Here is a 207,843-nt window from a genome sequence, read left to right as displayed (position 1 = left end):
CGGGCTAGCGAATGTAGTTCAACCACCGGGGCCGTGAGTCTCTAGACACCAGTGGTACGAAAAAACCAGTCAGGTCAGACGCTTGCATCCACTTTCCCGTATCGCACCAGACGGTTCGTATTGACGTACTGTAACTGTCCCTTGCCCGTATTCACCCGTTGCTGATGATCAATCGAATAGCGACGGATCAGTGGATAAGCGTTCGACGCCCGCACCAGGCGCGCCAGTTCGCGCGCCGTCGACACATTGTTCGGTGATAGCCCCGTCGAGTTCGCGAAACGCGTGTTGGGCATGTTCAAGGCGCGTGCCTTGCTATTCATGGCGGAGATGAAGGCAGGACGTCCTCCCGGGTAGTCGCGGCTCAATGCGGCAGCAGCCCGATTTTCCGATGCCATCAACGAGATGTGGAGCATGTCGGCGCGCGAAAGCGTCGAGCCTACCGCCAGGCGTGAATGGCTGTACTTGAGCGTATCGCGATCCGCGTTCGTGACCGTGAGCGGTGCACGCATGGCCGGTCCACTATCAAGCCAGACGACTGCCGTCATCAGCTTCGACAGCGAGGCGATCGGGCGCACTTGATTGGCGTTGAGGGAGAAGAGCGGCGTTTTGGTATTCTCGTCGACAATATAAACGGCACGCGAGAAAAGTCGTTTGCGTGATGCCGGCGTGAAGCCGCACCGTGCGAGCAGGCGCGGTTTGGCAGCAGTGAGGACGCGCGCGGTCACGTTCGTTGCCGCGCCGGCAGCGCGGACCGCTCCCGCTGCTCTCGACGTTCCCGATGCGCTCGACGCTTTCGGGGTCGCATGGTGCCGCGTAGCATTGGCCCGGTGCTTCATCGTAGTCTGCGCCCGACGCGCAGGTTTCGCCGCTTTACGGCCTGCATGGGCCTTTGCTCGATGATGTGCCGATCGGTGGTGCGGCGCACGCGCAGCCGCAGCTTTCCGACGCGCGGGCTTCGATGTCGTCTTTTTGTTTTTCGCCGGTTGGAGGTGGCGCTTGCCATGACCCGAATGATGGCCGGTCACCGCGAGCGCATCGCTGACTGGCAGCCCGGCAACGAGCAGCGTCAATCCAAAGAGCGCCAGGCGAGCGAGCGCGACGGTGCGTGGCGCCAGACGAGGGAACCGGGAGAGACGAGGGCGGCGGGGGAGGCGACGGAGACGAGGCAACGACGAGCTAAACAACGGGTACCACAGGGCGGACATCTTCACGCGGTTCCATAGTCAGAAGATACGGTCGACATGTGCACGCAACAAGGCAACTCGCGGCGGTGGCCACCGCACGCGGTGCAGGCGCAATACACGGGAAACCTGTTGGACGTTACGCGAGCGAGGAGTTCCTGAACGTTCAAACGACGTATTACAAAACGTTACAAATGGCTAACCGTCGGCGTACGAAGCTACAGTGACGAACACGTTCGCAGACGAATCCGCAAATAAAATGAGGCCGCGCGAGCGGCCCCATCAATACCGGCGATCCTAACGTCGTTCGGATCACGCCCCCGTCAATCAATAACCGAGTGCGAGTCCCGTGTTGCGGCGCGGATCGTTTGCGCCATAGTAGCGGTTCTTGCCGATCGGTTTGCCGCCAAGCGACGGCGCGCCCACGAGAATGGCGGCGACGTGGTTCGCCGGTTGCGGACCGGCAAACTTCTGGCCCCAGCTTTCGAGGATTTTCTGCGTGTCGGGGCTCAGGGCGAACCGCTCGATGTTGGTCGCCTCCGGCATCCACTGCTGGTGGAAGCGCGGGGCATCCACGGCTTCTTGCAGATTCATGCCGTAGTCGATGACGTTGAGCATCGTGAGCAGCGTGGCCGTAATGATGCGGCTGCCGCCTGGCGTCCCGACGACCATGACCGGCTTGCCATCCTTCGTGACGATGGTCGGGCTCATCGACGACAACGGACGACGACCCGGGCCGATGGCGTTCGCTTCACCCTGGATCAGGCCATAGAGATTCGGCACGCCCACCTTGGCGGTGAAGTCGTCCATTTCGTCGTTGAGCATGACGCCCGTGCCGTTGGCCATCACCTTTGCACCGAACCAGTCATTGAGCGTGTAGGTAACCGACACCGCGTTGCCGTCGCGATCGATGATCGAGTAGTGCGTGGTGTTGCTGCCTTCATGCGGCGCCACCCCCGGCTTGATCTCCTGTGAGATACCCGCCTTCTGCGGGTTGATGGCCGCGCGGATCTTGGCCGCGTATTGCTTGTCGAGCAGGTGGGCAATCGGGTTCTTCACGAAATCGGGGTCGCCCAGATAGCTGTTGCGGTCGACGTACGCGTGGCGCATCGCCTCGATGGTGTAATGCACCCCCTGCGCCGAGTGATACCCCAGCTCGGTCATCGGGTAGCCTTCGAGAATATTCATGATCTCGCAGATCACCACACCGCCCGAGCTGGGCGGCGGGGCCGAGACCACGTGATAGCCGCGATAGTCGCACTCGACCGGCGCCAGTTCGCGCGTCTTGTATTGATCGAGATCGGCCTGCGTGATGATGCCGCCGCCGGCCTTCATCGACGCCACCAGCTTGTTGGCGACCTCTCCCTTGTAGAAACCGTCGGTGCCCTTGGCACTGATCAGCTTCAACGTACGTGCAAGATCCTTCTGGACCAGGCGTTCGCCCGGCTGGAACGGCTGGCCCTTGTTCAGGAAGATGGCGCCCGAATTGGCGCGGTCGCTCTCGAAATTCTTGGTCGCTGTCCAAAGCATGTCGACGTCGCCCTGATCGAGCACGAAGCCCTTTTCCGCCAGCGTGACGGCGGGTGCAATCAGTTGCGCACGGGTCTTGGTGCCGTACTTTTCACGGGCGTATTCCATACCCGACACGGAGCCGGGCACGCCCACGGCCTGATAGCCCGTGGTCGAGGCGCCCTTGATGACGTTACCGTCCTTGTCGAGATACATGTTGGCCGTCGCGGCGAGCGGGGCCTTCTCGCGGAAATCGAGGAAGGTTTTGCGGCCGTCCGCAAGCTGGATCGTCATGAAACCGCCGCCGCCGAGATTCCCGGCTGCCGGATACACCACGGCGAGCGCATATCCCACGGCTACCGCCGCGTCGACGGCATTGCCACCGGCCTTGAGCACGTCCACACCGACCTTCGACGCGAGATGCTGGGCGGTGACCACCATGCCGTTCTCGGCACCAACCGGTGCCTGCGAGGCCGCGTGAACGCTGAACAGCGCACAGCTCAGCGCTGTCGCCAGAAACGCTTTGGATAACGTTGGGTTTTTCATCGTCTTTAAGTGTTCTTGTTTGAGCGAGATAGGGGGAAGTTTCAACTTCGCTGGCGACGGACGCACGACCAGCAGCTCGCCCGCGCGCCGTACCTGAAGCCGGCACGGTTGCGGGGTGACGTCTGTGCTGCCTCTGTTTCGGCATGCGTAACGGTTCCGTCGACCATGGAACGTTAACGCATATCGGCTAATTAGGGAATGATGTCTTACACGTCCGCGTGACGGGCCGCATTGCGAGATCGAGTGGCTCTGGACATTCCGAGGAAGTACTCGCTTGCCTCTGCCGACAAGCGTTTGTTGCTATATGGGGTCAGATGAAGGTGTGCGATCGCCGCGTGAATCGAGGCAGATCGGCAGGCGGAACCGGTTGAAACGATGAGATTCCGCCTGGCAATTGTTGCGCTGTCACCACGTTGTCATGAACGTGATTTCTGAGGGGGGCTGACACGCGAGCGCATCCCGGCCGAAGGGCGTTCGATTAGCCGCGCTTGCGGAGTTCGAGCCGGATGACGAACCCGCCGGCCACGGCCGACATGATCGCCAGCGCGTACCACGTCAGCAGATAGCTCATGTGATTGTTCGGGAACTGCACCACGGTGAGCCCGCCCACGGGGTAGTCACGTGCCGGTGCCTGGCCGGTCACGGCTTCCGCATCGCCGCCGACGAGCGCGCGGCTTGCATCGGCGCCTGGCTTGCCGTCGGCATCGACGAAGAAGGGCGCCACATCGGCGCCCGTCAGTCCGCGCGCGGTCGCGATGGCCGCGACGTCGCGCGAGTACCAGAGATTTTCCGACGGCGCATTCTTGCGAAGGAATCCACCGCCCGGTTCGGGCATGCGCAGCAGACCGGTGACGGTGACCTCACCCGCCGGGGAGGCCGGCACGGATTCCTTCCAGCCCGGCGGGACAAAGCCGCGGTTGATCAGCACTTCGCCGCCATCTGCCGTGCGCAACGGCGTGAGCACCCAGAACCCGCCGCCCAGATCAGTGACGGCTTGCACGAGCGTGTCCTTGTCGAACTGGTACGTGCCGCTGAGCGAAACGTGGCGATACTCATCCGCGGCCGCGTTGACCGAGGCCCACTGGCCACGCCGGGGCGCCGGGGTGGGCGGCGCGTGCACGCGCGAATTCACACGCTCGATCAGATCGAGCTTCCAGGCGCGGCGATGAAGCTGCCAGGTCCCGAGCGAGACGAAGACGCTGACCAGCACCAACGTGATAACGCCAAGGATGATCAGTCGAAGGGAAGACGGGCGGGCGGACGCACCCGAAGTGCGCGGGGGACGCTGTGCGCCCCCCGAGTCATGAAGTCGATTGCTGCTCAAGGGAAGTGCCGTTCAAGGGAGGTTTTTCGTATCCTGCATCATACCCGCCATCATGTTCTGGTTCAGGTGATACATCACCCATAGCGAACCCGACAGCGTGATCACGACCAGCACGATCGTGAAAATCAGCGACAACAGGTTCCAGCCGCCTTCGGAGCGCCCGTTCATGTGCAGGAAGTAGATCATGTGCACGATGATCTGAATGGCGCCCAGAAACAGGATCATGATCGCGGTGGTACTCGATTTCTCGAATACACCGCCCATCACGAACCAGAAGGGAATGGCGGTGAGGATGACCGACAGGATGAAGCCGGTCGCATACCCGCGCAAGGTGCTGTGCGGTCCTTCGTCGCCATGGTCGTGATCGTGGTCGTGGCCGTGCCCGTCGGCATTTTGCAGGGTCGAGTCGTGGGTGCTCACGGCAGCACTCCCATCAGATAGACAAACGTGAAGACGCCGATCCAGACCACGTCGAGAAAGTGCCAAAACATTGACAGGCACATGAGCCGGCGGCGGTTGGGCGCGGTGAGGCCATGCTTGCCGACCTGCACCATCAGGGTGATGAGCCAGACGATGCCGAACGTGACGTGCAGCCCGTGGGTGCTCACCAGCGTGAAGAACGAAGACAGGAACGCGCTGCGCCAGGGGCCCGCCCCCTCGTGAATGAGGTTCGCGAACTCGTAGAGTTCCAGCGAGAGAAACGCCGCGCCGAGAATGCCGGTGACCGCGAGCCAGCCGAGCACCGCGCCCTGGCGCCGCCGCTGCATCTCGATCATCGCAAAGCCATAGGTGATCGACGAGAGCAGCAGGAAGGTCGTATTCACCGCCACGAGCGGCAGTTCGAACAACTCCGCGCCGGTCGGCCCGCCTGCGTAGTTGCGCCCGAGTACGCCATACGCCGCAAACAGGCAGGCGAAGACGAGACAGTCGCTCATCAGGTAGACCCAGAAGCCGAGCAGCGTCCCGTTGGGCGGGTGGTAGTCGCTCGTCATCATGAACTTCAACTCGCCGTCGTGCGGCGCGCTGGGCGTGTGGGCCCCGAGCGGGGCGCCACCGGCCGGGAAGGGTGCCGTCGTATCAGACATGCTGCGCGAGCAGGCGCGTGCGCGCTGCCTCCGTTTGTTCGACCTGATCGGCCGGGATGTAGTACTCGCGGTGGTAGTTGAACGTGTGGCCGATGGCGGTCGCCAGCAGCGCCACGAACGCCACGATCACCACCAGCCACATATGCCAGATGAGCCCAAAGCCGCACACCGTCGCAAGCCCCGCGAGGATGATGCCCGCGCCCGTGTTCTTCGGCATGTGGATCGGGATGAAGTCGTTCTCCGGACGCTTGAAGCCGTGCTGCTTCATCTGCCACCATGCGTCGTTGTCGTGAATGATCGGCGTGAAGGCGAAGTTGTAGGCCGGCGGGGGGGACGACGTCGACCATTCCAGTGTGCGGCCATTCCACGGGTCGCCCGTGTCGTCACGCAGTTGCTCGCGGCGTATGAAGCTCACGACGAGCTGGACGATGAAGCATCCAATGCCGATGGCGATGAGCAGTGCCCCCACGGCGGCGATCTGGAACCAGATTTGCAACGACATGTCGTCGAAGTGACTCACGCGACGGGTCACGCCCATCAGGCCCAGCAGGTACAGCGGCATGAAGGCGACGTAGAAGCCAATGAACCAGAACCAGAACGAGCACTTGCCCCAGAACGGATCGAGCCGGTAGCCGAAGGCCTTGGGGAACCAGTAGGTGATTGCCGCCATGACCCCGAAGATCACGCCGCCGATGATCACGTTGTGGAAGTGCGCGATCAGGAACAGGCCGTTATGCAGCGAGAAGTCGGCCGGCGGCACGGCGAGCAGCACGCCGGTCATGCCGCCGATAACGAACGTCACCATGAAGCCGACGGTCCACAGCATGGGCACTTCGAAGTGGATGCGCCCGCGATACATGGTGAACAGCCAGTTGAAAATCTTCGCGCCGGTCGGTATCGAGATGATCATCGTCGTGATGCCGAAGAACGAGTTCACACTCGCGCCGGAACCCATCGTGAAGAAATGGTGCAGCCACACGAGGTACGACAGCACCGTGATCACGACCGTCGCATAGACCATCGACGCGTAGCCGAACAGGCGCTTGCCGGAGAACGTGGCGACCACCTCGGAGAACACGCCGAACACGGGCAGCACGAGAATGTAGACCTCGGGGTGGCCCCAGATCCAGATCAGGTTCACGTACATCATGGCGTTGCCGCCGAGATCGTTCGTGAAGAAGTTGGTGCCGGCGTAGCGATCCAGCGCCAGCAGCGCGAGCACGGCGGTCAGCACCGGGAAGGCAGCCACGATCAGCACATTCGTGCACAGCGAGGTCCATGTGAAGACCGGCATGCGCATCATCGTCATGCCGGGGGCGCGCATCTTCACGATGGTCACGAGCAGATTGATCCCCGAGAGCAGGGTGCCGATCCCGGCGATCTGCAGCGCCCAGATGTAGTAATCGACCCCGACGTTAGGGCTCTGCAGGATGCCCGATAACGGCGGGTAAGCCAGCCATCCGGTGCCTGCGAATTCGCCGACGAAGAGCGAGAGCATCACGAGCATGGCCCCGCTCGTCGTCATCCAGAAGCTGAAGTTGTTGAGGAACGGGAACGCCACGTCGCGCGCGCCGATCTGCAGCGGCACCACGAAGTTCATGAGGCCGGTCACCAGCGGCATTGCCACGAAGAAGATCATGATCACGCCGTGCGCGGTGAAGATCTGATCGTAGTGGTGTGGCGGCAGATACCCCATGTTGTCGCCAAACGAGATCGCCTGCTGCATGCGCATCATCGCGGCGTCGGCAAAGCCGCGCAGCAGCATGACGATGCCCAGGATCACATACATGATGCCGATCTTCTTGTGATCGATGCTCGTGAACCACTCGCGCCACAAGTATCCCCACAACTTGAAGTAGGTGATGGCGCCCAGTACGACGATGCCTCCGAACGCTACCCCGGCAAAGGTGGCAACGAGAATCGGTTCGTGGTACGGGATCGCCTCGAGCGTGAGGCGGCCGAAGATCAACTTGACGATGTCCATAAGCTCGAGCCTGGGATCAATCGCGCACGAGGCGCATCATTGTCGACGGTTGGGCGCGGTGTGCGTCACTGCGTAAGTCCCTCGCCGGGGGGCTTGCCGAGTGTCGGACGCGAACTGCATGGTGTTTTGCGCCGTGCACATCGCGTCGGCCAGCAACGACTCGGACGTGCCGGTCCGCGCTCGGCTGGCGCGCGGATGATTGGGCTGATCCATCATGTCCTTCAGACAGGTCTGCCCGGGTTGCACGCAGCGGTTCAGAATCGCGTCATAAAGATTGGGCGCCACGTCGCCGTAATAGTGGACGGGCACCCATTCGCTCGGCTGGGAGAGGGCTTCGTACTTGTCGCGCGTGAGGTTGTCGCCGCGAGCCTTGACCTGTTTGACCCACGCGTCGAAACCGTCTGCCGACAGTCCGTGAAACTTGAAGCGCATGCCCGAGAAGCCGGCGCCGCTGAAGTTCGCCGAGAATCCGTCATAGATCCCGGGCTTGTTGATGACCGCATGCAGCTTCGTTTCCATGCCCGGCATCGCGTAGATCTGTCCGGCCAGGGCAGGCACGAAGAACGAATTCATCATCGTCGTCGATGTGATCTCGAAGCGGATCGGCCGATCGACGGGGGCGGCCAGCTCGTTGACGGTCGCAATGCCCTGATCGGGATAGAAGAACAGCCACTTCCAGTCCATGGCCACCACTTGTACCCTGAGCGGACGCGTGTCGGGCGGGATCTCGCGTTTGGCGTCGATGCGCTCGAGCGGCCGGTAGGGGTCCAGCTTGTGCGTGCTGACCCAGGTGAGCGCGCCCAACGCGATGATGATCAGCAGCGGCGCGGCCCAGATCAGCAGTTCGAGCAGCGTCGAGTGATCCCATTCGGGCGTGTAGATGGCTCGCTTGTTCGACGCTCGGTAACGCCATGCGAAGACCAGTGTCAGCACGATCACCGGAACGATGATCAGCAACATCAGGACAGTGGAAATGATGATGATGTCCCGCTGCCTTACCGCAAGATCGCCCGAGGGCGACATCAATACGGTATTGCAACCGGACAGCAACGCGGTGGCGGGGAGCAAAAATACCCCGCGAAGGCACTTGGGGGAAGTCATGCTGCGATCGATGGAACCGTAGCCTTAGACCGGGTTCATCATGGACTCCCCTCCATGATGCGGCAATTTAGGGTAAACCCTATGGCGTCGATTCGCGATACCTGCGATGCTCTTCTGGCACGAGTGTCATGGTCATCCCGATCCGCAAGGGGGTCCGATAATGTCAAGCAGTGCTCATCAATCGCCGACGCCACCCGGGGTGACTGCCGCATCGACAGCGCACGATCACGGGAGCAAGTCGCGCATTGCGCCCGAGGAAATCGCGGTCGGCGTGGTGGTCGGACGCACCTCCGAGTACTTCGACTTCTTCGTGTTCGGCATTGCCGCCGTCCTCGTCTTCCCCCACGTTTTCTTCCCGTTCGCCGACGGCCTGCACGGCCTGTTGTACGCGTTCGCGATCTTCTCCCTCGCGTTTATTTCGCGCCCGTTCGGTACCGCGCTGTTCATGAACGTGCAGCGCCGCTGGGGGCGCAGTGTCAAGCTCACTGCCGCGCTGTTCGTGCTCGGCACGGCGACAGCCGGCATGGCGTTCCTGCCGGGCTATGCGGTGCTGGGGGACCGCGCCATCTGGCTGCTCGCGTTCTTCCGGCTCGTGCAGGGCATCGGCTTCGGCGGTTCGTGGGACGGACTGCCGTCGCTGCTCGCGATGAACGCCCCGCCTCAGCGGCGCGGCTGGTATTCGATGATGGGGCAACTGGGCGCGCCGATCGGCTTCATCATCGCGGCCTCGCTGTTCCTGTTCCTGCACTCGAGCCTCGAGTCCGACGATTTTCTCACGTGGGGCTGGCGCTATCCGTTCTATGTAGCGTTCGCCGTGAACGTGGTGGCGCTGTTCGCTCGGCTGCGTCTGGTGGTGACGCACGAATATACGGAGATGCTTGAAGAGGGCCAACTGGAGCCGATCAGCACGCGCGAGATGGTGCGCTCGCAGGGCTACAACATCTTTCTCGGCGCCTTCGCCGCACTCGCGAGCTATGCGCTCTTTCACCTGGTGACGGTGTTCCCGCTGTCGTGGATCGCGCTGAAAAACAGCCAGGATCTGAACAATGTGCTGATCGTGCAACTGTGCGGCGCGGCGATCGCCATCGTGTGCACGGTCATTTCCGGGCGCATTGCCGACCGCATCGGCCGACGCACCACGCTGGGCCTCTTCGCCATCTTTATAGGCATATTCGCACTCTTCGCCCCGTTCCTGATGGGCGGGGGCTCGACGCAGCAAGACATTTTCATCCTGGTCGGCTTCGCCCTGCTCGGATTGTCGTACGGGCAGGCGGCGGGCACGGTGACGTCGAACTTCGAGCAACGCTTCCGCTACACCGGGGCGGCGCTGACGACTGACTTCGCGTGGCTGTTCGGCGCGGCCTTCGCACCGCTCGTGGCACTGGGATTGTCGTCCGAGTTCGGGCTGATCGCCGTGAGTGCCTATCTGCTCTCCGGCACTGTCTGCACGCTGCTGGCACTGCGCATCAACAAGGCCTTCGAGACGCGCGATTGATCGCATGCGCGGCTGCAGACTTCTCGTTTCCAGTGACGGCGCGACAGGATTCGCGCCGTTTTTCTATCGTGGCGTCGTCGCCGCATCCACTCACACGTCGTGCAACATGCCGGCGATGGCTGCCGTAATTTCGTGCGTGCGCGAGTCGTGCTCGCGATGAATCATGCCGACCGTGCGCAGCAGTGGCGGATCGGCAATCGGCACGATGCGCAACAACGGGTCGGACTGCCAATCGCCGCGATGCAGTTGCGGCAGCACCGATACGCCGACGTTCTTGCGCACGAGCGCGACGATCGTCTCGATGGAGTTCAGTTCCAGATATTCGGTCACACCGAGTTTCGCCGCGCGTAACGCCTGCTCCACCACCATGCCGGTGCGAACGCGCCGGTCGAAGCGCAAAAACGCGTGCTCGTCGAGAATGCGCTGCGGGTCGGTTTCGGTGACGTCGCGATTCACGACCATGATCATCGGCTCGGTGTAGAGCGGGGTCCACACCAGGCCGTCGACGCGGGCATCGTCGGCGCGCGCGACCACGGCGGCGATGTCGACCTCGCCCTGTTCGACGAGATCGGTCAGTTCGTCCGAGCGTGCCGACGTGAGCCGCACATCGAGCCGTGGGTGCGCGGTCTTGAGTTCCGCGACAGCCATCGACAGTGCGCCAATGACCGACACCACGGCGCCGATGGTGACCGGGCCCTGCATGGCGCCGGCGGAGGTGGCGCTCAGCTCGGCGGTGAGCGCCAGGATCTGCTCGACGCGCGGAAACAAGTCGCGTCCCTGACGCGTGAGCGTGATCTGCCGGCCGCGCCGATCGAACAGCCGCTGACCGACGGCATCTTCGAGACCGCGCATTTGCAGACTGACGGCCGCCTGCGTCAGCGCGGCACGCTCGGCGGCCGCCGCAAACGAGCCGGTTTGTGCCACCAGCCGGAACGTCTTCAACATGCGCAACGTAAGCATCGAGAGGTTAAGAATAATTTACGTTTGAAAAAGAAATATTAATATTTCTTTTGCGTGCGTGGAAGACATAATCGTGTCACGCACATCCCTCGCGACCGGCTTTCCGGAACCGGGGCAAGACGATTGATGACCCCTACAACGCGCCCATGACCATGCCCGCAGACGCTGGGCCGGTGCTTGATGTCACCGGACTGTCGCTGAAGTTCTCGAAAGCGCCCGACGCGCCGAATCTGATCGATGGCGTCTCGTTTGCCGTGTATCCCGGCAAGACGCTGTGCCTCGTCGGCGAATCGGGATGCGGCAAGAGCGTGACGTCGCTCGCCCTCATGGGGTTGTTGCCGAGTCCGCCCGCCAATGTCGTGGCGGGGCGCGCGATGTTCGAAGGCCGGGATCTGCTGACGTTGGGGGAGCGCGACTTTGCCGACCTGCGCGGCAATCGTCTCGCGATGATATTTCAGGAGCCGATGACCTCGCTGAATCCGTCGTTCACCATCGGTCATCAGATCGAGGAGGGCATTCGGCGCCATCGCGGTCTGGATCGCCGCGCCGCGCGCGCCGAGGCGCTCGAAATGCTCAAGCGGGTGCGCATCCCCGCACCGGAGACCCGACTCGACAACTATCCGCACGAACTGTCCGGCGGCATGCGTCAGCGCGTAATGATTGCGATGGCGCTTGCCAACCGGCCCGCGCTGCTGATTGCCGACGAACCGACCACCGCGCTCGACGTGACGATTCAGGCGCAGGTACTCACGCTCATTCAAACCTTGCAGCGCGAAACCGGCACCGCCGTCGTGCTCATCACGCACGACCTGGGCGTGGTCGCTGAAGTCGCCGACGATGTCGCGGTGATGTACGCGGGGCGCATCGTCGAATACGGCTCGGTGAACGAGATCTTCGATGATCCGCAGCATCCCTACACCATCGGCCTGATGGGGGCGATTCCGTCGATCGGCAAACGCGAGGGCACGCTCGCGACCATCCGTGGCGCGGTGCCTTCACCGGAACGCATGCCTGCCGGTTGCCGCTTTGCGCCGCGCTGCCCGTTTGCCGAAGCCCGCTGCACGCAGGAAGCCCCAGTCGAGCGCACGTTGTCCGGCAAGCATCGCGTGGCCTGCTGGCTGGCACCGGTGGAGGCCCTGACACCGCCCGCATTCCCGATGGAAGAGGTTGCCGTATGAACGCCCCCGCCCCTGTGCACCCGCTGTTGGACGTGCGCGACCTGACCAAGCACTTCGGCGGTCATCGCGTCGGCTTCTCTCGTGCGCCCACGGTGTATGCGGTCAACGGCGTGTCGTTTTCCGTGCAGGCGGGAGAGACGTTCGCGATCGTGGGCGAGTCCGGTTGCGGAAAATCCACGCTGGGGCGGCTGTTGTTGCGCTTGCTCGATGCCACGCGCGGCGAAGTGCGCTATCAGGGCGAGGACATCATGACGTTGGGTGCGAGCGCCATGCGGCGTCTTCGGCGCGAACTTCAGATCATCTTCCAGGACCCGTTCGCGTCGCTCAATCCGAGCATGACCGTGGGGGGACTGATCGGCGAACCGATCGCATTGCACGGCCTCGCCCGTGGGCGTGCCCGGGACGAACGCGTGGCCGAACTGCTGCGCACCGTCGGCCTGCAACCCGATTACGCACAACGCTTTCCGCATGAGTTCTCCGGCGGTCAGCGACAGCGCATCGGCATTGCGCGGGCCTTGGCGGGGGAGCCTCGGGTGATCGTTGGCGACGAGCCGGTCTCGGCGCTCGACGTTTCCGTGCAAGCCCAGGTCATCAATCTGCTCGAACGCCTCAAGCACGACTTCGGCCTGACGCTCATCATGGTCGCCCACGATCTGGCGGTGATTCGCCACATGAGTGATCGCGTGGCGGTGATGTACCTCGGGGAGATTGTCGAGCTGGCCAGCGCGGACGCGCTCTTCGACACGCCGCTGCACCCTTACACGCAGGCGCTTCTGCAAGCAATCCCGGCGAGCGATCCGCACCTGCGGCGCGAACGCGCGCCACTCGGCGGCGAATTGCCCAGCCCGACCGCGCCGCCGCCTGGGTGCCGCTTCCATCCGCGTTGCCCGCATGCACGCGCCGCGTGCCGCGAGCACAAGCCGGTCGACGAAGTGCTGCCCGACGGCCGGCAAGTCGCCTGTCATTTCTGGCGAGAGATTCAGAACGCTGGGGCCAGTCCGGCGCGCGCCGCGGCGCCGAGCGATGCGCTGAGCGCGCGACTTGCGCTGTATCGTGCGCGCCAAGCCCAGGCCGATGCGGCCGTCGGCAGATAACAACACTTTCTCCTCACTCACATCCACAAGGGATCTCACGCATGCGTAAAGTTCTGCTCGATCTTGTACTGGCGGCGTCGTTGACGACCGGCGCAGCCGCCGCGATGGCGCAATCGACGCTTCGCATTGGCTTGCAGGAGGACATCGGCTCGCTCGATCCCGCGCGCAGTTCGCAGGTCGTCGACCGCATGGTGCTGCGCTCGCTGTGCAGCTCGTTGGTCGATATCAGTACCGATCTGAAGTTCGTGCCGATGCTCGCCACCTCGTGGAGTGTGAGTGCCGACGGCAAGACTTGGACATTCAAGCTGCGTCAGGGCGTGAAGTTCCACGACGACGAGCCGTTCAACGCCCGCGCCGTCAAGGCGAATCTGGACCGCGCGCGCAGTCTGCCTGCGAGCAATCGCAAGAGCGAGCTGTCGTCCATCGATCATGTCGACGCCGTGGACGACAGCACCGTCAACATCGTGCTCAAAGCGCCGGATTCCGCGCTGCTCGCCACGCTGTCCGATCGCGCTGGCATGATGCTCGCGCCCAAGACCCTGAGCGACGATGCCGCCGTGCAGTCCCACCCCGTGTGCTCAGGTCCGTACAAGTTCGTGCAACGTGTGCAGAACGATCGCGTGGTGCTGGAGAAATTCCCGGGCTACTGGGAAGCGGACAAGTATCCGATCCAGAAGGTCGTTTTCCTGCCGATTCCCGACACGACGGTGCGCCTGGCCAACGTGCGCTCGGGATCGCTCGACATGCTTGAACGCCTCGCGCCGTCGGATGTGGCCTCGGTCAAGCGCGATGCGAACCTGAAGTTCGTCTCCATCGACGGGTTGGGTTACTACGGCCTGACGTTCAATGTGGCGGCGAATGCGCCCAAGGCATTGCGCGACAAGCGCGTGCGTCAGGCGTTCGATCTGGCCATCGATCGCGACGCCATCAACAAGGTGATCGGCGGCGGCATATTCACCCCGGCCAATCAGGCATTGCCGCGCACGGGACAGTACTACGACGCGTCGATCAAGACGACCAAGCGCGACGTTGCCAAGGCAAAAGCGTTGCTGAAAGCGGCGGGCTTCGAGAAGGTCGACGTGACGCTGAGCTTCGGCAATAACACGGTCTCCAATCAGATGGCGCAGATGCTGCAGGCGATGCTCGCCGAGGCGGGCATTCAACTGAAATTGCGGCCGATGGATTACGCGGCGGCGCTCGACGCCGCCCATCGCGGCGACTTCGACGTGCTCTACAACGGCTGGTCGGGACGCGTGGATCCGGACGGCAACCTGCATCAGTTCGTCACGTGCAAGGGCAACCTGAACTACGGGCAGTACTGCAATGCCGATGTCGACAAGCTGCTCAACGAGGCGCGCGTGAAATCCAGCGTGGCGGAGCGCAAGCCGCTCTATGACGCCGCCGACAAGATCCTGTCCGAAGAGAATCCCATCCTTTATCTGTACGTGCAGCCGTGGCCGTACGTGCTTACCAAAAAGGTGCAGGGATTCGTTGCCTATCCGGACGGACTGATTCGTCTGCGTGGCGTGAGCCTCAAGGGATAATCCGGGACCGCCCGGCATTACCAGGGAAACAGGAGCCGTCATGCTTCGCCTCGTCCTCCATCGTGCGCTGGTCGCGATACCCACGCTCATCATCGTGTCGATGATGATCTTCGGGCTGCAGAAGATGTTGCCCGGCGATCCCGTGCTCGCGATGGCCGGCGAGGATCAGAACCCGCAGGTCATCGCCGCGCTGCGCGAGAAGTATCACCTCGACAAGCCACTGCCCACGCAGTACGCGCTCTGGGTCGGCGACGTGCTGCGCGGCGACCTCGGCAACTCGCTGCGCACGGGCGAGCCGGTCACGACACTGATCGCGCAGAAGCTGCCCGTGACGCTGCAACTGGCGATGTTCGGATTGCTGATTGCCATCGGGATCGGCATCCCACTGGGCATCCTGTCGGCGGCCAACCGCGGCAAGGCCATCGATTACGGCGCGAACGTGCTGGCCCTGTCCGGTATGTCGATCCCCAACTTCTGGCTCGGTATTCTGCTGATCTTTCTGGTCTCGGTGCGTTGGCACCTGCTGCCGTCGTCGGGTTACGTGTCGCCTGCCGAAGACCTGTGGCTGAGCTTCAAGACGATGGTCATGCCGGCGTTTGTGCTCGGCGCGGCGCTGGGGGCACAATTGATGCGCCACACGCGCAGCGCCATGCTTGGCGTGCTGCGCACCGACTACATTCGCACGGCGCGCGCCAAGGGTCTGTTGCGTGGCACCGTGGTGCTCAAGCATGCGCTGCGCAATGCGCTGATTCCTATCGTGACGGTGCTCGCACTGCTCTTTGGCGAACTGCTCGCGGGCGCGGTGCTCACGGAACAGGTCTTCACGATTCCGGGCTTCGGCAAGCTGGTCGTCGATGCCGTGTTCAATCGTGACTATGCCGTGGTACAGGGCGTGGTCCTGGTGACCGCCGTGAGCTTCATCGCACTCAACCTCCTGGCCGACGTGCTTTACGTCTTGCTCAACCCGCGCCTGCGTCGCGCCTGAGACCTCTTTGAACATGGCCGCATTGCCTACGACTTCCACTGCATCGCAGAGCGCCGAAGGGGGCCGACCCGCCGCGGCCGTTGCCAGCCCCGAAAGGTTGCTGCGCCGCCGCCATCGCGGGCTGCGCAAGTTCGCACGTAACCGGGCGGCGGTCGTGGGGGCCATCATCGTGGCGTTCGCCGTGATCGTCGCGCTGTTCGCCCCGTGGTTGTCGCCGTACGATCCGATCGCCACGAGCTTCATGACGGTGCGGCAGGCGCCGAGCGCGCTGCACTGGTTCGGCACGGACGAGCTGGGTCGCGACGTGCTCGCCCGCATGATCTTCGGTGCGCGCGCCTCGCTCGCGGCGGGCGTGGTGTCCGTGGGCATCGCGGTGATCGTCGGCGTGCCGCTGGGTTTGCTCGCAGGGTACTTCGGCCGGTGGGTCGACGCGATTGTCTCGCGTCTGGCCGATGCGCTGCTCTCGATCCCGTTCCTGATTCTCGCGATTGCGATGGCCGCGTTCCTCGGCGCGAGCCTCACGAACGCGATGATCGCCATCGGCGTGTCGGCCATGCCGCGTTTCGTCCGGCTTGCCCGCGCGCAGGCGTTGACCGTCAAGGCGGAGGAGTATGTGGAAGGCGCACGCGCCATCGGCCTGACGGATGCGCGCATCATCGTGCGCTATATCCTGCCCAACGTGCTGCCGCCGATCATTGTGCAGGCGAGCCTGACCGTGGCGACCGCGATCATCGCGGAGGCAAGCCTGTCGTTTCTTGGGCTTGGACAGTTGCCGCCCTCGCCGTCGTGGGGCTCGATGCTCAACACGGCCAAGGACTTCGTCGAGCAGGCGCCCTGGATGTCGATTTTCCCCGGTATCGCCATTTTCCTGACGGTACTCGGTTTCAACCTGCTGGGCGACGGTTTGCGCGACGCGCTCGATCCGCGCGAACAGTAGCGCGGCACGAGACTCGTCAGCCGCGCCGCCCGGTGGGCCACTTTCACGATTCGTTACCAAGGTCATCAGCCAGTCCCATGACGCACTTCAATTGGCAGAATCCGTACCCGACGCCGCGCCTGCCGGTGTTCGCCCGCAACATTGTGTCGACGTCGCATCCGCTGGCCGCCCAGGCCGGACTGCGCATGCTGTGGCAGGGCGGCAACGCCGTCGACGCAGCGATTGCCGCCGCCGCCTGCATGACAATCGTCGAACCGGTCTCCAACGGCCTGGGCGGCGATTGCTTCGCGCTGATCTGGGACGGCAAGGAACTCCACGGCCTGAACGCCTCGGGCGTGGCGCCGGCCGCGTGGAACATCGATTACTTCCGCAAGAAGTATGGTGAGCAGCATGGCATCGCCAAGCAGCCGACGCGCGGTCTCGACACCGTGACCGTGCCCGGCGTGATCGCGGGCTGGGAGGCGTTGCATGCGAAGTTCGGCAAGCTGCCGTTCGGGGATCTGATGGCGCCGGCGATCGAGATCGCCGAGCGCGGACATGCCGTGGCGCATATCGTCGCACGCAAATGGGCGGCGGCGGTGCCTGAGCTGAAGGACTTCCCCGGTTACGCACAGACGTTCATGCCGCATGGCCGCGCACCGACGACCAGCGAAATGATTCGCATGCCCGGCCATGCGCGCACGCTGCGCCTGCTCGCGAAGGAGGGGCCGCGCGCGTACTACGAGGGCGAAATTGCCCAGCGCATCGCCGCCTGGTCGGCGGAGCATGGCGGGGCGATGACGGCCGACGACCTGCGCAACCACAGCGCCGATTGGGTCAAGCCGATCGAGAAGGATTATCGCGGCTATACGGTGCACGAGATTCCGCCGAACGGGCAGGGCATTGCCGCGCTCATGGCGTTGGGCATTCTGGAGAAGTTCGATGTGTCGCGTCTGGCGGTCGATCGCGTGCATTCGCAACACTTGCAGATCGAGGCGATGAAGCTCGCCTTTGCCGATCTCTACCGATACGTTGCCGATCCCCGCTCGATGGAGGTGACGCCTGAGCAGATGCTCGACGACGCCTACCTCACCGCACGTGCGAAGCTGATCGACCCCGAACGTGCGTCGCAATTCGACTTCGGCATGCCGAAGGCCGGTGGCACGATCTATCTGTCGGCCGCCGACGAGCAGGGCATGATGGTGAGCTTCATCCAGTCGAACTACATGGGCTTCGGTTCCGGTGTGGTGGTGCCCGATCTGGGCATCGCGCTGCAAAACCGAGGCTGCGGGTTCTCCATGGATCCGAAGTCGGCCAACGTGGTCGAAGGCGGCAAACGACCGTTCCACACCATCATTCCGGCGTTCCTCACGCAAAAGGTCGACGGCAAGCACGAGGCCGTGATGAGCTTCGGTGTGATGGGCGGCGATATGCAGCCGCAGGGCCATCTGCAATCGATCGTGCGGATGATCGACTACGGCCAGCAACCCCAGGCGGCGTGCGACGCGCCGCGCTGGAAGGTGAATCGCGACTTTACGGTCGATATCGAATCGACGCTTGACCGCGAGACGGTGGCCGGGCTGGTGGCGATGGGGCACTCCTTGAAGTCCATCGACGACCCGTACATGGACTTCGGTTCGGGCCAATACATTTGGCGCCTGGATCGCAACGATCCCGATCGTGGCTACGTCGCCGCGAGCGACAGTCGTCGCGACGGTCTCGCCGCCGGCTACTGAGCCAGCGGTTGTACCAGCAGCGCCGGTGGCGCGGTGTGCATCGCATCGCGCCACCGGCGCTGTTTTCTTATGGGGCGGCGCTGCGCATGCCAAGTCGTGTCCAGAGGCGATGTTGGCGTGCGCTCACTCATCTCGGATTCCTATACGGCGTTACGGCGTGCGGAACACATTAAGATTCTGTTGATTCATCGAATCGTCACAGTTCACCGGCAATAATCACGTCGCACGAAGCCTATACCAACTAATTCGGCAACCGATCTACTGCGTCGAATCGCGCGTGGCACCGGGGGCCGGTGCGACCCGGGGAAACGACGCCATGACGATCCGTCATCGAATTACGCTATTGGTGATCCTGACGTTTATCGCGCTCTCGATCATCGGTGGCTACGCGGTCTATCAGACCCGCGCCAGCGCTCACAAGGTTCGGCAGGTTACGGAAGGCGTGGTGCCGAGCGCACTCGCTTCCGCCGATCTCGTCTCGCAAGTCAAGGCGGTACAGATCGCCACGATGACGCTGGTCTACGCGCAGGACGACACTGTCGTCGAACAGGCGCTCAACACCCTAAAGAAGCTGCGCGGCGACATTGACCGGTCGCTGACCCGTCAGGCCGAAGGCGCGGCGAGCGATGCGCAGAAGGGATTGGTGACCCAGGCCCGCGAGAGCGTCGAGAACTACTTCAATGCCATCAACGACACCGCCAAGCTCAAGCAGGCGGGCAAGACGGACATGGCGCAGGCGTTCCTCTTCGCGATGGTCGCGCAGTATCGCGACGAACTCGAAGGGGTGGTCAACACGCTGCGCGTCGAGAAGACGCGCCAGCAGGACTCGGCCATCGCCACGCTCAACGACACGCTCTCGACCACCACGACGGCCATCGGCATCGTGACCGGACTGGCGATCGTGCTGCTCACGGCCATTGGCGCGTTGCTGTACCGCCAGATCACGCGTCCGCTGTCGCGCATGCAGGCGATGATGAGCGAGATCGCAAAGAGTCAGGACTTCACCCGTCGTGTGCCGGTCGGTCGGATGGATGAAATCGGGCACTCGATCGTGGCGTTCAACGGCATGATCGAGAAGATTCAGGAGCGCTCGGCGCAACTCAAGCAGAAGACGGCTGACATTCAGGCGATGCTGCAGAACATGCAGCAGGGCATTCTGACGGTCGTCGACGGCGCGCGAGTACACGGGGAGTACTCGGCCTATCTCGAAGCGATCTTCGAGACGCAGGACATCGCGGGGCGTTCTGTCATGGAACTGGTATTCGGCGACAGCGACCTGGGCGCGGATGCGCTATCGCAGGTCGAAGCCGCCGTCGATGCCTGCATTGGGCAAGATGCGATCAACTTCGTCTTCAACGAACACCTGCTGGTGGGCGAGATCGGCAAGCGCATGCCGGACGGGCGCATCAAGCAACTCGATCTGACCTGGTCGGCGATCACCGACGAGAGCGACACGATTCTGCGGCTGATGCTGTGTGTGCGCGATGTGACGGAACTGCGTCAACTCGCGGCCGAGGCCAGCGAGCAGAAGCAGCGGCTGGAGATGATTGGCGAAATTCTGTCGGTCAGCCAGGAGAAGTTTCATCACTTCATCGAAAGCTCGACCGGCTTCATTCGTGAGAACGAGCGCATCATCCGCAAGCATTCGCAGGCCGACAGCGCGGCCATTGCCGAGCTGTTCCGCAACATGCACACCATCAAGGGCAATGCGCGCACCTACAACCTGCAGTATCTGACGAACGTCGTGCACGAAACCGAGCAGCGCTATCACGAACTGCGCCAGCCCGACGTTGCGCGTCTCTGGGATCAGGATGGCCTGATGCGCGAACTCGAGCGGGTGCGCGATGCCGTCGATTCCTATGCCCATATCAACGAGATGAGCCTTGGTCGCAAAGGCCCGGGCAGGACGACCGACGAACAGTCGATGGTGGTGGACCGCGCCCATATCCGCGCGAGCCTTCGCATGCTCGAAGCGGCTGATCCGAACGACCCGCATCAACTCGTCGCAATGCGCGACGCCGTGCACCAGACCCTGCGCCTGCTGGGCACCGAGGGCGTGGGCGAAGCGTTGGGCGGGGTGCTCGATTCGCTGCCGTCGCTGGCGAGCGAACTCGGCAAACCGGCACCGGCGGTGCGTGTCGACGACAACGGCTACCGCCTGCGCTCGCCCGCTGTGCGAATTCTGCGCGATGTGTTCATGCACCTGTTGCGCAACTCCATGGATCACGGGCTGGAGAGTGCGGACGAACGTCGTGCGACGGGCAAGCCGGAGGCAGGCACCATCGACATCGAAGTCGGCCTCGATCACAACATGCTGCAAGTCACGCTCTCCGACGACGGTCGCGGCCTGGCGTTGCACCGCATTCGCAACATCGCCGTGCAGCGCGGCTGGATTACGGCCGAGACCTACGTGACGGACGAGCAGATCGCCCAGTTCATCTTCCGCCCGGGCTTCTCGACGGCGGCGCAGGTCACCGAGGTGTCCGGGCGCGGTGTGGGCATGGATGCGGTGCAGGACTTCGTGCGGCGCGAACATGGCCGCATCGAGCTGCGCTTCACCGATGAGAATAAGGGGGCCGAGTTCCGCCAGTTCCAGACCGTAGTGTGTCTGCCGGACAACCTCGTGGTCGACGGTTTCGACCTGAACAGTGTGGCTGCCGATGCCGTCGACCGCCCGGTGGCGGCCTTCGATGCACCCCGTTCGGAGACGATTCGAGCATGAACGCGCTGCAATGGTTATTGGCAGGTGGCGTGGCGGGCGTGACCGGCGCGGTCGTCGTGGCATTCGTTGCGCACCGCTGGCGCATGGCGCATGCGACCGCACACTGGCGCGCGCTGACCCAGGCGCATGACGAGGCGCTGGCGCAGGCGCTCGAACGCGAGCGTCTGGCGGTGGCCAACCTCGACGAACGGGGGCAGGCACACGATGAGGCGCTCGCCGCACAACAGGCGCGTTTGACGCAGGCCGAACTGGATTTGCAAGTGGCGCGCAAGTCCGAGGCTGCCGTGCTGGAGGCGAAAGGCCACTGGCAAGCCGAGGCCGAGCGCATCGCGGACGAGGCGGCGCGTCTTCGCGGACTGGCGGCGACCTTCGAGCGCTGGCACGAGCAGATGATCTCCCTCATGACGCAGAACCAGGACATGCACGCGAAGAACCACGAATTGGCGTCGATTGTTCGGCACGTACTGATCGTGTCGCTCAACGCGTCCATCGAAGCGGCCCGCGCGGGGGCGGCCGGGCGCGGCTTCGGCATCGTCGCGAGCGAAGTGCGTTCGCTCGCCACACGCTCCGAAGAACTCTCGAAGAGCTATCGCGACAGCCTGCATCGCAACGACGTGACGACGACGGCAACGTTCCAGGACATTCAGGCGGGCGGCAAGATGATCGCGGCATCACTCTCGAGCGTTGAAGCCCTCGCGCAGCAGTTGCATTCCCGTCTTCACTAAGCCAGCAGGTTTCGTTGTGATCAGTGCTCACGCCCGCGACAGTTTCGAACGCATTCTCCATAAAGCCGCACGCACCCGGCTCGCACGCTCGGTGAACGGCGCGTGCGAGATTGTGCCGCTCTCAGTGCGCCAGCACGACGCGCCGCCGCTGGACGTCGGGGTCGATCTGGCCGCCCGGCATGCCAACGTGGTGGTGTTCACCATCTCGTCCATCGGCTTTCGCATGCTGCTGGTGCTGCACTTCGACGAGGACGACGCGACGGCCGCGTACTTCGCGGGCGACGATCGCGACAAGCCGTTTCGCGAGGTGTTCCTCGAACTTGGCAATCTGTGCTGCGGGGCGATCAATCAAGAACTGCTCAACTACTTCCCCGATCTGGGCATGTCGACGCCGTACGTCCTGAGTGCGCACTGCGTGCCGCACCTCACGCAACTCAAGCCGAATCTGCTGTCCTCGTGGGACATCACGCTTGATGGTTCGGTGCGCCTGGCGGCCACGCTATGCGTTTGTGCGCACGCCCCGCTCGACTTCAACGCCGAGGTGAGCGAGTCGGAAGACAGCAGCGGTGAACTGGAATTGTTTTGAATTGGCAATGGTTTTGTCAGGCCCTAGGAAATTACGATAATGAACCGAAGCACCCCCCGCGAGTCGGTCAGCCAGTTTCTGATCCTCGACGACAGCGTCGAGCATGAATACCCCGAAGCGCTCGTGCGCGGCATGGTCGATATCACCGACGGCGTATTTCGCGGCTTGTTCGGCGACATCGCCGTGCACTGCGAGCCGCCCGGCGTGGTGCGCGATCGCATCATTTTCGGTGAGGTCTTCAGCCTGATCCCGCTCGAGAGCGCCTGGTGCCGCGGCTACATGATGATGCAGGCGGAGCAGGTTCCGTTCATGCAACTGCTCGAACATACCGGCCGCTGCGAGGGGCAGGCGGGCTTTCGCGAGCTCAACGGCATGCTCGGCGAGTTGACGAATTTGATCTGGGGCGCGTTCAAGAACCGCTACATGGGCGACCCCTCGGCAGTGGGCCGCACACAGGTGCAGGTGCCGCTGCTCATCAATCACAAGCAGAAGTACATTTCGTTCGGCACCGACAACCCGCAGTTGTGCTTCGTCTATCGCCTCGCCGATCCGGTCAACGGCCAGATCGTGACATTGCATCAGCATTTTGTCTTCAGTCTCAACTGGTCGCCCGAGGCGTTTCGCGACTCCCCGCAGGCAAGCGCCGAGCCCATCGAAACCGGGGCGCTGGAGCTGTTCTGAGATCCCGGCGCGAACCTCTACTCCCTCTTACACACAAGGACAACACCATGTCGAAGATTCTCGTGGTCGATGATTCGAGCACTGTGCGCGACGAAGTCGCCGGTTTTCTGCGCAAGAACGGCCTGGACGTGGACACGGCCGTCGACGGCAAGGACGGTCTCGCCAAGATCAAGGCCAGCCCGGGCGTGAAGCTCGTCATCAGCGACGTGAACATGCCGAATATGGACGGGCTGACGATGGTCGAGAAGATTCGCGGCGAACTCGCGAACCAGAGCGTCAACGTGGTGATGCTGACCACCGAGAGCAGCCCGGCCATGAAGGAGCGTGGCAAGGCGGCCGGCGTGAAGGGCTGGATCGTCAAGCCGTTCAAGGGCGACGCCGTGCTCGAGACGTTCCGCCGGCTCGCCGGCTGACGTTACCGGCCAACCGTGCCGCTGGCCCGGTCCGCGACGCCTCGCCGCCGGACCGTCGCCACCGCGCGACGGCGGCGTTACACTGCTGACTTTCCCGCACTACGCGAGCACGGGCGCAGGCTGTTTGCGCATCCTCGCCTCCTCATCATGAGCGTTGTACCCGAGAAGAAGAAGCTGAGCGCAGCCGCGCGTGCCAACGACAACGTCGCCCCGGCACCGAACATCGAAGCGTTCGAAGCGGGAGCGGCCTCGGCCGAGGCACGGCCGCGTCGCACCAAGCTGCGCCTGACCTACGTCATCGCCAGCCTCGACCGTCTGCTGCGTCGCCACATGTCCGAAGCGCTGGCACCGCTCGGCCTCACGCTTGCCCAGTTCACGGCGCTATCGGTGCTCGATGCCCGAGGCAAGCTCTCCAATGCGCAACTCGCCCAGCGCTCGTTCATCACGCCACAATCGGCCAATGAGGTCGTGAGCCTCATGGCCGGGCGCCAGTGGATCACCCGCGAGCCCGACCCCAATCATGGCCGCATCGTGCTGTTGCAACTCACCGACGAAGGGCGCCGGGTGCTCGCGCAATGCGAGGCCGTCGCCAAGGAGATCGACACGCGCATGCGTGCCGATGTGAGCCGCGAAGACGCCGCCGCCGTGCAACGCCATCTCGAAATGTTCGTGCGCAATCTACGCGACTGACCCCGGGTTTGTCCCGACCTGCCGATGACTTGTATTGTCAGGTAGCTTGATATTAAATGGAGACCGTCGCCGCAGAGAAGCGGGCGACAGCATTCCAGTGGCACGGTAAGGCGAACGCAATATGCGGCTCGCGCGGCATTGTCGCGCCCGCCGTACGTCCGCCCTATATATCAGGTTACCTGATTAAATGGGTTTCGCCGCCGGCGTCGGCTGACTGCGCATCAGGTGCCGCTCTCGCAGGGCGGCGACCGAAGTCCATGACGAAGATGACAGGAGACACCATGAAATCGAATCAGGAGGGCAACGCGCAGGCGTTGCCGTTGGCGCCGGACGGGCAAGCGAGTCTCGTCAGTCCGGTGGCGCTCACTTTGGCGCTTTGCTTTGCCGTCGCGTTGCTCGAAGGTCTCGACCTGCAGTCGGTCGGGGTGGCGGCACGCGGCATGGCCAAGGAGTTCGGACTCAGCGTCGCGCAGATGGGGCTCGCCTTTTCGGCGGGTACTTTTGGCCTGCTGCCCGGGGCGATGGTGGGCGGGCGTTTGGCCGACAGCATCGGGCGCAAGCGCGTGCTGATGCTCTCGGCCGCGGTCTTCGGCGTGTTGTCGATTGCCACGGCGTTCGTGTCGGATTTTTGGATGCTGGTGATCGTGCGCGTGCTCACGGGCATCGGCCTGGGCGGTGCAATGCCGAACCTGATCGCCTTGTCGTCGGAAGCCGTGCCGCCACGCCTGCGCGGCACGGCCGTGAGCATCATGTATTGCGGGATTCCGCTCGGCGGTGGCATTGCCGCGACCATTGGCATGCTGGCGGTGAGCGACGCCGACTGGCGGCATATCTTCTACGCGGGCGGCGTTGGCCCGCTGCTGCTCTTGCCGTTGCTCGCCTGGTGCCTGCCGGAATCTCGCGCGTTTGCGGCCGCGACCTCGCAAGGCCAACGCGCCACGCCCGCGCCGATGATGAAAGTGCTGTTCTCCGAGGGGCGCGGCATCTCGACGATTCAGCTCTGGCTCTCCTACTTCTGCACGCTCATCGTGCTGTACTTCCTGCTCAACTGGCTGCCGTCGCTCATGGGGGCGCGCGGTCTGGCGCGCGGCGATATCGGTTGGGTGCAGATTCTCTTCAACGTGGGGAGCGCCGTCGGCGTGCTCGCCCTCGGCTACCTGATGGATCGCGCACGCATGTCGCTCGTGATTGGCGGCATGTACCTGGGCATGATCGCCTCGCTTGTCGGGCTCGCGGCGGCGCAGGGCTTCGGTGTACTGGCGACGGCGGCGTTCTTCGCTGGCATGTTCATCATCGGCGGCCAGTCGGTGCTCTATGCGCTCGCCGCCGCCTACTACCCGACCGCCATGCGCGGCACGGGCGTGGGGGCCGCGGTGGCGTTCGGGCGCATCGGCTCGGTGGTCGGGCCGCTGGCGGCCGGCATGCTGCTTGCCGTGGGCAGCAGTGCCGCCCTGGTGATCGGCGCGAGCATTCCCGTCACCATCGTGGCCGCGCTGGCCGCCCTCATGCTCATTCGTCGTCCCCGCGCGGCTGACTGATTCGGCGTCACGCCGGTTGGCCTCGCTTGTGCGCGACGGACGCCGCTTGGCTGTGCCGTCGCGCATTTTCTTGCGCAATGGCCGCGCAGGTCTGCCGTTCCTGGTTTGCCTACACCGATAACTACAATTATTTGGAGACTCACATGGTATTTCCCCATCGCGCTCATGCGCTCGCTTCATTGGCCGTGGCCGCCGCGCTGGCGGCGCCCGGTATCGCCAGCGCACAATCGAATATCACGCTGTACGGCATCGTCGACACCGGAATCGAGTACGTCTCGCGCGCCAGTGTGAATGGTGCCGTGTTGCGCATGCCGGGTGTGACCGGCGAATTTCCGTCGCGCTGGGGTCTGCGCGGCACGGAAGATCTCGGCGGCGGGCTCGCGGCGATCTTCCAGCTCGAGAGCGGCTTCAACCTGCGGGGCGGCGATCTCGGCCAGGGCGGTCGCCTGTTCGGCCGCCAGGCCTTCGTGGGCGTGAAGGGCCCGTATGGCACGCTGTCGTTTGGCCGCCAGTACACCATGACGTTCTACGCGCTGCTGGGCTCCGATATCCTTGGCCCCGATATTTACGGCATGGGGTCGTTCGATGCTTACGTTCCCAATGCGCGCACCGACAACTCGGTCACGTATCAGGTCGGCTGGCAGGGGCTGAGTTTCGGTGCGGGTTATTCGTTCGGCCGCGACGCGGCGGGCACCGGCAATTCGCCGGGGCAGGGCACTTGCGCCGGACAGGTGCCGGGGCAGTCGGTGCAATGCCGTGACTGGTCGGTGATGCTCAAGTACGACGCGAACAACTTCGGCGTCGCCACATCATACGAAGAGCTGCGTGGCGGCACCAACGCCGCGGTCAACTTCTTCGACGGACAACCCACCTCGGTGTTCGCCAGCAGCGGCGACAAGGACACCCGCACGACCCTCGGCGCGTACTACAAGTACGGCGCATTGAAGGTCGGTGGCGGCTGGCTGGGCCGTCGCGTGTCGACGTCCGCCATCAATACGCACACCAACCTGTTCTACCTGGGCGCGGCGTACAACATTACGCCGGCGTGGCTGGTGGACGGCGAGGTCTACCGCATCGTCAACAGCGATCACAACACGCGCGGCACGATGACCACGCTGCGCGCCACTTACTCGCTCTCGGTGCGCACCGCGGTCTACGCGCAGGCGGCATACCTCTTCAACAGCGCCCACGCAGCGTACTCGGTCAGCGGCGGAGGCGGCGGCACCACGCCGCCTGCCGGCGAGGGCCAGGCCGGTGTGATGCTCGGCATGCGTCACACGTTCTGATATTTCGAGATCAGGGTTTTCACTGAAAACGTGATGCTTGCAATGTAAGGTTACCTGATATTAAATGTGTCTGTCGGCAACACCGCGCGCCACTCCCGGCGCGCGGCACAGGTTGCCCGGAACACTTGGGAATTTCGCAAAATGACTGCATACGAAGGACGCTGGACGACGATCGACGTGAAGGTGGAGGGGGGCATCGGCTGGGTCACCTTCAATCGCCCGGAAAAACGCAACGCCATGAGCCCGACGCTCAACACGGAAATGAATCAGGTGCTCGACGCACTCGAACTCGATGCCGATGCCCGCGTTGTGGTGCTCACGGGCGCGGGAGCGGCGTGGACGGCGGGCATGGATCTGAAGGAATACTTCCGCGAAATCGATGGCGGGCCGGAAGTCGTGCAGGAGCGCGTACGCCGCGACGCGTCGGATTGGCAATGGCGCCGGCTGCGCATGTACGCCAAGCCGACCATCGCCATGGTCAACGGCTGGTGCTTCGGCGGTGGCTTCTCGCCGCTGGTGGCGTGCGATCTGGCGATCGCTGCCGACGAGGCCGTGTTCGGTCTGTCGGAGATCAACTGGGGCATTCCGCCGGGCAATCTGGTCAGCAAGGCCATGGCCGACACGGTGGGACATCGCCGCGCGCTGCACTACATCATGACCGGCGACACATTCACGGGCGTGGAAGCGGCGGACATGGGGCTGGTGAACCAGAGCGTGCCGCTCGACCAACTGCGTGACGCCACGCTGGCCCTGGCCGCCAAGCTGCTGGAGAAGAATCCGGTCGTGCTGCGCGCGGCAAAGCATGGTTTCAAGCGTTCGCGTGAGCTGACGTGGGAACAGTGCGAAGACTATCTGTACGCCAAGCTCGACCAGGCCCAACTGCGGGATCCGGAACACGGCCGCGAGCAAGGCTTGAAGCAGTTCCTCGACGACAAGGCGATCAAGCCGGGTCTGCAGGCCTACAAGCGCTGAGGCGCAACGTTCATCAGTGACCGGAAAGAGGAAGAGCGCAATGCATGAAGTGCAGATGCTGATCGGGGGCCAGTGGCGCGGCGCGCAGGGTGGGGCAACGTTCGAGCGCATCGATCCGGTGACGGGCGAAGTTGCCACACGGGCACCGGCCGCGACGCTGGCGGATGCCGATGCGGCCGTCGACGCGGCGCAAGCGGCCTTTCCCGCCTGGGCGGCGCTGTCGCCGACGGCGCGTCGACAACGCTTGCTTGCGGCCGCCGAGCGCATGGACGCCCGCGCGGCGGAGTTCATCGCCATCGGGGCCGCCGAGACCGGCGCGATGGCCAATTGGTATGGCTTCAACGTCATGCTCGCGGCCAACATGCTGCGCGAAGCGGCGGCCATGACCACGCAGATCGACGGCAGCGTGATTCCGAGCGATGTGCCTGGCAGTCTTGCGATGGCGGTGCGCTCGCCGGTCGGCGTGGTGCTTGGCATCGCCCCGTGGAATGCCCCGGTGATTCTGGCGACGCGCGCGCTTGCCATGCCGCTCGCGTGCGGCAACACGGTCGTGCTCAAGGCGTCGGAGCAATGCCCCGGCGTGCATGCATTGATCGGTGCCTGCCTGCACGAAGCGGGACTGGGTGACGGGGTGGTCAACGTCGTGACGAACGCGCCGCACGATGCCGGCGAGATCGTGGCGCGTCTGATTGCGCACCCGGCTGTCAGGCGCGTGAACTTTACCGGCTCGACGCACGTGGGGCGCATCATCGCGCGACTCGCCGCGGAACATCTCAAGCCGGCGCTGCTGGAGTTGGGCGGCAAGGCCCCGGTGCTCGTGCTCGACGACGCCGATCTGGACGCCGCCGTCGACGGCATTGCGTTCGGCGCGTTCTTCAATCAAGGGCAGATCTGCATGTCGACCGAGCGAGTGATCGTCGACGCGCGCATCGCGGACGCCTTCGTCGAAAAGCTCACGGCGAAGGCGGCGACGTTGCGCGCCGGGTCGCCGACGTCGCCCGACAGTGTGCTCGGTGCGATGGTGAGCGCGCAGGCGGCGTCGCGTGTGGCGGCGCTGGTCGAGGACGCTCGCACGCATGGCGCGCATCTGCCGCTGGGGTGCCGGGTTGACGGTGCGATCATGCAGGCGACGATCGTCGATGGCGTGAGCCCGGCGATGCGCCTGTACCGCGAGGAGTCGTTCGGTCCGGTGGTGACGATCCAGCGTGTGAGCGGCGATGACGAGGCGGTGCGGGTGGCCAATGACAGCGAGTTTGGCTTGTCGGCCGCGATCTTCAGCCGGGATGTATCGCGTGCGCTGCAATTGGCCAAGCGCATCGAGTCGGGAATCTGCCACATCAATGGCCCGACCGTGCACGACGAAGCGCAGATGCCGTTCGGCGGCGTGAAGTCCAGCGGCTACGGCCGATTCGGCAGCAAGGCGTCGATCGGCGAATTCACGGAACTGCGCTGGATCACCGTGCAGACCACACCGCGCCATTACCCGATCTGATCGTTCGCAGGATGAGGCTGTGCCCGCGGGCGGACGCTACCGAGAGAGCGCCGCGGCGGGATCGAAGCAGGAGACAGTGTTTTGAATCAAGGCAACAACACCGCCGCCACGCAAGACGTGGCGGCTCATCGCTATCGCCAGGTCGCCATCGGCAACCCGGGGGTCGACGTGATTCGCGATGGCGAATGCTGGTATCTGCGCTCGCGTGAGCCGCTCGGCGATTTTCCGGAGCGGCTCACAGACCGGCTCATCTCCGGCGCGGCACGGCACCCGGAACGGTGGCTCGTGGCGCGTCGCGGCCCCGACGGTCAATGGATCGGCATCACGTATGCGCAGATGCTGCAGCGTGCGCGTGCGATCGGCCAGGCATTGCGCGATCGCGGCATGTCGCCGCAACGTCCCATTGCGATCCTCTCCGGCAACGATCTGGAACACTTTGAGCTTGCGCTCGGCGCGATGTACGCCGGGGTGCCGTTCGCGCCGATCTCGCCGGCGTATTCGATCGTTTCGACGGACTTCGGGAAGCTGCGTCATACGCTGGACTTGCTGCAGCCGGGGCTGGTGTACGCGACGGATGCGGGCGCCTACGGTCGCGCCATGGACGCCGTGCTCGACGACAATGTGGTCCGCGTCACCGCGCGCGGTGACGGGGGCACGCTGGCCTTCGATGCGCTGCGCGATACCGTGCCGCGCGACGTCGATGCCATTCACACGCGAGTCAACGGCGACACCATCGCCAAGATCCTCTTCACGTCCGGCTCAACCCGTCTGCCGAAGGCCGTGCCGACCACACAGCGCATGCTGTGCAGCAATCAACAAATGCTGCTGCAAACGTTCCCGACCTTCGGCGAGGCGCCGCCCGTGCTGGTCGACTGGTTGCCTTGGAATCATACGTATGGCGGAAGTCACAACGTCGGCATCGCGCTCTACAACGGCGGCACGCTCTACATCGACGACGGCAAGCCGGTCGCCGGAAAGTTCGAGGAAACGTTGCGCAATCTGCGCGAGATCTCGCCGACCGTGTATTTCAACGTGCCGAAGGGGTGGGAGGATCTCGCCATCGCACTCGAAAACGACGCGGCCCTGCGCGAGCGCTTTTTCGCCCGTGTGAATCTCTACTTCTTCGGCGGTGCCGGGCTGTCCCAGGCGGCCTGGGACCGGCTTGAACGCGTGACCGAGGCGCATTGCGGCGAACGTATCCGGATCATGTCGGGGTTGGGGATGACCGAGACGTCGCCGAGTTGCATGTTCACCACCGGCCCGATCATGCGGGCGGGCTACATCGGCTTGCCCGCGCCCGGCTGCGAAGTGAAGCTCGCTCCGGTCGGCGGCAAGCTCGAAGTGCGCTTTCGCGGACCGAACGTCATGGCCGGCTATTGGCGTCACCCGTCGGGCGATCCCGTGTTCGACGACGAGGGCTATTACTGCACGGGGGATGCCGCCACATTTGTCGACGCGCAGCACCCGGAGGTCGGTCTGCAATTCGACGGACGCATCACCGAAGATTTCAAGCTCAGTTCAGGCACGTTCGTGAGCGTGGGGCCGTTGCGGGCTCGCGTGATTTCGGAAGGAGCCCCCTATGTGCAGGACGCGGTCGTCACCGGCATCAATCGCGACGATATCGGATTGATGGTTTTCCCGCGCGTCGAGGATTGCCGGCGCTTGAGCGGTTTGCCGTCACAGGCGCCGTTGAGCGACGTGCTGGCGAGCGGTCCCGTGCGTGAAGCGTTCTCGGCACTGCTCGCACGACTGAATGCGAGCGCCGGGGGAAGCGCCACGTATGTTGCGCGACTCATACTGCTCGACACTCCGCCCTCGCTCGACCGGGGCGAAGTCACCGACAAGGGATCGATCAACCAGCGCGCGGTGCAGGACCAGCGTGCCGCGACCGTCGATGCGCTGCATGCCGCGCAGGCGGGCGACCCGCGCGTCATCCTCGCACCCGCAAGGCGCTGACATGATGTACCCGCAATCGCTTGGCGCGGCCGAAGACATCGCGTTCGTGCTGAACACGCTCGGCGTGGGCGACGCGTTGACACGCCTCGCCCCGTTTCGTGAATTCGACACGGCCACGCTCGTGCAAGTCGTCGACGAAGCCGCCCGTTTCTCCCGTGAAGTGCTTGCGCCGCTCAACGCCGTGGGGGACCGTGAAGGTTGCACCTGGCGCGACGGCGAGGTGCGTACGCCCAGCGGCTTCGCCGATGCCTATCGCCAGTATTGCGACGCCGGCTGGCCGTCGCTGCCGTGCGATCCGTCATTGGGCGGACAGGGGTTGCCTGTCGTGGTGCAGGTGGCCGTGCAGGAACTCACGGCCGGCGCGAATCTCGCCTGGACGATGTACCCAGGCATCCTGCATGGTGCGTATGAATGCGTGCACCGATTCGGCGGCGCCGCACTGCGCGATGCGTGGCTGGGGCCGCTGGTCAGTGGTGAATGGCTCGCCACGATGGCATTGACGGAACCGGGCGCCGGCAGCGACCTCGGGCAGATTCGCACGCGTGCCGAATGGATCGACGGGTCGCGCGAGACGGTGTGTGTGACCGGCGAGAAGATTTTCATCTCGGGCGGCGAGCAGGATCTCACCCCGAACATCGTTCATCTCGTGCTTGCGCGCACGCCGGATGCCCCTCCGGGCAGCGGCGGGTTATCGCTCTTTCTTGTCCCCAAGGTGCTTGCGAATGGCGAGCGCAATGCCGTGCGTTGTACGGGCATTGAGCACAAGATGGGGATTCGCGGGAGCGCGACGTGCTCGATGGCGTTCGAGGGGGCGACCGGTTACCTCATCGGCGCGCCGCATCGTGGACTCGAGGCGATGTTCGCGATGATGAACTCGGCGCGGTTGCATGTGGGGGCGTCCGGCGTCGGACTGGCGCAGAGCGCCTACGATATGTCGGTTCGGCATGCCGGTGAGCGTGTGCAATCGCGCGTGCCGGGGGCCGATGCCGGCGTGCCCATCGCCGGGCATCCGGCGGTATGGCGCTTGCTCGAGGGTCAGCGCGTGGCGGTCGAGGGCGCGCGACTGTTGTTGTATCGCGCGGCGCTCGCCATCGATGAGGCTCACCATGCCGACACGCCGCAGGCGCGCGTGCAGGCCGATGCGCTGGCGGCGCTGCTCACTCCGGTGGTCAAGGCGATGCTCACCGAGCAGGCGTTCCTGGGCGCCAGCGATGCGCTACAGGTTTTCGGGGGCTACGGTTATGTCGAGGAGACCGGCGTCTCGCAGTTTCTGCGCGACGCGCGTATCCCGATGATCTATGAAGGGACCAATGAAATTCAGGCCATTGACCTGATGCTGCGCAAGGTCGTCAAGGACGACGGCGCCGCGTTGTCGCAATGGCTGACGTGGGCGCGTGCGCAGGTGAGCGAGGCGCGCGTCGTCGACACGCGCGATGGCTTCGACGCCGCGCTGACGGCGCTCGACGACTGGACGTTGCTGATGCCGTCGGTCATCGCGTTGGCGCGAACATCGCCGCGAGCGGCATTGTGTGTCGCGGGCGAGGTGATGCGCGTGGTGCATGGTCTGTCGATGGCAGGCCTCTGGGCGCAGGCAGCGCTGGCGGCGCATCGCGTCCATGGGCCCGTCGCCGATGGGAAACGCCGCGCGGCGCGCTATTGGTTGAAGTTCAGCCTGCCGGAGACGCGTCGTGCGATGGCGATCGTCGCTGCGCAAATCCGTGACCCGGAGACCGCCGAATGAATCTCGACAAGCTCATCGCCATCGATACGCACGTGCATGCGGAAGTGTCGTGCTGTCAGCCACCGGACTTGTTCGGCAAGGCGTTCGACGACGCGGCCGACAAATATTTCGGCACGGTGCTCAAGCAGAATCGCCGCCCCACGATTCCCGAGACCATCGAGCATTACCGTGAGCGCAATATCGGCTTCGTGATGTTTACTGTCGATTGCGAGGCGAACATCGGTCGTCGCCGTATTCCGAACGAGGAGATCGCGGGCTTCGCGCAGGAGAACGCGGACATCATGATCGCGTTTGCGAGCATCGATCCGCACAAGGGGCGCATGGGCGTGCGCGAGGCGAGGCGGCTCGTCGAGGAATTCGGCGTGCGCGGCTTCAAGTTCCATCCCACCATGCAGGGATTCTTCGCCAACGACCGCATGGCCTACCCGATGTACGAGCTGATTGCCGAATACCAGCTCACCGCGGTCTTTCATAGCGGTCATTCGGGGATCGGCTCCGGCATGCCCGGCGGCGGCGGGTTGCGGCTCAAGTTCTCGGAGCCGATCCACCTCGACGACGTGGCGACCGACTTCCCGGACATGAACATCGTGATCGCACACCCGTCGTGGCCGTGGCAATCGCAAGCCCTGTCCATCGCGCTGCACAAGCCGAACGTCTACATCGATCTGTCGGGGTGGTCGCCCAAGTATTTTTCGCCGGAGCTGATGCAATACGCGAATTCGCTGCTGCGCGAGAAGATGCTGTTCGGCTCGGATTTTCCGCTCATCGCGCCGGACCGGTGGTTGCGCGACTTCGAGACGGTGGGGTTTCGCGACGAGGTCAAACCGCTTGTGCTGAAGGACAACGCAGTGCGCATGCTCGGGCTGGCGAACACGCGGCAGCGCATCGCGTCGGCGGCGTGATGGGCGGCGGGCGGCGGGCGTGAAAGGTCACGCCGTGCTGCGCTCAGCGTACGCCCGGTGTGCCGTAGCGCACGCGTGCCGCTTCGCGCATGGCGCTGATGAGCGTTTGTTCCGGCGGCGTCGGGACGGTGTCGTTGCGCCACAGAATGCCGATGGACTCCTCGGTGCCCTTCGTCGCGAACGGCAAAGCACACAGCACGCCATCGGCAAGGTCGTCCTGCACGGTGATTTCGGAGGCGATCCAGACGACGTCGTCGCGCAAGGTCATCGCGCGGGCGAGCGACATCGAGAGCAGCTCGGAATAGTCGTCGAGCATGCCCACGCCATGCGTGCGCAAGAAGCTGTCGGCGGTATGCCGCAGGATCGTGCCGTTCGGCGGCAGTACCACGTGATAGCGGGCGATGTCGGCCATCGACACGCTACGCTGCTGAACGAGCGGATGCGACGGACGCACCACCACGCTGAGCGGGGTCGCGCACAGGTGCTCGAAGGTGAGGCCCGCCATGCCCTCGGGGTCCGACATCCGGCCGAGCGCCAGCGTGACCTGTCCGGACTTCAACTGCGTGAGCAACTGTTGATTGGCGCCGGTGTGCACTTGCACGACGATGCCCGGCCATTCGCGCCGGAACGTTTCGAGCACGCTGGGCATCATGGCGGCCGCCAGGGTGGGCAATACGGCGATCTCGATCACGCCGCCCGTCTGGCCGTTGGCGCGAGAGAGCACGTCGATGCCCTGACGCAGTGCGCTCACGCTCGCGCCCGCATGCCGCAGAAACAGTTCGGCCTGTGCGGTGGGGCGCGCGCCATTGCGCCCGCGCTCGAACAGACGCACGCCCAGCAGGCCTTCGAGTTCGGCAATCGTCTTGCTGACGGCCGGCTGCGTAATGGACAGGGCTTCCGCGGCACGCTGCAGGCTGCCGTGTTGGGCAACCGCCAGCAGGCATTGCAGATGGCGCAGCTTGATTCGTCCGTCGAGTCGATGTCTTTCCATGCCGAAAAGTTATGAAAAACCTAAGAAAATGTCAATAAATATATCCATTGATTATGGATATAGTGTCGAAAACAAGCTGGCGGCAAGCCAGATTCGTCAACACAAAATGGAGTGAGACCATGTCGAATTCGACGACCGTCCTGCACCCCCGCGACTGGGATTCGCATCCCAAGCTGATCGACAGCGGGTATAAGTCCACGGCGCTGCGCGGCCCCAAGCAACTGCTCGTGCCCGTCAAGCAGAACCTCGCGAACCTGCGTTCGCCGGTCTACGGTCACGGCATCGTCGGGGCGCTCGATAGCGACCTTACGCGCAATGCGGTGCGCAACGGCGAGCCGCTTGGCGAGCGCATGATCGTCACGGGCCGCGTGCTCGACGAAGGCGGTCGTCCCGTGCCGAACACGCTCGTCGAGCTGTGGCAGGCCAATGCATGCGGCCGCTACGTGCACAAGGTCGACCAGCACGACGCCCCGCTGGACCCGAACTTTCTCGGTGCCGGCCGCGCGCTGACCGACGCGCAGGGCCGTTACAAATTCCTGACCATCAAGCCAGGCGCCTACCCGTGGAAGAACCACCACAACGCGTGGCGTCCGCAGCATCTGCACTTCTCGGTGTTCGGTGAGTATTTCGCGACCCGGCTGGTCACACAGATGTACTTCCCGGGCGATCCGCTGCTCGGCTACGATCCGATTTTCCAGGCCACCCCGGCGCATGCCCGCGACCGCCTGATTGCGCGCTTCTCGATGGATATCACCGAGCCCGAGTACGCACTGGGTTACGAATTCGACATCGTCCTGCGCGGTGCCGACCAAACCCCGATGGAGTCCTGAGTCATGTCCGATTATCAGCAAACGCCGTCGCAGACCGTCGGCCCGTACTTCGCTTATGGCCTGTCGCCGGAGCAGTACCGTTACGACTTCAAGAGCGCCTTCACCCCCGTGGTGGCGCTCGATCGTGCCGAAGGTGAGGCCATCCGCGTGGTCGGACAGGTGCTCGACGGCGCCGGTCAACCGATCAATGACGCGTTGATCGAGGTCATGCAGGCCGATGCCGCTGGCCGCTACGTGCAGAGCGCCGAGGACATCGAGCGCACCGGCTTTGCCGGCACCGGCCGCTGCGGCACCGGCACGCATGCCGAGCACTGTTTCGTCTTCGACACGATCAAGCCCGGCGCGGCCGCGCCGGGCGAGGCACCGCGCATCGATGTGATTCTGACGATGCGGGGCTTGCTCAATCATCTGTTTACGCGTATCTATTTCGACGACGAGGCCGCGGCCAATGCGCTCGACCCCGTGCTGCAACAAGTGCCGGCCGAACGCCGCCACACGCTGATCGCGCGCCGCGAGGTGAGCGGCGGGCGTGTGTCGTACCGGTTCGACATTCGCATGCAGGGCGACGAGGAGACGGTTTTCATCGACCTTTGAGGTCGATCATTCGGTCACGCAAGGCTGATATTGGTGCGGCTTCGGGCTGTCGGCATGCAAATGCCGCCGGCCCGTGGCCGTCTCTGCATTGTTGCAACGTACCAGGGCGACCCGGCCCTACCCAACCCTAATCACTCTCGACGCTCCGATGACGGAACTGCTTGACTCTTTGCTGCGCGGCGCTGCCGTGACAGCGCGTTTCTCGCGCGACGCCACGCTGCAGGGCATGCTCGACTTCGAAGTGGCGCTGGCCGCCGCCGAGGCCGAGGCCGGTCTGATCCCGGTCGCCGCTGTCGCCCCGATCACCGCCGCCGCCCGGGCCGGCGATCTCGACTGGCCCGCCCTGCGCGACGCCGCGGCTGGCGCGGGCAACCTCGCGATTCCCTTGGTCAAACAGCTGACAGCGCGTGTGAAAGCGCTCGATGCCGATGCCGCGCGTTTCGTGCATTGGGGCGCCACCAGTCAGGACGCCATCGACACCGGTCTCATCCTGCAGGTGCGTGGCGCGCTCGACGACCTCGGCGTCGACCTCGACGGCCTCATCGCCGAACTCGCGGCGCAAGTCCGGCAGCATCGTGCGACCGTCATGATCGGCCGCACGTGGCTGCAACACGCTTTGCCGATCACGTTCGGCCTCAAGCTCGCGGGCACGCTTGACAGTTTGTTGCGCGCGCGCGCCGATCTCGCGAACGTGCGTGGGCAGGTGCTGTGCGCGCAGTTCGGCGGGGCTGCCGGCACGCTGGCGTCGCTCGGCACGCAGGGCCCGGTGGTCGCCGCAGCGCTCGCGCGTCACTTGGGGCTGTCGGAGGCGGTTACGCCGTGGCATGGCCAGCGCGATCGCATCGTGCGCGTGGGAAGTTGGGCGGCGTCGCTGACGGGCTCGCTGGGCAAGTTCGCGCGCGACACGGCGATGCTGACGCAAACCGAAGTCGGTGAAATTGCAGAAGCCTCCGGTCCCGGACGTGGTGGTTCGTCGACCATGCCGCACAAGCGCAATCCGGTCGGCTGTGCCGCAATGCTCGCGGCGGCGACCCGCACGCCGCAACTGGCCGCCACGTTGTTCGTCGCGATGCAGCAGGATCACGAACGCGGTTTGGGCACGTGGCACGCCGAGTGGGAAACGCTGCCCGAGTTGCTCATGCTGTGCGGCGGTGCGCTGGCCACCGCGCGCACGCTCGTGCAGGACTGGACGATCGACACGACGCGCATGCGGGCAAATCTCGACATCACGCACGGGCTCATCATGGCCGAGGCCGTGACGATGGCGTTGGGCGAAACGATGGGGCGTCTCGAAGCCCATCGGCGTGTCGAGGCGCATTGCCGCAATGCGCTCGCGCAGCAGCGTCCTTTGCTCGATATCCTGCGCGAAGACGATGACATTATCCGTAGCCTCGGCATTGAAACGCTCGAGCGACTGACGGACCCGCAACATTATCTGGGTGCTGCCGAGACGTTTGTGGGGCGGGTTCTCGCGCTTGCCGACGCCGCCGTGGCGCCAATTCAACCTGGCAGGAAATCATCATGAACGATCAGGAACGCTACGACAACGGCATGCAGGTGCGCCGCGCTGTCCTCGGTGACGCGCACGTGGACCGCACCCTCACACGCCGCAACGAATTCAACGACGACTTCCAGAACTTCATCACGCGCTTCGCCTGGGGCGATGTCTGGACGCGTCCGGGTCTCACGCGCCATATGCGCAGCATGGTGACACTCTCGCTGCTCATCGCCCTCAATCGTGGCGACGAGTTCCGCATGCACGTGCGCGCCGCGTTCAACAACGGTGTGACGCGCGAGGAAATGAAGGAGCTGTTCATGCACGCCGCGCTGTATTGCGGCCTGCCTGCGGCCAATCAGGCGATCCACGATGCCGAGACGGTCTTCGCGGAGATGGAAGCCGCCGAGCCCGGTTCGACGACCCGCGCGCGCGACGCCGCACAACGCTGAGGAGCCGAAACGAATGACGACGGAACGTCTTATCGAGGTGGGCGACGCCACGCTGCGCGTGGCGATCGACGGCGACGACCGCGCACCGGCGCTGGTGCTGTCCAATTCGCTGGGCACGACGCTCGAGATGTGGGCGCCGCAGGTGCCGGCACTTGCTCGTGAATTCCGGGTGATCCGTTACGACGCGCGCGGACATGGCGGCTCGTCCGTCACGCCGGGCCCTTACGTCATCGACCAACTGGGACGTGACGTGATCGGGCTGCTCGACGCGCTGCATATCAAGCGCGCGAGTGTGGCTGGGGTGTCGATGGGCGGCATGACGGGCATGTGGCTGGGAATTCATGCACCACAGCGTCTCGAGCGTCTCGCGATCGTCTGCTCGTCGGCGCACATCGGCGGCGAAGACGGCTGGAATGCGCGCATTCGCACCGTGCTGGCCGATGGTATGTCTGCCGTCGCCGACGCCGTGGTGTCGCGCTGGTTTACGCCTGCGTTCGCGGAGAAGGAACCGGCGTTGATCGAGCGCATGAAGGCGATGTTCCGCTCGCTGTCGCCGCAGGGCTACGCGGCCGCCTGTGCGGCCGTGCGCGACATGAATCAGCTCGACGAGATTGCGTCGATCACGGCGCCGACACTGATCGTGACCGGTGCGGGGGATCTTGCGACGCCACCCGCGATGTCGAGCGCGATGCTCGAACGGATTCCGGGCGCACAGCAGATTGTCGTGCCGGGCGCGCATATCTCGAACATCGAGTGTGCCCCGGCCGTAACTGAGGCGCTCTTGAGCTTCCTGCGAGTGCCGACGCCGGCCAATGCGTAAGCACTGAGCGCCGACGCGTCGACGCATCGGGGAATCTGAGAATCGGTGCGTCGCCGGGGGGGGCCTTCAACAGGGAAGGCCCGCCCCCCGGCATGAGGTTACGAGGCGTCGCCCAAGTGGGCATGTTGCGCGTTGCGGCGGAACGCCGACGGTGTGACGCCGACATGCCGTTTGAAGACGCGGCAGAAATACGCCGGGTCCTGGAAGCCGAGTTCGTACGCCACATGCGAGACCGGTGCGGGGATATAGATCAGCTTGCGGCGCGCTTCGAGCATCAATCGGTCCTGCACCAGATCGAAGGCCGATTTTCCCGCGATGCGACGGCATAACCGATTGAGTTTGCTCTCGGTGACATGCAATCTTTCGGCATAGGCCGGTACGGCCCATGCCTCGGTGTAATGCGTCTCGACAAGGGCGCGAAAGCGCGCGAACAAATCCAGCTCCGTGCGTCCCGCCCGGGTCGCCGAATCGTGATGCGCATGCAGGCGCGCGAGCAGCAGCAGCACGCTGCGCGTGAGCCATCCCACCATTTCCGCATGCCCGAGTTGCGGGCGCGAAAACTCGTCCATGATGAGACCGAGCAGCGTGTAGAGACGGTCGCGCGTTTGCGGTGCATCGCCCAACGGGAATAGCCACGGCTTGCGCAGCAGCGACGCCATATCGGCATCGGCGCCGAGCGCGGCATCGAACGGCACGCTCTGCGCCATCGTCAGCACGAAGCCGTGCGCGCCGCGCGAGAAGCGGAAGTTATGGACGGCCGACGGATGCACCGTGATGACGGCCGGGCCTTGCACCTCCCACGTGGCGTCGTCGACGTTCGCCTCCACCGCGCCCTCGAAGATCGCCAGCACCTGGAACAGTCCCAGATGCCGGTGCGTGTCGATATGCCAGTCGTAGAGGCGGCTGCGCGTCTCAATCCACTCGATATGGACGAAATCGGCGCTGTCGGTGCCCGTCAATTCACCATACAGCGAGAATTCCGGAATCGCCTCGCGCGCCGCGCGCAGTCGGGGTGACGCGCCTGACATACTGGTTTTCCCTTGGTTCAAGTTGTCGAAAAAGTACAAGAAAGGCGTCGATTCATCCATTCAACTCGACGCGTGCGGTCCATAAGATATGACGCATTCGCCCCTCGTGACAAGGCGTGACCGCCGGTTTTGGCATGCTCGTTTACGCGCAGTCCTAATTCGGTGCAGCAAGCGCAAGGCAGCAGAGAAATGCAAGCCGCATGCATGCCGTAGACCCGTCGCGAGATGCCCCGGCACGGGTGTGCCAGGCGCGGGCAATGCCACTACAGGAGACAACGCATGCGATCCCATTACCCCGTCGTCATCGTCGGTGCCGGTCCGGCCGGACTGCTGCTTTCCCACCTGCTGCATCTGCAAGGCATCGAATCGATCGTGCTCGAATCGCGCTCGCGCGACGCCGTGGAGTCGACCATTCGCGCCGGTGTGCTGGAGCAGGGCACGATGGATATTCTCAACGAGACCGGGGTGGGCGAGCGCATGCGTCGTGAAGGTGCGCTGCATCACGGTATCGAGTTGGCATTCGGCGGCCAGCGTCATCGCATTGCACTGACCGAACTGACCGGCCGCGCGATTACCGTCTACGCGCAGCACGAAGTCATCAAGGATCTGATCGCGGCGCGTGAAGCGGCGCAGGGCGACATCCTGTTCGAGGTGTCGGACGTCTCGGTGCATGACATCGACAGCACGCAACCGAGCGTGCAGTTCACGGTGGACGGCCAGGTACGACGGCTGACGTGCGACTTTATCGCGGGCTGCGACGGCTTCCACGGGGTGTGCCGCCCGGCCATGCCCGCCTCGGTGCGCAAGGAATATCAGCGCGTGTATCCGTTCGGCTGGTTCGGTGTGCTGGTGGAGGCGCCGCCATCGTCCGACGAACTGATCTACGCGGCACACGAGCGCGGCTTCGCGTTGATCAGCACGCGCTCCCCGACGGTGCAGCGCATGTATTTCCAATGCGATCCGAGCGAGCGCGCCGAGACGTGGAGCGACGAGCGTATCTGGCAAGAGCTGCACATGCGCACGGAAAGCGACGACGGTTGGCGCCTCAAGGAGGGGCCGATCTTCCAGAAGAACGTGATCGCGATGCGAAGCTTCGTCGCCACGCCGATGCAGTACGGTCGCTTGTTCCTGGCGGGCGACTCGGCGCATATCGTGCCGCCGACGGGCGCCAAGGGCATGAATCTGGCCGTGGCCGACGTGTGGCGTCTGGCGCGCGCGCTCGACGACTTCTTCCATCGCGACAACGAAGCCGGTTTGCAGGGATATTCGGAGGCGGCGCTCAAGCGGATCTGGCGCGCGGAGCACTTCTCGTACTGGATGACGCGCATGATGCACCGCCTCGACGACGCCACACCGTTCGAGCAACAGATGCAGCGCTCGGAACTGGAGTACGTCGTCAGCTCGCGCGCGGCGTCGCTCATGCTCGCGGAGAACTATGTGGGGCTGCCGCTTGCCTGAGGCGCAAGGCGGGGGCATCGGCGCCCGGGCGCCGGTGCTCGCCTGCTCGCGCGTATAACCGCCCGTTATGGATGATCTGACGAAAGATCATTTTGACGACCACTTGAAAGCCTTACAGTAGCGGCACAAAATCGACGCCGCAAATCCGTCGAATCAAGTCGGCCGACAAGCGCGCCGCGCCATGGCGCCGGACGCGCATTCACGGCGGCGAAATCCAAAATAACGACGGGAAGACAACCGGGGCGGCCACGCCCCGAGGAGACAGTTTCATGCATCAGACGAGAACGGTGGATGTGCCCACCTATATCAACGCACACCGATTCTCCGGCTATCAGTGGCTGGTGTTGATCCTGTGTTTCTTCGTTGTCGCCATCGACGGTTTCGATACCGCGGCCATCGGTTACATCGCGCCTTCGCTGGTGCAGCAATGGCATATCGACAGAGGCTCGCTCGGCCCCGTGCTCTCCGCGGCGCTCTTCGGTCTGGCGGGCGGGGCGATTTTCGCCGGCCCGCTCGCCGACAAGCTCGGGCGCAAGACGCTGTTGGTGCTCTCGGTTGTCTTCTTCGGCATCGCAAGTCTCGCGACGGCCTTCGCTCAGGATCTCGAAACGCTCACGGCGCTGCGCTTTCTGACAGGGCTGGGGCTCGGCGCGGCCATGCCCAATGCCGTGACATTGATTTCCGAGTACGCGCCGGAAGCGCGTCGCGCGGTCATCGTCAACACCATGTTCTGCGGATTCCCGCTGGGGGCGTCGGTGGGGGGATTCGTTGCCTCGTGGGTGATTCCGCACTTTGGCTGGCATAGCGTGCTGGTGCTCGGCGGCGTGCTGCCGCTGGTGTTGTCGGTGCTGCTGATTCTTGGCCTGCCGGAGTCGGTCAAGTTTCTCGTGGTGCGTCAGAAGCCGATCGAGCGCGTGCGCCGCATCCTGTCGCGGATTTCAGGCGAGTCGCTCGACGACGTCGGCACCTTTACGGTCAATGAAGCGGCCCCGAAGCGGGCCGGTTCGGCCATCGGTGTCGTGCTCTCGAAGCAATATGGCTTTGGTTCGCTGATGCTGTGGGTCACCTACTTCATGGGACTCGTCATCTTCTATCTGCTCACGAGCTGGATGCCGCTGCTGTTCAAGGATGCCGGGTTCACCATCGAACGGGCGGCGCTGATCACGGCCCTGTTCCCGCTGGGCGGCGGCATCGGCACGATTCTGTCGGGCTGGTGCATGGACAAGTTCAACGCGCAGAAAGTGGTCGCCGTGGGCTACGCGCTCACGGCCGTGCTGGTGTATGCGGTGGGGCAGGCGATGGGCAACATCGGCGCGCTGGTCGTGCTGATCTTCCTGGCAGGCACGGCGATGAACGGTGCGCAGTCGTCGATGCCGTCGTTGGCTGCGATGTTCTATCCGACGCACGGCCGCGCCACGGGCGTGGCGTGGATGCTCGGTGTGGGGCGCTTCGGCGGGATTGCGGGCGCGTTGCTGGGCGCGGAACTGATGCGCCGTCACATGGGGTTCGCATCGACGTTCTCGCTGCTGGCCATGCCGGCCGTGATCGCCATGCTGGCGTTGCTTGCGAAGAATGCCTGGGAACGGGCCCACGGCAATTCGACGGCTGCGTCGCGTGACGCGCGCAACTCGGCGCCGATGCACTGACCAATTACGGTCGTCTCGTCTCTTTACGCGCTGACGCGCCGTCAACGCTGGTTGACGGCGCGTCGTCGTATCAAGAATCAGCTACGTCGGCGTCCGAGATGAAGCATGCGCTCGCGCACTTCTTCTTCCGAGCGCCAGTGCTCGGCCGGTTTGACCAGATCGCTGCGGCTGATGATGCCGACGAGCTTGCGTGACGCGGCATCGCTCACGACCGGCAGTCGTTCCAGGTGATGCGCGGCGAAGCGTGCCGACACGATACGCCCCGTCTCCGACGCCAGCGCGACGAGCGGCGGATTCGCGCCATACAACTGGCCCAGCGTTTGCAATCCTTGTGTCTGCGCGCGCGTGAGTGCCTGCCGGTCGACCATGCCGAGCACGCTGTGCTCGGCGTCGACCACGGGGTAGGCGCGATGGCGCTGGCCCGCGCCGAAGGCTTGCTGCGCGGCTTCGTCAATGAGCATGCTGGCGGCCAATGACACCGGCTCTCGGGTCATCAACTCGCCAACGTGCAGGCGCTCCATCGGATCGACGCCGTATTCGCGGTGGATGTGACGGCCACGTCGCGCGATTTTCTCCGTCATGATCGAGCGCGGCATGATCCAGATGGTGATGCCGTACGAGATGCCGCAAGTGAGCAGTAGCGGCAGCAACGCATTCACGTTGTGCGTGAGGCCAAGGGCGAAGACGATGGCCGTCAACGGCGCGCCGAGCACGCCCGCGAGCGTTGCCGCCATGCACACCAGTGCCCACAGCGAGACGTCGCCACCCGGCAGCAGCGGTGCGAGGAGCGTGCCGAGCCCGGCACCGATCATGAGCAGCGGTGCGAGCACCCCGCCCGAGGTGCACGATCCCAGGGCAATCGCCCAGATGATCGCCTTGACCACCAGCAGCGCCAGCGCGGCGTGCAGTGTGAAGTGTCCGGCGAGCAGGTCTGCGATGACGTCATAGCCCACGCCGAGCGCACGCGGCTGGAGATAGCCGCCAATGCCGATGGCGACACCGCCGATGGCCGGCCACCACATCCAATGCACGGGAAGTTTGTGAAAGCCGTCTTCGATGGCGTAGAGGGCGCGCGACATGCCGGCGGACAGAACCCCCGCACATACGCCGGCGATCACGCACGACAGCAGGGCGATGGGTGCGACGACGGATTCCGCCATCGGAAAGAGCGGACCTGCGTCGAGCATCAGCGGCCGTGCGAAACCGGCGACCGCGCATGCCGCGATCACCGGCAGCAGGCTGCGCGGACGCCATTCGAAAAGCAGCAGTTCCACGGCGAGCAGTACGGCGGCGACCGGTGTGCCGAATACCGCCGTCATGCCGGCGGTGGCCCCGGCGACGAGCAACGTCTTGCGCTCGGCGGCGCTCAGATGGAAGTGTTGGGCGATGAGCGAGCCGACAGCGCCGCCCGTCATGATGATCGGGCCTTCCGCGCCAAACGGGCCGCCGCTGCCTATCACAATGCCCGACGACAACGGTTTGAGGATGGCGACGCGCGGCGACATCTTGCTCTTGCCGAACAGAATCGCCTCGATGGCTTCCGGAATGCCGTGGCCGCGAATCTTGTCGCTGCCGAACCGCGCCATTGCGCCGACGATCAGCCCGCCGATGACCGGTAGGGCGATGACGGCTGCGCCGAGCGTGTTATCGGCGGGCGAGCGTGGCGCGAACGAGAACGTCTGATAGAAGAAGAGGTTGGTGAAGCCCTGGATCAGATGCAGTAGCAGCCACGCGGCAGGCACCCCGCAAAAACCGATGACGGCGGCCAGCGCAATGAGTCGAGGCAGGCCCGGCGCACGCGAAAAGTCTCGTGCATGGGCGGGCGCGGCCATGGTGGGGTGAGGCGAAGAAGTATGGGGAACGGAAGCCATGACAATGCCGTGATTACAAATGAACGCCACGAATGTGGAAGATGTCCGCAAAGGTGCTCAACTCGTTGCGGTGCTGGGCGGCGAGATTCATGAGACACGCGTCGCCCGCCGCTGAGAGGTGCACTTCCACCACTCGTCGGTCGCTTTCGTTTTGGCGGCGCGTGACGAGCCCGGCTTTCTCGCAGCGTGCAACGAGCGCCACCACGCTGTGATGCACGGCTTGCAGGCGCTCGGCCAATTCACTGATGGACGCCCAGTCGCGCCCCGGGATACCTTTGACGTGCAGCAGCAACAGGTACTGCTGCGGCGTGATGCCTTCGTCGCGCGCGGCGGACTCGCTGAAATTGAGAAAACGGCGCAGCCGATAGCGGAATTCCGATAGGGCTTCGAAATCGCTCTTGGTCAGCGCATCGGTGGCGACCGTTGGATGGGGCGAGGGAGGCGCAGGCATGAGTCGGGCGGGCGAGAGGCGCCGCATAGTCCAAAAACGAAAAAATATATCATATCGCGATACATTTGGCGGGCTTAGGGATAGCCGGGATGACAAATGGGGTCCAGTGCGTGCAGAATCGCGAAAAAACGAGACTCAGTAGTGACGGGAACTCGATCCCCGCCGAGATGACGGAACGCTCGTTGCCGATAGTCGGTGACAAGCGCCGTTCGAGCGGGCCGACCTCTGACAGGGAGGAGACATGGCTTCCACGGTCCGACGCCGCTGGCGTACGGGAACGTTGTTGTTGCTATCGGTGGCACTGGGCTCCACAGTGGCCGCCTATCACTACGCCTCCGGTTTTGAACTGGGCGGCGGCGTTTTTCAACAGATCGGTTTCGGACGTCAGGGTACGTCGTCCGGGCAGGGCGCGCATGCGCGCAATGCGGCATCGTCCTGTGCCGGAAACGACTGTCGCGGCGACCCGGCGACTCAGTCACATTGAATTGTCTGCATGGCATGCCTGCCGCGCCCGCCTGCAGGGCGCGTCGTTCCCGTTTAGAAAACGTTACGCAGACCGACGGTGATGGTGTTCTCGGCTGCATTGCCTTCCGGCGCGCCGCGCGTGATCCCCGGTAATATCGCGCGATGGACTCCCTCATTGCTGCTTCCGCCCGCGCGCTCGCTGCCGGCGATTCGCTGGGTGCCTTGCGCCGGGTCGCGTTGCGCGACGACCCGCCCGCGCTCGCGCTGCGCGGCATCGCGATGGCACAGCTGGGCGAGTTCGCCCGCGCGCGAGAGCTGTTCAAGCGGGCGGCGCGAAGCTTCGGCCCGCATGAGGCCCTGGCACGCGCCCGATGTGTTGTCGCCGACGCCGAAGTCGCGCTCGCCATGCGCGACCTTGGCGGGTCGACGCGATCGCTCCACGCTGCCGCCGCCGTGCTGCTTGCGCATGCGGACATCCCCAATGCCATGCTTGCGCGTCTGGTCCTTGCGCGCCGCCTCGTGCTGCTCGGCAAGCTCGACGCCGCTGCGCAAGCCCTGCAGGACACCCCGTCACACGCCGTCCCGGCGCGTCTCGTCGCCGGACATGCGCTGATCTGCGCCGAGCTGGCGCTGCGCACACTGCGTATCTCGCAAGCGCATTCCATGCTCGCGCATGCCCAAACGGCCGCGTCGGCGGCCAACATCCCCGCGCTGATCGCCGAAGTCGAGACCGTACATGCCGCCCTGGCGCGACCGGCGGCTCGCCTTGCGCAGTCCGACGGCGAGCGCGCATTGAACCTCGACGAAGTGGCACGACTGCTGCATTCGGATTCGCTCGTTGTCGATGCCTGTCGGCGCGGCATCAGCGCTGGCAGCAGCTGGCGTCCGCTGGCACGGCGTCCGGCGCTCTTCACCCTGGCGCTGCAACTCGCGCGCGCCTGGCCCGGCGACGTCGACCGCGATACGCTCATCGCGGAAGTGTTTCGACTGCGGCGCCCCGACGACACCCACCGCGCTCGGCTGCGCGTGGAGATTGGCCGCCTGCGCGCGTTGCTCAAGGGACTCGCCGACATCGACGCGACGCCGCGCGGGTTCGTGCTGCGCACGCAGGGTGCGCGCGCAGTGTCTGTGCTGCTGCCGCCCATCGACGGTAATCGCGCGTCGCTTGTCGCTCTGCTGTCGGACGGTGCGGCGTGGTCGACCTCCGCCCTGGCCCTTGCACTCGGTGCGAGTCAACGCACCGTGCAGCGCGCCTTGTCCGCGCTGGAACATGAGGGCCGCGTGCGCGCGCTCGGCCGCGCAAGGGCACGTCGATGGACATCGCCGCCGCTCACCGAATTCACGACGACATTGTTACTCCCTGTTGGATGGTCGTTTGGCTAGAGTGGACTTGCACGCCGACGACGGCGTCACAACCGGAGCCTGACATGACAAGCAAACTGCAACGAGCGGAACGTCCGCTTCCCCAAGCCGCCGTGATGGCGGCCGATATCGCCTGTGAGTACGGTCCGTTCGCGGACAACGAGCGAATCCATGGCGTCACGTTCGACGGCCGACAGGTATGGGCCGCAACGGGCGATACCCTGATCGCCTTCGATCCCGCCACGGGCGAAGTCCGTCGCACGATCGACGCCCCGAGCGATGCCGGCACGGCCTTCGACGGCACGCACCTTTATCAGATCGCCGAGTCGCGTATCGACAAGATCGATCCGTCGACCGGCAAGGTCGTCTCGTCGATTCCCGCGCCCGACAGCGGCAGCAACTCGGGACTGACGTGGGCCGAGGGCAGCCTGTGGGTCGGGCAATATCGCGATCGCCGCATCCTCCAGATCGATCCCGCCACCGGGCAGGTGTTGCGCAGCATCGCGTCCGATCGGTTCGTGACCGGCGTGACCTGGGTGAACGATGAACTGTGGCACGGCACGTGGGAGAACGACGAGAGCGAACTGCGTCAGGTCGATCCCGCCAGCGGTGAAGTGCTCATGCGCGTGGAGATGCCGCACGGCATTGGCGTGAGCGGCCTGGAGCATAACGGTGCCGATCTGTTCTTCTGCGGCGGCGGTGGCAGCGGCAAGGTTCGCGCGGTGCGTTATCCGTAGCGCTGAGCCACCGAGCGTCGGATAACGGCCGGTCTGACGCCGCAGGGACGACATGGCGGGCCATGTCGGAAGCGCGCGCGAAGGCTATCGGCGCCGATAGCCTGAGCCAATGACATAGATTTCAATAATCAATTTTAGTTAATCGATAGCATTCGGCATACTGTCAACACTTTCCACCCCGTCAGAGAGACAACGACATGCCGATCATCAACAGCCAGATCAAGCCGTTCAAAGCCAACGCCTACCAAAATGGCGATTTCATCACCGTGACCGACGAGACCCTGAAGGGCAAGTGGTCGGTGGTCGTGTTCTACCCGGCCGACTTCACCTTCGTATGCCCGACCGAGCTGGGCGACCTGGCCGATCATTACGACGAGTTCAAGAAACTGGGCGTCGAGATCTACAGCGTATCGACGGACACCCACTTCACCCACAAGGCCTGGCACGACACGTCGGACACGATCCAGAAGATCCAGTACCCGATGCTTGCCGACCCGACGTTGGCGATCTCGCGCAACTTCGACGTGCTGATCGAAGAAGAAGGACTGGCACTGCGCGGCACGTTCGTGATCAACCCGGAAGGCGAGATCAAGTTGTGTGAAATCCACGACAACGGCATTGGCCGCGACGCCAAGGAATTGCTGCGCAAGGTGCAAGCCGCGCAGTACATCGCCGCGCATCCGGGCGAGGTCTGCCCCGCCAAGTGGACGCCGGGCGCACAAACGCTGAGCCCGTCGCTCGACCTGATCGGCAAGATCTAAGCAAGATCCAAGCGCCACGGGCCCTTACAAAGCCCCACCCTGCGCTACGCACGATCGCCGGCGCGCCAGCCCCCCAAGTCTGGTGCGCCGGCCCCTGACCCCGAATCCCGACGCCGACCTGCGCCTGCCTGTGGCCCGCGCGGTGGGCCTCGCTCACCCCATCACTCCCTATCGAGTCGGAGAAACGCCATGTTGGACGCGAACCTCAAAGCCCAGTTGCAAACGTACCTCCAGAAAGTCACGCGCCCGATCGAGATCGCCGTGTGGCTCGACGATAGTCCGAAGTCGGCTGAAATGAAGGCGCTGGTTGACGAGATCGCCCCGCTCTCGTCGCAGATCGCCGTCGTGGCGCACGCCGACGGCGACGAGAGCGCCGGCGAGCGTCGTCCGTCGTTCGCCATCGGCACGCCGGGTGAAGCACCGCGCATCCGCTTCGCCGGACTGCCCATGGGGCACGAGTTCACGTCGCTGGTGCTCGCCTTGCTGCAAGTGGGCGGTCACCCGGTCAAGCTCGACGACGACACCATTGCGCAGATTCGTGCGCTCGACGGCGATTTCCGCTTCGAGACTTACATCTCGCTGTCGTGCCAGAACTGTCCGGAAGTCGTGCAGGCGTTGAACGTCATGGCGCTGATCAATCCGCGCATCCAGCAGGTCACCATCGACGGCGCGCTGTTCCAGGGCGAAGTCGAGGCGCGTCGGGTGATGGCGGTCCCCACCGTGTTCCTCAACGGCGAATCGTTCACGCAAGGCCGCACCAGCGTGAAGGAATTGCTCGCGAAACTCGACACCGGTGCAAGCGTGCGCGCCGCGAAGGCGCTCGAGAACAAGCCGGTCTACGACATGCTGATCGTGGGGGGCGGCCCTGCAGGGGCTGCCGCCGCGATCTACGCCGCCCGCAAGGGAATTGTGACGGGCGTGGTCGCCGAGCGTTTCGGCGGTCAGGTGCTCGACACGATGGCCATCGAGAATTTCGTCTCGGTGACGCACACCGAAGGACCGAAGTTCGCCACGGCACTCGAACAGCACGTGAAGACGTATGACGTCGACGTGATCGACACGCAGCGCGCGCAAGCCTTGATTCCCGGCAAGATTCACGAAGTGCATCTGGCCAGCGGCGCGGTGCTCAAGGCGCGGTCGGTGGTGCTGGCCACCGGTGCTCGCTGGCGTGAAATCGGCGTGCCGGGCGAGCGTGAATACCGCAACCGCGGTGTGGCCTATTGTCCTCACTGCGACGGCCCACTCTTCAAGGGCAAGCGCGTGGCGGTCGTCGGGGGTGGCAACTCGGGCGTGGAAGCTGCCATCGATCTGGCCGGCATCGTCAAGGAAGTCACGCTGATCGAATACGGCACGCAACTGCGTGCGGACGACGTCCTTCAGCGCAAGCTGCGCAGCCTGTCGAATGTGCGTGTGCTGATGAACGCACAGACGACCGAGATCCGTGGCGACGCGCAGAAGGTGGGCGGTCTCGTGTATCGCGACCGTGCCTCGGGCGAGGCGTCCACGATCGCGCTCGAAGGCGTGTTCGTGCAGATTGGTCTCGTGCCGAACACCGAATGGCTCAAGGGGAGCGTGTCGCTCACGCGTCACGGCGAAATCGAAGTCGATGCCAAGGGCGCGACGTCGGTGCCCGGCGTGTTCGCCGCGGGCGATGTCACGACCGTGCCGTTCAAGCAGATTGTGATTGCCGTCGGGGAAGGCGCGAAGGCCTCGCTGGGCGCCTTCGAACATTTGATGCTCAGCTCGGTGGAGGACGAGGCGATATCGCCCGAGACAATCGCCGCCTGACGACCGCCGACGCGGCCCCGCGCCGCCGCCGAAAGACAGCAAAGCCCTCACGTGTGACGCGCGTGAGGGCTTTGCTACGTATGGGCCACGCGTGGGGCCGATCGCCGACGCGCGCTTGTACATGATGCGGTGCTGTGCGCAACATCGATCCCCGTGTTAATGGGAAAACGCACCAAAAATTGGCTTTGAATGCGGCCGATGCCCAAAGGCTACGCAGATTTTCGATAGTTGACGGATTCATTGTCACCATGTGCTCCTTCAATTTGGCACACGACGCAGGCGGTCTTTGCGTCACCCCTTAGCCGAGTGAGGGTGGTGGGATTGCGATCCGGCCACCCGTGATTCGGTCAAGTGAATCGACATATGGGAATCGACAACATTATTCGTGCGCTGGGCAGCGCTGGCACGCAATCGCGAGCGCGATGGCTGAAGTGGCGCGCGCAGCCATCGGGCTTTGCCGGACACCTGCGCGGCGCGTTACCGATCGTGGTCGCCGCCGGTGCCATTACCGCGGCCACACTCGCCTGGTATTCGCGCGATACCGGTTACGCGCCGCTCTTTGGGCAGCATCAGCGCATTCCGATCGCGCAAGCCACCGGCGTGCTCGAAGCGGAGCAGATCCCGTTCCGCATGCATCCGGACACCGGCGCGATCCTCGTGCCGCATGACCGGGTTGGACGCGCGCGTCTTGCGCTGGCCGCCAAAGGCGTCACGCCGGAGTTGCCGCCAGGGCTCGAACTGGTCGACCGCGACGAACGCCTGGGGGTGCGCCAGTTCGTGCAGGACGTGCGTTTTCGTCGAGGGCTGGAGGGCGAGCTTGCGCGCACCATCATGTCGATCGACGCGGTGGATGCCGCTCGCGTACACATTGCGCTGGCACCGAAAACATCGTTCGTCACCCATACCAAGGCGTCGGCCAGCGCATCGGTGCTGATCTCCGTGCGCGCCGGGCAGACACTTGCGCCGCAGCAGGTCAGCGCCATCGTCAAGCTCGTCTCCGGCAGTGTGAACGGTCTGGCGGCAGAGCATGTCTCCGTTGTCGATCAGCACGGCACCCCGCTCACGGCGAATCTCGATCTGGACGATGCGGCGTATGGCAACGCCGAAGCCCGCACCCGCTCTCGCGACGACGCACTTCGCAATGTGCGCGGCCTGCTCGACGGCATTCTCGGTCCCGATCGCTATCGCGCGAGCGTGAGCATCGATCTGGACGAGGACCTGGTATCGAACACCACCGAGGCGCTCGGTGCCGATCCGCGCGTGACACAGGAAGCCGTGCGCGAAGCGCGCGACGACGACGCCGTCGTCGGCGGTGTGCCGGGGGCGATGACCAACCGCCCGGTGGACGCCGCCCCGTTGCTTGCGGGCGATGCGGGTGCGATGCGCACGACGTCGGCCACGCGTCAGTTCGCCTACGACCGCTCGATTACGCAAACGAAGCGTCACCGTCCGCGCGTGCGTCAAATGCACGTGGCCGTGATGGTCGACTCGCAGGCAGCGCCGGGCGGCAACGGGTGGACCGCCGAGTCCCTCGCCGAGCTCGAGCGCGCCTTGCGCGCCGGCACGGGCATTCAGACCGGTCGCGGCGACACGCTGGTGTTGAGCGCCATGCCGTTCGCGCTGTCCGATCGCGCAGCGCTCGTCGACACGCCGGAGGCGACTGCCCAGTCCCCGTTGCTGACCGACACACAAATGAAATACGCCGCCATCGCGGCCGCCGCGACGCTCGTGCTGGCGCTGGGCCTGTGGGCCGCACTGGCCCGACGTGCGCGCCGCCGCAAGGCTGCCGCACTTGCCGCCGACGAGCACGCTCGCGAGCGCCGTCGCCGGCAAGCCGAGAGCGACGCGCAGCAAGCCGCATTGCCGGCCTTCGCCTCGGAATTGCCGCCGGGCTCGGAGGCGTCGTTCGATACGAAGCTGGCGCGCCTGACAACCTTGGCCGACGGCGAACCCGAGCGGGTCGCCCAGATCATCAAACAATGGATGGGTACGAATGCCGCTTCCCGCTGATATTTCCGCGCTGAGTGAGATCAATGGCGTCGACCGCGCCGCCGTGCTGCTGCTTTGCATGGGCGAGCGGGCTGCCGCCGCCGTGATGGCACAACTCGCGCCCGCCGAGCTGTTGCGCGTGGCGCACGCCATGTCGCGTGCCGGTAGCGTGAAAAAGCACGACGTGCACGCCATCGTCGACCAATTCCTCGACGCCTGTACACAGCATGGCGGCGCGAATGCCGCACCGCGCGCTTACCTGGAACGCTCGCTCGCCGCAGCGCTTGGCGAAGGCATCGCCAGCAACGTGCTCGACGGCATTTATGGCGATCGGGTTCGACCCAAGCTGGCGCGTCTGCAATGGGTGAGCGTGACAAGGCTCGCCGACGTGCTCTCGCGCGAGCATCACCGCATGCAGGCGTTGCTGCTCGCGTATCTGCCCGCCGACCTCGCGGGACAGTTGCTTCGTGCGCTGCCCGAGTCGCAGCAGGAAGCGCTGTTGCTGGCGACGGCACAGCTCACGCGCGTCGATCGCGAACTGCTGGCCGATCTGGAACTGATCGCGGACCGTTGTCTCGCCGGACTGTCGGCCGACAATGCCGATGTCCCGGGCACCCGGCTCGCGGCGCAAATCATCGGCCATGTGCCCGACGATCAAAAGCGGCTCATGGAAGCCCTGCGCGCGCACGACGCCACGCTGGCAGAGTCCGTCGAGGCGAACCTTTATAGCTTCGACATCCTGGCCTATCAGGCCCCCGAAGTGATCGATCTGGCTGTGGGCGAGGTGTCGACCGAAACGTGGGCGACCGCGCTCAAGGGGACGGACGCCCGCATGCGGCAAGTCGTGCGCGAGCGCATGTCCCGTCTTCAGGAGGACGCCCTCGCGCAGGCCATGCAGCGTCTCGGGGCGGTGTCGGCGGCGCGCGTGGACGCCGCGCGCAGCGAGATCATGGCGGCGCTGCGCACGCGGGCGCGCGACGCCAATCTCTTCCTGCGTCTGGCAGACGGTGAGGTGCTCGAATGAAACCGCACCGGTTTGGCACGACGTCGGATGCCGCCGCGCAGCGAGGGTGGGTGCCGGTAACGCCTGATCTCGACGCCTTGCGCGCGCAGGCGTACTCGCAAGGTGTGACGCATGGCGCTGCGCAGGCGCGTCGTGCCGTGTGGCAGGAAGCGTTCGACGCCGGCCGCGCCGATGGCGAGCAAGCTGCCGAGGCGCGCTTGCAGGCGTTGTACGCCGCGCGGCTGCGCGACGAACTCGACGCGATCTCTCTTCCGCTTGCGGCGCTGCGGGCGGCGCGCGAGCAGGTGCACGCGCGACTCGCGTCAGGCGCGCTGGACGTCATCAGCGACGTGGCGACGCGTGCGGTGCAAGCGATCGTGCAGCGAGAGTTGCACACGGCGCCGGCCGATATCACCGGTATCGTGCAGCGACTGCTCGCGCAGTTGGGCGCGAGCGGCGAGGGCGTCACCGTGTACGTCAGCCCCGACGACGCACAGGCGCTCGTGGCGCGCGTCGGTGGCAACGACGATGCCCCGGGGTGGCGAATCGTGGCCGATCCTTCGCTCGCTCGCGGCGATGGCCGCCTCGACGTCGACGGCCTCTGGTACGACGCCGGGTGCGACGCTCGACAAGCGGCCGCGCAGGAAGCCGTGACGCAGCGGTTGGCCGACTGGGTGGACGCTTGCGCACGGGCCCCCTGGCCGACCGAGACACAAGAGGCCCAACGATGAACGACGAGATCGCACTCGCGACACCGATGGCGTTCGTCACGCGGGCCAATGGTGCGGTGCTCGAAGCGCGAGGTCAACGGTTTGCGCTTGGACAACCTTGCCGTGTCGAGACCGCCGCCGGCCGATGGACCGATGCCGAAGTGGTGGGGTTTGCCGACGGCGCGCTGCAGCTATTGACGTATGCGTGCGTGGCCGACGTCGTGCCCGGCGCACGCGTGCTGCCAGGGCACTCGACGCCGGCGCCGCGCATCGGACCGGCGTGGCTCGGCCGCGTGGTCGACGCCTTCGGGCAGCCGCTGGACGGCAAAGGCCCATTGCGCGGCGATGCGTTGCTCAATACGTACGGGGCGCCGCCCGCACCGCTGGATCGGCGCGCCATTACCGAGCCGCTCGCCGTAGGCGTGCGCGCGATCGATGGACTGCTGAGTCTCGGCAAGGGGCAGCGCGTGGGATTGTTCGCCGGTAGCGGGGTGGGCAAGAGTGTGCTGCTGGGCATGATGACCCGCCACACCGACGCGCAGATCGTGGTGGTTGGACTGATCGGCGAGCGGGGGCGAGAAGTCGGTGAGTTCGTGACCGAGACACTCGGGCGCGCCGGGCTGGCCAAGGCCATCGTCGTTGCCGCGCCGGCCGACGCACCGCCCGCGCAGCGCATGAAAGCCACCGAGCTGTGCCACGCCATCGCGACGCATCTTCGCGACGCGGGCCACGACGTGCTCTTGCTCGTCGATTCGCTCACGCGTTACGCCATGGCGTGCCGCGAAGTCGCGCTCTCGCTCGGCGAAGCGCCTGCGGCACGTGGCTACCCGGTGTCGGTATTCGCCCGCTTGCCGCGTCTGGTCGAGTGCGCGGGCAACGGCGCGGGATCGGGCAGTCTGAGCGCGATCTACACTGTGCTGGCCGAGGGCGACGACATGCAGGACCCCGTGGTCGATACGGCCCGCGCAGTGCTCGACGGTCACATCGTGCTGTCTCGGGAACTGGCCGACGCGGGGCACTACCCGGCGATCGACATTGGGGCGTCGGTAAGCCGCTGCATGACGCAGGCGGTGGGCGTGCGACACGCGAGCGCGGCGCGCGCATTCAAGGCGCAGTGGCATGCGTACCGGCAAATTCGCGAATTGATCCCGCTCGGTGCCTACGTGCCGGGGGCGCACGCCGAGACCGATCTCGCCGTGTCGCGACATCCCGCAATGCTCGACTTTCTGTGTCAGCACGACGGGGAGCACTGTGCGCCGAACGCGCTGTGCGAGCGACTGGAGGCGCTGTGCCGATGACCGCCAACGCCCCGCGTGCTCTGCGCGCGTTGCTGTCGATACGCGACCGGGAACTCGACGCGGCGCAGCGCGATGGCCGGCAACTCGCGCAACGCCAATGGCGGCTTGCGCGCAACGTTGCCCAGCTCACGCAGCTCTATCGCGCCGTGGCGATCGACGGCACGCGCGCAGGCGCGCACAGCTTTCAGAATCGCGCCGACTACAAGCGCACGCTCGTGGAGATGATCGAGACGCAGCAAGCGCCGATGGCGCAGTTGGCGCGCTGGCAGTCGGTGGCGGCGCAGGCTGTGCGTGATGCGCAGCGTCGGCGTGAAGGCGTGGCAATGCTTGTTGCGCGCCATGAGACGGTGGCGCGACAGGCGGCGTGGCAGCGTGAGGCGCGCGAGCAGGCCGCCCAGGCGCTGGCGATCTGGCAGCGGGGGGTGAGCGCACGGACGCGAAATGAGGAAATCCCCTCGAACCCTGGCGTTGACAAAGTGCGCACGGAGGTCGCTTTGGTGGGGAAAACCACGCGTTTCGCGTCTCGTGCCTACCCTGAACCAGGAGTTCCGCCATGCTGCAAGTGAAAGACCGTATCGAGAAGCTGGCCCAAGATGTCGCCTCCAACCGCATGCGAGCGGAGTTCGGCCGCCTCGGGAAAGACAAGGCCAGCACCGAATCCCGCCAAAGCGGTGTCGCAACGCTCAAGGAGGTGCTGGGCGCCTTCGAGAAACAACTGCGACGCCTTGGCGACAGCGCGGACTTGCGTCAGCACAAGGCCACGCAATCGAGCGATCAGGCGTTCTCCATCAAGTTGGAAAAGGGCGCGCAACAGCTCGATTTCGACGTGCAAGTGAAACAACTCGCCACCGTGCACCAGGTGCAGATTCAGAACGTGGCGACGCTTGCCAACGGCACGGTGGTGGTGGCCGGGCGCCGCGAGGCGATCGTGCTGGATACGTCCGGACTGGATCTGACAACGCCCGAGGGCGTCAGGGCGCTCGCCAGACGCATCAACACCAATCCGGACCTGAACGGCCACGTTCGCGCCGATCTTCGTTACGTGGCCAACGAAGCCACGCCACGTCTGCTGTTGACGGCGAAGACCTCCGGGCTTGACGCGCGCTTCAGCGTCAAGGATGGCGCCAACGTCGATGCCGGAACGGTGCTTGCGAAAGGCGATAACGCGATAGTGCGGCTCGGCGGTCAAGCGGGGCAGGACGAAGCGTATCCAACCAACGAGATCGCTCTTTTTGCAGGGATCACGCTGTCGTTGAAAAAGGCGGATGCCGGGACCGAGACGACGCGTGTTTCGGTCGTGCCGGATCGAGAGGGCACGGCGGCGAACATGCGTGCCCTCGTTCAAGCGTACGACGCGCTACGCAAGCAGGTGCGCGAACTGATGGACCCCGGCACCCCGGGCGCGACGGTCTCGCTCGATGGCGAGGAGAAGCGCGAAGACATCAAGCCGGCGGGCCCGTTCTACGCCGACGCCGGTGTGCGGGCATTGCTGCGCGACCTGGAGCGCCATTTCGAAAGGCCCGTGACGATCGACGGCAAAACATTCGATCCCGCCCAGTTCGGCGTGAAGCGCAATGCCGACGGGTCGGTCACCTTCGACGCGGTGCGCTTCGAAGCCGCCTACGCCGAGGACAAGGAACGGCTGGCCAAGTGGTTCGGCGAGAGTGCCGACGTCATGAAGCGCGATGCCAACGCCGACCTGGACAAGCAGCCGGCGGGCATGCGGCTGGCGGTGCGCATCCGCGAGTGGACCGACGAGATTACCGGCGTGCTCAAGCACCGCACCGACAACGACGAAATCGCTTCACGCCGGCTATCCGAGCAACAGGACCGACTGGAGACGCGCTTTCGCGCACTCGTCGCCCGCTACACCGGTGAATTCGCGCGCGCGGAGCAGGTTCGCCAGCAAATGAACGAGACACGCAGCTTTGTCGATGCGCTCTTCCGCGGATCGCGCAAATCCGACGAATGATGCGTGTCGTCATCCTTTAGGGAGTCAAACCGATCATGGCATATCAGGAATACCACGTCTCAGACCTCGACGCCCGCATCGCGGGCGCCACCCCGTTGCAGCTCATGCTGATCTTGCTCGACGGGCTGCTCGACGAACTGGCGCGCGTGCGCGCGCACATCGAGCATTCGCGCAACGACGCGCGTCTGCGCAGCGTCACGAAATGCCTGAATCTGCTCAATGGGCTGGCGTCGCACATCGATGCGGCCGACGGCCCGGGCGTCACGCAACCGTTGGCGACCGTGTACGACTTCTGCATGCGCGGCGTCGCGCAGGCCAGCGTGGAGGGCGATGTCGCCAAGCTCGACGAGGTCACGGCCGTGGTCACCCAGCTCGCGCAGGGCTGGCGTTCCCTGGAGACGCGGTGTGGTTGATGCACCGACCTTTCAGGGGCTGGCGCGAGACCTGCGACGGCATTCCGCGGCACGCGAGTGGGACTTGCTGCAAGCCACCGACGCGCTGTTCCGTCGGGCTTGGCGGCACGCCCCGGCACCCGACGCGCGGGATGCGCGGCTCGCACAGGCCATGGCCGATGCGCGCGTCGCTCACGACCAGGCATATCTGCTGTCTCAGCGCGCCGCATCGGAAGCCCGCAGACAATTGGCCGGACTCGGCCATTGGCGCGACGGTGCGCTTGGCTACCTGAGGATGCACGATGATCGTTGAACCGGCACGTCTCACGACCTTTATCCGTGCGGACCCACTGAGCACGGTGGCACACGGCGCGCTGCCTGCCGACTCGGCGCAAGCGGTGTCGGTTCCCCAGGACGGGATGGTGTCGCACGACTTTGCCGCGTCGCTGGTTCGCTTGTCGGGGCAGGGTCTTGACCTGGGCGCAGCGGCCGATGAGCCCAATACAGGGTTGGCGGCGTCGGCCGGCGCGTCGGACACCTCTTTGGGCCAAGGTATGGAGGTGCGCGTCGGCACTGCGGTCGCATCCGCGATGCCCTTGGCGGTGCCTGACCCGCAGAACACCGTCGACACGAACGGCACGCCCGAGCCGGAACCCGACGACGCAGGCATGGCTCGCGAGGTCGCCGTCCTCGCGCCAAGCATGCCCGTCAACCCGGTCATGCCTGTCATGTCGGTCACGACGGCGGCCGTCACGTTCGATGCGGGTGAGCCCGCGTATATGCCGCTCGACACGTATGCGAGTCGCGGCGAATCGCCGGACGACGCGGCAGCGTCTCATCTCGCAACGATGCTCGCGGCGCGTGAGCATCGGATGCAGGGGGCCGTGGGCAGTGCGCAACTGACCGAGCGCGGGCGCGGCGCTGTCGACACGTCGACCTCTATGTCCGCGACGGCATCCGCTGCACGCGTCGGGGCGCCAATGTCGCCGCCGCCCGTGGGGTCGCTGCCCGCGAATATGACGAACGATGATGGCGTGGCGCATGCGCTTCGCGCAACGTTTTCCTCGACGCTGTCCGGGAGCGCGGTGGCGACGGAATTGACCGCTGCGACCGGAATGTCTGGGCTGACGAGTCTCGCGACGGTGTCGGGCGGAACGCTGGGGGGAGCCCACGCAGCGAGCGATGGCGCGGCCGTTTCCCGAACGCTGTCCGAACGCGTGCAGTCGATGATGGAAAACGGTGTGCAGGAAGCACGCATGCGGTTGATGCCGGCAGAACTCGGCGAGATCGGCATTGTCGTGCGCAAGTCGCCCATGCAGCTCAGCGTGAGCTTGCACGTGGCGCGCCCCGAGGTGCTGAGCCTCGTTCAGGGCACGGTCGGGTTGCTGCGGGACATGCTCTCGCAACGGCACGCCGGGGATGTCCATGTGAGTATCGCAAGCCTGCCGCAACACGGCGGTGACGGCGCGTCGGGCAATGCGCGAGATCGGCATGCGCGCGACGACCGGGCCGGCGACGCGAGCCCGGGCCTCGCACTGGGGGCAGCGGGCCGCAATGACGAGGTATTCCGGCCATGAACACACTGATGTATGGCCCAGTCGTGCGCTCATGCGACGAAAGGCGCGATGACATGCGCAGCGACGCCCGCGCGGCGAGCGTGGCCAATGACGTAGGCGCGCCGCCACCGTTGCGTGTCGAGCGACCGCAGGCTTCGCCGCTAGGGTCGAAGCCGTCGGTATGGCCAGCGATGCCGGCCGCCGATGAGCAAACGCACGTTTTGCGCCTGATGCCGTTGATCGCGCGCATTGTGCGCTCGCTGGCGCCACAGACCAGTGTCGCGATGGCGCAGGAAGACATGACGCAGATCGCCCTGATCGCCGCACTCGATGCCATACGACGTTACGGCCCCCCGGACGAACGTTTTACCGCTTACGCCGCGACGCGCATTCGCGGCGCGGTGCTCGACGAACTCCGTCGGCTGGACTGGCGCCCGCGCACGTTGCGGCAGGCGTCGCACCGGCGGCGCGATGCCGAACGCGAGTTGACACGCAGGCTCGGGCGCGCACCAACCCGTGAGGAGCTGCGTGTCCATGCGGGGATGGACGCCGCGGCGCTGGAAGAAGCCGAGATGGCGGGCTATGCGGAGAGCATCGCGAGCTTTGATGAACTGCTCGCCGAGGGCGGTATGGCGGCCAACGAAGCGCTCGTCGAACGGCGCAGTCCGGAAGATCTGGTCGCGATGCGCCAGAGTCTGACGCGCTCGCTCGACGCATTGGACGCGCGTGAGCAGCGCGTCGTGCAGTTGTACTACGAGTTCGACATGAATCTCGAGGAGATCGGCGAAGTGCTGGGGCTGACCCGGGCGCGGATCTGCCAGATTCATCAGGTGGCACTTGGAAAAATGAAGGTCGCTTTGCACGATGCAGGGCGAAAAGGCGCGCGAAGCGCGCGCGCCCTACAACGCAATGATTAGACGAGTTTGACGAGATTGACGAGGCAAAGACAATGAAACTACTGCTGCTTGGGGCTGCCGTGATCGCGGGTAGCGTGTTCGGCATGTTCTGGCTCAATGGCGGCCAGTTCGAAACCGTATTCCATCTGAATGAGTTGGTGCTGGTCGTCGGCACGGCGCTGGGCGCGTTTCTCGTGGGCAACACATCGCGCGTGCTGGGCGATCTGCGCGCGGTCGTCGCGGCCGCCATGCGGCGGCGACGCCATGGCGAGGCGTTCGAGCAGCAACTGCTCACACTCACCTACTCGCTGCTGCAAACCTCGTCGCGCGACGGCGATCGTGCGCTCGACGCCCATCTCGACGACCCGGCGCGCAGCGCCATCTTCCAGCGCAGCGTTCATGTGCTCGCCAATAAGAAGCTGATCGACTTCACGGTCGATGCGTTGCGCGTCGCGGCACTGAGCAAAGGCTCGCGGGGTGAGCTCGATAGCCTGCTCGCGATGGAAATCGAGAGTCGGGAGCGTCGCATGATGCATCCCGTGCAGGCGCTGCACAAGCTTGCGGAGTCGATGCCGGGCTTCGGCATCATCGCCGCCGTGCTCGGCCTGGTGCTCGCCATGTACGACATCGGGGCCGGTGCGGCGACGGCCATGATCACCCGTCAGGTCGCGGTGGCGATGGTCGGCACGTTCTTCGGCGTGTTCGCCTGCTATGCCGTGTTGAGCCCGATTGCGAACCGGCTGTCGCAATCCGTCGCCGTGGAGATGACCGGCTACGAATGCGTGCGCGCGGCGATCATCGCGTTCCTGAGCGGGAAAACGCCGCTGCTCGCGGCCGACGCCGGACGCCGCATGTTGCAGTACGGCGCGCTGCCTAGCTTCAATGCGCTCGAAGGTTGGGTGCGAAGCGCCGAGGACGGACGATGAGTACGCGTCGATCGCGCGCCACGGTTGAAGAGGGCAGTCATGCCTGGAAGGTGGCATTTGCCGACCTCTGCCTGGTGCTCATGTGTCTGTTCGTGGTGATGTGGGTGCTGGAGCGGCGCGTGTTCGAGTCGCAGCCGTCGTCCGAAGCGCCGGGCACCAGTACGCTGGCCTCAGCCGCATCGCCGAACGCACTGCCAACGGATGCCAGCCGGATCAAGGCGACCCCCAACGGTCAGTTCGAATCGCCCGCCGACATGGCGCGCCTGGCATCTGCCGTGCAACAGCTCAGCCAGATCGCGAATCTGTCGGATCACGTGAGCACGTCCATCACGCCGGACGGGCTACGGGTGCGGCTGGCCGATTCCGACGAGCAAGGCATGTTCGAGCGCGGCAGCGCCACGCCGTCGCCCCGCGCCCGCGCACTGCTCTCGCGCATCGGTGGGCTGCTGGGCGGCGTCGATAATGCGTTGATGATTGTGGGCCACACCGATGCCGTGCGATACCGAACGTCCGCCGCCGACGGGTATACAAACTGGCACCTGTCGTCGGAACGCGCGCTGGCTGCACGAACCGCACTGGTCGCCGGAGGGCTGCCACTCGGTCGCGTGCTCATGGCCGTCGGGATGGCCGACCACGCGCCTTTGCTGACCGACCATCCCACGGCAGCGGCCAATCGGCGCATCGAATTCGTCGTCCTCACGAAAGCGCGGGCGACGCAACTGGCGCAGATGTTCGGCGCCTCGCACGATGCGGCGCTGGTGCTCTCCGGAAGCGACGCGCAGGCCGATGCGGCCGAAATCGCCAAACTGCCTGCACGCTTAACAAACGACGGCGATCGGTCGCCTGATGTGAGTGAACCGTAATTTCCTAGGACTCTTCTCATGCCCAAGATCGACTCGATGTCCAATGTCATGCCGATCGACACCGCGCGTCGGCGCCTGTCGTCGGCCGAGGCCAAGGTGCCTGCGCCGCACGGCGTTCCCGCAGGCGCGGCGCGCCTCGTGCAGGCCGATGCCAGCGATTGGCTCGCCAGCGCGCAAGCGGCCGTCGAATCCGTTGCGCGTATCGACGCCGACAAGGTTGCGCGGATCAAGGCGCAACTCGCGTGTGGCGAGCTGACGTTCGACAGCGAGCGGGTCGCGAGCCGAATGCTCAGTCATCACGGGATGCTGCCGTGAGCACCGCCAAGCAGCGCCTGCGCCGCGAGTGTGTGGAGCGCATCGTGGCCGATGTCGACGCCGATCTGGTGGATTACCGCAGGCTGATCGAAACGCTCGACGTTCTGCATCGCGCGCTCGTCGAGGAGAAACTCGACGCGCTCACGCGCGCTCACGATCACGCGGCCCAATTGGTCGGCCGTTTGCGCATTCGGGCGCGCCGTCGGGTGCAATGTCTCGAGCAAGCGTTCGGTGAAGCGGCCGCCGATACCATGGCGCCCGTTTTCCAATGGCTGGATACCCCCGCCCGTGACGCCCTGTCCGCCCGCTGGCAAGCGCTGCAAGCGAGCGCGGCCCGTTGCAAGGCGATCAATACGCGCAACCTGCGCGACATCGGCACGCGCCTCCAAGCGCTCGACGTCGTGTTATCTCCCGCCTCGCATTGCGGGACCTACACGCCGCAGCGGTAAGCCCCCGGGCGTCGCCTCGCCGCTTCCTAGCCGCTTAGCCTCTTAGCCTCGTACCGCTAGCGACGTAGCGTCGCAGGTTACGGGGAAGTCAATCGCCAAACCACCACGCAAATAGCGTCTTTGTCCCAAAGCCGATCCATGGGTTTGGGAAACGCGTCAATTTCACGCGCGTTTGGGCCGCTTTTCGATAGTTTTGTCGACAATGGGCGACGTCGTTATCGGTCAACCACGGAGGCGGAGTTTTGCAGACATTTTTTTCGCAGGCGCTAGGCGTTCACGCTGCGGCATTGCGCGCGAGAGAGGATCGCACGCGTGTGCTTGCGGCCAACCTCGCGAACGAGGCCACGCCCGGCTATCAGGCGCGTGACCTCGATTTCGGTGAGCGCGTGCAGCAGCATCTGGATGCGGCAACGGCCTCGGTGCACGACGCGGGTTCGCCCATGGCGAGCGTGGCGTCCGATGCCTTGCGCTACCGCGTGCCAATGCAACCGCGTGCCGATGGCAACACCGTGGAACTGGGTATCGAGCAGGCGCTCTTCGCGCAGAACCTGTCTGACTGGCAGGCCAGCCTTTCCTTTCTGAATCGGCGACTCGCCGGACTACAGAAAGTCATCGACGGAGGCCGTTGACGATGAGCTTCAGGGAAATTGCGGGAATCGCCGGTTCGGCGATGGCTGCCCAAACCATCCGACTGAACACCGTGGCGAGCAATCTGGCGAACGCCGGTGCCGTCGCGGGCGACGCCGAGACGGCGTATCGCGCACGCAAGCCGGTGTTTGCCACGGTGCTCGGCGATGCCCAGGGGGCGCAGCACGTACAGGTCGTCGATATCTACGAGAGCGAGGATCTGCCGCGTGTCGCGCATGAACCCGGGAACCCGCTCGCCGACGCCGATGGCAACGTCTTCTATGCAAATGTGAATGCGATCGAGGAAATGACGGACATGCTCGACGCATCGCGCGCATTTCAAACCAATCTGGAAGTGCTGGCCCGCATACGCGCGGCGCAGCAGGACTTGTTACGACTCGGAGAACGCGGATGACGCCAGCGATTGGAACCGACGACGTCGCTCGCGCCGCGATGCAACGCGACACTGCGTCGTCAGTGTCTGCGAACGGCGCGGGCGAAGAGATGCGAGAGATGTTCACGAAGCTGCTGGTCGCGCAGATTCGACATCAGGACCCGCTTAGCCCGACCGATCCGGCGCAGTTCGTCGCGCAGCTCACGCAACTGAGTCAAGCGGAGTCGATGCAGCAGATGAGTCAGCGGGTGCTCGCGCAGACCAAGGTGCTCTCGGGCATGCAGGGCTATGCGCTGGGCAGCCACGTCGGTCGAGACGTGAGCGTCGAGACGACGCGCGTTGAGCGCGTGATCGGGCAGCCGATTCGAGGCGCGGTCGATCTGCCCGCGCAGACCGAGGGAGCCGAGGTCGTTCTGCGGAGCAGCGACGGCAGAACGATCCGCAAACCGTTGCCGGCGTCCTCGGGACGAACCGGGTTCACCCTCGACGACGCATGGTTCGCCGAGAACCGCCTGGGGACGGGAAGCTTCGATATCCACGTCCAGGCCGGTAACACGTCGTTGCCGGTCCGTATGTCGGGCCGCGTCGAGCGGGTGCATCTGGGCGACGCCGGTACGCGCGTCGATGTGTCGGGCGTGGGGAAGAATCTCGACGCCGCAACGATCAAGGAATTGTCGGGCAGTGCGCCTTCTGGCGCGGCCTGAGCACAGGAGGACAACATGAGTTTCGATATCGCCCTGTCGGGCATCAACGCCATCAATCAGTCGCTGGAGACGATCTCGCAGAACATCTCCAACGTTTCGACGAAAGGATACAAATCCGCCACCACCCGGTTTGCTTCGGCCATGGCCGAGGCGCAACCGGCCGGCGTCAAGGTCAGCGGCACCGAGTATTCGGTCGGCGCCAGCGGCAGTCTGCAGAATTCCGGGAATCGCCTGCACCAGGCGATTCAAGGCGACGGGTTGTTCGTGCTCCGGGAGGCGAACGGCCAGCGTGTCTATTCGCGTGTGGGGGATTTCAACGTCGACAAGGACAACCAGCTCGTTGACGGCAGCGGCCGGCGCGTGCAGGGATTTGCGCAGGGGCAGTCGAATGTGTCGGATGTGACGATCGACAAGCGCCCGGTGGCGGCGCAGGCCAGCTCGGCGATCAACGTCAAGGGCCGTTTGCCCGACCCGTTGCCGGCGACCGCCGGCCAGGTCGGAGAGACGTCGGTCACGTTTCGCGACGCCAACGGCGACATGGCGGTGAGAGGGCTGCGATTCGCCATGCAGGACGGCCCGCTGCGCCTGGAGGTCTCCGAAGTCGACGGCGCCAATGTGACCGTGCTGGGAACGCTCGATCCCGCAACGATGACGTTGGACCGGATTGCCGGTGCCGGCACGCTGCCCGCGCTGGACTTCACCGGCATGGCCTCGCAGCGTGGCGCGTTCACCGCGAGCGCGACCGAAGTCGGTGGCCGCGAGGCGGGCGAGTTCGTTCGTGCCCGCATCGACAAGGACGGATCGGTCGTGGCGGAGTACAGCAACGGCGCGAGCGAAACGCGATATCAACTCGCCCTCGGTGAATTCGCCAACGCGGGTGGCCTCGCACCCGCCGACGGCACCGTCTGGCGCGAGACCGGCGAGTCGGGCGTGGCGCAACTGCGTCGTCCGGGCGAGGGCGCCACGGGCGTGCTCGTGAGCCACTCGCTCGAAGGATCGAACGTCAACGTGACGGACGAACTGGTCAACCTGATGTCCGCGCAGCGCAACTATCAGGCGAACACCAAGGTTATCTCGACGCAGAACGAGATGATGCGCAACCTGATGCAATCGATCTGACGCGATGGATGCCCTCATCTATACCGCCATGTCCGGCGCGCAGCGTGCACAGGACACCCAACAAGTGGTGGCGCAAAACCTCGCCAACACGGCGACCACCGGCTTTCGCGCGTCGTTGGCCGTTGCGCAGGCCAATGCCTTGCCGGGCGCCGGTCTTGCCTCGCGCCACTACGCCGTGCAGGCGCCGGCCGGTCTCGATACCACGCCGGGCGTGCTGGAGCCCACGGGGCGTGCGCTCGACGTCGCGATCGACGGGGACGGTTATCTCGCGCTCGCGGCGCGTCCGGACGACGATGCGGATGTCGTGTATTCGCGCGGCGGTTCCCTCACGCTCGATGGCGACGGCACATTGCGACTGCATGGCCGTGTGGTGCTCGGCGACGGCGGGCCGGTCGTGGTGCCGCCGCATCGCGAACTCGACATCGGCGCGGACGGCACGGTCGCAGTGGTGCTCGCGGGTGCTTCGGAACCGGTGCCGATAGGCCGGCTGCAACGGGTGCTCGCCATGCCCGGCGACATGCGCAACGCGGGCAGTGGCGTGCTCGTGAGCGATGCCGGCGTGTTGCCCGGCGACGACGTCACGCTGCGCGGCGGCCATCGTGAAGCGAGCAACGTGTCGGCTGTCGGGGCGATGGTCCAGAGCATGAGCGCGAGCCGCGACTTCGAGATGCAGATGCGTGTGCTCAAGATCGCCGACGACATGGCCGATGGCGGCAACCGACTCATGCGCGGATAACGCGCGTCAACTCCAACCACTCCCTTCGAGATGTCATGAATCCCGCACTTCTCATCGCCCGCACGGCGGTTCACGCGCAAGACGCGCAGTTGCAGACCATTGCCAACAATCTGGCCAATGTGGGCACAACAGGCTTCAAGCGCGACCGGCTTGCGTTCGAAGATACCTTCTATCGCGCCGTTCGCCCGGCGGGCGCCCGTACGCAAGGCGACGCGACGTTGCCCGGCGGCATGTACTTCGGTACTGGGGTGCGGCTTGCCGGCACGCAGAAGCAGTTCATCAACGGCACCGAACAGGACACGCAGAACGCGCTGGATGTCGCCATCACCGGCCGTGGCTTCCTGCAAGTCGAGATGCCGGATGGCGAGACGGCCTATACCCGTGCGGGCAATCTTCGGCTCGACGCCGACGGGCGCATGGTCACACAGGCCGGTCACCCGCTCGTGGGCGATATCGTCGTGCCGCCGGGGGCGCGCGACCTCACGATCAGCGCCGACGGCGACGTGAGCGCAACGGAGACGGGCGACACCGAGCCGACGTCGCTGGGTCGCCTGCAACTCGCAGACTTCGTGAATCCTTCCGGCCTGCGCCCGATGGGCAGCAACCTGTTCGCAGAGACGGCCGCGAGCGGTCCGGCCATCGAAGGCAATCCGGGCGAAGAGAACCTCGGTCTGCTGCGGCAAAAGGCGCTCGAAGGTTCGAACGTCGTGGCCATCGAAGAGATGGTGAACATGATTACCGCGCAGCGCGCGTATGAAATGAGCACCAAGGTGCTGTCCGCTGCGGACAACATGATGCAGAACCTCGCGCAGGTTGCGCGCTAACCGACGCGGACGGAGACGACGATGACGCACGCAACGCCCCGTGGGCCGCGTAATGCCCGAATGCGCTGTCGCGGCGCGCGTGCCGTGGTCACGGTGGTGCTCGCCGCGGCACTCGCGGGCTGCGCGGGCTTCCTGCCGCCGCAGCTCGAAGAAAGCGACGACCTGCCGGGCGTGGCCGAGATGTCGTCGCAAGGGCAGGCGGGCGGTCTCTTTTCGGCCGGGCACGCGTTGTCGCTCACCTCGGACCAGCGGGCATTTCGCGCGGGCGACGTGTTGACCATCGTGCTGCAGGAGCAAACGCAGGCCAGCAAGCGCGCGGGCACTCGCCTGGACAAGCGCAGCGACATGTCGATCGACGACGCCACGCTGATGGGAAAGCCGCTCATCGGCGACACCGCACTCGGTGCGCGACGGGGTTTCCGCGGGGATAGTTCGAGCACGGCGCAGAACACACTGCGAGGCGCGATCACAGTGATCGTGCATCGCGTGTTGCCTAGCGGGCTGCTGCACGTGCGCGGCGAGAAGCGGTTGTTTCTGAATCAGGGCGAGGAAACCGTGCGCGTGGCCGGCTATGTGCGCGCGGGCGATATCGATACGACCAACCGCGTCTCGTCGCTGCGCGTGGCCAATGCGCGCATTCAGTACTTCGGCACGGGCGCGCTGGCCGACAGCAACAATCCCGGCTGGCTCACACGATTTTTCAACAGCCAGTTCGCACCGCTCTGAGGGAGTCCGTATGTTCAGAATGCCCGACGCGCTCGCGCGTATGCCTCGCTGGGTCAACGCGTTGACCTTGTCGGCGATGATCGTCATGGTGTCGATGACGACGCTCACCCCGGTCAGCCATGCGCAAACCGTGCGCCATTACGTCAACGTGGAAGGCGTGCGCGACAACCAGCTTGTCGGCTACGGTCTCGTCGTGGGGCTGGCCGGCACCGGCGACGGCCCACGCTCGCGCCACTCGAGCCAATCGCTCGCCAACCTGCTCAAGCAATTCGGCGTCAGCATGCCCGAGAACGTGCAATTGCGCTCGCGCAATGTCGCCGCCGTGATGGTCAGCGCGACCTATCCGTCGGGCTTTCTTCGCGGACAGACCATCGATGTCACCGTGTCGTCGATGGGCGATGCGCGCAGCCTGCGCGGCGGCACGCTGCTGCTCACGCAGCTTCGTGCCGTCGACGGCCAGACCTACGCGCTTGCGCAAGGCAACCTGGTCGTGAGCGGGATGCAGGCCGAGGGGCGCAGCGGGTCGCGCGTGCAGAAAAATACACCGACCGCCGGGCGCGTGCCCAACGGGGCGACGATCGAGCAGGAGATCCCGGTGCCGGCCGGTGAGGGCGGCGCGATGCGCCTGAGCCTGAAGCGTCCGGACTTCCAGCTCGCGGCGAACATTGCCGACGCCATCAACGCCCGCTTTGGCGAACGCACCGCGCTGGCAAAGAACGGCAGCACCGTCGAGGTGACATCGCCGGACGACGCCGATGCGCGCGTGCGCTTTCTCGCCGAGGTCCATGCACTGCCCGTGCCAGGGGTGAGCCGGGTGCCGCGCGCGGTCATCAACGCGCGCTCGGGCACGGTGGTGATCTCGCAGGGCGTGACGGTGCGGCCGGTCGCCGTGTCGCATGGCTCGTTGCGCGTGACGGTGACCGAGTCGCCCGTCATCGCCCAGCCGGCTCCGTTTTCGCGCGGCCGAACGGCAGGCGCGGCACGCTCGCGCGTCGACGTCGCGGAAGACGAAATGGATATCCACGTCTGGCCGGCCGGTGTCGATTTACAGACCATCGTCGACAGTCTGCGCCGCTCCGGCGCCACGCCCGACGACGTGATCTCGATTCTTCAGGCGCTGGACGAAGCCGGCGCGCTGAATGGCGAGCTGCATGTGATTTGAGACAGATGACCCCACCGATGACGCCGAACCCCTTGCTAATTTCCCCCGCCCGGTCGCCTTTGTCTGAGGCAGGCGAAACGCCGGTTGCGCCGAGTGCGCCGAGTGCGACGCTCGAAGCCGTCGCCGAACAGTTCGAAGCGATTTTCGTCGCCCAGTTGCTCGGCGAAATGCGACGGGCGACCGAGGCGCTGCGCGACGATCGCGATGACGCCGGCGCGCTGGGCAAGCGCGACCGCACGACGCAGGGCCTGCACGAATGGGCGGACACACAGGTCGCGCAGGCGCTGGCGGCGCGGCGGGCATTCGGCATCGCCGACACCATCATCCGGCAAATGGCGGGGCGCTGATCGAGCGCTGCGCCGATACCGACAGGACAGGCACTGAACCATGAACATGCTGAATATCGCCACGCAAGGCGTGAAAACTGCACAGTCGCTGCTCGACAACGAGGCCCTCAACATCTCGCAGATGAGCAATTCGGCGTATACGCGCCGCAACGTGCGCGTCACGTCGCGTGCCGATGGCACGGTGCAGGCGCAAGACGTCGTGCGTGTGGCCGGGCTGGAACGGCGGCGGCAGTTGTGGCGCGCCGTGTCCGGCGCCAGCGAGCTGGAGGTGCAGAAGCCGCACCTCGCCGCGCTGCTCACGCAGTTGGGCGGGACCGACGTGGCCAGCGATCCGCTCGGCCTGCGCGAGTTTGTCGGCGCACTCGACCACGAGGCCCAGACCCTCGGCAGCGATGTCCACGCCGACGGCGTCTTCGCGGCGCTGGGGCGTGTTGCCGAGCGCACCAACGCGATGTTCTCCGCCCTGGAACGCTTGCGCGAGACCGTCAACGCGGTGCGGGGCGGGGAAGCAGAAAAAGTGAACCGCCTCACGACGGCCCTGGCGGATCTGAATCGTCTGCACCGTCTGGCGCCGGACGAGGCGGGCCGACTGGCCATCGAAGATCAACGCGATCAGACGCTGGGCGAATTGGCGGCGTTTCTCGACGTGGATGTGCGGGACGACGCCAGCGGGGCGTATCACGTGCTTACCCGAAGCGGACAGCCGCTGGTGCTGGGCAATCGCGCCGCGCAACTGGAAGCGCGTACGGACGGCGGCTATTCGGTCGTGGCGGGATCGTCACGTGTGGACGTGCCGGCCGACACGCTCGGCGGACGGTTGGGAGGCCTCGACAATTTCCTCACCGGAGTCCTCGACTCGCGCATCGCGGATATGACCGACGTCGCGCGCACACTGGTCGATCAACTGAACCGTGCGCATGCCGATGTGGCTTCGGGCGATTTTGACGAAACGCCGCTGCTGAAGTTGACCACCGGACCGGACGGCGTGCCGGTGATGCAGCGCACGGTCCAGACAGCGCGAGACCTCGCCCTCGACACGGACAGCACGAACGGAAACGGGACGACATTGCGTCGCATGAAGGGGGCGCTGGGTGGCCCGGTGCCGCTTTCGGGGCGAGTGGGCACGACGCTCGTCGAAGCCATGAGTGCGCTGGCCGCCGCGACCGGACGTCGCATCAGCGAGACCGAGGCGAGCACCGCGTCGGCCGGGGCGGTGTTGGTCTCCGCGCGCGCGCAGTTCCAGAAGCAGGCGGGCGTCGACGAGACCGAGTCGGGCGGCGCGCTGATGGCCTACATGAAGCTCTACCGCGCGAACGCCCGGGTGGCCTCGGTGGCCAACGAACTATTCGACGCCACGCTGGCCATGGTCTGAGCCACATTCGGGAAAGGACATCACCATGCAAATCCACCATCACTTCAGCCGCTTCGAACGCGAGCACGTGCTGCGCGACATGAACGAACGGCTTGAGCGCATGACCGACCATGCGCGCGAGGAAAAGCGCGTGCTTAGCGCGTCGGACGATCCAGTCGACTTCGAGCGCATCGCGCGTATCGACCGTGCGCAGCAGACGCTCGCGCAGCGCACGAAGGTCATCGCCAGCCTCGAGGCCGATCTCAAGCAAGCGAGCGTGAGTCTCAAGAGCGCTCACGACCGGTTGAGCGCCTTCAAAAGCGATGTGGTGACGAAGGCGGGCGCGCTGCAAGGCGGCGAGGCCCAGGACGACGTCGGCAAGATTCGTGCGCTGATGCGCGGTCTCACGGACGCGTTCAATCGTCGTCGCGCCGACGGCAGCCACGTCTTCGCGCGCATTGGCGCGCCCATCACCGGCACGGCCGGGCCCGGCGCCGCCACGCCGAATTTCACATTGGCGACGAACGGGCACGCGCCCGCTTCCGTCGAGATTGGTGACGGGTTGCACCATACGCACCCGCCGCAGGTGTGGCAGGGGTTGCCTGATCTGCTCAATCGCCTGGGCGCCGCCGCAGCGACGTTGACGAATGACGTCGGCGCCGATGCAGCCGCGGTACTGCGTGAGTTGACTGCACCGATCGACGATCAGGTGACGCAGATTGCCGAGGTGCAATTTGCGAACGACCATGGCGCGAAGCGTCTCGAGGCGGTGCGCAAGGAGCATGGGGTACACAGCGAAGTGCTCGTCAAAGCACGCGTGGCAATCGAGGGGGCGAGTGCCACCGAGGCATTCCCGGAATTGATGGCCTTGTATCGCGCCATGTCGGCCGCGCGCACGGCGCATGCCGAGGTGGGCAAGCTGTCGTTCTTCGATGTCCTCTGATGGCGTTCGATGCCGTCATGCGCCCGCACCGTCTGACCGAACAGGACAGGACTCATGGTTGACGTGATTCGAGAGATTCCCGGGAGCCCGACGCTCGACGACGCGCGCAGTGCGGCCCGCGCGAATCAGCGCCGGGGCGACGCCGCGCAACCCGGCGCTTCGACGCGCGCGTTGACAGGTGTGCGCGCGACGACCGCTGCACCTAACGTGACCGGCGCGATGCGCGCGGGCGCGTCGGGGTGGCTTGCGTCGCCGGGGGCGACGTACGTCGACCGGCAGCGTGTCGCCCAGGTCGCCGACCTGATTTCGACGCATGCCACGGCGAGCCGGGCCAGTGCGGGCGCGCAATGGCTGTCGACGCTTCACGCATCGGCCAGCACGGCGTTGGCCTCGCTGTCGCGCTGGCGCGACGGCGATCCGGCATCGCAGGCGCGGGCGCGCCGGGACTTGGAGGCGTTGGCGGCCCAATGGGACGCCCGCGAGCGCGCAACCCTGGGCACGGTCGATGACCGGCTGCAGTTCGATGAAAAGGGCAGCGCGCCGAAACGGTTCACCGTCGAGGGCGTTGCCCCGGCGCAGTGGCGCGCGTCGAAAACCGGGCAGATCACGCTCTATCCCGCGGGGCCATACCAGGCGGGTGTCGAGATCGACGTGGCGAACGCGGTGTCTCAGGCGGGATTGCGCCGTCGCGCGACGCGTGCGCTCGCCGCCTATGGCGTGACGCTGGAGCCGCCTCCCCCGGAGCGCGGGTGGGTGATGAGTACTTCCGGGGCGGCATGGCCGTCGCTGGCGTCGCGCTTTGCCATCGCTCAAACGGCGTCGCCCGCCTCGTCGCAGGTCATCCCCGGAGGCGCCGACGGGCATCCGCGACGCGCAACGCTTCGCGAGGCACCCGATGCCATCGCCCCTCGGACATGGCGCGTCAACGGGCCGGACGGCGTCACGCAAACGCGACGCGCGCTCGCGTCGATGGTGCGCAGTGTCCGTGCGGCTCACGCATTGGCGAAGCACACGGCACGGACCTCCGCGCAGGCCATCGGTCGTGTCGCGAGGACTGACGGGGGCGTCGAGACCGATGGCAGCGCCTACGCGATGGCGATCGCCTCGGCAAATGCGTGGACGACACGGCTAGGCAAGCAGCCAACGTTCGTGGCACTGACGCTCGCGATGCCGGGCGGCGTGCCCGTCACGCGCGCCAACGTTCGGGCATTGCTGGCGGATCGGTAAGGGGGGATGCGCATGTCGTGCGCTAACGGCGACACGCGGCTCGTCAGATGGGAAAAATCATCGCCGAAAGGCATTAACAATTTTCGCGAAGGGACGCCTTATCACGGTGAGGCAGGCCATCCGGTCCGCCAAATCGCTCACCAGCACAAGGAGCCCTAGCAATGTTGACTCTGCACACCAACGTGGCGCAAATGTCGTCGCTGAATTCGCAACGCAGCACCGGCGGCAAGCTGAACGCCATCATGCGCGACCTGTCCACCGGCACCAAGAACGACCTGTACAAGAACGATCCGGCGGCGGCCCGCATTTCGGCCATGCTCAACATGCACGCCAGCGGCACCAAGGCGGCGATCAGCAACATGAAGTACGCTCAGTCGAGCACTCGCGTTGCCCAGGGCGCGCTGGACAAGGCCAACGAACTGCTCGTGACCATGAAGGATCTGGCCACGCAGGCCAAGGATGGCCTGAAGGGCGATGCCGAGAAGACCGCGCTGCAACAGCAATACACCAACAACGCTCAAGCACTCCAGGCGATCTTCGAGAACACCACGTTCGCGGGCAAGAACCTGCTGAAGATGGAGTTCGGCAGCGCTGCGTCGGGGATTCTCGCGGCGGGCAAGATCGACCTGCAAGTCGGTGCGGGCGCGGCTGAAACGAAGGTCATGGACATCAGCAGCGATCTGCAAAGCCTGTTCGCCAGCGTTGGCAGTGCGACGGCCAATTTCGGCGCGCAAACGAACCCGTCGTACCCGTCCAATACCTCGTTGAAGGACGCCTTGGGCGCCGGTTCGGATGCTGATGCCGCGGCACAACTGATGCAGGATCTTTCGGCGAAACCCGGCATCAGCGCGATCCTGAGCAAGGTGCAGAACGCCACGGGCAACGTGACCTGGGAGGCCGGTCTGACGACGATGATCGAAGGTCTGGCGGCAGGCGCTCGCGCCGATTTCACGGCGCTGCGCACGGCCCTCACCACGCCGCTCAATACGCTGGCAGCCACGGCGGGAAACACGCTCGACCTGGGTGAGCAAGCCACGCTCTTCAACGCGTTTGACGAAGTGCTGAATGCGCGCTTCAATTCGCCGTCGACGCAACTGCTTGATGCGCCGTCCGCGTCGAACGCCATCACCAATCTCGAAACCGCCATCGGTCAACTGGCCACCGTGCAAGCCAGCATCGGCGCCGCCATGATGGATCTGGACGGTCGCGAGGAAGTGCAATCGACGCTGCTGCAGAACACGCGTGAAGCCAATTCGCGTCTGAACGAAGTGGACTTCGCCGAATCGGTGTCGGAGCTGACCAAGCTGCAAACGCAGATGAACGTGAACCTGCAAATGCTGCAAAAGGCCGGCGAAATGCCGAGCATGATCCAGATGCTGCTGCGTTAATCGCACGCGTTAATGGCCGGTGAAGTCTGCCGGCCTGCAAGTCTGGACAGGAAAGCCAACGGTATTGCACCGTTGGCTTTTTTTCATCCCAGCGTTCCTGCCACTTCGATCTCCTTCGTCTGCGGCACCTCGTTATAGGAGAGCACATGCAGCCCGCTCGCGAACATCCGTGCATAGCGCGCCAGCAACGGTCGGAGTTGCGGCATCACGAGCAACACCGGCGTGCGCCCTGTTTGCTTCATGTTCTCGCGCGCCTGCGGCATATGAGACTGCAACTGCTCCAGCAATTGCGGATCGAGCGGGAACGCATCGGCGGTGGTCCTGCCCGACTGCTGCGCGGCCGTATAGGCGCCCAATAGCAGGTTCTCCAGATCCGTCGTGAGTTGGTAGACGTGCAGCGTCGGCTCGTCGCCAATCAGTCCGTGTACCAGTCGGCGCCCCAGCGCACTGCGCGCCTCCGCGGCCAGCACCAGCGGATCCTTGCTCGTCGCGGCCGCATTGACCAGCGCCGTCGCCAGCACATCGATATCCTGCAACGACACCGCTTCGGCCAGCAATTGGCGAATGACCGCCAGCTGCTGTTGATGCGTGAGCGCCTTGTCCAGTGCGTCGGCCAGCGACGGCGATAACTCGCGCAGCCGTTCACCAAGCGAGGTCACGTCTTGATAGGTGAACAAGTCGGCCAGGTGCGCTTTCATCGATTGCTGGACGTGCGTGGCGATCACCCCGGACGGATCGACGATCTGATAGCCCAGCCCCAACGCATGGGGGCGTTGCTCGGGCTCGATCCACACCACCGGCATGCCGAATGACGGATCGATGGCCGGCATACCGTCGAGGTCGCCATAGCAATCGGGCGCCGCAATCGCCATCAACCGGTCGTGCGGCAGCGACGCGCTGGCCACGCGTACACCGCCAACGTCAATTGCGTATTCATTCGCCCCGAGGCCGAGTCCGGTGTCCAGTCGGACCGCCGGCACGAGGAAGCCCATGGTCTGCGAGAGCGTTTGCCGCATGCCGTAGAGACGTTGCACCAGCGGCGCGCCGTCTCGCTTGTCCGCAAGGCTTACGATCTGATAGCCGAGGCTGACGGTCACCGGCGAGACGAAGGACAGTTGCTGCCACGTGAGCGCGGGCGGCTCGTGGGCGGTGAGCGCGGCTTCGAGCGCCTCGGTGTCGTCGGCGTCGTCGGGCGCGCGGCGTTGGCCGACGCGCCAGGCGACGAATCCCACGACTGCCGCGAACGCCAGGAACGGTGCGGTGGGCATGCCCGGAATCAGCGCCAGCACGAACATGAGCACGGCCACGCTTGCCAGCACCGACGGCGAGGCCAGCAACTGGTCGCCGACTTGCTTCTCGAAGTCGCCGGCGTCGGACACCCGCGTGACGATGATCGCCGCCGCCGCCGAGAGCAGCAGTGCCGGGATCTGCGCGACCAGACCGTCGCCAATGGTCAGCAGCGAGTATTGGCGGAAGGCGTCGCCCGCACTCATGCCATGCATTGTCACGCCGATGGCGACTCCGCCGATCAGATTGATGAGCAGGATGAGAATGCCCGCCACCGCGTCACCGCGTACGAACTTCGACGCGCCGTCCATCGCGCCGTAGAAATCGGCTTCGGCGCTCACCTCGCGGCGGCGCGTCTGCGCGGCTTCCTGATTGATGAGGCCGGCATTCAGGTCGGCGTCGATGGCCATCTGCTTGCCGGGCAGCGCGTCGAGCGTGAAGCGTGCCGAGACTTCGGAGATGCGTTCCGCGCCCTTGGTGACCACCACGAAGTTGATGATCATCAGGATCACGAACACCACGAGGCCGACGACGAAGTTGCCGCCGATGACGACATTGCCGAACGATTCGACGACGCTACCGGCCGCATGGGTGCCTTCGTTGCCCTTGAGCAGCACCACGCGCGTGGACGCGACGTTCAACGTCAAACGCATGAGCGTCGTGGCGAGAATGACCGTCGGGAAGACCGAGAAGTCGAGCGGACGCCGCACCGACAGACTCACCAGAATCACCACCATCGAAAGCACGATGTTGAAGGTGAAGAGCGTGTCGAGCAGCAGCGGCGGCAGCGGCAGGATGACCATCGCGAGGATGGCGAAGACGAGAAGCGGCGTCAGGAATTTGTGACGCCGAAGGTTGGTCAGTAGTCGGCTCATGAGTTCAGGGACGGGGGCGTCTGGCGGTTGGGGCGGTTGGATCAGTGGGATCGGAGAGTGCCGCGGGCACGGCGGGCGTGTCCGGACGGTCGGGGTGTGTGGCGCGTTCGCCGGTTCGCCATGCGCGCAGTTGCAGCACGTAGGCAAGAATCACGGCGACCGCTTCGTACAGCGCGGCGGGTATCTGCTGGTTGACCTGGCTCGTGTGGTAAAGCGCTCGCGCCAGCGGAGGGGCGCTCACGACATCGATCTTGTGGTCGCGGGCGATCTGGCGCAGCACGCCCGCCATCTCATCAAGGCCGCGCGCCACGACATAGGGCGCTTGCGCACGCGCGGTGTCGTACTTGAGTGCGATGGCGTAGTGCGTCGGGTTGACGATCACCACGTCGGCCAACGGCACTGTGCGGCGCAAACTGCGCTCGGCCATGCGGCGCTGGATCTGGCGAATGCGCTGTTTGACTTCGGGGCGTCCCTCGGACTGCTTGTGCTCGTTCTTGACTTCCTGCTTGGTCATGCGTTGATCGCGCAGGAAGAAGTAGCGCTGCAACGGCAGGTCGAGCAACGCGAACGCCACGAATGCCCCGCCGAGCACGAGCACAGCGTCGCGCAGCAGCCCAAGTCCCACGGTAATCGCCTCGCGCGGGGCACCGGCCTGCAGGGCAAGCAATGCGTCCCAGTGCGCGCGCACGACAAAGACCAACACAGCGGCCACCAGCACAACCTTCGCAACGGCGATGCCCACCTGCGCGTAGTGCTTCATCGAGACGAGCCGGCCCAGGTTTGCCTTGGGCGAGAGCCGCTGCCACTTCGGTTTGAGCAGCGTCGTGCTGAAGACGTAGCCGCCGGGCAGCATGGCCGCCACGCTGATACACAGCGGAATCGCGGCCAGCGGGGCGAGGAGCTTGACGAGCAGCCACATCGCCGCCGGCAGCAAGGCCGTCCACGCGTCGTCGAAGCCGATGCCCGCGAGATCGGCGAACGCCGCCGCGTAGAGCGAGCGGAATTCGTCGAGCTGCGCGGGCGCGGTGACCGCGAGCACGGCCACACTGCTCATGATGCCGACCGCCGTGGCCGTATCGCGCGAGCGCGCCACCTGTCCCTGCTCGCGTGCGCGGCGCAGCTTCTGGGACGAGGGGGCTTCGGACTTGTCGCCGGTGTCTTGGGTCGTCATGGGTTCAATTCGGTCGGGCGACGGGGCCGAGCGCGTCGAGCACGCGTTCGGTCAGCGCCAGGTAGTGGGCGGGCAGGGCGGGAATGACGGCCGAGAGCACGACGAGGCCGACGGCCGTCGTCACGGCGAAGCCCAACGAGAACAGGTTCAGCGCCGGCGCGGCGCGATTGAGCAGACCGAGCCCGAACTGCACGACGAACGTGGCAAGCACCACGGGCAGCGCCAGCGTCACGGCGGCCGCGAGCGTCCAGCCCAGCGCGCGCAACAAGCCGGCGAGATCGCCGAGCGGCAGTCCGCCGCCGATGGGCCACACCTCGAAGCTGCGGCCGACGATGGCCACCGCGATGAGATGCGCATCGGCAATGAAGAACAGCAGGGTGCCGAGGCAGACCATCAGCAGCGAGACCGGCTCGCTGGCTTCGCCGTTCATCGGATCGTTCATGGCCGCCATGGCCAGTCCCATCTGCGACGCGCACAGGTAGCCCACGAGCGTGAGCAGGCTGCGCACGATGAAGAACGCCAGCCCCAGACACGCGCCGATGATCGCTTGCTCCGCGGCCAGCGCCACGCCTGCCAGCGAGAACGGGTCGATCGGGGGCACGCCGCCTTTGGCGAGCACCGGCCATAGCGACAGGCTGAGCACGAGCGCGACCAGTACGCGCCAGCGCATCGGCACCACGCCCTCGCCGACGAGCGGCAGCATGCTCAGCGCGGCAACGAAGCGGCAGAACGGCCACCACAGCATCACGAGCTGCGCGGGCCATTGGGCGAGCCAGCCTTCGAGGCCGGGCCAGGCGGCCAAGGGAAGAGGAAACGGCATGATCGGGGATCCGGCTGCGGGCGTCGGCGGCGCGCCGCGCTACCCTGCGAGCGTCGCCGCGCGGGCGAAGATATCGGTGGCGAAATCGGTGAGCGTGCCGGCGAGCCATGGGGCCGCGAACCCGAGCGTGAGCAGCGTGACGATCAGGCGCGGCAGGAATGACAGCGTCTGCTCGTTGATCTGCGTGGCGGCTTGAAAGAGCGCCACGACGAGACCGGTCACGAGACTCGGCACGATGAGCACGAGCACGATAACGATCACGAGTCGCAGGGCGTCCAGCCCCATGTCGATGGCGATGTCGCTGGTGAGCATGGCGTTCTCCTCAGACCGCCTGCACGCTGGTGACGAGCGTGCTGACCGTGAGCGTCCAGCCGTCGATGAGCACGAACAGCAGGAGCTTGAGCGGCAACGAAACGACCAGCGGCGAGAGCATCATCATGCCCATGGCCATGAGCACCGAGGCGACCACCAGATCGATGACGAGAAACGGCACGAAGAGCATCGCCCCGACTTGGAACGCCGTTTTGAGTTCGCTCAGCAGGAATGCCGACGCCTTCACCAGGAAGCTATGCGCTTGCGGCTCGGCGACGTGTGTCTCGCCGGTCAGCCGGGCCATCAGGTCGAGCGACGTCTGGCGCGTTTGCGCCAGCATGAAGCGCGACAGCGGCGCTTCGCCGACGCGAATCGCTTCGGTCAGCGTGATGCGATTTTCGTCATAGGGCACGACCGCTTGCGTCCAGATCGCTTCGCCGACCGGGCGCATGACGAGCAGACTGAGCAGCAACGCCATGCCGGTGAGCACGCGCGAGGGCAGCCCCTGTTGCAGCCCCAGCGCCTGACGCAGCAACGCGAGGATGATGGCGAAACGCACGAACGTGGTCATCACCATCAGCAGCATCGGCAGCAGTCCCAGAAGCGTCATCAGAATGAGCAACTGGGTCTTCACGGTGAAATCGGTGGTGCCACCTTGCGTGCGCAGGCGCATCAGTTCGCCCGTCTCGTCGGCGTGCGCTCCGGTGGCGAACAGCGCGAAGCCGATCGCGAGAATCGCGAGCACGAGCGTCTCCGATGCGCACAGCGGAAAGTGGCGCGGCCCATGAGGGCGCGAGCGGCGCTGGCGCAGGAGGTGTAGCGCGGCTTTCATGGGGCCAGCCGGTCCAGCTCGAGCGCATCGAGCGTGAGGATCTTCAGCCCGTATTGCGCGCCCGACACGACGACTTCCGCCAGGCCCACCGGCACACCGTTGACCAACACGGCAAGCGGCGCACCGGCCGCGCGATCGAGACTCAGCACGTCGTCGGCACGCAGGGCCGCCAGCTCGCCCAGCGTAAGTCGCGTTGCGCCGACTTCGAGCGTGAGCTTCACCGGCACACGGCGCAGCGTCTCGCGCATGGCGAGCGGCACCGGCGCTGTGCCGGCCGCGTCAGCGGAACGGGAGGCGGGCGCGGCGTTGCCGCCGCCCGTCTCGCCGAGCCAGTCACCGGCCAAATCGTCAGGCAGGTCAGACAGGTTGGAGAGGTCGGGGAGCGCGCCAAGGGCAGGCAGATCGTCGGTCAGTGGGTCCATCCGCCGATCGGCAGCGGTGGACGTCGTGACGTCGGCGGGTGCACCGGGGTGCGGCGCTTGACCGGACAGGTCGTGAGGAAGGTGGCTAGACATGACGAATGCAGAGTCCTTATTCAAGAGTTTGGAAGTGCGTGAGGCACAAGTGCGCATCGCGCTCGACAATATCGGCGCTCATCAACGGGTCGTTGTCCACGCAAACGAGCGCGCGTTGCATGAACCGCACCGGCAGGACATCGCCCGGTTGCGCGTCGAGCAGCGCGCCAAGCGACAAGTCGACGTCGAGCCAGTGCGCGCTCAGGCGCACCGGAATCGTTGCGACGTCGCAGGCAGGCGGCGTGTGCTCGGCGATACGCTCCCCGGCGCCGGGGCCGAGCATCGTGAGCCAGCGGCGCGCGTCCTCGGCCGCGAGCCGGAAGGTGACCGTGCCCAGCGGCGCATCGCCCGCACGATCCGCGATGCGCGCGCCGATCCAGAGCGACGGCGGCGTCAACCTCGGGGCGCTCTGGAGGGTCTCGACATACGCCGTGGTTGGCGACATCTCCGCGGAGACGGCCTGGCGCAGTGCGTCGAGCATCTGCCTCGCAAAGCGCGTCACGAAACGCTCGTAGGTCGCCGCCGGCGGCGCGGCGTGCAGGGCGGGCGGCCCGACGAAGTCGTCCGCGTCGTAGCGCAGCCGAAAGGCGTCGCGCAGCAGTCCCGCGTCGATGGCAACGTCGATGCCGTGACCGTCCACCTGAAAGCGCTGCACGATGACATCGGTGACGCTCGGCGCACTGGCGCTCACCGACATGGCGGCGACGCGCCACGCCATAGCATGACGATGGCGGACGTGCTGCGGCAATTGGACATCGAGGCGCGAGCGCAGCCGCTCGGTCAGGGGATCGAGGAGCTGCGTCGGCTGTCCCAGCCGGCACGGATCGAGGGCCCGGATCGCGCCGGGCGGCGTAGGCGCGTGCAGTGTATTCATGTGTTTGGATGTCGGTTCGCAGCGCTCGTTGGCGCAGGGAAGTTCGCATCCTAAAGGCGTCTTCCCTGTGTGTTGATGGGGAATGACTCAACCGCGCTGGCTTTGGGGGATTCCCCATTCTGAGTGGGGCGAGGTGTGCGTAAAGTGCGGAGTCTTGTCGGTGCTGCCCGCCTTACGCGCGCGGCACCCATCGAAACTCACGAAGGAGAGCCGAATGCCCGTCTCGATGGAACAGTCATTGATGGCTGAAATGCGTCGCATGCATGCGACACAGCGCGAACTGAATAGCGTGGCCGGAGTGCGCGACGCAGACCCCGCCCTGGCCGGTGCCTCGGTCGTCCCCGACTTCGGCACGATGCTGCGCGGTGTGGACGCGGCCCAGCGCGACGCCGGCGAGCGCATGCGCGCATTCGATCTGGGCCAGAGCGACGACCTGACCGGCGCGATGCTGGCGAGCGCTCAGGCCGACCTGTCGTTCTCGTTGCTGATGCGAACGCGCGACAAGGTCGTGGGTGCAGTGGAGGAGTTGGTACGCATGCCGTTCTGAGCGGGACGCGGCAAGCGCCATGCGTCGCTGGCGCTCCCGTACCGACATATGGACGAACCGCACGCGGTTACCGCAATGTTTCCGGTTCGTCGGCGGCGCTGGCGAAGCACTGGGCGAGGAATCGCTCGGTCGGACGCGACAGGGCGTCGGCATGCGGCACGAGCGCCGTCAGCAGCCGCTTGAGGCCATGTGGGGGATCGATGCGAACCGAGGCGAGCGCCGCGTCTTCGTGACGCATCGACATCGCGGACACGAAGCCCACGCCCATGCCCGCCCGCACGGCTTCCTTGATACTTTCCACCCCGGCCAATTCCAGTGCCACGCGCGGCGCGAGTCCGGCCACCGAGAACGCGCGCGCGACCAGCGCCCGTACCCCCGACCCCGGTTCGCGCAGGATCAACGGGTACTCGGCGATGGCCTGCAGCGATGCGCCTTGCGGATGCTGCGCGAGGGGATGGTCGGCCCGGGCAATGGCAACGACTTCGTCGTCGCGCCACGGACGCACCGCGATTTCCGGCGACAGGCCCGGCGGCACGGCACCTTCGATGAAGGCCACGTCGAGCCGATCGAGTTGCGCCACGATTTCACTGGTGTTGCCGTCGACGATATGCAGCGCGACCGCAGGGTAGCGTTGATGGAATTCGGCAATCACGTAGGGCAACAGGTAACTTGCCGGCGTCGTGCTCGCTCCGATGCGCAACGCTCCGGTTTCCATGCCGCGCAGGCTGTCGCGCAGTGCGATGGCCTGGCGATAGTCCTGCCGCAGCTTGTTGGCATATACGGCGACCTGCTCGCCCACGGCCGTCAGCCGGATGCCGCGTCCATCACGTCGATACAACGGCTCGCCGAACGACTCCTGCAACAGTCGCAACTGGCCGGACACGGCCGGTTGCGATAAGTGCAGCGCTTGCGCCGCGTGGCTGATGTTGCCCAGTTCGGCGACGGTCGCGAAGGTCAGCAATTGGTCCGGCGTCATGTCGAATCCATCGGATAGGGTGATGATTGATCATTATCATAGCCATTATTCGAATGATTGACTGCTGGCGCGACACTGTGCGGTCAGTAAGTCCCGCGTAAGCCGTGCATGAGAGGGTGGCCCCATAAAGTCGGAAGCGCGGGGCGGCGACAAGCGAGACAACCCTCAAGTCGACCGCATTTTCTCCCGTTATCTCTTTCGACACACCAGCGTGTGGCGCGAACGTCTGCCCCGATGTTTTCCGTCCGGTACGGCGACTGTCGCGCCCTCGTCATAACAAGTGGATCAGAGACGCGAGGAGACTGACAATGGGGCTATTCACGCGCACCCGGGGAGCGGCGCAAACGGTCAACGTCATGAACGAGGTGGCGGCCAATGCCGGCACCCTCGGCGTTGAGTTGTGCGATATCGCCGGTAACGTCGACGAGATCGCCGTTCGCATCAAGCGTCAGGCCGACGTGTTTCAGGCGCTTCACCAAACCGCAACCGAGACCAGCGAAGGCAACCAACGTATTGCCAGCGCCGCGCGCGAGGCCCGTGATGTGGCCGATCGCGCCAGCGCCGACATCGCGGCGTCGCGCAACACGGCCGACGCGTCACTGGCATCGATCCACGGTCTCGTGGAGGGTGTCTCCGGCATGGCCGGCGAGATCGCCGGGCTGCGCGACGCGCTCGATCACGTAGGCAAGGTGGCGGAGGGCATTTCGGTGATCGCCCGCCAGACCCATCTGCTGGCGCTCAACGCCGCCATCGAAGCCGCGCGCGCCGGGGCGGCCGGACGCAGCTTCGCGGTCGTGGCCACCGAGGTCAAACTGCTCGCGAGCAAGACGGCCGAGGCGACGCAGCAGATCGAGCACACGCTCGCCACGCTGGGCGAGCGCACCGAGCGCTTGATGCGCGAGAGCAACGCGAACGTCGCGCGCGCCAACGATGCCCGCGAAGGCACCCGCGCCATTGCCAGCGTGATCGAGACGGCCGGGGCTGCGCTCGACACGTTCGACCGTCAGGCCGGACAGATCGCGCAGGCCAGCGAAGCCATCGAAAGCGAATGCGCCACGCTCGTCGCCCACGTCGATGAAATGGCCGACGGCGTTTCGCATTCGGCGGAACACGTTGGGCGTGCGCGGGAGCGCATCAACGGTTTGCTGGGCGTCTCGGAGCATCTGATCGGCCTGATCGCGGGCAGCGACGTCGAGACGGAGGACACGCCGTTCATTCGCGCGGTACGCCGCGCGGCCAAGCAGGTGGGGGAGAGTTTCGAGGCGGCGCTCGCCAAGGGCAAGATCACCGAGCAGGCATTGTTTGACCGCCACTACGAGCCGATCCCCGGATCGAACCCGCAGCAGTTGATGGCCAGCTTCACGCGGTTTACCGACGAGACGCTGCCGGCCATCCAGGAGCCGTTGCTCGCGCTCAACGAGCGCATCGCCTTTTGCGCCGCCGTCGACGAGAACGGCTATCTGCCCACGCATAACCGCAAGTTCTCGCAGTCACCGACCAATGATCCGGTCTGGAATGCCGCGCATTGCCGCAACCGGCGTCTGTTCAACGACCGTACGGGCGCGGCCGCCGGGCGCAATACCCAACCGCTGCTGTTGCAGACCTACCGGCGCGATATGGGGGGCGGAGCGTTCATGGTGATGAAAGACGCCTCGGCGCCGATCTACGTGAATGGGCGTCATTGGGGCGGCTTTCGCATCGCCTATCGCGTCGGCCGGTAGAGACGTTGCGCCGATCGGCGCCGCCAAAGACAACGCGCCACCGACTTCGCAGTCGGTGGCGCGTTCATTTATCGGGGACCGGTGTGTTATCCGATGCGTTTGCCCGCGTGGGGCCGGCCGTCGCTCAATCGCGATGCCAGCGGTCACGGTGCCAGCGTCCGTGCCCGTACCCGTAGTACGGACGGCCGTAATAGGCCGGCGGAGGACCGTAATACACCGGCGCGGGCGCGACATAGACGGGCGGCGGGGCGTAGTAGACCGGCGGCGGGGGCGCGACGTAGACGGGCGCCGGGGCATAGACCGGTGCGGGGACGAATAGCGGCAAGCCAATGCCGATACCGACCGAGACGTGCGCCTGCGCTGTCCCAACGGCACCCGCAGCGAGCGCGATCCCCGCGATGGCAAGGGCGGCAAACTTGGTTTTCATGACATTTCTCCTGCGGACTTGGCAGCGTACTGATGACAGCGCCCGGACGGCACCATGCCGCGCGACGCGCCGGGTGCCCTTGAGCACCGTTGTTCGTCAGATTCCTTGGCTTAACTTTACTGAAGTTCCGAAACGCGGGCGTGGCGCAATTGTTGCAAAGTATGCGCATTGATACGGCACGGGGAACATCCGGGCGTGGAAAAGCGGCCGCCAAACGTGTAGATCAGGCGGCCATTCTATTCAGAATCAACGATTTGCGCTCGTTTCGGTGAGCGTCGTGTAGCGTCGGAATCGCGCCGGTGAGCACCGCATCGGGCGGCGCTTGTTACATTCATTTACATGCACGCCTGCCGCCTGTGGCACAAAAACAGCAGGCGAATGCCGCTTTCGCCGCATCCGCCTGCCGTCGACGTTGCGGGACTGCACGCAACGTCGCCTCCTCCTCCCCGCCCAAACGCTTCGCCCGGTTCACCCGGTGCGTCCGGATCTGCCAGTTTTTTGGGACGGATCCGTGGCCGCGATCCGAGTGGTTTGGGACATCCCTGCGCTTACTGGTGGAAGCGCGCCTTGGCGTCTGCCTCGCAGGTGTCCTTGCTATTGCCGGCCAGACCGTCGCAGCGCTCGAGCGCTGCCTTGTACTGAGCCTTGTTCGCCTCGGCGTTGGCGTCCTGCCGCGCAGCCACCGTGTCCTTCGACGATTCCCGGCTCGTGCGCATCACCTTCGCATCGCCATAGGCCTTGGTTTTGGCGGCTTCGGCGTCCTTGACGCAAACGTCCTCGTCGTTGCCCTTCTTGTCGTCGCAGCGCAACTTGGCAACGGTGAAATCGGCGTCGGCCTTCGCGATGGCCGCCTCGTAGCGGGCCTTGGGTGTTTGCTTATAGTCGGCTTGCGCATTGGCCTTGGCGATTGTCTCGTTGCCCTTTGCGCTCTCGACGCAGATACGCTTCGCGTTGTCCTTGAGTGCATCGCAACGCGCGACCGACGCCTTGTAGTCGGCCTCGGCCGATTTCTGCGTCGCCTCGTAGCGATCCTTGGCCGCCGCGTCGGCCGCGTGGGCTGCCGCGGCGCTCAGCATGCCCGCGGTGCCCAGGGTCAGGCAGGCGCAGGTCAGGATGTTGGTGGCGATTCGATGTGACATGTCGGGGTCCTCCTTCAGGCTGGCAATGGAATGCGCGTAAGGCGCGATGTCCATGCATCGCGTTTCGGGGGGCATGCGTGGGAACGGGGGAAACGTGGATTCGGCGGTATGCCGCGTTACTTCGAACGATCGGCGGCGCCCTGAATGGCTTCGCCCCCTCGTTCGACGTCCTTGCCCGCGCCGTGGATGGTGTTGCATCCGGCGAGCCCCAGCGCGAAGCCGGAGAGCAGTGCGATGGCGATCAGTCGTTTCATTTGAATGTCTCCTTTGACAGAGGATGTTGTGCGACGCGCGGCACGCGCGCGAAGTGAACGGGACGCGTCGGGGCGCCCGCCTCCCGGCGGGCACGGCGGCAAGCGCTTACCAGAGCTTGTGTTGGTCGTTCCACGTGTCGACTTCGCGTTCGGCTTCGGCCTTCGCCTTGCCATAGCGTTCCTGGATGGTCCCCACGAACTTGTCGCGGTTGCCCTCGATCTTGAGCAGATCGTCATCCGTCAGGTTGCCCCACTGCTTCTTCGCTTCGCCCTTGAGCTGATTCCACTTGCCCTTGATCAGATCCGAGTTCATAGCAACTCCTTCATGTTGGGTTGGGATGGATTGGGTTCGGGTAATGCCTTGCATCGGCACGCACAACGGCGCACCTCGTTGCCGCGCTTTCGAGGCGGCACGTGTTTCCATGGTAGGGAGTGCGAAGCGTTCGCGATGTCAGCCGAGATAGCGTCGCGGCGTAGGCGGTGTCGGGTTGCGCTGTCGGTGCATTCCGACGCGCGCAATATCGAGGACGCAGTATCGAGGATTAAGGCGTTTGCGGCGAGGCGCTGGCGTCGTCGTTGGGCTTCCCGGCGACAGGTGTATGTGTGGCGGTGCTTTCGGTGACTTCCGTCGCGATGTTGGGCGCGTCCGCCGGATTGCACAGCGGCAGCACGACCTGGATCTCGGTGCCGAGGCGCAGCGGCAGCGAGTGAATGTCGATGCGCCCCCCCTTGGCCGAGACCCGTTGGCGCATGCCGAACAGGCCATGCGTCTTGGGCTTGTTGAACTGATCCGGCGTGAGACCGATACCGTTGTCGATGACTTCGAGACGCACGCGCTGATCGTCGCACGCCAGCGCCACGCGCACCGTGGTGGCACGCGCGTACTTGCCCGCGTTCGTGAGCGCTTCCTGGGCAACGCGGAACAGCACGATGGCCGTCGACTCCGGCAGGGCGAAGTCCTCTTCCGGCAAGTCGAGGTCGAGTTGCCAGTGCTGTTGATCGGCAGTCTCCTCGGCGAGCGAACGCAACGCCGTCACGAGACCGAAGTTGATCAGCACCGTCGGACGAAGATTCTCGATGATGCGGCGCTTCGTCTGAATGCCGGCGTCGAGATTGCGTTGCGCGCGAGCGAGTTTCTCGGCAATCACGGGATCGATGTTGCGCAGCTTGTGATGCGCCCAGGTCACGTCCATCTTGCAGGCGGTGAGAATCGCGCCGAGCTCGTCATGCAGCTCGCGCGACAGACGGGTCTTCTCGTCTTCGCTGACGTTCTGCAAGTGGGTGGCCAACTCGTCCAGTTGTTCGGTGCGCTCGCGCACGACCCGATCCAGATGCGCTTGCTGTTCGCGCAACCGGTCGCGCACGAGTTGCTCCTGCCGCATCTGTCTGCCGAGGGAACGAAACAGCAGCACGAAAAGCAGGATGGTGAGCACCGAGAGCGCGCCGGCGCTTATCGCCGAGACCGCCTGATCGAAGCGTCCGTTGTCCTGCGCAGTGCGCGCGCGTGCCAGCTCGCGGTTGTACAGGTCGGTGATACCGTCTTGCACCGGCTCCATCGTGCCGATGCCGAGATTGGCGGGCGAGAGCGCCTCTTCGAAATTCATCTCCCCTTGCTTGACCGCCGCGCGCGCCGTTTCCATGGCGGTGATGCGCTGCGAGAACAGCGTCATCACATTGGCAAAGTCCTTCGTGGCCTGCGTGTCGCCCGTGGCTTCGTAATGCCGGACGATCAGGGCGGCGAGATCGCGAATGCGCCGCACGGCCGACAGGTAGGGATCGAGATAGATCGGATCGTTCGTGAGCAGATAGCCACGTTGGCTCGACACCACGGTCGACGTGCGCGCCATGATCTCGTTGAGTTCGTTGGCCGCGGTCATGGCCTGCAAGGCCGCCTCGTAGGTGGAGGCCAGTCGGCGGTGCGCAGACTCCAGCCCGATCAGGCTGCCGACGGTGATGACGATCGCCGCGATCATGGCGATGATCCAGCTTCGGCGACGCAACCAGGACGTGAGCAATCGGGACATGAGGGCCTGTGGCGTGGTGTTGAGGAGAGGCGTGCAGGGAATACCGATGATCGGACGTGATTCGATCATAAGTCGAAAATCGCGTTGTTTCGCGAATTGTCAGCCAATTCCTACGCAAAAACCAGCGGGGTCCGGGCAGTTTCCTGCGCGCTGTTTTTCTACTATTCACTCAGCGTCCGAGGGTTCGCGCCGCGTTGCGCAAACCGGTGTCGCGCCGTCGGAGGCGAACGAAGTCTCCGGGAACCGATGCATTGACCGAGGAGAGCGCTATGTTGAAGTGGGCGTTGATGTTCGCACTGATCTCGATCGTGGCGGGCCTGTTGGGCTTTACCGGGATCGCTGCGGGTGCCGCCGGGATCGCGAAGATTCTGTTCGTGCTGTTCCTGGTGCTGTTTGTGATCTTCCTGCTGCTTGGATTGACTGTCGCCAAGAAGATCGTCGATTAGACGGAGCGCTGCCGCGCGGGGCTGGTCCATGCGCGGCGCCGATACCGTGACGCGTCGTGGAGACGCGCGCGGCCCGTTCCCCTAAATGGAGGTTGCGATGCTTCACTATGCTGTCGTTTTTTTCGTGATCGCGTTGATCGCTGCGGTATTCGGCTTTACGGGAATCGCCGTCGGTGCCGCAGAGATTGCGAAGATCCTGTTCTTCATCTTTCTGGTGATCTTTCTGGTCACGCTTCTCTTCGGGATGATCCGACGATAGACGACGTCTGGGGCCGCCCGGGCGGCTCGCCAGGCGGCCCCGCGTGCATTTGTGCAGACGCCGGAACTCGCGCATCACCATTGAGAGTTACCGCCAGATGATTCATTATTCGAGCGATCGAGCGTCACTGGAGCTTAGATGTCACCGACAACAATAAAAATCCTGATTGCCGACGACCACGCGATTGTCCGTACCGGCTTCAAGCAGTTCATTGCCGACGAATCGGACATGGAAGTGTCGGGCGAAGCGGCGAGCGGCGACGAAGTGATCCGTGCCGTTCGCGATACGGCCTTCGACGTCGTGTTGCTGGATATCGCCATGCCCGACAAGAACGGTATCGACACGTTGCGCGTGATCAAACAGCTGCGCCCGGCGCAGGGCGTACTGTTCCTGTCGACGTATCCCGAAGCGCAGTACGCGGTCAACCTGCTGCGCGCTGGCGCGAACGGCTACCTGATGAAGGATGCGGCGCCCGAGGAAATCATCCGGGCTATCCGCACGGTCGCGCGCGGCCACCGCTATGTCAGCGAAGGTACCGCCGACCTGCTCGCGCAGAAGCTGGACCAACCGGGCGACGAGCCGATCCACGAGCAACTCTCGGAGCGCGAGTTCCAGGTGTTCTGCAAGCTCGCGCAGGGCCGCACGCCCACCGAGATCGCGGACGAGTTGCATCTGTCGGTGAAGACCGTCAGCACGTATCGAGCGCGCGTGCTGGAAAAGATGCATTTGAAAACCAATGCCGACCTGACGCTCTACGCGCTCAAGAACGGCTTGATCAGTTGATAGCGAGGTTGTCATGCCAATCGGGAACGCGGCAACGCATACGGGGTCCCGTTTGCCCCTCAAGGTGCTCTTGATCGAAGACTCGGCGGTCATCCGTGAGAGCCTGTCCGAAGCGATCGGTTCGACCGGGATGCTCCAGGTGGCCGGTGTGGCGGAGACGGCCGACGACGCGGTCCGCACACTCCAGGAAGATTCGTTCGACGCGGTGATCGTCGATATTCAACTGCGACGCGGCTCGGGTATGGATGTGCTCTCCTACCTGCACGACGCGGGACTGCTGCCCCAACTCATGGCCATCGTGCTCACGAACTATGCATTGGCCACGTACCGCAAGCGTTGCCAGCAACTGGGCGTGCAGTACTTCTTCGACAAATCGCTCGAATTTGACCGCGTGATCGAAGTGCTCGACGACTTCGCGTCCGGCAGACAAGCGTGATCGCCGTCAGGTTCAGTCGAAATCCGATATAAGGAGATCAAGTTTTATTATTTTCAACTATTTAGATGCATGGGCTAGAATGTTGTCTTTGCACTGAATATCGAGTCAAGGCGGCGGCACTGCGGGCGGTTTCAGCAGTGGGGCTGCTATTTTTTTGCATGATCGAACTCCAGAACATTACCCAGCGTTTCGCTGGGCCCAAGGGGCCGATCGACGCGCTTTCCAATATCAGCCTGTCGATCGAGCGCGGCGAAGTCTTCGGCATCATTGGCCGAAGCGGCGCCGGCAAGAGCACGCTCGTGCGTGTCATCAATCTGCTCAATCGCCCGAGCGACGGCATCGTGCGCGTCGACGGCCAGGACCTGACGTCGCTGTCGTCCGACGCGTTGCGTCAGGCGCGCCGCCGCATCGGCATGATCTTCCAGCACTTCAACCTGCTCAACTCGCGCACCGTCTACGACAATGTGGCGCTGCCGCTGGAGTTGGCGGGCCTGTCGGCGGCGGAGATTCGCGCGAAGATCCTGCCGCTGCTCGAGCTCGTCGGTCTGACGGCACAAAAGGATCGTTATCCGTCGCAGATTTCCGGTGGCCAGAAGCAGCGGGTGGGCATTGCCCGCGCGCTGGCGAGCGAGCCGCAGGTGCTGCTCTCGGATGAGGCGACGTCGGCGCTCGATCCCGAGACGACGCGCTCGATTCTCGAGTTGCTCAAGCGCATCAATCGCGAGCTGGGCCTGACCATTGTGCTGATTACGCACCAGATGGAAGTCATCAAGCAGGTGTGCGACCGTGTCGCCGTGCTCGATGCCGGCCGTGTGGTCGAGCAAGGGCGCGTCATCGAGGTGTTCCTGCGCCCGCGCCACGACGTCACGCGTGCGCTCATCGGCGACGTGATTTCGCAGGAGCTGCCCGCGGGCGTTCGCGAGCGTGTCGCATCGCGCATCGGCAACGGTCACGATCACCTGTATCGTCTGGCGTTCTCCGGCGCGGGCGTGGATCAGCCGCTGCTCTCCGAGGCGATTCGTCGCTACGAACTCGATTTCAACATCCTGCACGGCCAGATCGACGAGATCCAGGGGCAGGCGTTCGGATCGCTCGCCGTGCTGGCGGGCGGCACCCCGGCCCGGGTGGCCGAAGCCATGGCGTTCCTCGCCAGTCAAGGCGTGGTCGTCGAGGAGCTGAGCCATGTGGAGTGAAATGTTCGATCTCTTCGTCTCCTCCTTCTGGGAGACGCTCATCATGGTCGGGATTTCCGGCCTGATCGGTGCCGTGGTCGGCGTGCCGCTTGGCGTGCTGCTCTATCTGACGGACCGCAACGGCGTGCTGCAAAACCTGCCGACCAATCGTATCGTCGGCATCCTCGTCAACGCGGTGCGCTCCACACCGTTCATCATCCTGCTCGTCGCGGTGATCCCGTTCACGCGTCTGATCGTCGGCTCGTCCATCGGCACGATGGCGGCCGTGGTGCCGCTCACCATCGCGGCCGCGCCGTTCGTCGCGCGCCTGGTGGAGACGGCGCTGCGTGAGGTCGACCGAGGCCTGATCGAAGCGGCGCAGTCGATGGGCGCGACCACCGGCCAGATCGTGACCAAGGTGTTGCTGCCCGAGGCGTTGCCCGGTATCGTGGCCGGTCTCACGATCACGTTCGTCAGTCTGGTCGGCTATTCGGCGATGGCCGGCGCCATCGGCGGCGGCGGCCTGGGCGACCTGGGCATCCGTTACGGCTATCAGCGCTTCCTGCCCGAAGTGATGATTACCGTCGTGCTGATTCTGATCGTCTTCGTGCAATTGGTACAGACGTTCGGCGACTGGCTGGTGCGTCGCCTGAGCCATAAGTAACGTCTCATATAACAACGTCGCCGGCACACCGGCACATCACACACACGCGAGGTTTTTCTATGCAACGTCGTACGCTTTTCAAGCTGCTGGCCGGTGTCGGTGCCGCTACCGTTTTCGCCACGCAATTCGCCGCGCCGGCGGTTGCGGCCGATGCCGTCAATCTGAAGGTCGGCGTCACGGGCGGCCCGCACGCGCAGATCTTCGACGAAGTGAAGAAGGTCGCGGCCAAAGACGGTCTGAACATCAAGGTCATCGAGTTCAGCGACTATGTGCAACCGAACGCCGCGCTGTCGTCGGGCGACCTGGACGCGAACAGCTACCAGCACCAGCCGTACCTCGACGCTCAGGTGAAGGACCGTGGCTACAAGCTCGAGTCGATCGCCAAGACGGTGATCTTCCCGATGGGCATCTATTCGAAGAAGATCAAGTCGCTGGCCGATCTGAAGGCCGGCGACAAGGTGTCGCTGCCGAACGATCCGACCAACGGCGGCCGTGCCCTGCTGTTGCTGCAGAAACAGGGTCTGCTCAAGCTACGTGCCGACGCCGGTCTGAAGGCGACGCCGCTCGACGTGGTCGACAACCCGAAGAAGCTGAAGTTCGTGGAGCTGGACGCCGCACAACTGCCGCGCTCGCTCGACGATGTGGCGGTGGCGGTCATCAACACCAACTTCGCGATGGAAGCCGGTCTGAACCCGAAGCGTGATTCGATCGCCATCGAAGACGCCAACGGCCCGTACGCCAACGTGCTGGTCATTCGCACGGCCGACAAGAACAAGCCCTGGGTGGCCAAGCTGATCAAGGCCTACCATTCGCCGGAAGTGAAGGCCTTCATCGAGAAGAAGTTCGGCGGTTCGGTCGTTACTGCCTGGTAAGGTCGTGAGGGCGCGCCGCTCGGCGGCTCCCTCACGAAGAAACGGCAACGCTTTGCGGCGTTGCCGTTTTTTTTTCGTCTCCATGCGGGAGGAATGCCGGGCTTACGCGATGGATGTCCAGGGTGTGCGACGGTGATGCTTCCGCCGTCTCGGCGTGTGTGGCAAATCCGACACTGTCACAGAATTGTCAAATAACGGCGATAGCCTGAGAACAAGTAAAAGAGGGTGCCTGCGGGCACCGTCAACAGACGCGGATACGGGCCATAGAGCAGCTACCGCAAGCGAAGCACGGGGAACGGGTGAAACGCTTCATCGGAGCGCAGCGCGCCTTCGATGGGCATGGACGCGCCCGGCACATGCCCGCACAACGCAATGCGATTTGCATGATGGCGGCGCACCGCACCGACCTACGGAGTTCCCGTTGAACCTTCCCCCACCTGTCGCGATACGTCCGCCCGAGCGTTTTGCCGCGCCTGGAACATTGCACGATGCGATATCGACGTCGGTCGCGGCGTCGGTGCCCGATGCGGAACCCGACGAGGCCGCATTGCTCGCCGAACTGTGCGAGGGCATCGGTCTGACCTGCGTGTTCCAGCCGATTCTCGACTTTCGCACGTCGGGCGTTGCCGGCTACGAGGGCCTGGTGCGGGGGCCCGCCGGCACGGCGATCCATTCGCCGCTGGCGCTGTTCGCCGCCGCCCGCCGTCACGGTCTGCTCGCGCCGCTCGAACTGGCTTGCCGTCGCACGGTGCTGCGTGGCTTCGTCGAACAGGATCTGCCGGAACGCCTCTTCCTGAACATCGGCCCGGTCACCCGAGCCCACCCCGTCGGCGGCGTGAGCGAATCGCTGGGTCTCGACGAAACGTTTGCCATGCTCCAGCCGCTGGGCCTCGCCCCCGAGCGTGTCGTGCTCGAACTCACGGAGCATGCGCCTGCGCTGGATCTGGCAAGCACACGGGCTTCGCTCACGGCGTATCGTGCGCTGGGTTTCGAAGTGGCGCTCGACGATATGGGCGAGGGCTACGCCAGCCTGCGGCTTTGGTCCGAGCTGCGGCCCGATTACGTCAAGATCGACCGGCATTTCGTCGACGGCATCGACACCGACACCGTCAAACTCCAGTTCGTGCGGTCGATGCGCCAGATCGCGGAGACGAGCGGCACGCGGGTCATCGCGGAGGGCATCGAGCACGCCGAGGAACTGCAGGTCGTGCGCGATCTCGGCATCTTCCTCGGTCAGGGGTATTTCATCGCGCGCCCGGAAGCCAGGCCGCAACGGGCGATCACTGCCCACGTGCGGGCGGTTGTCAACGAGCGCCGCGCCTATGTACATCAACAACCGAGTCAACTCGGTGCGGGCAATGTGACGCTGGAGCGAATCGCGTCATATGTGCAGCCTGTCTCGCCGGAGACCCGCAGCGAAGATGTCGTGGCGCGTTTCGAGAGCGATGCGACGCTCGACGTGCTGCCCGTGGTCGAGCATGACCGTGCCGTGGGATTGATCGGACGTGCGTCGCTGATCGGCCGGTTCGCTCGGCCTTTCACACGTGAACTCTACGGCCGCAAGCCTTGCTCGGCCGTGATGGAGCCGCGCCCGCTCACGTTCGACAAGAGCGCGCGCATGGAGGATCTGAGCCGCATGATTGCCGAAGGCGCCAGCCGGCAAATCGCGGGCGGATTGATCGTTACCGATCAGGGGCGCTATCTGGGCGTGGCGCAGGGCCATGCCCTGATGCGCCACATCACGGATATGCAGCTCGATGCGGCGCGGTACGCCAACCCGCTCACGCTGCTGCCAGGCAATGTGCCCATCGACGACTACATGGATCGCATGATCGGCGAGCGGCAGTCGTTCTACGCCTGCTATGTCGATCTCGATAACTTCAAGCCGTTCAACGACGTGTTCGGCTACCGGCGCGGCGACGACCTGATCCAACTGGTCGCGCGCGTGCTCATGGCGGTGCGCAACCCTGAGCGCGACTTCCTTGGTCACATCGGTGGCGACGACTTTCTGGTGGTGTTCCGCAGCCCCGACTGGGAGGCGCGTTGCCGCGACGCGCTCACGCGCTTCGGCGAGGCCGTGACGGAATACTTCCATCCGGATCAGATCGCCGCGGGTGGGTTCGAAGCGGAAGATCGTCGGGGCATGGTCATCTTTCACCCGATCACTAGCTTGTCGATCGGCGTGGTGGCGGTCACGCCGGAGAGCTTTCCCTCGCATGTGGAAGTCTCGGCCGCGGCCGCCGATGCCAAGAAGATGGCCAAGCGCGCGCTGGGCAACAGCCTGTTCGTCGAGCGTCGGCGCGCCCATCGGTGAGCGTGCCCGGCATGCCGCGCGTGACGTAAAAAAAGCCCGCCGCAATGAATTGCAGGCGGGCTTGTCCGTCGGCGCGGCCGGTGTTCGGCGCGCTTAGTGCGAGAGCGCGGGCATGCCTTCCATGCTGGCGACGTCTTCTTCGCGCTCACCCGCGAGGTACGGCGTACGCCAGCCGGCCTTCACGCCCCAGTGATAGAACGCGAGCGACATGGCGGCCACGATCAGCATATCCCAGCCATACGGCAGCAGGCCAAGGCCGCCGAATTCCTTGCTGCCGATGTACGAGCACAGCGCCATTGCCGGCAGGTAACCGATCAGCCACCACGATGCCTTCAGGTCACGGCCGAAACCTTGCCACCGATCCTTCGCCTGATAGTAGAAGTAGACGGGCAACGCTACGATCACCAGTACGATGATCTGGCCCGTGAGCGGCCAGCGTGCCCAGTACAGAATCAGCGACGCGCACACGAAGGCGAACGGTGCGATCAGCGAGAGGCCTCGCAGGCGCAGCGGACGGTGCAACTCGGGGGCCGAGCGACGCAGCGCCATCACGCTGATCGGGCCCGTCAGGTACGAGATCACGGTCGCGACCGAGATCACGGCGGCCAGCGAGTCCCAGCCGCGGAAGAAGAACATGAAGATGAACGAGATCGCCAGGTTGAACCACATCGCCGGGCGCGGCACGCCATACAGCGGATGCACGTGACCGAGAATCGCGGGCAATGTGCGGTTGCGCTCCATCGCGTAGATCATGCGGCTGGTGGTGGCCATATAGGTGGTGCCGGTGCCGCTCGGGCTCAGGAACGCATCGAAGTACAGCACGATGGCCAGCCAGTTAAGGCCGAGCGCGATCGCCAGTTCCGCGAACGGCGAGCTGAAGCTCACCATGTGCCAGCCGCCGGCCAGTTGCTCGGGCGAGAGCGCGCCGATGTAGGCCACTTGCAGCAACAGGTAGATGACGGTGGCGAGCAGGATCGAACCGACCACCGCGAACGGGATGCTGCGACCTGGGTCGCGCGCTTCGCCCGCGAGGTTCACCGGACTCTGGAAGCCATTGAACGCGAACACGATGCCTGATGTGGCGACCGCGGTGAACACGGCCGACATGCCGTTCGGCGCGAAACCGCCGTGCTCCGCCACGTTGAAGTTGCCCGGATGGAAGCCCGCAATCATCAGGCCGGCAATGGTCAGTGCCGGAATGGCGAACTTGAACAGCGTGATGGCCGTGTTGGCGCGCGCGAACAGCTTCACGCCCCAGTAGTTGAGCATGAAGTAGCCGATCACGAGCAGCGCGGAGAGCATGAGGCCGCTCGTGCTGAGCGTGCCGTCGACAAACAGGGCGTGCGTCCAGTCGTACGGCCACGTACTCATGTACTGAATCGATGCTTCGGCCTCGATCGGAATGACCGAGACGATGGCGATCCAGTTGGCCCACGCAGCGATAAAGCCAACGAGGCTGCCGTGCGAATAGCGCGAATAGCGCACCATGCCGCCCGACTCGGGGAACATGGCGCCGAGTTCGGCGTACGTGAGCGCGATGGCCAGAATGACGACGGCGCCGATGAGCCACGCAAAAAGGGCGGCGGGGCCGGCAATCTTGGCGGCTTTCCAGGCACCGAACAACCAGCCGGAGCCGATGATCGAGCCAAGACCGGTCAACATCAGGGCGAAGGGCCCGATGTTACGCATGAGGGGTTGATTGTTATCCATTCGATGTCTTCTCCACGCCCGGGGGGGACAGGCACCGGTCCCGATGAGGGCGGGCGGTACGCTGCGCGAGGGCGGACAAATTTCCCGCAGGCCGGTCGCCGTCAGCACGGGCGTGACGGTTCGGGGGCGGCGCTGGCGGGGCGCGACTTCTGACTTCTGCTACTGAGTTTCGCGAATATCGAACGGTTTCCACGTCGCGGCGTACTTGCGAGCATGGCTACCCCGAATTGGGGTCGGAGTTCCCATTCGCGAAAAAAAGCGCGATTCTACCCGAGGGAATGGCGTTGTGTGGGACTTTGTGACACTTTCGCGATGGGATCGGGGGGGCCGACGTTGGGTCGAAATGCGCGCAAGCTAGTCAGCATGCGGATCTCGGGGAGAGGGAAAGCCCTTATTACAGATTATTAAAGGGTCAGATGAACGTCGGGCCCGAATGAGGCGCGGATGCGTCCCTGGGCACGGGGCGGTGCCGTGTCACAGGCGCATGCCGGGGGGGCAGGCGGCTCGGCGCGAAGCCTTGGCCGTCCGGCCCCCGGCCGCCGGACCGTGCTTACAGGCCGAGATCCGTGTAAAGCGCAGCCATGCGCGCATCGACGTCGGCGGTCATTTCGATGGGACGTCCCCATTCGCGCGACGTTTCGCCGGGCCATTTGTTGGTCGCGTCGATCCCCATCTTCGAGCCCAGTCCCGCCGTAGGCGAGGCGAAATCGAGATAGTCGATGGGCGTCTGGTCGACGAGCGTCGTGTCGCGGGTCGGATCGACGCGCGTGGTGATGGCCCAGATGACTTCCTTCCAATCGCGGATATCGACGTCCTCGTCGACCACGACGATGAACTTCGTATACATGAATTGCCGCAGGAAACTCCAGACACCGAACATCACGCGCTTGGCATGCCCCGGATAGGCCTTCTTCATCTGGACGATGGCCATTCGATAGCTACAGCCTTCCGGTGGCAGATAGAAGTCCGTGATCTCGGGGAATTGCTTCTGCAGCAGCGGCACGAAGACTTCGTTGAGCGCGACGCCGAGCACGGCCGGCTCATCGGGCGGTTTGCCCGTGTAGGTGGAGTGATAGACCGCGTTGCGGCGCAGGGTAATGCGCTCGATCGTGAACACCGGGAACCACTCTTGCTCGTTGTAGTAACCGGTGTGGTCGCCGTAGGGGCCTTCGAGCGCATGGGCGTAACCCGCTGTCGCGCCGCGCGACGGGGGCGGCGGCGCGCCGTCGGGCACGCGCGGCGGTGTCGCGGCGGGGTAAATGAAGCCCTCGAGCACGATCTCGGCGCGTGCGGGTACGCGCAGCGACTCCAACCCCGGTGTCAAACACTTGGCCAGCTCGGTGCGGCTGCCGCGTAGCAAGCCGGCAAACTGATATTCGGACAGCGTATCGGGTACGGGGGTGACGGCGCCGAGCATCGTCGCCGGATCGGCGCCCAGTGCAACGGCCATCGGAAAGGGCTTGCCGGGATTCGCCTGTGCGAACTCGCGGAAGTCGAGCGCGCCGCCCCGGTGGGCGAGCCAGCGCATGATGACCTGGTTGCGTCCGATGACCTGTTGGCGGTAGATGCCGAGATTCTGGCGTTTGCGATGTGGCCCTTTGGTAATGACCAGGCCCCATGTGATGAGCGGGGCGGCGTCGCCGGGCCAACAGGTTTGAATCGGCAGGCGAGCGAGGTCGACGTCGTCGCCCTCCCAGACGATCTCCTGACACACCGGGCTGCCGACTTCCTTGGGCGCCATGTCCCAAACGGCCTTGGCCATGCCGAGCAGCTTGCCCGCATCCTTGAGCCCGCGTGGCGGTTCGGGCTCTTTGAGCGTCGAGAGCAGGCGACCGATGTCGCGCAACGAACCGAGCGCGTTCTCGCCTTTATCAACGCCCATGCCGAGCGCCACTCGTTCAGGGGTGCCAAACAAGTTGGCCAGCACGGGCATGTCGTAACCGGTCGGCCGCGCAAACCACAGCGCCGGGCCGGCCGCTTTGAGGACGCGGTCGGCGAGCGCCGTCATCTCCAGCACCGGCGAGACCGGCACGTCTATGCGACGAAGCTGGCCGGATCGCTCCAGTTGCGCGGTGAAGTCACGAAGATCGACATATTTCATGAAACAAACCGTTACCAAAAATTTTTACGAAATTCATACGGCCGGTGAAAACGGCCGTATGAATTCCAGGAAAATTGGAGTGACACCCTTGTAAACGCGGGGGTGAGGCAGGGCATTTTACCGGTCAAGGTGTCCAGACGTCACGGCAAAACCGCTGTTACAAATTACTTTTGGTAATGATTTGTCTGAATAATAGTATTGACTGTTTATATATGGCTGCTACAATCCGCCCGTTGAATCCAAAAAGGCGGCTTTGAAGACGGGTAGGCCGACCCGCTCAAGCTTAGCGATAACTACAACATTGACGTGGATTTTCAGTCGCTGGTTTTCTCACCGAGGTCGGGAAATCAGTGTTTTAGGAAGCAGCGCGGGCAATAGCTCGTCAGCGCCAGAGACCTGAACAGGTCGGCGTGCTGCGGCGGAAGTGGCATCGTCCAAGACACACACGATGCCCCGCCTTGTTCCCTATGCCGTAAATGAGCGTTACACGCGATGCCTGGCGGGCATCACGGCTCATTTCCATACGCCCCGGGGCCACCCCGTGGTGACGGCGTAACCGGAGTACGTAGTATGAAGAAGTCTGGTTTATCACCCTGGCTACTGGCCCCGATCCGTGCGCTCGGCGCGCGAGGTGCGGCAACGGTAGCCTTGGCTCGTCGCGATTGGCGTCGCCTCGCATGGCACGGCGGTCGTGTTGGACTCTATACGTCCAGCGCGGTCGGTCTAGTTGCCGTGCTCGGCACGCTGGCGCTGTGGGCGCAACCGACGTGGCGCGCCGACCTGGCGTCGCAAGTCGGTCCGCTGCTCGAGGCAGCCACGGGGTCGGCCCATGCGGCCGATCCGGGCGGCAACGGCGGCGTGGTCGCTCAGCGGTCGCCGTCCGACGCGTCGATGATGGCGCAAGCGGCGCAGCATGTGCCGTCAGCCGCAGTGCTCGCAGCCTATATTCCGAACCAACGTGTGGCCGCCGATGCGCGCGCCACCAAGCCGCTGGACTCGCGCGAGCAAATCGCCGTCGCCGACTATCTGGCACGTCGCTATCGCGTGGCCGGTGATGTCACGGGCAACCTCGTGCGTGCGGCGTACTCGACCGGCAAGGAAGTCGGCCTCGATCCGCTGCTGCTGCTGGCTGTGATGGCCATCGAGTCGGGCTTCAACCCGTACGCCGAAAGCACCGTGGGTGCGCAGGGCCTCATGCAGGTGATGTCGAAGGTGCATCGTGACAAGCTTGAGTACTTCGGCGGTCCCGAGGCGGCACTGCATCCCATTGCCAACATCAAGGTCGGTGCGCTGATCCTGAAGGAATGCATCGCCAGCGGTGGCTCGCTCGCGGGTGGTCTGCGCCGCTATGTGGGGTCGACCAGCGCGGGCGACGGTGGATACGGTGCCAAGGTACTCGCCGAGCGCGATCGACTGCGTAGCGTTGCCATGGGACACAAGGTCTCGCCGAACGCGCCGCAAGCGCCGGTTATCGTCAGCTCGGCCAAGCCTGTGGCGAAGCCGGTCTCGGCTGGCAAGTCGGGCGAACCGACGGATTCGGCGGCGACGCCGGCGGCCTCGGTGGGCAAGGCGGCTGGCAAGTCGCTCGAAGCGGACGACAGCACCGCCGCCTGATCGGCCATTGGCGGCGTGGTGCGCCTCGGCCGGCGCATCGTTTTTCCCGTCGAGTTGTCGGCACGCGAGGGTTCTCTATAGAGAGAGCCATCCCGGCCCAAGAAAAAACCCATCGAAGTGATTCGATGGGTTTTTTTGTTTTTGCGTCCCAAACACCGGGCTGGCCGCCGACTCAGCCGGCAGCGAACACCCGTCCGATCCGGTCCATCGCTTCGTGCAACTGCTCGAGCGACGTGGCATACGACAAGCGGATGTAGCGACGCGGCTCGGAAAACCCAAAATCGAGTCCCGGCACGAGCACGACGTCGGCTTGCTGCAGCAGAGACTGCGTGAGCCGGTCGCTGTCGGCGGCGTCCGGGTGCGATACACCGGTGCAGTCCGCGTAGACGTAAAACGCGCCGTCAGGCATCACGGGAACCTGGAAGCCAAGGCGCTCCAGCGCCGGCACGATGTAGTCGCGTCGCTCACGGAAGGCATTCTTGCGCGCCTCGAAGATCGCCATCGTTTCCGGTTGGAAGCAGGCCGTCGCCGCATGTTGCGCCACGGCGGAGGGGCAGATGAACAGATTCTGCGCGAGCTTCTCGAACGTCGACACCATCGACGGCGGCACGACCAGCCAACCGAGGCGCCAGCCTGTCATGTTGAAGTACTTCGAGAAGCTGCTCACGACCAGGACATCGTCGCCAAAGGTCAGCGCCGTGGTGGGCGGGCTGTCGTAGGACAGGCCCTGGTAGATCTCGTCGACAAGCGTGAAGCCGCCGCGCGCGCGCACGGCCTTGACGATGCGGGCCAATTCCGCCGTCTCGATGGACGTGCCCGTTGGATTCGACGGCGAGGCGAGGAGCACCCCTTTCGTCGCCGCGGCCCAATGGGATTCGATGCGCTCGGCCGTCAGTTGGAAGCGCTCCGCGGGGCCCGAGGGGATCAACACGGGTTTTCCGTCGAACGTGGAGACGAAATGGCGGTTGCACGGATAGCAGGGATCCGGCATGAGCACTTCGTCGCCCACGCCGACCAGCGCGGCACACGCCAACACGAGCGCGGCCGACGCACCGGCCGTCACGACGATGCGCGACGGTTCGACCTCCACGCCGTAAAAGCTGCGGTAATAGCCGGCGATGGCCTCCCGCAGGGCGGGGATGCCCATCGCCCCCGTGTACTGGGTTCGCCCGTCGCGCATGGCCTTCACCGCTGCCTCGATCACCGCTTCGGGGGCCGTGAAGTCGGGCTCGCCGATACCCATGTGAATGACACGATGACCTGCCTTCTCGCGCAGCGCGGCCTGTTTGGCCAGCTCCATCACGTGAAACGGGGCGATGTCGTCGACACGTTGCGCCAGCTTCAGTGCGGCGGGGGCGAGGTCGGGCGTTCGATCCATGATGTCGGGGGGGAGACAGGAAGGAGAGGGTGACGGACTTGCGGGGCGGGCCCAATGGGGCGATTGCCCCGTTCGGCGTGCGGGCGGCGCGGGAGGAATCGTCAGGCCAGCCGGCCTGCGATACCTTGCGCAGCCCTCGCACAGGATTATGCGCTTTTGCCGCGGCCGCCATTGCGATTCGCGGCGACTTCGTCTGGCCGCACTTCCGCGGAAAACTTGTCGAGAACGCCATTCACGTAGCGGAAGCCTTCGACGCCGCCAAAGGTCTTGGCGAGTTCGACCGCCTCGTTGATCACCACGCGGTACGGAATGTCCAGGTGGTGAATCAGTTCGTAGGCACCGATGACCAGCACCCCATGCTCGACCGGCGACAGTTCGGCGGCCGGGCGGTCGAGGTAGGGCTGGAGTTGCTGCGACAAGGCGTCCGCCTCACGGATGCTGCCGTGCAACAGGGCATCCAGGTGAGTGCGGTCGGCCTTGTCGTAGCCGGGGGTGGTGCGCAGGTGCGCATCGATCTCACCCGCGTGGTCGCGCGAGAGCAGCCATTGATACAACCCTTGCAACGCAAATTCGCGCGCGCGGCGGCGAGCACTCTTCATTACCGATCTTCCTCTTCTTCGTCTTCGTCCAATTCGTCGTCGCCACCGAGCATGTCGATCGCTTCGAGCAGATTGGCCATTTCCACCGCCACGCGGGCAGCATCGCGGCCCTTTTCGGCGGCGCGCGCTTCGGCCTGTTCGTCGTTCTCGGTCGTGAGCACCGCATTGGCGATGGGAATGCCGAAATCGAGACCGATACGCGAAATGCCGGCACCGCTCTCGTTCGAGACCAGTTCGAAGTGATATGTCTCGCCGCGAATGACCGCGCCGAGCGCGATCAGCGCGTCGAACTGGCCGCATTCGGCCATCTTCTGCAATGCCAGCGGAATTTCCAATGCGCCGGGTACCGTCACGAGCAACACGTCGTCGCCATCGACGCCGAGGCGGTCGAGTTCGGCCACGGCAGCGGCGCGAAGTGCCGTGCAAACGGCGTCGTTGAATCGTGCTTGCACAATGCCTATGCGCAGGCCTTCACCGTCGAGTTCGGGCTGATATTGTCCGATGTCCATAATGGGCTTCCTCTAAAAAAGTACCGTCCAGGCGGTGCGGCCAACGTTGTGCCGGCATGCCCGAGACAGGCATGGCTCGGCAAGATGATGCCCCGCCACCACTGACGGGCGGGCCATCGATACAAGACTGTTCAGGCGCCCGGTGCGCCGGGCATCGGCTGGAAGCCGGTGACCTCCAGGCCGTAACCTGCCATGTTGGGGATTTTGCGCGGGCTCGAGAGCACCCGCATTTTACCGACGCCCAGCTCGCGCAGGATTTGCGCGCCAACGCCGTGCGTGCGGAAGTCCACAGGGCGGCGCTTGGCGCGCGCCGCCTGCTCGGTTTCGTCGAGCGCTTCGAACTGATTGAACAGATGCTCGGGCGTCTCCACGCAGTTCAGCAGCACGACAACCCCTTTGTCCGCCTCGGCAATCGCTTGCATCGCGCCCGCGAGGGTCCAGGAGTGGGTCGACACGCCGGTTTCGAGCAGGTCGAGCACCGAGAGCGGTTCGTGCACGCGCACGAGCGTTTCGTCGGTCGGGTTCGGAACCCCGCGCACCAGCGCGAGGTGCGGATTGCCGCTCGGCTTGTCGCGGTAAAGCGTGGCCTGGAACGGGCCCCAGGCGGTTTGCATTTCGCGCGTGGCGACCGTCTCGATCATCGATTCGGTGCGGCTGCGATAGTGGATCAGATCGACGATCGTACCGATCTTGATGTTGTGCTGCTCGGCGAACTCCAGCAACTGCGGCAGGCGTGCCATCGTGCCGTCGTCGTTCATGATTTCGCAGATGACGGCGGCGGGCGTGAGGCCGGCCATGGCCGTCAGGTCGCAACCGGCTTCGGTGTGACCGGCGCGCACCAACACGCCGCCGGGCTGCGCCATGATCGGGAACACATGGCCCGGCTGGACGATGTCCTCCGGACGCGCGTCGCGGCCAATGGCCGTCTGCACCGTGTGGGCGCGATCCGCTGCCGAGATGCCCGTGGTGACGCCTTCGGCCGCTTCGATCGACAGCGTGAACGCGGTGCCGTACTGGGTCCCGTTGCGGTAGGTCATCAGCGGCAGGTTGAGCTGCTTGCAGCGCGCCTGTGTGAGCGTGAGGCAAATCAGGCCGCGGCCGTATTTGGCCATGAAGTTGATGGCTTCAGGCGTCGCGAACTCGGCCGCCATGACCAGGTCGCCTTCGTTTTCGCGGTCTTCCTCGTCGACGAGGACAACCATGCGGCCGGCCTTCAGCTCGGCAATGATTTCTTCTGTAGTGGCCAACGGCATAGCGGACAACGCGAGGCGGAATTTGGAAAGGCTCTATTCTACGCCAAGCCGGTGCTCGTCTGCGGCCGAATCTCGCACGGCACGCCTTCCAGAATCGGCCGGGATGGACAATTCCGGCGACGTTCGATTCGAATCTCGGAAGAATCGCCTCGGCGAGGGCGCGGTGCGTCCGTCGGGGTTGCGCAACGCCCGAATAGTTAGGTATTGATCTAAGTAATTGCGGTGACTATAGTCAGGCAAATGACCAAGCATGCCATTCCGCTGGATCGAATCTTTCTGGCGTTGTCCGATCCGACGCGACGCGCGGTCGTCGAGCGCCTGACGTTGGGCTCGGCGTCGGTCAGCGAGTTGGCCCGTCCGTTTTCAATGGCATTACCGTCCTTCGCCCAGCATTTGCGTGTGCTCGAGGACAGCGGGCTGGTTGTCTCGCACAAAACCGGGCGTGTTCGCACCTACGCGCTGGCAACCGAGACCCTGGCCGGCGCGCAGGACTGGTTAGGCTTTCAGCGCGACAGGTGGGCGCGTCGTCTCGATCAACTCGATGACTATCTTTTGCAGATGAAGGAGACGTGACCATGCCTCAAGCCAGTCTTTTCTCGGTCGATCCAACGCTGGATCTGGTGCTGGAGCGTTATGTCGATGTGCCGTGCGAGCGCGTCTGGGCCGCATGGACGCAACCGGAACATCTCAAGCGATGGTTCACGCCTGCGCCCTGGCAGACCGTTGCGTGCGAGATCGACCTACGTCCGGGGGGATTGTTTCGTACGGTCATGCGTTCGCCGCAGGGGCAGCAGTTCCCGAACGTGGGGTGTTACCTCGAAGTGGTGGAAAACGCGCGGCTTGTATGGACGAATGCCGTGCTGCCGGGGTTTCGTCCGGCCCCTGCGCCGGTCGCGGAACACGGCGGCTTCCTCTTCACCGCCGCCGTGCTCATGGAAGCGCACGGCAAAGGCACGCGTTATACGGCCATTGCCATGCACGCCGACGAAGCGACCCGTGCCCAACATGAGGCCATGGGATTCCACGACGGGTGGGGCAAGGCGCTCGATCAACTGGTCGAACTGATGACGTGACGCGCCAACCCGCGCGGGCCGCGGGTCGCGGGTCGAGACATCACGCGCCGAGATACGCGCGTTTGATGTCGTCGTTCGCGAGCAGGTTCGCGGCCGAGTCGGCGAGCACGACTCGGCCGGTCTCGAGCACATAGCCGCGATCGGCCACGTTCAACGCCTTGTTCGCGTTTTGCTCCACCAGAAACACGGTGACGCCTTCCTCGCGAATCGCGCGAATGATGTCGAAGATCTGCGCGATCACGAGCGGTGCCAGGCCGAGCGTCGGTTCGTCGAGCAACAGCAGGCGCGGACGGCTCATCAGCGCCCGCCCGATGGCCAGCATCTGCTGTTCGCCGCCCGACATCGTGCCCGCGCGCTGCTTGCCGCGCTGCGCGAGCCGCGGGAACAGTTTGAAAACGTGGTCCATCCCGGCGTCGATCTGATCCTTGGAGGCGAAAAAGCCGCCCATCTTCAGGTTCTCGATGACCGTCAGACTCGGAAATACCCGGCGGCCTTCCGGTGAAATCGCCAGCCCCATGCGCATGATGTCGTGCGTGGCGCATCCGGTGATGTCGCGACCTTCGAACATGACACGTCCGCTCGATGCACGCGGCGTGCCGCACACGGTCATCATCAACGTCGTCTTGCCCGCGCCGTTACTGCCGATGAGCGTGACGATCTCGCCCTTGTTCACTTCGATCGACACGCCCGAGAGCGCTTCGACGGCCCCGTAATGGGTATGGATCTGTTCCAGCTTGAGCATTATTCCTCCCCGAGGTAGGCCTTGATGACGCGAGGGTCGCGCCGCACTTCGTCGGGCTTGCCGGTCATGATCGGCTTGCCGTGTTCCATCACGAGAATCCGGTCCGACACGCCCATGACGAGGCTCATGTCGTGCTCGATCAACAGCACCGAAATGCCAAACTCGCGACGCAGGTTGTCGACGAGTTGCTGCAACTCGACCTTCTCTTGCGGATTGAGGCCGGCGGCCGGTTCGTCGAGCATGAGCAGACGCGGCTCCGTGATCATGCAGCGTGCGATTTCGAGACGTCGCTGGTGTCCGTACGACAGCGTGCCGGCCTCGCGGTTGGCAACGGCCGTCAAGCCCAGCCGGTCGAGCCACACCTTGGCGCGCTCGAGCGCCGCGCGTTCGGCGCGACGGAACGCGCCCGTCGAGAACAGTCCTTGCAGAAAGCCGCCATGCACGCGCATGTGCTGCGCAACGAGCAGGTTCTCCACCACCGTCAACTGGCGGAACAGGCGGATGTTCTGGAACGTGCGTACGAGGCCACGTCGCGCCACCGTATGGCTCGGCAGGCCGGTGATGTTGTCGCCGTCGAGCGTGATCGAGCCGCCCGTGGGGCGATAGAAGCCGCCAACGCAATTGAAGACGGTCGTCTTGCCGGCGCCGTTCGGGCCGATGATGGCGAAGACTTCGTGCGGGCGGACGTCTAAATCGACGCCATCGACGGCCAGCAAACCGCCGAAGCGCATCTGCAGGCCGGAGAGTTTCAACAGTGCTGCACTCATTGCGGCAACTCCACGTGCGGGCGGGTGGCGGGCAACAGGCCCTGCGGACGCCACATCATCATCAGCACCATCACCAGGCCGAAAATCAGCATGCGGTATTCGGCAAAGTCGCGCGCGACTTCCGGCAGGACGGTGAGCAGAATGGCCGCGAGAATCACACCGATTTGCGAGCCCATGCCTCCGAGCACGACCACGGCGAGGATCAGCGCCGATTCGATGAACGTGAACGATTCGGGCGTGACCAGCCCCTGACGTGCGGCAAAGAATGCGCCGGCGAGCCCGGCGAACCATGCCCCCAGCGTGAACGCGGAGAGCTTGATGCGCGTGGGGTTCAGGCCGAGCGAGCGACACGCGATTTCATCTTCGCGCAACGCTTCCCACGCGCGGCCGATCGGCATGCGGATCAGGCGGCGAGTGATAAACAGCGTGAAACCCACCAGCGCAAACGCCAGCAGGTAGAGGTAGATCACCATGTGCGAGCCGTCGTACGGCAAGCCGATCAGTTCGTGGAACGTCTTCACGCCCTCCACACTCGACGTTCGCGCCATCTCGACGCCGAAGACGCTGGGCTTCGGAATACCCGACACGCCGTCCGGTCCACCGGTCAGGCTCGTCAGGTTGTTGAGCAGCAGGCGGATGATTTCCCCGAAACCGAGCGTCACGATGGCCAGGTAGTCGCCCCGCAGGCGCAGCACCGGGAAGCCGAGCAGGAAACCAAAGGTGGCGGACATGAGCGCGGCAATCGGCAGGCATTCCCAAAAGGTCAGACCGAAGTACTGGTTGAGCAGGGCATACGTATAGCCGCCCACCGCGTAGAAGCCGACGTAGCCCAGATCGAGCAGACCGGCGAACCCCACGACGATGTTCAGGCCCAGGCCGAGCACGCAGTAGATGAGGGCCAGCGTCGCCACATCCACCGCGCCGCGCGAGCCGACGAACGGCCACACGAGCCCGATGGCGAGCAGCACCCACATCGCGCTCAGTTGTTGGCGGCGTCCCAGGGTGGGCATGGCCGGCAGCGTGATGGCACGCGTCGAGCGCAGCAGCAACGGCTTGAACATCTGGAACACGAAGACGACGGCAGCGGCGATCCAGACCGGACGCCAGTGCTGCTCGATCACGACGCGGTAGCCGTCGAGCTTCAGTTGCAGGCCGAGGATGGGGGCGGTGAGCACGATCGTCACGAGCGCGGAGATGACCGCACCCTTGAGGGTGTCGCCGGCCGGTGCGCGTTGGGCGGCACCGGATTTGAGCGTGAGTGGTTGTGTCATGGTCGACCTCAGACTTTCTCGACGTCGGGCTTGCCCAGCAGGCCGGTGGGGCGGAACAGCAGCACCAGCACCAGCAGGCAGAACGCCACGATGTCCTTGTACTCGGAAGGCATGTAGCCGGAGGCGAGCGTTTCCGCCAGCCCCAGCAGTACACCGCCCAGCATGGCGCCGGGAACGCTGCCGATGCCGCCCAGCACCGCCGCCGTGAAGGCCTTGATGCCGGCGATGAAGCCGATGTACGGATTGAGCTTGCCGATGGTCAGGCCGATCAGCACGCCGCCGACGGCCGCGAGCATGGCGCCGAGCACGAAGGTGAACGAGATCACGCGGTTCGTATCGATGCCGAGCAGGTTGGCCATGCGCATGTCCTCGGCGCAGGCACGGCAGGCGCGGCCCATGCGCGAGTTGGCGATGAACAGCGTGAGCAGAATCATCAGCGCGACCGTCACGCCTACGATCAGCATGCGAGCGTAGGGAATGGTCACCGTGAAGTCGCCCATCGGGATATCGATGGCGCCGGAGATCAGCATCGGCACGGACACGTCGCGTGCTCCCTGGCCGATCTGCACGTAGTTCTGCAGGAAGATGGACATGCCGATGGCGGAGATCAGCGGTCCGAGACGCGGACCGCCGCGCAGCGGGCGATACGCCACCCGCTCGATCGCAAAGCCATACAGGCCGGTAATCAGCACCGAGACCAGCAGCGCCGCACCCAGCACGAGCGGCAACGGGTAACCCGCTGCGGTGCCGATGGCCGTCAGCGTGACGAGACCGACATAAGCGCCGATCATGTAGATCTCGCCATGGGCAAAGTTGATCATGCCGATGATGCCGTAGACCATCGTGTAGCCGATGGCAATCAACGCGTAGATCGCGCCCAGCGTCAGGCCATTGACCAGTTGCTGGGCAAACTGCGGGAAAAATTCGTTCATGCGGGAAGCCTCGCGACGAGCGGGGGCCGAGCGCGAATGCACGCCGCCCGCCGGGAACGGCGGGCGGCTGTGGGGGGATTCGCTGGCCGGTAAAGCGTCAGGGAATCAGTTGGCGGCGGTCTTGGTGGCGTCCTTGTGCCAGGTGTACACCACGAACTTGAACGACTTCAGATCGCCGGCCGCGTCATACGCCACCTTGCCGATCGGCGTGTCGAACGTGTTCGCGTGCAGGTACTTGGCCACCTTCTCCGAGTCGGTGCTCTTCGCGCCGGCAATGCTCTTGGCGATCAGTTGCACCGCCGTGTAGGCCGGCATCTGGAACGGACCGTTCGGATCGCGCTTGGCGCTCGCGAAGGCCTTCACCAGCTTGGCGTTGGCCGGGTCGGCGGTGAAGTCGGCGGGCAGCGTCACGAGCATGCCTTCCGAGGCCGGGCCGGCGATCGCCGTCACGTCCTTGTTGCCCACGCCTTCCGGACCCATGAACGTGGCCTTCACGCCTTGTTCGCGCGCCTGGCGCAGCAGCAGACCCATTTCCGGGTGATAGCCGCCGAAGTACACGAAGTCGACGCCCTGCGCCTTGAGCTTGGTGATGACGGCCGAGTAGTCGGAATCGCCCGCGTTGATGCCTTCGAACAGCACGACGGGAATCTTGGCGGCGTCGAGGTCCTTCTTCACCGACGTGGCGATACCCTGGCCGTACGACTGCTTGTCGTGCAGCACGGCCACCTTCTTCGGCTTGACCTTGTTGATGATGTACTGCGCGGCTGCCGGACCTTGCTGGTCGTCACGGCCGATCGTGCGGAAGATGAAGTGACGCTTCTTGCCTTCGGTCAGTTGCGGTGCGGTCGCCGACGGCGTAATCATCACGACGCCTTCGTTCTCGTAGATGTCCGATGCCGGGATCGTCGAGCCCGAGCACACGTGCCCGATCACGTACTTGATCTTCTGGCTGACGATCTTGTTGGCGACGGCGACGGCCTGCTTCGGCTCGCATGCGTCGTCCATCATCACGGCTTCCAGCTTGTTGCCGTTCACACCGCCCGCCGCATTGATTTCCTCGATGGCGGTCAGCGCACCGGCCTTGACCATGTCGCCATATTGGGCCACCGAGCCGCTGAACGGGCCGGCGATGGCGATCTTGACGGTCTCGGCGTTGGCGGCCGTGCCAAGGACGGCGAGTGCAGCCGCGACGAACAGGGATTTGTGACGGAACTGCATTGTGGACATCTCCTTGATTTGTATTTTTCGAACACCCGAGCATGCGGTGTGGTTGATCGACAGCTGAACCCGGTCGGTATTGATTCATTCCTGTCGCAGGCGGCAGAAACGATGCGCCATAGTAGCGTAATCCACCGTTAAATTGGAATAGCTATCCAACGAACTCGTGAAACCCGCATGAATAAAGCGTTATGAGAAGGTCGAAGAATAAAAATAAGAGTCGTCACAGCAATGATGCGTAGTACTACGCAGATTGAAAAATGAAAAAATTGGAGGTGAGTGGGCAAATCGGGGGACGGATCGACACCTAACTCGAAGGCGCGGATGGATTTAGGAACAGGACATTTTGGATACAATCCGTCGGCCGTTGAAATCCAATCTGGACGGTTTGCATCCGATCCGGGGAAGGCCAGATCGACTGACGCGCTACATCGACAGGGCGTGACGCCGGTTGCGCGAGCGCCGGATGAGCGCGAGAAAGGCGTTGAGAATCGGGGAGTCGTCGTCGCACCGGTACATGCAGTTCAGCTCGATCGAGCGCAGATGCGGTGATTTCAGCGGCCGGTACACCACGCCGGGCAGGCGCAGGTTCGCCGCCGACTCGGTCGTCACGCAAACGCCGAAGCGGCTTGCGACCAGCGCGATCGACGTCACCACATCCTCCACTTCCTGCTCCACGCGCAACGTCACGCCCTCGGCCCGAAACGCGGCGGCGACCTCCTCGGCGAGTCCCGGCACCGGGGCGTTCGGATACAGGATCATTCGCTCGTTATCGAGATCCGCCAGGGTCAGCGACGCGCGCTCGCATAGCGGATGACCTTCGTAGAGCGCGACGAGAAACGGCTCGCGATGAATCCAGTCGACGACGAGATCCGGCTCGTCCGGAATGAGCCGATTGAAGCCAATGGCAATGCGCCGCTCGCGCAGCGCCGCGATCTGGTTCGTCTTCGACAGGTTGTGCAGACCGATCTTCACCTCGGGCCGCTCGGTATGAAAGCTCGCCAGCAAGCGTGGAATCACGTTGAGAATGCCCGAGCTGAAGATGCCGACGTCGAGCCGTCCGATATAGCCTTCGCCGGCGAGGCGCGTCTGTTCTTCCGCACGGCGTGCGAGCGCCAGGATGTTCGGCACCTCGGCAAGCAGCGTCTGCCCGGCGGCGGTCAGCGTGGCGCCCTTGGGGGTCCGCACGAATAGCGGCGTGCCCAACTGGGCTTCGAGCGCATGAATGTGCCGGGTGAGTGGTGGCTGCGCCATGTTCAACCGCTGCGCCGCCCGCCCGAAGTGGCCTTCCTGTGCGACGGCAAGAAAGTAGCGCATTTGCTTGATGTCCATGGAAGACTCCGTTCCGGCGCGATGATGTGATACCGAAATAGTATCGGAATCTGGAAAATCGGTATTGGACGGTATCTCGTGGCACGCGCATGATGCGTCCCGAACGCTCTCTTTTCGGCAATTTCAGGGGACAACCTTATGCCAATCGTACATATCCAGTTGGTGGAAGGTCGCGACGACGCCACCGTGAAGGCCTGCGTCAAGGCCGTGGCGCGCACCGTCCACGAGACACTCGGCGCACCGCTCGAATCGATCCGCGTGTATGCGACGCAAGTACCGGCCGCGCACTGGGCGGTGGGCGAGCACACCAAGGACGAGCCGGCGGCGCCGGCCAAGGCGGACGCCCGATGAGCGCGACCTCACCCCGCGACGCCGCCACGCAGGCGCGTTTGCAGCAGGCGGCCGACGCGCTGCACGACGCCGGGCGCTCCCGCCGGTTCATCGCCCCGCTGCGCGACACGTACGCGCCGCTCACCATCGACGACGCCTACGCCATTCAGCGCATCAACACCGAGCGGCGTCTGGCGGCCGGGCGTCGCATCGTCGGCTGCAAGATCGGCTTGACGTCGGTCGCCGTGCAGAAGCAGCTTGGCGTCGATCAGCCCGATTTCGGCTTGCTGTTCGACGACATGGGCTATGGCGACGGCGAGCCGATTCCTGCCTCGATCCTCACGCAGCCGAAGATCGAAGCCGAGATCGCCTTCGTCATCGGCCGGGATTTGAGCGTCGACAACCCGGGCCAACTCGACGTCATCAACGCCATCGAGTACGCGTTGCCCGCGCTGGAGATCGTCGGCAGCCGCGTGGCCGACTGGAACATCCGCATCACCGACACGATTGCTGATAACGCATCGTCGTCGGCCTACGTGATCGGCAATACGCCGAAAACGCTCGCCGAATTCGACGTGCGCCTGTGCGGCATGGTCATGGAGCGTCGCGGCGAGCCGGTGTCCGTGGGGGCGGGCGCAGCTTGCCTGGGCAGTCCGATCAACGCCGTGGTGTGGCTCGCCCGCACGATGGCGGCGGTGGGCACGCCGCTCAAGGCGGGCGACCTGGTGCTTTCGGGCGCGCTTGGCCCGATGGCCGCCGTGACGCCCGGCGATATTTTCGAGACCCGTATCAACGGCCTGGGCTCGGTCCGCGCCGTGTTCGAACCTGCCAGCGAGGCGGCACGATGAGCCACATTCAAGACTACGCAACGCTGCTCGACGAGGCCGCGCACTTCGCGCACGAGGTCGAACAGTTCGATACCGACAATCGTCTGTCGCTCGACGACGCCTACGCCATTCAGGCCGCATCGCTCGCCCGCCGCGCGGCGCGCGGCGAAACGCGTGTCGGCGTGAAGATGGGCTTTACCAGCCGCGCGAAGATGATGCAGATGGGACTGTCCGACGTGATATGGGGGCGCCTCACGTCTGGCATGCAGATCGAAGAGGGCACGGCCATCGACTTCACGCGGTATGTGCATCCGCGCGTCGAGCCGGAAATCGCCTTCATCCTGAACCGACCGCTCGAAGGCAATGTCACGGGCCCGCAGGCGCTCGCAGCGGTCGAAGCGATTGCGCCGGCCATCGAGATCATCGATTCGCGCTACAAGGACTTCAAGTTCACGTTGCCGGAAGTGATTGCCGACAACGCGTCGTCGAGCGGCTTTGTGATCGGCGCCTGGCACGATCCGCATGTCGATTTCTCGAATCTGGGACTGGCCATGACGATCAACGGCCGCACCGTGCAGGTGGGGTCGACGGCGGCGCTGCTCGGCCATCCGCTACGTTCGCTGGTCGCGGCGGCGCGCTTGTCGGCGGCCGCGGGAGAGCCGCTGCAAGCCGGCTGGATCGTGATGGCTGGCGGTGCGACACCGGCCGAATACATCCAGCCGGGCCAGTATGTGTCGGTGGAAATGGAGGCGCTCGGTCGCGTGGGCTTCCACGTTTGAGCGCACGCGGCGCACCCAGGGACGCGGATTCAGTCGCGCTTGACGCGGGCCATCACGCGCAGATCGCCCTCGATCATGCGCACATCCGTGAAACTGAGCGCGAGCTTGTCGTCGAGCGACGTAAGCGCGGGCAGGTGAAACATGCCTTGCGCATCGCCGACGATGCACGGCGCGAGGTAGGTGAGCAACTCGTCCACGCAGCGCTCGCGCAGCAGTGAACCGTTGAGCTTGTAGCCCGCCTCCACGTGGAGTTCGTTGAGCTGACGCTCGCCGAGCGTGCGCAGCAGCGCCGAGAGGTCGACCTTGCCGTTCGTATTGGGCAGGTCGAGCACTTCCACGCCCAGGTCGCGCAGACGAGACGCGCGCTCGTGATCGCCGTTGGCGCAGATCACGAGCGCGTTGCCGTTCGCGAGCACCTTGGCAGTCGGGGAAATCTCGAGACGCGAATCGACGACGATGCGCAGTGGCTGTCGTGTGGTTTCCACCTCGCGCACCGTGAGCGACGGATCGTCCTCGCGCACCGTGCCGATGCCGGTGAGAATGGCGCACGCGCGCGCCCGCCACGCGTGGCCGTCGGCGCGCGCGGCAGGGCCGGTCAGCCATTGGCTCGCGCCGTTGTGCAGGGCAGTCTTGCCGTCGAGGCTGGCCGCCACCTTCATGCGGACCCACGGCGTGCCGCGCGTCATGCGCGCGACGAACCCGATGTTCATTTCGCGCGCCTCGTGCTCCAGCAGTCCGCAGCGCACTTCGATGCCCGCGTCGCGCAGCATGCTCAGGCCGCGCCCGGCCACGAGCGGGTTCGGATCTTCCATCGCGGCGATCACGCGCTTCACGCCTGCATCGATGAGCCCCTTCGCGCACGGTGGGGTGCGCCCGTAATGGCTGCACGGCTCGAGCGTGACATAGGCCGTGGCGCCACGCACCGACTCGCCACGCGTGCGGGCGTCCTTCATGGCCTGAACTTCGGCGTGATCCTGACCGGCCGGCTGCGTGAAGCCTTCGCCGATGATGCGTCCGTCCTGCACGATCACGCAGCCAACGCGGGGATTCGGCGTGGTGGTGAACATCGCGCGTTCGGCGAGCGCCAGCGCGCGACGCATATAAGAGAAATCCTGTTCAGAGAACATGAGGCGTCAGAGCATCAGCGGCCGGTCGGTCAACGCATTGGCCGGCGCCGCGCCGGCATGGGCCGGCAGGGATTCGCGCGCAATGCCGCGCAGGGTGTTCAGTGCGTCGAGCACGCTCTGGACATAACGTTCGTCACGAAAGCCGGCGCTCATTTGCGCAACGACGGTGTCCCACGTGCGGGGAGACACTAGTGTGTCGACGCCCTTGTCGGCGATCAGCTCGATATCGTGATCGGCGATGTTGATGTACAGGAGAATGCCCGTGCGCTCGCCCGTATGCGCCACGCCGAGCTGGCGAAACAAGTGAACGGCGCGTTGACGGCAGGTATGCCCATGCCATACGGCAGCGAGCGGCATGGCCGCTTCGATCACGAGGCGAATCTCGCAGCGGTGCTCTTTCTCGGAATCGCGGATCGCGGCTTCGAGGGCATCGAGCGCCTTGTCCGGGAAGAGCCACCGGGCGTGCGCTCGCCAGGTGCCCAAATGCCGTAGCCAGCGCGAGATATCGTGCGTCTTGTGTTGCGTTGCGATTGCTTCGTTTGCCATCGCCATCACCAGTTCCCTGACGAACCGCCGCCGTCGAATCCACCCCCACCGCCGCCGCCAAATCCGCCGCCACCGCCACCGCCGTCGAATCCGCCGCCGTCGTTGCGTCCCCAGCCGCCCAGGCCGCCCAAGCCGCCACCCAGCCCGGCGCCGAAGCCGCCGGCACCGATGCGCCCGCGTTGCCCGGTGAGCACGCGCGAGCGCGGGTCGGTGGGACCCGCGCCCGGCAGGCCGGGCCCTTGAAACCGCCGGCGGCTTTCCATCAGGACCACCATCCCGATGATGAAGACGATGAAGAGCAGCGGCAGGAAGTCGGACAGATCCGAGTGCGGCGCGCGCGTCGACGGCAAATTCGGGGCGGGAAGCGCCTCGTTGTTCATCGCCGCCTCGACCGCCGCGACGCCGGCGGCCAGACCGCCGAAGAAGTCGCCGCTGCGGAAATGGGGGGCCATCACGTCGCGCAGGATTCGCCCGGAGATGGCATCGGTCAGCGAGCCTTGTACCCCGCGTCCGACCTCAATGCGCATTTTGCGCAGGTCGTTCGGATTGTTCTTCGCGATGAGCACGATGACGCCGTCGTCCACGCCCTTGCGGCCGGCCTTCCAGGCATCGGCCACGCGAATGCTGTACTGGTCGATCGTCTCGGGAGCGGTGCTCGGCACCATCAGAACGAAAATCTGGCTGCCGCGTTGTTGCTCGTATTGTGCGAGCTGTGTCTCGAGCGCGTTGCGCTGCTCGGGCGTGAGCGTGCTGGTCAGGTCGGTCACCCGCGCGGTGAGCGCGGGCACGGCCACGAGATCCTCTGCGCCGACCGGCAACGCCAGCGCCCCCAGACACGCCAACGCCAGCGCCAACATCGCCCAAAGCGTCGGTCCCCAATGCAACCCACGCGAGCGCGCGTCGTCCGTCACCGGACGGCGCGTCGGCATCCCGCGGCCCTCTGGCGACACCTTGTAATCCGCGGAGACGGCAGCCATGATCCGATCCTCAGAACTTGACGGCCGGGGCGGTCGAAATGGCCTTTTCGTTCTCGACCGTGAAGTTCGGCTTCGGCCCGTAGCCGAACATCTTCGCCGTCAGATTGTTCGGGAACTGGCGCACATACACGTTGTAGTCCTGCACCGCCTGGATGTAGCGATTGCGCGCCACGGTGATGCGGTTTTCCGTGCCTTCGAGCTGCGATTGCAGATCACGGAACAGGCCATCGGCCTTCAGGTTCGGATAGTTCTCCGAGACAGCCATCAGGCGCGAGAGTGCGCCGGACAGTTCACCCTGCGCTTGCTGGAAGCGCTTGAACGCCTCGGGGTCGTTGAGCGTCTCCGGCGTGACCGTGATGCTCGTGGCCTTCGCGCGGGCGTTGATCACCTCGGTGAGCGTCGTTTGCTCGTGCGTGGCATAGCCCTTGACCGTGTTCACCAGATTCGGCACCAGGTCGGCGCGTCGCTGGTACTGGTTGACGACCTCGCTCCAGGCGGCCTTGACCGCTTCGTCCTTGACCTGAATCTGGTTGTATCCGCAGGCGGACAACAACGAGGTGAGCAACCCCAGCGCCAACCAGCGCACAAATGACTGGCGAAGCTTTGTCGGCAACGACACTTGCATGATGTTTCTCCCTGTGAGGATCAGACGGGCCGACTCGCTACGTGTGCGAAACCCGGCCGAAGGCAGACACGTGACCTACAACGATCACGCGATGGCGCGAAACGCGTCGCGGGCAGCGTCGAGCGTGGCGTCGATGATCGTGTCGTCGTGCGTGGCAGAGACGAAGCCCGCTTCGAAGGCGCTCGGCGCGAGATACACGCCGCGATCGAGCATCGCATGGAAAAACTTGTTGAAACGGGCCACGTCGGACGTTGTAACTTCGGCGAAGCTCTGCGGCACGTTGGCGCGGAAGTAAAGACCGAACATGCCGCCGACGCTGTCGCCCGAGAACGGCACGCCAGCCGTCTGGGCGGCGTCGACGAGCCCCGTGACGAGCTTCGATGTGCGCTTGGCCAGATCCTCGTAGAAGCCCGGCGCCTGAATCAGCTTGAGCGTGGCGAGACCGGCGGCCACGGCCAGCGGATTCCCGGAGAGCGTGCCGGCCTGATAGACGCCGCCCAGCGGCGCCAGATGCGACATGATGTCGCGGCGCCCGCCGAACGCGGCGGCGGGCATGCCGCCGCCGATGACCTTGCCCAGGCAGGTGAGGTCGGCCGTAATGCCGTAGAGCGCTTGCGCGCCGCCCAACCCGACGCGGAACCCGCACATCACCTCGTCGAAGATGAGCACGGCGCCGTGCGCGGTGCACAGCTCGCGCAGCGTCTGCAGGAAGTGACGCGAGCCGCGCACGAGGTTCATGTTGCCGGCCACCGGCTCGACGATCACGGCGGCGATCTCGCCGCCCTGGTCCGCGAACAGTTCGCGAAGCTGTTCGACGTTGTTGTACTCGAGCACGAGCGTGTCGCGCGTGACTTCGGGCGGCACGCCGGCCGACGACGGCGCGTTGCGCGTCGAATCGGCGAACGTGAGCAGGCCCGAGCCGGCCTTCACGAGCAAGCTGTCGGCGTGGCCGTGATAGCAGCCTTCGAACTTGACGATCTTGTTGCGGCCGGTGAAGCCGCGCGCCAGGCGCAGTGCACTCATCGTCGCCTCGGTGCCGGAGGACACCAGGCGCACCTGCTCGATGGACGGCACGAGACCGCAGAGGGTTTCGGCCATCACCACTTCGGCTTCGGTGGGCGCACCGAAGCTGAAGCCTTGCGACATCGCGGTGTGCACGGCGGCGACGACGTCGGGATGCAGGTGGCCGACGATCATCGGGCCCCACGAGCCGATGTAGTCGATGAAGCGCGTGCCTTCGGCATCCCACATATAGGGGCCTTGGGCGCGGGCGATGAATCGCGGCGTGCCGCCGACCGAACGGAAGGCGCGCACCGGCGAGTTCACGCCGCCGGGGATGGTCTGCTGGGCGCGCTCGAAGAGCGCGGCATTGGTGGTGTGTTCGGACATGACTTCGACTTTGTGTGCCTAATGCGTGGATTCTAGCGGATGGCGGTCAAGTCCGGGACTTCTCGGCGCGCAGGGCTTCTGTTAGATTGAAGGTCACTCCCTCAACGTCAAGGAAAAACAGGCCCGTCGACATGTCCACCGTCCATTCGCAACGCCCCTCGATCACTGTCTCCACGCTCGACCTCGAACGCCTCGAAGCACTCATGGCGCAGGCGCCGCGCGCGGCATTGCCGTATGTGGAGGCACTCGAAACAGAGCTTGCCCGGGCGAGCGTCGTCGAACCGGAGCAGATGCCGGCCGACATCGCCACGATGAACTCGGTGGTGCGCTATCGCGACCTCGCCGCGCAGCAGGAACATCGCGTCACGCTTGTTTATCCGCAACATCTGGCGAGCACGCCGAGCGGCATTTCGGTGCTCGCGCCGGTCGGTAGCGCGTTGCTCGGCTTGCGCGTCGGTCAGTCGATTCAGTGGCAGGTGCCGGGCGGCCACCAGATCGCGCTGACATTGCTCGGCATCGATTACCAGCCCGAAGCCGCCGGCGAATATCACCGCTAGTCTTCCGTCTCCGTCGCCGTACTGGGAGATTCGGATCTCCCGAGTCTCCCAACCTGCCCCGCGCGTTTGCCTTTCCTCCCGGTCGTCCCCTGCCGTTTCCCAAGCCCGTTGTTTTAGCGACGCAGCCAGCCGCGCGCGATCGGCCACGCCATCAAGCGGCGATAGAGGCCTTCGAGGACGGCCGCAACGATACGACTCGTCTCGCGCGCGGTCGCCGTGCGCATGATGAGCGCCACCCCTATCGACACCGCCAGCGCACCGACCATATCGAGCGGCCAGTGCACGCCAAGGTAGACGCGCGCCCAGCACACGGGCACGGCGCAAAGCAGCAGGAGCCGGCCGAGCAGGCGAGGCGAGCGTGCGAGCGTGCCCAACAGGACGAATGCCGACGTCAGCAGGATCGACGCGTGATTGCTGGGGAAGGCACTCGTCGGCGCATGCGGGAGCAGGTTCGTGCCGAGACCGACGACGAACGGCCGCGGTTCGAACCAGGCCAGACCGATCACGCCATTGATCAGCAGCGCGAGCCCCACGCCCAGCAGACCATGCACGGCTCCCTCGCGGTCGCGACCGCCAGCGAGCCACAGGACGGCCAGGCCCACCGGGAGCAGCAGGATCAGGTATTTGGCGAGGAGAACGGCGATGGCCAGCTCTCCTTCACTGACATTGGGCGAGGCATTGACGGCCAGGAACAGGGCGCGGTTGATTGAATCCATGAAGTCCGGGGGCAGGAAGCAGGAAGCACGAACAGGCCTGGCCGGTCGCCCGGCACGCCACCGGGTTACGTGCGGTGCCGGTGCCTCGACGGCCGCCGGCGGGCGGTTTGTGACGAAAACATGACAGATTCTGACTGAGCCGTTTCCCTCGGGAAAGTTGCATTCGTCATCATTTTGTAACACGGTGAATTGTCACTTTTCTTTCGACGCACTCGGGGGTAAAATCGCGCCGTTATAGCTCTCAGGAGGTCCTTCCGTGGACAGTAGTTCTAGTGGTAGTTGCCGGTCGACGCAGGTCGACACCATCACCGCGAGTTAGTCCCCGGGATCTTCCCTGCCGCTAACTCGCATAGCCGGGTTGGCGCGCACCTCTGATGCACGTATCGATTGCCCAATGCCCTTGGCCGCCGCGCCGAAGGGTTTTCTTGGGCCATACCGATAGCGTCCGTCTCTCGTAGCACGCTCCCTAATTTGCTTTACGTCTGCCGTTCGGGCTGTCCCGTTGCGCGCAGGGGTTCGTTTTCAGACCGTTTGCCTTGGGCGCCGGTGATGAAAGGCGAGCCTCTCGTGCGCGCCGGGCCAATTGCCGCGCGGCGGGGAGAATCATCGTGTTCCGTTACTCCATGACCCTTCGCGGAGGCAATCCGCAAGCCCTGATGCTGCCCACCGAGTGCCTGCATCACTATCACGTCGCCCCGCATGCCGAGGACGCCGCTGTCGCGGCGCGCCCGGGCGCGCGTGCGCGACTCGGGCAGTGGCTGCTGGCGCGCGTGCGTCGCGACGATCCGACCGGACGCGCGGGCTGACCCCGCGTCAGGACGGCCCCCCCGGGGCACCGGCGACTGACCGGCCCCCAGGGGTATTCACAGTATTTTCAGGATGTATCCGATGCAACAAGCTCTCACGTTCAGCGAGCGACTGATTGCGGTGCTTGGCGCGCGCCTTGGCCTGCGCTTCTTCCGCCGCCGCGACATGCTCGAAACCCTCGATGCGCCAGCCCATGGCCACGAGGCACCGCCAGGTCTGCTCGACGCCGCCCGCGACGCCGGCCCGGATCTGCTCGCCCGTCTGCACACTACGCGCGACGGCCTGTCGGATGACGAGGCCGCCACCGTGCGGGCACACGCCGGCGTCAACGAAGTCGAACACGAAAAACCGTTGCCCTGGTGGCGGCACCTGTTCAACTGCTACCGTAATCCGTTCAACCTGCTGCTCTCGGCACTGGCCGCTGTGTCGTACGCGACCGACGACACCGAGGGAACGATCATCATCGCGACGATGGTGATCATTTCCACGGTGTTGCGATTTGTGCAGGAGGCGCGCTCGACCAAAGCCGCGGAAAAGCTCAAGGCCATGGTGAGCACCACGGCGACGGTGCTGCGCCGCGAAGTGTTCGGCCATGACGGCGTAGAGGGCGACCCCGTGCGCCGTCTGGGCCGCATGGGCCGTGAAATTGCGTTGGCCGAACTCGTGCCGGGCGACATCGTGCTGCTCGCGGCGGGCGATATGATTCCGGCCGACGTGCGCATTCTCGCGGCCAAGGATCTGTTTGTCTCGCAATCGGCGCTCACCGGCGAGGCGCTGCCCGTCGAGAAATTCGCGCACGCTTGCGAGACCGGGGGCAGCAATCCGCTCGCCTACGACAACCTTGCGTTCATGGGCACGAACGTCGTGAGCGGGTCTGCCACGGCCGTCGTGGTGGCGACGGGGGCGCGCACGTTCTTCGGCTCGCTCGCGCAGCGTGTCACGGCGCAGCAACCGACGGTGACATCGTTCCAACAGGGCGTGAATCGTGTGTCGTGGGTGCTGATCCGCTTCATGCTGGTCATGACCCCCATCGTGCTGCTCATCAACGGATTCACCAAGCACGACTGGCTGGAGGCGTCGCTGTTCGCACTGTCGGTGGCGGTGGGACTCACGCCTGAAATGCTGCCGATGATCGTGACGGCCACGCTCGCCAAGGGCGCGGTCGTGCTCTCGCGCAAGAAGGTGATCGTCAAGCGTCTCGACGCGATCCAGAACTTCGGCGCGATGGATGTGCTGTGCACCGACAAGACCGGAACGCTCACGCAGGACAGGATCTGTCTCGAACGTCATACCGATGTGTGGGGCCATGCCTCCGAAGACGTGCTCGAGTATGCCTATCTCAACAGCTTCTACCAGACCGGCCTGAAGAACCTGCTCGACGTGGCGGTGCTCGATCATGCCGAGCTGCACCAGCATCTCGACATCGTGAACCGGTATCGCAAGATCGACGAGATCCCGTTCGACTTCCAGCGCCGTCGCATGTCGGTGGTGGTCAGCGAGAACGGTGATCATCACGAGCTGATCTGCAAGGGGGCGGTGGAAGAGGTGATGGCGGTGTGCAATCGCGTGCAGCATGGTGCGAACGTCGAGCCGCTCACGCCCGAGGTGCTGGCCCGCCTGCGTCGCGTCACGGCCGACCTGAACGCCGAAGGTCTGCGCGTGGTGGCCGTGGCAACGCGCCACTTGCCGCCGGTGCGCGACAGTTATGGCATTGCGGACGAGAGCGAACTCGTGCTCGTCGGGTATATCGCGTTTCTCGATCCGCCCAAGGAGTCGACGGCGCCGGCGCTCAAGGCGCTCGCGGCGGCGGGGGTCCAGGTCAAGGTGCTCACGGGCGACAACGATCTCGTGACGGCGAAGGTGTGCCGCGAAGTGGGGCTGGCGGTGAACGGCTGCGTGCTGGGCGACGACATCGAGGCGATGAGCGACGCCGAACTGGCGCAGACGGTGGAACGCGCCACCGTATTCGCGAAGCTCACGCCGTCGCACAAGGAGCGCCTGGTGCGCCTGCTGCGCGCGAACGGTCATGTCGTTGGCTTCATGGGCGACGGCATCAACGATGCACCGGCCTTGCGCGCGGCCGACATCGGCATTTCAGTGGACACGGCGGTGGACATCGCCAAGGAAGCGGCCGATCTGATCCTGCTGGAAAAGAGCCTGATGGTGCTGGAGCAGGGCGTGATCGAGGGGCGTCGCACGTTCGCGAACATGCTCAAGTACATCAAGATGACGGCCAGCTCGAACTTCGGCAATGTTTTCTCGGTGCTGATCGCGAGTGCGTTCCTGCCGTTCCTGCCGATGCTGCCGTTGCAGTTGCTCACGCAGAACCTGCTCTACGATCTGTCGCAGACGACGATTCCGTTCGACAACGTCGACGACGAACAGCTCACGAAACCCCAGCGCTGGAATCCGGCGGATCTGTCGCGCTTCATGGTGTTCTTCGGCCCGATCAGTTCGATTTTCGACGTGCTGACGTTCGTGGCGATGTGGCATTGGTTCGGCGCGAACAGCGCCGAGCATCAAACGTTGTTCCAGTCCGCCTGGTTCGTCGAGGGGCTGCTGTCGCAAACGCTCATCGTGCACTTGATCCGCACGCGTCGCATTCCGTTCGTGCAGAGCCGCGCGGCATGGCCGTTGCTGATGATGACGGCCGCGGTGATGCTGATCGGCGTGATGCTGCCGATGTCGCCGTTCGCGGACACGTTCAAGATGCAGGCATTGCCGCTCGCCTACTTCCCGATGCTCGCGGCCATCCTGCTCGCCTACGCCGTGCTCACGCAGATGATGAAAGGCATGTTCGCGCGACGGTTCGGGTGGCAGTGAGCGCACGGGCCTCGGCGTGACACGCCACGCCAGCGGCGAGGGGATCGCCGCTGGCGCCCGCCTTATGGGTTCGGTCGGTGCTCAGTCATCCACCCAGGTTCCGGACGGGCGGTCGAAATGCTGGCTGCGAGGGGCGAAGACGTCGCGCGCATCGTCGAGTTCCAGCGTCACGTCGAGCGCGCCGTCGTTATCGCGTGTGGCGCTGCTCAGCGGATCATTGCAGCACAGCCACAACGACACATCCGACGGCATGCCGTCCACCCGAAAGGACTTGTGCTTGCCGATCAGGAACGGCTCTCCCTCCTTGCCGAACCGTCCGATCAACTGCCCCATCAGCGCATCGGGGCCGTGATACGGGTACTCGTCGTCGCCTGAAACCTTGTGGAGATAGGTCGCACCGGAGTTCGGCGTGCGCCCGTCGGCGTCGCGGCGTCCGAATTTTCGGTCGTCGGTGCGGGTACACCACTCGCCCTGCGCGCGCAGGATCACTTTGGGCGCGGACTGCGCGCCGACTTTGTACCCTGTGTCCTGCCAGCCTTGCGTGGCGTAAACCTTCATGCGCTTGTTGATGCGATCTGTCGTCATGACACGCTCCATTGTTGACGGGGGGCCAAAAATGGAGGGCCGGGGACCGGCCCTGGCAACGCGAACTACGGTTAGCTTGAGTGTATTCGCATTGCGACGTCAGTCGAAGCGCCAGGACCGTGCGCGACCTCCAAACGGCGTTTGGGTGACACGGTGATGTCCAGTTCTGCATACAGCTCATCGAGCGCTTCACGTGTGCCGACGAGCAGCGCCGTCGTTTGCCCGCTCATGTCGGTGACGACGCTCACGAGCGTTTTTCCCTGACAGGTCTCGCGCGCCGCAACGAATTGCGTCGAGGTCAGTGCCGCGAGCGTGGCGAAGCGGTCGGCCTGCACTAGGCCGTTGATCTGGAAGACAGGTTGCGCGGCGCCGGTGGCGCGCAATGCGAGTTTTACGTTGACGCCGTCACTGCGGGCGCCAAGCGCGGTGAGCAGCTTGTCTCGTCCCTGCGGACCCAGCGCGCAGCGATCGCCGTGAACCCATCGCGAAATCGTGTTGCCGGACATGCCGGTCGCGTATGCGAGCCTGGCCAACGGGGTGCCCGAGAGCTTGATCAGCAGACGGGCGATAGTGCGGTGACGCTGTTCGATGTCGTCCATATCGGGTCTCGTGTCGTGGGGAAGGGCGGACAGGCCGCGCCGTTCGGACTCAGAAGGCCATCGTCACTTCGAGCTGGACGTCGATCGCTTTGCGAAGGGCGGCCGGGCACGGCATGAGCGGACGACGAACCGTCTCCGGGCACAGGCCCAATGACGCGAGCGCGGCTTTGATCGCCACGGGGTTGGGCTCGGAAAACAGGCGTCGGATAAGCGGCTTCATGCCGTTGAAGAGCATTGTGGCGTGGACCATGTCGCCTTCGCGCGCGTAGCGAAACAGCTTCAGATAGAGATCTGGCCGCACATGCGCCGCCGCCGAAATGCATCCGAGCGCACCGGCGTGCAGTGCGGGCAGCAACTGCATATCGTCGCCGCACAGCACTCGCATGTCGACCTGCGACGGCAGGTGCGCGAGCGAATGCTCGTCGCACTCCTTGATCGCCGCGAAGGCGCTGTGCGATGCCAACTCACGGATCGTCTCCACGCTGAGGGTCACGCCGGTACGCAGCGGCACGTTGTAGAGCACGAGCGGTTTTTGCGTGACGGCGGCCAGCGTGCGGTAGTGCCAGAGGATGCCGTCTTGCGACGGTCGGAGATAGTAGGGCGGCGGCACGAGGTAGCCGGCTAGCGGCAGATCGTCGAGGCTGCCGATCTGATGCGCGGCGTCCGACGTGTCGGCCGCACCGACGCCAGCCACGACCGGCGCATGGCCTTGGGCGAGATGGCACGCGGTCTCGACGAGCCAGCGGCGTTCGTCGGGGGCCAGCAGCGCACCTTCGCCCGTGGTACCGGCCACGACGAGACCGCTGACCCCGGCAGCGAGGTAGAAATCGACCAGACGGGAGAAGGCGCTGCGATCGATCTGTGCGCCGTTCGCGCCGGACATGGGCGTGACGAGGGGAATCCAAACGCCTTCGAAGATGGCTGGGTTCATAGCGGGGGGGGCTTGGCGGGGCGAGGAGGGCGGAACACCGGGGACGCTGAACGCTCAGGCGGCGGGGCGAAGACGCAGCACACCAAATTCGGCTTCTGGCAGCGATTGCATGACGGCGTGCATGGCCCGCGAGGCTTCGACGCGCGGCAACGCAATCGATACCACGGCGGCGGTATCGTGCCGGATCGGGCGAATTGTCTCGACGCGCCACGGCAGCGGCAGGCTCATCGCCAGCGTGACGGCGAGCGTGGAGACGGCCGCGCGGCTGAGCGTGATGTCGAGCGTTGCATCGAGACGTGCGCGTGGGGGGCACCGATGGCGCTCACGCGCAGCGGAGAAAGCGTCGGCCAAGACGGCACCTGCATCGGGAGGTTCCAGACTGGCGCGTTGGGCGATGGTAGGCATGACAACGTGTCGATTGACGACAAGAGTGACGACGGAGCCAGTCTAGGGATGCATGGATAAAAAAGGCGTCAAGATTTCTTGACGCCGTTCCGACGCGGCGGCAGCCCCACCGTCATGGCGGGCGTCGGCCGACCGCATGAATCCCATCGTCGTGTGACCTGACATTCGCCACCCGCAACCTATACTTTCAGAATGATTGTGGTTGCCGTCCCATCCCATCCGCAGAAGGTGAAATCGCGCCCCGCAGGCGTCGCGTGGTATTCGGCGCGCTCATCCAGCCAAGACGACGCTCTCGTGTGAGGAGACCATCATGACCCGCAAATACATCGATTGCCGGGAATTCCCTAGCGCAATGAACTGTTCCGTAGCGCTATCCGCGGATTCCGAAAACGAACTGCTGGAGGCGGCCGTACAACACGCTGTCAAGGTACACGGACATACCGATTCGGCTGAACTGCGTGCCCAACTGCGCACGCTATTTCATGACGGGACACCGCCGGTTGACGCACCGCGTTACGCGTAATCGAACGTCGTTCGCCTGCCGGTCAAGCGTGCTTCGGATACTCCGAGTCGTCGAACAGCACGCACGCGCCATGCGGTGCGGCACCGACATTGCGCCGGAATAGGCGGAACACGTTACGCCACGGGTCGAACGGCCGTTGCGGTTCCGGGGCCGGAGCGCGCGCGGCGAGCGTGGCGTCGTCGACTTCGCAGTGCAACAGGTTCTTCTCGCAATCGATCGTGATGATGTCGCCATCCTGCACGCGCGCGAGCATGCCGCCCTGCTCCGCTTCCGGCGACAGATGAATGGCGGCGGGCACCTTGCCCGACGCACCGGACATTCGCCCGTCGGTCACGAGCGCCACATGATGGCCTTCGTCCTGCAGGAGGCCGAGCATCGGCATGAGCTTGTGCAACTCCGGCATGCCGTTGGCCTGCGGGCCCTGGAAACGCACCACGACGACGACATCGCGCGTCAGTTCTCCCGCCTTGAACGCCGCTTGCGCGCTCTCCTGATCGGAGAACACGCGCGCCGGGGCGCGTACCGTCTGATGCTCCGGCTTGACGGCGGATGACTTGATGACCGCGCGCCCCAGGTTTCCCGCGAGCATGCGCAACCCGCCTTCGCGGGCAAACGGTCGCGATGCCGGGCGCACGATACCCTCGTCGAGACTGTCGTTGGGGGCGTCCTGCCACGAGAGCACGTCGTCGTGCAGCACGGCTTCCCGCGTGTATGCGCGCAGACCGTGGCCCATGACCGTGGTCACGTCATCGTGCAGGAATCCGGCGTCGAGCAACTCGCGAATCAGGAAGTTCAGGCCACCCGCCGCGTGGAACTGGTTCACATCCGCCTTGCCGTTCGGGTAGACGTGAGCGAGCAGCGGTGTGACGTCCGACAGCTCGGCGAAGTCCTGCCAGTCGAGCAGAATGCCGCCGGCATGTGCCATCGCCACCAGATGCAGCGTGTGGTTGGTCGAGCCGCCCGTGGCCAGCAGGCCGACGACGCCGTTGATGAACGCTCGCTCATCGAGAATATGCGACGTGTTGATGCCGGTCTTCGCCAGCGCCACGGCGCGCGCCGTGGCCGCCTGCGTGAGCGCATGACGCAGCGGCGTATGCGGGTTGACGAACGACGCGCCGGGCAAGTGCAGCCCCATGAATTCCATGAGCATCTGATTGCTGTTGGCGGTGCCGTAGAACGTGCAGGTGCCTTCGGTGTGATACGCGGCGAGTTCGGAGTCGAGCAGCGCCGCGCGCGTGACGCGGCCCGCAGCATACTCCTGTCGGATGCGGGACTTCTCGTCGTTGGGCAGCCCGGAGGGCATCGGACCCGCCGGGGTGAAAACGGCGGGCAGATGGCCGAACGCCTGGGCGGCGATGACCAGCCCCGGCACGATCTTGTCACACACGCCGAGGAACATGGCGGCGTCGAACATTTGGTGCGAGAGCGCTACGACCGAAGCCATCGCGATCACATCGCGCGAGAACAGCGAGAGTTCCATGCCCGCATAACCCTGCGTCACGCCATCGCACATCGCGGGCACGCCACCGGCCACCTGCGCGCTGGCGCCATGCGCCCTTGCCGCGGACTTGATGATGTCGGGGAACGCCACGAACGGGGCGTGCGCCGACAACATATCGTTGTAGGCGGTGACGATGCCGATATTTGGCGTGCGCTCGGTGCGGATCTTGATGCGGTCGTCGGCGGGCGCGGCGGCCAGCGCGTGCGCGAGATTGGCGCAGCCGATCGACTCGCGACCGGGCTGCCCCTGCGTGGCGCGGGCCACGCCCTCCAGATAGGCCTGACGGCTTGGACGGCTGCGCTCGATCAGTCGCTGGGTCACACGTTCAACCACCGGATGCAGCGGCACATTTTGCGAAGACTGGGTCATGGGGTGTCCGGAACGTTGTCGGTCGCTCGATGCGGGCGATGTAGTCAAAGAACGAAATTCGGTTGCTTTGAAGTGTAGTTAAACTACAATGCAGTGTCAAAGTTGCGCTTCTTCGGTGACATCCGGACATCTGCCGTGTCCGGCGGCCCATTCGCCGCTCGCTGGTTCGCCAGAGGGCGCGTTCAGCGGTGCCGGGGAGAAGCGTTCGGTCGCATGGGAGTCCACGCTGTCTATGAACACGCCTTCACCCTATACCTTTGTGTTGTTCGGCGCCACCGGCGATTTGTCATTGCGCAAGGTGCTGCCCGCGCTGTTCCGGGCGTTCCGCACGGGGCAATTGGGCGCCGATGCGGACGTTGTCGGCGATGCGAGTACCGGCCGCATTCTGGCGATTGCCCGCAAGCCGATGGAGGCCGCCGCGTACCACCGGTGGTGTGAGGAACACGTGCGCGGGCACATCAAGCCCGATGTCTGGGACGAGGGCGCCTGGTCGCGCTTTCTCGCCACCATCGACTACATGCCGCTCGATCTCGGGCGTGAAGCCGAATTTGGCGTGCTCGCCGAACGCCTCGCCCAACGGCAGGGCGTGCGCATCTTCTATCTGGCCACCGGCCCGTCGCTGTTCATCCCCATCTGCGAAGGGCTGCGCAGCGCCAAACTCAACGAGAACAGCCGGATCGTGCTGGAAAAGCCGCTGGGCCACGATCTGGCTTCGTCGGAGGCGATCAACGACGCGGTGGGCGCGAGCTTTCGCGAAGACCAGATCTATCGCATCGACCATTACCTCGGGAAAGAGGCGGTACAAAACCTGCTGGCGCTGCGCTTCGGCAACGCGATCTTCGAGCCGTTGTGGCGACGCGAGCTGATCGACAGCATTCAGATCACCATTGCCGAGGAAATCGGCGTCGAAGGGCGCGGCGAGTTCTACGAACAGACCGGCGCGCTGCGCGACATGGTGCAAAACCATTTGCTGCAACTGCTCGCCATCGTCGCGATGGAGCCGCCGCTGTCGATGGACGCCGACGCCGTGCGCGACGAGAAGCTGCGCGTGTTGCGCTCGCTGCGCCAGCTCGACGACGACACGGTCGCGCGCAACGTGGTGCGGGGCCAATACGGCGGTGGCGCGATCGGCAAGTCGGCAGTGCCGGCCTATGTCGACGAGCCGGGTGTGCCGCCGTCCAGCCAGACGGAGACGTTCGTGGCCCTCAAGGCCGAGATCGACAACTGGCGCTGGGCCGGCGTGCCGTTCTTCCTGCGCACGGGCAAGCGGCTGGGCGAGCGAGTGGCGGAGATCGTTGTCAACTACCGCGCAACGCCCTATCCGTTGCTCGGTGAAGCGACGGCGCAGGCCGGCGCCAATCGTCTCGTCATCCGCCTGCAGCCGAACGAATCGATTCGTCTTTACTGTCTGGCGAAGCAGCCGGGCGAAGGCATGACCCTGCAATCGGTTCACCTCGACCTGGCGTTCGACCAGTTCTTCAAGGGCCACCGGATGGATGCGTACGAGCGTCTGCTGCTCGACGTCATCAACGGGCGTCTCGCCCTCTTTGTCCGTCGAGACGAGCAAGAGGCGGCCTGGCGCTGGGTCGCGCCGATCCAGGCGTACTGGTCGCGTCAGCACAAAGGGCCGAAGCGTTACGCCGCCGGCACCTGGGGGCCACCCGCCGCAAGCGCGCTTCTGGCGCAGTCCGGCACGAGCTGGGTCGAAGAAGACAACTGAGGCGGATTGCCGGGCGCGGCGCGTCGGTCCAACGCCAAGTCAACCGGAGGCAGACACCCATGATCCATTGGCGAACCTTTCCCACGCGGCAGGCACAGGCGCTGGCGCTCGCCAACGCCGTCGTCGCGCGGCTCGACGAAGCGTTGACGATTCGTCCGCGCGCGCTGCTGGCCGTGTCGGGCGGCACGAGTCCGAAGCCATTTCTCTTGCAACTGGCCCGGCTTCCCGTGGCGTGGCGCGACGTCGACATCACGCTCGTGGACGACCGCTGGCTGCCGCCCACCCATGCCGAGAGCAATGCCCGGCTGGTGGCCGAGACACTGCTGCCCGGTGCGACGGGTGGGCACTGGTTGCCGCTGGTGGACACCGCGACGTCCGCCGCGCTGCAGGTGCGAACGCTCAACGACACGTGGAGGCATGGCGTGCCGCAAGTGGCCGTGCTCGGCATGGGCGAGGACGGCCATACGGCGTCGCTCTTCGCCGACGCGGCGCAATGGCACGACGCCATCGCCACGCACGACAAATTCGTGCTCGTGCAGCCGCAGCACGCGCCGCACCTGCGCGTGTCGTGGTCGCTCGCCGCGCTCGCGTCCTGCGAGCGCCTCTTGCTGCAAATTCAAGGCCCGGCCAAACGCGCCGTCTTCGAAGCGGCGCAGGCCGAGGTGCAGGACAACGCCATCTCCCGGCTGATCCACTGTGAAGGAGTGAACATCGATGTCTTCTGGAGTGAGGAATAATCCGCCGCACGTAAGCGGTCCGCGACTGCTGGCTGATATCGGCGGTACCAACGCCCGGTTCGCGCTGGAACTCGCACCCGGCGATCTCGTCGAGATCCGCGACTATGCTTGCGACGATTTCTCCGGCGTTCCCGAAGTCATCCGTGCGTATCTTGACGAGGCGGATCACGCTGAGCCGGTGCGGCATGCCGCGATCGCGATTGCGAATCCGATTGCCGGCGACGAGGTGCGCATGACGAATCGCGACTGGCACTTCTCGATTGAAGCGACACGTCGTGCGCTGCGTTTCGAGACGCTGCTGGTCGTCAACGATTTCACCGCACTGGCGATGGCGCTGCCTTACCTGTCCGAGGCACAGAAGCGTCAGGTGGGCGGCGGCGCACCGCAGCCGGGGGGGGTGATCGGCTTGCTCGGTCCCGGCACCGGCGTTGGGGTGTCCGGTTTGATTCCAGCGGCAGATCGCTGGATCGCGCTCGGCAGCGAAGGTGGGCACACGACGTTCGCGCCGGCGGACGCGCGCGAAATCGAGGTGCTCCGCTACGCGTGGAAGCAGTTCCCGCACGTGTCGTTCGAGCGTCTGGTGGCCGGTCCCGGCATGGCGCTCGTCTATCAAGCCTTGGCGGCGCGAGACGGCCGCCCGGCGCCATCGCTGGAGACGCCCGCCATCGTAAAGCTCGCCCAGGCGGGCGATGCGCTCGCGCGTGAGACCGTCGATTGCTTTTGCGCGATGCTGGGCACGCTCGCGGGCAACGTCGCGGTGTCGCTGGGCGCGGTGGGCGGTGTGTACTTGGGGGGCGGCGTGATTCCGAAGCTCGGCACGTTGTTCGAGGACTCACCGTTTCGTCAGCGCTTCGAGGCGAAGGGACGATTCGAGGCGTATCTGAAGGCGATTCCGACTTACGTCATTACGGCCGATCATCCGGCGTTCCTGGGCACGTCCGCCATCCTTGCCGAACAGCTCGGCACGCATGCGGCGGGCGCGGGCGCGCTGATCGACCGTCTGCATCGGTTGCGCGACCGGTTGAGCCCGGCCGAGCAGCGCGTGGCCGAACTCACGCTCAAGCAACCGCGTGCCCTGCTCGCGGAGCCGGTGTCGGAAATCGCGCGTCTGGCGCGGGTGAGCCAGCCCACGGTCATTCGTTTTTGCCGCAAGCTCGGCTGCCAGGGACTGTCGGACTTCAAACTCAAACTCGCGAGTGCGTTGACCGGCACGCTGCCGGTGCGTCATGGACAGGTGCACGTGGGCGACTCGGCGGCGGAATTCAGCGCCAAGGTGCTCGACAACACCGTGTCGTCGATTCTGCAGATGCGCGAGCATCTCGACGCGCGCACGCTCGAGGCGGCCGTTACCTTGCTCGACGGTGCCCGCCGCATCGAGTTCTACGGGCTGGGCAACTCCGGCGTGATCGCGCAGGACGCGCACTACAAGTTCTTCCGCTTCGGCATGCCGACCATCGCGTACGGCGACCCGTATCTGTTGCAGGCGTCGGCGGCACTGTTGGGAGACGGCGATGTGGTGGTCGCCATTTCCGCGTCGGGCCGCTCGGCGGATCTGAACCGAGCGGTCGACATCGCCGTGGCGCGCGGTGCGAAAGTGATTGCGCTCACGGCGCGCAACTCGCCGCTCGCGCGCAAGGCGACGCTCGTGCTGCCCAACGATCACGTCGAGACGATGGGCGCTCACGTGACGATGATCGCGAGAATTCTGCACCTCGCGGCGATCGACGTGCTCGCCGTGGGCGTGGCGATACGGCGCGCCGGGCCAGGGGCGGAGACGGCCGGCGAGGGCGCGCTCGACTGGCTTGGCCACGGCAGCGGACGGGACGCGGAGACGCCTGCCGGTCGTGTCACAATGGGCGCATACTCACCCTCATGATCAAGACAGAAAAGGTTTGCGCATGTCCGAACAAGAACCCGTCCATGCCACCCGATCGATCGCGGATCCGGTGGAAGCCGTTGCCTACCTGAAGACGATTTACGATGCCAACACGGCGTACCTCCGCGCCGCTTTCGACCGTTTCTCCACGCAGAAGGAGGCGGCACGGCGCGTGAGTGCGCATTACCCGTTCATTCGCATCACCACCGAAGATATCACCCAACTGGACAAGCGCCTGTCCTATGGCTTCGTGTCGGGGCCGGGCAGCTATCAGACGACGGTCACGCGACCGGATCTGTTCGAAAACTACTACGTCGAGCAGCTTCGCCGTCTGGCACACAATCACGGCGTGGCCTTCGAAGTGGGCGTGTCCGACGAGCCGATCCCTGTGCACTTCGCCTTTCAGGACGGCGTGTACCTCGAAGGCGATCTCGATCAGACGCATCTGCGCGCCATGCGCACCGCGTTCGACGTGCCCGATCTGGCGACCATGGACGACAGCATCGTGAACGGCACGCGCGATCCGATGCCCGGCGAGATCTTGCCGCTGGCTCTGTTCACGGCACCGCGCGTTGATTACTCGCTGCATCGCCTGCGCCATTACACGGCGACGTCGCCCGAAAATTTTCAGAACTACGTGCTCTTCACGAACTACCAGTTCTATATCGACGAGTTCGTCGAACTGGGACGCGAGCTGATGAGCGCGACCGACGATCCGGCCTTACGCGAATATCGCAGTCAGTACACGGCGTTCGTCGAACCGGGCAACGTCACGCACTGGAACCAGAACATTGCCGCGCTCGACGCGCGAGGCACGCCGCCGCCGCGCCTGCCGCAGATGCCGGCATATCACCTCGTGCGCCCGGACAACACGGGCATCACGATGGTCAATATCGGCGTGGGACCTTCCAACGCGAAGACCATCACCGATCACATTGCCGTGCTGCGCCCGCACGCCTGGGTCATGCTGGGTCATTGCGCCGGGCTGCGCAACTCGCAGCGTCTGGGCGACTACTGCCTGGCGCACGGGTACGTGCGCGAGGATCACGTGCTCGACGACGATCTGCCGCTATGGGTGCCGGTGCCGCCGCTGGCCGAGGTGCAGGTTGCGCTCGAGCGAGCCGTGGCCGACGTCACGCAACTCGACGACTTCGAACTCAAGCGCGTGATGCGCACGGGCACGGTCGTCACGGTCGACAATCGCAACTGGGAATTGCGCGATCACCGCGAGCCGGTGCAGCGCATGAGTCAAAGCCGGGCGATTGCACTCGACATGGAGAGTGCGACGATTGCGGCGAACGGCTTCCGTTTCCGGGTGCCGTATGGCACCTTGCTCTGCGTGAGCGACAAGCCGCTGCACGGGGAGCTGAAGTTGCCCGGCATGGCGGACCGGTTCTATCGCGAACGCGTCGACCAGCATCTGAAGATCGGCGTGAAGGCGATGGAGTTGCTGCGCAATAACGGTCTGGATCGTCTTCACAGTCGCAAGCTGCGCAGTTTCAACGAAGTCGCGTTTCAGTAACGGACGCCGGCGACCGCTCAGGAAAACACGCGCCTGGCGTGAATGCCCAGACCCAGCGCCACGCTGGCGAGCCGGTCGCCGAATACCGGTGTTGCTTTCGGAAAGGCCGCGCACATGGCACCGGAAAGGCTGCGCAGCCCCGTGGAGCCGCCGGTGAAGTAGAGCGCATCGACATCCTCGGCGCGCAGGCCGGCCAACGCCGCCGTATGCACGGCGCCTGCCGTGATGCTCGCGATTTCGTCGCTGACCGCTTCCACCAGACCCGCTTCCGAGAACGCGACCGCGAGATCGCGTTCGATCACCGACAGATCGATGCGCGTCTCGCCGCCTGAGGCGACGTTGATCTTCGCGTCTTCGGCATGACCGACGAGCGCGTGTCCAAGGCGTTGCTCGACCGTGCGCATCAGGCGCCGGTGATGGGCAGGGTCGGCGTACAGATGCGCCGTGAGCGCCAGTTCGCCAACGCGCTTCGGCGTGTAGACCGTGTTGATCAGATGCCAGGTTGCCAGATCGAAATAGATCCGGTTCGGCACTTCCTTGCCGTCGGGACCGAGCGCCTTGTAACCGAGTTCGCGCAGGATCGTGGCCAACTCGATGCGGCGGTCGAAGTCCGTGCCGGCGATATGCACGCCGTGGTGGGCGAGCACGTCGTCCTTGCGATCCAGATGGCGTGCCCGTTCCGGTCCGACACGCACCAGCGAGAAGTCCGAGGTGCCGCCGCCAATATCGATGACGAGCACCTGCTGTTCATCGCTCAGACGCGATTCGTAATCGAACGCGGCCGCAATCGGCTCGAACTGGAAATGGACGTCATGGAAACCCACGTCGCGCGCGCTTTGTTCGAGCGAGCGTTGCGCGGCCGCGTCGGCGCGCGGATCGTCGTCGACGAAAAACACGGGGCGGCCCATGACCACGTGACGCAAATCGCCGCCGCTGGATTTCTGCGCGTGCGTGCGCAGATGGCGCAGGAACGTGGCGATGATGTCGATATAGCGCATCGCCGACCCGTTACCGAGGTCGGTGGTGCTTTCGATCAGGGAGGAGCCGAGCAGGCTCTTGAGCGAGCGCATGAGGCGCCCGTCGTAGCCATCGACGTAATCGGCGACGGCCTGACGGCCGAACGACACGCGGCCACCTTCATCGGCATTGAAGAATACGGCGGTCGGCAGCGTGCCGTAGCCGGCTTCCAGCTCGACCAGACGCATGGCGGCGCCGTCTTGCACGGCGACGGCAGAATTCGAAGTGCCGAAATCGATGGCGCAGAAGCTCATGGCATTTGCGGCCCGCACAGGCGAGCCGTAAAAGGTCGGCAGTGTAGCACGGCCGGACGGTCGACCGGATGGAGGCGCTCCGGCGAGCGCTGCACGACGCTCATCCGCGTGCCGAATTCGCGTCAGGCTGGGCGGCGGGCAGCGTGCGCAGGCTGCTCACCACGGCCGCCACCGCAGCGAACGCGGCCGCGACATAGAGCGAGGCGCGCGTGCCGAAGCCCGACGGAGCGACGCTGAAGATGAGGGCCACGAGCGCCGCGCCGGTCGTCTGCCCGGTCAGGCGGGCGGTGCCCAGCATGCCACTCGCGCCGCCGCTGCGATGGGCGGGCGCGGCCATCAGCATTGCGTAGTTGTTGGGCGACTGAAACAGGCCAAAGCCGAAACCGCACAGGGCCATGCGCCAGACGATATCGACCGATTGCGGGTGCGCGGGCAGCAGGCCGAGCGCGAGCAGGCCGAGGGCGAACGCCGCCAGACCGATCGCGCCGAGCAGGCCCGGTTTGTAATACTCCAGCAGCCGCCCGGCCAGCGGCGCGACGACAACAATGGTGAGCGGCCAGGCCGTCATCAGCAAGCCGGTCTGCACACGATCAAAGCCGAGCGAATCCTGCAGGAAGAAGGGCAGCGCGACAAACGCGAGCATTTGCGCGCAGAACGACGCCATCGACGTGCAGATCGACAGCCCGAAAATCGGAATGCGCAGCAGGTCCAGCGGCAACAGCGGCACGGGCTGGGTGCGTTGGCGTCGCACGAAGACCGTACCGATGACGAGCGCGGCGGCGACTTCGAGCGCGACCAGCCAACGCGCCTGGCCATGCCCGAAAGCGTCGATGCCGGAGATGAGCAAGCCGAAGGTGAGCGCACTCAACAGCGCCCCGGTCCAGTCGAAGGGGTGCGAGGCGCGGGCCGTGTCGGGCAGCGAGCGCACGGCGATGGCAAACGCGACGACGCCGAGCGGCACATTGATGGCGAAGAGCCACGGCCAGTGCGCGATGGACAGCACGCCGGCGGCAATCGTCGGGCCCGCGGCGGATGAGATGGCAACGATGAGCGCGTTGAGCGAGACGCCGCGCCCGAGCCAGCGCGACGGGTAGATGGCTTTCACCAGCGCGGTGTTCACACTCATGATGCCGGCCGCACCGAAGCCCTGCACCACGCGGGCGAGCGTGAGCGTAACGAGCGAATCCGAGAGCGCACAGCCAAGCGAGGCGACGGTGAACAGCGCGAGCCCGACCGTATAGACGCGGCGATAACTCACAATCTCGCCGAGTGCGGCGAGCGGCAGCAACGAGATGGTGATGGCGAGCTGGTAGGCGTTGACGATCCAGATCGACGTGGCGGGACTGGCGTTGAGGTCGCGCGCGATCGTGGGGAGCGCCACGTTGGCAATCGCCCCATCGAGCACCGCGAGCGAGATCGCGAGCATGACGGTCGCAACGGCCCATACCCGGGCGGGCATGGGCATACCGTCGGTGTGTGTGTCGGACATGTGAGCAACGGAAGACGGGACGGGCGAGCACCGTGACGCCAAAGCGGGCGGTGCGCACAACGAAAGCGCCATCCTGCCCGAAATTCCTGGACCACGCGGTGCCCTGGCGCGGAGCCTTGTGTTTACAAGGGTTTCACTTGTTCCGTTGTGTTTTGTTGGATGGAACCCGTGTTCCGATGGTTAAAACACGTTCATCGATAGCAATCACTTGCCTCAAGCCGCCGTGGCGCCATCGTGGAAGCGAGCGATCCGGATGTTGCCGAGCGGGTGATACGTCGAGCCGGTCGCAATGGCGGCGAGATCGACATCGCTGTCGAGTATCGTCTGCACGCCGATGGCGGCGATCGTGCTGGCCGGCGAGCGTCCCGGGCAGGTGTGGGCGCCGTGCCCGAAGGTCCAGGCCACGTCGTCCGGCGCGGCACCGGCGGGCGCGGCGGCAAGCACCACCAGGATCGCATCGCCGCGGGCGAGCGTTCGTTCATGGATGATGGTGGGCGCGTGCAGGAATCGCCGGGTGTTCTGCACCGGCGGATCGTAACGGATCACGTCGCCGATGGCCGTGATGGCAACGGCGAAGTGGGCCGGTAGTGATTGAGCACCGTTGACGGAGGGCATCGCGCCTTGCGACGTGTGCTGCGCGATTCTGCGCAGGCTGTTGGCCACGAGTCCGGCGCAGGCGTCATGCGTTTGTGTAAAGAGGCCCACGACATTCGCCGTGAGCGCCCCGTAGTCGATGGCATCGTCGCGCGCGGCGCTTCGCGCCGTGTCGCGCAACCAAGTGCCTGGGGCGGCATCGTTGTCGAGCCAGCGCATGGCGCGATGGCGAAGCGTCGTGGCGGCGCTGTGTCCGCGTGCGAGCGTCTCGGCGCGCGGAGACGACTGGGAGGACTCGGCCATCGCCGCGACCAGCGCGCGGACGTCGTCGTACACGTCGACCCACTGTGAGGGCGGAACGCCCAGCCACGCCGCGAGGGCATAGATCGGCTGACGGAAGACAAAGTCGTCGAGGCGCGCACAGGGAGTCTCCCCTTGGGCGAGATAGGCGTCTGCACAGGCGGCCTGGCTGGCGTTGCGCAGCCGGTCGAGGGGGGCGCCGTCGGCATGAAGCGTGGCGAGTCGTGCCTTGAGCCAGGGCTTCATTGCCGCATGCGCGGCGCCGTCGTTCATCCTGACGAGCGCGCCAAACCAGTCGCCGGCGGCGCCATTGGCCAACGCCGCCGGGACGGTCGCGCCAACCGGCCGAACACCACACGCCGGATGGCGCAGCACGGCGGCCATGGCTTGCGGGCTGGCGGCGACCCACATCCCGAGCGAGGCATCGAAATCGAACGGACGTCGCGCGGCGAGCGACTGGTAGTACGGATACGGGTTGGGATGCACGACGGCGGCCAGCGCATTGGCGGGCGGCGGCACGGTGCGGAGATCGGCGGTGGCGGCAATCATGGCGGGCATCTCGATTTGACGGGGACGGGGTTCATCATGGCGCATCGCCCGACCGGCACGTTTCATCCCATGCTGAAGTGTTGAACGCATCCCCCAGCCTATACTGCCGATGCTGCGCTTCATCATCCTGACAGGAGTCCTGCTGTGGACATCGCAAGAGATCACGCCCCCGGCGTCAGTTCGCTCGCCGCGTTGCTCGCCGATGCCGGGCGCATGACCATGCTGTGGGCGTTGATGGACGGTTCCGCCCGCCCGGCGGGGGAGTTGGCGTTGGTGGCCGGGCTGTCGCCTTCCAGTGCAAGCGGCCATCTTGCCCGACTGGTCGACGGCGGCGTGCTGGCGCAGGAAGCGCGCGGACGCCACCGTTATTTCCGCATCGCCACGCCCGAGACCGCCGCGGCCATCGAAGCGCTTGCCAGCGCCGTGCTTGCCACGCGGGACCTGCGGCCGCGCTCTGTCCCTGTCAGTCGTTCCACGCCGATGCCGCTTCGCCACGCGCGGACCTGCTACGACCATCTCGCTGGGGAAGTTGCGGTCGATCTCTTCGCGCGGATGCATGCGCACCGTTGGCTCCGGATCGACGGTAGCGACGTGGCGCTCACGGATATGGGCGTGGAGGGACTCACGGCCGTGGGTGTCAACCTCGCCACGGCCCGCGCCCATCGACGCCGCTTCGCCTGCACCTGCCCCGACTGGAGCGAGCGCAAGCCGCATCTGGGCGGCGCGTTGGGGGCGGCGCTGCTCAGCACCTGCCTCGACGCCAAGTGGCTCGAACCCACACGGGAGCCGCGCGCGTTGCGCGTCACGCCACTAGGGGAACGCAAGCTCGCGGCCATCGCGCTCTGAAGCGAGGCGGTGGCGGTGAAGTAACGAAGGCTCAGCCCCGCTCGGCAGCGGCGAGAAACGCAGGTGCGTCGGCCAGGAGGATGGCGAGATCGGCAGCGCCCGACTTCACCGCTCGCGCGGTGCGCTCGCGCGTCAACGTATCGGTGCCCACCAGCGAGCGCGGACCGGCAACGCTCAGGGCTGCCAACGGTCTGCCGTGAGCGTCAAGCACAGCGGCGGCGCAGGCGTCGATACCCGCTTCGAAGCCGTCCTGACTCCAGGCGCATCCGGCGTCGCGATCACGTTCGAGCTGTGCGTCGAGCGCAGCATGCGTGCGTGCGCTTTGCGCCGTGGCGGCAGCGAGCGGTTCCGGCCCGAGCAACGCACGGCGGCGCTCGGTGCTCAGATGCGCGAGCAGCGACCGGCCCGGTGCCGTCAAATGCGCCGTGACGCGGCTGCCCGCGCGGATATTGCTCACGAGCGGCAACGCCGGCGTTTCGCACAGCAGATAGCGAACCTGGGCGCCGTCGAGCACGGTGAGATAGCTCGATAGTCCGGTCTCGGTCGTCACGCGCGTGAGTACGCGCCGCGCTGTCGCCAGGTGATCCTCGCCGGCGAGTGCGCTGGCCGCCAGCGTCAGGAAATTCAATCCGAGCCGATGGCCACCCTGCGGCAACGGCTCCAGCACGCCCTCGAATTGGAGCGTCTCGATCAAACGCATGACGGTCACCCGATTCACCCCAATGCGGCGGCCGACGTCGCTGACATTGGCGGTCGACCCGCCGTCCGCCACGAAGCGCAGCAGCTTGAGCGCACGCATGACCGGCGTCACGAGGCCCGCGTGTCCGGTGTCTTGCGCGTCGGTCGTGGACTCAACGTCTTGCGTAGCTTTGTTCATGCGGTCGATTCCAGTCATCGGGGGCATCGGGAGCATCGATAAAGGGCGGCGCAGCGATCGCACTTGCGCCGCCGCAGGTCACTCAGGCCGCGAGCGGGACTTGCCACGCGTCGTACTCGTAGACCCAGTCGGCATTGCCGCCTTCCTTGAGCCACTGGTTGCCGCGTGAGCCGATCTGCACGCGTGCCGTGCGTTCGCGTCGCGATACCTCGTAGCGCGCGAGCGCGGCGGCGAGCGTGGCGCGCTCGGCGCTCGGGCCCACGGCCGCCAAGTGGCGAGACAGTACCACAGCATCTTCGATCGCCATGCCGGCGCCTTGTGCCATGAACGGCATCATCGGATGGCTCGCATCGCCCAGCAGCGACACCCGATCGCGCGACCATTGCGGTAACGGATCGCGCACATACAGCGCCGACTTCAGCACGCTGTCGCACGCGTCGAGCAGGGCGCGGGCTTCGGGGTGATAGTCGGCGTACATCGCGCGCAACTCGTGCACGTCGCCGGGTGCCGTCCACGATTCCAACGTCCAGCTGTCCTGCGGCGTCGTGGCGAAGACAAAGATGTCGCGGCCGAGATTGAGCGGGAACGTCACGATCTGGCTCGACGGGGTCGGTCCCCACCACTTCGTGAACGCGCCGAGATTCGGCACGCCGTCGAGTTTGTCCGCGGGCACGACCGCGCGATACGCCACCACGCCGGTGAACTCCGGCGATTCCGGCCCGAACAGGCCGGTGCGCACGACCGAGTGGATGCCGTCCGCGCCGATGAGCACATCGACGTCGTCGTGCGTGCCGTCCGCGAACGCCAGTCGGATGGGGCCGGGCTGCGCGTTGCCCGGCGCTTCGAACGATACGAGTTTCTTGCCCAGCGCGATCGATGTCGCGGGCACGGCCTGCTCCAACGCCTGCAACAGGTCGGCGCGGTGCATCGTGAGTTGCGGCGCGCCGTATTTCGTCTGCGCCGTGCGGGCCATCTCCAGCCGCGAAGTCTCCTCGCCCGAATCCCAGGTGCGGCTGATGCGATGGCTCGGTTGCGCGGCCGATTGGCGCAAGGCGTCGCCGACCCCGAGGCCGTCGAGCGCGCGCACGGCGTTGGGTGTCAGGTTGATGTCCGCGCCGACCCGGGCGAACTGCGCTGCCTGCTCATACACGCGCACACGGAAACCTGCGCGCAGTAAGCCGATGGCGGCGGCCAGACCGCCGATGCCGGCACCGTTGATACCGATGAGAGGAGCTTGCATGGGAACATCCTTTGACGAAAGTGACGACAAACCAGAAAAATAATAAGTTCAAATATGAACATGATGTTCAAATATTATTGTTTTTGATTCGATCAAAGGCAAGGCATCCTCGGGTAAATCCCGAGGAAACGGACAAGCCCTGACGGGAGGCGAGCCAGGACGCCCGGCAACGCCCGCGGGACGAACGGTGCCGTTCGCTATGCAGCTGGGGCGGCAATCTTTGTCGCCGCACCCGCGCGTTAGCACGCCAATTTGTTGTTATCAATTCGTGAATCTCCGCTGCGGGACTCATGCGTCACCTGGCCTAAGCTTCGCTCAGTTGGTTTCATAAGTGATCCAACGTTTCATAGGTGGAACGTCGAAATGCAAGCGCGTAACGCGGCGACTGGCTTGGGTTGCTGCGCATCGCATCCGGCGTATTCACCGTTCTCGAATCATCGAATGACAGGAGTACACAGATGAAGCGGTTTCCGATGGGGCGGATCCCTGGCATGACGGCGCTGGCGGCGGCGATGCTGCTGGCGGCGGGGGTGCCGGTCGCTGCGCAGGCGCAGAGCAACGTCACGATCTACGGCAGTCTGGATGCCGGCATGGCGTACGTGAACAACCAGGGCGGCAACGCGAACTGGATCGCCCAGCAGGGCGCGACGCAGCCGGATCGCTGGGGCTTTCGCGGGGTCGAGGATCTGGGCGGTGGCAATCGCGCCATCTTCCAACTGGAAAACGGCTTCTCGACGCTCTCCGGCAACACGGTCAAGGCGGGCGCGATGTTCAACCGCCAGTCGTGGGTCGGTCTGCAGTCGGACAAGATGGGCACGCTGACCATCGGTCACATGACCACGTTCAACTTCGACTGGCTCGGGCCGATGAGCACGGCCTACCTGGGCATGAACTGGTACATGTTCCACCCGGGTAACGTCGACGAGCTGGCGAACACGTCCGTCGTACAGGTCGACAACTCCGTGCGCTACGTCACGCCGGATTTCGCCGGCTTCAAGGCGGGCAGCATGATCTCGTTCGGCAACAACACGAACTTCGCCAACGGGCGCAAGTGGAGTGTGGCCGCGAACTATTCGAACGGCGGCTTCAAGGCGTCGGCGGTCTACTCGAACGAGAACAACCGCACGCCGAACGTGGCCGTGCTCGGCGGCGCGACCTTCCAGGGGCAGGCGGTCGGCAGCTACGCGGCGTCGAACGTCGAGAACATGGGCGCCGGCGTGTCGTATGGCTTCGGACCGTGGCTGCTGCATGCGTTGTACACCCGCGTGAAACTGCAATCGCCGGGCTTCAGCGACACTTACCAGTCGTTCGACGGCGGTGCCAACTATGCGACGGGCGTGGCCAACACGATTACCTTCGGCGCGGCCACGACCTCGCTGACGGGCAAGCGCTGGACGCAGGTCAGCCTGGGTGACGTCTACGCGTTTTCCAAGCGCACGCAGGTGTACCTGAGTGGGGTGTATCAACACGCGAGCGGCAATGGGGCGGTGACGGCCATCAACACGATCGGCGCCTCGTCGACGGGCAATCAGTTCATCATCCTGTCGGGCGTGCATCACTCGTTCTGACGCCTCGCAACGCCAACGCATCGCGAGACGCACCTTGTGGTCTCACTTCCCACGCCGGCCGGCCTTTGCCTGCCGGCGTTTTTTTTCGCTCCGGCCGTTGTGCTTGCTGTGCAACGCCTGTGGATGCGGGTTTCCCCTAGTCAAAAAACAATTTTGAACGGGCGAATCCCTCCCTATAATTGATCCATAAGTAAATCAACGTTTTACATATGAAACGTATCCCGCAAGGGAGGACAGGTGGCAAGCCATGCAGGCGAAACGACGCAGCAGGCTGCCCGAGGCAAGTTGAACATCCAGAAACACGGTGGTTTCCCATGCTCAGGTCGATTCAATTGAAGGACGCGAACGTTGCCGAGGCGAATGCCGAGGCACGTCAGGCGCAGCCGGCGGCGGCACCCGTGCCGTTCGCCATCGAATACCGCGGCGTCACGCGTCGGTTCAAAAATCGCCAGGGCAAGGGCGAGATGACGGCCGTCTCGGACGTCTCCATCGGCATCAAGGCCGGTGAGTTCGTCTCGCTGATCGGCCCGAGCGGCTGCGGCAAGAGCACGCTGCTCAACATGGGCGCCGGTCTCTACGCGCCGAGCGAGGGGCAGGTGACGCTCGCGGGTAAGCCGGTGCGCGGCCCGTCGCAGCAAGTCGCATTCATGTTGCAGAAGGACCTGCTCATGCCGTGGCGCTCGATTCAGAAAAACGTCGAGCTGGGCATGCAGATCCGTGGGCGCAGCAAGGCCGAGCGGGCGGAAGTGGCCAAGGCGCTGCTCGCGCGCTGCCACCTGAAGGGTTTCGAGAATCACTATCCGCACCAGCTCTCGGGCGGCATGCGTCAGCGCGCCGCCCTGGCCCGCACGCTGGCCGTCGAGCCCGACGTGCTGCTCATGGACGAGCCGTTCTCTGCGCTCGATGCGCAGACCAAGATGGTGCTCCAGCAGGATCTCGCGCAAATGCTCGCCGTCGAAGGCAAAACGGCGCTGATGATCACCCACGATCTCGCCGAAGCCATTGCGCTGTCGGACCGTGTGTTCGTGATGAGCGAGCGCCCGGGCACGATCATCGAGGAAATCACGGTCGATCTGCCGCACCGCGACAACCCGATCGAGCGCCGCAAGCAGGCGGGCATGAACGAATACGTGGCCCATCTGATGGAGCTGCTCAAGGTGGGTCGCGACGACCATCTCGGCTGATCCTCGTATACGACACCGCAAGACACTGGAATCCCCGCTATGAAATCCCTTTCCAAAACGCAACTGACCGTTGGCAGCTTCCTGTTGCTGCTGATCTTCGCGGCCGTCTGGCAATGGGGCCCGACGGCGTTCGGCGTGCCCGAGTTCGTGCTGCCCAAGCTGTCGTCGACCGTGATCGAAGGCGCCCGCATGTTCCAGGTCGAGAACCTGTGGCTGCACATCGGCGTGACGGCGCTCGAAGTGATCGCGGGCTTCGTGATCGGCTCGGCGCTGGGCGTGCTGATAGGCGTGGTCCTCGGCCTGTCGCCGTCGACCGAAGCCATGCTTTCGCCGTACATCCTCGCGCTGCAGATTGCACCGAAGGTCGCGTTCGCGCCGCTGTTCGTCATGTGGATGGGCTACACGATCTACCCGAAGATTCTCGTGGCCGTGCTGATCGTCTTCTTCCCCGTGATGATCAACGTGCTCGGCGCCGTGCGCGCCGTCGATCCGGACATGGTCAACCTGGTGCGTGCCCTGTGCGGCCGCCGCTGGCAGATCTTCCGCTTCGTTGAATTCCCGTCGGCCATGCAGGCGCTCTTCGCGGGCTTGCGCATCGCGTCGACGCTGGCCGTCATCGGCGTGACCGTGGGAGAACTCGTCGGTGGCGACCGTGGCCTGGGCTACCTGTTGGTGTATGGCGAAGGCCAGGGCAATACCGCGATGGTGTTCGTCTCCATCGCCGGACTCACCGTCATCGGTATCGCGGCGTATGCCGCCGTGGTCTGGCTGGAACGCCGCGCGTTGCATTACGTGCCGCGTGCCGCCATGAACATCGCCTGAACGACGAGGAATTTCACCGTGAACGAACTGCCCATCCCCCCGCTCGACGCCAACACGCTGGCGCCGCTCGACGGCAAGAAGCTGCTGATCACCGGTGGCGCGCGCGGCCTTGGCGAAGGGTTCGTCCGTGCCGCCGTGACACGCGGCGCGCAAGTGACGATTGCCGATATCGCGTCGCAGGCCGGCGAGGCCCTCGCGGCCGAACTGAGCGGTGCTGGACATGCCGTGTCGTTCGTGCGTGTCGACCTGTCCGATCCGGCATCCGTGGACACGGCCGCCAAGGGGGCTGCCGAGCGCATGGGCGGCATCGACGGGCTGGTCAACAACGGCGCGATCACCAACTCGGGCGGCAAGCTGGCCGCTGAGCTGAGCGTCGAGACGTGGGACGCGGTCATGAACGTCAACGTGCGCGGCACCTGGCTCATGACGATGGCGGCGCTGCCGTTCCTGCGCGCATCGGGGCAGGGGCGTGTCGTGAACATCGCGTCGGATACCGCGCTGTGGGGCGCGCCGCGCCTGCTCGCTTACACCGCCAGCAAGGGGGCCGTCATGGCGATGACACGTTCGCTCGCCCGCGAACTCGGCCCGGACGGCATCACCGTCAACGCGATCGCGCCGGGACTCGTCGAGGTGGAAGCCACGGCGTACGTGCCCGCCGAGCGTCATCGTCATTACCTGGAGGGACGCGCGCTGCCGCGCGCCCAGGTGCCCGACGACGTGATCGGCCCCGTGCTGTTCCTGCTCTCCGATGCTTCCCGTTTCGTGACCGGGCAGGTGCTGCCGGTCAACGGCGGCTTCGTGATGCCCTGACGAGCCGTTCTTATTCGCAACGCCTTCAAGGAGTTAGACCATGGCGCAAGCCGACGCTAAAAACACCGCGACGCCGCAGGCCGTCGAGAGCTGGACGCAGGCCGAAGGCCAGGCATTCAGTGACTGGCTGGATACGCGCGTAGCCCGCTTCTCGACGCGCAAGTACGACTGGGACGCGCTGAAGTTCCAGGCCGACTACGACCCGAAGTACCGCCGCGCGCAAATGCGCTACGTCGGCACGGGCGGCACGGGCGTGGCCAAGGACGTCAACACGGTCCCTGCCGGTCACTTCACGTTTTCGACGATGGTGATCCCGGCCGGCAACATCGGCCCGAGCCACATCCACATGGACGTCGAAGAAATCTTCTTCGTGATGCGCGGCAAGATGAAGGTGATCTGCGAGCGCGATGGCGAAACCTGGGAAGCCATTCTCGGTGAGCGCGACCTGATCTCGGTGCCGCCGGGCGTGTACCGCACGGAAATCAACATCGGTGACGAAGACGCGCTCATGTGCGTGATGCTCGGCTCGCAAAAACCGGTCACGCCGACGTACCCGCCCGATTCGCCGCTCGCACAGATCAAGCGCGATCTGAAGTAAGCCGCCGGGGGCCGTTGTCCCGGAAAGTCCGGTGAGGGGCTTGCCCGTCGCAAGCGCCGCACCGGCAGGAATTCACCAAGCAAGACGTTCAGTCCAAGCCATGCAAGCCGAAGCCTTTCAGTCCGAAGTACCCGAAGATGCCACCGTCGCGCCGCTATGCGCGCGTCTGGACGCCTTCCCGTACCGCACCGTCGCCACGCGCGCGGGCACCGTCGGCTATCGCAGCGCTGGAACGCGAGCCGAGGGCGCCACGCCGGTCGTGCTGCTGCACGGCATCGGGTCTGGTGCGGCGTCATGGCTTGCGCAGTTCGAAGCCACCGGTCTGGATGCCGTGCTTTACGCATGGGACGCGCCGGGCTACGGCCAGACGACGAATGTCGCCGACGCCGAGCCGCAAGCCGACGCCTATGCCGATGCGCTCGCGGCTTGGCTCGACGCGCTGGGATTGGAACGCGTTGCACTCGTCGGTCATTCGTTGGGCGCGATCGTGGCCACGACGTTTGCGAGCCGTGCACCGCAGCGTGTGCGCGGGCTCTTTCTCTGCTCGCCGGCAGGTGGCTACGGCAAGGCCGACGCGCAGGTCCGCCTGAGCAAGCGCGACAGTCGTCTGGCGATGCTCGACAAGCTCGGCCCGGCCGGCATGGCGCGTGAGCGCAGCGACAACCTCGTTGCCCCGAGTGCCGCGGAACTGCCGCGCGCCTGGGTGAAATGGAACATGGCACGCGTGCTGCCCGCGGGCTACCGTCAGGCAACGCATCTGCTCTCGAACGGCGACGTCGCTGGTGCGTTGGCGCAGTACGTGGCGGCGAAGGCAGGGCCGGTTGCGGTGGCGGTCGGCGCACAGGATGCCGTGACCCCTCCGGCGGCTTGCCAAACGATCGCCGAGGTGGCCGGTGTACCGCTGCAGATCATGGACGGTGCTGGACACGCGTCGTATATCGAAACGCCGGACGTTCTGAATGCCGCGCTCGTCGCGTGGCTCGAACGTATCGCGGCAGGAGAACGTTGAGATGGCACCCGTAACGCCCAAGCGCATGACGGCAATGGCCGAGGCGATCACCGAAGACGGCACGCTGCGCGAGCCCGCGATGCGAGGCGAGGACGAGAGCGACGATCTCGTCGACGGCGCGATCACCGAGACGCGCTACCTGGTGCCGGGCCTTGAGCGCGGCCTGCGCATCCTCACGCAATTCTCGCCGCGCGAGCCCGTGTTCAGCGCACCCGAACTCTCGCAACGGCTGGGCATTCCGCGCACGACAGTCTTCCGCCTGTTGCAGACGCTCGAAGCGATGGGCTTCCTGGAGCGGGCTGGCGGTGAGAAGAATTTCCGTCTGGGCGTGGCGGTGCTGCGTCTGGGCTTCGAATACCTCAGCTCGCTGGAGCTGACCGATCTGGGCATCCCGATCATCGAACGGCTGCGCGACGCCACGCAGCTCACGTCGCACATCGTGATCCGCGACGGGCGCGACATCGTGTTCGTCGCGAAAGCGCAGAGCGTGGCGAGCGTGTTCAACTCGATCAAGGTCAACGTTGGCACGCGCCTGCCGGCGCATGCGACCGTACACGGTCATGTGCTGATGGGCGACCTGACGCTGGCCGAACTTCGCGCGCTGTACCCCGAAAAGACGCTCGAAAAATACACGCCGCAGACGCCCGAAACGATCACCGAGCTGTTCGAGCGCGTGCGCGAAGACGCCGAGCGCGGCTACGCCGTGTCGGCCTCGTCATTCGAGCGCGGCATCAGCGTGGTGAGCGCGCCGGTGCGCAACGACGCGGGTCGCATCTGCGCCGCGATCACCGTCACCATTCCGCGCGCCACCCTCGACGCGTCGGTGCTCGACGCGGGGCTGATCGGCCAGGTGCGCGAGGCGGCCGACGCGCTGTCGCACCGCCTGAACTACCGGCCGGGCAGCGACGACCGTGCCACCCCCTATATGAAGTCACTGGGATTGAAATGATCAAGATCGACCTCACCCAACGCGCGGCGCTGGTCACGGGCGGCTCGTCCGGCATCGGCTTCGCCACGGCCGAGCGCCTGCTCGACGCCGGCGCCGCAGTCGCCATCTGCGGCCGCAACCCCGAGCGCTTGGCGCAAGCCGAAGCCCGTCTGCGCGAGCGTCATGCCGAGGCGCGCGTGATTGCCGCACAGTGCAACGTGCTCGATGCGAACGATGTCGCCGCGCTGGCCGAGCGCATTCGTGGCGAATTCGGGCGTCTCGACATGCTGGTCAACAACGCGGGCCAAGGCCGTGTGTCGACGTTTGCCGACACGACCGACGACGCCTGGCGCGAAGAGCTGGAGCTGAAGTATTTCAGCGTCATTCGCACCACGCGCGCTTGCCTGCCGATGCTGCGCGAGGCGGCCCGCGAGACCGGGGACGCCGCCATCGTCTGCGTCAACTCGCTACTCGCGCTCCAACCGGAGCCGCACATGGTGGCGACGTCGTCGGCGCGCGCGGGGATCCAGAATCTGGTGCGCTCGATGGCGAGCGAATTCGCGCCCGACGGCGTGCGCGTCAACAGCATTCTGATCGGACTGGTCGAGTCGGGCCAGTGGCGCCGTCGCTTTGCCGAGCAAGGCGAAGGCAAGACCTGGGAGGAATGGACCGGCGAGTTGGCCCGCAAGAAGCAAATTCAGTTGCAACGTCTGGGCAGGCCTGAAGAGGCGGCCGCAGCGATCTTTTTCCTGGCAAGCCCGCAGTCGTCCTATACGACGGGCAGCCACATCGATGTTTCCGGAGGCTTGGCAAGACATGTCTAACACAACCACCGTCGGCGAAGTCATCGCGGCGTTTCTCGAGCAATGCGGTGTGAAGACCGCATTCGGCGTGATCTCGATTCACAACATGCCGATCCTCGACGCCATCGCGCGTCGCGAAAAAATCCGTTACGTCGGCGCGCGCGGCGAAGCCGGTGCGCTGAACATGGCCGATGGCCTTGCCCGAGTTTCGGGCGGTCTCGGCGTGGCCTTTACGAGCACCGGCACCGCCGCGGGCAATGCGGCCGGCGCCATGGTCGAAGCCCTCACCGCCGGCACGCCGGTGCTGCACATTACGGGGCAGATCGAAACCGAGTTCCTCGATCGCGACCTCGCGTATATCCACGAAGCGCCCGATCAGCTCAGCATGCTGCACGCGATCTCGAAGGCTGCGTACCGCGTGCGTTGCGTCGACACCGCGCTCGCGACCGTTCGCGAAGCCGTGCGTGCCGCGCTCACGGCGCCGGCCGGCCCGGTGAGCGTCGAGATTCCCATCGACATCCAGGCGGCGGAAATCGAATGGCCCGCCGACCTGGCCGCGCCGCACATCACGGTGCCGACGCACGACGACGCCCGCGTGGCCGAACTGGCCGACAAGCTGGCCGCCGCGCATCGTCCGATGCTGTGGCTGGGCGGTGGGGCGCGCGGGGCGGAAGCCGCCGTCAAGCGTCTCGTCGACATGGGCTTCGGCGTGGTCACCAGTGTGCAGGGTCGCGGCATCGTGCCGGAAGATCATGCGGCCACGCTCGGCGCGTTCAACATCCACCCCACGGTCGAGACGTTCTACAAGACGTGCGACGCCGTGCTCGTGGTCGGCTCGCGTCTGCGTGGCAACGAAACGCTCAAGTACAAGCTTGCGCTGCCGCGCCCGCTCTATCGCGTCGACGCTGATGGTCTGGCGGACGGCCGTGGCTACCGCAACGACCTGTTCGTCCAGGGCGACGCCGCACGCGTGCTGAACGCGCTGGCTGACCGTCTGCAAGGCCGCCTGTCGATCGATCCGGCGTTCCATGCCGATCTCGCGGCCGCTCGCGAAGTGGCCGTCAAGCAGGTTGCGGAAGGCCTCGGCCCGTACCGTCAACTCGTCTCCGCACTGCAAGGTGCGCTGGGCCGCGACTTCAACTGGGTGCGCGACGTCACGATCTCGAACAGCACGTGGGGCAACCGTCTGCTGAAGCTCTTCTCGCCGCGCGCCGGTGTGCACGCGCTGGGCGGCGGGATCGGACAGGGCATGCAGATGGGCATTGGCGCGGCGCTCGCGGGCAACGCGAAGAAGACCGTGGCGCTGTGCGGCGACGGCGGCCTGATGGTCAACGTGGGTGAACTCGCCACCGCCGTGCAGGAAAAGGCACCGGTCGTGATCCTGCTGATGAACGATCAGTGCTACGGCGTGATCCGCAACATTCAAGATGCGCAGTACGGCGGTCGCCGTCACTACGTGCAACTGCACCAGCCGGACTTCGCCGCGTTCTGCGCGAGCCTGCAGCTCAAGCACGAGCGCATCACGGCCATCGACCAGGCCGAAGCGGCGGTCGCACGCGCCATGGCGCACGACGGCCCGGTGCTGCTCGAAGTGGACATGCTGTCGGTCGGCAGCTTCGCTTCGCACTTTGCCGGTCCGCCGGTCCGGGAGCCGGCGAATGCATGAATTGAACCACCGTCCTGTTGACGTCGCGCTGATCGGTTTCGGCGCGATCGGCTCGAAGGTCTACGAGGCGTGCGCAAGCGAACCGTATCTGCGCGTGGGCCACGTGATCGTGCCGGAAGATGCCGCCGCTCGCGTGCGCGAGAGCGTGCGCGCCGATACCGAAGTGGTGTGTTCGGCGCAGGCGCTTTCCAGCCGGCCGGACTTCGTGCTCGAGTGCGCAGGGCATAGCGCGCTGTCGGGCCATGTGGTGCCGTTGCTCAAGTCGGGGGTGGATTGCGCGGTGGCGTCGATCGGTGCGCTGTCAGACAGCGATCTGCTCGCTGCGCTTGAACAGGCCGCCAGGGACGGCGCGTCGACGGTCACGTTGCTCTCGGGCGCCATCGGCGGTATCGATGCGATTTCCGCGGCGCGCGAAGGCGGTCTGGACGAAGTGCTGTACACCGGTCGCAAGCCGCCGACGGGCTGGCTCGGCACGCCGGCCGAACAGGTCTGCGATCTGGCAACGCTCACCGCCGCGACCGTGATCTTCGAGGGCAACGCCCGCGACGCGGCGCGTCTGTATCCGAAGAATGCGAACGTGGCGGCGACCGTGGCCATCGCTGGTCTGGGGCTCGACGCGACGCGCGTGCGCCTGATCGCCGACCCGACGAGCACGCGCAACGTGCATCACATCATCGCCCGCGGGGCGTTCGGCGAGATGTCGCTGGAGATGTGCGGCAAGCCGTTGCCGGACAACCCCAAGACGTCGGCACTGACCGCATATTCGGCCATTCGCGCGCTACGCAATCGCGTTGCGAACTGTGTGATTTAGCAGGAAGAGCATCATGAGCCATCAAGATTTGCTGCAAGGGTTTTCGAGCGACATTCTGGTCGGCGGCGAATGGCGCGCCGGCACCGGCAAGCGCTATCAGAGCCTGTATCCGGCCGACGAGAGCGTGAATGCCGAGATCGCGGCGGCGGGCGCCGAAGATGCGATCGACGCCGTCGAGGCGGCCGATGCGGCCTGGCGTCGCGCGGACTGGGCGGGCTTGAAGCCGCATCAGCGCGCCGCGGTGCTGCATCGCGTGGCCGACGGCATCACGCAACGCGCCGAGGCGCTGGCGCACCTGCAACGGCGCGACAACGGCAAGCCGATCAGCGAGACGCGCGCGCTCGTCGCGAGTGCATCGAGCACGTTCCGCTATTTCGCCTCGTGCCTGGAGACGCTGGAGGAAACGCTGACCCCGTCGCGTGGCGACTACCTGACGATGAGCGTGCACGAGCCGCTTGGCGTCGTTGCCGCCATCACGCCGTGGAATTCGCCGATTGCCTCGGACGCGCAGAAGCTGGCCCCGGCGCTTGCCGCCGGTAACGCCGTGGTGCTCAAGCCGGCGGAAGTCACGCCGCTCGCCTCGCTCGAACTCGGCCGCATCTGCGAAGCGGCCGGTGTGCCGCGCGGCGTGCTGTCGGTGTTGCCGGGCAAGGGCTCGGTCATTGGCGACATTCTGGTGCGCCATCCCAAGGTCAAGAAAGTCGCCTTCACCGGCGGCACCGAAGTCGGTCGTGGCATTGCACGGCTGGCGGCGGAAAAGCTCATGCCAGTCTCGCTCGAACTCGGCGGCAAGTCACCGACGATCGTGTTCGAAGATGCCGACATCGATCATGCGGTGGCCGGGGTGCTCTACGGCATCTTCAGTTCGTCGGGCGAATCGTGCATCGCGGGCTCGCGTCTGTTCGTGCACAAGGCCATCTTCGACACCTTCGTCGAGCGGCTGGTGGCCGGCGCGAAGCAACTGCGCGTGGGGGATCCGCTGCGCGAAGACACGCAGATGGGGCCGCTCGTGACGGCGTCGCACCGCGAGTCGATCGAGCGCTATGTCGCGATCGGGCTGGAAGAGGGCGGCCGCCTGTTGTGCGGCGGTGAGCGTCCGGCGGGCGACGGCCGCGAGAAGGGCTACTTCTATCAGCCGACCATCATCGCGGGCCTGACGAACCAGGCACGCATGGTGCAGGAAGAGATCTTCGGCCCGGTGCTGGCGGTCTTGCCGTTCGAGAACGAAGACGACCTGCTGGCCGAAGCCAACGACAGCGTCTATGGCCTTGCGGCCGGGATCTGGACACGCGACTTCAAGCGCGCCTGGCGGATCGGGCGTGCGCTCGAGACCGGCACAGTCTGGATCAACACCTACAAGCAGTTTTCGATCTCGACGCCGTTCGGCGGTTGGAAAGAGAGTGGCATGGGGCGTGAGAAGGGGCGTCTGGGGTTGCTGGAGTACACGAACCAGAAGAGCCTCTATTGGGGCATCAACGACAGCCCGCTCGCGTGGGCGGGCAAGGTCTGAACGTCAGTCAGTGGCAGAACACGCCGCAATGCACAGGGTATTGCGGTCATCCGATACTTGAGCGAGGCAGAGATATGTTGTCGATTTTCCGTGGATCGTTGGCGCGCCGCGCGCGTCGTGCTGTTGGCCTGTGCGCCGTGGCGGGACTTACGAGCCTGGCGGCGCCGGTGATGGCGCAGCCGGCTACCCAGCAGATTACCTATCTGCTCCCGGCTCCGGCCAACCTGCCGGCCTTCGCGCCGCTGATGCTGGCCGAGAAGAAGGGCTACTACGCGGCGGAAGGGTTGTCGGTGCGCTGGCTGACCGTGCAAGGCGGTGCCGACGTCGGCAAACAGCTCGCCTCCGGTAATGGCGATCTGGGCGGTGGTCTGGGCGACACCCCGATCGTGCTGCGTCCGAACGGCATTCCCATCAAGGGCGTGGCGCTGCTGGGCGGGCGCACGCTGCACCAGTTGGTCGTGCGCAACGATGCGAACATCAAATCGCCCGCCGACTTGAAGGGCAAGACGATCACGGTGCTGTCCTATCAAGACACCGGCTTCTACGCGACGCTAGGCCTGCTCGCCTCCGCGGGTCTCACGCGTACCGATGCGCGCATCCAGGGCGCCGGTCCGGCGGGCGTGTGGCAGCAGGTCGCCACGGGCAAGGCCGACGCGATGGTGGGCACGCCGGAGTGGGCGCAGAATATCGAGGACGCCGGCGTGAAGGTCACGATGACCTCGACCGACAAGTACTTCCCGGGCATGGCGCAGGCGATTCTGGCTTCGGACAAGACCATTGCCGAGAAGCCGGAGATGGTCCGCAAGTTCGTTCGTGCCACGATCAAGTCGGTGGCCGAGATCATGCGCGACCCGGCGGCCGCGGCCAAGGAATACTGCGCGACCGTGCCCGGCTACAAGGGCAAGGAAGCCGAGATCGAGAAGATCCTGACGTATTACGCCCGCAACGTGTATCCGGGCCAGGAGCGTCTCGGTGCGTTCGATCCGGCGCGTGTGACGAAGCTGCAGGATTTCTACCTGCAGGAGAAGATCATTCGCGAAAAGTCGAACCTGGCCGACCTGTTCACCAACCAGTTCGTGCAGTAACGCGAGACGACACATGAACGAAAACGCCCCGGGCGCCGCTGCGGCCACCCAGCCCGACACGATGTTGCTGACGGTGTTCCTGCGTCACGATCAGTCGAACAATCTCGACGATTTCCAGGAACGCCTGAAGGCGGCCGAATGGTGGGAGCGCTTCCCGCCGGCCGGTGTGAGGGTGGTGTCGTGGACGGTGGCGATGGGCTTTGGCCAGATCGTCACGCTCGAACTGCCGCCGCACCTGCTGCCGGTGGTCAACGTCGAGCTGGAGCGCTCGGCCTGGGGGGTGTTTCGCACCGAATGCTATCCGACTTACGATTTTGTACCCGTGCACGCGCGCATTCGCGAACGGGTTCGCCATGGAGGGAAATGATGGACCGCTATCTCGAACCGCACCAAGCGCGTCGCCATGAGCCGACGCAATACGAAAGCCTGCTGGGCGACGCCATCGAGCGCGCCTATGCCACCGGCACACACGATCTGGCTGGGCTGGTGGCCTATCTGAATCGCACGGGCCCCGGCCCGCAAGCGGGTGACGTGTGGACCGAAGCGGTGTACACCGCGCAGATCGCCCGAATGGCCGAAGAGTAACAACATCACAGAGTTCGGTCGCTTCGCGCCGCAGGTGCGCAGCGATCGCGATGGAGACGTCCCCCATGACTACGCAACAGCCTATTCTCACTGCCGACGCGATCCTCGAGCGCGGCCTGAAGAACCTCTGGTATCCGATTTGCCCGTCGCACATGGTTGGCCGCGAGCCGGTCTCGCTGCGCCGCCTGGGCAAGAAGCTGGTGTTCTGGCGCGACCAGGACAACCAGGTGCATGCCCTCGATGATCATTGCCCGCACCGTGGCGCCCCGCTGTCCAAGGGCATCGTGATGGGCGATCGCATCGCCTGCGGCTATCACGGCGTGCAAGTGCGCTGCGACGGCACCGTGATGCGTGTGCCGGGCAGCCCGGGCTGCAAGCTCGAAGGTTCGCGTCCGACGCAGGCGTACCACATTGTCGAGCGCAACGACGCGATCTGGCTGTACAACGCCACCGAGAACATCGACACGCCGCCGCCGCTCGTTTTGCCGGAGGAACTCGATGCCGACGGCGAGTACTCGTCGTTCCTGTGCTACACCGAGTGGAAGGGCGACTACCGTTACGTGCTCGACAACGTGATGGACCCGATGCACGGCACGTTCCTGCACAAGCAGTCGCACTCGATGGCCGAAGGCGACAACACGGCGGCCTTCCGCATTCGCGACACCGACCGCGGCTTCGTGTTCGAAAAGGAAGGCCAGCGCGACGTGAATTTCGACTGGACCGAGTGGGCCGATACCGGCACGCACTGGATGCGTCTGGAGATTCCGTACCCGAAGACGGGCGGCCCCGGCGGCAACTTCGTCATCGTGGGCAGCTACACGCCGGTCTCGCCGACGCTGGCCGCCGTGTTCCACTGGCGCTGCCGCAAGCTCGACGGCTGGCAGCGCGATACGTGGCGCTTCCTGTATCGCAACCGTCTCGAGGCGCGTCACTGGGCGGTGCTCGAACAGGATCGCGTGATGCTCGAAGACATGGAGCCGGATGCCAACCAAAGCGAGCATCTGTATCAACATGACATGGGTATCGTGCGTCTGCGTCGCCATATGAAGAACCTGGCGAAGGCGGAACTCGAGCGCATTCAGCAGGGCAAGGCGTAAGCCGCGCGAGACGTTTCATGCCCATCGACCCACCTCTCAAGGCCGAGCGAATCCGTGCCCAGGCCGTGCCCGATCTGGGCACGGCGACCTGGAGCAATGGCATTCGCGTCGGCAACGACATTCTGCTCTCGGGCATGACCGCGCACCCGGCCACGCGCGACGCCGCCGAGCCGCTCACGACTTACGAGCAGACGCGGGTGGTGCTCGGCAAGATCCGCGCGCTGGTCGAGGCGGGGGGCGGCCGTCTCGCCAACATCTACAAGCTCGTGGTGTACGTGACCGACATTGCCGACAAGGATGAGGTTGGACGTGCCCGTCGAGAGTTTTTTGCGGACGTGGCGGCGAACGGCGGGGCTTATCCGTGTTCGACGCTCGTGCAAGTGAGCGGCCTGGTCTTTCCGGAGCTGCGCGTGGAGATCGAGGCGTTCGCACGTCTCGACATCGATTTGTCCGCCGCGGGCTGAGCCGGCGGACGTCAAGAGAATCAGCAACATCAGAGAGCGGCGTTATGAGCAAGTCAAACCTGTCGGCAATGGTGCGCACGCTTCGCTTCGAAGCGGCGGGCATCATGAGCATCGAACTCGTGCCTGCGGTGGGCAGCGACACCCCATTTCCGGACTTCACGCCGGGCGCGCACATCGATCTGCATCTGCCGAGCGGGCTGGTGCGCAGCTACTCGCTCGTGAATGCGCCGGGCGAGCCGAATCGCTACGTGCTTGGCATTCTTGCCGATCCGAAAAGCCGCGGCGGCTCGCGCTTCATTCACGACAATTTCCGTGTGGGGATGACGCTGGAGATTTCCGAGCCGCGCAATCACTTCGAGCTTGACGCCGCCGCCGAGCATACCGTGCTCGTCGCCGGCGGCATCGGGGTGACGCCGATTCTCTGCATGTATCGACGTCTGCGTGCGCTAGGGCGCAGCGTCAAGCTGATGTATTGCGCACGCACGGCGCCGCAAGCCGCTTTCATCGACGAACTGAACGCGTTGGGCGGCGACATCACCTATCACTTCGACGACCAGCACGGCGGCAAGCCGGCGTCGCTCACCGCGTTTCTGTCCGGGCAACCGGCGGGCACGCATGCCTACTGCTGCGGGCCCGGCGTGATGCTCGACGCCTTTGAAGCGGCGTGCGCCGAGGCCGGTATCGCGAATGTGCACATCGAGCGCTTCGCCGCGGCGCCGGATGCGCCGCCGCCCGCGACATCCGAGGGCTATATCGTGAAGCTCGCGAAGTCCGGCAAGGAGCTGAGCGTGCCGGCCGGAGCGACGCTGCTCGAGACGTTGCTCGCCGCGGGTATCGACGCGGAGCATAGCTGCATGGAAGGTGTTTGCGGCGCTTGCGAGACGCGTGTGCTCGAAGGCTGCCCCGATCACCGTGATTCGGTGCTGAGCGCGGCTGAGCGCGCCGGGAACAAGGTCATGATGATTTGCGTGTCCGGTTGCAAGGGCGACCGTCTGACGCTGGATCTGTGACCGCGCCCACCTTGAACCCCTACCCGAGACTGTCATGACGATTCTGGGCATTGAACAAATTACCTACGGGGTCATCGACCTCGACACCTGCCGTCGCTTCCTGGGCGACTGGGGCCTGACCGAGGTGTCCGCCGACGCGAATGGCGCGCGCTTCGAAACGCTGAACGGTTGCCGTGTGCTGGCCGTGCGTCACGACGATCCGTCGCTGCCGCCGGCGATGGAAGATGGACCGACGCTGCGCGAAGTGACGTGGGGCGTGACGACGGCCGAGGAAGTCGCCGCCATCGCCGACCGCTTCGCCGACCAGCCGGGCTATTACTTCAAGGACGGTGCGACGGGTTGCATCGATCCCAACGGTCTGGCCGTGCGGGTGGAAGTGACTGCCAAGCGGCCCGTGGACGTGAAGGGCGCATTGAGCAATCCGTGGGGGATCGCGGCGCAGCGCGTGAACACGCCGAGCCCGGTGTATGAGCGTGCCCAGCCGATCGAAGTGGGGCATGTCGTGTTCTTCACCAACGCGCTCGCGGCCACGCAGACGTTCTATGAAGCGAAGCTCGGCTTCGAGCTGTCGGATCGCTATCCGGATCGTGGCGCGTTCATGCGCTGCGCGCCGCACGGCGGCCATCACGATCTGTTCCTGCTGGCGTTGCCGAACGGCAAGCGCGGGCTGAACCATGTGGCGTTCACCGTGCGCGACATCCACGAAGTGTTCGGCGGCGGCATGCATATCGACCGCTGTGGATGGGAAACCCAGTTGGGCCCGGGCCGTCACCCGATTTCGTCGGCGTATTTCTGGTACTTCAAGAATCCGTGCGGCGCGCTCATCGAGTATTACGCCGACGAGGACATCCTTACGCCGGAATGGAAGCCGCGCGACTTCGAGCCGGGGCCGACGGTATTTGCCGAATGGGCGGTGGACGGCGGACTCGACGGCAATACGCGCCGTCAGAAGAAGGGGAGCGAAGGGCCGACCGGCAAGTTCATGACTGACACTGCCAAGCGCTGAGTCGAGTCATCGCGGACGCGTCAATCCCGGGGGGGATGACGCGCCGCGTTTCACGAGTTGTCGCGAGAAGCGGGAACCGGCGCGCGATGTGGCGTCATGAGGCCCGGATCGACCTTGCCAGACGTGAGGTCGTTTCGGAAGGCGTTCATGGCGCGCCGGCAATCGTCCTGCCGACGCTTGTGGCACGAGGGGGCACGCGTTTGCGTTGCCCCTTTTTGCATGGTGCGATTACTTCGCCAATTCCGCATCGATGGCGGCGACCAGACGCGGGTCGTCGGCCTTGACGTCCGGTGAGAAGCGGGCCACGACCTGCCCGTTGCGTCCGATCAGAAACTTCTCGAAATTCCACAACACGTCGGCCGAGTTCTCGCGGACTACGCCGAAGCCTTTGAGACGCTCGCGGAACGGGCCTTCGCCGATCGCTGCAGGCTGTGCTTCGACAAGCGCCGTGTAGAGCGGGTGACGGTCGTCGCCCAGTGCCGAGAGCTTGGCGAACAGCGGGAACGTGACGTTGTATTGCGTGGTGCAGAAGTCGAGGATCTCGGCATCGGTGCCGGGCTCCTGACCCTTGAAGTTATTGGCAGGGAAGGCGAGGACTTCGAGGCCGGCGGCGCGCTTGTCTTCGTACAGGCGCTCGAGGCCCTCGTACTGCGGCGTGAGGCCGCACTTCGACGCGACGTTGACCACCAGACGCACGCGTCCCGTATAGTCGCCCAAGGTTGCGGCGCCGCCGTCGTTGCGCGTTACCGCGATGTTTTCGATGAGGGTGCTCATGCGTATTTCCTTTCTTGGTTCGGTCAGCCGAGTGTAGCGCAAGCCTGTGGGAGCCTGCCGACCGGCGAAAAAAATGCCGATTGACAGTCGGTAAATGGTATGGAAGGATTCGCGGATTAAAAAATGACGAGCGCTATCAAGCGCGTCGTACAGGTGAACAAACACGGGGTCGTTCGAATGTTTCGTGCCGCTTCTCGCAGCATCGGTGATCCTGCCCCAGAGGCAGGCCACGTCATCGCCTTGAATCAGACCGCGCTCATGCAGTAGCGAACGTGTGCCGCGGCGCTCACGCATCCAATCCTTCTGACCGATACGGCCGGACTTCCCTGCCATGACGGAGGTCTTGCGCCTATGTGTCGGTCGCTGCGCACACGACCTTTCCGAATTCACGAGTCAACGCGTTGCAATAAGAAAGCCGTATTCCGGGAAATCGAATGAATCGCATCTATCGTGTGGTATGGAGCGCCAGTCTGGGCATGCATCAGGTCGCGTCCGAAGTGGCCGGCGGTCACGGCGGAACGTCGCGCTCGGCGGACCATCGCCGTGTGCGCAAAGCGGCGGTCGCCGCCGTCGTTGCAGCGGCTTCGCTGAACACAGGACCGGTGTGGGCAGTCCCGCTGACCGCCGTCATGGACGGTCGCACGTTTCTCCTTGCCGGTCAGGCCGACACCACTTCGTCGACGAATTGGCGCTACGACGGTACGACCCTGTCGATCACGGGCGCGACCTTTGCCCAAATCCTGAACACGTTCGGGACAATTTCGAACGCTGGCACGCTGGTCGGCGGTAACGCATTGCTGATTTCGTCGCGGGGCGGGGTGACGCTTCTCGAGAATAGCGGCCTGATTTTCTCGCCGAGCAACGCGGGCATCTACAACGCCGGCACACTGGCGTCTGCATTCAATTCCGGCTCGATCTCCGCCGCCAATGGGTATGGTGTGGAGAACACGTCGCATCTCGGTCAGTTGACCAACACGGGGACTATCTCGGGCCGTTATGGCGTGGCCTCGTTCATGGGCAGTGTATCGACGCAGTTGGGCACGCTGACGAACAGCGGCACCATTACGGGCGCGCAAAGCGGGGTGATGAACCGAAGCGCGACCCTCACGACGATCGACAACCTGCCCCTTGGCCTGATCGATGGCACCAGTGGGCTCGGCTCCGGCACCGGCATCGACAACCGCGGTACCGTGATCGGTGGCACGACCTATCACGGCATCATTGGCACGATCAACAACGCTGGAACGATTTCGGGCGGGAACTACGGCATTTACAACGAGGACTCGATCGGTACCCTCAACAATCTCGCGGGCGGGCTCATTTCCAGCGCCGGCGAGGCCATCGCGAATTCCTCTGCAGCGGCCACGATCGGACAGATCAATAACGCCGGCATCATTGCGGGCAACATTTCCCATTCCGGCACGCAAGCCTTGTTCATCGCGGGGGCGTCAGGTGCAGCGCAGGGCACCCTCACGGGTTTCGGCAGTGCTGCCCCCGGAACCCTTTCCAGCTCGCTCGCCGATATACACTTCAACGGCGGCAATCTCCTGCTTAACGACGACCTGAACCTCGCTGGCACACGAACGGCGTTCAACGACGCGTCGGTATTGCAAGTCAACAATGCCATCCAGGTCTCAGGGGATTACGCGCAGGCGGCAGGTGCCACGCTTCAGATCGGTGTTGCAGGTAATGCGGTTACGACCGGCGACTTGACGACCGACAGCGGCTACGGACGCCTGGTTGTGAGCGGCAACACGACACTGGCAGCGGGTTCGAGTATCGCCTTGCAGTCGCTCGGGTATTCGTTTGCGGCGGGTCAGCGCTATGTCGTGATCGACACGGCAGGCTCGGCCACCTACAACGACGATTCGCTGGTTTATCGCGTCAACGGTTCGTCGACGCTCGGCGCGACCGGCGCCACGGTCGCTAACGGCAGTCGGCAGGATCTGGTCGTGACGTTGATCTCGAATGCGAAGGCCGGTTCTGACAACGGCGGCGGCACCGAAACGACACCGCCCGCCGACCCTCGCACCAACGCCTTGCTTGCATCGGCACCCAACGCGCAGTCGTCGCTGCGGGGCTTGCTGGGCTACACCGGCGTGAGCGACGCCCAACTGCTGAATCTGTACAACGCGGCACTCGGGTCGCTGAGTGGCGGTTCGACGGACTCGGCCAATCGGGTCGGCAAGCAACTCGCCCCGGCGCAGAATACGCGTGCCGCAGGCGCGGCCACATTCGAATCGCTGGGCGTGGTCGGTGCGCACGTCAACAGCCTGCGCGTAGCGCAGGCCGGGGGCACCGGGATTGCGACGGGCGACAGCGCCGCCAACTGGGGCGTCTGGGGACAGGCCTTCGGCGGTCACGCCAGCCAGTCGGTGCGTAACGACGTCGACGGCTACAGCGCCAACTACGGTGGACTAGTCGTCGGTGCTGACCGTGCGTTCGGCGAGCGCTGGCGTGCAGGCGGGGCGGTCCAGTTCTCGCGCACGGCGATCGACAATGACGGTAGCACCTCGGGCAATGCGACCGGCGTGAACGGGTACGGCCTCATTGGGTACGCCGCTTACACCGGCGAGCCGTGGTACGTGAACCTGTCAGGCTCGGCGGTGCTGCAACACTACGATACGACGCGATCGGTGTCGATGCCGGGCTTCAACGGCGTGGCCCATGGCGACTTCAACGGTCAACAATACGTGTTCGGCGCCGAATTCGGCTGGCCACTGGCGCTGGGACGTGCCATCGTCACGCCGCTGGCGGGCGTCACATATGGCTATCTGAACCAGAACGGCTATACCGAAACTGGCGGCAATGGCTCGGCGCTTACGGTCGGCAGTGTCGGCGCCAGTTCGGTGCGTAGCGCGCTGGGGGCGAAGGTCGCCTTGCCATTCGAAACGGCGAGGGGGATGTGGGTGCCCGAACTGAGCGTGCGTTGGCTGCATGAGTACAACCGTACACGTCAAACGACGGGCGCGAGCTTCGCTGCGGATCCGTCCGGCCAGACGGCGTTCACGACCGTGGGCGCTACGCCGGTGTCGGACCTGGCCGATATCTCGCTGGGCCTGACCCTGATGAAAGCGAACAACCTGAGTGCCTCGATTCGCTACGACCTGCAAGCGGGGGGGGGCTTTGTGTCGCACACGGGGATCGTGCGTGTACAACAGCGCTTCTGAGCATCGTGAGTGCTCGGAAACGTTCGTACGAGTCCGGCGGTCGCAACGATTGACATGGCTGCGACCGCCGTGGAAGTATCGCGCAGTGCCCACCGTCTCCCGACCGCCTCTCGATGTCTGCCGCTGCTTCGACTCCCGGAATGCTGACCTTCGCTCAGGCGATTGCGTTGGCCCATTCGCATTGGCAGGCGGGACAGGCGCCCCAGGCCGAAGTCCTGTGTCGGCGCGTGTTGGAAGCGTCGCCGGAGCACCCGGACGCGCACTATCTGCTCGGCCTCATGGCCCACGCCTATGGCAAGCGCGACATGGCAATCGACCATCTGCGCACCACCTGCCGGGCACCCGGTGCACCGACGTCCAGTTGGTCCGATCTCGCCGAGATGTGCCGGCAGGCGGGCCGGCTCGAAGAGGCGCTCGCGGCGGCGCGCCGGTCCGTCGAGATCGATCCGGCGTTTGCTGCCGGGTGGAACAACCTCGGGATAGTGTTGCAGGAGGTCGGGCAGCTCGATCAGAGCATGGCATGCCTCACCCGCGTGAGCGAACTGTTGCCCGCGTCGGCCGACGCGCAAAACAATCTCGGGAATACCGCGCGCCTGCTGGGGCGTCCGGCGTCCGCCGAGACGCACTATCTGCGAGCCCTTGAAATCGACCCGCTACGCGCGGACGTGCACAGCAATCTGGCGTCGCTGCTGAGCGCACAGCAGCGCTTTACCGAAGCGCGCACTCTGGCGCGCCGCGCCATTGAGCTGGATCCGTCGTTCGTCGACGCCTACCGGAATCTTGCCGACATTGAAGTTTCCAGTGGGGACGTGGCGGCGGGTTGGCAGGTCGTTGAGATCATGTCGGCGTTTGCCCCGCAGCATTTTTCCACGCTCGTGACGCGCGCCCGGATTCTGCCTCTGGTGGGGCGGATGGACGACGCGCTCGCTTGTGCGCGTGATGCGCTCGCTCTCCAGCCAGAGAGTCACGATGCGCGGGCTGCGCTTGCGCTTGTCGAGGCGCAGAGGCTAACGCGCGACCACCCGGCACTCGTCGACGGTGTCCCGCCCTCGGCGCCGCCGTTGCCGGTCATACCGCCGGATTTGACCGCCGTTCACGACGCCATCGTAGCGTGTGTCCATGCGCATGCGTACGAAAGGGCTGAGTCGATGCTGCGCGAGGTCGTGGGCGCCGAGACCGCGCCCGTGGTGATGTGGCGGTTGCTTGCGATGGTCTTGCGCGCGCAAGGCAAGGTGCACGAGGCACGAGACATACTCGACAGACTTGCTCGTCAGGTGCCTGGCGATCTGTCCAACCGTTTCGATCTCGCCGAGGTGTTGCTCCTGCTCGGTGACTTCGAGCGTGGTTGGCGCGAATATCGCTACCGCTACAGCCTCGAACATACGCAGTCCATTGAGCGCAAGGTGCAACGCCCGCGTTGGGATGGCCGACCGATTCCCGGTCAAACGCTCCTCATCCACGACGAGCAGGGCTACGGAGACACGTTCCAGTTCCTGCGCATGGCGCGCTGGGCGCGCGAGCGCAGTCAGGCGCGCGTGATCCTGGAGATCAATCCGGAGGCATTGCCGATCGCCCGGCGCATGTGGGGCGATGACGATATCGTCGCTCGCGGTACGTTGCCGGTCACGTTCGATCAGCATTGCGAACTGATGAGCCTGCCAATGGCGATGGGCTTGACGCTCGCCGATCTGCCGGGCGACGTATCGTACCTGAGCGCCGACCCCGAGCGCGTCGCCCATTGGCGCGAAAGATTGGCCGGCGTGCCGCGCCCGTGGGTAGCCGTGGTGTGGGCGGGGCGCCCGGAACACGTCAACGACGGCAACCGGTCCGTGTCGCTCGCGCAACTCGGCCCGTTGGGGGCGAGTGGTGCGACGTTCCTTTCGATTCAGAAGGGGCCGGCGGCCTCGCAGGCAAGCACGCCCCCCGACGGCATGTCGATGGTGTCGTTGAGCGACGAGATCCGCGATTTCGAGGACACTGCGGCGATTTTGCATCTCGCGGACTTGTTGGTGTCGGTCGATTCGTCGCCCGTTCATCTGGCCGGCGCGATGGGACGTCCGGTGTGGGTGCTGTTGCCGTTTGTTCCCGACTGGCGCTGGCTGCTCGGTCGCGACGACTCGCCCTGGTATCCGGGGATGCGTCTGTTTCGTCAGGAGGCCCGCGCGCACTGGCAACGCGTGGTCGAACGCCTGGCGCAGACACTCAAGCACTTCGTGATGGAATGGCGTGATGGCGCGAGTTGACCGAAGGGCGCGGCGGAGCGCCATGAACGCCATGCTTGCAGGGTGGCAGCGCGGGATGTGTTACGTTGCCGCACTGGCTGCCCTATCGCTGGCGTCCGGGTGTGCCAGCCTGGATCGCGACGCGCATGCCGATGCGTTGGCCGGACCGGCGGGACTGCACCGGGAAGCGCTGACGGCGGGCGATTTCCGCCTTACCGTGTTCTCGCGCATTCCCCGCCCTGACAAGCCTCTGCGCATCTACATTGAGGGCGATGGATTGGCCTGGATCTCGCGCAGTGAGCCATCGCTGGATCCCACACCGGTCGCGGCAACGGGGCTGGCGCTGGCCGCCGCAGATTCGTCCGCGAGGGCCGCTGCCAACGTCGCCTATCTCGCGCGGCCCTGCCAATTTACGCCGATGCAGGACAATCCCCGCTGCGCCGTCGCGTATTGGACCGGCAAGCGGTTCGCTCCCGAAGTGATCGATTCAATGAACGCGGCGGTCGACCAACTCGTGGCCCGTACCCCTGGGCAGCCCGTGGAGCTTGTCGGCTACTCAGGCGGTGGCGCCATTGCCGTGCTGATCGCGGCGCGCCGCCACGACGTCGCCGCGCTGCACACGGTCGCGGGCAATCTCGACACCGAATACATCAATCGGCTGCACCACGTCTCATCGATGCCGGCGTCTCTTAATCCTATCGACGTGGCGCGGCGAATCGCAGGCATTGCGCAGATCCATTTCAGCGGCGCGCAGGATACGATCGTGCCGCCGGACGTCGCGCGTCGCTTTGCGGCTGCTGCGGGGGGATCCTGTGTGACGACGGTCACGGTGCGCGGCGTCGCGCACGATGGCGACTGGGCGCAACGTTGGCGTGAACTGCTCGCACAAGTGCCGGTTTGCAGAGACCGCTAGCGGGTTGGGGATAGCGGTTGGGGATGGCCTGACGCCTGTCGCCGGTGTCAGCTTTCGCGCACCAATGCGGCGATTGCCTCGACGAGTGTGACGCCGCCACGCAGCGCGTGTTTGCCGTCGTCGCGGAAGCGGAAGTCGCCGTTGTTGAAACCGTCGAGCATCTGGATACGTGGCAGCGGGTTGCGCATGCCCTGCGCCCGAAACAGCGGGTCCCATCCGGCACGGGGCACCGCCTCGGCGCAGACGTCGCGAACGAGCGCACGGGCGAGTGCGGCGGCGATGTCGTCAGGCGAGTAACGCTCGGGGCCTTCGATTTCCCAGATTGGATGGTCGCTGAACGGCGCCTGCATGGCGCGCGCCGCGAAATGGCCGACGTCGCTCGCCGAGACCATCGGAAGCGCCCGATCCACCGGTTGCAAATAGCTCGGCAGCTCCCCGCGTTCGCGAGCGGGCTCGATGTCCCACGCGAAGTTCTCCATCAGCCAGGCCGGACGCAGGAACGTCACCGGCAGCGATAACGACAGCATCGCCGTCTCGAACAAGTGCAGTGCGGTGAGCAGGCTGGGCGTTTCGCAGTCGGCGCCGATGCTCGACAGGCACACCACGCGTTTCGGGCGCGTGGCGGCCAGCGCTTGCCGAATCGCGTCGATCAGGTGCCGCGCATGCGAGAAGTCTGGCTCGGGATCTGCGTTCGGCGGGAGCATCACGAACACGGCCTCGCTGCCGCGAAACGCCTGGGTGAGGGCGTCGACATCGCCGTTTTCCGCGACGGCCATTTCACCGCCCAGTGCGGCCCATCGACTGGAATTGACGGTGTCCGGGACGACGCCCCGCAACGGCAGACCTGCCGCGAGCAGGTCGTGCCCGAGCACGCCGCCCACTCGCCCCGTGATGCCCATTACGGTGTACATGGTCACACCTCACACGCAGTAACGTTGCCGTAAACGTAACACGGGAACCGGCGGCGCCAAAATCGCAGGCGTAACGGCCCGAGAACGGCGACGGACCGTCACGTTATCCTAACGCATGAGCTTGGGCCGTTTTCCGGGGCCGGGGGAATGGAGTACCCGACAGGGACTGATGAACTTGTCGCTGGCGACGGCCGCCTGCGCGAACGTCTCGAAGTAGATCGCATGGTCGGCATTTGCCACATGGGCTCGTTCAATCTCTTCCGCCGACTCGTTCCATGCGAGCCCCAGATATTCGCCATGGTCGTGGAACCAGACGACATAGCCCTTTCTCGACAGGGGTTTGGGCATGTCCGGTGTCTCGCTCGTCTCGAATCGCCGCTTCGTGCCTGCACCTCGGGATTTCACGTTCTCATCGTTCGGATCGCGCATAGGTCGCTCCCAGAAGTTGCCCCACCGATATGGGGGACGCTTCCATCATCCCAGCCGTGAAGTCACTTGAGTTTCAGCAACGTCCGAATTGTCGGCTCGGGACGTCGCCATGCGAAAGCCTCGACGTATTTGCCAAATCGACGTGTGGGGGTGGTTGGCGCTTCGCAAGCCTCAATAGCGGTATCCCAGCGTGAGCATCACGGAGCGATCGTCGCCAAGTGCCACGGCATTGCTCAGACCGCCCGTGTAGTAATGCCTGTTGAAGATGTTCTTCAGGTTCAGCGCGGCGTGCCAGCTCGGTGCGGTGTAGCGAACGCCCACGTCGCTGACCACGAAGCCCGGAATCGTGTAGCCATACGCATAGAGGTTGCTCTGGCCGCGCACCCCCCCATTGATCTCCCAGCGACGCAATTCGCCCGGCAACTGGTAGCGCGCGAACACGTTGAAACTGTGCCGTGGCACGTTGTTGATGCGCACGCCGTTGGTCGACGGTGCCTGGCCACCGTCGTCGGCAATCACGGCCGACGTGTAGGCGTAGCCGCCGGTCACGCTCAACTGATTCGTCGGTGCGGTGTTGAAGCTGAATTCGACGCCGCGCGAATGCTCTTCGCCCACGGCAATGCTGTAGCCGTCGTTGTTCGGATCGCTCTCCAGCACGTTGCGGCGGCGCAGGTCGAATGCCGCGAGCGTCACACTCGTGTGGCCCTTCTGGAGGTCGAACTTCACCCCCGCTTCCCACTGCTTGCCGGTTTCCGGATCGAAGGCGTTGCCGCTCACGTCCGCGCCGCTGTTCGGGTAGAACGAGGTCGCGTAGCTCACATAGGGGCGCACGCCGGGGAACAGCTCGTACATCAGCGCAAGCGAGCCCGTGGTGGCGTTCGACGGGTTGCCGCTCGTGGTGTTGGTCAGCTTGTTGAGCACGTTGCTCGACGCGCTGTCGTAGCGCATGCCCGCCAGCAAGCGCCAGCGTTGGCCGAGCGCGATCTGATCGCGCGCGTAGACGCCCAGATCGCGGATCGTGGTGTACGCGCGCGTTCGTGGCGTGGAAGGACACGTGATCGCACCCGTGTAGACCGGGGCGTACATGTTGATCGAGCCGACCGAGCACGTGGTGGTGGTGACGTCTTCGCGCCCGCGCATGTAGTCCATGCCGACGGTGATCTCGTGGCGGCCGAACGCGGTGTCAAAGGTCTTCTGCGCGTTATTGTCCAGCGAGATCGTGTCGCCGGACCATTGCGAATCGGTGGCCGTGCGGTTCAGCGTGTAGCCGTTCGAGGCGACCTTTCCATTGGCGACGAGCTGGCCGCCCAGCGCGAACTGTTGCCAGCGAGCATTCTGGTTCACGGTCCAGCCCGAGTCGAAATGGTGGGCGAAGCGGTAGCCGATACGTGCCTCGTGCCCCGAGTAGGGCCGCTCACCGGGCTCGCCCGTGAAGGTACTGCGCGACAGGCTGCCGTTCTTGTTCGGGAGCAGCGTGCCGGACCACGGCAGGCCTTGCTGGCGGAGATAATTGCGTTCCTGATAGCTCGTCAGGATCGTGAATTCCGTGCGCGGGCCGAGATCAAGCGATAACGACGGCGCGATATAACGATTGCGCGACCAAACATAGTCGGTGGCGTCATGGCTGTTCGTCGCGAGCGCATTGATGCGAAAGGCGGCCTTGCCGTTCTCCGAGAGCGGCGTGCCCATGTCGATGGTGCTCTGGTAGAAGCCGTGACTGCCCACGGTCGCATCGACGTTGGCGAACGTGTCGGCTTCTGGCCGCTTGCTGACCATGTTGACCATGCCGCCCGGCAGCACGAGTCCGGAAAGCAACGTAGCCGGTCCCTTGATCACTTCGATCTGTTGCAGACCGAAGGTTTCTTCGGCGAAGCGGTTGTTGATGGCCGTGCGCAGGCCGTCGAGATATACGGAATCCGACGCCGTTTGGCCGCGAATGATGAAGTCGTCCCAGCCCCGTCTGCCGTACGTGCCCGAGATCACCCCGGGCACGTCGTGCAGCGCGTCGTTGAGCGTCTGGACCTGTTGCGCGTCCATCAAATCGCGCGTGACGACGCTGATCGATTGCGGCGTCTCGCTCAAAGGCACCGACGACTTCGTGACCTGGGCGGCGGCGGGCGCGTCGAACGCGGTGCGGGGCGCACCGCTCGCACTGACAGACACTGCGGGCAGCGCAACGGTGCCAGACGGACTCATCGACGTGGTGTCGGGCGTGGCGGTGTCGGCGTTCGTTGCGCCTGCGGCAGCCGAACTCGCCACGGCAGTGGACGTGGCCTGCGCGAAGGCGAGCGGCGACGCCGCGATGAAGACCAGCGGCAGTGCAGCGTAATTCTGGAGGCGACGCATCGATGGTAATAAAAATAGAAATGAGAATTATTATTAATTAAGTTGCGTATGCTACTACGGGTCGTCCTCGGTAATCAATGCGCGATGAAATATTGCCCATGTCCCGAGTGCCGGCGCGGGGCGGGCTCATCCCCTTGCGTGTGAGATTGTGTCCGCCGATACGGTAGGGTGAACCGGCGGGATCTCAGCTAGCGGATGATCGTCTTGAATACGCGATTTCGGTCGACGGTCGCCGCGTCAGGCAGGCCATTGCCGTCGTCTTTGGGGGGCACCGAATCCACATCCTCGAGCACGGGGCCGGTGTAACGTCCGCGCGGTCGGATCACCTTTCCGACCTTGAGCTGCTCCATGCTGTGCGCAAGCAGGCCGACACTTCGGGCGGTGGCGAATAGGGCGAAGGAGGCGTCGCGCGGAAGCTTGAGTTGAGAAGCCAGAACGGCAAGCGCGACATCGATGTTCGGTTGAAGCCCCGTCAAACGGGTCACAGTCTCGATAAATGACGCCAGTTCTTCGGGGGGATCGAGGCGCTCCAGCAAAGCCTGAGCGCGCGGGTCGCCTTCGGGATAGAGATGATGGCTGAATCCCGGGATCGGGAGGGCCGACCGCAAGTGATGGGCCACCACACTTTCCGCCCCGACTCGCTCTACGTCATCGAACACGGCACGGACACGGCCTGAGGCGTCGCCGTGCAACGGGCCTGAGAAGGCCGCCAGCCCGGTGAGCAGGCATCCCGGCAGCGATGCGCCGGTGGATGCCGTGATTCTTGCGGCAAAGGCCGAACTGGTTAGCTCGTGATCGGCAACGAGTACCAGGGCTCTGCGAATGAGGTCGGTGCCCTCGCTTCCTTGCCCCCATCCAAGCGCCAGTCGTTCATGCGTGAGCGTCGCCTTCTCGTTGCATTTCGCACCAAACGCATGGGAGACGAGCGCGACCAGGTGGCCCGCCTCGGTATGCAGTGCCCGGTCGGTTCGGCCGTGTGTCGAGTGACCGTTCGCGGCAAGCGCGGCCAAGGACATGAAAGCGCACTGTCTGCCGCGCTCTTCCCACTGCAGCGGGGTTCCTTCAATGTCAAAGGCAATTGGCGATCGTGCATTCCACAGGATGGCGGCAACGTCTTCGAGCGTCGATGTCTGTGACAGGCGAATGCTATCGCGCCCGCGGTAGTACGCGCGCCCTTTGGAAAACGTAGTGATTGCGCTGTGGATGCAAGGCTCGGCGCCGAATATCGTGCCTGCGGCAAGGGCGGCGCGTTTGCGGCCGACCTGCTTCTTTCGGCAAAGGATCGCGACGTCCTCTGCACGATACAAGCTCTTGCGCGGGTCGGCGGGGTCCGGCATGACGGCGATGTTGCCTCGGCTGACGTAGGCGTAGATCGTCTGCGCTTGCACGCCCAACTGTCGGGCCGCTTCGGTCAACGTGATCCAGGTTCGCATGGAATAGGCGTTCGGTATGGGGCAGGGCGCTCAAAACGGGCAGCGGGACTCACTCGTTTCGAGTGAGTCCCGAGGGGGGCGCCTCAATATTGACGGCTCTTCAAGTAAAAGTCATCTCGCTGGGCTTGCGCTCAAGGACTTCAATGAGGATCTCGCCCGGCGACTTCACAAACAGTGCCCGGACGCCGGCACGGACCGGCTTGATCGGCTCGACGATATCGGCTTCGCAGGCCTTGAGGTGATTGAAGGCGGCATCGAGATCATCGACGGTCACGCCGAAATGATCGATGCCTTGCGTGCGCGTGCCACGTGAGATTTCGGTCGTATGCGCGCCGGACAGTTGGGTGATGAATAAATTGATGGACCCGATGCGCAGATCCACTCGCCCCGGACGTCGAACGACTTCCGCATTCAGGCACAGGGCAAACCACGCTGCCGTGGCTTCAGCGTCTGCAGAACATAGCTGAAGGTGATCCCATTTAAATTCAATCATGTCGTTCGATCGATAGTTGGGGGCGTTCAAAGCTCGATTCTGGAGAGCTTGCCCAGGAGAACGGAATACGAAAACGTCCCGAGCAGGCAGATAGCGCCCATCAGATTCAGTGCCCAGTAAAACTGTCCCGTGCGTTGTATGACGTAACCGATCATCAGCGGCGTCGTCACGGCAGCAATGTTGGCGGCGAGGCTCGTGATACTGCTGGTGAGGCCGACGTACTGGCGGGGAGCAATCTCGGACACGGCGGCCCAGGACATCGACCCGACACCTTGCGCAAAGAAGGCGATGGTCAGAATGGCGATGACCCACGCGTTCGATTCCACGAAATTCACCAGGACGATGGATGAGCCGAGCAGCGTTCCAATGACCAGCGGTGCTTTGCGCGCGGCGGAGAGGGAGACGCCACGACGAATAAAGAAGTCCGAGAGACAGCCCGCGACGAGGATGCCAAGCGTTGCGCCCAAGAACGGGAGTGCCTGAAAAATCCCGACCTTGATCATCGACATATGACGCGCCTCGGCCAAATACGTCATGAACCAGGTGGTGAAAAAGACCAGTATCGTGTTGTTGCAGAACTTGCCGAGGCAAATGGCCAGAATCTGGCGATACCCGAGCAGTTTGAGTGCCATCCGCCAGTTGAACTTCTCCCGTGGCTTCTGTGCGGACGGCGTGTGCGCTTCATTGATGTACTCGAGTTCGGCCTTGTTCACCCAGCGATGTCGCGAGGGATCCCGGTATGCACAGAACCAGATCACACTGAAAAGAATCCCGAAACCTCCGGTCACAAAGAACACGGAACGCCACCCCGCGGTGGCCGATATCCACAGCAGAAGGCCCGTAAAAATGGGCGTTCCGATGTACTGTCCCATCACGTAGACGCTGGTCGCGAATCCGCGCTCCTGCGTGGGAAACCATAGTGTCACCGCGCGAGCATTCGACGGAAACGCGGGCGCCTCGAGCGCGCCCATCGTTAGCCGGGACCCAAGCAGCATGTGATAGCCGTTGGCCAAGCCCTGCGTCACCGTCGCGAGCGACCATCCCACGAGCGACAGCGCATAGGCAATTCGTGAGCCAAGCACGTCGGCAAGGATGCCGCTGGGCAGCAAGGCCATGGAGTATGCGAGACCGAAGGCGGCGAACAACTCCCCCATCTGCATCTTGTTTAACGCGAGATCTTTTGAAAGGCTTGGGGCGACGATGCCGAGGGCGGATCGGTCGACGTAGTTAAGAATCGTCGCGACCAGCAACATCGACAGCACGACGTATCTGACCTTTGACGGTCTTGCCGTGATATCGCGCGATGCGGTGTCGAGCGCCGACAGGTGTTGTTCCTCTGCAAATTTCATCGTTGTCTCCTGATTGGGTGCCTGCCAGTGGCTATTTTTGTGGGGCAGGCAGTTGCCGGGTTATCCGCGGCCTACGAAGGGCATGGTGGTGGCCATGATGGTCATGTTCAGAACGTTCGCTTCTAGCGGCAGGCTGGCGATATGTGCTACGGCGTTCGCGACATGAGAGACGTCGATTCGCGCTTCGGGGGCCATACTGCCGTCGGCCTGAAGGACGCCACGTGTCATCCGCTCGGTGAGCGACGTTGCCGCGTTGCCAATGTCGATTTGGCTGCAGGCGATGCGGTATGCGCGGCCGTCTAACGCCAACGATTTTGTGATGCCCGACACGGCGTGCTTGGTGGCCGTGTAGGCGATGGTATTGGGGCGGGGGGAGTGCGCCGAGATGGATCCGTTGTTGATAATTCGCCCGCCTTGCGGCGTTTGATTTTTCATGATGCGCCAGGCGGCTCTCGCGCACAGGAACACACCCGTCAGGTTGGTTGCGACGACGTCGTTCCAGAAGTCGAGCTGGTATTCGTCCAGCGGCACGGCACCGGCGTTGCGCCCGGCGTTGTTGAAGAGGACGTCCAGACGTCCGAATTCGCGAAGGATTTGCGCGAATGCCGCGTCTACGGAGCATTCATCGCCGACATCGGCCGCCGCGACATACGCGTCGCCGCCTGCATCATCGATGGCCGCTTTGGTTTCCTGAAGGGGCGCATCCCGGCGTCCGATCAGCGCGACGGTAAATCCGGAAGCGGCGAGGGCGATGGCGGCCGCTCGACCGATGCCGGAACCGGCACCTGTGACGGCGGCGAACTTCTTCGAAGTCGACATGAAAATACCTTTTCTCGTGGAGTTACGAGCCGAGAATGGCATCGGCCGAGACCGCCGGGCAATCTTGATTCTTTCAATCAACATCCGGACGCGCAGCCACTCGGTGGTTCCTCAGGGTTTTCCTGAGACGCCAGATGTGCGGGGGCGGTCCCGTGGTGGGATGCGATCGGGGAAGCACGTTTGGGGCAGTTCTGGGGTTGATTGATTCAATCAACATTGACCTTGGGTTGACGGGTTTCGTAGTCTGTGTGCGACCATCTACTTGGAGAAAAGATCATGTCGCAAAGCACGCGCACCCAACTGTTGATCGCGCGAAAAGTGCCGCAAGCCGTGGCGAGCCGCGCAGTGTCGGAATTCAACGCCTACGTGACCGAGTCGGATATGGACGCATGGGCGGTGGTGGAATTCTGCAAGGCACGCGAGGTGCCAGCCGTTCTGGTCGGGAAGAAGTCCGGCTTGCAGGAAGCGCACATCGCGGCGTTGCCATCCACGGTAAAGATCATTGCCAATGCCAGCGCGGGCGTTGATCACATGAACGTGGCGTTCGCCCGCGAGCGAGGCATTGTCGTGACGAACGCGCCCGACGCCTTGACCGAGTGCACGGCGGACTTCGCAATGTTGCTGGTGCTGGCGGCGAGTCGGCGTGCGGCGGAATACGAAAAAATCATGCGCGCCGGTTGGGGGAAATCGTTTGGCATGACTGACATGCTGGGCACGCGCGTCAACGGAAAAACGATTGGCATCGTGGGTTTCGGACGTATCGGGCGAGCGGTCGCAAAGCGCGCGCAGGCGTTTGGCATGAAGGTGGCCTACACCGACATCCAGCGGGCATCGCCGGCGCTGGAAAACGGGGCGGTGTTCTATTCAAGCCTCGAGGAACTGCTGCCGCATTGCCAGGTGGTTTCGCTGCATGTTCCCGGTGGCGGATCGCCTCTCATGACGAAGGCGCAGTTCGATCTTATGCCGAAGGGGGCCGTATTTGTGAACGCGGCGCGTGGCGATCTGGTAGATGAAGATGCGCTTTACGGCGCATTGACGTCGGGGCACCTTTTCGGCGCGGGTCTCGATGTGTATCGAAATGAGCCCAATGTCGATGCCCGCTTCGCATCGCTGGACAACGTATTTCTTACGCCTCACATGGCGAGCGCGACGAAAGAGACGCGCGACCAGATGGGTTTCACCGCGTTGGATAATGTGGCGGCTGTGCTTGAGGGGCGACGGGTGCTGAATCCGGTCTGACCGGATTCGGTTGTGCAAAACACCCTTAGGCGTTTTCGTCGACGTGTGATTACTCAGTGGCGCGGCAGGCAATCACTGATGGGGGACCGGGCATAACCACGGTCCGCCAGCTTGACGTTCTAGTGAAGGATTTTCGCCGCCAGTGAGAGCCGCTTGGCCGCCGCCCCGAGACGCTTATCGCGCGTCCAAATGGCAGCCCCAGCCGTGAGGCGTGTTGCCGCAAGTAGATGGGCATCAACGTAGCCGATGCCCAACCCGAAAAGCGTTTGCTCTCCGATGAAACGCAAGACCTCGTCATCCGTTGCCACAGTAACGCATGGAAGATCGCGCAGCGTTGAAATGACGACATCGCGATTCTTGAGGCTGCCAAGCGCAAGTTCACCAATCACGTCGGGATGGGCCAACACTCGCCCAGCGTTGAGCAACTGGACAAGTGTGGCGTCACCGGCCCTTAGATGGTCGATCCAAACCGAGGTGTCGACCAGAATCATGCGGGCTCCGTTTGGCGGCGCGGGATATCGGTGAGGTCTGCCTCTGTTCCACCCAGACGAGCCAAACGGCGGGCGCTTTCGCGCTCTATCAAAGCCTTGAGCGCTTCACGGATCAAGGCTGACTTCTCCTGCAAGCCTGTGAATGCTTGCGCTTTCGCGAGAAGCTCATCGTCCAACGCCAAAGTAGTGCGCATACGTCACCTCTATTGATGTGAGTGGCACAATTATAGCATCAAATGATGTTTGTATTCGTGCCTCAGGGTTGTTGGGTCGCCGTGCATGTCGTCAAGCCGCCATCGACAGACTTTCAACTGGAATTCGTTTCGCCTCTTATACGTCACGAACGTTTTCGCAGTGGGTCAAAACTTTTTGAGTGGCGGCGCATAGGCTGGGATATTCGGAAGTTGCTGAAACGCAAGGCTCGGCACCACTTCACCATTCATTCTCAAGGGCGAGTTTGGCGCAAAGAAAGAACTCCTCGGAGGGGCACTGAAATTCGACGGTTTCCCGTTCCCATTTTGAGTGACTGGTGGATGAGTCGAAATGGAGATTGGCCAAACCACGCTCCCAGGCAAATGTCATCGCTCTCAGAGTGATGATTTCTCCGTCTATGATCACGTCCTGGCGGATTTCGATATCGCTCGGCTGGCGATTTATCCATCGTTGTGTTGTAGCTACGAATAAGCTGCTCACGTCGATAAACGTTTCAACTTCTGATCGATTAGGAACAAGATATTCATGTTCCACCTGGTTTCGAAGTTGATTCAACCTATTAAGGATGCGGGGGGGGCCGTAACCCCTATGTTTGAAATGAACTCGGTCATACGCGGGAATGAGCGTCGGCCCTCAAAACTGGCAAAACCGAAGCCGAGACACACATCTTCCATGCGGAGATGCAATGCTCGTTTTGCATTTGTCAGGGCGTTCACCAAGTGACGTTCTGACTCGCCGTCCGATAGATCATTTTCCGAGAATTTCAGGTACTGTTCTGCCGAAATTGGCTTGTCCCGGGTTTTGATCGATGACCATGTATAGATCCAATCCCCGTCTGGCCGAAATGTCCGAAGATTGAACTTCTCAGCCAATTCTTTTGTGGCCGGCACTAGCAACTCCGGCTTAATGTTGTCGAAGCATTCTAGCTCGTGCCGAGTGATGGTGGCCTGTTCCCATGAGCGAGGCGGACCAATTCAGAAGCGAAGAACCATCAGCTTAAACCGAGATACCGGTGTCCGACGTTTGCAGAGGCACCCGCGGTTTAATTTGAGATTGATACTCGGCCTTGTGGCTAAGTATATGCTGTTCGCGCGGGGGGCAAAGGCACTGACTCGTCGCAGACGCAACGGCCTCGGGCCTACGCCAAAATTACACCAAACAACTGGGAAAGCCTTGTGGGATATAGATCTTGTGGTGCCCAGGGCCGGAATCGAACCGGCACGCCTTGCGGCGGGGGATTTTGAGTCCCCTGCGTCTACCAATTTCACCACCTGGGCAGGTGTGCGTTCACCGAGCGGTGTCGCAGCGTGACTCGTTCAACGAACCTAACGGCTCACCGGACGAAGGCGAGATTATGACCGAAATTTTTCGCGGCCACAAGCCCGCCCCGTCGGCGTTCAATGAACTTGCTGTTGACTCTCGAGCACGCGCAGCAGCGACGACGTGTCGTCATGTCCCCAACCGCGCTCCATCAGCGCCGTCAGCTGGGCTTTCACCAGTGACAGGGCCGGCAGCGAGAGCCCTGCGTCGGCCACGGCGTCCAGGATCATCGCGAAATCCTTGTCGTGCAAACGCGCTTCAATGCCCGCCGCAAAGTCGCGATGGGCCATCTTCGGCCCCATCATGTCGAGCATTCGACTGCCCGCCAGCCCCTGCGAAATCGCTTCGATGACCTTGTCCTGATCCACGCCGTTGCGCGCCGCGAACAGCATCGCCTCCGCAATGCCCTGGATATTGATCACCTGCACGATCTGATTGCACGCCTTCGCCACCTGACCCGCCCCCACGTCGCCCACATGCGTGATCGTCGTGCCCAACACGGACAACAGTGGCTTGACCTTCTCGAAGACGTCATTCGACGCGCCGGCCATGATCGACAGCGAAGCGTCGGCCGCGCGTGATGGCCCGCCAGACACGGGCGCGTCCACGAGCGCAATCTCGTGAAGCGCCAGGCGCGCGGCCATGCGCCGCGTCGCCTCCGCCGAAATCGTGCTGTGATCCACGCAGATCGTGCCCGCCCGCGCTCCATGCACCACGCCCTCCGCCCCGAGCAGCACCGCCTCCACGTCCTGTGTTGTCGTGACGTTGGTAACGACGAAGTCCGCATCGGCGGCGGCCTGCGCGGGCGTTGCGAACACTTTTGCGCCCTGCGCGACGAACGGAGCCGCAGCCTCAGGCCGGCGCGCGTAGAGGTGCAACCGATGCCCCGCGGCCATCAAATGACGAACCATCTGGCCGCCCATGGCGCCCAGCCCGATAAACGCGATGGTGTATGTCGTCATGCCGGCATCAATTCGAGACGTAGACGAACTTGCCGTTCTTGATCTGCCCCATCACGCTGGCACGCTGATCGAGCCCCACGTGGTCCTTCGGGCTGAGATTCATGATGCCGTTCGGAATGGCGAGATTGTGCGTGGATTCGAGCGCATCGCGCAGCGCCGCACGGAATGCCGGCGTGCCCGGTGCCGCCACCTTCACGGCGCGCGGCACGGCATCGTTGAGCAGATCCCACACGCCATAGGCGTCGGCGGCGAACTGCGTGACCGTATCGGGGCCGTATTTGGCCTCGTACTGCTTGGTGAATGCCAACGCCGCCGCGCGCGCCGGATGCCCGGCCGGCAACGTCTTGGCAACCACACCCGGTTGTGTCGGGAATAGCGTGCCTTCCACGTCCTTGCCCCCCACGCGAACAAAGTCGTACGTGGCGATGCCGTGCGTCTGGTAGATCTTCCCGGCATACCCGCGCTCCTGCAGCGTACGCTGCGGCAATGCGGCGGGCGTGCCCGAACCGGCGACCAGGACAGCGTCAGGCTTGGCCGCCATCAGCTTCAGGATCTGGCCCGTGACACTCGTGTCCGTGCGGTTGAAACGCTCCTGCGCCACAACCTTGATCTTGCGAAGTTCGGCAAACTTCGAGAACTCTTTCCACCAGCTCTCGCCGTAGGCATCGGCAAAGCCGATAAAGCCCACCGTCTTGATCCCGTGGTTGGCCATGTAGCGCGTCATCACGTCGGCCATCGCCGAATCGTTCGCGGCCATCTTGAAGGCCCACCGGCGCTTGGCATCCTGCGGCTCCACGGCGACGGCCGAACCGATCAGGGTGATCATCGGCGTCTCGGCCTCCGAAATCGGGTCGAGCATGGCCAGCGCGCTCGGCGTAATGTTCGGGCCGACGATGACGTCGACCTTGTTCTCACTGATGAATTTGCGCGCGTTCTTCACGGCCGTACCGGGGTCGGTGCCGTCGTCAAGAAAGAGGTAGTGCGCCTTCTGCCCGCCAATATGGTCGGGCCAAAGCTGCATGGCATTCTTGCTGGCAATACCGATGGCGGCCGCCGGTCCGGTCGACGACAGATCGATGCCGACGGTGATATCGGCGCGAGCCGCCGTCACAACACCGGCAAGGGTCAGGGCAAGCAGCACGCCCGACAGTCGGATGCCGCGAAGAGGTGAGCGCATGGGGTCTCCTGTTGATCGAATCGCGTAAGCATACCGCACCGCTTGCGTTCGGCCAGCGAAGAAAAATAGTGCCAGGCCCGCCCCGCAATGCGGGACGCGGCTCGCCCGCCGACTGGGCGTCGGCGCACGGTTTCCCCAAAGCGCCCGACGCGCTTAAAGCTCGTAAGTCTCGTGTTCGCCGCGCAAGGCTTGCTCGACGAGCTTGCGCGTCAGGAGTGGTGACAGCAATTCGACCATCGTGAACACGTAACCGCGCAGATAGGCGCCCTGTTTGAGGGCGACGCGCGTCACATTCGTACCGAACAGGTGTCCCACCTGGAGCGCCCGGAGATTGCGGTCGCGTTCCGGGTCAAATGCCACCCCGGCCAGAATCCCCACGCCAAGCCCCAATTCGACATAGGTCTTGATGACATCGGCGTCGATCGCCTCGAGCACGATGTCCGGCTGGACGTGACGCAGCGCGAAGGCGTGATCGATCTTGGCGCGGCCGGCGAATTGGGGGTCATAAGTAATCAGCGGATATTTCGCCAGATCCTCGATGCCGACGGACGGGAGTTGCAGCAGCGGGTGATCCGGCGGCACCACAGCCACATGCTGCCATTGATAGCAAGGCAGCGACACCAGATCCTTATAGCCGGCAATCGCTTCGGTCGCGATGGCCAGATCCGCTTGATCGTGCAGCACCATTTCTGCGATCTGCGTCGGGCTCCCCTGCAAGATCGAGAGCCGCACCTTCGGATACCGCTTCTTGAACTCGGCCACCGCGTGTGGCAGCGAATATCGCGCCTGAGTATGCGTCGTGGCGATCGCCAGACTGCCCTGATCCTGCGCGGCGTAGTCCTTGCCGATCCGCTTGAGGCTCTCCACCTCCAGCAGGATTCGCTCGACGGACTCGAAAATGATGCGCCCGGGCTCGGTCAGATTACGGATGCGCTTGCCATGCCGGGCAAAGATGTCCACGCCAAGCTCTTCTTCCAGCTCGATGATGGCCTTCGAAACCCCCGGCTGGGAGGTAAACAGCGCCTTGGCGGCTGCGGTCAGGTTGAAATTCTGGCGAACGGCTTCGCGCACGAAGCGGAACTGATGCAGGTTCATTTGTATAACTTTCGAAAATATACAAACAATTTTTAATTCGTTTGAAGTATATAGCGTTTTCATTACAGTGGGTGCCACTGTTTCGATAACGTTATTCCCGCCAGGCATTAAGCACCAACAGGAACGTCATACATGTCGCTGTGGCTCGAACCCCTCTCCGGATTTGGCGTCGGCCTGCTGGTCGGTCTGACCGGCGTCGGCGGGGGCTCGCTGATGACGCCTCTGCTGACGCTGCTGCTTGGCTACGCGGCGCCGGTCGCGGTCGGCACCGATCTGGCGTTTGCGGCGGTGACCAAGAGCTTCGGCACGGTTGCGCATCGCTCGCACGGCCACGTGAAATGGCACATCGTGCGCAGGCTCACGCTTGGCGCCTTGCCGGCGGCGCTGGTGACGATCGTTGTCCTGAAGCGCCTGGGCGGCATCGACGACGCGGCGCTGCATGTCATCAAGCTGACGATCGCGGCCTCGGTGCTGCTCACGGTGCTCTCCCTGCTGTTCCGCGCCAAGCTGCTGGCGGCGCTGCGCACCCACCCGAACTGGCAGTTGACGGGCCGCAAGCAGGTCGTGGCCACCGTGCTGGTGGGCGCCGTGATCGGCGTGCTCGTCACGATTTCCTCGATTGGCGCCGGTGCCGTTGGCGCGACGCTGATTCTGATGCTGTACCCGCAGTTGGAACCGGCCGAAGTCGCCGGAACCGATATCGCGTACGCGGTGCCGCTGACGGCCATCGCGGCGCTGGGTCATATTTGGCTCGGGACGGTGCACTGGGCACTGCTCGGCAGTCTGTTGATCGGCTCGCTGCCCGGGATCTGGCTGGGTGCGAAGCTCACCCGTCATCTGCCCGAGCGCGTGGTGCGCGGGGCGCTGGCGGCAACGCTCACGCTCGCGGCAGTGAAGCTGGTCGGCTGACCCCCACAGACAACAAGGAGTTCGCGACATGCGAAACGAATCCCGCTGGGAACCCACGCAAGCCAATGCACCGTCGAACGGGGCCGATGCCGAGCATCATGACATGGCGCTGCTCGACGAGATGGAAGCCGTGCTGGCCGAGCGCCTCGCCCGCATCGCGGGTTCGCATCGCAACGTGAAGTTTGCCAGCAGTCTGGCCGCTGAAGACATGCTCATTACGCACGTGATTCTGCGCCAGCAACTGCCGATCACCGTATTCACGCTCAATACCGGGCGTTTGCATGCCGAGACGCTGGGCATGCTCGATCAGATCAAATCGCGCTATGGCTACGACGTCGCGCAGTACGCGCCGCAGGCCGATGCCGTCGAGACGTACGTGGCCGAGCACGGCGCGAATGCATTCTATGAAAGCGTGGACCTGCGCAAGGCGTGCTGCCAGGTTCGCAAGGTCGAGCCGCTCGGCCGCGCGTTGGCCGACGCCGACGCCTGGCTCACCGGCCAGCGACGCGAGCAGTCGGTCACGCGCGAGGAGCTGGCGTTCGCCGAGCACGACGACGCGCGCGGCATCGCCAAGTACAACCCGATTTTCGACTGGACTGAAGCGCAGGTGTGGGCCTATCTGACGGCACGTGACGTGCCGGTCAACCCACTGCATGCGCGCGGCTACCCGAGCATCGGCTGCGAGCCGTGTACGCGTGCCATCCGCCCGGGGGAAGACAGCCGCGCCGGGCGCTGGTGGTGGGAGTCGCGCGACAGCAAGGAATGCGGGTTGCATGCGAGCAACCTGAGCCAGATCCCGGTGTCCGTGCAGTCGCGCTGAGGCAGCGGGCACGGCGCAGGCGGATCAGGCGAGCCAGCAAGACATATGACGATGTGACGGCCCCAAGCGGCGGCACATCGCGACGAATCGAATCACGGAAATTTCGGAATCATCAAGGAAGGGAACACTATGGGTGCGATGCACGAAGTCGCGCAAGCCAACGGCTCGCGTATGGATCATCTGGACTGGCTCGAAGCCGAATCGATGTACATCCTGCGCGAGGTCGTGGCGGAGTGCCGCAAACCCGCGCTGCTGTTCTCGGGCGGCAAGGATTCGGTCGTGGTGCTGCATCTGGCGCTCAAGGCCTTCGGCCTTGGCCCGAACCGCAAGACGGTGCTGCCGTTCCCGCTCGTCCATATCGACACCGGTCACAACTATCCGGAAGTGATCGAGTTCCGCGACCGTCACGCCAAGGCGCTCGGCGCCGAGCTGGTCGTGGGTCACGTGGAAGATTCGATCGAGCGCGGTACGGTCCGACTGCGTCGCGAGAACGATTCGCGCAACGCGGCGCAGGCCGTGACGCTGCTCGAAACCGTCGCCGAACACGGCTACGACGCCATGATCGGCGGTGCGCGCCGCGACGAAGAGAAGGCCCGCGCAAAAGAGCGCATCTTCTCGTTCCGCGACGAATTCGGTCAGTGGGATCCGAAGGCGCAGCGTCCGGAGCTGTGGCATCTGTTCAACGCGCGTCTGCACAAAGGCGAACACCTGCGCGTGTTCCCGATCTCGAACTGGACCGAACTGGACGTGTGGCAATACATCGCCCGCGAGAACCTCGACCTGCCGTCGATCTACTACGCCCATGAGCGCGAAATCGTGCGTCGCAACGGGTTGCTCGTGCCGGTCACGCCGCTCACGCCGAAGCAGGACGACGAGTCGAGCGAACTGGCGTCGGTGCGCTTCCGTACCGTCGGAGACATCAGTTGCACGTGCCCGGTTGCCAGCGTTGCCGCCAGCCCGGTGGAGATCATTGCCGAGACGGCCGTGACCGACATCACCGAGCGCGGTGCCACCCGCATGGACGATCAGGCATCGGAAGCCGCGATGGAACAGCGCAAGAAGCAGGGCTATTTCTAAGGCGCCGAACCGCCGCCATCCGCCCTAAGTACAGACACATCGGCCCGCCGGGCGCGCAGATTCGCCGCGCCAGGGGCCACGCAATCGAGTCAAGACATCATGAGCCTCACCCCGCATCTGGAAGACCTCGGCGTGCTGCGTTTCATCACGGCAGGCAGCGTCGACGACGGCAAAAGCACGTTGATCGGCCGTCTGCTGTATGACAGCAAGTCGGTCCTGACCGACCAGCTTTCCGCCATCGCACGCGCCAAGCACAAGCGTACCGCCGGCGAAGACATCGATTTCTCGCTGCTCACCGACGGCCTCGAAGCCGAGCGCGAGCAGGGCATTACCATCGACGTCGCCTATCGCTACTTCACGACCGCGCGCCGCAAGTTCATCATCGCCGACACGCCGGGCCACGAGCAGTACACGCGCAACATGGTCACGGGTGCATCGACGGCGCACGCCGCGATCATTCTGGTCGATGCCACGCGCGTGACCGAAGTCGACGGCCACACGGAGTTGCTCGCGCAGACCAAGCGTCACAGTGCCATCGTCAAACTGCTGGGCCTGCAGCACGTCATTGTCGCCATCAACAAGATGGATCTGATCGACTACAGCGAGACAGCGTTCAACGCCATTCGCGCCGCCTATCTGGATCTGGCGCAGCGCCTGGGGCTGGAGGACGTTCGCTTCGTGCCCGTCTCCGCGCTCAAGGGCGACAACATCGTGTACGCGAGCGAGCGCATGCCGTGGTATCAGGACGAACCGTTGCTCGACATCCTCGAATCGCTGCCGGTCGCGCAGTCGGGCGGCGAACTGCGCTTCCCGGTGCAACTGGTGGCGCGTCAGGACGGCGCTCATGCGGATGACTTCCGCGGCTACATGGGACGCGTGGAATCGGGTTCGGTGCGTGTCGGTCAGGCGCTGCGCGTGCTGCCGGCGGGCCGCACGGCGAGCGTCGCCGAGATCATCGGGCCACGCGGCTTGCTCGAGGAAGCGTTTGCCGGGCAGTGCGTGACGATTCGTCTGACCGAAGACGTGGATGTGTCGCGCGGCGACACGTTTGTGGCGGGCGCATCGACGCTGGAGCCGTCGCGCAAACTGGCGGCCGACGTCTGCTGGTTCGACGAGGATGCCCTCGCGCCGCAGCGCAAGTACCTGCTCAAGCAGGCGACCACCACGGTGTATGTGAAGGTTGGCAGCGTGGACACGGTGCTCGACGTCAGCACGCTCTTGCACGGCACGGATAAGGCGACGCTCGCCATGAACGACATCGGCCGTGTGCAGTTGAGCTTGCAGAAGCCGGTGGCCGCCGACACGTATGATGCGAACCCGGCCACGGGCGCGTTTGTGCTGATCGACGAAGCCACGCACCACACGGTGGCGGCGGGCATGATCCGCAGCCTCGCGGCGTAAGTATTGCGTATTGCATATTGCGTTACCCGGCGCACGGCCCCTCGGAGGGGGCCGGCGCCAAACCCTCACGAACCATGGCGACATCATGACGGTGACTTCTTCGCAAACCGGTACGGCGCCGGGCAAGGTCTATCTCGTCGGGGCGGGCCCCGGCGCGGCCGATCTGATCACGGTGCGCGGCGCGCGACTGTTGGCCCAGGCCGACGTGGTGCTGCACGACGCGCTCGTCGAGCCCGAGATGCTCGCGCTGTGTCCGCAGGCCAGGCGCATTGCTGTCGGTAAGCGCTGCGGGAAGCAGTCGAGTGCGCAGCACTTCATCAACAAGCAGTTGATCGACCACGCGCGTACCCACGCGCTGGTCGTGCGCTTGAAGGGCGGCGATCCGATGCTGTTCGGTCGTGCCGACGAGGAGTTGCGCGCGCTGGAGGCGGCAGGTATTGCGGTGGAAGTGGTGCCCGGCATTACGGCGGCACTGGCCAGTGCCGCAGCGCTTGGGCGTTCATTGACGTTGCGCGGCGTGTCCCGCAGTGTGGCCTTCGCCACGCAAAGCCGTGCGCCCGAGTCGGCCGAGATCGCGGCGCAGGCGTCGGCCGATTCGCTCGTCTATTACATGGGACGCGACAGCGCCCAGCGCATTGCGGTGGAATTGATTGCGGCAGGCAAGCCGGCGGCGACACCCGTGGCGATCGTGGAGGCCGCAACGACATCGCGCGAGCGACGGGTGCGCCTGACGCTGGACGACGTTCGCCAAGGGTTGGCGGCGTCGTGGTTCGACGCGTCGCAGCCGAGCGTCCTGCTCATCGGCGAGGCGTTCGCACACGCTGATGCCGCGTCGTTGCACGAGTGGGCGACACAGGCGGCGATGGCGGCCTGACGACGATCACTTCCAGGCGTCGGTCAGCGACGTTCGTGCCGGTCACGGCTTACGTAAAACGGCGTCACAGTTCACCCTGTGACGCCGTTTTCTCATTCTGTCGATGCACTGCCGCGATGAGGCGATTTCCCTCAGTCGCCGTCCATCATCCTGCCGCAATAGTCGGCGAGGGCGTCGAGCACCGTGTCGTCCTCGCCGATGGCGGCGCTCACGCGCAATTCGAGGCCGGGGTGGGCGGCGCGGCAAGCGTCGGCGAGCGCCGGCAGATCGCGCCTCACGTGGCCGCCCTGGCCCAGGAAGACCGGCACCAACGTGATATCGAACGTTCCCTGCGACGCCATGGTCGCCACGGCGTCACCGAGGTTCGGTGCCATCAGTTCCAGGAAGGCCAACCGAACGTCGGCGTCGGGACGCCGGGCGCTCAGCTTGTCGCGCAGCCGCTCGAAAGGCTCGGCCCAGCGTGGGTCGCGGGATCCATGGGCGAACAGGACGATGCCGGGTTTGCTGGACATGATCGTCGGCTCAGTGTTTATCGACCCAGCGCAACGCCGCGATGGCGAGCACCAGATAGAGCAATGACGGTAACGCGGCAGTGAACCACGCAGGCCAGGTGTTGAGCAGGCCCAGGTGCGAGAACAGGTTGTTGAGCAACTGGAAGCTCATGCCGAGCATGATCCCGCCGAACACCTTCAGGCCGATGGCCCCGGCGCGCGCGTGCAAGTAAGCGAACGGCAGCGCCAGCGCCATCATCACAAAGACGGCCAACGGGTACAGCAGCTTCTGCCAGAGCGCGAGATTGTAGCGATCGGTGTTCTGCTGGTTTTCCTTCAGATGGCCGATGTAGCTGTAAAGACTGCCGATGGCCATGTTGTCGGGCGAGACCATCAATACGGACAGGATCTGCGGTGTGAGTTCCGAGCGCATCTGCACCGTGTCGATATGCACCTGCTTGCTCTGCACCAGGGCGCGCAGCGGATCGGTGCCGGCCGAGGTATCGTCCGTCGCGCTGAAGACCGTTTCGGACACGTCCGTCAGCTTCCAGAAGTTTGGCGATTCGAACTGCCCCAATTTGGCCAGTCGCACGCTGTCGAGACGCAACTTGTCGTCGAATTCGTAGATGCGAACGTCTGCGATGGTGTTGTCGGGATTGAGCGTGCCGACGTTGATGAAGCGAGTCAGGCGCGAGCCGTCCTGATCGACGGTGTCCTTGACCCAGACGCCGGAGCGGAACCCGGCCGAGACCGAACTGCCCAGCGCTTCGAGACGAATCTTCTGCGCGAGCTGTTCGGCATTCGGCGCGACATACTCGCCGATGACGAAGGTGATCAGCACGATCGGGAAACCGATTTTCACCAACGTGCGCAGTGCCTGGCCGGTCGAGAGCCCGGAGACGCGGAAGATCGTGAATTCCGAGTTCCCCGCCAGTTGCGCGCAGACATAGATGGCGGCAATGAGCGAGGCGACCGGAATGATTTCGTACATGCGCTGCGGCGCGAACAGCAGCACGTAGGCGAGGGCATGTTGGAAACGGTATCCCCCACGGCCGACGTCGCCCAGTTCGCTCACCAGGTCGAAAAAGACGAACAGGCCGACGAACGCGAGCAGAACGAACAGGAACGTCAGGTAGATCTGGCGAGCAAAGTATTTCTCATAGATGCGCATCAGCGGGTCCCTCCCGATGCAGACATCCCGCCGGATCCGCCGAGGCGACGGCGGCCGAACAGCCCACGGAAGCGCACGCGGCGCAGGTATAGCAGCACGATGACGACCATGGCGAGCGCGTGCAACAACCACACGCCGATGGCGAGCGGCATGCGCTCCTGCGCCACCCACGCCTGCGAGAGGCTCAGCAGGTTGGTGTACGCGAGGTAAATGAGCACGGCCATGATCAGGTTGACGGCCCGGCCGTGGCGGGGGTTCTGATACGCCAGCGGCACGGCGAGCAGCACGAGCGCGAGCGCCAGCAGCGGCAGGCCGATACGCCAGACGATCTCGCCGCGGAAGATCGGATTCTGGATCTCACGGAACAGGCGCAGGGTCGGCACGCCCTTGGTCGGGGCGTTGTCGGTTGGCGCGGCTGCCGGGTTGTCGATCTTCACGCCATAGCGTTCGAACTCCATCACACGGTAATCGGGCTGGCCGGGCACCCCATCGTAGCGGCGGCCCTTCTCCAGCACGATGTAGCGATTGCCGTCCTTGGCCGTTTCGATATGCCCCTGTTTCGAGACGATCACGCTGACCTTGCCGTTCTCGGTGCCCGAGACGAAAACGTTGTGCACCTTGGTCGCGTCCGGCGAGACAGTCTCGACGAAGAACACCCGGTGACTGGCGGCGCTTTCGCGGAACTGGCCCGGTGCGATCATCGAGACGTCGTCGCGCTGGGCGAAGCGGGCTTCGAGGGCGGCGATCTGCAGGTTCGCCCACGGCCAGGCCACGAGCGCGCAGAACGTGATCACGGCCAGATAGGGCGTGGCAAAGCGCAGCACCGGCTTGATGAAGTGGGTGATCGACAGGCCCGAGGCGAACCACACGACCATTTCGGAGTCGCGGTACCAACGGGTGAGCACGAACAGGATCGAGACGAACAGCGTCACGATCAGAATGATGGCCAGGTAGCCGATCACGGCCAGGCCGATGAGCACGAGAACGTCGCGCGGGTCGGCTTTCCCGGACGCGGCGAAGCCCAGGATGCGGATCATCATCGTGGTGAGCATGACGGTGATCAGCACCATGAAGACGGCCCCGGCGGTGTAGTTCAGCTCGCGCTGCAGGGAACGCTGAAAAATCATGTGATGGCGATTGGGGTGCTCTCGCGGTTGGGCGAGCGGGGAAAAAAGCGGATAATTGCGGATCGTACGAATTTTACCCGAGGAAAGCGCGATGGACTTTAGCACAAAAGCCTTCGATTCGACCAAGGCCGGCCAGGCCGGCCTTGCCAACGCCAAGACCGAGTGTCTGGTGGTCGGTGTGTTCGAGCAACAGCCGCTCGCGGGGCTCGCCAAGGCGCTGGACGTCGTCAGCAAGGGCCTGCTCGCCCGCATGGTCAAGCGTGGTGAACTCGATGGCAAGCTCGGCAGCACGCTGATGTTGCACGAGGTCGCTGGCTGGAGCCAGGCACGTGTGCTGTTCGTCGGCCTGGGCCGCGAAGACCAGTTCTCGCCCAAGGGCTTCAACGAAGCCTCGCGTGCCGCCGCGCGCGCCGTATTGGCATCGCGCGCGACCGATGCCATCTGGACGCTGCCGCAAGCCGCGGTGGCCAAGCGGGACACCGCCTGGGCCGTGTGCGCCTCGATCCTCGCCCTGCGCGAGGCGACCTACCGTTTCACGCAGATGAAGAGCAAGGCCGAACCGGCCAACACGGTGCTGCGCAAGGTGGTCTTCGCCGTTGCCCCCGACGACCTGAAGGCGGCCAAGGTCGCGGCCAAGCACGGCGAGGCGATCGCCAACGGCATGGCGCTGACCAAGGACCTCGGCAACCTGCCGGGCAACGTGTGCACGCCGACCTATCTGGCCGACACGGCCCGCAAGCTCGCGCGCGAATTCAAGCTCAAGGCTGACATCCTCGGGCCGAAGCAGATCGAAGCGCTGAAGATGGGCTCGTTCCTGTCGGTCGCCCGGGGGTCGGTGCAGCCGCCGCAGTTCATCGTGCTCAAGTACGAAGGCGGTGCCGCCAGGCAAGCCCCGATCGTGCTGGTCGGCAAGGGCGTGACGTTCGACTCGGGCGGCATTTCGATCAAGCCCGGTGAGGGCATGGACGAAATGAAGTACGACATGTGCGGCGCGGCCTCCGTACTCGGGACGATGCGCGCCGTCGCCGAGATGGGCCTCAAGCTCAACGTCATCGCCATTGTGCCGGCCACGGAGAACATGCCGGGCGGGCGTGCGACGAAGCCGGGCGACGTGGTGACCAGCATGTCCGGCCAGACCATCGAAGTGCTCAACACCGATGCCGAAGGCCGCCTGATCCTGTGCGACGCGCTCACCTATGCGGAGCGTTTCAAGCCCGCCGCCGTGATCGACGTCGCCACGCTCACGGGCGCCTGCATCATCGCCCTCGGCCACGTGAACACGGGTCTCTTCTCGAAGAGCGACGCGCTCGCCGACGAACTGCTCGCCGCCGGCCGCACGGCAGGGGACACGGCTTGGCGTCTGCCGGTCGAGGAGGAGTATCAGGAGCAGCTCAAGTCGAACTTCGCCGACATGGCGAACATCGGCGGACGCCCGGCGGGGAGCGTGACGGCGGCCTGTTTCCTGTCGCGATTCACCGAGAAGTATGAATGGGCCCACCTCGACATCGCCGGCACGGCATGGAAGAGCGGTGCGGCCAAGGGGGCGACAGGGCGCCCGGTGCCGTTGCTCACGCAATTCCTGATCGATCGCGAAGCCCGGTGACGCGCGTCGACTTCCACACGCACGTGGCGAACCGGCTCGATTACGCGTGCCGGTTCGCGCGCAAGGTGTACAGCGCCGGGCAAACGCTCGTGGTCGTCGGTGCGCCCGACGTGCTGCGCGCGTTCGACCAGACGCTGTGGACGTTCTCGCCGCTGGAGTTCGTACCGCATTGCTTCACCGAGGACCCGCTTGCCCCGCAAACGCCCGTCGTGCTGGCCGCCCCCGATGAAGAGGCGCAGCATCATCAGGTGCTGCTGAATCTGGCGGGCAGCGTGCCGACGCACTTCGCGCGTTTCGAACGAGTGGTCGAGATCGTGGGCGACACGCCGGACGAATTGTCCGGTGCGCGCGAACGCTATCGTTTCTACCGCGATCGCGGCTACACCCTGAACAATTACGACCAGAGAGGCGGATCGTGACGAACGAGCCCGAGCGCACCGACCCCGGCATTCCCACGCTGACCGAAGTGCTCGCGCCCGGGGAGGCAACGCCGTTGCCGGATCCTCACCCGGTCGCGCCGGGAGCCGAGCTGGGTGTGCCGGCCGATGTCGCGGTGTTTGCCGAGCGCGTGAGTGCCCGGCTCACGCTGCAACTGGCCGATGAAATCACAACGATGGTGGAGCGCCGATGTCACGACGCACTGATCGACCAGACCTCGTGGCTGGTGCAACTGATCGGCAAGCAGGTCGCCGATGCCTTGCAGGCTCAATTGCCGGACCGCATTCGACAGGCAGTGATCGAAGAGGTCGCGAAGCAGGTTCGGTCGTAGCGCCGAGGAAGACGAAGGTTGCCAAGGGGCCGTAGCGCAACGCTCAGGGCTGATCGTCTGTCACCTCAATGTCGGGCGCCGAGAATCCAGCGCGCCAGACGGCTCGCCTCGCCCGGGGCGAGTTGAGGGCTGGCGGGCATCGGAATGCTCCCCCATTTCCCGCGACTGCCGTCCGCAATGGTTCGCGCGAGATCGGCGGCGGCGCCAGGCTGCCCTTCGTAGCGTTTGGCAATATCCCGGTAGGACGGCGCGAGCAAGGTCCGGTCGACGGCGTGGCAGGTCATGCAATTGCGCTCGCGGGCGAGCTTCTCCATGGCTTGAGCGTTTTGCGCGTCTTGCGCACCCATGGCCGACGGTGGGGTTGTCTGTGCAAGTGCAGCGCCCGCCGCGATCAACAGCCACGCGCCGATCATCGCCCCGCCACACTGGCCGTTGAATGCCTTCATTCGATTCTCCCCGATCGTTGACAGATCCCGATGCGAGGCTGCGTGAGTTGGACGTCTATGGGTGACGACGTTGGGCAGGTGCATCGACGCGCCATTATAAGATGGCGCGCGCGGCGCGCGACTCGGCACGAAGGGCCACGAAAAAACGGCACCGTTGCCAGGGAGGCGAGCGGTGCCGTTCGTGCCGTGCAACGCCGAGTTCAGCCCGTGACCGCGCCTTTGTTGGCCGGTTGTGCCAGCGCGGCATACTTGGCCATGACGCCTCGCGTGTAACGCGGGGCGGGCGCCTTCCACGCCGCGCGACGCCTTGCCAGTTCGTCGTCCGGCACGTTCAACTGCAGCAGCAGCTTGTGCGCGTCGATGGTGATCGAGTCGCCTTCGTGCACGAGCGCAATCGTGCCGCCCACGAACGCTTCCGGCGCCACGTGCCCGACCACCATGCCCCACGTACCGCCCGAGAACCGGCCGTCGGTGATGAAGCCGACCGTCTCGCCGAGTCCCTTGCCGATGATCGCCGACGTGGGCGCGAGCATCTCCGGCATGCCCGGCCCGCCCTTCGGTCCGAGATAGCGCAGCACGAGCACGTCGCCGGCCTGGACCTTGTCGGCGAGGATCGCGTCCATCGCACTTTGTTCGTCGTCGAACACGCGCGCCGGGCCGGTGATGACCGGGTTCTTCAGGCCGGTGATCTTGGCGACCGCGCCGTCTTCGGCCAGATTGCCCTTGAGAATGGCGAGGTGGCCTTCCTTGTACAGCGCCTTGTCGATCGGGAAGATCACATGCTGGTCGGCGCGCGGCACCGACGGCACGTCCTTGAGTGCTTCCGCGAGGGTCTGACCGGTGATCGTCATGCAATCGCCGTGCAGCAGGCCGGCGTCGAGCAGGATCTTGAGCACTTGCGGAATGCCGCCGGCCTTGTGCAGGTCGGTCGCCACGTATTTGCCCGACGGCTTCAGGTCGCACAGGACCGGCACGCGCTCGCGAATGCGCTCGAAGTCGTCGATGCTCCAGTCGATGTCGGCCGCGTGCGCGATAGCGAGATAGTGCAGCACTGCGTTGGTGGAACCGCCCGTGGCCATGATGAGCGCCACTGCATTTTCGATGGACTTGCGCGTGATGATGTCGCGCGGCTTGAGATCGTTCTTGACCGCTTCGATCAGCACGCGCGCCGATTCGGCCGCCGAGTCGACCTTTTCCTGATCGGGGTTGGCCATCGTCGACGAATACAGCAACGACATGCCCAGCGCCTCGAACGACGAACTCATCGTGTTGGCCGTGTACATGCCCCCGCACGACCCGGTCGACGGACACGCATTCTTCTCGATGCCCTTGAAATCGGCCTCGGTCATGCGCCCGGCGGTGAACTCGCCCACGGCCTCGAACGACGAGACGATGGTGAGGTCCTTCCCCTTCCAGTTGCCCGGCTTGATGGTGCCGCCGTAGACGTAGATGCCCGGCACGTTGATGCGGGCCAGCGCGATCATGCCGCCCGGCATGTTCTTGTCGCAGCCGCCGATCACGACCACGCCGTCCATCCACTGCCCCTGCACGGCGGTCTCGATGCAGTCGGCAATGACTTCGCGCGAGACGAGTGAATACTTCATGCCCTCCGTGCCCATCGACATACCGTCGGAAATGGTGGGGGTGCCGAACGTCTGCGGATTGGCCTGATGGGTCTTGATGGCATCGACGGCGGCGTCTGCCAGCCGCTGCAACCCCGCGTTGCACGGGGTGATCGTCGAATGGCCGTTGGCCACGCCGATCATCGGATTGTCGAAGTCTTCTTCCTTGTAGCCCAGCGCGTAGTACATCGAGCGGTTGGGCGAGCGCGCCACGCCTTGCGTGACGTTTCGCGAACGACGGTTGAATGCCATGACGGTCTCCTGTGGGGATGCACCACGCCACAGGCTACCGCAGCGTCGCGCACAAGCGTTGTTGTATCACGCTGTCATGCCGGCGGTACGCCCGTCATCCGGATGCGCCGCTCAAGGTCATTGCTGCTTCACTACTGCGTCACTGCACTGCAAGTCCTGCGCGGGAGCGGCCGCACGCGCCGCCGCTCCCGCTCGTGCCAATCGCTTCGATCAGCGCATGCGTCGAATCCGCTGCATAAGCCGCATTATCCGCGCTTAGCCAGCTTCAGTTGCGACAGGTCGCGCACCGCGCCGCGGTCGGCTGAGGTGGCCAACGCGGCGTATGCTTGCAGCGCCTGCGAGACCACACGCTCACGATTCGCCGGTTGCCATGCCTTGTCGCCACGGGCTTCCATGGCGGCGCGGCGGCGGGCCAGTTCGTCGTCGGACACGGCCAGATGCATCTTGCGCTGGGTGATGTCGATCTCGATCACGTCGCCGTCTTCCACCAGACCGATGATCCCGCCTTCGGCCGCTTCCGGCGAGGCGTGGCCGATCACCAGACCCGACGAACCGCCCGAGAACCGGCCATCCGTGAACAGGGCGCACGTCTTGCCCAGCCCCTTCGACTTCAGGTACGACGTCGGGTACAGCATTTCCTGCATGCCCGGGCCGCCCTTCGGGCCTTCGTAGCGGATCACGACCACGTCACCCGGCTGGACCTGATCGCCCAGGATGCCGTCGACGGCATCGTCCTGGCTTTCGTACACGCGCGCACGGCCCGTGAAGACCCACTGCGATTCGTCGACACCGGCCGTCTTCACGATACAGCCCTTCTCGGCGAGGTTGCCGTACAGCACGGCCAGGCCGCCGTCCTTCGTATAGGCGTGTTCCTTGTCGCGGATACATCCGGTTTCCCGGTTCAGATCGAGCGACGGATAGACCGACGACTGGCTGAAGGCGATGGTCGTGGGCACACCGCCGGGGGCGGCGCTGTAGAACGTGTGCGCCTTGTCGCCCGCGTCGGCGGCCACATCCCACTGGGCAATGGCATTGCCGAGCGTGCCGCTGTGCACGTTGCCGCAAGACGTATCGAGCAGCCCGCCGCGCGCGAGTTCACCCAGAATGCCGATGATGCCGCCCGCACGGTGCACGTCTTCGATGTGGTACTTGTCGGTCGCCGGGGCCGCCTTGCACAGGCACGGAACCTTGCGCGAGATGCGGTCGATGTCGGCCATCTTGAAGTCGACGCCGGCTTCCTGCGCGGCGGCGAGCAAGTGCAGCACCGTGTTGGTCGAGCCGCCCATGGCAACGTCGAGCGCCATGGCGTTCTCGAAGGCGGCCTTGGTCGCGATGTTGCGCGGCAGCACCGAGGCGTCGTCGTCCTGGTAGTAGCGGCGGCACAGGTCGACCACGAGACGGCCGGCCTGCTCGAACAGCCCGCGCCGCCAGGCGTGCGTGGCCACGATGGTGCCATTGCCCGGCAGGGCGAGACCGATGGCTTCGGTCAGGCAGTTCATCGAGTTGGCGGTGAACATGCCCGAGCACGAACCGCACGTCGGGCAGGCGCTGCGCTCGATTTCCGCGACTTCGGCGTCGCTCACCTTCGGGTCGGCCGCCTTGATCATGGCGTCGATCAGGTCGATCTTGGCGATGACCTGGCCGTCGCCGTTCTTGACCTTGCCCGCTTCCATCGGGCCGCCCGAGACGAACACGACCGGAATGTTCAGGCGCATGGCGGCCATGAGCATGCCCGGGGTGATCTTGTCGCAGTTCGAGATGCAGACCATGGCGTCGGCGCAGTGCGCGTTGACCATGTATTCCACCGAGTCGGCGATCAGCTCGCGCGACGGCAGCGAATACAGCATGCCGCCGTGACCCATGGCGATGCCGTCGTCCACGGCGATGGTGTTGAATTCCTTGGCCACACCGCCGGCCGCTTCGATCTCCTTGGCGACCACAGCGCCCAGATCGCGCAGGTGCACGTGACCCGGCACGAATTGCGTGAAGGAGTTGACCACGGCAATGATCGGCTTGCCGAAGTCGTCGTCTTTCATGCCGGTGGCGCGCCACAGGGCGCGGGCGCCGGCCATGTTGCGGCCGTGGGTCGAGGTGCGGGAACGGTATTGAGGCATGGTCGTCTCTGGAACGCTGTGCTTATGGAATGAATGGAATATGGGGCCGCCAGGCGACATTCGGTCTGGATTCGGTCTGAACTCGCGCGTGCGTGGGCAAAGCCGCCAAGGCCGCGCGGCACACCAGTGTCGGCCGGACATCAAGATTCGTCTTTCCTTGAATGCTTGTCAAATATATTATTTGACTCGGATTGAGTCGAAAAACATATCATGGATCTACGTCAACTCAGGTACTTCGTCGCGGTGGCTGAAGAGCGGCATTTCGGCCGTGCGGCCCAGCGTCTGTCGATGACCCAGCCCCCGCTCTCGCAGCAGATCCGGGCGCTGGAGGCGTCGCTGGGGGCGCCGCTTTTCGTGCGGACCAACCGGTCGGTGGAGCTGACGGCCGTCGGCCGGCAACTGCTGCCCGAGGTGCGACGCATTCTGGCGGATGCCGACGCGTTGCCCGCGTTCGCACAGGGCCTGGCGCACGGGGAGGTCGGCACGCTCTCGCTGGGCTTCGTCTCCACGGCGGACTATGGCATCCTGCCGCCGCTGCTGCGCGAGTTCGGCGAGCGCTACCCGCGGGTGCGTCTGCAATTGCTCGAAGCGACGAGCGACGTGCAAGTCGAGGCGCTCATGGATGGACGCATCGACGCCGGCCTCTTCATTCCCCCAGTGCCGGCGCGTTACGCCAACGAACTGTCCTATATGCCGATCGTGCGCGAACCGCTGATGCTGGCGCTGCCGGCCGGACGAGGCGTGGCCGTCGACGACGACAACGTTGCCGATACCCGGCCGGGCGCCGCGGTCAGTCTGGCCGACTTTGCCGACGAGCCGCTCGTCATCTTCCCGCGTCGCGTGGCGCCGGCCTTCTACGACATCATCATGGGCTGCTACGCCGCACTTGGCCTCACGCCGCGCGTGGGGCAGGAGGCCATTCAGATGCAGACCATCGTGAGCCTGGTGTCGGCGGGCATGGGCGTGGCCCTGGTGCCGCAATCGCTGTGCCACCTGCGCCGCACCGGCGTGACGTATCGTGCGCTGCGCGAGACGAGCACACTCATCGAGACGGGCCTGCTCTGGCGCACGGCCGAAGTCACCCCTGTCCTCGAAGGTTTTCTCGAAACGGCTCGCGCCGTGGCCCATACGCCGCCGGGGGCGACGCTGACGAACTGAACGTCGCCCAACGAGCGCGTCAGCGGGGCTGCCGCGACAGGGGACGCTCGTGGTATCGTGCTGCCCATCCCAAAGCATGCCGGTTCGGTTTCCATGGCGTGCTGTCGCTGGCGCGTCACTCGATGGCGGCAATGGGTTGCCTTGACAGGTCATCCGCCCTCCGACGGAACTTTTGTTCACGAATCGATTCTTCTGATCCATGCTGATTCATCCTCAATTCGACCCGGTCGCGATTCATCTCGGCCCGCTCGCCATCCGCTGGTACGGCCTGATGTACCTGGTTGGCTTCATTCTGTTCCTGGTCGTGGGGCGCGTGCGCGTGCGCCAGCCGTCCATCGCCGCGCAAGGCTGGAAGGTGCAGGATCTCGACGACATGCTGTTCTACGGCGTGCTCGGCGTGATTCTTGGCGGACGTCTCGGCTACGTGCTCTTCTATAAGCCGGCGTTTTATCTGGCGAATCCGATCGACATCTTCAAGGTGTGGGAAGGCGGCATGTCGTTCCACGGCGGCTTCCTCGGCGTACTCGTTGCGATGTGGCTGTTCACCCGCCGTCGTGGCCATTCGCTGCTGGAAGGCACCGATCTCATCGCACCGATGATCCCGCTGGGGCTCGCTGCAGGTCGTCTGGGCAACTTCATCAACGGGGAATTGTGGGGACGCGTGACGTCACCCGATTCGCGCTTCGCCATGTTGTTCCCGCAATCGGCGGGCGAAGACGTTCAGTGGGCGATGGCGCATCCGCAAGCGATGGCCGATCAGGCGATGGCGGCGGTGTTCGCGCAATTCCATGGGCTGCCCCGCTATCCGTCGCAGTTGTTCGAATTCGCGCTCGAAGGCGTGGCGCTGTTCCTGCTGTTGTGGTTCTTCGCGCGACGCGCGCGGCCGGTGGGCGCGGTGTCCGCCATGTTCCTGGTGGGCTACGGCGTCTTCCGCTTCCTCGCGGAATTCACGCGCGAGCCCGATGCATTCCTCGGCTTGCTCTCGTTCGGGCTGTCGATGGGCCAATGGCTGTCGATGCCGATGATCGTCGCGGGCGTCATCATGCTCGTGTGGGCGTTTCGCCGCCGGCCAGCGTCGTCTCGCGCCTAAGGCGTCGGCAGGGCGCTGCGCCACTGAGAATCAGCCAACGGGCCGCCGGAGATGCTTTCTCCGGCGGCCCGTTGGCTTTTGGGGGCAACCTTCAGCTCGCCTTGCGCTCGAGCGCGCGCAATGAGGCCATCAGATCGGCGAAGCGCTCGCCCTGCACGGTGACGTGGCCGCGAAGCTGTTCCGATGCCGCGTCGGCATCGCCCGCTTCAATGGCGCGGAAGACGGCGTCATGTTCGGAGAACGATTGGTTCGGCCGGTCGCGTACGCGCAGTTGCAAGCGGCGATACACGCGCAGTCGTCGGTGCAACTGCAACGCCGTTTCCTGAAGATAGGTGTTGTGACTGGCCTGATAAATCAACGCATGGAAATGCGCGTTGACTTCGTAATAGGTGTCGATGTCCCGCGCCTCGGCCGCCGCCCGGCTGGCCTCGTGCGTCTCGCGCAGCTCCGCCAGTTCCTCGTCGGTGATGCGGCGCGCGGCGAGGCGTCCGCACATCGATTCGAGTTCCGCCATCACTTCGAACATCTCGCATAACCGCTGCGGGTCGATCTGCGCGACCACGGCGCCCCGCCGAGGACGTATCTCGATCACCCCCGACGACGCCAATTGAATCAATGCCTCGCGCAGGGGCGTGCGCGACACGCCGAACGCGCCCGCCAGTTCGACCTCGTCGAGTCGCATGCCGGGCGGGTACTCGCCCACGGCAATCTTCTCCTCGATCGCCTGGCGCAGCGCTTCCGATCGCTTCGGTTTTACGGTCATGACGCTCTCGCTGGGTCGTGTTTCGGTCCCGTCGCACGGGGCTCAATCGGATTCATGGTTGTCAAAGTAACGCTTGAAGCCCGCCTTGAAGATCGGGGTATACGCCGAAAATGTATTTTTTTGACGGTCAGTTTGTATACACCATGCTGGATTGACTATACGATTTCATCCCGAGAGCGGCAACTCGCGCACTCGAAATACCAAAAATCAAAGCAGTCATCCGTACATGCAGTGCCGGCGAACCGGTGGTGCACCCGCGGCGGGAAGCAAAACCCGCCGCGGGCGATGTCAGGCACCGGGCTTCGCTGGTTCACCACTGACAGAAGTGACAGGAGACGCCATGGAGACAAATCATTCCCCGCTGCGGCGGCAACTCATGCTCGGTGCCGCATCGGCACTCGCCACCGGCGGCCTGGCCAGCCCATGGGGCAACGCATTCGCGCAGTCCGGCCCGCTCAAGATTTCCCATCAATTCCCCGGCGGCACGCTCACCGAAGGCGACTTCCGCGACCGGCTCTGCCGCAAGTTCGCGCAGGAAGTCGAGAAGCGCACCCATGGCGCGCTGAAGTTTCAGGTCTATCCGGGCAGTTCGCTCATGAAGACCAATGCGCAGTTCTCGGCGCTGCGTCGCGGGGCGCTCGATCTTTCGCTCTATCCGCTGCCCTATGCCGGGGGCGAAGTCCGCGAACTCAACATTGGGCTGATGCCGGGGCTGGTGACGTCCTATGCGCAGGGCGCTGCGTGGCGTCACGGCGAGATCGGCAAGGTGCTCACCGATGTGCTGGCGGAGAAGAACGTCGTGATCGTGAGCTGGGTCTGGCAGGCGGGCGGCGTTGCGAGCCGCGCCAAGCCGCTCGTTTCGCCTGACGACGCCAAGGGCCTCAAGGTGCGCGGCGGCAGCCGCGAGATGGACATGATGCTCAAAGAGGCCGGGGCGGCCGTCATCTCGCTACCGTCGAACGAACTCTACGCCGCCATGCAGACGGGCGCGATGGACGCGGCGATGACTTCATCGACGAGCCTGATGTCGTTCCGTCTCGAGGAGGTATCGAAGCATCTGACCACCGGACGCAACAAGTCGTATTGGTTCATGCTCGAACCGCTGTTGATGTCGAAGCAGGTCTTCGACAAGCTGCCCAAGGACCAACAGCAGGTGATCCTGCAAGTGGGGGCGGAACTCGAGTCGTTCGGCACCGAAGCCGCCAAGGCTGACGATGCGCAGATCGCCAGCGTTTATACCAAGGCCGGCGCGAAGGTCTACGACCTCGACGAGGCGACGGTGATGAAGTGGCGCGACATTGCACGGCGCACCGCGTGGAAGGACTATGCGGGCCGATCCGACACGTGCGCGAAACTGCTCGCGCTCGCCCAGCAGGTGCCTGCATGAGTGGGGCCGTCGTGAGTGCGGAACCGGCGGCGGCGCGCACTCGCCTGCTGCGACGGCTCGACGCCCTGTTACAGGGCGTAAGTCGTCTGCTCATGGTCGTGTGCATGTTGGCGCTGGTCGGGGCCGCGCTCGTGCTCAGTTACAGCGTGTTCGCGCGGCACGTGCTCAAGCTCGCCACCGACTGGCAGGACGAAGCCGCCGTATTCCTGCTGGTCGGCGCAACCTTCGTCTCTGCCGCGCATGTTCAGCATTTGCGGGGCCATATCGGCATCGAAGCCATCACGACCTTGCTCTCGCCGCGCGTGAATCGGGTGCGGCGCTGGTGCGTGGACATCGTTTCGTTGGCGTTCTGCGGTTTCTTCGCGTGGAAGTCGTGGACGCTGTTCTGGGAAGCCTATGTCGACGGCCAGACCAGCAGTTCGACATGGGGGCCGCCGTTGTCGATTCCTTATGGCCTGATGGCCTTTGGCATGACGTTGCTCACGGTGCAATTGCTGTTGCAAGTGGCGATTGGCGCGGGCGAGATAGGAAAACCTGCGGGCCATGACGCACCGCGCGGATCGGATCGTACAGGGGGGCACGCATGAGCGAACTCGGTATCGGACTGCTCTATGGCAGCGCGACGCTCGTCGCCATGTTCTCGGGCATGCCCATCGCATTCGCGCTCGGCGCCGTGGCCGTGGCGTTCATGCTCGGCTTCATGCCGGTATCGTCGCTCGATACCATCACGCAGAACGTCTATGAGGAAATGGCGAGCATCACGCTGCTGTCGATTCCGCTGTTCATTCTGAAGGGGGCGGCCATCGGCAAGTCGCGCGCGGGGCAGGACCTTTATCTGGCGTTGCACGCGTGGATGCGTCGGATTCCAGGCGGCCTGGGCATCGCCAACGTGTTCGCGTGCGGGTTGTTTGCCGCGATGGCCGGATCGAGCCCGGCGACGTGTTCCGCCATCGGCAGTGCAGGGATTCCGGAGATGCGCCAGCGCGGCTATTCGCCGGGATTCGCCGCGGGGATCATCGCGGCGGGCGGAACGCTGGGCATTCTGCTCCCGCCGTCGATCACGATGATTCTCTACGCGGTGGCCGCCGAGCAGTCGCTCGGGCGGCTGTTCCTCGCCGGAATCGTGCCCGCGCTGCTGCTGGTGGGGCTGTTCTCGTGCTATGCGGCGTGGCGCTACCGACACGAGTACGCGCGCGCGCAAATAGCGCTCGCCCGCGACGGCACGCCGTCGCCGTTCCCGAGCGAGCCGCCGGCCACGATGCGCGAGAAGCTGGCGCTGTTGCCGCGCGTGCTGCCGTTCGTGACGCTGCTCATCGGCGTGATGGCGGCGCTCTACGGCGGCTACGCCACCCCGTCGGAGACGGCTGGCCTCGGCGGCCTGCTCGCGATCGGGCTCATCGCCGTGATTTATCGGATGTGGAACCCGCGTCAGCTCGCGCCGATTCTGACCGGCACGTTGCGCGAGTCGACCATGCTGATGTTCATCATCGGCATGTCGTTGCTTTATTCGTACGTGATGAGTTATCTGCACATCAGCCAGTCGGCGGCGCAATGGATCGTGGGGCTGCATTTGTCGCGCTGGGTGCTGCTCACGGCCATTCTGCTGATGGTGGTCGTGCTCGGCTTCTTCCTGCCGCCGGTCAGCATCATCCTGATGACCGCGCCGATCATCCTGCCGCCGCTGAGGGCCGCGGGCTTCGACCTGGTCTGGTTCGGCGTGGTGATGACCATCGTCATGGAATTGGGGTTGATTCATCCGCCCGTAGGACTCAACATCTTCGTCATCAAGAATACGGCGCCCGATATCGCGTTGCGCGACATCGTATGGGGCGTGATGCCATTTGTGGTGTTGATGGTGCTGGCCGTCGTCCTCATCTGTGCGTTGCCCGGCTTGTCGCTGTGGTTGCCGGATCGACTGATGGGATGAGAGCGGGTTGACGAAATGCGGCAATATTCGCTGGAGGGTGCGTCATCGCTGTATAGCCGGTGTGCTTGCCTACCCGGGCGCAATGTCAGGAAGCCATGAAGGATGAGCCAATCATGTCAGCCATGTCCGTTCCCGTCTCGTTGAACCCGTCGGCGATGGGCTCAACGATGGACTCAACGATGGCCGCGTCGACTACCGCTATGTCCTCGTCCTCGTCCTCGTCCTCATCCTCGCCATCCTCGTCGTCGCCTTCCCAAGCGGGGCGGGGCACGCCCGAGACCGTGACTGACGTGAGCGCGCCGGTACCGTCGCCCAAGCCGTCGCTCGGGGCGCGTCTGGGACAGTGGTTCGGCCGCGGCGGCGGTAAATCGGGGGGGCAGGGCGGCGGGCCGAAAGATGGCAAGGACGGCAAAGGGAGCGCCAAGGTCACGCCGGCAACGCTGTCGCCGCGTGCGCAGAGCGCGCTGCGGCGGCAGTTGACGCTTTGCTTGTCGGCGCGGCTGACGGACTCCGCCGCCAACGACGCCGCGCGCGATTTCATGACGCGCTACATGGCGGCGTCGCCCGACATGCAACTGGCGCTGCTCGCGGTCGTCGCCGACGCTTGTGCGAGCGACGGCTCCCCGGGGACCGAGGTCGGCAGGGACGGCGACGGTGCCAGTGCCAGACGCGCGGCCAGCGGGTTGGCCGGTGCGCTCGGCAGTGCGCGCGTGCGTTTTCTCAAGCGCTTCAATGCGCTGCCCGATGGCCTGCCGTTCCTCGTGCGCTGGCGCGCCGACATGCTGGAACACCGCGCGGTGTTGCCCGGCCTCGCGGCGCTCGAAGAGGATCTCGGCAGTCTCTTTTCGACATGGTTCGACGTCGGACTGCTGGAGTTGCATCCGATCACGTGGGATTCGCCGGCGTCGCTGCTTGAAAAGCTCATGCGCTACGAAGCGGTGCATGAGATTTCGTCGTGGGCGGATCTGCGCAACCGGCTCGATTCCGACCGCCGTTGCTATGCGTTCTTTCATCCGCGCATGCCGCGCGAGCCGCTGATCTTCGTCGAAGTGGCGTTTGTGCCCGAGATGGCCGCCGACGTGCATTCGCTGCTCGACGAGCAGGCGCCGCTCGAGGATCTGCGTCGCGTGCGCTGGGCCATCTTCTATTCGATCTCGAACACGCAGCCCGGACTGCGCGGCGTGAGCTTCGGCAATTTCCTGCTCAAGCGCGTCATCGACGAACTGCAAGTCGATTTTCCGAAGCTGCGCAATTTTGCGACGCTCTCTCCGATCCCGGGGTTCAACGACTGGCTCAAGTCGCTGTCGACGCAGGCGCTTGCGCAGGTGCTTGGCCCAAAGCGGGCGAAGCTGCTGGCGCAGGAGGGGGCGCTGGCGCCCGATGCCTCCGGCGCGCAGATGGTGGCGTGGTTGCAGGCCTCTGCCGAGCGCAAGGGCGCGCAAGCGTTGCAGCGCAGTCTTGGCGAAGGGCTGGCCGCGCACTACCTGGCGCGCGAAACCGTGCGGGGACAGCCGCGCGATCCGGTCGCGCGGTTCCATCTGGGCAACGGCGCGCGCGTGGAGCGCATCAACTGGCATGCCGATCTTTCGAAGAAGGGCGCGAAGCAGTCGTGCGGCATGATGGTCAATTATCTTTACGAGCCCGACGAACTCGACGCCAACCTTCAACGTCTCATCGACGGCGAACCCGCCCTTGGACGCGCCGTGGCGAGGCTGCTATGAACATGAGGACGTTCCGGTATGCCAACCTGTATGCCTACCCCTATCCACGCCCATCAACCGCATGGAGGAACGCGTGAGTGAAGTCCTGCGCGATGATTGTTCGCTTGACGACGGATGGGTCACGCTGACACTGTCGAACCCCGGCAAGCTCAATGCGATTTCGGTCGCGATGTGGCGCGCCTTGCGCACGCACCTGCAAGCCCTTGACGACGACGCGCGCGTGCGCGCCATCGTCATTCGCGGGGCGCAAGGTCACTTTGCGGCCGGGGCCGATATCGAGGAGTTTCCGCTCGAGCGCGGCAGCTACGACGCGCTGCGTCGCTATCACGGCGAGGTCATCGGGCCGACGCTCGACGCCCTGGCGCATTGCCGGCATCCAAGCGTCGCCCTGGTCGAGGGGGTGTGCGTGGGCGGTGGCCTGGAGATCGCGGCGCATTGCGACTTGCGCATTGCCGGGGAGGGCGCTCGTTTCGGCGTGCCGATCAACAAGCTCGGCTTTCCAATGGCGCCCGGCGAACTGCGCGGTGTGCTCGCCCTGGCAGGACGCGCGACAACGCTCGAAATCCTGCTGGAGGGGCGCGTCTTTGGCGCGGCGGAGGCGCGCGAGAAGGGACTTCTCACGCGTGTGGTGGCCGACGACGCTGTGCAAGCCGAGGGCTATGCGTGTGCGCGGCGTCTCGCCGCCGGTGCGCCGCTCGCCGCCCAATTGAACAAATGGCTGATCGCCCGGCTGGCACCGGCCGTGCCGCCGTTGTCCGAGGCCGAATGGCAAAATGCGTTTTCATACTGGGATTCGCACGATCACCGCGAAGGGGTGGCGGCATTCCTTGAGAAGCGCCCGCCTGACTTTTGGGGACGGTGAGCGACGCCACGTCCCCGTTTTCGATTTTTCCAGTCAACGCATTCACTGTTTCAAGATCCGGTTCTGTTCATGACGCAAGACACCAACCTCTACCGACTTTTTGCCGAGCGTTTTCCCGCTGATAAATCGGCGTGCGCGATCGAGACGCCCGAAGGACTCTATTACAGTTGGGACGACATCGAGCACGCGAGCGCGCGCATGGCGAACCTGCTCGCGAGTCTCGACCTGACCCCCGGCGCACGTATTGCCGTGCAGGTCGAAAAGTCGCCGGAAGCGCTGCTGCTCTACCTCGCCACCTTGCGCGCGGGGTTCGTGTATTTGCCGCTGAATACGGCATATCGCGAGGGCGAGATCGCTTACTTCGTCGAGAACGCCGCGCCGGATGTCGTGGTGTGCAGTCCGGCAAATTTCGGCTGGGTGTCGAAGGTGGCGTTCACGAACGGTGCGAAGCATGTCTATACGCTCGGCGACGATCGTACCGGCTCGCTGCTGGAGCGCGCGGCGTGGTTCGACGACACTTTCGAGACCGTGCCGCGTGCGCCTGACGATCTCGCCGCCATTCTGTACACGTCGGGCACGACGGGCCGCAGCAAGGGAGCGATGCTCTCTCATGGCAACCTCGCGAGCAACGCGCGCGTGCTACATGAATTCTGGGGCTGGGGCGAGCGGGAGGGCGGCGACGTGTTGCTGCACGCGCTGCCGATTTTCCACGTGCACGGGCTGTTCGTCGCGAGCCATGCGGCGCTGTATTCCGGCAGCAAGATGATCTGGATGACGAAGTTCGATGCGCGTGAAGTGCTGCATCAACTTTCGCGTGCCACGGTGTTCATGGGCGTGCCGACGTATTACGTCCGGCTGCTGGCGGAGGCGGGGCTCGATCGCGAGGCGTGTCGCAACATGCGGCTGTTCATCTCGGGCTCGGCACCGCTGTTGAGCGAAACGTTCGACGCCTTCCGCGAGCGCACCGGCCATACGATTCTGGAGCGTTACGGCATGTCCGAGACGGTCATGCTCATCTCGAACCCGTATCGCGGCGACGCGGCAACCGTGCGCCGCGCGGGGACGGTTGGCGTGCCCCTGCCGGAGGTGACGGTGCGCGTGGTCGGCGACGACGCGCAGCCATGCCGGTCGGGCGAGATCGGTCACATCCAGGTCAAGGGGCCGAACGTGTTTGCCGGCTACTGGCGAATGCCGGAGAAGACCGCGGAAGAGTTTACCGACGATGGCTTCTTCAAGACAGGCGACGTTGGCAAGTTCGATGAGGACGGCTATGTGCACATCGTCGGTCGCTCGAAGGATCTCATCATCTCGGGCGGCTACAACGTTTATCCGAAGGAAATCGAGGGCTTCATCGACGAGATGGACGGCGTGGCCGAGTCGGCGGTGATCGGCGTTCCGCACCCGGACTTCGGTGAGGCGGTGGTGGCCGTCATCGTGCCGCGCGACGGCGCAAAGGCGCCCGACGAACGAACGGTCATCGACACGCTCAAGCAGCGCATCGCCAACTTCAAGGTACCCAAGCGCGTGCATGTCGTCGCCGAATTGCCGCGCAACACGATGGGCAAGGTGCAGAAGAACTTGCTGCGGGAACGCTTCAAGTAAGCGCGATGCACCATCGCGCGTCGGTCGTCAAATTTCGAACGCAAAAGAATGCCGCCCTCGATGGGGCGGCATGATCACTAACCTAACAACGTGCGGGCCCGCGCGACTTACTTCATCTGCACGGTGCCCGAGACCGTCACGGTCACTTGCGTTTTGCCGCCTTCGAGCTGCATCGGCGGCGCGGCGTCGGCGCCCGCACTCATGGCCATTGCCTTCATCGCGTACGGACGCGGCATCATCGGCGCGTTCGCACCGACCTGCACCTGACGGATCGAGTAGCTGCTGTAGCCGAAGGCCTTCGTGTTGTTCTGCGCCTGATCGCGGAACGCCTGAATGGCCTGATTCGTCAGCTCGGCCTGCGTCTTCTCCTGCGCTTCACGCGAGAGCGAGAACGACACGCCGTCCATCTGCATCTGGTTCGAGATCTGGCTGGCGAGACGCGATGCGGCACCGAAATCCTTCGATGTCATTTGCAGTTCGGTGCGGCCTCGCCATGCGGTGATCTTGCCGTCGCGGTTGGTCGTCGGATAGAGCGAGACGCTGCCGGTCTGAACCTGCACGGCATTCTGGCCCTTGGCCACGGACATCGCGCTGTTGGCCTTTTGCGCGAGATTGCGCGACACGGTCGCGGCGTCGGCGCCTTGCTCCTGCGCGGACATCGTGATGTGAACGGTGTCCTGTTCGACTTCCTTCGTGGCGTGCGCTTCGAGGCCCAGTACACCCGAGAGCTGACGATTGGCATCGTCACCCGACTGGGCGTAGGCGACATTGGCGGCGGAGGCGATCAGCAGCGCGGCAGCGAGAGATTTGCGCATCGTATTGTCCTTTTTCGAGTGAGAGTTCGCCTGGGCGTGGCGAACGGTTGACCGGTCGCTCGCGCGGCCTTCGCGGCATGACGTCCGCCACATGATGGCGTGTCATGCGGTCATGGCCACAGGCTATGCCGGTATCGGCAGCCTGATACAGACGCTATCACAACGGGGTTGGTTCCCCCCCGACACCTTCAGGCTTCAAGTAAATGCCGGGTGATGAACTTCCAGTGTTTGGGCGACACGGGGGTGATCGAGAGACGGTTACCGCGTGCGAGGACCAACATGCCGTCCAATTCCGGCGTCTGACGCATTTCCGTGAGCGGCATGAGCCGTGTCTTGCGATCCAGTTTGACGTCGACCAGCAGCCAACGTGGCGATTCCGGCGCCGACTTGGGATCGAAATAGGGACTCTTGGAGTCGAACTGGGTAGGGTCGGGATAGGGCGTCGACGCAACCGTCGCGAGTCCGGCGATACCGGGCACCGCACAGCTCGAGTGATAGAAGAGCACGCCGTCGCCCACGCGCATCTCGTCGCGCATGAAGTTTCGTGCCTGATAGTTGCGCACGCCCGTCCACGCGAGGGTCTGGTGCTTCGCGCTGGCGAGATCGTCGATACTCGCCTCCTCGGGTTCGGACTTCATCAACCAGTAACGTTGTGTCATGCCGTTTCAGAGTTAAAGTTGTTGTAACGGTAGCAAACATCGCTCAAATTCACCAAAAATCGACGCATTTTGGATGGGTGGGTTGCTGCGCTGCGATCCTTGGCCAAATCCTATACTATGCGTTTGTGATCTTCGTGTGACGAATGATGTGAACGGTTGGCCGAGTGCCCTGTCCGATCTCGCAACGGGCAGTGCTTGATGCGCTCGTCAACCCGCCATTCACACAGGTCGCGCGTACGTGCTTGAGCGATACATGTTCTACCCCCTACGCCGATAGGAGAGTGTCATGGCAGCAGAGCCGTCTGTTCGAACCAATGCGTTCATCTTTTATTCCCTCGCGACAGTGTCGTTCATCGAGACCAGCGTGCCGGAGTTCGTCTCCACGCTCAACCAGATGTATGGCGACGACGATGAGATGAGAACGTGGCTGCGCGATACCTGGCTGCCCGAGGAGGTCGAGCACGGGCGTCTCGCCAAGGACTACATCGCGCGCGTCTGGCCCGAGTTCGACTGGGCACCGGCTTACGACGCATTTCTGGAGCGTTATAAGCCGCGGTGCGATGTGCAGCACATGCGGCCGTCGCTGGCGCTCGAGGCACTCTCACGCTGCGTGACCGAGACACAAACAGCCATGATCTACCGCTGCCTGGAATCCTATATGCCGGTCGAGGAACTCAAGCAGATGATGCACAAGCTGAGCAATGAGGAGGTCGGCCACTATCGCTATTTCCGCAAGACATTCGATCGGTACAACGCGGTGGAGCAGCGCGGGGTGATCCGGCGGTTGAGAACCATGGTCGCGCGAAGCGAACTGGTGCGCGACGAGGACATTGCGTTCGCGTTCGAGCCGCTCAATCGATTCTGGCGCACGCCGCCGCCGTTCGAGACGATGACTTGGGACGCGTTCCTCGCGATGTCGGGCGATGTGATGAAGCAGTACATGCCTGTCGAGGCGGCCACGCGCATGATGTTCAAGCCGCTGGAGACCGGATCGTGGTGGCGCGACCGTCCGGTCAAGGCGCTGCTGAGCTTTATGGTGCGCCGGCAGTATCCGCAACTGGGCAGCGAGGCGTGAGGGCGCCGATTGCCGGAACCTCGCGACGGTTCGGATGACGGTAGACGAAAAAAAAGGTTCATCGTGGAAAACCGTGGAGGTTTTCCGGGCAATTGATAATCTGACGCCAATAAGGACGGTGTTCGGAGGACA

Annotated in this window: 200 protein-coding genes, 1 tRNA gene and 1 pseudogene; 124 read left to right on the top strand and 78 right to left on the bottom strand. The window is 64.7% G+C overall.

The genetic code is table 11. The features are described 5' to 3' along the window. Positions 1–74: 74 nt before the first annotated feature. The 7 genes from PSO31014_RS15885 to cyoA all read right to left on the bottom strand — a co-directional run bounded on the left by PSO31014_RS15885 (position 75) and on the right by cyoA (position 8,730). Positions 75–1,070, bottom strand: coding sequence for a serine hydrolase (locus PSO31014_RS15885; protein ID WP_246176683.1), 996 nt, complete (start codon positions 1,068–1,070; stop codon positions 75–77). A gap of 438 nt (positions 1,071–1,508) precedes the next feature. Then, positions 1,509–3,131, bottom strand: coding sequence for a gamma-glutamyltransferase (gene ggt, locus PSO31014_RS15880; protein WP_232424580.1), 1,623 nt, complete (start codon positions 3,129–3,131; stop codon positions 1,509–1,511). A gap of 583 nt (positions 3,132–3,714) precedes the next feature. Then, positions 3,715–4,560, bottom strand: coding sequence for an SURF1 family protein (locus PSO31014_RS15875; RefSeq protein ID WP_246176682.1), 846 nt, complete (start codon positions 4,558–4,560; stop codon positions 3,715–3,717). A 12-nt stretch (positions 4,561–4,572) separates the two neighbouring features. Further along, the gene (gene cyoD, locus PSO31014_RS15870) at positions 4,573–4,980 is read right to left on the bottom strand and encodes a cytochrome o ubiquinol oxidase subunit IV (RefSeq protein ID WP_150552482.1); all 408 of its coding nucleotides are present in this window, start codon (positions 4,978–4,980) and stop codon (positions 4,573–4,575) included. Beyond that, complete coding sequence (gene cyoC / locus PSO31014_RS15865; protein WP_150552481.1) at positions 4,977–5,645, bottom strand: cytochrome o ubiquinol oxidase subunit III; 669 nt, start codon at positions 5,643–5,645, stop codon at positions 4,977–4,979. Before cyoC ends, cyoD begins: the two co-directional genes overlap by 4 nt. Then, positions 5,638–7,629, bottom strand: coding sequence for a cytochrome o ubiquinol oxidase subunit I (gene cyoB / locus PSO31014_RS15860; RefSeq protein WP_130025038.1), 1,992 nt, complete (start codon positions 7,627–7,629; stop codon positions 5,638–5,640). Before cyoB ends, cyoC begins: the two co-directional genes overlap by 8 nt. A 36-nt stretch (positions 7,630–7,665) precedes the next feature. Then, a complete protein-coding gene (gene cyoA, locus PSO31014_RS15855) occupies positions 7,666–8,730 on the bottom strand; it encodes a ubiquinol oxidase subunit II (RefSeq protein WP_150552480.1) in 1,065 nt (354 codons plus the stop codon). A 160-nt stretch (positions 8,731–8,890) separates the two neighbouring features. Here cyoA and PSO31014_RS15850 point away from each other — a divergent pair, with 160 nt between their 5' ends. Then, positions 8,891–10,225 carry an MFS transporter gene (locus tag PSO31014_RS15850; protein ID WP_174976537.1) on the top strand — a complete coding sequence of 445 codons (1,335 nt, stop codon included), beginning with the start codon at positions 8,891–8,893 and terminating at the stop codon, positions 10,223–10,225. Between the two features lie 90 nt (positions 10,226–10,315). Here the strand turns inward: PSO31014_RS15850 and PSO31014_RS15845 are convergent, their stop codons facing one another. Beyond that, positions 10,316–11,185, bottom strand: a complete 870-nt coding sequence (locus PSO31014_RS15845; protein ID WP_150552478.1) for a LysR substrate-binding domain-containing protein — start codon at positions 11,183–11,185, stop codon at positions 10,316–10,318. A 152-nt stretch (positions 11,186–11,337) separates the two neighbouring features. Here PSO31014_RS15845 and PSO31014_RS15840 point away from each other — a divergent pair, with 152 nt between their 5' ends. The 19 genes from PSO31014_RS15840 (at position 11,338) to PSO31014_RS15750 (ending at position 34,342) form a co-directional block, all read left to right on the top strand. Further along, positions 11,338–12,363: an ABC transporter ATP-binding protein gene (locus PSO31014_RS15840; RefSeq protein ID WP_425494880.1), complete on the top strand. Its 1,026-nt coding sequence runs from the start codon at positions 11,338–11,340 to the stop codon at positions 12,361–12,363. Further along, a complete protein-coding gene (locus PSO31014_RS15835; protein WP_150552476.1) occupies positions 12,360–13,457 on the top strand; it encodes an ABC transporter ATP-binding protein in 1,098 nt (365 codons plus the stop codon). The genes PSO31014_RS15840 and PSO31014_RS15835 overlap by 4 nt, the downstream gene beginning before the upstream one ends. Positions 13,458–13,498: 41 nt before the next feature. After that, positions 13,499–15,001: an ABC transporter substrate-binding protein gene (locus PSO31014_RS15830; protein ID WP_150552475.1), complete on the top strand. Its 1,503-nt coding sequence runs from the start codon at positions 13,499–13,501 to the stop codon at positions 14,999–15,001. Positions 15,002–15,041: 40 nt separating this feature from the next. Beyond that, a complete protein-coding gene (locus PSO31014_RS15825; protein WP_150552474.1) occupies positions 15,042–15,986 on the top strand; it encodes an ABC transporter permease in 945 nt (314 codons plus the stop codon). A 13-nt stretch (positions 15,987–15,999) separates the two neighbouring features. Next, positions 16,000–16,923, top strand: a complete 924-nt coding sequence (locus PSO31014_RS15820; RefSeq protein ID WP_246176680.1) for an ABC transporter permease — start codon at positions 16,000–16,002, stop codon at positions 16,921–16,923. A gap of 77 nt (positions 16,924–17,000) precedes the next feature. Continuing rightward, positions 17,001–18,638, top strand: a complete 1,638-nt coding sequence (locus tag PSO31014_RS15815; protein ID WP_150552473.1) for a gamma-glutamyltransferase family protein — start codon at positions 17,001–17,003, stop codon at positions 18,636–18,638. 316 nt (positions 18,639–18,954) lie between these two features. Beyond that, positions 18,955–21,360 carry an MCP four helix bundle domain-containing protein gene (locus tag PSO31014_RS15810; RefSeq protein ID WP_150552472.1) on the top strand — a complete coding sequence of 802 codons (2,406 nt, stop codon included), beginning with the start codon at positions 18,955–18,957 and terminating at the stop codon, positions 21,358–21,360. Further along, a complete protein-coding gene (locus tag PSO31014_RS15805) occupies positions 21,357–22,085 on the top strand; it encodes a methyl-accepting chemotaxis protein (RefSeq protein WP_150552471.1) in 729 nt (242 codons plus the stop codon). The genes PSO31014_RS15810 and PSO31014_RS15805 overlap by 4 nt, the downstream gene beginning before the upstream one ends. Before the next feature lie 16 nt (positions 22,086–22,101). Continuing rightward, positions 22,102–22,671, top strand: coding sequence for a hypothetical protein (locus PSO31014_RS15800; RefSeq protein WP_150552470.1), 570 nt, complete (start codon positions 22,102–22,104; stop codon positions 22,669–22,671). A gap of 39 nt (positions 22,672–22,710) precedes the next feature. After that, entirely contained in the window at positions 22,711–23,352 is a 642-nt protein-coding gene (locus tag PSO31014_RS15795; RefSeq protein ID WP_150552469.1) for a chemotaxis protein CheX, read from the top strand. Positions 23,353–23,399: 47 nt separating this feature from the next. After that, positions 23,400–23,765 (top strand): response regulator, encoded by a 366-nt coding sequence (locus tag PSO31014_RS15790; protein WP_017233217.1) that lies wholly within the window; start codon positions 23,400–23,402, stop codon positions 23,763–23,765. Positions 23,766–23,912: 147 nt separating this feature from the next. Beyond that, complete coding sequence (locus tag PSO31014_RS15785; RefSeq protein WP_150552468.1) at positions 23,913–24,455, top strand: MarR family winged helix-turn-helix transcriptional regulator; 543 nt, start codon at positions 23,913–23,915, stop codon at positions 24,453–24,455. Positions 24,456–24,736: 281 nt separating this feature from the next. Next, positions 24,737–25,993 (top strand): 3-(3-hydroxy-phenyl)propionate transporter MhpT, encoded by a 1,257-nt coding sequence (mhpT, locus tag PSO31014_RS15780; RefSeq protein ID WP_246176671.1) that lies wholly within the window; start codon positions 24,737–24,739, stop codon positions 25,991–25,993. A gap of 143 nt (positions 25,994–26,136) precedes the next feature. Beyond that, positions 26,137–27,279 (top strand): porin, encoded by a 1,143-nt coding sequence (locus PSO31014_RS15775; protein WP_150552467.1) that lies wholly within the window; start codon positions 26,137–26,139, stop codon positions 27,277–27,279. Positions 27,280–27,420: 141 nt separating this feature from the next. Then, positions 27,421–28,251 carry a p-hydroxycinnamoyl CoA hydratase/lyase gene (locus PSO31014_RS15770; RefSeq protein WP_150552466.1) on the top strand — a complete coding sequence of 277 codons (831 nt, stop codon included), beginning with the start codon at positions 27,421–27,423 and terminating at the stop codon, positions 28,249–28,251. A gap of 40 nt (positions 28,252–28,291) precedes the next feature. After that, positions 28,292–29,743 (top strand): aldehyde dehydrogenase, encoded by a 1,452-nt coding sequence (locus PSO31014_RS15765; protein ID WP_150552465.1) that lies wholly within the window; start codon positions 28,292–28,294, stop codon positions 29,741–29,743. Between the two features lie 81 nt (positions 29,744–29,824). Then, on the top strand, positions 29,825–31,699 hold the full coding sequence (locus PSO31014_RS15760) for a feruloyl-CoA synthase (protein WP_150552464.1): 1,875 nt from the start codon (positions 29,825–29,827) through the stop codon (positions 31,697–31,699). Between the two features lies 1 nt (position 31,700). Continuing rightward, positions 31,701–33,440 (top strand): acyl-CoA dehydrogenase family protein, encoded by a 1,740-nt coding sequence (locus tag PSO31014_RS15755; protein WP_150552463.1) that lies wholly within the window; start codon positions 31,701–31,703, stop codon positions 33,438–33,440. Beyond that, a complete protein-coding gene (locus PSO31014_RS15750) occupies positions 33,437–34,342 on the top strand; it encodes an amidohydrolase family protein (RefSeq protein ID WP_150552462.1) in 906 nt (301 codons plus the stop codon). The genes PSO31014_RS15755 and PSO31014_RS15750 overlap by 4 nt, the downstream gene beginning before the upstream one ends. Positions 34,343–34,385: 43 nt before the next feature. Here PSO31014_RS15750 and pcaQ read toward each other — a convergent pair whose 3' ends face one another. Next, entirely contained in the window at positions 34,386–35,333 is a 948-nt protein-coding gene (gene pcaQ, locus PSO31014_RS15745) for a pca operon transcription factor PcaQ (RefSeq protein ID WP_150552461.1), read from the bottom strand. Between the two features lie 119 nt (positions 35,334–35,452). On the opposite strand from pcaQ, the gene pcaH reads away from it, so the two are divergent. The 5 genes from pcaH (at position 35,453) to pcaD (ending at position 39,524) form a co-directional block, all read left to right on the top strand. Next, on the top strand, positions 35,453–36,163 hold the full coding sequence (pcaH, locus tag PSO31014_RS15740) for a protocatechuate 3,4-dioxygenase subunit beta (RefSeq protein WP_150552460.1): 711 nt from the start codon (positions 35,453–35,455) through the stop codon (positions 36,161–36,163). 3 nt (positions 36,164–36,166) lie between these two features. Continuing rightward, positions 36,167–36,757, top strand: a complete 591-nt coding sequence (pcaG, locus tag PSO31014_RS15735; RefSeq protein ID WP_150552459.1) for a protocatechuate 3,4-dioxygenase subunit alpha — start codon at positions 36,167–36,169, stop codon at positions 36,755–36,757. A 148-nt stretch (positions 36,758–36,905) separates the two neighbouring features. Next, the gene (locus PSO31014_RS15730; protein ID WP_150552458.1) at positions 36,906–38,282 is read left to right on the top strand and encodes a 3-carboxy-cis,cis-muconate cycloisomerase; all 1,377 of its coding nucleotides are present in this window, start codon (positions 36,906–36,908) and stop codon (positions 38,280–38,282) included. After that, positions 38,279–38,704, top strand: coding sequence for a 4-carboxymuconolactone decarboxylase (gene pcaC / locus PSO31014_RS15725; RefSeq protein ID WP_150552457.1), 426 nt, complete (start codon positions 38,279–38,281; stop codon positions 38,702–38,704). Before PSO31014_RS15730 ends, pcaC begins: the two co-directional genes overlap by 4 nt. 13 nt (positions 38,705–38,717) lie before the next feature. Next, the gene (gene pcaD / locus PSO31014_RS15720; RefSeq protein ID WP_150552456.1) at positions 38,718–39,524 is read left to right on the top strand and encodes a 3-oxoadipate enol-lactonase; all 807 of its coding nucleotides are present in this window, start codon (positions 38,718–38,720) and stop codon (positions 39,522–39,524) included. A gap of 98 nt (positions 39,525–39,622) precedes the next feature. Here pcaD and PSO31014_RS15715 read toward each other — a convergent pair whose 3' ends face one another. After that, a complete protein-coding gene (locus tag PSO31014_RS15715; protein WP_174976536.1) occupies positions 39,623–40,552 on the bottom strand; it encodes a helix-turn-helix domain-containing protein in 930 nt (309 codons plus the stop codon). Between the two features lie 279 nt (positions 40,553–40,831). Here PSO31014_RS15715 and pobA point away from each other — a divergent pair, with 279 nt between their 5' ends. Both pobA and PSO31014_RS15705 read left to right on the top strand, forming a co-directional pair. Then, positions 40,832–42,010: a 4-hydroxybenzoate 3-monooxygenase gene (gene pobA / locus PSO31014_RS15710; RefSeq protein WP_150552454.1), complete on the top strand. Its 1,179-nt coding sequence runs from the start codon at positions 40,832–40,834 to the stop codon at positions 42,008–42,010. Positions 42,011–42,279: 269 nt separating this feature from the next. Then, positions 42,280–43,656, top strand: coding sequence for an MFS transporter (locus tag PSO31014_RS15705; protein WP_150552453.1), 1,377 nt, complete (start codon positions 42,280–42,282; stop codon positions 43,654–43,656). 77 nt (positions 43,657–43,733) lie between these two features. Here the strand turns inward: PSO31014_RS15705 and PSO31014_RS15700 are convergent, their stop codons facing one another. Further along, entirely contained in the window at positions 43,734–45,488 is a 1,755-nt protein-coding gene (locus PSO31014_RS15700) for a chloride channel protein (RefSeq protein WP_150552499.1), read from the bottom strand. A gap of 52 nt (positions 45,489–45,540) precedes the next feature. Then, complete coding sequence (locus PSO31014_RS15695) at positions 45,541–45,978, bottom strand: MarR family winged helix-turn-helix transcriptional regulator (RefSeq protein WP_150552452.1); 438 nt, start codon at positions 45,976–45,978, stop codon at positions 45,541–45,543. Positions 45,979–46,219: 241 nt separating this feature from the next. On the opposite strand from PSO31014_RS15695, the gene PSO31014_RS15690 reads away from it, so the two are divergent. From PSO31014_RS15690 to PSO31014_RS15535, 32 genes are all read left to right on the top strand, one after another. Continuing rightward, positions 46,220–46,462 (top strand): hypothetical protein, encoded by a 243-nt coding sequence (locus tag PSO31014_RS15690; RefSeq protein ID WP_150552451.1) that lies wholly within the window; start codon positions 46,220–46,222, stop codon positions 46,460–46,462. 143 nt (positions 46,463–46,605) lie between these two features. Further along, positions 46,606–47,826, top strand: coding sequence for a helix-turn-helix domain-containing protein (locus PSO31014_RS15685; protein WP_150552450.1), 1,221 nt, complete (start codon positions 46,606–46,608; stop codon positions 47,824–47,826). A 44-nt stretch (positions 47,827–47,870) separates the two neighbouring features. After that, entirely contained in the window at positions 47,871–48,542 is a 672-nt protein-coding gene (locus PSO31014_RS15680) for a Vgb family protein (protein WP_150552449.1), read from the top strand. A gap of 197 nt (positions 48,543–48,739) precedes the next feature. Beyond that, a complete protein-coding gene (ahpC, locus tag PSO31014_RS15675; RefSeq protein ID WP_017235263.1) occupies positions 48,740–49,303 on the top strand; it encodes an alkyl hydroperoxide reductase subunit C in 564 nt (187 codons plus the stop codon). Positions 49,304–49,492: 189 nt separating this feature from the next. Then, positions 49,493–51,091: an alkyl hydroperoxide reductase subunit F gene (gene ahpF / locus PSO31014_RS15670; RefSeq protein ID WP_150552448.1), complete on the top strand. Its 1,599-nt coding sequence runs from the start codon at positions 49,493–49,495 to the stop codon at positions 51,089–51,091. Positions 51,092–51,454: 363 nt separating this feature from the next. Further along, positions 51,455–53,101, top strand: coding sequence for a flagellar basal-body MS-ring/collar protein FliF (fliF, locus tag PSO31014_RS15665; protein WP_150552447.1), 1,647 nt, complete (start codon positions 51,455–51,457; stop codon positions 53,099–53,101). Next, positions 53,085–54,104 (top strand): FliG C-terminal domain-containing protein, encoded by a 1,020-nt coding sequence (locus PSO31014_RS15660; RefSeq protein WP_150552446.1) that lies wholly within the window; start codon positions 53,085–53,087, stop codon positions 54,102–54,104. The genes fliF and PSO31014_RS15660 overlap by 17 nt, the downstream gene beginning before the upstream one ends. Further along, a complete protein-coding gene (locus PSO31014_RS15655) occupies positions 54,101–54,814 on the top strand; it encodes a FliH/SctL family protein (RefSeq protein WP_150552445.1) in 714 nt (237 codons plus the stop codon). The genes PSO31014_RS15660 and PSO31014_RS15655 overlap by 4 nt, the downstream gene beginning before the upstream one ends. Further along, positions 54,811–56,091, top strand: a complete 1,281-nt coding sequence (locus PSO31014_RS15650) for a FliI/YscN family ATPase (RefSeq protein ID WP_150552444.1) — start codon at positions 54,811–54,813, stop codon at positions 56,089–56,091. The genes PSO31014_RS15655 and PSO31014_RS15650 overlap by 4 nt, the downstream gene beginning before the upstream one ends. Then, positions 56,088–56,657, top strand: coding sequence for a hypothetical protein (locus PSO31014_RS15645; RefSeq protein WP_150552443.1), 570 nt, complete (start codon positions 56,088–56,090; stop codon positions 56,655–56,657). Before PSO31014_RS15650 ends, PSO31014_RS15645 begins: the two co-directional genes overlap by 4 nt. Continuing rightward, on the top strand, positions 56,645–58,063 hold the full coding sequence (gene fliD / locus PSO31014_RS15640; RefSeq protein ID WP_150552442.1) for a flagellar filament capping protein FliD: 1,419 nt from the start codon (positions 56,645–56,647) through the stop codon (positions 58,061–58,063). The genes PSO31014_RS15645 and fliD overlap by 13 nt, the downstream gene beginning before the upstream one ends. A gap of 35 nt (positions 58,064–58,098) precedes the next feature. Continuing rightward, positions 58,099–58,476, top strand: a complete 378-nt coding sequence (fliS, locus tag PSO31014_RS15635; protein ID WP_150552441.1) for a flagellar export chaperone FliS — start codon at positions 58,099–58,101, stop codon at positions 58,474–58,476. Further along, positions 58,469–58,768 carry a hypothetical protein gene (locus tag PSO31014_RS15630; RefSeq protein WP_150552440.1) on the top strand — a complete coding sequence of 100 codons (300 nt, stop codon included), beginning with the start codon at positions 58,469–58,471 and terminating at the stop codon, positions 58,766–58,768. Before fliS ends, PSO31014_RS15630 begins: the two co-directional genes overlap by 8 nt. Next, complete coding sequence (locus PSO31014_RS15625) at positions 58,758–60,032, top strand: flagellar hook-length control protein FliK (protein ID WP_150552439.1); 1,275 nt, start codon at positions 58,758–58,760, stop codon at positions 60,030–60,032. The genes PSO31014_RS15630 and PSO31014_RS15625 overlap by 11 nt, the downstream gene beginning before the upstream one ends. Further along, positions 60,029–60,928, top strand: coding sequence for a FliA/WhiG family RNA polymerase sigma factor (locus PSO31014_RS15620; protein WP_246176670.1), 900 nt, complete (start codon positions 60,029–60,031; stop codon positions 60,926–60,928). Before PSO31014_RS15625 ends, PSO31014_RS15620 begins: the two co-directional genes overlap by 4 nt. A 32-nt stretch (positions 60,929–60,960) precedes the next feature. After that, entirely contained in the window at positions 60,961–61,833 is an 873-nt protein-coding gene (locus tag PSO31014_RS15615; protein ID WP_150552438.1) for a motility-associated protein, read from the top strand. Next, positions 61,830–62,696 (top strand): OmpA family protein, encoded by an 867-nt coding sequence (locus tag PSO31014_RS15610; protein WP_150552437.1) that lies wholly within the window; start codon positions 61,830–61,832, stop codon positions 62,694–62,696. Before PSO31014_RS15615 ends, PSO31014_RS15610 begins: the two co-directional genes overlap by 4 nt. Positions 62,697–62,714: 18 nt before the next feature. Next, the gene (flgM, locus tag PSO31014_RS15605; protein WP_150552436.1) at positions 62,715–63,011 is read left to right on the top strand and encodes a flagellar biosynthesis anti-sigma factor FlgM; all 297 of its coding nucleotides are present in this window, start codon (positions 62,715–62,717) and stop codon (positions 63,009–63,011) included. Next, positions 63,008–63,460: a flagellar export chaperone FlgN gene (flgN, locus tag PSO31014_RS15600; RefSeq protein WP_174976535.1), complete on the top strand. Its 453-nt coding sequence runs from the start codon at positions 63,008–63,010 to the stop codon at positions 63,458–63,460. The genes flgM and flgN overlap by 4 nt, the downstream gene beginning before the upstream one ends. Positions 63,461–63,702: 242 nt before the next feature. Next, positions 63,703–64,089 carry a flagellar basal body rod protein FlgB gene (gene flgB, locus PSO31014_RS15595; RefSeq protein WP_150552434.1) on the top strand — a complete coding sequence of 129 codons (387 nt, stop codon included), beginning with the start codon at positions 63,703–63,705 and terminating at the stop codon, positions 64,087–64,089. A gap of 2 nt (positions 64,090–64,091) precedes the next feature. Then, positions 64,092–64,502, top strand: a complete 411-nt coding sequence (flgC, locus tag PSO31014_RS15590) for a flagellar basal body rod protein FlgC (RefSeq protein WP_150552433.1) — start codon at positions 64,092–64,094, stop codon at positions 64,500–64,502. Beyond that, positions 64,499–65,185 carry a flagellar hook assembly protein FlgD gene (locus PSO31014_RS15585; protein WP_150552432.1) on the top strand — a complete coding sequence of 229 codons (687 nt, stop codon included), beginning with the start codon at positions 64,499–64,501 and terminating at the stop codon, positions 65,183–65,185. Before flgC ends, PSO31014_RS15585 begins: the two co-directional genes overlap by 4 nt. Before the next feature lie 15 nt (positions 65,186–65,200). Next, positions 65,201–66,304 carry a flagellar hook protein FlgE gene (locus PSO31014_RS15580; protein WP_150552431.1) on the top strand — a complete coding sequence of 368 codons (1,104 nt, stop codon included), beginning with the start codon at positions 65,201–65,203 and terminating at the stop codon, positions 66,302–66,304. 4 nt (positions 66,305–66,308) lie between these two features. After that, the gene (locus PSO31014_RS15575; RefSeq protein ID WP_150552430.1) at positions 66,309–67,040 is read left to right on the top strand and encodes a flagellar basal body rod protein FlgF; all 732 of its coding nucleotides are present in this window, start codon (positions 66,309–66,311) and stop codon (positions 67,038–67,040) included. Positions 67,041–67,075: 35 nt separating this feature from the next. Then, positions 67,076–67,864 carry a flagellar basal-body rod protein FlgG gene (gene flgG, locus PSO31014_RS15570; protein WP_150552429.1) on the top strand — a complete coding sequence of 263 codons (789 nt, stop codon included), beginning with the start codon at positions 67,076–67,078 and terminating at the stop codon, positions 67,862–67,864. A 21-nt stretch (positions 67,865–67,885) separates the two neighbouring features. Then, entirely contained in the window at positions 67,886–68,590 is a 705-nt protein-coding gene (gene flgH, locus PSO31014_RS15565; protein ID WP_246176668.1) for a flagellar basal body L-ring protein FlgH, read from the top strand. A 10-nt stretch (positions 68,591–68,600) separates the two neighbouring features. Continuing rightward, positions 68,601–69,752: a flagellar basal body P-ring protein FlgI gene (locus PSO31014_RS15560; RefSeq protein WP_217424923.1), complete on the top strand. Its 1,152-nt coding sequence runs from the start codon at positions 68,601–68,603 to the stop codon at positions 69,750–69,752. Between the two features lie 17 nt (positions 69,753–69,769). Then, positions 69,770–70,099, top strand: coding sequence for a hypothetical protein (locus PSO31014_RS15555; RefSeq protein WP_150552428.1), 330 nt, complete (start codon positions 69,770–69,772; stop codon positions 70,097–70,099). A 40-nt stretch (positions 70,100–70,139) separates the two neighbouring features. Beyond that, the gene (locus PSO31014_RS15550) at positions 70,140–71,471 is read left to right on the top strand and encodes a FlgK family flagellar hook-associated protein (RefSeq protein ID WP_150552427.1); all 1,332 of its coding nucleotides are present in this window, start codon (positions 70,140–70,142) and stop codon (positions 71,469–71,471) included. Between the two features lie 25 nt (positions 71,472–71,496). Continuing rightward, entirely contained in the window at positions 71,497–72,393 is an 897-nt protein-coding gene (locus tag PSO31014_RS15545) for a hypothetical protein (protein ID WP_150552426.1), read from the top strand. A gap of 54 nt (positions 72,394–72,447) precedes the next feature. Next, positions 72,448–73,620 (top strand): hypothetical protein, encoded by a 1,173-nt coding sequence (locus PSO31014_RS15540; protein ID WP_150552425.1) that lies wholly within the window; start codon positions 72,448–72,450, stop codon positions 73,618–73,620. Positions 73,621–73,781: 161 nt separating this feature from the next. Next, on the top strand, positions 73,782–75,008 hold the full coding sequence (locus PSO31014_RS15535; protein WP_150552424.1) for a flagellin N-terminal helical domain-containing protein: 1,227 nt from the start codon (positions 73,782–73,784) through the stop codon (positions 75,006–75,008). A gap of 83 nt (positions 75,009–75,091) precedes the next feature. Here PSO31014_RS15535 and PSO31014_RS15530 read toward each other — a convergent pair whose 3' ends face one another. The 7 genes from PSO31014_RS15530 to PSO31014_RS15500 are packed head-to-tail and all read right to left on the bottom strand — an operon-like array spanning position 75,092 to position 81,694. Then, positions 75,092–77,170, bottom strand: coding sequence for a flagellar biosynthesis protein FlhA (locus tag PSO31014_RS15530; RefSeq protein WP_150552423.1), 2,079 nt, complete (start codon positions 77,168–77,170; stop codon positions 75,092–75,094). A gap of 4 nt (positions 77,171–77,174) precedes the next feature. Beyond that, positions 77,175–78,341 (bottom strand): EscU/YscU/HrcU family type III secretion system export apparatus switch protein, encoded by a 1,167-nt coding sequence (locus PSO31014_RS15525; RefSeq protein ID WP_150552422.1) that lies wholly within the window; start codon positions 78,339–78,341, stop codon positions 77,175–77,177. 4 nt (positions 78,342–78,345) lie between these two features. Continuing rightward, positions 78,346–79,161, bottom strand: a complete 816-nt coding sequence (locus PSO31014_RS15520; RefSeq protein ID WP_246176666.1) for a flagellar biosynthetic protein FliR — start codon at positions 79,159–79,161, stop codon at positions 78,346–78,348. 39 nt (positions 79,162–79,200) lie between these two features. Continuing rightward, positions 79,201–79,473, bottom strand: coding sequence for a flagellar biosynthesis protein FliQ (gene fliQ / locus PSO31014_RS15515; protein WP_150552421.1), 273 nt, complete (start codon positions 79,471–79,473; stop codon positions 79,201–79,203). A gap of 10 nt (positions 79,474–79,483) precedes the next feature. Next, a complete protein-coding gene (locus PSO31014_RS15510; protein WP_246176664.1) occupies positions 79,484–80,305 on the bottom strand; it encodes a flagellar type III secretion system pore protein FliP in 822 nt (273 codons plus the stop codon). After that, complete coding sequence (locus PSO31014_RS15505) at positions 80,302–80,820, bottom strand: FliM/FliN family flagellar motor switch protein (protein WP_174976534.1); 519 nt, start codon at positions 80,818–80,820, stop codon at positions 80,302–80,304. Before PSO31014_RS15505 ends, PSO31014_RS15510 begins: the two co-directional genes overlap by 4 nt. 16 nt (positions 80,821–80,836) lie before the next feature. Then, positions 80,837–81,694 (bottom strand): FliM/FliN family flagellar motor switch protein, encoded by an 858-nt coding sequence (locus tag PSO31014_RS15500; RefSeq protein ID WP_150552419.1) that lies wholly within the window; start codon positions 81,692–81,694, stop codon positions 80,837–80,839. A gap of 214 nt (positions 81,695–81,908) precedes the next feature. Between PSO31014_RS15500 and fliE the strand changes: the two genes are divergently transcribed. Next, entirely contained in the window at positions 81,909–82,241 is a 333-nt protein-coding gene (fliE, locus tag PSO31014_RS15495) for a flagellar hook-basal body complex protein FliE (protein WP_150552418.1), read from the top strand. Positions 82,242–82,308: 67 nt separating this feature from the next. Here fliE and PSO31014_RS15490 read toward each other — a convergent pair whose 3' ends face one another. Further along, entirely contained in the window at positions 82,309–83,217 is a 909-nt protein-coding gene (locus PSO31014_RS15490) for a LysR family transcriptional regulator (RefSeq protein ID WP_150552417.1), read from the bottom strand. Positions 83,218–83,525: 308 nt separating this feature from the next. Between PSO31014_RS15490 and PSO31014_RS15485 the strand changes: the two genes are divergently transcribed. Further along, the gene (locus tag PSO31014_RS15485) at positions 83,526–84,938 is read left to right on the top strand and encodes a methyl-accepting chemotaxis protein (protein WP_150552416.1); all 1,413 of its coding nucleotides are present in this window, start codon (positions 83,526–83,528) and stop codon (positions 84,936–84,938) included. Between the two features lie 124 nt (positions 84,939–85,062). Here PSO31014_RS15485 and PSO31014_RS15480 read toward each other — a convergent pair whose 3' ends face one another. From PSO31014_RS15480 to PSO31014_RS15460, 5 genes are all read right to left on the bottom strand, one after another. Further along, positions 85,063–85,365: a hypothetical protein gene (locus PSO31014_RS15480; RefSeq protein ID WP_174976533.1), complete on the bottom strand. Its 303-nt coding sequence runs from the start codon at positions 85,363–85,365 to the stop codon at positions 85,063–85,065. Positions 85,366–85,913: 548 nt separating this feature from the next. Further along, positions 85,914–86,504, bottom strand: a complete 591-nt coding sequence (locus PSO31014_RS15475; protein ID WP_246176662.1) for a hypothetical protein — start codon at positions 86,502–86,504, stop codon at positions 85,914–85,916. Between the two features lie 116 nt (positions 86,505–86,620). After that, positions 86,621–86,758 carry an entericidin A/B family lipoprotein gene (locus tag PSO31014_RS15470; RefSeq protein ID WP_150552415.1) on the bottom strand — a complete coding sequence of 46 codons (138 nt, stop codon included), beginning with the start codon at positions 86,756–86,758 and terminating at the stop codon, positions 86,621–86,623. Between the two features lie 106 nt (positions 86,759–86,864). Continuing rightward, positions 86,865–87,071: a CsbD family protein gene (locus PSO31014_RS15465; RefSeq protein WP_017235271.1), complete on the bottom strand. Its 207-nt coding sequence runs from the start codon at positions 87,069–87,071 to the stop codon at positions 86,865–86,867. A 229-nt stretch (positions 87,072–87,300) separates the two neighbouring features. Further along, positions 87,301–88,851: a sensor histidine kinase gene (locus PSO31014_RS15460; RefSeq protein WP_150552414.1), complete on the bottom strand. Its 1,551-nt coding sequence runs from the start codon at positions 88,849–88,851 to the stop codon at positions 87,301–87,303. Positions 88,852–89,051: 200 nt separating this feature from the next. Here PSO31014_RS15460 and PSO31014_RS15455 point away from each other — a divergent pair, with 200 nt between their 5' ends. The 8 genes from PSO31014_RS15455 (at position 89,052) to PSO31014_RS15420 (ending at position 95,728) form a co-directional block, all read left to right on the top strand. Next, positions 89,052–89,228: a DUF1328 family protein gene (locus PSO31014_RS15455; RefSeq protein WP_017235273.1), complete on the top strand. Its 177-nt coding sequence runs from the start codon at positions 89,052–89,054 to the stop codon at positions 89,226–89,228. A gap of 97 nt (positions 89,229–89,325) precedes the next feature. Then, positions 89,326–89,487 carry a DUF1328 domain-containing protein gene (locus PSO31014_RS15450; protein ID WP_150552413.1) on the top strand — a complete coding sequence of 54 codons (162 nt, stop codon included), beginning with the start codon at positions 89,326–89,328 and terminating at the stop codon, positions 89,485–89,487. Positions 89,488–89,625: 138 nt separating this feature from the next. Then, positions 89,626–90,270: a response regulator gene (locus PSO31014_RS15445; RefSeq protein ID WP_150552412.1), complete on the top strand. Its 645-nt coding sequence runs from the start codon at positions 89,626–89,628 to the stop codon at positions 90,268–90,270. A gap of 13 nt (positions 90,271–90,283) precedes the next feature. Continuing rightward, entirely contained in the window at positions 90,284–90,706 is a 423-nt protein-coding gene (locus PSO31014_RS15440; RefSeq protein ID WP_150552411.1) for a response regulator, read from the top strand. Positions 90,707–90,864: 158 nt separating this feature from the next. After that, the gene (locus PSO31014_RS15435; RefSeq protein ID WP_150552410.1) at positions 90,865–91,899 is read left to right on the top strand and encodes a methionine ABC transporter ATP-binding protein; all 1,035 of its coding nucleotides are present in this window, start codon (positions 90,865–90,867) and stop codon (positions 91,897–91,899) included. Further along, a complete protein-coding gene (locus PSO31014_RS15430; RefSeq protein ID WP_150552409.1) occupies positions 91,889–92,542 on the top strand; it encodes a methionine ABC transporter permease in 654 nt (217 codons plus the stop codon). Before PSO31014_RS15435 ends, PSO31014_RS15430 begins: the two co-directional genes overlap by 11 nt. Positions 92,543–92,601: 59 nt before the next feature. After that, positions 92,602–93,414, top strand: a complete 813-nt coding sequence (locus PSO31014_RS15425; protein WP_150552408.1) for a MetQ/NlpA family ABC transporter substrate-binding protein — start codon at positions 92,602–92,604, stop codon at positions 93,412–93,414. Positions 93,415–93,835: 421 nt separating this feature from the next. Next, positions 93,836–95,728, top strand: coding sequence for an EAL domain-containing protein (locus PSO31014_RS15420; protein ID WP_150552407.1), 1,893 nt, complete (start codon positions 93,836–93,838; stop codon positions 95,726–95,728). A gap of 93 nt (positions 95,729–95,821) precedes the next feature. On the opposite strand, the gene PSO31014_RS15415 is transcribed toward PSO31014_RS15420, so the two are convergent. Together PSO31014_RS15415 and PSO31014_RS15410 are read right to left on the bottom strand one after the other, a co-directional pair. Continuing rightward, on the bottom strand, positions 95,822–97,438 hold the full coding sequence (locus PSO31014_RS15415) for an APC family permease (protein ID WP_174976532.1): 1,617 nt from the start codon (positions 97,436–97,438) through the stop codon (positions 95,822–95,824). Positions 97,439–97,988: 550 nt separating this feature from the next. Next, the gene (locus PSO31014_RS15410) at positions 97,989–99,539 is read right to left on the bottom strand and encodes a UbiD family decarboxylase (RefSeq protein ID WP_150552406.1); all 1,551 of its coding nucleotides are present in this window, start codon (positions 99,537–99,539) and stop codon (positions 97,989–97,991) included. A 570-nt stretch (positions 99,540–100,109) separates the two neighbouring features. Here PSO31014_RS15410 and PSO31014_RS15405 point away from each other — a divergent pair. Next, positions 100,110–101,153: a lytic transglycosylase domain-containing protein gene (locus PSO31014_RS15405; protein WP_150552405.1), complete on the top strand. Its 1,044-nt coding sequence runs from the start codon at positions 100,110–100,112 to the stop codon at positions 101,151–101,153. A 172-nt stretch (positions 101,154–101,325) separates the two neighbouring features. Here PSO31014_RS15405 and PSO31014_RS15400 read toward each other — a convergent pair whose 3' ends face one another. The 4 genes from PSO31014_RS15400 to ribBA all read right to left on the bottom strand — a co-directional run bounded on the left by PSO31014_RS15400 (position 101,326) and on the right by ribBA (position 104,892). Continuing rightward, complete coding sequence (locus PSO31014_RS15400) at positions 101,326–102,531, bottom strand: pyridoxal phosphate-dependent aminotransferase (RefSeq protein ID WP_150552404.1); 1,206 nt, start codon at positions 102,529–102,531, stop codon at positions 101,326–101,328. Between the two features lie 146 nt (positions 102,532–102,677). Continuing rightward, positions 102,678–103,130: a transcription antitermination factor NusB gene (gene nusB / locus PSO31014_RS15395; protein ID WP_150552403.1), complete on the bottom strand. Its 453-nt coding sequence runs from the start codon at positions 103,128–103,130 to the stop codon at positions 102,678–102,680. Next, positions 103,130–103,639 (bottom strand): 6,7-dimethyl-8-ribityllumazine synthase, encoded by a 510-nt coding sequence (gene ribH / locus PSO31014_RS15390; protein WP_150552402.1) that lies wholly within the window; start codon positions 103,637–103,639, stop codon positions 103,130–103,132. The genes nusB and ribH overlap by 1 nt, the downstream gene beginning before the upstream one ends. A gap of 131 nt (positions 103,640–103,770) precedes the next feature. After that, positions 103,771–104,892 (bottom strand): bifunctional 3,4-dihydroxy-2-butanone-4-phosphate synthase/GTP cyclohydrolase II, encoded by a 1,122-nt coding sequence (gene ribBA, locus PSO31014_RS15385; RefSeq protein WP_150552401.1) that lies wholly within the window; start codon positions 104,890–104,892, stop codon positions 103,771–103,773. Positions 104,893–105,132: 240 nt separating this feature from the next. On the opposite strand from ribBA, the gene PSO31014_RS15380 reads away from it, so the two are divergent. Together PSO31014_RS15380 and PSO31014_RS15375 are read left to right on the top strand one after the other, a co-directional pair. Continuing rightward, complete coding sequence (locus PSO31014_RS15380; protein ID WP_150552400.1) at positions 105,133–105,465, top strand: ArsR/SmtB family transcription factor; 333 nt, start codon at positions 105,133–105,135, stop codon at positions 105,463–105,465. A 2-nt stretch (positions 105,466–105,467) separates the two neighbouring features. Then, positions 105,468–105,965, top strand: a complete 498-nt coding sequence (locus PSO31014_RS15375) for an SRPBCC family protein (RefSeq protein ID WP_150552399.1) — start codon at positions 105,468–105,470, stop codon at positions 105,963–105,965. 40 nt (positions 105,966–106,005) lie between these two features. On the opposite strand, the gene PSO31014_RS15370 is transcribed toward PSO31014_RS15375, so the two are convergent. The 6 genes from PSO31014_RS15370 to PSO31014_RS15345 all read right to left on the bottom strand — a co-directional run bounded on the left by PSO31014_RS15370 (position 106,006) and on the right by PSO31014_RS15345 (position 112,227). Next, the gene (locus PSO31014_RS15370; protein ID WP_150552398.1) at positions 106,006–106,707 is read right to left on the bottom strand and encodes an ABC transporter ATP-binding protein; all 702 of its coding nucleotides are present in this window, start codon (positions 106,705–106,707) and stop codon (positions 106,006–106,008) included. After that, complete coding sequence (gene livG, locus PSO31014_RS15365) at positions 106,707–107,474, bottom strand: high-affinity branched-chain amino acid ABC transporter ATP-binding protein LivG (protein ID WP_150552397.1); 768 nt, start codon at positions 107,472–107,474, stop codon at positions 106,707–106,709. The genes PSO31014_RS15370 and livG overlap by 1 nt, the downstream gene beginning before the upstream one ends. Further along, positions 107,471–108,745 carry a high-affinity branched-chain amino acid ABC transporter permease LivM gene (locus tag PSO31014_RS15360; RefSeq protein ID WP_150552396.1) on the bottom strand — a complete coding sequence of 425 codons (1,275 nt, stop codon included), beginning with the start codon at positions 108,743–108,745 and terminating at the stop codon, positions 107,471–107,473. Before PSO31014_RS15360 ends, livG begins: the two co-directional genes overlap by 4 nt. Positions 108,746–108,753: 8 nt before the next feature. Continuing rightward, positions 108,754–109,677, bottom strand: coding sequence for a high-affinity branched-chain amino acid ABC transporter permease LivH (livH, locus tag PSO31014_RS15355; protein ID WP_017235291.1), 924 nt, complete (start codon positions 109,675–109,677; stop codon positions 108,754–108,756). A gap of 105 nt (positions 109,678–109,782) precedes the next feature. After that, entirely contained in the window at positions 109,783–110,895 is a 1,113-nt protein-coding gene (locus PSO31014_RS15350; protein WP_150552395.1) for a branched-chain amino acid ABC transporter substrate-binding protein, read from the bottom strand. Between the two features lie 426 nt (positions 110,896–111,321). Next, the gene (locus tag PSO31014_RS15345; protein ID WP_150552394.1) at positions 111,322–112,227 is read right to left on the bottom strand and encodes a LysR family transcriptional regulator; all 906 of its coding nucleotides are present in this window, start codon (positions 112,225–112,227) and stop codon (positions 111,322–111,324) included. Positions 112,228–112,365: 138 nt separating this feature from the next. On the opposite strand from PSO31014_RS15345, the gene PSO31014_RS15340 reads away from it, so the two are divergent. The 3 genes from PSO31014_RS15340 to PSO31014_RS15330 are packed head-to-tail and all read left to right on the top strand — an operon-like array spanning position 112,366 to position 114,163. Next, on the top strand, positions 112,366–112,578 hold the full coding sequence (locus PSO31014_RS15340; RefSeq protein ID WP_150552393.1) for a tautomerase family protein: 213 nt from the start codon (positions 112,366–112,368) through the stop codon (positions 112,576–112,578). After that, positions 112,575–113,405, top strand: coding sequence for a 2-keto-4-pentenoate hydratase (locus PSO31014_RS15335; protein ID WP_150552392.1), 831 nt, complete (start codon positions 112,575–112,577; stop codon positions 113,403–113,405). Before PSO31014_RS15340 ends, PSO31014_RS15335 begins: the two co-directional genes overlap by 4 nt. Continuing rightward, a complete protein-coding gene (locus PSO31014_RS15330) occupies positions 113,402–114,163 on the top strand; it encodes a 2-keto-4-pentenoate hydratase (RefSeq protein WP_150552391.1) in 762 nt (253 codons plus the stop codon). Before PSO31014_RS15335 ends, PSO31014_RS15330 begins: the two co-directional genes overlap by 4 nt. Positions 114,164–114,192: 29 nt before the next feature. Here PSO31014_RS15330 and ribD read toward each other — a convergent pair whose 3' ends face one another. The 5 genes from ribD to hemL form a co-directional block, all read right to left on the bottom strand. Beyond that, on the bottom strand, positions 114,193–115,290 hold the full coding sequence (gene ribD / locus PSO31014_RS15325; RefSeq protein ID WP_150552390.1) for a bifunctional diaminohydroxyphosphoribosylaminopyrimidine deaminase/5-amino-6-(5-phosphoribosylamino)uracil reductase RibD: 1,098 nt from the start codon (positions 115,288–115,290) through the stop codon (positions 114,193–114,195). 6 nt (positions 115,291–115,296) lie between these two features. Beyond that, positions 115,297–115,836, bottom strand: coding sequence for a TPM domain-containing protein (locus PSO31014_RS15320; RefSeq protein WP_174976531.1), 540 nt, complete (start codon positions 115,834–115,836; stop codon positions 115,297–115,299). A 5-nt stretch (positions 115,837–115,841) separates the two neighbouring features. After that, on the bottom strand, positions 115,842–116,693 hold the full coding sequence (locus PSO31014_RS15315) for a TPM domain-containing protein (protein ID WP_150552490.1): 852 nt from the start codon (positions 116,691–116,693) through the stop codon (positions 115,842–115,844). A gap of 130 nt (positions 116,694–116,823) precedes the next feature. After that, the gene (locus PSO31014_RS15310; RefSeq protein WP_130025128.1) at positions 116,824–117,438 is read right to left on the bottom strand and encodes a LemA family protein; all 615 of its coding nucleotides are present in this window, start codon (positions 117,436–117,438) and stop codon (positions 116,824–116,826) included. 84 nt (positions 117,439–117,522) lie between these two features. Continuing rightward, complete coding sequence (gene hemL / locus PSO31014_RS15305) at positions 117,523–118,827, bottom strand: glutamate-1-semialdehyde 2,1-aminomutase (protein WP_150552388.1); 1,305 nt, start codon at positions 118,825–118,827, stop codon at positions 117,523–117,525. A 131-nt stretch (positions 118,828–118,958) separates the two neighbouring features. Here hemL and rnk point away from each other — a divergent pair, with 131 nt between their 5' ends. Further along, positions 118,959–119,384 (top strand): nucleoside diphosphate kinase regulator, encoded by a 426-nt coding sequence (gene rnk, locus PSO31014_RS15300; protein WP_150552387.1) that lies wholly within the window; start codon positions 118,959–118,961, stop codon positions 119,382–119,384. 113 nt (positions 119,385–119,497) lie between these two features. Here the strand turns inward: rnk and PSO31014_RS15295 are convergent, their stop codons facing one another. After that, positions 119,498–120,100, bottom strand: coding sequence for a phosphatase PAP2 family protein (locus tag PSO31014_RS15295; protein WP_150552386.1), 603 nt, complete (start codon positions 120,098–120,100; stop codon positions 119,498–119,500). 608 nt (positions 120,101–120,708) lie between these two features. On the opposite strand from PSO31014_RS15295, the gene PSO31014_RS15290 reads away from it, so the two are divergent. Further along, on the top strand, positions 120,709–120,906 hold the full coding sequence (locus PSO31014_RS15290; RefSeq protein ID WP_150552385.1) for a hypothetical protein: 198 nt from the start codon (positions 120,709–120,711) through the stop codon (positions 120,904–120,906). Positions 120,907–120,988: 82 nt separating this feature from the next. Further along, positions 120,989–123,730, top strand: a complete 2,742-nt coding sequence (mgtA, locus tag PSO31014_RS15285; protein ID WP_150552384.1) for a magnesium-translocating P-type ATPase — start codon at positions 120,989–120,991, stop codon at positions 123,728–123,730. Positions 123,731–123,811: 81 nt separating this feature from the next. On the opposite strand, the gene PSO31014_RS15280 is transcribed toward mgtA, so the two are convergent. The 4 genes from PSO31014_RS15280 to PSO31014_RS15265 form a co-directional block, all read right to left on the bottom strand. Beyond that, entirely contained in the window at positions 123,812–124,315 is a 504-nt protein-coding gene (locus PSO31014_RS15280; protein WP_150552383.1) for a hypothetical protein, read from the bottom strand. Between the two features lie 71 nt (positions 124,316–124,386). After that, entirely contained in the window at positions 124,387–124,914 is a 528-nt protein-coding gene (locus PSO31014_RS15275) for a hypothetical protein (RefSeq protein WP_150552382.1), read from the bottom strand. A gap of 49 nt (positions 124,915–124,963) precedes the next feature. Next, positions 124,964–125,845: a 4-hydroxy-tetrahydrodipicolinate synthase gene (gene dapA / locus PSO31014_RS15270; protein ID WP_150552381.1), complete on the bottom strand. Its 882-nt coding sequence runs from the start codon at positions 125,843–125,845 to the stop codon at positions 124,964–124,966. A gap of 54 nt (positions 125,846–125,899) precedes the next feature. Beyond that, on the bottom strand, positions 125,900–126,250 hold the full coding sequence (locus PSO31014_RS15265) for a hypothetical protein (protein ID WP_150552380.1): 351 nt from the start codon (positions 126,248–126,250) through the stop codon (positions 125,900–125,902). Between the two features lie 310 nt (positions 126,251–126,560). On the opposite strand from PSO31014_RS15265, the gene PSO31014_RS15260 reads away from it, so the two are divergent. After that, positions 126,561–126,773 (top strand): DUF1059 domain-containing protein, encoded by a 213-nt coding sequence (locus PSO31014_RS15260; protein WP_150552379.1) that lies wholly within the window; start codon positions 126,561–126,563, stop codon positions 126,771–126,773. A gap of 22 nt (positions 126,774–126,795) precedes the next feature. On the opposite strand, the gene edd is transcribed toward PSO31014_RS15260, so the two are convergent. After that, complete coding sequence (edd, locus tag PSO31014_RS15255) at positions 126,796–128,643, bottom strand: phosphogluconate dehydratase (protein ID WP_174976530.1); 1,848 nt, start codon at positions 128,641–128,643, stop codon at positions 126,796–126,798. 232 nt (positions 128,644–128,875) lie between these two features. On the opposite strand from edd, the gene zwf reads away from it, so the two are divergent. The 4 genes from zwf to PSO31014_RS15235 are packed head-to-tail and all read left to right on the top strand — an operon-like array spanning position 128,876 to position 134,498. After that, positions 128,876–130,363 (top strand): glucose-6-phosphate dehydrogenase, encoded by a 1,488-nt coding sequence (gene zwf, locus PSO31014_RS15250; RefSeq protein WP_150552378.1) that lies wholly within the window; start codon positions 128,876–128,878, stop codon positions 130,361–130,363. Between the two features lie 59 nt (positions 130,364–130,422). After that, positions 130,423–131,100 carry a 6-phosphogluconolactonase gene (gene pgl / locus PSO31014_RS15245; protein ID WP_150552377.1) on the top strand — a complete coding sequence of 226 codons (678 nt, stop codon included), beginning with the start codon at positions 130,423–130,425 and terminating at the stop codon, positions 131,098–131,100. Continuing rightward, entirely contained in the window at positions 131,078–132,976 is a 1,899-nt protein-coding gene (locus tag PSO31014_RS15240; RefSeq protein WP_174976529.1) for a bifunctional transcriptional regulator/glucokinase, read from the top strand. Before pgl ends, PSO31014_RS15240 begins: the two co-directional genes overlap by 23 nt. A gap of 22 nt (positions 132,977–132,998) precedes the next feature. Then, positions 132,999–134,498, top strand: coding sequence for an AMP nucleosidase (locus PSO31014_RS15235; RefSeq protein ID WP_150552376.1), 1,500 nt, complete (start codon positions 132,999–133,001; stop codon positions 134,496–134,498). Between the two features lie 17 nt (positions 134,499–134,515). On the opposite strand, the gene PSO31014_RS15230 is transcribed toward PSO31014_RS15235, so the two are convergent. The 3 genes from PSO31014_RS15230 to PSO31014_RS15220 form a co-directional block, all read right to left on the bottom strand. Then, a complete protein-coding gene (locus tag PSO31014_RS15230; RefSeq protein ID WP_150552375.1) occupies positions 134,516–135,769 on the bottom strand; it encodes an Hsp70 family protein in 1,254 nt (417 codons plus the stop codon). 100 nt (positions 135,770–135,869) lie between these two features. Next, entirely contained in the window at positions 135,870–137,258 is a 1,389-nt protein-coding gene (locus tag PSO31014_RS15225) for an MFS transporter (protein ID WP_150552374.1), read from the bottom strand. 213 nt (positions 137,259–137,471) lie between these two features. Further along, a complete protein-coding gene (locus PSO31014_RS15220) occupies positions 137,472–138,701 on the bottom strand; it encodes a cytochrome P450 family protein (protein ID WP_150552373.1) in 1,230 nt (409 codons plus the stop codon). Positions 138,702–138,914: 213 nt separating this feature from the next. Here PSO31014_RS15220 and PSO31014_RS15215 point away from each other — a divergent pair, with 213 nt between their 5' ends. Then, positions 138,915–139,547 carry an ArsR/SmtB family transcription factor gene (locus PSO31014_RS15215; protein WP_174976540.1) on the top strand — a complete coding sequence of 211 codons (633 nt, stop codon included), beginning with the start codon at positions 138,915–138,917 and terminating at the stop codon, positions 139,545–139,547. Positions 139,548–139,578: 31 nt separating this feature from the next. Here the strand turns inward: PSO31014_RS15215 and PSO31014_RS15210 are convergent, their stop codons facing one another. Continuing rightward, a complete protein-coding gene (locus PSO31014_RS15210; protein ID WP_150552371.1) occupies positions 139,579–140,424 on the bottom strand; it encodes an IclR family transcriptional regulator in 846 nt (281 codons plus the stop codon). An 82-nt stretch (positions 140,425–140,506) separates the two neighbouring features. After that, entirely contained in the window at positions 140,507–141,664 is a 1,158-nt protein-coding gene (locus PSO31014_RS15205; RefSeq protein WP_150552370.1) for an FAD-dependent monooxygenase, read from the bottom strand. Positions 141,665–142,155: 491 nt separating this feature from the next. Here PSO31014_RS15205 and PSO31014_RS15200 point away from each other — a divergent pair, with 491 nt between their 5' ends. The 18 genes from PSO31014_RS15200 to PSO31014_RS15115 all read left to right on the top strand — a co-directional run bounded on the left by PSO31014_RS15200 (position 142,156) and on the right by PSO31014_RS15115 (position 158,620). Continuing rightward, positions 142,156–143,232, top strand: a complete 1,077-nt coding sequence (locus PSO31014_RS15200; RefSeq protein ID WP_174976539.1) for a porin — start codon at positions 142,156–142,158, stop codon at positions 143,230–143,232. 314 nt (positions 143,233–143,546) lie between these two features. Beyond that, entirely contained in the window at positions 143,547–144,416 is an 870-nt protein-coding gene (locus tag PSO31014_RS15195) for an ABC transporter ATP-binding protein (RefSeq protein WP_150552368.1), read from the top strand. A gap of 39 nt (positions 144,417–144,455) precedes the next feature. Further along, entirely contained in the window at positions 144,456–145,238 is a 783-nt protein-coding gene (locus PSO31014_RS15190) for an ABC transporter permease (RefSeq protein WP_150552367.1), read from the top strand. A gap of 18 nt (positions 145,239–145,256) precedes the next feature. After that, positions 145,257–146,048, top strand: a complete 792-nt coding sequence (locus PSO31014_RS15185; protein WP_150552366.1) for an SDR family oxidoreductase — start codon at positions 145,257–145,259, stop codon at positions 146,046–146,048. Positions 146,049–146,088: 40 nt separating this feature from the next. Then, positions 146,089–146,646, top strand: coding sequence for a cupin domain-containing protein (locus PSO31014_RS15180; RefSeq protein WP_130025147.1), 558 nt, complete (start codon positions 146,089–146,091; stop codon positions 146,644–146,646). A 100-nt stretch (positions 146,647–146,746) separates the two neighbouring features. Next, positions 146,747–147,655, top strand: a complete 909-nt coding sequence (locus PSO31014_RS15175; RefSeq protein WP_150552365.1) for an alpha/beta fold hydrolase — start codon at positions 146,747–146,749, stop codon at positions 147,653–147,655. Positions 147,656–147,734: 79 nt separating this feature from the next. Continuing rightward, entirely contained in the window at positions 147,735–148,604 is an 870-nt protein-coding gene (locus PSO31014_RS15170; protein WP_150552487.1) for an IclR family transcriptional regulator, read from the top strand. Next, on the top strand, positions 148,601–149,407 hold the full coding sequence (locus tag PSO31014_RS15165; RefSeq protein ID WP_150552364.1) for an SDR family oxidoreductase: 807 nt from the start codon (positions 148,601–148,603) through the stop codon (positions 149,405–149,407). Before PSO31014_RS15170 ends, PSO31014_RS15165 begins: the two co-directional genes overlap by 4 nt. Further along, positions 149,400–151,052, top strand: a complete 1,653-nt coding sequence (locus PSO31014_RS15160; protein WP_150552363.1) for a thiamine pyrophosphate-binding protein — start codon at positions 149,400–149,402, stop codon at positions 151,050–151,052. Before PSO31014_RS15165 ends, PSO31014_RS15160 begins: the two co-directional genes overlap by 8 nt. Continuing rightward, positions 151,045–151,863 carry an aspartate dehydrogenase gene (locus PSO31014_RS15155; RefSeq protein ID WP_150552362.1) on the top strand — a complete coding sequence of 273 codons (819 nt, stop codon included), beginning with the start codon at positions 151,045–151,047 and terminating at the stop codon, positions 151,861–151,863. Before PSO31014_RS15160 ends, PSO31014_RS15155 begins: the two co-directional genes overlap by 8 nt. A 13-nt stretch (positions 151,864–151,876) precedes the next feature. After that, complete coding sequence (locus PSO31014_RS15150) at positions 151,877–153,373, top strand: aldehyde dehydrogenase (RefSeq protein WP_150552361.1); 1,497 nt, start codon at positions 151,877–151,879, stop codon at positions 153,371–153,373. Positions 153,374–153,447: 74 nt separating this feature from the next. Then, positions 153,448–154,458, top strand: a complete 1,011-nt coding sequence (locus PSO31014_RS15145; protein ID WP_150552360.1) for an ABC transporter substrate-binding protein — start codon at positions 153,448–153,450, stop codon at positions 154,456–154,458. 13 nt (positions 154,459–154,471) lie between these two features. Beyond that, on the top strand, positions 154,472–154,825 hold the full coding sequence (locus PSO31014_RS15140) for a hypothetical protein (protein WP_150552359.1): 354 nt from the start codon (positions 154,472–154,474) through the stop codon (positions 154,823–154,825). Further along, positions 154,825–155,043 carry a recombinase-like helix-turn-helix domain-containing protein gene (locus PSO31014_RS15135; protein ID WP_150552358.1) on the top strand — a complete coding sequence of 73 codons (219 nt, stop codon included), beginning with the start codon at positions 154,825–154,827 and terminating at the stop codon, positions 155,041–155,043. The genes PSO31014_RS15140 and PSO31014_RS15135 overlap by 1 nt, the downstream gene beginning before the upstream one ends. 65 nt (positions 155,044–155,108) lie before the next feature. Continuing rightward, entirely contained in the window at positions 155,109–156,140 is a 1,032-nt protein-coding gene (locus tag PSO31014_RS15130; protein ID WP_150552357.1) for an aromatic ring-hydroxylating oxygenase subunit alpha, read from the top strand. A 17-nt stretch (positions 156,141–156,157) separates the two neighbouring features. Continuing rightward, a complete protein-coding gene (locus tag PSO31014_RS15125) occupies positions 156,158–156,604 on the top strand; it encodes a Rid family hydrolase (protein ID WP_150552356.1) in 447 nt (148 codons plus the stop codon). Between the two features lie 44 nt (positions 156,605–156,648). Then, entirely contained in the window at positions 156,649–157,614 is a 966-nt protein-coding gene (locus tag PSO31014_RS15120; protein WP_150552355.1) for a PDR/VanB family oxidoreductase, read from the top strand. 34 nt (positions 157,615–157,648) lie between these two features. After that, positions 157,649–158,620: a VOC family protein gene (locus PSO31014_RS15115; RefSeq protein ID WP_150552354.1), complete on the top strand. Its 972-nt coding sequence runs from the start codon at positions 157,649–157,651 to the stop codon at positions 158,618–158,620. A 228-nt stretch (positions 158,621–158,848) separates the two neighbouring features. On the opposite strand, the gene PSO31014_RS15110 is transcribed toward PSO31014_RS15115, so the two are convergent. Beyond that, positions 158,849–159,394: a glutathione peroxidase gene (locus PSO31014_RS15110; RefSeq protein WP_150552353.1), complete on the bottom strand. Its 546-nt coding sequence runs from the start codon at positions 159,392–159,394 to the stop codon at positions 158,849–158,851. Between the two features lie 434 nt (positions 159,395–159,828). Between PSO31014_RS15110 and PSO31014_RS15105 the strand changes: the two genes are divergently transcribed. From PSO31014_RS15105 to PSO31014_RS15095, 4 genes and pseudogenes are all read left to right on the top strand, one after another. Continuing rightward, positions 159,829–162,564 carry an autotransporter domain-containing protein gene (locus PSO31014_RS15105; RefSeq protein WP_150552352.1) on the top strand — a complete coding sequence of 912 codons (2,736 nt, stop codon included), beginning with the start codon at positions 159,829–159,831 and terminating at the stop codon, positions 162,562–162,564. Positions 162,565–162,677: 113 nt separating this feature from the next. Next, positions 162,678–163,370: pseudogene (locus PSO31014_RS22960) on the top strand (tetratricopeptide repeat protein); the annotation flags it as partial. A gap of 255 nt (positions 163,371–163,625) precedes the next feature. Then, the gene (locus PSO31014_RS22955; RefSeq protein ID WP_425494881.1) at positions 163,626–164,807 is read left to right on the top strand and encodes a tetratricopeptide repeat protein; all 1,182 of its coding nucleotides are present in this window, start codon (positions 163,626–163,628) and stop codon (positions 164,805–164,807) included. A gap of 22 nt (positions 164,808–164,829) precedes the next feature. Continuing rightward, positions 164,830–165,699: an alpha/beta fold hydrolase gene (locus tag PSO31014_RS15095; protein WP_150552350.1), complete on the top strand. Its 870-nt coding sequence runs from the start codon at positions 164,830–164,832 to the stop codon at positions 165,697–165,699. 47 nt (positions 165,700–165,746) lie between these two features. Here PSO31014_RS15095 and PSO31014_RS15090 read toward each other — a convergent pair whose 3' ends face one another. From PSO31014_RS15090 to PSO31014_RS15060, 7 genes are all read right to left on the bottom strand, one after another. Next, entirely contained in the window at positions 165,747–166,610 is an 864-nt protein-coding gene (locus PSO31014_RS15090) for an NmrA family NAD(P)-binding protein (RefSeq protein WP_150552349.1), read from the bottom strand. Between the two features lie 108 nt (positions 166,611–166,718). Further along, the gene (locus PSO31014_RS15085) at positions 166,719–167,039 is read right to left on the bottom strand and encodes a hypothetical protein (protein ID WP_150552348.1); all 321 of its coding nucleotides are present in this window, start codon (positions 167,037–167,039) and stop codon (positions 166,719–166,721) included. Positions 167,040–167,210: 171 nt separating this feature from the next. Then, on the bottom strand, positions 167,211–169,385 hold the full coding sequence (locus tag PSO31014_RS15080; RefSeq protein WP_150552347.1) for a TonB-dependent siderophore receptor: 2,175 nt from the start codon (positions 169,383–169,385) through the stop codon (positions 167,211–167,213). A 188-nt stretch (positions 169,386–169,573) separates the two neighbouring features. Further along, a complete protein-coding gene (locus tag PSO31014_RS15075; protein WP_150552346.1) occupies positions 169,574–170,818 on the bottom strand; it encodes a citrate synthase in 1,245 nt (414 codons plus the stop codon). A 100-nt stretch (positions 170,819–170,918) separates the two neighbouring features. Further along, complete coding sequence (locus PSO31014_RS15070; protein ID WP_150552486.1) at positions 170,919–171,311, bottom strand: VOC family protein; 393 nt, start codon at positions 171,309–171,311, stop codon at positions 170,919–170,921. 26 nt (positions 171,312–171,337) lie between these two features. After that, a complete protein-coding gene (locus PSO31014_RS15065) occupies positions 171,338–172,660 on the bottom strand; it encodes an MFS transporter (RefSeq protein ID WP_150552345.1) in 1,323 nt (440 codons plus the stop codon). A 60-nt stretch (positions 172,661–172,720) separates the two neighbouring features. After that, a complete protein-coding gene (locus PSO31014_RS15060) occupies positions 172,721–173,479 on the bottom strand; it encodes an SDR family oxidoreductase (protein ID WP_150552344.1) in 759 nt (252 codons plus the stop codon). A gap of 276 nt (positions 173,480–173,755) precedes the next feature. Between PSO31014_RS15060 and PSO31014_RS15055 the strand changes: the two genes are divergently transcribed. Next, positions 173,756–174,718: a 2-hydroxyacid dehydrogenase gene (locus tag PSO31014_RS15055; protein ID WP_150552343.1), complete on the top strand. Its 963-nt coding sequence runs from the start codon at positions 173,756–173,758 to the stop codon at positions 174,716–174,718. Positions 174,719–174,837: 119 nt separating this feature from the next. Here the strand turns inward: PSO31014_RS15055 and PSO31014_RS15050 are convergent, their stop codons facing one another. The 7 genes from PSO31014_RS15050 to PSO31014_RS15020 all read right to left on the bottom strand — a co-directional run bounded on the left by PSO31014_RS15050 (position 174,838) and on the right by PSO31014_RS15020 (position 179,976). Further along, entirely contained in the window at positions 174,838–175,209 is a 372-nt protein-coding gene (locus tag PSO31014_RS15050; RefSeq protein WP_150552342.1) for a type II toxin-antitoxin system VapC family toxin, read from the bottom strand. Further along, the gene (locus tag PSO31014_RS15045) at positions 175,206–175,403 is read right to left on the bottom strand and encodes a type II toxin-antitoxin system VapB family antitoxin (RefSeq protein ID WP_150552341.1); all 198 of its coding nucleotides are present in this window, start codon (positions 175,401–175,403) and stop codon (positions 175,206–175,208) included. The genes PSO31014_RS15050 and PSO31014_RS15045 overlap by 4 nt, the downstream gene beginning before the upstream one ends. Before the next feature lie 238 nt (positions 175,404–175,641). Continuing rightward, positions 175,642–175,956: a hypothetical protein gene (locus PSO31014_RS15040; RefSeq protein ID WP_150552340.1), complete on the bottom strand. Its 315-nt coding sequence runs from the start codon at positions 175,954–175,956 to the stop codon at positions 175,642–175,644. Positions 175,957–176,614: 658 nt separating this feature from the next. Continuing rightward, positions 176,615–176,699 (bottom strand) — tRNA-Leu (locus tag PSO31014_RS15035). 120 nt (positions 176,700–176,819) lie between these two features. After that, positions 176,820–177,704, bottom strand: a complete 885-nt coding sequence (locus PSO31014_RS15030) for an NAD(P)-dependent oxidoreductase (protein ID WP_150552339.1) — start codon at positions 177,702–177,704, stop codon at positions 176,820–176,822. 7 nt (positions 177,705–177,711) lie between these two features. After that, complete coding sequence (locus PSO31014_RS15025; RefSeq protein WP_150552338.1) at positions 177,712–178,881, bottom strand: ABC transporter substrate-binding protein; 1,170 nt, start codon at positions 178,879–178,881, stop codon at positions 177,712–177,714. Between the two features lie 153 nt (positions 178,882–179,034). Then, positions 179,035–179,976 (bottom strand): CysB family HTH-type transcriptional regulator, encoded by a 942-nt coding sequence (locus tag PSO31014_RS15020; protein WP_150552337.1) that lies wholly within the window; start codon positions 179,974–179,976, stop codon positions 179,035–179,037. A 132-nt stretch (positions 179,977–180,108) separates the two neighbouring features. Here PSO31014_RS15020 and PSO31014_RS15015 point away from each other — a divergent pair, with 132 nt between their 5' ends. From PSO31014_RS15015 to cobA, 5 genes are all read left to right on the top strand, one after another. Further along, positions 180,109–180,885: a sulfite exporter TauE/SafE family protein gene (locus PSO31014_RS15015; RefSeq protein WP_130025170.1), complete on the top strand. Its 777-nt coding sequence runs from the start codon at positions 180,109–180,111 to the stop codon at positions 180,883–180,885. A 103-nt stretch (positions 180,886–180,988) separates the two neighbouring features. Next, positions 180,989–181,705, top strand: a complete 717-nt coding sequence (locus PSO31014_RS15010; protein WP_150552485.1) for a phosphoadenylyl-sulfate reductase — start codon at positions 180,989–180,991, stop codon at positions 181,703–181,705. Between the two features lie 129 nt (positions 181,706–181,834). After that, the gene (gene cysD, locus PSO31014_RS15005; RefSeq protein WP_150552336.1) at positions 181,835–182,782 is read left to right on the top strand and encodes a sulfate adenylyltransferase subunit CysD; all 948 of its coding nucleotides are present in this window, start codon (positions 181,835–181,837) and stop codon (positions 182,780–182,782) included. Positions 182,783–182,881: 99 nt separating this feature from the next. Continuing rightward, complete coding sequence (locus PSO31014_RS15000; protein ID WP_150552335.1) at positions 182,882–184,183, top strand: sulfate adenylyltransferase subunit 1; 1,302 nt, start codon at positions 182,882–182,884, stop codon at positions 184,181–184,183. 85 nt (positions 184,184–184,268) lie between these two features. Beyond that, complete coding sequence (cobA, locus tag PSO31014_RS14995) at positions 184,269–185,057, top strand: uroporphyrinogen-III C-methyltransferase (protein WP_150552334.1); 789 nt, start codon at positions 184,269–184,271, stop codon at positions 185,055–185,057. A 131-nt stretch (positions 185,058–185,188) separates the two neighbouring features. Here cobA and PSO31014_RS14990 read toward each other — a convergent pair whose 3' ends face one another. From PSO31014_RS14990 to lptF, 3 genes are read right to left on the bottom strand one after another with little or no spacing between them, the layout of a single operon-like run. After that, on the bottom strand, positions 185,189–185,569 hold the full coding sequence (locus PSO31014_RS14990; RefSeq protein WP_150552333.1) for a sirohydrochlorin chelatase: 381 nt from the start codon (positions 185,567–185,569) through the stop codon (positions 185,189–185,191). A 10-nt stretch (positions 185,570–185,579) separates the two neighbouring features. Further along, on the bottom strand, positions 185,580–186,719 hold the full coding sequence (gene lptG / locus PSO31014_RS14985; RefSeq protein WP_150552332.1) for an LPS export ABC transporter permease LptG: 1,140 nt from the start codon (positions 186,717–186,719) through the stop codon (positions 185,580–185,582). Further along, a complete protein-coding gene (gene lptF / locus PSO31014_RS14980) occupies positions 186,719–187,846 on the bottom strand; it encodes an LPS export ABC transporter permease LptF (protein WP_150552331.1) in 1,128 nt (375 codons plus the stop codon). The genes lptG and lptF overlap by 1 nt, the downstream gene beginning before the upstream one ends. A gap of 91 nt (positions 187,847–187,937) precedes the next feature. Between lptF and PSO31014_RS14975 the strand changes: the two genes are divergently transcribed. From PSO31014_RS14975 to PSO31014_RS14965, 3 genes are read left to right on the top strand one after another with little or no spacing between them, the layout of a single operon-like run. Continuing rightward, positions 187,938–189,449, top strand: coding sequence for a leucyl aminopeptidase (locus tag PSO31014_RS14975; protein WP_150552330.1), 1,512 nt, complete (start codon positions 187,938–187,940; stop codon positions 189,447–189,449). After that, complete coding sequence (locus tag PSO31014_RS14970) at positions 189,446–189,868, top strand: DNA polymerase III subunit chi (protein WP_150552329.1); 423 nt, start codon at positions 189,446–189,448, stop codon at positions 189,866–189,868. The genes PSO31014_RS14975 and PSO31014_RS14970 overlap by 4 nt, the downstream gene beginning before the upstream one ends. Next, positions 189,865–190,218: a DUF2486 family protein gene (locus PSO31014_RS14965; protein WP_174976527.1), complete on the top strand. Its 354-nt coding sequence runs from the start codon at positions 189,865–189,867 to the stop codon at positions 190,216–190,218. Before PSO31014_RS14970 ends, PSO31014_RS14965 begins: the two co-directional genes overlap by 4 nt. A gap of 65 nt (positions 190,219–190,283) precedes the next feature. Here the strand turns inward: PSO31014_RS14965 and PSO31014_RS14960 are convergent, their stop codons facing one another. From PSO31014_RS14960 to ilvD (PSO31014_RS14950), 3 genes are all read right to left on the bottom strand, one after another. Continuing rightward, complete coding sequence (locus PSO31014_RS14960; protein WP_246176659.1) at positions 190,284–190,664, bottom strand: c-type cytochrome; 381 nt, start codon at positions 190,662–190,664, stop codon at positions 190,284–190,286. 200 nt (positions 190,665–190,864) lie between these two features. Further along, positions 190,865–192,538, bottom strand: a complete 1,674-nt coding sequence (gene ilvD, locus PSO31014_RS14955; RefSeq protein WP_150552327.1) for a dihydroxy-acid dehydratase — start codon at positions 192,536–192,538, stop codon at positions 190,865–190,867. 245 nt (positions 192,539–192,783) lie between these two features. Next, complete coding sequence (gene ilvD / locus PSO31014_RS14950; RefSeq protein ID WP_150552326.1) at positions 192,784–194,652, bottom strand: dihydroxy-acid dehydratase; 1,869 nt, start codon at positions 194,650–194,652, stop codon at positions 192,784–192,786. Between the two features lie 210 nt (positions 194,653–194,862). On the opposite strand from ilvD (PSO31014_RS14950), the gene PSO31014_RS14945 reads away from it, so the two are divergent. Further along, positions 194,863–195,810, top strand: coding sequence for a LysR family transcriptional regulator (locus PSO31014_RS14945; RefSeq protein ID WP_150552325.1), 948 nt, complete (start codon positions 194,863–194,865; stop codon positions 195,808–195,810). Between the two features lie 199 nt (positions 195,811–196,009). Next, on the top strand, positions 196,010–196,900 hold the full coding sequence (gene lgt / locus PSO31014_RS14940) for a prolipoprotein diacylglyceryl transferase (RefSeq protein WP_150552324.1): 891 nt from the start codon (positions 196,010–196,012) through the stop codon (positions 196,898–196,900). Positions 196,901–196,991: 91 nt separating this feature from the next. Here lgt and PSO31014_RS14935 read toward each other — a convergent pair whose 3' ends face one another. Continuing rightward, on the bottom strand, positions 196,992–197,663 hold the full coding sequence (locus PSO31014_RS14935; protein ID WP_150552323.1) for a GntR family transcriptional regulator: 672 nt from the start codon (positions 197,661–197,663) through the stop codon (positions 196,992–196,994). A gap of 340 nt (positions 197,664–198,003) precedes the next feature. On the opposite strand from PSO31014_RS14935, the gene dctP reads away from it, so the two are divergent. The 3 genes from dctP to PSO31014_RS14920 are packed head-to-tail and all read left to right on the top strand — an operon-like array spanning position 198,004 to position 200,977. Next, positions 198,004–199,050: a TRAP transporter substrate-binding protein DctP gene (dctP, locus tag PSO31014_RS14930; RefSeq protein WP_150552322.1), complete on the top strand. Its 1,047-nt coding sequence runs from the start codon at positions 198,004–198,006 to the stop codon at positions 199,048–199,050. After that, positions 199,047–199,637, top strand: a complete 591-nt coding sequence (locus tag PSO31014_RS14925; RefSeq protein ID WP_150552321.1) for a TRAP transporter small permease — start codon at positions 199,047–199,049, stop codon at positions 199,635–199,637. Before dctP ends, PSO31014_RS14925 begins: the two co-directional genes overlap by 4 nt. Continuing rightward, positions 199,634–200,977, top strand: coding sequence for a TRAP transporter large permease (locus PSO31014_RS14920; protein ID WP_150552320.1), 1,344 nt, complete (start codon positions 199,634–199,636; stop codon positions 200,975–200,977). Before PSO31014_RS14925 ends, PSO31014_RS14920 begins: the two co-directional genes overlap by 4 nt. Before the next feature lie 85 nt (positions 200,978–201,062). Here PSO31014_RS14920 and PSO31014_RS22715 read toward each other — a convergent pair whose 3' ends face one another. Then, positions 201,063–201,293 carry a hypothetical protein gene (locus PSO31014_RS22715; protein WP_246176657.1) on the bottom strand — a complete coding sequence of 77 codons (231 nt, stop codon included), beginning with the start codon at positions 201,291–201,293 and terminating at the stop codon, positions 201,063–201,065. Here PSO31014_RS22715 and PSO31014_RS14915 point away from each other — a divergent pair. From PSO31014_RS14915 to PSO31014_RS14905, 3 genes are all read left to right on the top strand, one after another. Continuing rightward, entirely contained in the window at positions 201,268–202,698 is a 1,431-nt protein-coding gene (locus PSO31014_RS14915) for a malonyl-CoA decarboxylase domain-containing protein (RefSeq protein ID WP_246176655.1), read from the top strand. The genes PSO31014_RS22715 and PSO31014_RS14915 overlap by 26 nt on opposite strands. 61 nt (positions 202,699–202,759) lie before the next feature. After that, the gene (locus PSO31014_RS14910; RefSeq protein WP_150552318.1) at positions 202,760–203,560 is read left to right on the top strand and encodes an enoyl-CoA hydratase/isomerase family protein; all 801 of its coding nucleotides are present in this window, start codon (positions 202,760–202,762) and stop codon (positions 203,558–203,560) included. Positions 203,561–203,629: 69 nt separating this feature from the next. Then, a complete protein-coding gene (locus PSO31014_RS14905) occupies positions 203,630–205,162 on the top strand; it encodes a malonate--CoA ligase (protein WP_150552317.1) in 1,533 nt (510 codons plus the stop codon). Between the two features lie 107 nt (positions 205,163–205,269). On the opposite strand, the gene PSO31014_RS14900 is transcribed toward PSO31014_RS14905, so the two are convergent. Together PSO31014_RS14900 and PSO31014_RS14895 are read right to left on the bottom strand one after the other, a co-directional pair. After that, positions 205,270–205,977, bottom strand: a complete 708-nt coding sequence (locus PSO31014_RS14900; protein ID WP_150552316.1) for an SIMPL domain-containing protein — start codon at positions 205,975–205,977, stop codon at positions 205,270–205,272. A 188-nt stretch (positions 205,978–206,165) separates the two neighbouring features. Then, positions 206,166–206,636: an EVE domain-containing protein gene (locus PSO31014_RS14895; RefSeq protein ID WP_150552315.1), complete on the bottom strand. Its 471-nt coding sequence runs from the start codon at positions 206,634–206,636 to the stop codon at positions 206,166–206,168. A 286-nt stretch (positions 206,637–206,922) separates the two neighbouring features. On the opposite strand from PSO31014_RS14895, the gene PSO31014_RS14890 reads away from it, so the two are divergent. Further along, on the top strand, positions 206,923–207,711 hold the full coding sequence (locus PSO31014_RS14890; RefSeq protein ID WP_130025188.1) for a hypothetical protein: 789 nt from the start codon (positions 206,923–206,925) through the stop codon (positions 207,709–207,711). The last annotated feature ends 132 nt before the right edge of the window (positions 207,712–207,843 follow it).

The organism is Pandoraea soli (genome assembly GCF_902459595.1).
Classification (GTDB): Bacteria; Pseudomonadota; Gammaproteobacteria; order Burkholderiales; family Burkholderiaceae; genus Pandoraea; species Pandoraea cepalis.
Note: the sequence above shows the minus strand (reverse complement) of the source record. Positions and strands in the feature narration are given on the sequence as shown.

Coding starts and splice junctions, on each gene's coding strand:
- PSO31014_RS15755 (WP_150552463.1), top strand. CDS start 31,701: ATGATGTACCCGCAATCGCTTGGCGCGGCCGAAGACATCGCGTTCGTG.
- PSO31014_RS15190 (WP_150552367.1), top strand. CDS start 144,456: ATGAAATCCCTTTCCAAAACGCAACTGACCGTTGGCAGCTTCCTGTTG.
- PSO31014_RS15810 (WP_150552472.1), top strand. CDS start 18,955: ATGACGATCCGTCATCGAATTACGCTATTGGTGATCCTGACGTTTATC.
- rnk (WP_150552387.1), top strand. CDS start 118,959: ATGTCCACCGTCCATTCGCAACGCCCCTCGATCACTGTCTCCACGCTC.
- PSO31014_RS15550 (WP_150552427.1), top strand. CDS start 70,140: ATGAACATGCTGAATATCGCCACGCAAGGCGTGAAAACTGCACAGTCG.
- PSO31014_RS15340 (WP_150552393.1), top strand. CDS start 112,366: ATGCCAATCGTACATATCCAGTTGGTGGAAGGTCGCGACGACGCCACC.
- zwf (WP_150552378.1), top strand. CDS start 128,876: ATGAACACGCCTTCACCCTATACCTTTGTGTTGTTCGGCGCCACCGGC.
- ilvD (WP_150552327.1), bottom strand. CDS start 192,538: ATGGCATTCAACCGTCGTTCGCGAAACGTCACGCAAGGCGTGGCGCGC.
- pcaC (WP_150552457.1), top strand. CDS start 38,279: ATGAACGATCAGGAACGCTACGACAACGGCATGCAGGTGCGCCGCGCT.
- PSO31014_RS14910 (WP_150552318.1), top strand. CDS start 202,760: ATGGAGGAACGCGTGAGTGAAGTCCTGCGCGATGATTGTTCGCTTGAC.
- PSO31014_RS15090 (WP_150552349.1), bottom strand. CDS start 166,610: ATGTACACCGTAATGGGCATCACGGGGCGAGTGGGCGGCGTGCTCGGG.
- PSO31014_RS15310 (WP_130025128.1), bottom strand. CDS start 117,438: ATGCAAGTGTCGTTGCCGACAAAGCTTCGCCAGTCATTTGTGCGCTGG.
- PSO31014_RS15075 (WP_150552346.1), bottom strand. CDS start 170,818: ATGCGAACCTGGATCACGTTGACCGAAGCGGCCCGACAGTTGGGCGTG.
- PSO31014_RS15145 (WP_150552360.1), top strand. CDS start 153,448: ATGTTGTCGATTTTCCGTGGATCGTTGGCGCGCCGCGCGCGTCGTGCT.
- PSO31014_RS15825 (WP_150552474.1), top strand. CDS start 15,042: ATGCTTCGCCTCGTCCTCCATCGTGCGCTGGTCGCGATACCCACGCTC.
- dapA (WP_150552381.1), bottom strand. CDS start 125,845: ATGAACCCAGCCATCTTCGAAGGCGTTTGGATTCCCCTCGTCACGCCC.
- PSO31014_RS15165 (WP_150552364.1), top strand. CDS start 148,601: ATGATCAAGATCGACCTCACCCAACGCGCGGCGCTGGTCACGGGCGGC.
- PSO31014_RS15695 (WP_150552452.1), bottom strand. CDS start 45,978: ATGCCTGCGCCTCCCTCGCCCCATCCAACGGTCGCCACCGATGCGCTG.
- PSO31014_RS15465 (WP_017235271.1), bottom strand. CDS start 87,071: ATGAACTCGGATCTGATCAAGGGCAAGTGGAATCAGCTCAAGGGCGAA.
- flgM (WP_150552436.1), top strand. CDS start 62,715: ATGCCCAAGATCGACTCGATGTCCAATGTCATGCCGATCGACACCGCG.
- ilvD (WP_150552326.1), bottom strand. CDS start 194,652: ATGCCTCAATACCGTTCCCGCACCTCGACCCACGGCCGCAACATGGCC.
- PSO31014_RS14990 (WP_150552333.1), bottom strand. CDS start 185,569: ATGTCCAGCAAACCCGGCATCGTCCTGTTCGCCCATGGATCCCGCGAC.
- PSO31014_RS15440 (WP_150552411.1), top strand. CDS start 90,284: ATGCCAATCGGGAACGCGGCAACGCATACGGGGTCCCGTTTGCCCCTC.
- ribH (WP_150552402.1), bottom strand. CDS start 103,639: ATGGACATCGGACAATATCAGCCCGAACTCGACGGTGAAGGCCTGCGC.
- hemL (WP_150552388.1), bottom strand. CDS start 118,827: ATGTCCGAACACACCACCAATGCCGCGCTCTTCGAGCGCGCCCAGCAG.
- PSO31014_RS15345 (WP_150552394.1), bottom strand. CDS start 112,227: ATGGACATCAAGCAAATGCGCTACTTTCTTGCCGTCGCACAGGAAGGC.
- lgt (WP_150552324.1), top strand. CDS start 196,010: ATGCTGATTCATCCTCAATTCGACCCGGTCGCGATTCATCTCGGCCCG.
- PSO31014_RS15230 (WP_150552375.1), bottom strand. CDS start 135,769: ATGAGCTTCTGCGCCATCGATTTCGGCACTTCGAATTCTGCCGTCGCC.
- PSO31014_RS15110 (WP_150552353.1), bottom strand. CDS start 159,394: ATGAGCACCCTCATCGAAAACATCGCGGTAACGCGCAACGACGGCGGC.
- PSO31014_RS15645 (WP_150552443.1), top strand. CDS start 56,088: ATGACCGCCAACGCCCCGCGTGCTCTGCGCGCGTTGCTGTCGATACGC.
- PSO31014_RS15845 (WP_150552478.1), bottom strand. CDS start 11,185: ATGCTTACGTTGCGCATGTTGAAGACGTTCCGGCTGGTGGCACAAACC.
- PSO31014_RS15105 (WP_150552352.1), top strand. CDS start 159,829: ATGAATCGCATCTATCGTGTGGTATGGAGCGCCAGTCTGGGCATGCAT.
- PSO31014_RS15485 (WP_150552416.1), top strand. CDS start 83,526: ATGGGGCTATTCACGCGCACCCGGGGAGCGGCGCAAACGGTCAACGTC.
- PSO31014_RS15095 (WP_150552350.1), top strand. CDS start 164,830: ATGAACGCCATGCTTGCAGGGTGGCAGCGCGGGATGTGTTACGTTGCC.
- PSO31014_RS15555 (WP_150552428.1), top strand. CDS start 69,770: ATGACGCCGAACCCCTTGCTAATTTCCCCCGCCCGGTCGCCTTTGTCT.
- PSO31014_RS15260 (WP_150552379.1), top strand. CDS start 126,561: ATGACCCGCAAATACATCGATTGCCGGGAATTCCCTAGCGCAATGAAC.
- PSO31014_RS15655 (WP_150552445.1), top strand. CDS start 54,101: ATGAAACCGCACCGGTTTGGCACGACGTCGGATGCCGCCGCGCAGCGA.
- PSO31014_RS14900 (WP_150552316.1), bottom strand. CDS start 205,977: ATGCGCAAATCTCTCGCTGCCGCGCTGCTGATCGCCTCCGCCGCCAAT.
- PSO31014_RS15370 (WP_150552398.1), bottom strand. CDS start 106,707: ATGCTCAAGCTGGAACAGATCCATACCCATTACGGGGCCGTCGAAGCG.
- PSO31014_RS15425 (WP_150552408.1), top strand. CDS start 92,602: ATGCAACGTCGTACGCTTTTCAAGCTGCTGGCCGGTGTCGGTGCCGCT.
- livH (WP_017235291.1), bottom strand. CDS start 109,677: ATGAACGAATTTTTCCCGCAGTTTGCCCAGCAACTGGTCAATGGCCTG.
- PSO31014_RS15205 (WP_150552370.1), bottom strand. CDS start 141,664: ATGCAAGCTCCTCTCATCGGTATCAACGGTGCCGGCATCGGCGGTCTG.
- PSO31014_RS15410 (WP_150552406.1), bottom strand. CDS start 99,539: ATGAAATATGTCGATCTTCGTGACTTCACCGCGCAACTGGAGCGATCC.
- PSO31014_RS15705 (WP_150552453.1), top strand. CDS start 42,280: ATGCATCAGACGAGAACGGTGGATGTGCCCACCTATATCAACGCACAC.
- PSO31014_RS15805 (WP_150552471.1), top strand. CDS start 21,357: ATGAACGCGCTGCAATGGTTATTGGCAGGTGGCGTGGCGGGCGTGACC.
- PSO31014_RS15265 (WP_150552380.1), bottom strand. CDS start 126,250: ATGCCTACCATCGCCCAACGCGCCAGTCTGGAACCTCCCGATGCAGGT.
- PSO31014_RS15375 (WP_150552399.1), top strand. CDS start 105,468: ATGCCTCAAGCCAGTCTTTTCTCGGTCGATCCAACGCTGGATCTGGTG.
- PSO31014_RS15295 (WP_150552386.1), bottom strand. CDS start 120,100: ATGGATTCAATCAACCGCGCCCTGTTCCTGGCCGTCAATGCCTCGCCC.
- pcaQ (WP_150552461.1), bottom strand. CDS start 35,333: ATGGAAAGACATCGACTCGACGGACGAATCAAGCTGCGCCATCTGCAA.
- PSO31014_RS15445 (WP_150552412.1), top strand. CDS start 89,626: ATGTCACCGACAACAATAAAAATCCTGATTGCCGACGACCACGCGATT.
- PSO31014_RS15330 (WP_150552391.1), top strand. CDS start 113,402: ATGAGCCACATTCAAGACTACGCAACGCTGCTCGACGAGGCCGCGCAC.
- PSO31014_RS15850 (WP_174976537.1), top strand. CDS start 8,891: ATGTCAAGCAGTGCTCATCAATCGCCGACGCCACCCGGGGTGACTGCC.
- PSO31014_RS15200 (WP_174976539.1), top strand. CDS start 142,156: ATGACGGCGCTGGCGGCGGCGATGCTGCTGGCGGCGGGGGTGCCGGTC.
- PSO31014_RS14975 (WP_150552330.1), top strand. CDS start 187,938: ATGGACTTTAGCACAAAAGCCTTCGATTCGACCAAGGCCGGCCAGGCC.
- PSO31014_RS15140 (WP_150552359.1), top strand. CDS start 154,472: ATGAACGAAAACGCCCCGGGCGCCGCTGCGGCCACCCAGCCCGACACG.
- pcaH (WP_150552460.1), top strand. CDS start 35,453: ATGTCGAATTCGACGACCGTCCTGCACCCCCGCGACTGGGATTCGCAT.
- PSO31014_RS15070 (WP_150552486.1), bottom strand. CDS start 171,311: ATGATTGAATTTAAATGGGATCACCTTCAGCTATGTTCTGCAGACGCT.
- PSO31014_RS15195 (WP_150552368.1), top strand. CDS start 143,547: ATGCTCAGGTCGATTCAATTGAAGGACGCGAACGTTGCCGAGGCGAAT.
- dctP (WP_150552322.1), top strand. CDS start 198,004: ATGGAGACAAATCATTCCCCGCTGCGGCGGCAACTCATGCTCGGTGCC.
- PSO31014_RS15435 (WP_150552410.1), top strand. CDS start 90,865: ATGATCGAACTCCAGAACATTACCCAGCGTTTCGCTGGGCCCAAGGGG.
- flgC (WP_150552433.1), top strand. CDS start 64,092: ATGAGCTTCAGGGAAATTGCGGGAATCGCCGGTTCGGCGATGGCTGCC.
- ribD (WP_150552390.1), bottom strand. CDS start 115,290: ATGTTCTCTGAACAGGATTTCTCTTATATGCGTCGCGCGCTGGCGCTC.
- PSO31014_RS15320 (WP_174976531.1), bottom strand. CDS start 115,836: ATGGCAAACGAAGCAATCGCAACGCAACACAAGACGCACGATATCTCG.
- PSO31014_RS15240 (WP_174976529.1), top strand. CDS start 131,078: ATGTCTTCTGGAGTGAGGAATAATCCGCCGCACGTAAGCGGTCCGCGA.
- PSO31014_RS15400 (WP_150552404.1), bottom strand. CDS start 102,531: ATGGATCGAACGCCCGACCTCGCCCCCGCCGCACTGAAGCTGGCGCAA.
- PSO31014_RS15085 (WP_150552348.1), bottom strand. CDS start 167,039: ATGCGCGATCCGAACGATGAGAACGTGAAATCCCGAGGTGCAGGCACG.
- PSO31014_RS15525 (WP_150552422.1), bottom strand. CDS start 78,341: ATGACGACCCAAGACACCGGCGACAAGTCCGAAGCCCCCTCGTCCCAG.
- PSO31014_RS15610 (WP_150552437.1), top strand. CDS start 61,830: ATGAGTACGCGTCGATCGCGCGCCACGGTTGAAGAGGGCAGTCATGCC.
- PSO31014_RS15030 (WP_150552339.1), bottom strand. CDS start 177,704: ATGACGACATACACCATCGCGTTTATCGGGCTGGGCGCCATGGGCGGC.
- PSO31014_RS15135 (WP_150552358.1), top strand. CDS start 154,825: ATGGACCGCTATCTCGAACCGCACCAAGCGCGTCGCCATGAGCCGACG.
- PSO31014_RS14945 (WP_150552325.1), top strand. CDS start 194,863: ATGGATCTACGTCAACTCAGGTACTTCGTCGCGGTGGCTGAAGAGCGG.
- lptF (WP_150552331.1), bottom strand. CDS start 187,846: ATGATTTTTCAGCGTTCCCTGCAGCGCGAGCTGAACTACACCGCCGGG.
- PSO31014_RS15475 (WP_246176662.1), bottom strand. CDS start 86,504: ATGTCACATCGAATCGCCACCAACATCCTGACCTGCGCCTGCCTGACC.
- PSO31014_RS15765 (WP_150552465.1), top strand. CDS start 28,292: ATGCATGAAGTGCAGATGCTGATCGGGGGCCAGTGGCGCGGCGCGCAG.
- PSO31014_RS15480 (WP_174976533.1), bottom strand. CDS start 85,365: ATGAAAACCAAGTTTGCCGCCCTTGCCATCGCGGGGATCGCGCTCGCT.
- PSO31014_RS15170 (WP_150552487.1), top strand. CDS start 147,735: ATGCGAGGCGAGGACGAGAGCGACGATCTCGTCGACGGCGCGATCACC.
- PSO31014_RS15680 (WP_150552449.1), top strand. CDS start 47,871: ATGACAAGCAAACTGCAACGAGCGGAACGTCCGCTTCCCCAAGCCGCC.
- PSO31014_RS15315 (WP_150552490.1), bottom strand. CDS start 116,693: ATGTTGGCGCTGGCGTTGGCGTGTCTGGGGGCGCTGGCGTTGCCGGTC.
- PSO31014_RS15625 (WP_150552439.1), top strand. CDS start 58,758: ATGATCGTTGAACCGGCACGTCTCACGACCTTTATCCGTGCGGACCCA.
- PSO31014_RS15160 (WP_150552363.1), top strand. CDS start 149,400: ATGTCTAACACAACCACCGTCGGCGAAGTCATCGCGGCGTTTCTCGAG.
- pcaG (WP_150552459.1), top strand. CDS start 36,167: ATGTCCGATTATCAGCAAACGCCGTCGCAGACCGTCGGCCCGTACTTC.
- ahpC (WP_017235263.1), top strand. CDS start 48,740: ATGCCGATCATCAACAGCCAGATCAAGCCGTTCAAAGCCAACGCCTAC.
- PSO31014_RS15060 (WP_150552344.1), bottom strand. CDS start 173,479: ATGTCGACTTCGAAGAAGTTCGCCGCCGTCACAGGTGCCGGTTCCGGC.
- pcaD (WP_150552456.1), top strand. CDS start 38,718: ATGACGACGGAACGTCTTATCGAGGTGGGCGACGCCACGCTGCGCGTG.
- cyoA (WP_150552480.1), bottom strand. CDS start 8,730: ATGACTTCCCCCAAGTGCCTTCGCGGGGTATTTTTGCTCCCCGCCACC.
- fliS (WP_150552441.1), top strand. CDS start 58,099: ATGGCATATCAGGAATACCACGTCTCAGACCTCGACGCCCGCATCGCG.
- PSO31014_RS15235 (WP_150552376.1), top strand. CDS start 132,999: ATGTCCGAACAAGAACCCGTCCATGCCACCCGATCGATCGCGGATCCG.
- PSO31014_RS15335 (WP_150552392.1), top strand. CDS start 112,575: ATGAGCGCGACCTCACCCCGCGACGCCGCCACGCAGGCGCGTTTGCAG.
- PSO31014_RS15020 (WP_150552337.1), bottom strand. CDS start 179,976: ATGAACCTGCATCAGTTCCGCTTCGTGCGCGAAGCCGTTCGCCAGAAT.
- PSO31014_RS15045 (WP_150552341.1), bottom strand. CDS start 175,403: ATGCGCACTACTTTGGCGTTGGACGATGAGCTTCTCGCGAAAGCGCAA.
- PSO31014_RS15785 (WP_150552468.1), top strand. CDS start 23,913: ATGAGCGTTGTACCCGAGAAGAAGAAGCTGAGCGCAGCCGCGCGTGCC.
- PSO31014_RS15115 (WP_150552354.1), top strand. CDS start 157,649: ATGACGATTCTGGGCATTGAACAAATTACCTACGGGGTCATCGACCTC.
- PSO31014_RS15050 (WP_150552342.1), bottom strand. CDS start 175,209: ATGATTCTGGTCGACACCTCGGTTTGGATCGACCATCTAAGGGCCGGT.
- PSO31014_RS15770 (WP_150552466.1), top strand. CDS start 27,421: ATGACTGCATACGAAGGACGCTGGACGACGATCGACGTGAAGGTGGAG.
- PSO31014_RS15220 (WP_150552373.1), bottom strand. CDS start 138,701: ATGATTGCCGCCACCGCCGATCTCCGCACCGTGCCGCCGCCCGCCAAT.
- PSO31014_RS15455 (WP_017235273.1), top strand. CDS start 89,052: ATGTTGAAGTGGGCGTTGATGTTCGCACTGATCTCGATCGTGGCGGGC.
- PSO31014_RS15560 (WP_217424923.1), top strand. CDS start 68,601: ATGTTCAGAATGCCCGACGCGCTCGCGCGTATGCCTCGCTGGGTCAAC.
- PSO31014_RS15700 (WP_150552499.1), bottom strand. CDS start 45,488: ATGGCCGCGCCCGCCCATGCACGAGACTTTTCGCGTGCGCCGGGCCTG.
- PSO31014_RS15275 (WP_150552382.1), bottom strand. CDS start 124,914: ATGGACGACATCGAACAGCGTCACCGCACTATCGCCCGTCTGCTGATC.
- nusB (WP_150552403.1), bottom strand. CDS start 103,130: ATGAAGAGTGCTCGCCGCCGCGCGCGCGAATTTGCGTTGCAAGGGTTG.
- PSO31014_RS15150 (WP_150552361.1), top strand. CDS start 151,877: ATGAGCCATCAAGATTTGCTGCAAGGGTTTTCGAGCGACATTCTGGTC.
- PSO31014_RS15490 (WP_150552417.1), bottom strand. CDS start 83,217: ATGACGCCGGACCAATTGCTGACCTTCGCGACCGTCGCCGAACTGGGC.
- PSO31014_RS14890 (WP_130025188.1), top strand. CDS start 206,923: ATGGCAGCAGAGCCGTCTGTTCGAACCAATGCGTTCATCTTTTATTCC.
- PSO31014_RS15660 (WP_150552446.1), top strand. CDS start 53,085: ATGCCGCTTCCCGCTGATATTTCCGCGCTGAGTGAGATCAATGGCGTC.
- PSO31014_RS15415 (WP_174976532.1), bottom strand. CDS start 97,438: ATGGATAACAATCAACCCCTCATGCGTAACATCGGGCCCTTCGCCCTG.
- cyoC (WP_150552481.1), bottom strand. CDS start 5,645: ATGTCTGATACGACGGCACCCTTCCCGGCCGGTGGCGCCCCGCTCGGG.
- PSO31014_RS15795 (WP_150552469.1), top strand. CDS start 22,711: ATGAACCGAAGCACCCCCCGCGAGTCGGTCAGCCAGTTTCTGATCCTC.
- livG (WP_150552397.1), bottom strand. CDS start 107,474: ATGAGTGCAGCACTGTTGAAACTCTCCGGCCTGCAGATGCGCTTCGGC.
- cobA (WP_150552334.1), top strand. CDS start 184,269: ATGACGGTGACTTCTTCGCAAACCGGTACGGCGCCGGGCAAGGTCTAT.
- PSO31014_RS15530 (WP_150552423.1), bottom strand. CDS start 77,170: ATGAGCCGACTACTGACCAACCTTCGGCGTCACAAATTCCTGACGCCG.
- PSO31014_RS14960 (WP_246176659.1), bottom strand. CDS start 190,664: ATGAAGGCATTCAACGGCCAGTGTGGCGGGGCGATGATCGGCGCGTGG.
- PSO31014_RS15615 (WP_150552438.1), top strand. CDS start 60,961: ATGAAACTACTGCTGCTTGGGGCTGCCGTGATCGCGGGTAGCGTGTTC.
- PSO31014_RS15010 (WP_150552485.1), top strand. CDS start 180,989: ATGGCGCTGCTCGACGAGATGGAAGCCGTGCTGGCCGAGCGCCTCGCC.
- PSO31014_RS15280 (WP_150552383.1), bottom strand. CDS start 124,315: ATGACGACAGATCGCATCAACAAGCGCATGAAGGTTTACGCCACGCAA.
- PSO31014_RS15155 (WP_150552362.1), top strand. CDS start 151,045: ATGCATGAATTGAACCACCGTCCTGTTGACGTCGCGCTGATCGGTTTC.
- PSO31014_RS14905 (WP_150552317.1), top strand. CDS start 203,630: ATGACGCAAGACACCAACCTCTACCGACTTTTTGCCGAGCGTTTTCCC.
- PSO31014_RS15470 (WP_150552415.1), bottom strand. CDS start 86,758: ATGAAACGACTGATCGCCATCGCACTGCTCTCCGGCTTCGCGCTGGGG.
- edd (WP_174976530.1), bottom strand. CDS start 128,643: ATGACCCAGTCTTCGCAAAATGTGCCGCTGCATCCGGTGGTTGAACGT.
- PSO31014_RS15180 (WP_130025147.1), top strand. CDS start 146,089: ATGGCGCAAGCCGACGCTAAAAACACCGCGACGCCGCAGGCCGTCGAG.
- PSO31014_RS15210 (WP_150552371.1), bottom strand. CDS start 140,424: ATGAACAAAGCTACGCAAGACGTTGAGTCCACGACCGACGCGCAAGAC.
- PSO31014_RS15520 (WP_246176666.1), bottom strand. CDS start 79,161: ATGCCGTTTCCTCTTCCCTTGGCCGCCTGGCCCGGCCTCGAAGGCTGG.
- pobA (WP_150552454.1), top strand. CDS start 40,832: ATGCGATCCCATTACCCCGTCGTCATCGTCGGTGCCGGTCCGGCCGGA.
- PSO31014_RS15405 (WP_150552405.1), top strand. CDS start 100,110: ATGAAGAAGTCTGGTTTATCACCCTGGCTACTGGCCCCGATCCGTGCG.
- PSO31014_RS15175 (WP_150552365.1), top strand. CDS start 146,747: ATGCAAGCCGAAGCCTTTCAGTCCGAAGTACCCGAAGATGCCACCGTC.
- PSO31014_RS15575 (WP_150552430.1), top strand. CDS start 66,309: ATGGATGCCCTCATCTATACCGCCATGTCCGGCGCGCAGCGTGCACAG.
- PSO31014_RS15715 (WP_174976536.1), bottom strand. CDS start 40,552: ATGTCAGGCGCGTCACCCCGACTGCGCGCGGCGCGCGAGGCGATTCCG.
- PSO31014_RS14935 (WP_150552323.1), bottom strand. CDS start 197,663: ATGACCGTAAAACCGAAGCGATCGGAAGCGCTGCGCCAGGCGATCGAG.
- PSO31014_RS15730 (WP_150552458.1), top strand. CDS start 36,906: ATGACGGAACTGCTTGACTCTTTGCTGCGCGGCGCTGCCGTGACAGCG.
- PSO31014_RS15650 (WP_150552444.1), top strand. CDS start 54,811: ATGAACGACGAGATCGCACTCGCGACACCGATGGCGTTCGTCACGCGG.
- PSO31014_RS15580 (WP_150552431.1), top strand. CDS start 65,201: ATGAGTTTCGATATCGCCCTGTCGGGCATCAACGCCATCAATCAGTCG.
- PSO31014_RS15535 (WP_150552424.1), top strand. CDS start 73,782: ATGTTGACTCTGCACACCAACGTGGCGCAAATGTCGTCGCTGAATTCG.
- lptG (WP_150552332.1), bottom strand. CDS start 186,719: ATGCGCATCTATGAGAAATACTTTGCTCGCCAGATCTACCTGACGTTC.
- PSO31014_RS15585 (WP_150552432.1), top strand. CDS start 64,499: ATGACGCCAGCGATTGGAACCGACGACGTCGCTCGCGCCGCGATGCAA.
- cyoB (WP_130025038.1), bottom strand. CDS start 7,629: ATGGACATCGTCAAGTTGATCTTCGGCCGCCTCACGCTCGAGGCGATC.
- PSO31014_RS15830 (WP_150552475.1), top strand. CDS start 13,499: ATGCGTAAAGTTCTGCTCGATCTTGTACTGGCGGCGTCGTTGACGACC.
- PSO31014_RS15025 (WP_150552338.1), bottom strand. CDS start 178,881: ATGCGCTCACCTCTTCGCGGCATCCGACTGTCGGGCGTGCTGCTTGCC.
- PSO31014_RS15065 (WP_150552345.1), bottom strand. CDS start 172,660: ATGAAATTTGCAGAGGAACAACACCTGTCGGCGCTCGACACCGCATCG.
- PSO31014_RS15750 (WP_150552462.1), top strand. CDS start 33,437: ATGAATCTCGACAAGCTCATCGCCATCGATACGCACGTGCATGCGGAA.
- PSO31014_RS15815 (WP_150552473.1), top strand. CDS start 17,001: ATGACGCACTTCAATTGGCAGAATCCGTACCCGACGCCGCGCCTGCCG.
- PSO31014_RS15350 (WP_150552395.1), bottom strand. CDS start 110,895: ATGCAGTTCCGTCACAAATCCCTGTTCGTCGCGGCTGCACTCGCCGTC.
- flgH (WP_246176668.1), top strand. CDS start 67,886: ATGACGCACGCAACGCCCCGTGGGCCGCGTAATGCCCGAATGCGCTGT.
- PSO31014_RS15820 (WP_246176680.1), top strand. CDS start 16,000: ATGGCCGCATTGCCTACGACTTCCACTGCATCGCAGAGCGCCGAAGGG.
- ribBA (WP_150552401.1), bottom strand. CDS start 104,892: ATGCCGTTGGCCACTACAGAAGAAATCATTGCCGAGCTGAAGGCCGGC.
- PSO31014_RS15055 (WP_150552343.1), top strand. CDS start 173,756: ATGTCGCAAAGCACGCGCACCCAACTGTTGATCGCGCGAAAAGTGCCG.
- ahpF (WP_150552448.1), top strand. CDS start 49,493: ATGTTGGACGCGAACCTCAAAGCCCAGTTGCAAACGTACCTCCAGAAA.
- PSO31014_RS15125 (WP_150552356.1), top strand. CDS start 156,158: ATGCCCATCGACCCACCTCTCAAGGCCGAGCGAATCCGTGCCCAGGCC.
- PSO31014_RS15130 (WP_150552357.1), top strand. CDS start 155,109: ATGACTACGCAACAGCCTATTCTCACTGCCGACGCGATCCTCGAGCGC.
- mgtA (WP_150552384.1), top strand. CDS start 120,989: ATGCAACAAGCTCTCACGTTCAGCGAGCGACTGATTGCGGTGCTTGGC.
- PSO31014_RS15360 (WP_150552396.1), bottom strand. CDS start 108,745: ATGACACAACCACTCACGCTCAAATCCGGTGCCGCCCAACGCGCACCG.
- flgG (WP_150552429.1), top strand. CDS start 67,076: ATGAATCCCGCACTTCTCATCGCCCGCACGGCGGTTCACGCGCAAGAC.
- fliD (WP_150552442.1), top strand. CDS start 56,645: ATGCTGCAAGTGAAAGACCGTATCGAGAAGCTGGCCCAAGATGTCGCC.
- PSO31014_RS15510 (WP_246176664.1), bottom strand. CDS start 80,305: ATGAAAGCCGCGCTACACCTCCTGCGCCAGCGCCGCTCGCGCCCTCAT.
- mhpT (WP_246176671.1), top strand. CDS start 24,737: ATGAAATCGAATCAGGAGGGCAACGCGCAGGCGTTGCCGTTGGCGCCG.
- PSO31014_RS15690 (WP_150552451.1), top strand. CDS start 46,220: ATGGCTTCCACGGTCCGACGCCGCTGGCGTACGGGAACGTTGTTGTTG.
- fliQ (WP_150552421.1), bottom strand. CDS start 79,473: ATGCTCACCAGCGACATCGCCATCGACATGGGGCTGGACGCCCTGCGA.
- PSO31014_RS15225 (WP_150552374.1), bottom strand. CDS start 137,258: ATGTCCGACACACACACCGACGGTATGCCCATGCCCGCCCGGGTATGG.
- PSO31014_RS15835 (WP_150552476.1), top strand. CDS start 12,360: ATGAACGCCCCCGCCCCTGTGCACCCGCTGTTGGACGTGCGCGACCTG.
- PSO31014_RS15685 (WP_150552450.1), top strand. CDS start 46,606: ATGGACTCCCTCATTGCTGCTTCCGCCCGCGCGCTCGCTGCCGGCGAT.
- PSO31014_RS15775 (WP_150552467.1), top strand. CDS start 26,137: ATGGTATTTCCCCATCGCGCTCATGCGCTCGCTTCATTGGCCGTGGCC.
- PSO31014_RS15840 (WP_425494880.1), top strand. CDS start 11,338: ATGCCCGCAGACGCTGGGCCGGTGCTTGATGTCACCGGACTGTCGCTG.
- PSO31014_RS15215 (WP_174976540.1), top strand. CDS start 138,915: ATGACCATGCTGTGGGCGTTGATGGACGGTTCCGCCCGCCCGGCGGGG.
- cysD (WP_150552336.1), top strand. CDS start 181,835: ATGGGTGCGATGCACGAAGTCGCGCAAGCCAACGGCTCGCGTATGGAT.
- PSO31014_RS15500 (WP_150552419.1), bottom strand. CDS start 81,694: ATGAATACACTGCACGCGCCTACGCCGCCCGGCGCGATCCGGGCCCTC.
- PSO31014_RS15450 (WP_150552413.1), top strand. CDS start 89,326: ATGCTTCACTATGCTGTCGTTTTTTTCGTGATCGCGTTGATCGCTGCG.
- PSO31014_RS15505 (WP_174976534.1), bottom strand. CDS start 80,820: ATGTCTAGCCACCTTCCTCACGACCTGTCCGGTCAAGCGCCGCACCCC.
- PSO31014_RS14895 (WP_150552315.1), bottom strand. CDS start 206,636: ATGACACAACGTTACTGGTTGATGAAGTCCGAACCCGAGGAGGCGAGT.
- fliE (WP_150552418.1), top strand. CDS start 81,909: ATGCCCGTCTCGATGGAACAGTCATTGATGGCTGAAATGCGTCGCATG.
- PSO31014_RS15545 (WP_150552426.1), top strand. CDS start 71,497: ATGCAAATCCACCATCACTTCAGCCGCTTCGAACGCGAGCACGTGCTG.
- PSO31014_RS15430 (WP_150552409.1), top strand. CDS start 91,889: ATGTGGAGTGAAATGTTCGATCTCTTCGTCTCCTCCTTCTGGGAGACG.
- ggt (WP_232424580.1), bottom strand. CDS start 3,131: ATGGTGGTCACCGCCCAGCATCTCGCGTCGAAGGTCGGTGTGGACGTG.
- PSO31014_RS15015 (WP_130025170.1), top strand. CDS start 180,109: ATGTCGCTGTGGCTCGAACCCCTCTCCGGATTTGGCGTCGGCCTGCTG.
- fliF (WP_150552447.1), top strand. CDS start 51,455: ATGGGAATCGACAACATTATTCGTGCGCTGGGCAGCGCTGGCACGCAA.
- PSO31014_RS15460 (WP_150552414.1), bottom strand. CDS start 88,851: ATGATCGAATCACGTCCGATCATCGGTATTCCCTGCACGCCTCTCCTC.
- pgl (WP_150552377.1), top strand. CDS start 130,423: ATGATCCATTGGCGAACCTTTCCCACGCGGCAGGCACAGGCGCTGGCG.
- PSO31014_RS15000 (WP_150552335.1), top strand. CDS start 182,882: ATGAGCCTCACCCCGCATCTGGAAGACCTCGGCGTGCTGCGTTTCATC.
- PSO31014_RS14925 (WP_150552321.1), top strand. CDS start 199,047: ATGAGTGGGGCCGTCGTGAGTGCGGAACCGGCGGCGGCGCGCACTCGC.
- PSO31014_RS14920 (WP_150552320.1), top strand. CDS start 199,634: ATGAGCGAACTCGGTATCGGACTGCTCTATGGCAGCGCGACGCTCGTC.
- PSO31014_RS15620 (WP_246176670.1), top strand. CDS start 60,029: ATGAACACACTGATGTATGGCCCAGTCGTGCGCTCATGCGACGAAAGG.
- PSO31014_RS15790 (WP_017233217.1), top strand. CDS start 23,400: ATGTCGAAGATTCTCGTGGTCGATGATTCGAGCACTGTGCGCGACGAA.
- PSO31014_RS15120 (WP_150552355.1), top strand. CDS start 156,649: ATGAGCAAGTCAAACCTGTCGGCAATGGTGCGCACGCTTCGCTTCGAA.
- PSO31014_RS15540 (WP_150552425.1), top strand. CDS start 72,448: ATGGTTGACGTGATTCGAGAGATTCCCGGGAGCCCGACGCTCGACGAC.
- PSO31014_RS15080 (WP_150552347.1), bottom strand. CDS start 169,385: ATGCGTCGCCTCCAGAATTACGCTGCACTGCCGCTGGTCTTCATCGCG.
- PSO31014_RS15380 (WP_150552400.1), top strand. CDS start 105,133: ATGACCAAGCATGCCATTCCGCTGGATCGAATCTTTCTGGCGTTGTCC.